We start from the raw sequence: 230686 nt of genomic DNA on the forward strand, positions 1-230686 counted from the left end.
CGGGGCGGGCCACGCCGACGCCCAGCGAGGACGCGGTGATGTCCATCTGGCCCTTGTAGACCGGGGTGCCCTCGGCCAGCCCGGTGACGCCGGCGGCGTGCTTGGTGACGGTGCCGCACAGGTCGGTGGGCTTGCGGATGGTCGGCAGCACCGACTTGGTCCGCTCGTCGAAGCCCCAGGTGTTGTTCACCTCGTCCGACCAGTCGCGGTTGCGGACGTCGATACCGGCCAGCGAGGCGTCGGAGGCGTCGGTGGACAGGTCGCCGGTCAGGTTGTACTCGACCCAGTCCTTGCACCACAGGTTCGTGGAGCCCTCGAGCTTCTCGGGCTCGTTGTCCTGCCGCCAGCGCAGCAGGGCCGAGGTCGTGCCGGCGTACGGGCCGCAGCCGGAGATGTCGAACTGCTTGGAGACGGTCCCGTCGACGTACCAGCCGTCGATGATCTCGCCGGCGCGCCCGTCGGTCCACAGGTAGGTCGGCCCCTTCGGGCGACCGTCGGCGCCGACCAGCCAGGTGCCGTCGCCCTGGCCGGTGGCCGACAGGGCCTTGACGTCCTCGGCCTTGACCGAGCTGCCCACCAGGGCCTCGCGGATGGCCTCGGTCGCCGCGACCCAGACCTCGTCCATGTTCTCCTCGGCCAGGTGCGGCTGAGGGTTGGTGATCGGAACACTCTTCGCCCCGCGGGAAAGCTCGTTGCCCGCCTGGTCGAAGATCGCGGCCTTGACGACCGACGTTCCCGCATCCAGGCCGATGATGTAGTCAGCCATGCTGCTCCTCTGCAGTGAGGTGAGGTCCCGGGGGAGGGGATCCATGAGATTGAGCCCGCGCCGCAGCGCGACGGCCCGCATAGTGTGACCCGGCCCACGAAGATCCGCAATAGACAGGGCTGATCTTGTCTTCACAGTTCTAGACAGGGCTAGACAAGTCTGGCCGGGTCGGTCGACCACCACTAGCATCGGTTTCCATGCGCGCCTTGGTGAAGTACGCGACCGGTCCGGACACCGTCGAACTGCGGGATGTCCCCGCCCCCACCGTCGGCCCCGGCCAGATCCTCATCGACGTGGCCGCGGTCGCCATCTGCGGCACCGACCGGTCGGCCATCGAGGGTGGACACGACATCGGCCGGGTGCCAAGGACTCTCGGACACGAGGTCAGCGGCGTGGTCGCCGAGATCGGCCCGGACGCCGACACCGACCTGCAGGTGGGGGATCGGGTCACCACCGAGACCGACGCCTACCTGTGCCACCGCTGCGAGTACTGCCGCAAGGAGGAGTACCAGCGCTGCATCAACCGCCGGGGTATCGGCACCACCGCCGACGGCGGCCTGGCCGACCAGCTGGTGATGCCGGCGCTGGCCGTCCATCGCCTGCCGGACAACGTCACCCTCGCGGAAGGGGCGCTCACCGAGCCGCTGGCCGTCTCGGTGCACGCCGTCGTCGAGCAGAGCCCGTCACTGGCCGGCCAGGTCGTCGTGGTCATCGGGCCGGGGGCCATCGGACAGCTGTGCGCCCAGGTGGCCCGGGCGGTCGGGGCGACCGTCGTGCTGGTCGGGCGCTCGCGGCACACCGACCAGTTCGAGCGGGCCCGCCGGGCCGGCATCCCGCACACCGTCGATTCCGAGACCACCGACGTGGCCGACTATGTCAAGAACCTGACCGGCGGCTACGGGGCCCACTCGGTGTACGAGTGCAGCGGCGCGCCCGGGGTGCTGGAGGGTGTCCCGCCGATGCTGCGCAAGGGCGGCCGCATCGTGCTGCTCGCCTTCTTCAAGACCCCACCGGCGGTCGACGTCGACAAGCTGCTCAACTGGGAGTTCGAACTCGTCGGCGCCCGCGGGAAGAAGGCCTCCAGCTACCGCACCGCCCTGGCGCTGATGGAGCAGGGCATGGTGGACCTCGACGCCGTCATCGGTGCCAAGCTCCCGCTCGACGACTGGGAGAAGGGCATCGAGCTGGTCGGTCGTGGCGTCAAGGTCGTGCTGGAAGTGCGCCCCGAAAGCTCCTGACGCCGACGAAACCCGCTGACGCTGATCGTTCGAGCAGCACAACGCTGATGCCTGGGGGTCAGTACTTCGTCGATCAGTCTCGGCGACCTCGGTCAGCGTCAACGACCACCTAAGCAGGCCCGGAAAGGCCGAAGGCCCGGGCTCGCAGGAGTTGCGAACCCGGGCCGGGCACAGAGCAGCTTCGCTCAGAAACGGCTGGAGAACTCGGCCAGCGCGTTGTACTGGCCGGCGTTCGCGATGGCCTCGTACAGACCGCGGTACACCTTGTTGGCCTCGTCGTACAGCTCGCGGGTGTCCTCGTTGGGCACGAACTCCGACTCGACGTTGACCATCGCGGCGACGGCGTCGTCGATCGACGGGAACGAGCCCGACCCGAAGGCGCCGAGGATGGCGGCACCCAGCACGGTGCACTCGCGCTCACGGGTGACCTTGGTCGGCTGGCCGATGATGTCGGTCATGATCTGGGCGAATCCGTCGGACTTGGTGCCGCCGCCGGTGAGCCGCAGGTCGGTGATGCCGCCCTTGATGTCGGAGTTGAAAGCGTCGACCACCATGCGCATCTCGTGGGCGCAGCCCTCGAGCAGTGCGCGCAGCATGTCGGCGCGGGTGTGGTTGAGACCGAGGCCGATCCATCCACCGCGGGAGGCGGCGTCGTAGTACGGGGTGACCTGGGAGACCAGGAACGAGTGGAACATCAGCCCGTTGGCGCCGGGGGGCGCGGTGAGGGCCTTCTCGACCATGACGGCGTAGACGCTGCGGCCGGTCTTGTCCGCCTCGACCTGCTCCTCCATGCCCAGGTTGTCGCGCCACCACTTGAGGTTGGCGCCGAGGGAGAACGCGCCGCCCTCGATGTCCCACGCACCGGGGACGGCGTGACCGCCCCACCAGAGGTTGCGACCCTGGACCCGGTCCAGGCTGTCCAGGTGGGCGACCATGACACCGGCGGTACCGACGGTGAACTCGGCCTGACCCTGCTCGACGACACCGGCCCCCATGGCGGCGCACTGCTGGTCGCCGGCGCCGCGGCACAGCGGGGTGCCCTCGGGGATCCCGGTGGCGAACGCCGCGGCCGCGGAGACGACGCCGGCCTTGCCGGTGGGAATGCCGACGGGGGGCAGCTTGTCGCGGCTGACGCCGCACAGCTCGAGGATCTGGTCGCTCCAGTCGAGCTTCTCGATGTCGAGCATGCCGTTCAGAGTCAGCGAGGCCGGGTCGGTGACCCATTCCTCGGCACCCATCTTGAACAGGAAGTACTCCTGGCCATTGGCGAACCAGCGGGTCTTGTTGAACAGCTCGGGCTCATTGTCGCGCAGCCAGGCGAATTTCGCGGCCGACCACAACGGTGACAGCTGCATCCCGGTGTGGGTCTGATAGTCCTCGGCGGAAATGGTCTCCGCGAAGATGTCCTGGTACTTCAGAGCCCGGCCGTCGTTCCACACCAGGGACGGGGCGAGCGGGTTCTTCTCCTCGTCCAGCAGAATGAAAGTGCCGCGCTGACTGGAGAAGCCGACCGACTTGTAGGCCTCGGCGGGCAGGTCGGCGGCGGCGACGGCCTGCTTGCTGGCCGCGCAGATCCCGCGCCAGACGTCGTCGACGTCCTGTTCGATCCAGCCGGCGCGCGGCGAGGTACAGGGGTATTCCTGATATCCCTCGCCCAACCGCTGACCATTCTGATCGAAGACCATCACGGTGCACCCGGTGGTGCCGGCGTCGATACCGACGAACGCCTGCGTCTCGGTCATGTGACATCCTTGTCGCTGAGGGGGGTTGAGCCGACCGTGTGGCCTGCTCCGCAGATGGATGAAGCGTAAATCAGCCATCTATACCTGTATAGACAGGCGCCGCATTTTCTCGCCGAGCGAGGTGCTACAGGCCCCCGCCGGCCTGCGCCGCCCGCTCGAGCACGCGATCGAGCAGGGCGTCGTCCCAGCGGCCGGCGAACAGCAGCAGATCGGCAACGGTGAACCGGTCGCGCATGTACGGGAGGGTGCGCAGGGTCCATCGCGCCAGGTCGGCGTCGACCGACGGCGTCAGCTCGGAGAACCGACGGGGGGCGCCCCAATTGGCCAGCGCGGCGGCCGGCGTCTCCGGCGGTGCGGTCAGCCGGCGGAACACCGTCTCATGGCGGTTCCAGTCGGCGAAGAACGCGCCGATCGACTCCTGGTGGCTGTCCCAGGTCGCCACCTTCTTGCTCACCGACGTCCAGCATTCCGCGCCCACCCGACCGGACGGGTCGACCTGCGCCCAGGACTGCTTCACGGTCTCCTCGAGGCCTTCCGGCGGCGCCATCCGGCTCGGGTCCAAGCGGCCGAGACCGACCTCGTCGAGGGCGATCTCCCACAGTGCGGCGGAGACGACGGAGGCGACGCCGACCTGCGCGCCGTGCAGATCGTGTTCGGTGTCCCGGGCCATGGCGGACATGTCCAAAAGATGGCTGATGAGGTGTTCGCACCCGGACAGTCCCGCGGTGGTCCCGGTGTGACCGATGCCGAGCCCGCCGATCGTCAGCGTGTCCACCAGCGCGTCCAAGGCGGCCGGGTCGTCGGACGGGGTGTCGATCAAAGCCTGGGCGATCTCCCGGACCGGGGTGATCGAATCCTCGACCCAGGTGGTGTCCAGGCCCAGCGCGTTGGCCAGGTACCAGTCGGCGGGGGAGGACCAGACGGCCGCCGCATCGCCCACCCCGGAACGGGTCAGCTTCGCCGGTGCGCCGGCCAGCACGTCGTGATCGATGATCAGCGCGCCGGGCCACGTCGTGGGCAGGGTGCGCTTGGCGCCGTTGCGGACCAGGACGGAGAGTGAGTCGGAGTAGCCGTTGACCGACGCGGCGGTCTGCACCGCCACCAGCGGGATGCCCAGGTCGGCGGCGACCGCCTTGGCCAGGTCGCTCACGGTTCCGGACCCGACGGACAGCAGACCGCCGACCCCGCGGGCCGCGGCGATCGCGGCATCGACCGTGGTCTCGTCGAGGACGGTCCCGTGCGCGCCCTGCTGCGCGACGACGTCCCGGAGGGGGCGGTCGCCCAGCGCGGCCCGGACGACGTCCAGCAGGTCACGGTCACCGAACCGCTTGGCGGTGCCGTCGTGCAGCAGCGCGAGCTCACCGTCCGGTGCGATGTCCACGACGATGGCCGGCAGTTCGGCAAGGGCGCCCGGGTAAGACGGAATGGTCCGCAGGGGAAGTTCCCAGGAGGCCGCGGCGGCCGCCGCCGCACCCGCCCCCTTCGGGTCGGCGGGGGCGGATGCGGGGACGGCGTTCATGAGGAGGTCCTGATCTCCTGCCGACCGGAATCGAGCAGGGGGATGAGTTCGTCGATGGACTCGAGCACCAGATCGGGCTGCAGTTCGGCCGGGGCCGCCTCCAGCATGGCGCGATCGGTCTCGCCGGTGAGCACCAGCGCGCTGATCATGCCGTTGTTGCGGGCGAACGCGATATCGGTGGACAACCGATCACCGACCATGACGGTGGTCGTCGGGTCGAGACCCGTTGCCCAGCTGATGATGTCGAACAGACCGCGTTCGGGCTTGCCGAAGACGGCCTCGCACTCGACGCCGGTCCCCGCGGTGATCGCCGCGGTGATGCACGCCGCGTCGGGTTCGCCGCGGCCACCCGGGAACGGGCAGAACCGGTCCGGATTGGTGGCCACCAGCCGGGCCCGCTTGTGGAACCAGAGGGCGTCGAACGCGATCTGCAGCTTGCGGTACTCGAAGGTCCGGTCGTACGAGCTGATCACCAGGTCGATCTGCTCGGGATCCTCGCTGATCCGGACGCCGGCCGCGGACAGCGCCTCCCACAGCGGCTGCTCGCCGATGGGGAAGACCGCGGCGCCCGGCATCACGGTGGTCACCCACTTGACCGTGGCGGCCAGTGAGGTGAACACCTCGGCCTCGTCCGTCGGGATACCGAGCCCGGTGAGCTTGTCGGCGTAGGTCGCGGTGGACTTCGTCGGGTTGTTGCTGCAGAAGACGGTGCGCCGACCGGTGGCGCGCAACGTCTCGATGAGACGTTGCGCGCCCGGCAGAAGACCGTCGCCCAGGTAGATCGTGCCGTCCAGATCGAAGACGGCGGTCTCGATGGTGTGGGTCGTCTGTGCGGTCATAAATGCGGTCAGACGACGATCAGCAGCGGGTTCTCGACCAGCTCCTTGAAGCGTGCCAGCCACTGGGCACCGACGACGCCGTCCACCGGACGGTGGTCGACCGAGAGCACGACCTTGACGATGGTGCGGACCTTGACCTTGCCCTTGTCGGTGACGACCGGGGTCGGGGTGGCCGCACCCACGGCGAGGATGCCGGCCTGCGGCGGGTTGATGATGGCGTCGAACTCCTCGACCCCGAACATGCCCAGGTTGGAGATGGTGAGCGTGCCGCCCTCCAGCTCGGACTGCTGCAGCTTGCCGGCGTTGGCGCGGGCGACCGCGTCCTTGATGCGGCCCGAGAGCGACGACAACGACAGCGATCCGATGTCGCTGATCACCGGCGTGACCAGACCGCGCTCGCTGGCGACGGCCACCGCGACGTCGGCGGTCGGAGCCTGCAGGACGGCGTCCTCGCTCCACACCACGTTCATGTCGGGAACGTCCAGCAGGGCGCGGGCGGCGGCCTTGACGAGGAAGTCGTTGACCGACAGGCGCGTCGTGGACACCGCGTTGAGCTCGGCGCGGAGCTTGAGCAGCGCGTCCACCTGCAGGGAGGTACGCAGGTAGAAGTGCGGCGCCTGCTGCTTGGACGCCTGCAGCCGGGAGGCGACCAGCTTGCGCAGCTTGGAGTGCGGCACCGCGTTCCAACCCGGGCGGGAGACCGCCGGAGCGGCGGCCGCGGCCGGAGCCGGAGCGGACTGGGGAGCGGGCGCATCCGGAGTGGGAGCGGGGGCCGGCGCCGACTTGGCGCTCTCCACCGCCTTGCGGACGTCGTCGCGGACGATGCGGCCACCGGGGCCGGTGCCCTCGATGTCCGCGACGTCGAGCCCGGCCTCCTTGGCCAGCTTGCGGGCGATCGGGCTGGCGAAGACCCGGCCGTGGCTGCCACCGTTGGTGCTCGGCGCGCCCGCGCCGGCGGCCGGAGACAGCGGAGCCGCGGGGGCACCGGCAGACACCTCGGCCGGCACGGCCGGGGTGCTGGGATCCGGTGCGGCAGCCTCTTCGGGCGCCGACTTCACGGCCGCGTCGGCCTCGCCGCCGGTGCTCGGCTCGGCGGCCGCGGGCTTGTCGGAGCCACCGCCGGAACCGACACCGAGCTGGGCGACCAGCTTGTCGCCCTCGGCGGGGTCCTCGCCCTCGGCGAGGAGCACGGCGATCGGGTCGCCGACGGGAACGGTCGCGCCATCGGCGACCAGGAGTGCGTGCACGACGCCGTCGATGTCGGATTCGACCTCGACCACGGCCTTCTCGGTCTCCACGGAGGCCATGGCCTGGCCGCTGGAGATGGTGGCTCCGGCCTTGACGCTCCAGGCCTCCAGGACTGCCTCGTCGGCATCGGCCGAGACGCCGGGCATCCGGAACAGTGTTGCCATCAGTTCGTCGTCCTTACTGGATCGGTCACAGCTATGGGTGCGATGAGAGGGTCCGCCGGGACGGCGCGGTGGCGAGTCCCGGCGGACGGCAACACGTCTCAGACGGCCTTGAGGGCGTCGACGATGTCGTCGACGTTGGCCAGCGCGGCGGCCTCGAGCACCTTGGAGATGCTGGGCGAGGACTCGCTGCCGGTGACCCGGGCGACCGGGGCATCCAGCCAGTCGAAGTAGCGGCGCTGGATCTCGTCGGCCAGCCACCCGCCGTAGGAGGTGCCCAGGGAGCCCTGCTCGACGATCATGACCTTGTTGGTCTTCTTGATGCTGGCCTCGATGGTGTCCCAGTCCAGGCTGGCCCGGTCGAGCCACCGCAGGTCGATGATCTCGGCGTCGACGCCGGCCTTCTCGGCGGCCTCGATCGACTTCTGCACCATCGCCAGGTAGGAGATGACGGTGACGGCGGAACCCTCACGACGGATCGCGGCCTGCCCGGGCGGCAGGATGTAGTTCCAGTCCGACTTCGGGGCCGGGAAGTTCGCCTTGTACAGGTCGGCGTCGTGCTCGAGCACCACGACCGGGTCCTTGAGGTGCATGGCCGCGTTGACCAGCCCGACGTAGTCCAGCGCGTTGGACGGGGCGATGATGCGCCAGCCGACGGACGTGGCCATGATGCCGGCCGGGTCCATCGAGTGCTGGGAGCCGTACCCGGTGTTGATGCCGATCTTGATGCGCATGAGCAGCGGCATGTCGTGGTCGCCGCCGAACATGTGGCGGGCCTTACCGATCTGGTTGAAGATCTGGTCGGCCGCGACCCAGAGGAAGTCGGCGTACATCAGCTCGACGACCGGGTAGAACCGACCGTCCTGGGCCAGGCCGCCGCCGAGACCGGTGAACGCGGCCTCCGAGATCGGCGTGCCGAGGACGCGGTCCTCGTACTTTTCCGGCAGGCCCTTCGTGGCGCCGCGGGAGCCGCCGTTGAGGCGGTGCACGTCCTCGCCCATGACGATGATGCGGCCGTTCTCGGCCATCCGGACGCCCATGACGTCGGCGACGACGTCGACGTACTTGCGGGTCTCGAGCTCATCGGCGGAGAAGTCGTCGTTCTCCCGGACCTTGAGGTCCTTCAGGGAGGACAGGTCGCCGCGGATGCCGACGTCCAGGAAGGCCGGGTCCGGCCACAGCTCGGGACGGATGCGCTGCTGTCCGGGCTTGCCGTTCGGGTCCTGCTCGACCAGTCGCGAGCCGATCTCGCCCAGGGTGGCCTTGATCGACTTGCGGACCTTGCCCAGCTCCTCCTCGGTGTACAGGCCCCGGCGCACCAGGTGGCCCTCGAGCTTGGCGATCGGGTCGCGGTCCCGCCAGGACTGCTCCTCCTCCTTCGGGCGGTAGCCGAAGGCGCTGCCCGGGAACGGGCCGTTCTGGTGGAAGTAGCGGTAGGTGTCGATCTCGATGACCGTCGGTCCGCCGCCGTGCCGCATGACGTCCAGCGCCTGCTGCATGGCCAGGTAGACAGCGACGGTGTCCATGCCGTCGACCTTCCAGCTGGGGATGCCGAAGCCGGTGCCACGGGCGGACAGTCGCGGTTCGCCGGTCGCCTCGTAGACGGTGGTGGAGACGGCGTACTGGTTGTTCTCGATGAAGAAACAGACCGGCAGCTTCCAGGCGGCGGCGAGGTTCATCGTCTCCAGGACGGAACCGATGTTGGTGGCGCCGTCGCCGAAGTAGCTGACCGAGACGTTGTCGGTGTCGGCGTGCTTGTCGGCGAACGCGAAGCCCGCAGCGAACGGCACGGCACCGCCGACGATGGCATTGGTGCCCATGGCGCCGGCGTCCATCCACTGCAGGTGCATGGAACCACCGCGGCCGTAGCAGTAGCCGTCCTTCAGGCCGGCGATCTCGGCCATGCCCTTGTACAGGACCTCGATGACCTTGTCCGACAGCGGCTGGCGGGGGTCGATGCCGTCGGGGGAGACGAAACCGAACGCCTTGGCCAGGAACTGGTGGTGGCCCCGGTGCGAACCGTTGACCTGGTCGGCGGCGACCAGGGGCAGGATCGAACCGACGGCGCCACCCTCCTGGCCGATGGAGGAGTGCGCGGGGCCGTTGACCAGCTTCTGGCCGGCGAGGACGAGCACCTCCTCCTCGAAGGCACGGATCAGGTGGAGCTGGGCCAGCATCGTGTCGAGCACGGCCGGCTCGATCGCATCCCAGTCCTTGTCCGTGGCGGTCAGTTCCACCCACGGAGCAAGCGGCTTGAGGGGTGTCAGCTCAGGCATCGGGACAGTCCTTCGGGGGTCGGGTCGGGCGGGGGGCCGCGAGCGCTCCGGGGCGATGGTCAACCGCGCGAAGGCATCGTCGGGACCACCTACCCAGGGGTACTGGCACTTCCGAACGGAGAACGCTGAGTGGGGACATCGTGGGTGATGCTCCCAGGACCTGCATGTCGACGCATCCTGCTGCGCGAACGACCATACAACTCTATACATGTATAGGCTTTGGTGACAAGGCCGACATGGTGGTGGCGATCCGAGCGCGCCCACGCTCAGTCAAGGCGGTCGCGGCGCGCAGCAGGTGGATGGCAGACCGCAGACGGGTGAACGGCTCGTAGAATGGTTGTACAGGTACGACGATGTAAACAGCCGTTTCGCCTGTACCAAGATGTGCAGAGTATCCGCCACCGTCTACCAGGCCGGCAGCGGCGCCGACCCAGACCAACCGGGGGAACACCGATGACTGTCGACACGATCGTCCGATTCCCGTGACTGCCACCGCTGAACTGTCGCTCGACCGTGGGGGCTCCACGCCGCTGTACATCCAGCTCGCCAACGTCCTCCGGGAGAAGATCGAACGCGGCGAGTGGAAGCCCGACCAGAAGATCCCGTCCGAGAACGAACTGAACCGGATGTACGGGATCAGCCGGATGACCGCCCGACAGGTGCTGGCCCAGCTGGTCAACGAGGATCTGCTCTTCCGGGTGCAGGGTAAGGGCACGTTCGTCGCCCACCGCAAGATCTCCACCCGGTCACCGGCGTACATGGGCATCCGCGAGCAGCTGGAGCACATGGGGTATCAGACGAGCACCCGGGTACTGTCCAGCGAGCTGATCTCGGCCTCGGCCAAGGTCGCGCGTTCCCTCGACATCGCCGAGGAGGAGCCGGTCCACGAGATCCGGCGGATCCGGCTGGTGGACAACGAGCCGATCAGCCTGCACACCACCTGGGTCCCGCACCGGCTGGCCAAGGAGCTCGCGGCCGACGATCTGGTGAACCGGCAGCTGTGCGCGATCCTCGAGGAGGAATACGGCCTGCGGATGGCCGCCGTCCACGAGAGCCTCGAATCGACCCTGCCCAATCCGGACGAGGCCCGCTTGTTGCGCATCCGCCGCAGCTCACCGCTGTTGCTGCTCCGCCACCGGATCACCGATCCGAACGGTCGGCCGTTCGAGATGTCCCGCATCCTGTTCCGCGGCGACAAGATCAAGCTCGAGTTCCAGTACGACCTGTGATGCCCGCCGCCTGAGCCGGCATGATCCGGCCGACGATGACGAGAAGGGGCCCGTCCGAGGGGTGATCGGACGGGCCCCTTCTCGTACTACTTCATGGCTCAGGCGGTCGCGGCCCGCGGTGCGGGGGTGCTGGCCACGGCGGCGCGCAGCGATTCGAGGTCGATGACTCCGTCGTGGCGCAGGTCGACCCCGGCCAGGAACTCGGCCGGTTCGCCGGGCTCGCCCAGGTTCGACACCACGGCACTGGCCGCGGGGAACGGATCGCGGGTGGTGAACGAGCTGACGGTGACGATGTGCCGGATCCCGGCCGCGGCCGCGGCCTTGGCGCCGGACTCGGAGTCCTCGATGACGACGGCCTCGTCGGCGGTGCGGCCGAGCTCGCGCAGGGTCATCAGGTAGATGTCCGGAGCGGGCTTCTTGGCCGGGACGATGTCCCCGGCCCACACGCCTTCCATCCGGGCCCGGGTCATCGGCCCGACCACCGCGGCCAGTACGGCCTCCACGCTCTTGGTCGCCGAGGTCGACGCCACGGCCACCTGCCACCCGTCGTCCAGGGCGGACTCGATGAGCCGCTTGACCCCGGGACGGCCGGGCAGCTTGCCGGCCTCGACCAGCTCGACGTACAGCTTGCTTTTGAGCTTGTGGACCTCGGCGACCTTGGCCGCCTTGTCCTCGTCGGAGCCCAGGTCGATCTCCGGGTGCTGGGCCAGGTAGGCCAGCATCCGCTCCTTGCCGCCGCCGACCTTGAGCAGGCCGTCGTATTCCTGCTCAGACCACTGGAACGGCAGTCCCAGCTCGGTGAAGGCCTGGTTGAAGGCCACCAGGTGACCGTCGCGCTCGGTGTCGGCCAGGACGCCGTCGCAGTCCAGGATCAGGGCCTTGGTCATCAGGCAGCGCTCCCGTTGCTGGCGGCCTTACCGGCCGAACCGAACTCGTTGATGTGCTCGGTGACGGTGGCCTGCACGGCCTTGTTGACGTCGTCGAACATCTTGACCGGCTCCCACTTGCCGGTCTCCTCGGCCTTGGCGATGTGGTCACGGGCCGCGTGCATGTACGCCAGCTTCACCGTGGTCGAGATGTTGATCTTGGCCACGCCGTTGGCGATGAACCGCTCGAAATCCTCCGGCGACAGACCGGTCCCGCCGTGCAGCACGACCGGCTTGTCGGTCAGCTTGCCCAGCTCGGTGACCCGGTCGAACTGCAGCACCGGCGAGGACTTGTACATGCCGTGGGAGGTGCCCAGGGCCGGAGCCAGCAGATCGGTGTCGGTGTCGTCGGCGACCTCGACGATCTTGTCGTTGCTGTAGGAGTGGGTGGCCTCGTCGCTACCGACCCCGTCCTCCACGCCCACGATGTTCTCGATCTCGGACTCCACCCCGACGCCGGCGGCGTGGCACTCCTTGACCACCTCGCGGGTCTCGTCCCACGCCTGCTGCAGCGGGCGATCCGAGGCGTCGAACAGCACCGACGACCAACCGTGCTTGATGACCTCGGTGATCACCGCGCGGTCCGGGCAGTGATCCAGGTGCAACGCGACCGGCACGGACACGGCACCAGCCGCATTCTTGTAGATCCCGGCGATGATCTCGGCACCCATGCTCTTCACCGTCTTGACGGAGGTCTGCAGGATGATCGGCGACTGCGCGGCCTCGGCCGCGGCGATGATCGCCCGCATCGACAGGTCGTCGACGATGTTCACAGCGGGTACGGCGTAACCGTCCCGCTTCGCCGCAGCGACGAGCTCGACGGTGTTCGCGATGGTCATGGCGGTCCTTCGGTCGGGGTGAGGGTGGCTCACCCGGGTCGGTCAACGAGGAAGCGTGGGGGTGGGGCTGATCTCGGGTCGCAAGGGGCAGGAAACGTGATGCGCGCTGCCGCCCTGGCTGGCGTTGCTGTTCATCCTAACGAGCCTGTCTGGACTTGTATAGGCAACTTTGCCGATCAGTCATCCGACGGTCATCAGACTGTCAAACGCGGGGGCCGGTCAGCGCCCTGACCGAGCTCGGACCTCCCGAACCTCGCGCACGATGGACAGGAAGTTGTCGACGTTCACGCCGAAGCGCGCCATGAACAGGCCGTCCGGTACCGCATCCTGCCGTGAGCCGGCCGCTTCCGCGACCGCAGAGTAGGTGCCCGGCTGGGCGCTACCGCCGTAGACGACCCGGGCGCCCGACGTGCGCTCGGCGATCATCGAGCGAACCGTGGCCACCGCGTCGGCGACGTGGTCGGCGGGGGCGGGTTGCGGCTGGCCGATGGCCCAGGCCGGTTCGTAGGCGACCAGGAGATCGGCTCCTTCCGGCAGACCCGAGAGCCAGGCGTCGAACTGCTGGGCCACCGCCTTTGCGGGGGAGATCGACTGCTCGGCCTCGCCGACGACGATGATCGGGGTGCGACCGGCCGCCGCCGTGGCAGCCACCTTGCGGCCGACCAGTTCGTCGTCCTCGCCGAAGTACCGCCGACGCTCCGGGTGACCGGCCATGACGAACGTGCAGCCCATCTCGGCCAGCAGGTCGGCGCTCACCTCGCCGGTGTAGGCGCCGGGTCCGTAGACCGAGACGTCCTGCGAGCCGACCAGGCCGCCGCCCCGGCCCAGGGTCTCGAGGAAGACGGGGATGAGCGGGAACGAGGGACAGCAGAAGAGGCCGGTGGCACCCTCCGGGTCGGAGGCGACCTCGGCGAGCACCCGCGGGCCCCATTCCTGTGCCTGGGCGAGCGAGAAGTAGCTCTTGGAGCTGCAGCCGACGAGTGTTTCGGGGAGCACGGCGGAGGGTTCCCTTCCAAAGGCGGGCGACGGCCGCCGACCGGGGGGTCGACAGCAAGTGCACCTATCTTGTTCAATCATGTACACACAAGCAACAGCGGATCCCGTGAGCGGGTGACCCACGCACAGACGCGTGACGGTGGAAAGGCTTGACCGATGGATGTTCTCGACCGCCCCTCTGTGGAGCAGCTGCAAGGCGCCCACTTCGACGTAGCTGTCATCGGAGCCGGTATCAACGGCGCCGCCGTGGCCCGGGACGCCGCCACGCGGGGTCTGTCCGTACTGGTGGTGGACAAGGCCGACATCGGGTCGGGCACGTCCAGCTGGTCCAGCCGGCTCATCCACGGTGGCCTGCGCTACCTCGAACACGGCGAGCTGCGGCTGGTCTACGAATCGCTGCACGACCGCGAGAAGCTGCTGCACATCGCCCCGCACCTGGTCACCCCGCTGCCCTTCGTGGTGCCGCTGTACAAGCACAACCACAAGCCCGGCTGGATGTTCCGGATCGGGATGTACCTCTACGACACGCTGTCGCTGCGCAAGTCGGTGCCCCGTCACCGCCGCCTGGATCGCAAGGCGATCAAGGTGGAACTCGGCTCGCTCAACCCGGAGGGCCTGTCCGGTGGTCTGCGGTACTACGACGGCCAGGTCGTCTTCGCCGAGCGGCTCGTGCTCGAGACCCTGATCTCGGCGGTCGAGGCGGGTGCCCGGTTCCTCACGTACGCGGAAGCCTCCGTCGCGGTCTCCGGCGGACGGGTCACCGGTCTGAAGGTGCACGACCAGCTCACCGGTCAGCAGTTCGACGTGCACGCCTCCGTCGTCGTCAACGCGGCCGGCCCGTGGGTCGACGAGGCGGGTGCCGGACTCCAGCTGGACCGGATGATCGGTGGCACCAAGGGCACCCACCTGGTGGTCGATCCCTTCCCCGGGGCTCCCGACGTGGCGCTGTACTACGAGGCCCGGTCCGACAATCGACCGATCCTGGTCATCCCGTGGAACGGGCGCTACCTGATCGGCACGACGGACGACCGCTTCGAGGGCGACCTCGACGCCACGCGGGGTACCGACGACGAGATGGACTACCTGCTCACCGAGACCAACACGCTGATCCCCGAAGCCGGGCTGACCCGTGACTCGGTGCTGTTCACCTACGCCGGGGTGCGCCCCCTGCCGTACCGCCCGGGCGTCAAGAGCGGCAACATCCCGCGGAGTCACCTGATCCTGGACCACGAGTCGATCGGCGGGCTGATCTCCATCGTGGGCGGCAAGCTGACCCCCCACCTGAGCCTGGGAACGGAGACGGTGGACAAGGTCGCCGCCGTACTGGGGCGCAAGCTTCCGGCCTCCCGAACGGCCGAGACCGCGCTGCCGGGTGGAGCCTCCGACTGGCCGGCGGCCGCGCGGGCGCTGCGTCGGGAGCTGGCCGGTCACGACTACACGGCGGCCGTCGTCGACCGTCTGCTCGACGTCTACGGCACCCGGGTGCGGGTCCTGCTCGACCTCGTGAAGTCGGATCCGGCGCAGGGCGCTCTCATCGGCAGCGGCGACAGCGCACTGCTGACCGCCGAGGTCACCCTCGCCGTCAAGGCCGAGGGCGCCGTGCACGTGGCCGACATCCTGCACCGACGTTCCATGGTCGGTCTGCTGCCGACGCTCGGCCTGGACGTCGACCAGGCCGTGGCCGAGGTGGCCGCGCCGCTGCTCGGCTGGTCGGCCGAGCAGGTCGGGTCCGAGGTGGCCGCGCACCGCGAGTACGTCCGCCTCCGGCTCCTCGGCGGCGTGGACCGGGCCGTGCTCGACGAGGCGGGTCAGCCCGTGGCCACGTCGTGACGGATTGAGCGTCCGCTCTCACGGGGCGAGATTGTGATGTCCCCGTAAGCGTTTCGGCGCGCGAACGGCCGGATTCGAGGAGAAGATCCTCGAATCCGGCCGTTGTCGTTCCCGGGGGCAGTCCTGCTGCCGACGACGCTGTCGGGGGAGGGGAGGCGGTGCGCGATGTCGGTCGGCGACACACATCGACTGCTCTGCCCCGACCCGTCCCCATCAGTGACGTTCGCTGACGAAGGTCCCGCAACGACGACGACCGGCCCGTCGATCCCGGCGTGGGATCGACGAACCGGTCGTCGGTCGGGCCCTGGCGCACCCCCGACGGACGGGACCCGGCGTGGGCCCCGTCCTCGTCATTCCAGGGTCATGCAGTGCGTGGGTTCGGGGTCAGTCGGTCGAGACCTTCTGGGCCCAGCCCTTGGTCAGCTCGCGGGCCTGCTGCCAGCCGGCGTACATCGACTCGGCCTGGTCGCGGCTCATGGACGGCTCGAAGCGACGGTCCTCCTGCCACTTGCTGGCCACCTCGTCCAGCGAGGAATAGATGCCGGTCGACAGGCCGGCCAGCAGCATCGTGCCGAACACGGTCGCCTCGGAGATGACCGGCCGGACGACCGGCACGCCGAGGATGTCGGCCTGCAGCTGGCACAGGAAGTTGTTCTTCACCGCGCCACCGTCGACCCGCAGCTCGGGGATCGAGATGGAGCCGTTGGAACCCTGCAGGGCGGCGTCGACCACGTCGCGGGTCTGGTAGACCATCGACTCCACGGCGGCCCGGATGATGTGCAGACGCGTGGTGGCGTTGCTGATCCCGATGATCGCGGCGCGGGCGTAGGGATCCCAGGTCGGCGCGGACAGGCCGGTGAAGGCCGGGATCAGGTAGACGCCCTGGGTGCTGGGCACCTGGCCGGCGTACCACTCGGAGTCGGGGGCCGCGTGGATGAGCTTCATGTCGTCGCGCAGCCACTGCATGGTCTTGCCCATGGCGAAGAGCACGCCTTCGATCTCGTACGTGGCCTTGCCCTGCACCCCCCACGCCATCGACGGGGTCAGGCCGGGGATCCGCTGCGGGCTGGTACCGCAGTTGATGTTCAGGACGCCCGCGGTGCCGTAGGTCATCTTGTTCTGGCCCGGGCTGAAGGCGGCCTGGCCGAACAGGCCGGCCTGCTGGTCACCCATGTTGGAGGCGATCGGGACGGCGGCACCGAAGGTGGCGCTGAGGTCGCCGACAACCGCGTCGGAGGGCACGATCTCGGCCAGCATCCGCTTGGGGATGTTGTAGCCGGCGAGGAGCTCCTCGTCCCACTCGAGCTTTTCGAAGTTGAACATCATGGTGCGCGAGGCGTTCGAGTAGTCGGTGACGAACGACTTGCGGCCGGTGAGGTTCCAGATCAGCCAGGTGTCGACCGTGCCGGCGAGCAGCTCGCCGTTCTCGGCCCGCTCCTGCGCCCCGGGGACCTGGTCCAGGATGAAGCGGATCTTGGAGGCGGTGTAATAGGCGTCGGGGATGAGACCCGTGCGCTCCTCGATCTTCTCGCCGAGGCCGGCGTTGACCCAGTCCTCGACGACGCCGACGGTCTGACGCGAGGCCCACACGACGGCGTTGTAGATCGGGCGCCCGGTGTCCTTCTCCCAGACGATCCCGGTCTCGCGCTGGTTGGTCAGGCCGGCCGCCGACAGATCGGAGGGCTGCAGCTTGGCCTGCCGCAGCGCGGCCCGGATGACCTCGAGCTGGACGTTGAGGATCTCCATCGGATCGTGCTCGATCCAGCCGGCCCGCGGGTAGATCTGAGTCAGTTCGGCGGCCGCCAGGCCGACGACCTCACACTCCTCGTTGATGATGAACGCACGGGCACCCGTGGTTCCTTCGTCGATGCCCAGGATGTACCTAGTCACGTGGTTGATTCTCCGATCAAGCGACAGCGGTGGCGCCGAGGGGCTTTTCCCGTCGGGCTCAGGGCCGCGGGCGATGCGGTCAACCTAGACCGGCTGTCCGATCCGGGCAAGACTTGTACACACTTGTACGTACAGATAGTGTTTCCGCCGCGGCCCTCCCATCCGGGGGACGGGACCGCGATCCGTTCCCTACACCGTGGTACGCGTACGGAAGGCCGCTGATGAACTTCGACCTGCTCTTTCTCCTGATGGCTGCTGGTGGTGGCTTCTTTGCCGCCGCCATCGGCGCACTCCACGCCTTCATCTTCACCGGCTTCATGGTGTTGCTGGGCAATGCCGTGATCATGGCCGGCGGAGGCCCGGCCTTCCTGAACGACGTGGCCTTCGGTCCGGTCTTCGGCCCGCACATCGCGTTCGCGGGCGGCGTCGCCGCGGCTGCGTACGCCGCGCGGGTCAGCGACAAGGTGGGCGGCAAGGACATCGGCGTTCCGCTGATCTCCATCGAGCGCATCGACGTGCTGCTCGTGGGCGCCGGGTTCGGCATGCTGGGCTACCTCATCAACCTCGGGGTCACGAAGATCCCGTGGTTCGGCACCCACACCGACACCGTCGCGTTCACCGTCGTCGTCTCGGCGATCATCGTCCGGCTGGCCATCGGTCGCGGCAGCCTGTTCGGCAACATCGACCAGCAGGCCGCCGGCTGGGGCCGCTTCGCGCCGAAGGACTCGGCCGCGTGGGTCCGCTACCACGAGAAGTTCGTGCCGAACTCGTTCCTCGGCTTCTTCGTCGGTCTGCTGTCCTCCGGGCTGGCCATGCTGCTGGCGCGGGCCTACCCCGATCTGGCGATCGCCACGGTGTTCTTCGGCATTTCGGCCGTCTCGCTGTTCTTCCTCAGCCTGGGCCTGAGCTTCCCCGTGACCCACCACATCACCCTGATCGCGGCGGTCGCCACCGTGAACTTCCTGCCCATCGTCGGCAACGAGATCGGCACCCTGTTCATCGGTGCGATCGCCGGCATGGTCGCCGCCTGGTTCGCGGAGTTCTTCGCCCGGTTCCTGCACGACCACGGCAACACCCACATCGATCCGCCGGCGGCCGCCATCTGGCCTGCCACCACGATCGTCCTGGCGCTTGCCGGGGTGCTCGCCTGATCTGCTGGGTGACCAGCAGCGGGATGCATACCCGCGAAGTGTCCACCGTCGGCCGGTAACCTGGTCGGGTCGGATCTTCCGGACAGAGCCCGTCCTCCGCCACAGGGGGACGGGCTCTGTTCCGTTTCCGGCCCCGGTCGTCGCCGCCCGCGTGGCCCGTCGGAACCCTTCGAGCCAGCGGGCCCGCCGCCCCGCGCCGGGCGGGCCGGGGTCATCACAGACGACCACTGCCCACGATCACCGCCCTTGACCACTGCCCATGACCGTCGCCGGACCACTGTCCGGTCGATCTGTGAAACGAGGCCATCACGTGCTGGAACTCCCCCTGGACCTGTCCCGGACCCGGGCCGTCATCCTCGACGTCGACGGCACCATCGCCGGCTCCGACCACCGGGTCGCCGACCGCACCATCCGGGCCATGCGCGAGCTGGACCGGGCCGGTCTCGCCGTCATGCTGGCCACCGGCCGTTCCCGCTCGAACGTCCTGGACCTCTCCCGGGAGGCCGAGCTACGGGCGCCCCAGATCAGCTGCAACGGCGGGGTGACCACGGATCCGGTGTCCGGGGAGGATCTTCGCGTGCGCACGATGGACCCGGTCGAGGTGCGGGCGATGGTGACGCTCCACGAACGCACCGGGCAGGACTTCACCTGGTGGACCGCCGACGGCATCTACGTGACCACGCCCGCCCTGCAGCGAACCCTGCTGGCGTTCAACGACTCCGACGTCGTGTTGGCGTCGGCCAACCAGCTCGACGAGACGGCCGTGCTCAAGGCCATGGTGTGGGGAACGAAGGCGCAACTCGACGCCATCTCGCCGGAAGTCAGCGAACTGGTGCCCCGGGCGACCCGGTCGATGGACGAGTTCTGGGAGATCTCGGCCCCGGACGCGAGCAAGTGGGCCGCCGTCGCCTTCGTTCTCGACCGGCTCGGCATCGACCCCGCCCTGGTGGCCGGTGCCGGTGACGGTGGCAACGACGCCGTCTGGATGGAGCAGGTCGGCGCGCCGGTCGCGATGGGCAACGCCCGTCCCGAGGCCGTCGCGGCCGCCCGGGCCCAGATCGGGCACCACGACCAGGAGGGGGCGGCGGAATTCCTGGAGGAGATCGCCCGGCAGATCGGGTGTCCGGTCGGCTGAGCCGGGATGGGTCGCCGGACGCGCGGGGTGATGGCGATCAGGCTGTGGATCGACCCGCCGGGCGGGTGGAAGATGGCGGCAGTCGGGCTGTGGACGTGCTCCCGCCGTTTGCCGGGGGAGATGCTGGGTATTCGGCAGCAGGCCCCATCGCCGGTGACGGGGCTGTCGGCTTCACCGGTTCCACGACGCGTCTCGGGCCCCGACGTGTCCCCTCGCTCGATTCAGGAGTACCCCATGCGTGACTTCGCCTGCCCGCACTGCGGCCAGCAGCTCGCCTTCGAGAACTCGAAGTGCTTGAACTGCGGCAACAACCTCGGTTTCGATCTGGCCGACCGCCAGTTCGCCGTGGTGGGGCCGGACGGCACGACTCCGGCCCAGCCGCCGCGCCGGGTCTGCGACAACCTCAACGTGGCGGCCTGCAACTGGTTGGTGCCCGTGGAGGGGACCGGTCTGTGCCGGTCCTGCTCACTGACCCGCACCCGGCCCGCTGACGGTGACGCGGCGATGCCCCAGTTCGCCGAGGCGGAGGCGGCCAAGCGGCGGGTCATCGTCGAGCTGGTCGAACTGGGTCTCCCCATCAAGGACCGCACGGAGGATCCGGACACCGGTCTGGTCTTCGACCTGCTGTCCAGCGAGCACCAGCAGGTGATGACCGGGCACGACAACGGTCTGATCACCCTGGATCTGGCCGAGGGTGACGACGTCCACCGCGAGCAGCTGCGGATCTCGATGAGCGAGCCCTATCGAACCCTGCTCGGGCACTTCCGTCACGAGATCGGCCACTACTTCTTCTTCAAGCTCGCCGAGACCGGTGAGCCCCGGCAGCGGTTCGAGGAGCTGTTCGGCGACCCGGACACCAGCTACCAGGACGCCCTCGACCGGCACTACTCCCAGGGGCCGCCGTCGGACTGGGAGCAGGACTATGTCTCCTCCTACGCCACCATGCACCCGGCGGAGGACTGGGCCGAGACGTTCGCGCACTACCTGCACATCCGCGACACGCTCGACACCGCCGCCGCTTTCGGCATGGCTCCGGCCGGCGCCGCCGCCACCCAGCCGCTGGTCGGGGATGTCGGATTCGATCGCATCATCGCTCTGTGGCTGCCGCTGTCCTGGTCGCTGAACATGATCAACCGGTCGATGGGTCACAAGGATCTCTACCCGTTCGTGCTCCCGCCCAAGGTGCTGGACAAGATGCGGCTGGTGCACCACCTGGTCGCCGCGTCCGACACCCCAGCCGTGGTCAACGCCGCGGTCTGAGTCAACCCAGCCCCGCCCGCGGTCGACCTCGTCGGCCACGGGTGGGGCTGTGTCGTCTACGCGGAGCGGGACGAGGTGAGCGACGCGAACGCGATGATGTTGTCCTCGTAGCTACCGGCGTCACTGTCGAACACCCCGCCGCAGGTGATCAATCGCAGCCCGGCGTGATCGAGATTGCCGTACACCCGCTGGGTCGGAAACTGCGCCTTGGGCACGTCCTCCACGGAGTCGACGGTGAAGACGGCGACGCTGCCATCCGCCCGCGAGATCTCGATGGCGTCGCCGGCCTGCAGCTTCTTGAGGTCATAGAAGACACCGGGGCCGAAACGCCGGGAATCCACGTGGCCGAGGATGATCGCCGGCCCCAGCGCTCCCGGTTCCGGTGAGTCGCGGAACCAGCCGGCTCCGGCGTCCGGATCGTCCAGTGACGGGACCTCGACGGTGCCGTCGGGGTTGCGCCCCAAAGTCGACAGCGGCGACGACACGCCGATCGCCGGCACCGACAGCGAGACCGGAGCCGAGTCCGGCAGGGATAGCGGCGTTCCCGCGGAGGCCGGTGCGGAAGGGGCCGAAAGCGTCGGATCGGTCGCGACTGCGGCCGGAGAGGGGGCGGTCGAGACTGGGGCGGTCCCTGGAGCCTCGACGGTTGCCGAGGTGAGGGAGCTCGAAGACTCGGTGCCGGCCGATGGAGTGGTCGCCGGCGCTGAGGTCGTCGCCGAGGCCGGCGGGACAGTCGCGGTGTCGGCCGGCCCGGCACAGGCGGTGAGGCCGAGCGTGATCGCCGCGACCAGCGCGGCCACGACACGTCGAGGGCCGCGGCGAGCGCCCTTCGTCCGCGGCCGGGTTCGTACGGGTACCGCGGTGGGAGTGGCTCCCGTCGGCGGGGGGACGTCCGGTCCGGGCGACAGAGCGCGGTGACTGGTCACTCTCGTCCTTCGCGGCGGGTCAGGGACCGGATGGGTCAAATTGCGCTCGGGCCGGCACTTCTTTCGCCACAGACCCATCCGGGTCCGGCCGGTCACCGAATGGAGCGCATGGCCCTGATCAGCACCGCCGCCGGGGGCGGCCGCCGCGCGGTCCGACCTGTCGCTCCGGCCTCGCCGGCTCCGGACCCGGTGTCCCCGGTCGACGGAGGTCCGTCGCCGGTCGGCGCGAGCAGTCGATGGCGTCGCCTCGTGCTGCGCCTCGGGTGTCTGGGTCCGGCCTTCGTCGCCGCCGTCGCCTACGTCGATCCGGGTAACGTCGCGGCCAACCTGCAGGCCGGTGCGCAGTACGGCTACCTGCTGGTGTGGGTGCTGGTCCTGGCGGTGGCCGCGGCCGGGGTGGTGCAGTTCCTGTCGGCCAAAGTCGGGCTGGTGACGGGTCTGTCGCTTCCGGAACTCTTGGGACGGCGACTGGCGCGGCGCTCGCGGCTGGCCTTTTGGGTCCAGGCCGAGGGCGTGGCCATGGCCACCGATCTCGCCGAGGTGGTCGGCGGGGCGATCGCCCTCTGGATCCTGTTCGACCTGCCACTCGTGGTCGGCGGAGCGATCTCCGGCGTCGTCGCGATGGGCCTGCTGACGATCCAGAGCGCCCGGGGGCAGCGTTCGTTCGAGCGCGTGGTCACCGGGTTCCTCGCGATCATCGCCATCGGTTTCGTGGCCGGTCTGTTCGTGGCCCCGCCGTCGCCGGGCGGTGTGGCCGCCGGTCTCGTGCCGCGCTTCGACGGGACGGACTCGGTGCTGTTGGCCGCCGCGATGATGGGCGCCACGGTCATGCCCCACGCCGTGTACCTGCACTCGGCCCTCAGCCGGGACCGTTTCGGACGGGTCGGACCCGGCCCGCGTCGTCGTCGGCTGTTGTCGGCGACCCGCCTGGACGTCACCGTCGCGATGGTCCTGGCCGGGGGAGTCAACATCGCCATGCTGCTGGTGGCGGCGTCGGGTCTGCACGGGCTGGGCGGGTCGGCCCATGACCCGGCCACCATCGAGGGGGCGCATGCCGCCATCAGCGACACCCTCGGCCCCTCGATCGGGGTGATGTTCGCGATCGGTCTGCTCGCCTCCGGGCTCGCGTCCACGTCGGTGGGCAGCTACGCCGGCGGCGTCATCATGGAGGGGTTGCTGCAACGACGCATGCCTGCTGTCCTGCGCCGCGTCGTCACCCTGATCCCGGCTCTGCTCATCCTGGCCCTCGGGGCGGACCCCACCTCTGTGCTCATCGTTTCTCAGGTGGTCCTGTCCTTCGGGCTGCCTTTCGTGCTCGTCCCGCTGATGCGGATGACCTCGAATGCCGAGCTCATGGGACCCGATGTCAACGGGCGCGGGACCAGGCTCGTGGGCTGGTCCATCGTCATCGCCATCGTGGTCCTCAATATATTTCTGATCGCCGGAGTTTTTCTCGGATTCTGACCCATCCGATCGCTCTCTCGGGTCGAAGTATCGACAGCAGGCCAATGGGGCACTGCGGGTGATGTAAGGAGAACGGCTGATGGCTGATCGAAGGATCTTCGATGGTAAGCCGGTGTTGGAATTCAGCACCGGCCTGCAACGGCGCAGTTTCCTGAAGTACGCCGGTCTGGTCGGTGTCGGTGCCGGCCTGGTGGTCGGCGGTGGGGTGTTCGGCGGCGGTGTCGCCGGGGCGGCCACCACGGGCGTCTCGGGTCGCGCGGCGGCGGCGGCGATCGACATGTCGGACATCGACATCCTCAACTATGCATTGACTCTCGAGTACCTGGAGGCGGACTTCTACGCCACCGGTCTGGCTGCGGGGCTGCTCAGCGATCGCGAGCTCGAACTCGTCACCCCGATCGGGGATCACGAGAACCAGCACGTCTCGGCGGTCACCGAGGCCGTCAAGGCGTTCGGTGGAACGCCCGCGACCAAGCCCAAGATCACCTACCCGGCCGGGGTCTTCGACAGCCGGGACAGCTTCCTCAAGAATGCCTCGGTCTTCGAGGAGCTCGGCGTGACGGCCTATCACGGCCAGGTCCCGCTCATCAAGGACGCCGATGTGCTGGCGTCGGCGGCCTCCATCGCCGGGGTCGAATCCCGGCATGCGGCGGTGGTGGCCGCATTGATCGCCGGGAATCCGTTCCCGAATCCCATCGAAGCCAATGCCTCGATGGATCAGGTTCTGGCCACCGTCAAGCCCTTCATCTCCTGAGCCGGAAAGGAAACGACAATGTCGCGACAGGATTTCGTGCGCGGTCAGATGACCAGCCTCAATTCGGCCCAGGCGTTGGGTGCTCTGAACAATCGGTGGGCCTACGCCCGGGCCGAGGATTTCGGCAGTGACATCGACGTGCTGAACTACGCCCTCACCCTGGAGTACCTGGAGGCGGCGTTCTACCAGCAGGGCAACAAGGCCGGCCTGCTCTCCGGGACCGAGCAGCAGTACCTCGGGACCATCCAGTCTGACGAGGAGTTCCACGTCAGCGCCCTACAGGACACCATCAAGAAGCTGGGTGGCACCCCCGTCGAGGCGCCGTGGGTCGACTTCGGCGGCTCTTTCGCCGACCGCACCTCCTACCTCACCACCAGCGTGACATTCGAGAACGTCGGCGTCGGCGCCTACCTGGGGGCGGCCGGCTACATCAAGGACAAGGCGATCCTGCAGGCCGCGGCCGGCATCTTCGGGGTCGAGGCCCGGCACGCCGCCGTGGTCGCCGACCTGCTGGGTTTGCCCGCCGAGGGCGGGGTCTACAAGGGAGCGTTCGAGACGCCGATCGCCAAGGCCGACGTGCTGACGGCGGTGGCCCCGTTCCTGTCCCAGATGAGCGGCGGCATGCCGTCCGGGGCGCCGGAGACCGGTGGTGGCAGCACCGCCGTCGGCCAGGGGCCGAACGCCGGGCTGATCGCCGCCGGTGGCGCGGCCCTCCTCGGCGCTGCCGCCTACGCCGGGCACAAGTTGACCGACCGCTCGGCCGAGGGCACCGACCAGGCCTGATGTGTCGAGCTCCCGCCGGACGGGCGAGGCGAACGCGTCACCGCAACGCCCGTCCGTCGGGGGCCGCCCCCGCAGCACCACATCCCTGCACCGCACCCGGCGCGCCGGTCCCGTCCGGCCGCCTCACATCGATGGAAAGAGGTGTGTTCGTCATGGGCGGACTGTCCTGGTGGCACTGGCTCGTCATTCTCGCCGTCTTCATCCTGCTGTTCGGGGCCAAGAAGCTCCCCGATGCGGCGCGCGGCGTCGGACGTTCCCTGCGCATCCTCAAGTCCGAGGTGAGCGCCATGTCCGACGACGAGAAGGAGCAGACCGTCGCCCCGGCCCCGCCGGTGACCCCGGTGGCACCGGCAGTCGCGCTGACGGTCCCGGTCACTCCGGCGCCCGCGACTCCGGCCACGGTGGCCCAGCCGGCGCCCGTCGCGTCCGTCAACGGCCGCTGACCATCCCGGACCGGCGGACGCCGGTCATCGACCCCGGTCCCGGAGCACCCGCCATCGGGTGACCCGGGGCCCCGGGGAAGGAGCACGTCATGCCCGCTGCCCCGTCCGAACGACCGTCCGGGATTCCACCCCGATCCGACCGGCGCATCCGGTCCCGGCTGGGTCGAGTCCGCACCGCCGTCGCTCGCCGCCTGTCGTTCCGCCGGGCGCCGCGACCGGTCGACGGGACCATGGCCCTGCGGGACCATCTCATGGAGCTCCGCCGGCGGGTGTTCCTCGCGGCGCTCGGCCTGTTCGTGGGGACGGTGGTCGGCTTCGTCTGGTTCGCCCACGGCCCGTGGTTCCTCGGCCTGCGTTCCCTCGGTGACATCCTGACCGCCCCGTACTGTTCCGTGCCCGCGCAGTACCGCATCTCGCTCGGCCCCACCGGCGCCGAATGCCGACTGCTGGCCACCGGCCCGTTCTCCGCGGTGGAGTTTCGGCTCAAGGCGGCGCTGCTGGCCGGGACCGTCCTGAGCGCGCCGATCTGGCTCGGCCAGTTGTGGGGGTTCGTGACCCCGGGGCTGTACGCGAAGGAGCGACGGTATGCCCGCGTCTTCGCCGGTCTGGGCGGGGTCCTGTTCGCCGCTGGCGCGGTGCTGGCCTACGTCGTCGTCGGGGAGGGTCTGACCGTGCTGCTGGGATTCGGTGGCGAGACCACGGTGTCCGCGCTGACCCCGGAGAGCTACTTCACCTTCATCATCTCGATGCTGCTCATCTTCGGGGTGTCCTTCGAGTTGCCGCTGATGCTCATCCTGCTGAACCGGGTCGGCGTGGTGACCGGAGCCGCCTTGGCCCGCTCGCGGCGGTACGCCATCTTCGGATTGGTCGTCTTCGCCGGTCTGGTCGTCCCGGGCAACGACCCCATCACCATGGGCGCCCTGGCCGTCTCGCTCTCGGTGCTGTTCGAGGTCGCCGTCCAGGTCGCCCGCCTGCACGATCGTTCGCTGGCCCGGCGCCAGGCCCGAGCCGCACTGCACGACGACGAGCCGTCGGCGCTCGAGGACATCAGCGTCGGTTCGTCGACAGGATCAGGGAGGGCATGATGTTCGGACTGTCGTGGACCCAGATCGGGATCATCGTGGTGGTCGGGGTCTTCGTCCTCGGCCCGGAACGGATACCGACCGCGGTGCGGTTCGTCGCCGACGGGACGACGAAGGTGCGGGGCATGGTGAGCGGCGCCCAGGACGGCCTTCGCCGCGAGATCGGACCGGAACTGGACGAGCTTCGTCGTCAGGTCGCCGAGCTCCAGGGGCTGCGGGACCTGATCGACCTGCGGGACCTGCACCCGCAGCGGTTGATCGGCGGGGCGCTGGCGGCATCGTCCGACCCGGCCGGTCCGGCGCCGGTCAGGCCGCCCGCCGGGCCGAGCCTGCACAAGACGCCGGCACCGGCCGACATCCCCAGCAGTTCCGGGCCATCGGCGACCCCGGACGTGACGGCGGCGACGATTCGGTAGCGTCGCCGGGGTGAGCGCGCAGGAACCCGGGCTGTTCGGGATCGCCGCGGATCCGGATGAGCCGCCGGACTCCGCGGTGTTCGGGACGGCGGACGCGACCGGCGGTCACCGACTCACCCCGGCCGTGGCCGTCCCCGTCCCGTCCGGACCACTCGCGGCCCGGCTGCGGCCGCGGACGCTGGACGAGGTCGTCGGTCAGGCCCACCTGCTCGGCCCAGGCGCCCCGCTGCGCCGGCTGGTGGAGGGTGGCGCGGCGTCGTCGATGATCCTCTACGGCCCGCCCGGGACCGGGAAGACGACGCTCGCGACCCTGGTCGCCGGGAGCACGGGTCGCCGCTTCGAGCAGCTGTCGGCGGTGTCGGCCGGGGTCAAGGAGGTCCGGGCCGTGCTGGCCACCGCCCGGGACTCGTTGCGGCGCACCGGCGAGCAGACGGTGCTGTTCATCGACGAGGTCCACCGTTTCTCCCGCACCCAGCAGGACTCGCTGCTCGGCGCGGTCGAGGACCGCACCGTGGTGCTGATCGCGGCAACCACGGAGAACCCGTTCTTCTCCGTCGTCTCCCCGCTGCTGTCCCGGTCCCTGGTCCTGCAACTGCAGCCGCTGACCGACGCGGACATCACCGCCGTGCTCGAGCGGGCCGTGGCCGACGAGCGGGGCCTGGACGGTCAGGTCGTCCTCGACGAGGAGGCCAGGTCGTACCTCGTCGCCCTGTCCGGCGGTGACGCCCGGCGGGCGCTGACCGCGCTGGAGGCCGCCGCCGATTCGGTGCTGGCCGACGCGGTCCCGTCCGCCGACGGCGACCTGGTCATCGACCTGTCCGTGGTGGAGGCGGCGGTGAACCGGGCCGCCGTGCGGTACGACCGTTCCGGTGATCAGCACTACGACGTGACCAGTGCCTTCATCAAGTCGATCCGGGGCAGCGATGTGGACGCGGCCCTCCACTACCTGGCCCGGATGATCGAGGCGGGGGAGGACCCCCGCTTCATCGCCCGGCGGTTGATGGTGCATGCGTCCGAGGATGTCGGGATGGCCGACCCCACCGCGCTGCCGGCGTGCGTGGCCGCCGCCCAGGTGGTGCAGCTTGTCGGATTGCCGGAGGCGCGGATCGCCCTGGCGCAGGCCACCATCCACCTGGCCACGGCGCCGAAGTCCAACGCCGTCATCCGGGCGATCGACGCGGCGATGGCCGACGTGCGGGCCGGTCGGATCGGGTCGGTCCCGCCGGCGCTGCGGGACGGCCACTATGCGGGAGCGGCGAAGCTGGGGAACGCGCAGAGCTACGTCTACCCGCACGATCGTCCGGGAGCGGTCGTCGCCCAGCAGTACGCACCGGACGAACTTGTGGGCCGCGACTACTACCGGCCGACGGGTTATGGAGCGGAACAGCAGTTGGCCGAACGGGTGCCGCGCCTGCGGCGGAAGATCAGGGAGCAGTCATGACCGAGTCCGAGTCCACGACCCATGCGGTGGTCGTCCCGCGCACCGGCGGCTCCGAGGTGCTGGAATTCCGCGAGATGCCCCTGGCCGCCGCGGATGCCGGTCAGGTGGTCGTCGACGTGGCCGCGGCGGGCGTCAACTTCATCGACACCTACGAGCGGGAGGGCGTCTACCCCAAGGATCTTCCGTTCGTGCTCGGCAAGGAAGGCGCCGGGACCGTGGCCGCCGGCGGAGCCGACGGCTTCGCGGCGGGCGACCGGGTCGCGTGGGCCTCGGTGCCGGGGTCCTACGCCGAGCGGGTCGTCGCCCCGGTGGACCAGCTCTACCCCGTCCCCGACGGGGTCGACCTGCAGGTCGCCGCCGCCGTCGGACTGCAGGGGATCACCGCCCATTACCTGGCCACCGACTCCTACCGCATCCAGCCGGGCGACACCGTGCTGGTGCACGCCGGTGCGGGCGGGGTCGGCCTGCTGCTGACCCAGATCGCCGTCATCAAGGGTGCCCGGGTGCTGACCACGGTGTCGACCCAGGAGAAGGCCGAACTGTCTCGCGGGGCCGGGGCCAGCGATGTGCTGGTCGGGTACGGCACTGAGGGTGACGGGACCGACTTCGCCGACTGGGCCGGGGATCTCACCGGTGGGGAGGGAGTGGTGGCCGTCTACGACGGAGTCGGCAAGGACACCTTCGACACGTCGCTCCGAGCCCTGCGGGTCCGCGGCACCATGGTGCTGTTCGGTGGTGCCTCCGGGCAGGTCCCGCCGTTCGACCCCCAGCGGCTCAACGCGGGCGGGTCACTGTTCCTCACCCGGCCCAAGATGGACCACTTCATCCGCACCCGGGAGGAACTGATCGGCCGGACCGACGAACTGTTCGGCTGGATCGCCGACGGCCGCCTGGACGTGCGGATCGGGGCGACGTACCCGTTGCGGGAGGCCGCACAGGCGCAGGACGCGCTGACCGGGCGCAAGACCACCGGCAAGGTGCTGCTGATCCCCTGATCCGCGGTGGTTGTCGGGGATCATGCCTGCATGACCTGCATCGCGGTCCTCAACGGGCCCAACCTCAACCTGCTGGGCACCCGGTCGCCCGAGATCTACGGCACCACCACGCTGGACGATGTCCGGGAACTGTGCCGACGCGAGAGTGACGCCGCCGGACTCGAACTCGACTTCCGGCAGTCCAACCACGAGGGGCAGCTGATCGACTGGATCCACGAACTGGGCCGGGAGGCGCAGGCCGGCCGGTGCGTCGGAGCGGTCTACAACCCGGGCGCGCACACCCACTACGCCTACGCGCTGCGCGACGCGATCGAAGGCGCGCAGCTGCCGGTCGTCGAGGTGCACATCTCGAACGTCCACGCCCGCGAGGAGTTCCGGCACCACTCGGTGATCTCGCCGGTCGCGGCCGGCATTGTCGTCGGATTCGGGGTGGCCGGTTACGGACTGGCGGTGCGCGGGCTGATCGAAGCCACGCGCCGCTGACTCCCCGCCGGGGTCAGTCCCGTTCTGACAGTCGGCGCGCCCGACTGCGGGGGTGCTCCAGCATGGTGTCGACCAGCTGGGCCCACCGGGCGGCCCGCTCGGCGAGCGAATCCACATCGATCCCGGTGGGCGCCGCCGGGACTTCGGAACCGACGGCGATCGGGATGTGCGGGGGCACGGTGGCCAGCCGGCCGGCCGCGGTGTCCTCCGTGAGGCCGTCCAGTTGCTCGACCAGCACCCGCAGGTAGCCCAGGTGGTTGCCCGCTCGCAGGATCCGGTCCTCGATGTCGAACGGGTCGCGCTCCAGGTCGAGTGTCAGTACGCACCCGCCGCCGGTGCGACCGGCCACCTCCGTCGCCGAGGCCACATTCGAGGCCGCGCTGTCCGGTCGCAGGACGATCAACGGCACCAGCCCGTACGGTTCCGCCTGATGCACCAGGCGCGCGAACTCCACCTCCGCCCGGGTCGGTTCCAGATCCGGCGCGAACCCCACCGTCACGTACCGCGCCCCCATCCGGCCGGCGAGATCCAGGACCCCGTCGGCAGTCTCGGCATCGTCGACCCCGAGGTCGACCCGGCCGACATCCAGTACGGACACCCGCCAGGACAGCAGATGATCGACCATCCGCACCAGTTCGTCGGCGGCGGCGCCCTTCCCGAAATGATCGGGGCCGGGGGAGTGCGCCACCCGCAGGCCGACCGACGGGAACCCGGCCGCGTGGGCCACGTCGACCAGTCCCGCCGGGGGCAGGCCGACGGCGACGGACTCGTGCAGGGCCAGCCGATTCACGCCCTGCACTCTATGTCACGGGCACTGTGCGCCCCGTGACTCAGAGCACGCGGTGGCGGATGCGGAGAAAGGCGGCCAACAGGACCAGTCCGGAGACCACGAAGAGCATGCCCGACCACAGGGCGCGGACCTGGGTGAAGCGATCCGCCGGGATGACATCCGTGTACTCGGCAGCGATCCCGGCCTGGTCCAGGCACTTCTGCTGGATGTCCACGTACTCCTCCGCGGTGGTGTTCTCGTCGGTGGTCGAGTACAGGCTGCAGTTCCCGTCCCAGACGATCTCCCGCCCATCGGAGTCGAGGTAGCCGTTCCGCTGGTACCAGGAATCGGCCGGGACGGCGACCGACCCGCCGTCCCGTGAGGCGGAGACGAACCGGTCGCTCGGCACAAGGTGTGGGCGGGCGACCTCGGCGCCGACGACAAGGGCGGCGGTCATCACGCTGGCCACGAGGATCGCGCCCAGGGTGACGCGCATCAGGATGCCAATCGTCACGCCGGTGCAGACGGCGACCGTGCCCACGATGAACAGCCCCAGGGCGGAGAGGTAGAACGGTTGTGGATCCATCGGTCCGTCGCCGAATCCGCCGACGGGCGTGAAGGCTTGACTCACGCCGGTGAACGACCAGGAGGCGACCACACCGAGTCCGAGCACGGCCAGTGGCCAGGGCACCAGGAACACCAGAGTTTTTGCCGTCCACCACCGAACCCGACTGACGGACTGCGTCAGAAGTAAGACCTGAGTCCTCTGCTCGAAATCCCGGGCAAAGGCTGAGACCCCGAGGATGACACCGGCGCCGGCGGTCAGCGCCGCGCAGACCAACGTCAGCAGGCTGCCCGGTGTCCTGATGACTTCCAACTGGGTCCGTAGAACGGCGGTCGAACAGTCCGGGCTGTCCAGGGCCGATCCGCCCCGGCAGGCCGGCCCGGCGATGACGTCGGATGCGACGCCGATGGCCCACTGCCGGTACCAGACCAAGGCCAGAGCGAGCAGCGCCGCGGCGCCGACGCAGCCGAGCAGGATGGCCCGGTGGACCGGCCAGATCCCCGCGAACAGGTTCCGCCACGACGTACGGCGACTGCCGGCGGCCTGCGCGGGGGATACCCAGTCCCCGGTGCCCGCGGGCCGAACCTCGCCCGTAGTGGGCGTTTCCGACGGGACGCGGTTCATCGGTCGGCTCCGTTCGAGACGGTGACGTCCGCAGCGGAAGAAGCGGCGCCGGAACGGGTCGAGCGCAGGTGCGCCATCACGATCTCCTCGAGGGTGGCCGTTTCCTCCGACCACCCGGGTGGCCGCCGGTCGACCGGGCCGTCGACCAGCGCCGTCGTCTGACGGGGCAGGGTCCGCAGATCGACGAGCCGGTCGGTGGGTAGCCACTCCGGAGTCCCGTTCGTGGCGTCGGCACCCACCGTCCCCGGGCCGATGAACAGGTGGAACCGGTCGGTCAGCTGATCCACCGCGCCGTCCAGCACGACCCGGCCGTCGGCGAGGATGACGAGATCGTCGCAGCTGTCCTGGATCTCGCTGACGATGTGACTGGACAGCAGCACGGTCATCCCGGTGTCCATGGCTTCGGTCAGCAGCATCTGCTGCATCTCGAAGCGAGCCAACGGGTCGAGGTCGGCCAAGGGCTCGTCGAGGATGAGTAGCGCCGGTCGGCGTCCGAGGGCGAGGGCCAGGGCGAGCCGGCTGCGTTGCCCGCCCGAGAGCGTGCCGACCCGGGCCGACGGCGGCAGTTCGGCCTCGGTCACCAGCCGACGGACCAGGGTCAGGTCGAAGACCGGATTGAGATGCCTGGCCATGGCGATCATGTCGTCCACCGTGCGCCGCTTGTACAGCGGCTTGTCCTGGGCCAGGAAGCCGACGGCCGGGTGGATCGCGCGGGTGTCGACCCGGGAACCGTGCACCGCGACGAACCCCTCCGTCGCCGGGCGCAAGCCGGCCGCCACCGTCATCAGGGTGCTCTTGCCCGCCCCGTTCGGGCCGACGAGCGCCGTGATGCGACCCTCCCGCAGGGTGAGCGAGCAGTGCCGCAGCGCCCAACCGCGGCGGAACCGCACCCCGAGATCGTCGACCTGCAACGGCGCCTGGACGAGAGCGCTGGTCATGATTGTCCTTTCACGTCGACGGGGGGCTGGTGGAACTCCTGGTCGAGCCAGGCCTTCACGAGGGCTTCGATCTCGTCACGTCGCAGACCGGACCGGCGCGCATTCGCCACCCACTCGCCCAGAGCCGACCCGAGAGCGGAGTGCTGGGTGGTGGACGGCCGGGCCAACTCGCGGGTGACGAACGTCCCCGCGCCCACCCGGGCCTGGACCAGGCCCTCGTGCTCCAGTTCGCGGTAGGCCTTGAGCACGGTGTTGGGGTTGATGGCCGTACTGGCGACCACCTCGCGCGCGGTGGGGAGCTTGTCGCCCACCTGTAATCGACCGAGCAGCAGCGCCTGCTGGACCTGCTGGACGATCTGGAGGTACGTCGGCACCCCCGCCCGTCGGTCGATCCGGAACTCGATCATGGAGCAGAACCCTGCTGCACTAATGCATGAATGCAATAGTGCAATCAGGAGGGGGCCGGAAATGCGTCGAGGAGCGTCCTGCTCGCTCAGCGAGCACGACGCTCCTCGACGGTGGCCGCTGTGGGCCGGGGGACGGGTCAGCCCAGCAGCTTCGCCTTCTGCGCGGCGAACTCCTCTTCGGTGAGCACGCCGGCGTCCCGGAGCTGGCCGAGCTGCTGGAGCTGTTGGATGACGACGTTCATGTCCTTCGGCGGACCGGCCGGCGCCGGCGGGGCCGGTGGCGGGGGAGCGGCCGCCGGTGCGGGCGGCGGGGCCGTCTGCTGCTGGCGGTAGGCCGCGGCCTGCGCCGATTCGACGTCACGCGCCTGCTGCTTGCGGGCGACATTGCCACTGACCGCGGTGGCGGTCCCGGCGACCACGGCGGTGCGGGCCATGGTGCCGAGCAGACCGGGGCGTCCGCCCCGGCCAAGTCCTCGTCCCAACATGAGTTCTCCTTCGGTGGTGATGACGTGGGCTGCGCGATTGGGCGAAACACGCCGCCTCCGCGACGAAAAGGCGTCGTTCTTTACCAAGTCGCCGGGGGGAGGGGGGCTGGAGTCGCGGGGAACGGCGTGGATCAGGCCGGTTCGAGGTCGCTGAACGCGGCGTCGACCTCGGCCGCGGGGATCCGGGTCGTGGAGACCACCTCGCCGCCGGCGGACGCCAGACCGGCGGCCAGGCCGCGGGCCCACAGGTGCTCCATGACCAGGACACCGGCCGCGGTGCCCGGGGGCAGATCGGCTGCCGCGGCCTCCAGGTCCGCCTCGCTGAGCAGGCCGCCGAAGTCGCCGTCGAGGTCGGCGTACAGGCCGCCCAGCTCGGAGTCGACCGCGTCCAGCTCGCCGACCACGAGGGTGCCGTCGGCGTTCCTGGACAGGAACACGATGTCGACGATGCGGACGAGGCCCTTGTCGGCCACCTCCGTCAGGGCTTGCACGAGGGTGCCGTGCTGCACCCCCGCCGGGAACTGGACCACGATGACGTCGACCGGGCCGTGTCGCATCGGCTACCACCTCGTCTGGGGAATGGGGCGTCCTCACGGTAGGTCTGCGCGGAGGCCGCGACCACGGTCATCCCCCGAACGGACCGGAAAAGGCCGACGGCCGCGGTCCGTCCCGGAAGGGACGGGCCACGGCCGTCGGCGATGCGAAGTCAGCTGGTGTCAGACGAGCCACACGGTGGTGTCCGGCGGCAGCGTGCCGTCGCCCGGCAGCTCGACACTGCTGTGCACCACGGTTGCGCCGGCGAGCAGCGCGACCGGCGTGGTGCCGATGTTCGCGGCCACCCGGACCTGGCCGTTGACGAACGACAGCACGTCGCCGCTGCCCAGGTCGTCCGCCCACTCCAGCGAGCCCGGTCCGAGTCCGTACTCGCGACGCAGCCGCAGCGCCGTCCGGTACATCTCCAGCGTCGAGCCGGCCACCCCGAGCTGCCGGTCCCGGGCCAGCTCGGTGTACGCCTCGGGCTGCGGCAGCCAGGTCAGACCGGTCGGGCCGAAGCCCAGCCCGGGGGCGTCGGCCTGCCAGGGCAGCGGAACCCGGCAGCCGTCGCGGCCGGCCTCGGTGTACTCCGACCGCCACCAGGTCGGGTCCTGACGCAGGTCGTCGTCCAGGTCGGTGTGGTCGGGCAGGCCCAGCTCCTCACCCTGGTACAGGTAGGCCGAACCGGGCAGGGCCAGCATCAGCAGCGTGGCTGCCCGGGCCCGGCGCAGACCGAGCTCGGCGTCCGGCTGGACGTCGCCGGCGCGGATGCCGTTCGGGCGCGGCCCGTTGCCGGGCAGACCCAGCCGGGAAGCGTGGCGCACGACGTCGTGGTTGGACAGCACCCAGGTGGTCGGCGCGCCGACCGACTCGTTGGACGCGACCGACGCGGTGATGGAGGTCCGCAGCGCGGCCGCGTTCCACGGGGTATCGAGGTATTCGAAGTTGAAGGCCTGGTGCATCTCGTCCGGACGCACGTAGTTGGCCAGCCGGGACAGCGGCTGCACCCACGCCTCGGCGCACAGGATGCGGTCGGGCGAGTACTCGTCGAGCAGCGCGCGCCACGACTGGTAGACCTCGTGGACCCGGTCCTGGTCCCACATCGGGCCGTTCATGAAGAAGCCCTCGGGGTCGGCCTCCGGATCCTGGATTGGATGGACCAGATCGGGCAGACCGGGCGCCTTGATGAGGGCGTGGGCGACATCGACGCGGAAGCCGTCGGCGCCGCGGTCCAGCCAGAAGCGCAGGACCGAGAGGAACTCCTCGCGGACCTCCGGGTGCTCCCAGTTCCAGTCGGGCTGCTTGGTGTCGAACAGGTGCAGGTACCACTGGCCGGGGGTGCCGTCGGCGTTGGTCGTCCGCGTCCAGGCCGGCCCGCGGAAGCAGCTCACCCAGTTGTTCGGCGGCAGCTCACCCCGCTCGCCGAGGCCGTCACGGAAGATGTAGCGCTCGCGCTCGGGTGAACCCGGGCCGGCGGCCAGCGCCTGCTGGAACCACACGTGCTCGTCGGACGAGTGGTTGGGGACGAGGTCGATGATGACCTTCAGACCCAGGTCATGGGCCTTGGCGACGAGGGCGTCGAAGTCGTCGAGGGTGCCGAACAGCGGGTCGATGTCGCGGTAGTCGGCGACGTCGTAACCGGCGTCGGCCTGCGGCGACTTGTAGAACGGCGACAGCCAGACGGCGTCGACGCCGAGCTCGGCGAGCGCGCCGAGCCGGCCGATGATGCCGGGCAGATCGCCGATGCCGTCGCCGTCGCCGTCGGCGAAGGAGCGGGGGTAGATCTGGTAGACGACGGCGGTGCGGCGCCAGTCGTCGGCCGGTGAGCCCGACTCGGGGCCGGCAGCAGCGGACACGGTCTCGAGGGTGTTCGTCTCGATGACGGACATCGTGGACTGACCTTCCTGATGGGGTGAGCGGGGGGATGGGCGGGCTCGTCGCGCCGCCGATCGCAGGGCAGGACGCCGGGGCGGCCTCCGGGTTGACCGGTGCGACCACATTTCCAGCATCGAATCGAATCGTTTCGACAAGCTGTATTGGACCACAATCCCCTGCCGTTGGCGAGCACGACCACCGCCTCCGCGGGCGGTCCCTGGCCCGACGGGCCAGGATGTCCCCTGTGTCCGAGCCAGGGCCGACCAGGATCAGTGGGCGCCGCGCAACCAGTCAGCCGCTGCCCTCCGTCCCGACGGTATGACCGTGCGAGTGCCACCGCTCAGGCGATCCCGCCGCCACCGCAGGGCTCTGCTCCCGGTGGTGCTGATCATGGCGACGGCCTGCGCGGCGCCGGCCACCGTCGCCGACGCCGGAAACCCGGCCGGGACCGACCTGCTCCTGCCGGTCACCGCCCCCGTCACCCTCACGTTCGGCCCGCCATCGGGCCCCCGGCGACCGAACCCATCGCCACACCGTTGCCCGACCCCGTCTCGGTCGCGGCGACACCGGACAGGTCGGCCTGGACGGTCGGTGACGGACAGCTCTCACCCGATGTGCAGTGGTACGCGGACGAATTCGGGGTCCCGGTCGACGAGGCGATCCGTCAACTCGCGGCCGGCCAGTCCGCCGAGCAGCTCTTCACGTCCGACCCGGCGTTCGACTACACCGTCATCGAGCACGACCCGTTCCAGTTCGTCGTCGGAACCTCGCGAGGCCAGGCGACGGCGCCGTCGACCATCGGTGGCTACCCGGTCGTCGTCGAACGCCCGGGGGTGCCGCCGGAGCGGGTGCGGCAGTTGTGGGACCTGGTCTCGACGACCCTGCGGGGGCAGTCGTTCGGTGGGTCGCTGGATCTGCGTGCGGGCACCGTCACGGTGGTCATCTCGCACGATGCGGCCGCCGCAGCCATCGCGGGCGTGCGAGACTGCATCGCCGCCCTGGCCCCGGCGGCGTTGGTGGTGCAGCGGAGCCCGCAGCCCGTGCCTGGCCAGGCCCCGGCCGATGCCGTTCCGCTGCTGCGCTTCCCGGCCACGATCGGCGGCGCAAGCCCCGCGGCCCTCGCCGTCGGGCGACTGGTCGTCGACGACAAGGGCTGCGTTCGACTACTGGGTGCACTACTGACGGGCGCAGAATCCGAAGGGAGCCCGCTGGCGGTGGCCGACTACCTGGATCTCATCGTCACCCCCGACCGGATCCTGCTCGACGGAGTCGACCTCGGACGGCCCGGGCCGCACGGCCCGGTCCTCGAGATGGGCGGCGGGTCCTGGCCGGACAACGGCGATCTCACGGCGGCCAACCCGGGTCGGGAGCGATGCGTCGGGTCCGGGGAGGTGTTCCGGGCCTTCTCGGTGCAGCGGGAGGGACGGATCACCGGTGGTGGCTGACCCGGCCCGGCTCCCTGCAACCCTTAGACGGCGATGACTCGTCCCGACTCCTGACCCCGTCGAGGACCGGCGCTGACCTGCGGCGACACTGTATTGCGTGGTAGCCCGGATGGTGCTCGGGGCCGGCGCCGGCCCACGGTGGGCCGATGACCGCCACCACCGGGAACCACGCCGCGACGACCACCTCCGGGTCACCTGTTCCGGTCGCCCGCCGACGGGTCGCCACCCTGCTGCTGACCCTGCTCGTACTCGCCGCCATCGGGCTGACCGTCTTCCAGTGGTGGGAACCGCCCTTTACCGGCGCGATCGACTTCGACACCACGGTCGGTCTCGGCGCCGGCTACTGGGCGATGAACGTGCTGCTCGGGGGGCCGGCGTTCGCGGTCACCTTCGTGGTGGCCGCGTTGTTTCTCGCCGTGCTCGGTGACCTGCGGTGGCCGGCCCTGCTGGCCGCCACCGCGCTGGCCCTGGCCGGCCTCGTCTTCGCGCTCGTCATCACCGCCGAGACGCTGCCCTTCATCTGGGCCGCCGACCCGGCCGTCGTCGACCCGGGCACCGGACGGTCCGTGACCGACGCCTTCAATGCGGGGCTGCCCGGCTTCGCGGTCTGGATCGGCGGGACGACCGCGGTCATCATCGTCGCCGTGCTCGCCGCCATGATCTGGGCGGCGGTGGTGCGGGGCCTGCCGTGGCGGGTCGTCGCGCTGGGAGTGACCGTCGTCGCCGCCGGGTTCCTGCTGCCCACCACTCCGCCGGTGGTCGTGGGTCTGTCCCTGGTCGAACGGGTGCTGTGGGTGCTGCTCGGCTGGTTCGGGTACCGGCGGCTGATCCGGCCCACCGGTGCCTGACCTGCACCTGGTCGGCCCCGCCCGCCGATCCCATACTGACCCGGTGCTGTGGGCCATCGGGACGGTGTCCGCGGCCGGTGGCGGGGCGCTGCTGGTCCGCTGGTTCGACGGCGACCGCACCTTCGTCACGCACCCGGTCGCCGTGATCGGCCTGCTGATGGGCGCCGTGGCGGTAGCGGTGCTGGCCCGCCGTGTCGACGGACCGACCCGCTGGGCCCTCCAGGCGCTCGCCGCGTCCCTGGCGCTCTACCTCGCCCTCGGCGCCTGGGCGTCGACGGCCCCGGGACCGGTGGCGGCGGGACTCTGGTCGGTGGGGTGGGTCCCGCCGACCGCCGGGTTGGCCGTCGCCGGACTCGCGCACGCCGGCCTCGTCCGGGCCGCGGTGGGCCTGGCCGCGGCCGCCGGGCTGGTGGCGGTGGCCGGCGCGGTCCTCATCCGCCCGGTGGCTCCGTTCGTCGGCATCGGCACCGCCGCACCCCAGGCGTGGGTGGTGGCCGTCCCCGCACTGGTCGACGGCCTGCTGATCGCGTTGAACCTGCTGCTGGCCCTGGCCGTTTCACTGGTGGTTCGGCAGGCCCGTCGGGCCTCGGTCGTCGACCGCCGCCGACTGGCCCGGGACGCTGCGCTGACATCGACGGCGTTGTGCTCGGTGGTGTGCTGTCTCGCGCTGGCCGTCGTCCGGGACCCCGGCGACGTCGACCCCGCGACCGGCAGCGTCGCGTACCTGCTGGTCATCGCCGGCATCCCGGTCCTGGTCGCCCACGCGGTCGGCCAGGACGACCGCTGGGTCGTCCGGACCGTCGTCGCCCTCTGGGGCGGCGCGATCACCCTGATCGCGGCCGTCGCCGTGGTCGGCGCCATAGAGACCCCCGCCCCGGCGGCGCTGGCCGCCTGCGCGCTGACCGTGGCCGTCACCGCGCTCGTCGTGCTCGGGGTGCGGCGCTTCGAGGCGTGGACCCGGCCGGCGGCGCCGCGGGCCGTGACGGTCGGCGTCCCCGGCCTCACCCCGCGGGAGAACGACGTGCTGGCCGGGGTGGCCGCAGGTCGGACCAACGCCGGCATCGCCGCCGACCTCTTCCTGTCCGAACGGACCGTCGAACAGCACCTGCGCTCCGTCTTCGACAAGCTCGGCCTCGGCGGTCACGGCGACAGCAACCGCCGCGTCCGTGCGGCCGCCGTCTGGTGGCAACGCCAGACGGCCTCGACGGGGGCGTCGGACCCCTCGGTGGCCCGACCTTCCTGATGCTCCCGGTCGGGCCGGGGTCCAGCGGGTAGCCTTTGGACGGTCGAGCGGGTGAGCCGCCATCGACCCCGGGAACGGGCACCTCGGTGCCGGCCGGGAACGGCCGCGCCGCACAGGCAGGACGACGCTGGGGAAGGAAGTCGGCACCGGTGAAGCGCATGTACGTGTTCGGGGCGGGGGTCGCCCTGGGCGTCGCCGCCACCCGCCGCACCCGCAGGGCCAAGGAGGCGGCCGCGGCCGCGATGAAGGCGAAACTGACGCCCTCGGCGATCGCCGCCGACGTCGCGGACGCCATCGCCGAGATCGGCAACGCGGTCGGCGCCTTCGCCACCGACGTCCGGCAGGGGGCCGTCAACCGTCGGGCGAGCTACCGCACGGTCATCGACAACCAGACCGGTGCGGTCCTGCTCGTCGGCCCGGAATCCATCGGCCCCGTCGAGGGCACCATCGACGGAGTCTCCGACGCCGCCACGCTGCCCCCTGTTCAGCCGCAGCGGCGGGCGCCCGGCGCGCCACCGCCCACCCGGCCGGCCACCGGCCGCGAGGACCGGCCCAGCCGGTCCCGCCGCACCGCCTGACCCTTCCCGCCCGCCGTCACCGGAGAACTCCGGTGACGATCAGCGCCGCCCACGCACCCATGCCCCGCCCGTGCCCCGCACTCTCCCCGAGGACATCAGCCCCGCATGCAGACCCACGAGATCCGTCGCCGCTTCCTGGACTACTTCGAGCGGAACGGCCACACCGTCGTGCCGTCGGCCTCGCTGATCAGCCAGGACGCCACCGTGCTGTTCACCATCGCCGGGATGGCGCCGTTCAAGCCGTACTTCCTGGGGCAGAGCACCCCGCCGTTCCCGGGGGCGACCAGCGTGCAGAAGTGCGTGCGCACCGGTGACATCGACAACGTCGGCGTCACCACGCGGCACAACACCTTCTTCCAGATGGCCGGGAACTTCTCCTTCGGCGACTACTTCAAGGCCGGCGCCATCGAGCACGCCTGGACGCTGCTCACCGCGCCGCTGGACGAGGGCGGATTCGCCCTCGACAAGGACCGGTTGTGGGTCACCGTCTACGAGTCCGACGACGAGGCCATCGAGCTGTGGCAGCGGATCGCCGGGCTGCCGGCCGAGCGCATCCAGCGCCGCGGCATGGACGACAACTTCTGGTCCATGGGCGTCCCCGGCCCGTGCGGGCCGTGCTCGGAGATCTACTACGACCGCGGCCCGGAGTTCGGCGCCGAGGGTGGACCGGTCGCCGACGAGGACCGCTACCTCGAGGTCTGGAACCTCGTCTTCATGCAGGACATGCGGGGTGAGTCCTCGGGTGATGGCAAGGGGGCTTTCCCGATCCTCGGGCCGCTGCCCAGCCAGAACATCGACACCGGCCTGGGGGTCGAGCGCCTCGCCTTCCTGTTGCAGGGCGTCGACAACGTCTACGAGACCGACCTCCTGCGGCCGATCATCGCCACCGTCGAGCAGCTGTCCGGCAAGAAGTACGGCAGCGGCGACCACCAGGCCGACGTCCGGTTCCGGGTCATCGCCGACCACTCCCGCAGCGGCATGCTGCTCATCGGCGACGGCGTCACCCCCGGCAACGAGGGCCGCGGCTACGTGCTGCGGCGGCTGCTGCGCCGCGCGATCCGGTCGGCCCGGCTGCTGGGCGTCAGCGAGCCGATCATGCCCACGCTGATGAGCACCGTGCGCGATCTGATGAGCCCCTCCTACCCGGAGCTGGCCGAGGACTACACGCGCATCGAAAAGGTCGCCATCACCGAGGAGCAGGCGTTCCTGCGCACCCTGTCGTCCGGCTCTAAGCTGTTCGACGTCGCCGCCGGTGAGCTCAAGGGCGAGCAGACCACCGTCCTCCCCGGCGCCACCGCGTTCACCCTGCATGACACCCAGGGCTTCCCGATCGACCTCACGCTGGAGATGGCGAGCGAGGCCGGGCTCACCGTCGATGTCGCCGAGTTCGAGCGGCTGATGAAGGAGCAGAAGGACCGGGCCCGGGCCGACGCCAAGGCCCGCAAGGGCGGGTTCGCCGACCTGTCGGTCTACCGGGGGCTGCTCGACCAGGGGCCGACCCGGTTCACCGGGTACTCCGAACTCACCACCGACGGTGTCGTCCGCGGGATCGTCGTCGACGGTGCGCTGGCCCAGGTGGCCACCGAGGGGCAGACCGTCGAGCTGGTTCTGGACCAGACCCCGCTGTACGCCGAGGCCGGCGGTCAGGACTCCGACGCCGGCACCATCACCGGACCGGACGGCCGGGCCGAGGTCATCGACGTGCAGAAGGTCGACCGCAAGCTCTGGGTGCACAAGATCCGCGTCACCGACGGCGAGCTGGTGACCGGCTCGACCGTCACCGCCCAGGTCGACCCGGAATGGCGCATCGGCGCCCGGCAGGCGCACTCCGGCACCCACGTCGTGCACGCCGCGCTGCGGCAGGTGCTCGGCCCGGAGGCGCTCCAGTCCGGCTCCTACAACAAGCCCGGGTATCTGCGGCTCGACTTCGCCTGGAACGCCGGACTGTCCGCGGACCAGCGGGCCGAGTTGGAAGAGGTCTCCAACCGGGCCGTCCGTGCCGACCTCGGTGTCCGTGTGCTCTACGGCTCGCAGGACGAGGCGCGGGCCATGGGCGCGATCGCGCTGTTCGGCGAGACCTACGACGACACCGTCCGCATCGTCGAGATCGGCGGGCCCTGGTCGGTGGAGCTGTGCGGTGGCACCCACGTCGACCACTCCTCGCAGATCGGGCCCATCGCGCTGGTCGGCGAGTCGTCCATCGGTTCCGGTCTGCGCCGGGTCGAGGCCGCCGTCGGCCTCGAGGCGTTCCACCGGCTCGCCGCCGAGCGGGCCATCGTCGCCCAGCTGGCCAGCTCGCTGAAGGTGCAGCCGGGCGAGGTGCCCGGCCGGGTCGAGGCGCTGGTCGAGAAGCTCCGACAGACCGAGAAGGAACTCGCGGGGATGCGGGCCGCCCAGCTCAAGGCGTCCGCATCCGCCCTGGCCGCCGGGGCGGTCCGGGTCGGCGCCGGAGACCGCGCTGTGTCGCTGGTCGCCGCGACCGCCCCCGCGGGTACCGCGGCCGGTGACGTCCGGGGCCTGGCCACCGACGTGCGGGCCGCGCTCCAGGGCCCCGGCGTGGTCGCGATCTTCGCCCCCGGCGAGGGATCCGTGGCGTTCTGCGTCGCCGTCACCCCGCCGGCGGTGCAGGCGGGCTGGGCCGCGGGGGACCTCGCCAAGCAGTTCCTTCCGGCCATCGGCGGGCGTGGCGGCGGCAAGAAGGACATGGCCCAGGGCGGCGGAACCAACCCGGACGGCATCCCGGCGGCCATCGAGGCGCTGCGGCAGGCCCTCGCCCAGGAGCAGGTCTGAGTCGGCCGGGTGAGGGCGTGACCACCGAACGGGGAACGGAGTCCGGGGCGTGAACGACGATCCGACGACCGGGTCGGACCGGCCGAGCGACCCGCCGCGCAGGGGCGTGCGCCTGGGAATCGACGTCGGTACCGTGCGGGTGGGCGTGGCCGTCAGTGATCCCGGCGGGATCCTGGCCACCCCGGTGGCGACCCTGCCACGCGACGTCGCCCACGGTTCGGATCTGGACCGTCTCGTCGCACTGGTCAGCGAATACGAGGTGGTCGAGGTGGTCGTCGGGCTGCCCAGGACGCTGCGCGGTACGGACGGCGCCGCCGTCACGGCCGCCCGCGCGTACGGCGATCAAGTGGCCGCGCGGGTCGCCCCGGTCCCCCTGGTCTACGTCGACGAACGGCTGACCACGGTCAGTGCCGACCGCATGCTGTCCCAGCGCGGCATCAAGGGCCGCAAGCGGCGCGCCGTGGTCGACCAGGTCGCCGCCGTGCGCATCCTGCAGAACCACCTCGACGCCCTCACCCACCAGCGGCAGCGCGCCGCGGCGCTCGACGAGCTCGGCGGACCGGCGTGAACGACCTCGGCATCTTCGACCGACGTGACGACGGCGGCGAGACCGGCGACCTCGATGTCGACCAGTTGAGGGCGGCCCTGGCCGGGCAGTCACCCGCCGGCCCCGCCAGCCGTCCGACGGCGCCCGGGGCGAACGTCCCCTCCGACGGCCACGCCGCCGGCATGGATCTCATCTCGGTGCCGCCACGGCCGACGGCCCCGTCGGGCACCGACGGACCCCGCCGGTCCCGGCACCGGTGGTCGGTCGTCGCCGCCATCGTCGTGCTCGTCGTCATCGTCGTCGCGCTGGCCGCTGGGTTCGTCGTCTGGCGCTCGCACGCCGACACCGTCGCCGACTACCCCGGCACCGGTGGCGACGAGGTCATCGTCCGGGTGCAAAGCGGCGACAGCACCACCGACATCGCCGAGACCCTCAGCCAGGCCGGGGTGGTCGCCTCCGTCGAGGCGTTCCAGAAGCAGGCCGCGCAGGACGCCGACGTGCAGGCGCTGCAGCCCGGTTACTACCGGGTCCGCAAGGACGCCTCCGCCCAGGCCGCGGCGGATGCGCTGGTCGATCCGGTCAACCACGTCGGCCGCGTCCGGCTCATCCCCGGCCGGCAACTCGCCGACGTCACTGCGGTCTCCACCGATCCGAACGTCGCGCCGACGGTGATCCCGGGCTACATCAGCCAGATCACCGAGGCGTCCTGCGTCCCGGTGAACGGGGTGTCCGACTGCTTCACCGCGGACCAGCTGTGGGAGGTCGCGCGGACCGCCGACCCGGCGACGCTGGGGGTCGTCGAATGGGCGATCGACGCGGTCCGCAGCTCGCCGGACCCCAACCGCCGGCTCGAGGGCATGATCCTGCCCGGCGACTTCGACATCCCGCCGGGATCGACCCCGGAGCAGGCGCTGCGGGCGGTGGTCAGCGCATCGGCCGCCACCTGGAACACCTCCGACGTCAAGGCGGCCGCCGGCCGACTGGGGGTATCGCCGTACCAGGTGGCGATCATCGCCTCCATCGTCGAACGCGAGGGCATCACTGCGGACATGCCGAAGGTGGCCCGGGTCATCTACAACCGGCTGGCCCTGCCGATGAAGCTGCAGATGGACTCGACGGTCAACTACGCGCTGGACCGGGCCTCGATCGCCACCTCCAACGACGACCGGGCCAATCCGAGCCCCTGGAACACCTACGCCGCCGACGGCCTGCCGCCCACGCCGATCAGCTCGCCCGGCAAGTCGGCCATCGCCGCGGCCGCACAGCCGGCCAGCGGGCCGCTGCTGTACTTCGTGAAGATCAACCAGGACGGCACCTCGTGCTTCAGCAACACCATCGAGGAGCACAACGTGTGCGTCGCCCAGGCCCGCGCCAACGGGATCTTCGGCTGAACGGTGGTGCGTCCGGGGTGACCCGGTGAGCTGGCCCGCCGTCCTGGTCGTGGTCGCCGCCGGTGCGGTCGGGGCCGGCGTCGGGTGGCCCACCCGGCTGTTGCTGGCCCGCCTGCGCCGAGGCACCGTCGTGGGGCCTGGGCCGGTCGAAACGCTACTGGGGGTGATCACGGCGGCGGGTGCCGCCTGTGCCCTCGGTGCGCCGACCGTGCTGCTGGTCGTCTGGGCCGGCTGGCTGACGGTGACCCTGGGAATCGTCGACCTGCGGCACCACCGGCTGCCTGATGCGATCACCCGGCCGGCGGTGGCCGTCTCCGCCGGTCTGATCATCCTGACGTCGCTGCTCTGGCCGGGCAGCGGATCGCTGCTGCGGGCCTTCGTGGTGGCCGGCGTGATCGGCGTCCTTTTCGGGTTGCTCGCCCGGGTGTCCCGGGGCGGACTCGGCCGCGGCGACGCCAAGCTGGTCCCGTCACTCGCTCTGCTGACCGGATACCTGTCCGTCGGGGCCGCCGTCACCGCACTCGCGCTGGCCTTCGTGCTCGGTGCCGTCGTCGCCCTGGTCGGGATGGCGATCGGCCGGCTCGACCGGCGGTCGGCGGTGCCGTTCGGGCCGGCCCTGCTGCTCGGCTGCTGGCTGGTGCTGGCCGTCCCCGGGCTGGCCGCCGCGGTGTCCTGACCTCGTCTCAGTCGATCGGATGCCGTTCCACGATCGTCCGGCAGCCGTCGGCGTCGAGGTCGAACACCATGTCCGCCCCGTCCACCGGGATCGTCGAGACCGTCAGGGTGTCGGGGTAGAACTCGACCACCCCGAACGCACCCGACGCCCACGTCCGTTCGTGGCCGGCCGGGGCGAGCGGGTCGGTCCGGATCGCCGTCGACCCGGCCACCGCCACCGGAACCCCGGCCAGCAGGCCGGTCTGGGGCAGGTGGTGGTGTCCGGCCAGGATCAGCCGCACGTCGGTCCCGGCCAGCGCCCGGGCCAGCGCGGCGCGCGAACCGGCCTCCAACGCGAAGTAGCTGAGCAGCGGGGACGGGGCCGGCAGGGGAGCGTGGTGCAGCGCGAGCACCGTCCCGTGCGGGGCCGGATCGGCCAGCACGGCGGTCAGTTCGGCCAGGTGGTCGGCGTCGAGCCGGCCGTGGCCGTGACCGGGGATGGTCGAGTCCAGGACGACGACCCGCAGCCCGGACAGGTCGTGCACCTGCAGGACGGGCTGCTCGGACTCGCGGCCGAGCAGGCTGCGGTGGAACTCGGTGCGGACGTCGTGGTTGCCGGTCGCGTAGACGACGGGGACACCGAGCCGGTCCAGTGCGTCGCGCAACCGCCGGTAGGCGTCGGGGTCGCCGGTGTCGGTGAGGTCGCCCGTCACCACCACCCCGTCCAGCCGGCGGCCGTCGGCGACGGCCGCGGCCAGTACGTCGACCGCCCGGCCCAGGGCGGCATCGGCGTCCAGGACGGCGTTGTAGCGGACGCCGGCCGGGGTCAGGTGGGTGTCGGACAGGTGGGCCAGCAGGTGCGTCGGACGGGCGACCGGGGAGCCGTCCGGGGTCAGCCAGTCGTCGCGACGGGCATCCCGGTGGGCATCGTGGGCGACGCCGGTCATCGGTGCTCCAGCCAGTCGGTGATCGCGGGCAGCAGACCGGTCAGGTCGCGGGCCGTCCAGGTCGCCGCCGGACTCCCGTCGGCGGCCCGTCCGAACCGGTCGACGAGGCCGGTGGTGACCCCGACGGACGACGGTGCGGACAGGTCGGCCGGCCGCCCCGCGATCACCAGATGGTGCCCGGCCGGCACCGGCGGGGTCGGCGTCGGGGCGGCGTCGTCGGGCCGGACGGCGTCGAGCCACCAGTCGCGGCGCCGGCCCGGGGCCACGACCAGCCAGGGCAGGTCCGGCATCTCGATCGCGTCCAGCACTTCGGGGACGCCGATCGGACTGGACGAGGTGGTGGCCAGCTGGACACCGTGTGCGGTGAGCAGGCGCCGCAGGTCGGACAGCCCGGAGGCCGGTCCGACGGTCCATGCCGACCGGGCGAGATCGTGGGCGGCGGCGGTCCGGGCGGCACCGATCTGGTCACCGCTCAGCCCGGCCGCGGCGGCCAGGGTGGCGACCACGTCGGCGCCGGTGTACGCGGTGGCCAGGTCGAGGCCCGGAAAGGCGGCCGCCGCCTCGGCGGACAGGTCGGCCTTGCCCTCCAACGCACCCCGCATCCCGGCGACCACCAGCCGGGCCCGGTCGATCGGTAGGAGTTCGCCGACGTGCCGGGCGAAGGCCTGCACGCCGAGGTCGCTGTCGTGCAGCAGGTCCAGACCGACGACGGCGATCGGGTGGTCGAGAGGCACGGTCCCACTCTAGAAGGGTCGCCGCCCCGGGAGTGGTCGGCGCTGCCCGGTACCGTCGGGCGTTCGCCACGGGGGCTCGCCGCGACGGAGCGCGACCAGTGATCGGAGACGGGGATGACGGTGCCGGATCGGCTGACGCGACGACGGCGGGTGCTGGGCGCAATCGCCGTGGCCGGCGGGCTGATCGCCTTCCTCGCGTCGTTCCTGACGTGGATCAGCACGCCGGCCGTCGACGGGGGAGCCACCGACATCAACGGGTGGGGCGGGATCACCGGGGCGAGTCAGATCGCCGGGACCAATCTCAACGACGTCCTCGACGGAGCGTCGACTTATCGGCCCGGCCTGATCGGCCTGCTCTTCGGTGTCGTGGCGGCTGTCGCCGGACTCGCCATCATCGCCGTCAGCCAGGGCCGGCGCCCGCACCGGGTGACCGCGGTGGTGCTGGTGCTGGCCGGGGGTGTGCTGCTGGCGTGGGGCGTCTTCCGCGGGGTCGCCCCGGGTGATGCCGGCGTCCTCGACCCGGGGGAGGCCGCCGCCGGGTGGGGGCCGTGGCTGACCGCGCTGGGAGGCGCGCTGGTTCTCGCCGTCGCCGTCGTCATCCTGGCCGGGCGGATCGATCCGGCCCGTCCGACGACCCGTCGACGGGGCATCCAACCTCGCTGACCGGCCTCAGGCCTCCAGTCGACCGTCCACCAGCAGCTCGGCGACGCGGTCGAGGATGCGGTCGTCGCCCGCGTAGATGCCCTCGGGGCGGGGCCAGTGCACGATCGCGTCGGTGAAACCGAGTTCGCGGGCGCGGCCGGCGGCGTCGAGGAAGGTGTCGAGGTCGCGCAGGGAGAAGACCGGGGCCGAGTCCAGGCTGAGCATCGTGGTCAGCGTGTCCGGGTCCCGGCCGGCGGCGCGGGCCGCGCCCCGGAACCGTTCCAGGAGTGCGGCGACCGCCGTCCACCACTGCTCTAACGCATCCGGGGCGTCCGGGTCGGTGGCCGGTCCGGTGGTGACCCAGCCGTCGGCGCCGGCCGCGATCCGCATCGACCGGGGGCCGTTCGCCGCGACCAGGAACGGGATCCGCTGCCGCGACCCGGCCGGGTGCATTCGGGCCCGGTCCGCGGTGTACCAGTCACCGCGCCAGCTGGTCTCGCCGTCGGTGAGCAACCGGTGGGTCAGGGCGACGAACTCGCCGAGCCGGTCGACCCGTTGCCGCGGGGTCAGTTCCGGCTGGCCCAGCACGGTGGCGTCCCAGCCCAACCCGCCGGCTCCGATGCCCGCGATCATCCGGCCGCCGGAGATGTCGTCCAGGGTCAGCAGGTCCTTGGCCAGGGTGACCGGGTGCCGGAAGTTCGGGGAGGTGACGAACGTGCCCAGCGGGATCCGGGTGGTCGCCAGCGCGGCCGCGGTGAGTGTCGGCACGGTCGCATACCAGGGTTCGTCGGCCAGCGACCGCCAGGCCAGGTGGTCGTAGGTCCACGCCGTGGCGAAACCCCGGTCCTCCACCGACTTCCAGCGGGCCCGGGCCTCCGCCCAGGGGAACTGCGGCAGGACGACCACCCCGATACGCATGGCCGGCAGGGTATCCCGCCGGGCCGTGGAATCAGGCGCGGCCGGCGGCTCGTTCGACCGCGGCCGCCGCCTCCAGCAACATCCACCCGGACAGCTGCACGGACAGGTCCCGTTCGGCGATGCGGTCGCGTGACGAGACCGGCCGGCGGGCGGGCTGGTCCCACTGCGGGCCGAACAGCGGACCGTCGGTCGTGTCGACGGCGTTGGCCCAGGCCGCCTCGGCCGAGGTGCGCAGCAGCCGGGCCGCGGTCGCCGTCGCCGGGGACGGACGCCCGCCCGGCAGTCCGGGATCACTCGTGACGACCAGGGCGAGGTACCGGGCCAGGATCCCGGTGAACAGACCCGAGTCCCCGCCGTCGTGACCCACCAGGACGCCACCGCGGGTCAGGCCGCGGTTCACGGCGTCGACCAGTCGATCGACCCGGCTCCGGTCCCGGTCGGTCCGCACCGTCAGCTCGACCTCGGCGCCCAGGACGACCCCCTGGCAGTAGGTGTAGACGACCTTCTCCACCTGCCCGGGTCGCAGGCCGTCCCAGATCAATCCGCTCTCCGGGTCGCGGAGGCGGTCGTCCAGCCAGTCGGCGATCGCCGCCGCGCGGGGCAGGTGACCCCGCCGGGCGAGCAGGATCGCGGCCGGCCCGTTGGCCGGGGTGTTCTTGAACTCGTCCCGCCGGCGCCACGGGATCCCGCCACCCTCCTCGTCCGACCAGGCGTCGAGCATCTCCTGGGTCAGCCGGTCGATGACCCCGGTGCGGGGGCCGGCCCCGGTGGCCGCCGCCCGGTGCAGGGCGAGGCCGAGCCAGGCCATGTCGTCGTAGTAGCGGTTCGTCCAGCCGAGCACGTTGCGCAGGCGCACCGACCGGGCCACGGTGCCGAGCAGCCGGACCCGCCACAGCTGCGGGTCCCGCAGGTGCCCGTCGACCAGGCAGTCGATGAGGTGGGCCTGCCACCAGTAGTTCCACCCGAGGAACAGGCGATCCCCGACCGTCGGCGGCCAGGCGATGACGCCGAGCGCGGTGCCCGGCAGGCCCCACAGGCGGCGGACCGACCGGTCCAGGACGGCGCGTTCGGCGTCCGCGGCCCGGGCGGTGGCGGTCGGCGCGGGATCGGCGGCAGCGGGCGAGGCCATGACCTCATCGTCGTCCACCCCGACCCGCGGTGATCACCGTCGGCCGGGGATGACCCCCGGAACGGGGCACGGCGACCGCGCGATCATGGACCGGTCAGGAGTCGTACAGCTGGGACTTGTCGAAACCGTCCCGGGCGGGACGGCGGCGGCGACCCCGGCCCGCGGCCGGCTGGCCGGCCGAAGACGCCGCCGCCCCCGGCTCCCCGCGCGGGTCGGCTCCGTCCGGGACCCGGTCGTCCGGTTCGCGGCCGCCGCCGGTCGCCTCCCGGAACACGAAGAAGGCCATCCCCAACAGGGCCATCGCGCCGAAGGCCAACCACTGCAGCGCGTACGACAGGAACGGGCCGGGATCGGTCTGCGGCAGGCCGATCGGGGTGAGCACCCCGGGGCTGTCCGGGGTGAGCTGCAGGTAGCCGTCGAGGAAGACCTCGCCCGGAGCCACCCCCGGGAGCGCGGCCGGGTTGATGGCGTACACCTCGGTCCGCCCGTCCCGCTGCTGGGCCGGGCGGTTGAGCGGGTCGGGGCCGTCCAGAGCCTGCACGCGCCCGGTGATGGTCACCGTGCCGGTCGGCAGGTCGGGCAGCGCGATGGCCCCCGAGGCCGGGACGGCCCCCCGGTCGATCAGCACGCGGGTGCCGTCGTCCATCAGGAAGGGGACGACCACCTCGGAGACCGGGTTGCCGTTGTCGTCCTGCCGGAGCCGGACCAGCACCTGGGCGTCGGGTTCGAAGACGCCGGTCGCGATCGCCCGGTGCCAGATGTCCGTCGGGTCCGGGCCGGTGGTCGTCGTGAGGTAGTCGGTGACGGCGGTCGGGGGTGCGGTGACGGCCGCGGTGACCGCCGCGTTCTGGGCCGACCGTTCGGCGTTCCGGCCGAACTGCCAGGGAGCGAGCACGGTGAAGCAGGCGACCGCGAAGGCCACGGCCAGGGCGATGGCCACCAGCCAGCCCGGGGTCAGCAGGAACGCCCACCGCCGGGTCGGCCGGGCCGGGTCGCCCAGCGCGCCGGTGGCCCGTTCCGGGGCGGGATCGGTCCGGACGGGACCGGTCATCGTCGGCCCGTCGCCGGCCGGCGGGCGGACTCGTCCTCGGCGTCCTGTTCCGACAGGCGCCGACGGATCTCGGCGACGATCCCGGGAGCGGCCGCCCGGGTCATCGTCAGCACCTCGTCGAACCCGGCGTCCGGGCCGTAGTACGGGTCGGGCACCTCGTGGTCGTCCGCATCCGGGTCGAACGACCGCAGCAGGTGGATGCGGTCGGGGTGGTCGGTCAGCCGCCGCAGCTCCCGGACGTGGCCGTGGTCGGCCGCGAGCACGAGGTCGAGCTCGTCCAGGTCGCGGCGGACGATCTGCCGCGCCACGTGATCGGTGGGCAGACCGGCATCGGCCAGCACCCGCACGGTGCCGCGGTGGGCGCCCTGCCCGACGTGCCAGGGACCGGTGCCCGCGCTGCTCACGACCACCCGGTCGGCCAGGCCGGCGTCGGCGATCGCCGCCCGCAGCACCTGCTCGCCGATGGGGGAGCGGCAGATGTTGCCGCTGCAGACGACGCACACACGGAACGGGGCGGACGCACTCACCCGGACATTGTCCCCCGCCGGGCGGCCGGCCCGGTCGGTGACAGACTGCCGGGCATGTCCGCCCCCGTCCTGCTGTCCGACGTCCTGGCCGAACTGGACCGCGCCTACCCGGCCGAGCTCACCGAGTCGTGGGACACCGGAGTGGGCCTGACCTGCGGCGACCCGGCTGAACCGGTCGAGCGGGTCCTGGTGGCCGTGGACGTCGACCCGGCGGTCGTCGACGAGGCCGTCGCCGGCGGCGTGCAACTGCTCGTCACCCACCACCCACTGTTGTTCCGCGCGGTGCAGTCGGTGGCCGCCGATCGCGACAAGGGCGCGCTGGTGCACCGGATGATCCGGCACTCGGTGGCCCACCTGGCCGCGCACACCAACGCCGACCGGGCCGCGGACGGGGTGAACGACGCGCTGGCCCGGTGCCTGGGGCTGGTCGACCTCCGCCCGCTCGTCCCGGTCCCGGACCAGCCGACCATCGGTCTGGGGCGGATCGGCCGCGTCGACGTCCCGACCGATCTCGCCGGGTTCGCACAGCGGGTCGCCGAACGGCTACCGGCCACCGCCACCGGGGTGCGGGTGGCCGGCGACCCGGACCGGCCGGTCCGGACGGTCGCCGTCCTGGGCGGCGCCGGCGACGGTGAGCTGTCGACGGCCGCCTCCGCCGGAGTGGACGTCTACCTGACGTCGGACCTGCGGCACCACGTCGTCGGCGACTTCGTGGCGGTCCCCGGGCGCCCGGCGGTGGTCGAGGTCGCGCACTGGGCGGGTGAATGGCCGTGGGTGCCGGTGGCGGCCGCGCGGCTGCGGACCGCGTTCCCGGGTCTGGACGTGCGGGTCTCGCACCGCCGGACCGACCCGTGGACGTTCGTCGTTCCGTCCGGCGGGCCGGCCACACCCGGGCCGGGTCCCGGGAAGGTCGGGTAGCGTCAGGCGGTCCCCAGCTGCAGGAGGAAGTGCATGGCTCTCAAGGCCGACCCGTTCGTCCAGCGTCGTCTGCTCGACCTGGCCCGGATCGACCGCGAGGCGGCGGGGGTCGTCCACCGGCGACGCAGTCTGCCCGAGCTGGCGGTCATCCAGTCGGCCGGTGCCCGGCTGACCGAACTGCGGGCCGCTGCCGCCCTGGGCGACGCGGAACGCGGTGACCTGGACCGCGACGTCCGCAAGCTGGAGACCGAGATCGAGGCCGTGCGTGCCCGGTCGGCCCGCAACGCCGAACGGTTGAGCGCCGGGACCGCCCCGGCCAAGGACCTGACCAACCTGGAGCACGAGGTCACCTCGCTCGGGCGTCGTCAGGCGGTGCTCGAAGAGGAACTGCTCGAGATCATGGAGCGGCGTGAGGGCGTCGAGTCGACCGTGTCGGCCACCGAACGCGACCTCGCGGCCGTGCAGTCCGACGTGGCCGCCGCCGAGCAGCGGCGGGACACCGCCTTCGCCGACCTGGACAGCGAAGCGGCCCGGCTGACCGCCGAGCGGCAGAAGGTGACCGAGGGCATGCCCGCCGATCTGCTCGCCCTGTACGACCGGATCCGGGCGCAGGGCAAGGTGGCCGCCGCCCCGCTCATCGGCTCGCGCTGCGACGCGTGCCGGATGGATCTCGACCGGGTCGCCCTGGCCGCCCTGCAGAAGGCCCCGGTCGACGCGGTGCTGCGCTGCGACGAGTGCGGCGCGATCCTGCTGCGCGTCTGAGCCGGGGCGGCCGGCCAAAGGGGGATGAGCCGGCCTGTAAGCCGGGTTCTGTTCCCGGGCGCCTTGCGACGTCCCGTTCGGCGACCATCCATCTCGGCGCGCCGTTGCCGACGCGCTCCAGCGGTCCACCCGCAGGCATCGGACGGGCCGCCCTCGAACGCCTGCGCAGTCGGTCCCGAAGGTCCGACCTCTCGACCTTGCTCCGGGTGGGGTTTACCGAGCCGTCCCGGTCACCCGGGACGCTGGTGGTCTCTTACACCACCGTTTCACCCTTACCGGGACGTTCGTGCTGAACGCCCGGCGGTCTGTTCTCTGTGGCACTGTCCCGCGGCTCGCGCCGGGTTGCCGTTGACAACCACCCTGCCCTGAGGAGCCCGGACTTTCCTCGAAGATCATCTGCGATGATCCACGCGGCCGCCCGGCCGACTCATCCCTGCGCCCATGGTCGCACACACTGGGCCCGGGATCGTGTCGAACAGAACGTACGATCAGGGCATCCATCCGCGCGTGGCTGACGGTAAGGGGAGACGTGTCAACCGCTTCGCCCACGCGGGCACCGCAGGCCTCCCTGGTGGCTGTCGACGAGTTCACGACCGCCGATCCCGAAGAGGGCCATGCCTTCCTGTCAGCCACCTACACCGAGAGCCGCATGCGGATGTTCGGTCCGCGGGACCGGTACCGACTGCGGCACCAGTACCGCGACGCCGGCCGGTTCGCGGTCGCGACCATGGACCATTCGATGGGCGTGCAGCACGACTGCGACGCCCTCGGGTACCTCCTGCTGGCCCGGGTGCTCGACGGCCGCATCGAGGTGGAGTCCGACGGCTCGGTGCTGCGGGCCGGTCCCGGCGACGTGTTCCGGGTCGCGGCCGCGGACAGCCCCTACGTCTCGCGGTTCGATCGGCTGCGGGTGCAGCTGTTCACCGTGCACCCGGCTGCGCTGACCGAGGCGGCGCAGTCCGAGGTCCATCTCATCGGGCACTCGCTGACCACGCCGCTGCTGGCCCGCCAGTTCGGCGTGGTGGCCGACTACATCGACCGCACCCTGTTCGCCACCCCCGGGGCCATGAGCAACCCTTTGCTGGTGGGTGCGGCCACCCGGCTGCTGGCTGGCACCATCGTCACCACGTTCCCGCGGCAGGCCGACGAACCGTTGCCCCGCCCGACCGACCGGAATCCGGCGGTCATCCGGCGGGCGGTGGCCTTCCTGGAAGAACACGCGCACGACGACATCGGTCTGGCCGAGATCGCGACGGCGGCCGGGGTGACCCCGCGGGCGGTGCAGTTCGCCTTCCGCCGCCATCTGGACACGACGCCGACCGCCTACCTGCGCAAGGTGCGGCTGCACCGGGCGCACGACGACCTGGTCGCCGGTGACCCGACCCGTGACAGCGTGGCCGCGACCGCGGAACGGTGGGGCTTCGGGAACCCGGGTCGATTCGCGGCCGCCTACCGCGACGCCTTCGGGTGCTCGCCCCGGGAGACTCTGCACTCCTGACGGGGGGGCGTCGGACGCTCCTGGTGCACCGGTGGCGCCGCTGCGTCCGTCGACCGATGGCCGGTACGACACCATCCGGCGATTGCGCTGACCGACGGTGACCGTCGCGCTGGTGTATCGGTGACCGAGCAATTACTTTTATCGCTCTTTCGAGCCCCTGGTGTCGGAGCGCGACTGTCTTAGGCTCGTTGTGGTTCGGCGAATCCGCCGAACGGTCGACGCGCCAGAGCCTGGCAGCGACGAATCGTCACCAACGCCCGTAGGGGAACGGAAGCGATGACTCGACGGACCCTCGATGCCGACCGTGCGGCGGAGATCGCCGGTGTGCTGCGGGAGCTCAGCAGCCCGTGGGCCGGGGAGCCGGTGGTACCACCGGTCGGGGACGACGTGCTGGACGAGATCAGCCGCGGCGTCGACACCCTGGTCGACGAGCTGACCGCGCTCCGTCAGACCGCCGAGCGGCGCGTGACGGCGGATGCCCCGTGCGCCAAGATCGACGAACTCACCGGGGTGCCCAACCGCTCGCTGCTAATCGAACGCCTACGTGACGTGCTGGCCGAGGCCGAGACCGGCGGGCAACCACCGAGCGTCCTGCTGCTCGACCTGGACGGGTTCAAGGAGATCAACGACGGCCTGGGGCACAGTGCCGGCGACGCGGTCCTCGTCACCGTTGCGTCTCGCCTGTTGGCGTGCTCCCGGCCGACGGACACCGTCGCCCGCCTGGGGGGCGATGAGTTCGCCGTGATCCTGCCCGCGACCGACGCCGCGGGCGCCGTCACCGTCGCGGAGCGCATCGTGGAGCAGCTGGCGGTCCCGATCCGCGTCGGGTGGCGCACCGTCTGGACCGGCGGCAGTGTCGGGGTGTGCACGGCCGAACGGGGGCAGCGGGCCGACCAGATCCTGCGGTACGCCGACACCGCGATGTACGCGGCGAAGTCGAACGGCTCGGGCCGGGTCCGGCAGTTCGTTCCCGAGATGAACGCGGCCGCGCGGCAGCGCCTGCGGACCGCGGCGGAGATCGCGGCGGCTCTGGTGGAGGGTCATCTGCGGGTGCGTTACCGGCCGGAGGTGGACCTGGCGGACCGTCGGTCCACCGGGCTGGAGGCCGTGGTGGAGTGGGTGCACCCCCGGCGCGGTCTGCTCCCGGCGGCCCGGTTCCTCGACGTCGCGGAGGACGGCGGCCACATCGTCGAGATCGGTCGCTGGGTCCGGCGTTCGGCGTTCACACGCTACGCGGCCCTTCCGGACGGGCCGGCCCACTTGCTGGTGCATGTCTCGCCCGTCGAGTTGCGCACCGCCGACCTCGCCGAAGGCATCCTGCGGGAGCTCGACGCCGCCGGGGTCGAGCCGGCCCGCCTGGTGCTGGTCGTGCCGGACACCGCCCTGGCGCACCAGCACAGCCTCGCCGAGCTGACCCGGCTGCGCGAGCACGGCATCGGAGTGCAGCTGGATCGCTTCGGAGCGGGGGACATCCCGCTGGCCGCGCTGCGCCAGCACCCGGTGGATGCGGTGCGTCTGGACGCGGCGTCGGTCGCGGCGGCCGTGGCCGACGAGCGGGACGCGCGGTATCTGTCCGCCCTGGTCGTGTTGGCCGGTGCGGCCGACCTGCGGGTGACGGCCGCCGGAGTGGACGGCGCCGAGCACGCCCAGCTCCTGCGGGACATCGGCTGCTCCGTCGGCCAGGGATCGTGGTGTGGGGCGAACACGGTGGACCCGCCGACCCCCGCCCCGGCAGGTGTCGGGCCGGCCCACCGGTCGGTCCTTCGTCCGGTGCGCGCAGCCGGCTGATCACGGACGCCGGGCCATCGGGTAACTTGCCGCGCATGAGCGACGACGACGCCCGCAGCCTGACCGAACGCGAGAAGCAGGCGGCCGCTCGAGCCGCGGCCACCCTGGTGCAGGACGGCATGCTCGTCGGTCTCGGGACGGGGTCCACCGTGGCCTACCTGCTGCCGGCGTTGGCCGAGCGGGGGGTGCGGATCCGCTGCGTGTCCACCTCGCCGCGGACCGAGGAGGCGGCTCGGGCGCTCGGTCTGGCGACCGAGGCGTTCGGCGACATCGATCGGTTCGACATCGCCATCGACGGCGCGGACCAGATCGCCCCGGACGGCTGGCTGGTCAAGGGCGGCGGGGCGGCGCACACCCGGGAGAAGGTCGTCGCCGCCGCCGCCGACCGGTTCGTGGTGATCGCCGACTCCAGCAAGACCGTCGAGCGGATCACGGCGCCGATCCCGTTGGAACTGCTCTCCTTCGGTCTGGCCGCGACGCGTCGGCGGATCGGGGCCACCACCCTGCGGGACGTCCCGCTCAGCCCGGACGGCGGCGTCATCGCCGATTACGTGGGGGACGTCGTCGATCCGGCGGCGGAGGCGGCCCGGCTGAGCGCGGTCCCGGGCCTGGTCGACCACGGTCTGTTCCCGCCGGCCCTGGTCGCCGACATCATCGTGGCCCGGGGCGCCGAGATCGAGCACCGGACGGTCTGAGGTCGGCTGAGCCGGCCGCCGAACGTCGGCGGTGCTGCGCGCGCCCACTGTCTGGGTGATCACCCGGGTGCCGCCGGGCCGGGACAGTGGTCGGGGCCGCAGAATGACGGCCGAGCCGGTTCCGGCTCCGGCCGGGGCCCCGTCGCGGGACCGGTGCCGTCCTTCTCCCGAACGGGGCGATCTCCCATGCTCATGGTCACCACGAACGACATCCCGGGTTGGCAGATCCAGCGGGTCTGCGGCGAGGTGTTCGGCCTGACCGTCCGTTCCCGCAACGCGTTCTCCCAGATGGGGGCCGGGCTCAAGTCGATGTTCGGTGGTGAGCTGGGTGGGATGACCAAGCAGCTCGCCGAAGGCCGGAACGAGGCGATGAACCGCCTCATGGAGTCGGCTCGTTCGCGGGGCGGCAACGCCATCGTCGCCATGCGGTTCGACACCTCCGAACTGGGCGACACCTGGACCGAGATCTGTGCCTACGGCACCGCCGTCGTGGCCGTCCCGACCGACGACGGGGCGCGCCAGACGGCGAACGAGCTGGGCTACGGCCAGCGCTGACGTCAGCCCGGTGGGTCCCCGGGCCAGGGGATCCACCGGGGTCGGTCCGCACACGGCGGCCACACCCAGCACGCGTCGCAGGCTCGGCAGCGCCACGTCCGGTGGGCGGCCGGGCCGCCGGTCCGCGACCGGCAGCCACACGGATGATTGCCGACGAGGACCTGGTCCGGGCCCAGGGGATGCCCATTCGGGCAGGAGGCCGGCGCGGTCTCGGTGACGGCGAGCGGGCCGGTTCGCCGGTGGTGGCTCCGGAGGATGCCGTACCGCCGCCAATCGACCATGTCACCGAACATAGGTTCGGTGAGTCTGATTCGTACATCACCGGAACGGGTGACGCGCAGGCCACGCTCCGCGCGATCCGGCCGACGGTCGTCACCGTCCGCCCCTAGCCTGACGGACATGCCCGTGCCGGCCCGTCAGATCCTCGCCCCGCCGCCCGTCATCGACTTCGACGCCGTGCGGGCGGAGTTGCAGATCCCGGCGGCCTACCCGCCGGAGGCCGTCGCCCGCGCCCGGGCGGCCGGTGCCCGGCCGCTGCCCGACCTGCCGGACGCCACCGATATTCCGCTGGTCACCCTCGACCCGCCCGGGTCACGCGACCTGGACCAGGCCGTCCACCTCGTCCGTCGGGGGACGGGCTGGCGGGTGCACTACGCGATCGCCGATGTGCTCTGGTTCGTCGGGACGGACCGCGACGACCCGCTGGTGGCCGAGACCTGGCGCCGGGCGGTGACGCTCTACGCCCCCGACGGCAACACCCCGCTGCACCCGGTCGAGCTGTCCGAGGGTGCGGCCAGTCTGCTGCCCGACGTCGACCGCCCCGCTGTGTTGTGGACGATCGATCTGGACGACCGCGGGGAGGTGACGGCCATCGACGTGCACCGGGCCCGGGTCCGCAGCCGCGCCCAGCTCGACTACCCGACCATGCAGGCGGCCGCCGACGCCGGCCGGCTACCGGCGCCCATCGCCGACCTGCCGGTGGTCGGGGAACTGCGGGCCCGACTGGCTCGTGAGCGGCACGCCATCACCCTGGATCTGCCCGACTCGGAGATCGTCCGTGGACCCGACGGCCACTGGACGCTCACCCTGCGAGCCCAGCTGCCCATCGAACGGCACAACGCCGAGATCAGCCTGCTGACCGGGGTGTGCGCCGCCCGCATCATGCTGGACGGCGGGATCGGGCTGCTGCGCACGCTGCCGTCGCCGACCGAGGCGCAGGTCACCGCGCTGCGGAAGGCGACCGCCGCCCTGGGCATCCCCTGGCCGGACGACGAACCGCCCGGGGACGTCATCGGGCGGCTGGACGGATCGAAGCCGCGGGACGCCGCGTTCCTCGAGGACGCCGTCCGGCTGTTGCGGGGAGCGGCCTACACCCCGTTCGACGGGGCGCCCCCGGAACGCACCGGGCACGGCGGGGTGGGCAGTTCGTACGCCCACGTCACCGCCCCGCTGCGCCGGCTGGCCGACCGGTACGCCACCGAGGTCTGTCTGGCCCTGCAGGCCGGACGGCCGGTACCGGAAGCGGTCCGGGCGGCCCTGCCGGATCTCCCCGCCGCCATGGCGGCCGGGGACCGGACCGCCTCCGCCCTGGACAAGGCGTGCGCGGCGGCCGTCGCGGTCTTCCTGCTGCACGGCCGGGAGGGCGAGACCTTCCCGGCGACGGTCCTGCAGATCGACGCCGAACGGGACCGCGCGGTGGTCGTTCTGCACGAGCCCCCGGTGCGGGCCCACTGTTCGCCGACGGGTCTGACCGAGGGGTCGGTCGTCACGGTGCGGCTGCTGTCGGCCGACCCGACGACGCACCGGTTCCGGGTGGAACCGGTGCGGCCGGCGGATCAGCCGGCCGGCGGGTAGCCGTCCTCTCCGGCCGGGTCCTCTCCGGCGAAGACGGGGGTGGCCTGCTCGGCGACGTCGGCCGGATCGGCCTCGGGATCGCCCTGCGCCACGGCGGTGGCCGGGTCCGGTGTGGTGATCGGCTGCTCGGGATCGGTCACCGAGGGCACGGTGTCGATGTGCTGTTCGGCGTAGTCGGCGCCCGGGACCTCGTCGGGGGCACCGGTGGTGGGATCGGTCATCGCGTCCTCCTGTGGGTGGTTGCCGCGTGTGGCACGCTGCTGCCATGGGCGACGACATCGGTCAGCACACGCAGTTCTACTACAACGTCACGACCGGCCAGGTGGAGCGGGAGGGCGAGAGCAAGGCCAAGGATCTGCTCGGCCCGTACGCGACCGCCGAGGAGGCCGCGAACGCGCTGCAGTCCGTCCATGACCGGGAGGCCCGCCTGAACGCCGAGGACCGGGAATGGCGGGACGGGTGAGCACGCTGTCCCCGAGGTGACTGCGGATCATCCTGTCTCCCCGGCGGCGCGGCGGGACCTGACCTGGTTGGTGGCCGTGGCGGCCGCCCTCTGGGGCACCGACGCGCTGCTCCGGACCTCCCTGGCCGAACGGGTCGCCGCGTCGACCATCGTGTTCGCCGAGCACGTTGTGCTGACGGTCGTGCTCCTGCCGTTCGTGCCGCGGGCGTCGCGTGCGTTCCGGTCGCTGGACGGTCGGGGCCGGGCCGCCGTGCTCGGCATCGGGGTCGGTGCGTCCGCGGTGGCGACCACCCTGTTCACGTTGGCCTTCCGCTTTGGCGATCCGGTGACCCCGGCGGTCATCCAGAAGTTCCAGCCCCTGGTGGTGCTGGTGGGGGCGGCGGTCCTGCTGGGGGAGCGGCTGCGGCCCTCGTTCCTGTGGTTCGCGCCGCCGGCGCTGGTCGGGGCGTGGATGCTCGCGTTCCCCGATCCGTTCGCCGTCGGCGTCGACCGGGCCGTGGTCGCGCTGCTCGCGCTGGGAGCGGCGGTGCTGTGGGCGGCCGGTACCGTGTTGGGGCGGTTCGTCGCCCCGAGCGTGACCCCCCTGGAGCTGACCACCCTGCGGTTCGTCGTCGGGTTGCCGGCCGCGTTCGTGCTGGTGCTGGCGACCGGCTCGCCGCTCTGGGTGCCGGACCTCGCCGGGACGGCAGCGGTCGTCGGGGTGGCCCTGATACCCGGGCTGCTGGCCATGTGGCTGTACTACCGCGGTCTGCGCCGGACGGCGGCGTCCCGGGCGACCCTGGCCGAGCTGGCCTACCCGTTCACGGCCGCCGTGGTCGGCGTCACCGTGCTGGGGTCGGAGCTGTCGGGGACGCAGTGGATCGGGGCGGCCCTGGTGGTCGCGTCGGTGACCGCCCTGTCCTGGCACGAGGCCACCGCAACCCGTCCGGCGGTCGTCGCGCCGCGGCCGGTGGCCGACCGTACGAGCCGCTGACCGTTCCCAGCTCCGGGGCTCATGGCACGATCGGTGGCATGCGGGGGTTGCGCCGGGCGCGCGTCGACGAGGTCCAGCCGGCCCGGGCCACGGTCCGTCCGTCACGGTTCAGGGCGCTCGCCGTGGTCACCGCGCTGCTGCTGGTTCTGTCCGCGTGCTCGTCCACCGTGGCCGGTCGGGCCGTGATCGACACCTCCGGTGGGGCCACACCCCTGACCCCGGTCACCAGCGCGGTGGAGCCCGCTCCCGTGCCGGCCGGCCTCGAGCAGTTGTACGGCCAGCAGCTGCAGTGGGGTTCGTGCTCCGACTTCGCGACCACCGATCAGCAGAGCCGCTACTACCGCAGCGGCGCGCTGCAGTGCGCCCGGCTGACGGTCCCGCTTAGCTACGACGAGCCGGCCGGGCCGACGATCACCCTGGCCGTGGTCCGGGCCCCGGCCACCGACAGCACCGCGCGGATCGGGTCGCTGATGTTCAACCCGGGTGGCCCGGGCGCATCGGGGGTCGACATCGTGGCCCAGCTGGTCGCTTTCGGGGTGACCTCGGTGAAGGACCTCAACCGCTCCTTCGATCTGGTCGGTTTCGACCCCCGGGGGGTGGGCGCCTCGGACCCGGCCATCCGCTGCCGCACCGACGCCGAACGGGACGCGGACCGCGCGACCACCCTGCGGAGCCGGACCCCGGAGGAGATCGCCGCGGCCAACGCCTTCGCCCAGGAGTTCGCCCAGGGCTGCGCGTCGCTGAGCTCCTCGGGCTCGGTGACCGGGGACCAGTTCCTGCCCGAGGTGGGCACGGTCAACGTGGCCCGGGATCTGGACGTGCTGCGTGCGGCCGTCGGTGATCAGCGGTTGAACTACGTCGGCTTCTCGTACGGCACCGCGATCGGTACCCAGTACGCGGCCCAGTTCCCGGCCAACGTGCGAGCGATGATCCTGGACGGCGCCGTCGACCCGAACGCCGACGCGGTCGGCGACTCCCTCGGTCAGGCCGAGGGTTTCCAGAAGGCGTTCGACGCCTTCGCGACCTGGTGCGCACAGCGTCCGGACTGTGTCCTGGGCTCCGACCCGGCCCAGTCCACCGCGGTCTTCCAGCAGCTGGTCCGGCCGCTGCTGGACACGCCGGCCAAGCTGTCGGACGGTCGGGTGCTGACCTTCGACGACGCGACCACCGGGGTGGCCGCCGCGCTGTACTCCGAAGCACTCTGGCCCAGCCTGGCTTCCGCGCTGCTCGACCTGTCCCGGGGCAAGGGCGACGCCCTGATGGCCCTGGCCGACTCCTACGACGGTCGCGACGCCTCCGGTAAGTACGTCGGCACGCTCGACGCCTTCGCGGTCATCCGGTGCGCCGACAGTGGGGACACCGCCGACTCCTTCGACGAGGCCGACGCCCAGAAGATCGCCGCGGCGGCGCCGTTCTTCGACTCGGGCGATCCCGTCGTGGTGGGTGACGACCCGTGCAAGTACCTGCCGCCCTCGGAGAGCAAGCTGGCGCCCCTGGGCGACCTGACCGGTCTGCCGACCACCGTGGTCATCTCGACGACCGGTGATCCGGCCACGCCGTACGAGTCGGGTGTCGACCTGGCGAAGGCCCTGGATTCCCGGCTGGTGACGGTGAACGGCAACTCCCACACCGCTTTCCTCAACACCGGCAACAGCTGCGTCGACCAGTTGGGCACCCGCTACCTGGTGTCCCTGCAGCTACCGGGTCCCGACACCACCTGTTGAGTCCGGGCATCCGCCGGTTCGTTCCGGGATACTGTGTCTGGCTGGGTGACGACGTGCCGACCCCCGGTTGCCCGGCCGGCCGACGACGGAGGTTGGCGTCGGAGCTGATTCGAGTGAGCACTCCGGTGTCCGGCGGCGATTCGACGGGCAAAGGCCACCTACATATTGGTACTTTGGTCCGCGTCGCCGCCGGCTGACGCTGTTCTCTCCGCGGGAAAGGGCGACCTGAGTGGACCCGATCTCGTCCGCGGTGGAGTGGGCGCAGGAGTTGGCGTGGGGGGTCGTCCGCCTGTCGATGGCGCTGGACCCGGCCGGCCGCGCAGCGCTGCTGGTCGAACTGGCCACCTCGGTGGAGGAGGGCGCCGTCCGGGCGCCATGGCCCGGGCCCGCCGCCGCGATCACGCCCCGGCAGGAACAGGTCAGTCTGCGACTGGTGGTCGACGCGGCCACCGAGCATGCCGTCACGGTGGGGGGTCTGCCGGAGGGTGATGCGTCGGCGGCCGACCACTGGCGCCTGCACGACCACCCGCCGCCGGGTGAGCTTCCCGGACCCTGACGCTCCTCTTCCGGCCCCCGTCCGGGTCGCCCGGGAACAGGGCGATCCGGGCGGCGACGTCACCGCTGGTCGGCCACCCAGGATCCGATCAGCCCGCGGAAGTGGGCCAGGAAGCGATCGTGCTCCGCCGCGGGGTACGTGCCGCGGACGGTCTCGACGAGCAGATCGTCGAAGGCGGGGGAGTCGACCCAGTCGAGCACGATCCCGGGCAGGTCGGCCAGGGCGGTGGCGCAGAACTCCTCGTACCGCCCGACCTCGAAGTAACGGTCGGCCAATCCGGCGTACCGGCCCAGCTTGTCGTTCCAGGACAGCGACTCGTCGTCGGCGATGTCGAACCACTCGCGAGAACCGGTGTCCACCCGTGGCTTTCGCCCGGTCACCGCGCAGAACGCCGACCAGGACAACAGTTGGGTGATGGCCCACGGGAAGTAGTAGTGCAGCGAGGTGATCGCGATGTCCGGGCAGGCGTTCGCGTAATCGATCGGTTGCACCCGCGACCCGGTGACCAGGGACTCGCAGGAGTTGAACTCCCAGCGGAAGAACGCGTTGATGGTGCGGGACAGCGTCAGGATCTCCTGACCGGCATCGGCCGGCAGGAAGTCGTGCCGCACCTCGTAGCGGTCGTGCATCGGCAGTTCGGGCCGGAACCGCATCACCTGGGTGCGCGGACCGATGGTCAGCGACCGGGCGAAGGAGTCGTAGTCGGCCGCGGCCTGCAGGTGCATCAGCATCTGCCCCGAGGCGTCGTAGGCCTGGTGCAGCGCCTGCGGGTCGTCCACCCGGGAGACCCCACGCCAGGCGCCGCCGTCGAACGGCTTCATGAACATCGGGTAGCCGACCCGGTCGGCCACCTCGTCGAGGTCGAAGGGCAGGTTGTAGGTCCCGGCGGTGTAGGCCCACTTCTCATGGTCGACCGGGTTCTTGTACGGCACCAGGACGGTGCTGGGGATGTCGAAACCCAGCCGCATCATTGCGCAGTAGGCCGAGTGCTTCTCCATGGCCTGGAAGGTGAAAGGGTTGTTCAGCAGGTAGGTGTCGTTGACCAGTGCGGCCTTCTTCAGCCATTCCCGCGGGTGGTAGTACCACCACGCCAGCCGGTCGATGACGACGTCGTACCGGACCGGCGCCCGCAGGTCGAACGGCTCGATGGTGATGCGCTCGGTGGTGAGCTCGTGGCGGCGCCCCTCGTGCTGTACCGCGCCGAGCCGGCGGGTGAGCGTCTCGAACGCCTGCGGCCAGTCGGTCTCGGTCCCCAGTAGCAGGCCGATCAGGTGGGAGGTGGAGTCGGACACGGCATCTCCTTCGTGCGGTCAGACCGGGGTGGTCAGCCCAGGGCGGGCAGGTAGAGGGCGGCCTGGGCTCGCCAGCTGGGCCAGTCGTGTGGCCAGCCCGGCCACACGAAGAACTCGTGATCGATGCCCTTGTCCCGCAGCACAGCGGCCATCGCGTGACTGCCGTCATGGGCGCCGGTGGTGTCCTCCCACTGCCCGCTGCCGACCACCAGGGTCAGGCGCAACCGGCTGCGCAGGAAATCCAGATGGCCGCCCTCGGTGGGCGGCAGGAACTGCAGAGGGCAGGCGAGGTAGGTGTTCTCGTCGGCCGGGCCCCACGCGCGCCACGACCACGGGTCGTAGTTCCCGGACAACGCCACCGCCCGCCCGAAGACGTGGGCGTGCCGCAGCGCGAACAGCACCGCCTGGAAGGCACCGAGAGACGGCCCGGCCACGGCGATGTCGTCACGACCGCCACAGGTGTCGCGGATGAACGGCGCCACCTGCCAGATGATCCAGTCCTCGAAGCGGCGGTGCGCATCGACGCGGTCGGTCAGCGGTTTCCAGGACGCCGACCAGGACTGCTCGTCGTAGGACGGCACGCAGTAGATCTTGATCAGCCCGGCGTCCAGCGCCGGGCGCAGGGCGTCGACCATGCCGGCGGCCTCGAACTCCCACTCCTGCCCGTCCTGCGAGGGGAACCACAGCACCGGCCGGCCCCAGTGCCCGTGCACCGCCACCCGCCGGCGGCCGCCCAGCGAGGGGGCGTCGAGCTCGTGGTACTCGGTGCGCGTCACGCTGGTCATGCTCACCCATCGGTTCGCGGCCCGCGCGGGCGGGGTCAGGCTCGGCCGGTCAACAAGTCGTCGAGCGCGGGGAACCAGGTGTCCCGCCAGCCGATCACGGTGTGCGCATCGGGATTCATCACGAAGTGCAGCGGGTAGCCGTGAGCGGTCAGGGCCGCGGCCATCGCCCGGTTGTTCGCCAGGTTCTCCTCGATGGTCCCGCAGGTCATGAGCACCGGGACCGGCCGCTGTCCGTCCGGCCCGGCCATCCGGGCGACCTCCGTGCAGATCCGGTCGAACGGCTCCCAGGCCGATTCCTGGCTGTCGAACTCCCAGGTGAAGAACGACCCGGAATGCAGTACCAGCGCGTCCAGCGCCGCGGGGTGGCGGCGGTGCAGGTACAGCAGGGCCAGTGCCCCCAGGCTCGCGCCGAGCCCGACGACCCGGTCGCAGCTCACCTGCGCCGTCACGACCGGCAGCAGGACACCGGCCAGGTGGTCGGCATAGTCCGGGGTGGCGGCGTACCAGTCCTGTCGCAGACCCGGCGCCGGGTCGACGAGCACCACCCGCACCGGATCGGTCGCCGCGTGGGCGGTCGCCCAGCGCAGGATGTCCCCGCGGTCGGCCAGATCCGAGCCGTCGTGGACGACCAGCAGGGGAGCGGCGGTGGTGTCGTCCAGCCCGAGAGGACTCCACAGGCGCACCGGCACCGCGGTCCCCAGCAAGTCGGGGATCGCGACCGGCCGGGTCGTGCCGCGCGGAGGCGTCGGCAACCAGGCCGGTTCCCGGTAGTCCGGGAACCGGATCTCGGACTTGTCGCCGAACGGGTTGGCCACCCGTCGGGGGTTCGTCGGGTCGGCCGTCCGGGTCGGCTCGCCGTCGTCGCCGCGCAGGCCGAGCTGGTACTCGATGCGCCAGGCCGCCGGGCGAGGGAAGTCCAGCGACCAGACCCCGTCCGCGAACCCGTAGTCGCGCGCACCCGGGGCCACCCAGTCGACCTCGAGTCGGACACCGGCCCAGCGGTGGTCGGGATCGGGCAGTGTGAAACGGACCCGTTCAGCGGACACGACGGGCGCCGGGCTGTCGGTGCCGCCGTGGGCGACGGTCCTGGACACCGGGTCACCGTACGTCATGACCCCGGCCCCGCCTGCCCGCAGGAGGGCCGCGGCCGCGGTCGGGTCGACGCTCGGCACCGCCGTGCGGTGGGTGGTCGCGGCACTCCGCCATTCCTTCCCTAAGGTGTGCGGTATGGACCGGCAGAAACAGTTCGTGCTGCGCACCCTCGAGGAGCGCGACATCCGCTTCGTCCGCCTCTGGTTCACGGACGTGCTGGGGTACCTCAAGTCGGTCGCCGTGGCTCCCGCGGAACTCGAGGGGGCCTTCGCCGAGGGCATCGGCTTCGACGGCTCCGCGATCGAGGGTTTCGCCCGCGTCTTCGAGTCCGACATGGTCGCCCGGCCCGATCCCTCCACCTTCCAGGTGCTGCCCTGGGAGGCCGACGGCGGCCGGGTCTACTCGGCCCGGATGTTCTGCGACATCACCATGCCCGACGGATCGCCCTCCTGGGCCGATCCCCGGCACGTGCTGCGCCGCCAGATGGGCGAGGCCGCGGCCATGGGGTTCACCTGCTACGTGCACCCCGAGATCGAGTTCTTCCTGCTCAACAACCTGCCCACGGACGGTTCGGCCCCCGAGCCGGCGGACCAGGGCGGGTTCTTCGACCAGGCGTCGCACGACACCGCCCCCCACTTCCGGCGGCGGGCCATCGAGACGCTGGAAGCGATGGGCATCTCGGTGGAGTTCAGCCACCACGAGGGCGCCCCCGGCCAGCAGGAGATCGACCTGCGCTACGCCGACGCCCTGACCATGGCCGACAACATCATGTCGTTCCGGTACGTGGTCAAGGAGGTCGCGCTCACCCAGGGGGTGCGGGCCACCTTCATGCCCAAGCCGTTCGCCGACCAGCCGGGGTCGGCGATGCACACCCACTTCTCGCTGTTCGACGGCGAGACGAACGCCTTCCACGATCCCGAGGACGAGTACCAGATGTCCGCCACCGGGAAGGCGTTCCTGGCCGGCGTCCTGCAGCACGCCCCCGAGCTGACCGCCATCTCGTGCCAGTGGGTGAACTCCTACAAGCGGCTGGTCGTCGGGGACGAGGCCCCGACCACGGCGTCCTGGGGCACCGCCAATCGTTCGGCGCTGGTCCGGGTGCCGAACTACTCCCCGGGCAAGTCGTCCAGTCAGCGGCTCGAGTTCCGCCTGCCCGACTCGTCCTGCAACCCGTACCTGCTGTACACGGTCGTCATCGCCGCCGGTCTCAAGGGCATCCGCGAGGGCTACGAGCTGCCGCCGCCCGCCGAGGACAACGTCTGGTCGCTCTCGGACGTCGAGCGCCGAGCCATGGGCTACCAGAAGCTGCCGACCTCGCTGGAATCCGCGCTGAGCGTCATGGAGGGTTCGGAACTGGTCGCCGAGGCCCTCGGCGAGCACGTCTACGACTTCTTCCTGCGGAACAAGCGCAACGAATGGGAGGCCTACCGGCGGCAGGTCACCCCGTTCGAGCTGCAGCGGTACCTCTCGCTCTGACCGTCCGGTCCGGCCGTCGGGTCCGCCCGACCCCGGACCGGGTCAGACCGCCAGCGCCGCCCGGGTCAGGCTCGTCAGTTCGGCGGCGAGTTCGGCGTCGGTCAGCGGGGATTCGTAGGTTCCGACCGAGTTGAGCAGACCGAACGCGCCGTGCACCGCGGTGCGGACCCGCTGCACCGACCAGTCGGGGTGGGCTGCGGCCAGCAGTTCCCGCCACCGGCCGATGAGGTGCCGCTGGCTGGTCACCAGACGTTCCCCCTGCTCGGCCGGCAGATGGTGTACCTCGCGCACGAAGACGGCGATCAGCCGACGTCGGGCCGACACCCCGGTCGCGTACCGGTCGATCGCCTCGGCGAGCGCCCGGGCGGCGTCGGTCGGCGCGATGACGGAGGTGGTCTGGTTCGCCCCGTCCGGCTCGGCGGCGTGCGGGGTCACCGCGTCGAGGAGGGAGTCGATGACCCGTTCGAACACCTCGGCCAGGACCGCGGCCTTCGAATCGAAGTGTCGGTAGATCGCCGGCCCCGTCACCCCCGCGGCCGCCCCGATGTCGTCCATGCCGACCGCGGCGTACCCACGGTCGGCGATCAGACCAGAAGCGGCGGCCACGATGGCCTCCCGACGCCGCACCCCGCGGGGCGAGGTGGTGCGGGGCGTCGCACCCGGCGATCCCCGGCGCATCCCGGCTCGGGCTGCTGCGGTGGGCGCCGGCCCGCCGGGGGGTGCGTCCGCCCCGACCGGGGCGGGGTCCTCGCCCACCGGCACGCTGCCGCCGCTTCGCCAGTACTGGCCGTCCGCCCGGTCGAGGAAGCCGAAGTCGACCAGGCCCCGCCGCAGCGAGACGTAGTCGCCGTAGACGGCCATCAACTCCCGGTTGACCTCGAGCTCGGTGTAGCGCACCCCGGGAACGAACCGCTGGGCGAGCAGGTCGTACATGGCGATCTGCCGGGACTGCTTGGCCGGGATGGTGAGCAGACGGCCGTCGCCGTCGAAGAACCGTTGCAGGACGAGATCAGCGGCGCCGTCGGAGGCCCGCTTGAGCTCGATGTCGTGGTCGCCGCTGCCCACCCACGTCTCCTCTCGACGGGCCCCATCGCCCGCGGACGGCTCTCGCATGCCGGTCCGCCGTCATCCTATGGACGGCGGGGGACGCACGGTCAGTCGACGACCTGGCCGACGGTGACCCGCGGCCGGGGGGCCCGCCACTTACGGATCAGGCAGGCCCGGTTGAAGGCGTAGAAGCCCAGCGACGAGCCGCGCATCGGCAGCCCGGACGGATCACCGTTCGGGAACCGGGCGCGGACCTTCTTACCGATGGTGCGGCCGTAGATCACCATGTCCAGGATCGCGGCGGCGATGAGGACCATCAGCACCAGCGGCCCGTACACCTGGATGGCCGGCACCGGGATGATCAGGATGAGGATCGACAACGCGGCGATCGGCAGCAGCAGGCCGGCCAGGTTGCGGCGGGAGTCGACCAGATCGCGCACGAAGGCGCGGACCGGGCCGCGGTCGCGGGGCAGCACGTAGGCGTCGTCGCCGCGCATCATCTTCTCGCGGCGGTCGGCCGCAGCGGCCCGGCGCTCGTCCTTGGTCATGGACCTGCTCTGCGCCTTCGCGCGCTTGACCGCCTCGCGCTGCGTCATCGGCGGCGGCGCCACCGGACCGCGGCGGCCCTGCGCCTCGCGGCGCTTGGGCGTGGGGCGACCCTTGCCCGCCGTCCGGGCCGCGGAGGTCTCCACCGGCTCGGCCGGCACCACGGGTGCCTCCGGCTCGGCGGACACGGTGCTGTCGGCGGACTTGCGGCGCAGAAAACTCACCACGCCAGAGTAATGGCCCCGGGGCGGACGGACACCCGTGGTGACGGCGTCGGGTGGCCTTCCTGTCCCTCGCCGCAGCCGGGGCGAGGGACGGTGCGCCGATGACGGTCCGGTGGAATACCGGCCGGCGCCGCCGGGTTGACCCGCTGTGTGGCCGGTCCGACCCGCTCGGGCCTGCCCGGCGGATGCGTGGGCGTGGCATCATCGAAACCGTTCGGACAGTCCTTCGGTCCGGGACCGGTGCGCGGCGTACCTGCCTCCACCAGCACAGACCAGCACATCAACTGACCGCACAGCAGTACCGCCCACGGGCGGATCGCCAGGGGAGTGACATGACCGCAGCAGAGACCGCTTCGACCCAGGACACCACCGCCACCGCGGCGCCGGCGCACGGCGTCACGCTGTCGCCGTCGGCCGCCGAGAAGGCCAAGGGCCTGCTCGAGCGCGACGGCTCGCCCGAGATGGTGCTGCGGATCGCGGTGCAGCCGGGCGGCTGCTCCGGACTGCGGTACGAGCTCTTCTTCGACGACCGGACCCTCGACGGCGACGCGCTCGTCGACTTCGGCGGTATCGGCCTGGCCGTCGACCGGATGTCCAAGCCCTACCTCGACGGCGCGGTCATCGACTTCGTCGATACCATCGAGAAGCAGGGGTTCACCATCGACAACCCCAACGCACAGAACTCCTGCGCCTGCGGCGACTCGTTCCACTGAGTCCCCGCGGTCACCGAGCCGTCTCCGCCGCACCCCACTCGACGGCTCCGTGATCCACGGCGGCCGGACCCCTGGAGTTCCGTATGTCGTCAGCCGGGCGCATCGCCGTCGCCGGATCGATCGCCACCGACCACCTCATGCACTTCCCGGGCCGGTTCAGTGAGGCGTTGCTGCCCGACCAGCTGCACCGGGTCTCGTTGTCGTTCCTGGTGGACGACCTCGTGGTCCGGCGCGGCGGGGTGGCCTGCAACATCAGCTTCGGGCTCGCCCAACTGGGGCAGCGGCCGATCCTGGTCGGCGCCGCCGGTCAGGACTTCGACGAGTACCAGAGCTGGCTGACCCGGCATGGCGTCGACTGCGAGCACGTCTACCGGGTGCCCGACGTGCAGACCGCGCGGTTCGTGTGCACCACGGACGACGACATGAACCAGATCGCGTCCTTCTACGCCGGGGCGATGAGCCGGGCCGGCGACATCGAGCTCGCCCCGATCGCCGAGGCGACCGGCGGGTTCTCCCTGGTGCTCGTCGGGGCCGACGAACCGGCCGCCATGATCCGCCACTCGCGCGAATGCCGGGAGCGGGGCTACCCGTTCGCCGCCGACCCGTCGCAGCAGCTCGCCCGCCTCGACGGCGACCAGGTCGTCGATCTCGTCCGCGGCGCCGAGCTGCTCTTCACCAACGACTACGAGCTCGGCCTGCTGCAGTCGAAGACCGGCTGGAGCGTCGACGAGATCCAGGCCGTCGTCGGCCATCGCATCACGACACTCGGCTCCGAGGGCATCGAGATCGTCGGGCCCACTGAGCCCGGGAGACCGGTCGAGCGGCTGCACGTCGCCGCGCTCCCGGAAGAGGCGAAGGTGGATCCGACCGGCGTCGGGGACGCCTTCCGGGCCGGGTTCCTTGCCGGCCGGTCCCTGGCCCTGTCCATGCAGCGGTCGGCGCAGCTGGGCGCCCTGCTGGCCACCCTGACCCTGGAGACCGTCGGACCCCAGGACTACGTCCTGCACCCGGCCAGTGCGCGGCAGCGGCTGTCCGCGGCCTACGGGGACGCCGCCGGAGCCGAGATCGCCGCCGCCTTCGGCTGGTCAGACCAGGAGATCGTCCCGCCGGTCGAGCAGGTCGCCCCGGTGGGCTCCCGCTCCTAGCTCATCGCCGACGCTCGTCGCCGACCCGGCCGGCGTGCTCGCGCCGGGGTGGGCGTCCGTTCCGGACCCCACCGCCGGCGCTGCGTTCAGAGCCGCACCGGGTAGACCGGCTCCGGGATCTGCGGGGTGATCGCCCCGGTGACGAAGATCTCGTGCCACAACTGGAAGACCAGGATGGTCCAGATGCGGCGCGAATTGTCCGTCTCGCCGGCCCGGTGGGCGTCCAGCAGGGCGAGCACAGCATTCCGGTCCAGGTACTCGTCGGTCTGCGCCGACAGGATGATCGAGCGGGCCCATTCGTAGGAGTCCCCGGCCAGGTAGTGCCGGATGGGCACCGGGAACCCGAGCTTGCGGCGGTGCAGCACGTGCGGCGGCACGATCAGCTCCATCGCCTTGCGCAGCGCGAGTTTCGTCGTCTCCTTCGTCACCTTCTCGGACGCCGGCACGGTGGCGGCCACCCGGAACACCTCCGGGTCCAGGAACGGCACCCGCAGCTCCAGTGAATTGGCCATCGTCATCTTGTCCGCCTTGACCAGGATGTCGCCCCGGAGCCAGGTGAACAGGTCGATGTGCTGCATGCGGGCGACCGGGTCCGACTCGGTGGTCTGCGCGTAGATCGGGTCGGTGACGTCGCGGAACGAACGCCCCGGATCGTAGGTGTGCAGCAGGCCCGACAGCTGGTCCTCGCGGAAGATCCGGGCGTTGCCGTAGTACCGCTCCTCCAGGTCGATCGACGCCCGGCGCAGCAGGTCCTGGCCCCGGAAACCCTGGGGGAGGGCCCGCCCGGCGGCGGCCAGACCCCGGCGCAGCCCCGTCGGCAGGTCCGTCAGGCGGCGCAGGCTCTGCGGTTCGCGGTAGATGTTGTAGCCGCCGAACAGCTCGTCCGCGCCCTCACCGGAGAGCACCACCTTGACGTGCTTGCGGGCCTCGTTGGCGACGAAGTACAGCGGGACCAGGGCGGGATCGGCGACCGGGTCGTCCAGGTACCAGATGATCAGCGGCAGGGTCGAGGTCAGCTCCTCCTCGGAGACCTCGCGGACGATGTGCCGGACGCCGATCGCGGCCGCCGACTCGGCGGCCACGTCGATCTCCGAGTAGCCCTGACGGTCGAACCCGGTGGTGAACGTCATCAGGTTCTCGTTGTAGCGCTTGGCCAGCGCCGCGATGGCCGTCGAGTCGATCCCGCCGGACAGGAACGACCCGACCGTGACGTCGGCCCGCATGTGCTGGGCGACCGAGTCGTCCATCACATCGGCGATGCGTTGGTACAGGGCGGTGCGCTCGGCGTCCGACGAGACCGGACGGGGGTTGAACACCGGGTGGAAGTAGCGGCGGAAGACCGGCGGCCGACCCGGCTTGACCGTGAAGTGCGTGCCGGACTCGACCCGACGGATCGAGGAGTCCATGGTCGCCGGCTCCGGCACGTACTGCAGCACCAGGTAGTGCTGCAGGGCAGGGACGTCGACGCGGGCGCTGCCGGTGAACTCGCGTAGCCCCTTGGCCTCCGATGAGAACGCCACCCCGGCCGGGGTGGTGGCCGTGAAGAGCGGCTTGATGCCGAACGGATCACGCGCGCCGAAGAGCGCCCCGTCCACCGTGTCCCAGATCAGGAACGCGAACATGCCCCGCAGCCGGGCCGTCGCCTCCGGCCCCCAGTAGTGATAGGCCGCGACGATGGCCTCGCCGTCACCATCGGTCGCGAACACCGCACCATGCTCGGCGGTGAGCTGTTCCCGCAGCTCCAGGTAGTTGTAGATCTCGCCGTTGAACACCAACGCGTACCGGTCGGGCTGGTCCGACGGCCCCCACCGCAGCGGCTGGTGCGAGTGCTCAATGTCGATGATGGACAGCCGGTTGAATCCGAAGACCACGTTCCCGCCGTCGGATCCCTCGTCGGTCCAGGCCCCCGACTCGTCCGGCCCACGATGCCGGGCGCACTGCATCCCGGCCCGCACGGCCTCGACGAAGTCGCCCGCACGGCCGCTGTTCGACACGAATCCCATCAGTCCACACACCCGGCCAGTATCGCGGGCCGACTCACCAACGGGACTCCGGGACGCGCCGCACGGGGTTGGGGTGCCGTGTGCATCACGACCGGACCGGAGTGGGCGCCGGTCACGGAGCGCCCCGTCCGGTTCGCCCCCCGGCTCCTAGCGCGGCCGCGTGCGAAGGGCATGGGACGCGCGGGAGGGCCGGGCAGGTGAAGGTTCCCGGCCCGGGGTAATCTCCGAACCGAAGGATCGGGTGCCGCGCCCGTCCGGCAGCTTGCGCTGCCCGTCGACGCGTGGCCCCACGGGCAAGGGCCACGGCGAGAGGATGGGCGCAGGTGACACGGTCACGCGCAGGTAGGCGGGTGGCACTGGCCGCGATGCTGGGCTTGGGGACGCTGCTGTTGAGCGGTTGTTCCTTCGCCGACTGGCCGCGGTTCGGTTGGCCGGCTGCGATCACGCCGCAGGGCCGGGCGATGCAGGAGTTCTGGTCGGCATCGGCCATCGCCGCCCTGGCCATCGGTGTCGTCGTGTGGGGGCTGATGTTCTGGGCCTTCATCGTCTACCGCAAGAAGAAGGGCGGGCCGGTCTACCCCAAGCAGACCAAGGAGAACCTGCCCCTGGAGATTGCTTACACGGTGATCCCGTTCGTCATGGTCGGCGTGCTGTTCTTCTTCACCGTCAAGACCGAGAACTACGTGCTCGACCGGTCTGCGAATCCTGACGTCGAAGTGTCCGTCACCGCGTTCAAGTGGAACTGGGACTTCAGCTACCCGGGCACCCGGGACCCGTCCACCGGTCAGGAGGTGCACACCATCGGCACCAGCGAGGAGGTGCCGATCCTGGTCGTCCCGGTGAACAAGAACATCGAGTACACCCTGCAGTCCAAGGACGTCATCCACTCGTTCTGGACCATCGACTTCCTGTTCAAGCGCGACGTCTTCCCGGACCCGGGCGCCAACCAGACCGAGAACAAATTCCAGAACACCATCGAGTACGCCGGTGCGTTCGTCGGCCGTTGCGCCGAGCTGTGCGGGACCTACCACTCGCAGATGAACTTCGAGGTCCGGGCCGTCCCCGAAGACGTCTACCAGGCCTACATCGCGACCCGGCAGACCGTGAACCCGGCCACCGGTCTGAGCTACACGACGGCGGACGCCCTGACCAAGGTCGGCCAGGAGATCTCGTCCTGTGGCGAGCTCTGTGCCCCACTGGCGACGTCCACCTACCCGTTCACCACCAACCGTGAGGCCAAGTCGGCCTCCGAGCCACTGGCACAGGCGGGGGGCAACTGATGGCCGGCCACGACACCGACACCAAGCCGGAAGCAGCCAAGGGCGGCCTCAAGGTCGAAACCTGGGTTTTCCTGGGGCTGACCGGGTTCTTCCTGCTCGCCGCGGTGGTCTACAACGTGCTGGCGCCCGAGGAGGCCGTCGGCATCACCGCGCTCTACCTGACCTTCGGTCTGTCCCTCATCATCGGGACGTTCCTGTGGTTCACCGCCCGCCGTCTGGACGAGGCGCGGCCGGAGGACAACGACGACGCCGAGGTCGCCGACGGCGCCGGTGACGTCGGGTTCTTCTCGCCGGGCTCGTACTGGCCGTTCACCCTGGCCTTCGCCGCCGCCCTGGTCGGGGTCGCGACCGCCTACCTGCTGGTCTGGCTGATGGTGATCGGCGTCGGGTTCCTGCTGATGGCCGTCGTCGGTCTGATCTTCGAGTACCACCGCCGCCCTGCCCATCACTGATCGGCAGAGCTCGGACGTCGCCACCCAGGCCCGTCGGATCACACGATCCGGCGGGCCTGGTTCGTTTTCGGGAGAACACCGATTTCCGTAGTTGGTTAGGCTAGGCTATGTTACCCCGGTCAGCAGTCGTCCAGACCGGGAGCGTGACCGTGTGACCTCGCTGCCCCAGCGGTCCCTGTCCACCACCTTCCCGACGCCGCGGACGGACGCCCCCACGCCGGCCGCGCGATCGGACGCGCCGACCACCGCCGCGCCGGGGGGATCGACCAGGCCCCAGACCCCACCGTCCCGTGACGAACCCCGGCTCTCCTGGCTCCGCCGGCTCGCCGGTACCTCCGGCCGGAAGACGGCCATCGCCGTCGTGCTGTTCGCCCTGGTCGTCCTGGTCAGCCTGCTCTCGGTCGCCATCGGCTCGCGCACGATCCCGTTGAGCGAGGTGCTCGGGGTGCTGTTCTCGCCCGATGGTTCCCAGACCTCGACGATCGTGCACGAGCTCCGCATCCCCCGCACCCTGCTCGGGCTGATCGTGGGGGTCGCCCTCGGCCTGGCCGGAGCGGTCATGCAGGCCCTGACCCGCAATCCACTGGCTGATCCCGGTCTGCTCGGCGTGAACGCCGGGGCCGCCGTCGCGGTGGTCGGCGGCATCGCCGTCTTCGGGATCGGCACCGCGGTCGGCTATCTGCCGTTCGCGATGGCGGGGGCCGCCGTCGCCTCCCTCGTCGTCTACCTGCTCGGGGCGGCTGGTCGCAGCGGTGCGACGCCGGTCCGTCTGGCCCTGGCCGGCGTGGCCGTCACCGCGGCCCTCACCGCCGTCATCGAGGCCCTCACCCTGCTCGATCCGGCAACCTTCGACCGATACCGGTTCTGGGTCGTCGGGGCGCTCGCCGGACGCGGGATGGACGTCTTCTGGCCGGTCCTGATCCCGATCGTCGTCGGCTCCCTGCTGGCGCTGCTGCTCGGCCGGTCGCTGAACGCCATGGCCCTCGGCGACGACGTGGGGCGGGCGCTGGGCGCGCGCATCGGTCGGACCCGGATCGCCTCCGGTCTGGTCATCATGCTGCTGGCCGGGGCGGCCACCGCCGCGGCCGGCCCCATCTCGTTCCTCGGCCTGGCCGTGCCGCACGCCGCCCGGGCCATCACCGGACCCGACAACCGCTGGGTCCTGGCCTACAGTGCGCTGCTGGCCCCGCTGATCCTGGTCGGAGCCGACGTCATCGGCCGCGTCGTCTTGCGCCCGGGGGAGCTCGGCGTGGGGACGGTGACCGCCATCCTCGGCGCCCCCATCTTCATCGCGCTGGTCCGTCGCCGCCGGGTGGCCCAGCTGTGAGCGCCCCCACCCGCCTACCCGATCGGACGGCCGCCGCTGCTCCGCAGATCCGGCGGCGTCGCGCCCTGCGGGTCGGGCCGTTCAGCCTGCCGTACGAGCGGCGCACCGTCCTGGTCACGATCGGACTCGCCGCCGCCGCGGTCGTCGTGGTGGTGACGGCGGCGTTCCTGGGCGACTTCCCGCTCCCCGCCGGGGACGTCGTCGCCTCGCTGCTGGGCCGCGGCACCCAGGCGACCGACTTCGTGGTCCTCGACCTGCGGGTGGCCCGGGCCCTGTGCGCCGTCGCCATCGGCGCCGCGTTGGGTGCCTCCGGCGCCGTGTTCCAGTCGATCTCCCGCAACCCGCTGGGCAGTCCCGACATCATCGGCTTCACCGCGGGGTCGGCGACCGGCGCGGTGGTCGCCATCACCGTGCTCAATGTCTCCGGGTTGGCCGTGGCCGGCGGGGCGCTCATCGGCGGCCTGTGCACGGCGCTGCTGGTCTACCTGCTGTCCGTCGGCGGCCGCACGCTGGGCTATCGGCTGATCCTCGTCGGTATCGGCGTGAACGCCCTGCTGTGGGCGGTCAACTACTACCTGTTGACCGCGGCCCGTCTTGAGGACGCGCTGACCGCGCAGGTGTGGCTGGTCGGTTCGCTCAACGGACGCAGCTGGGAGCAGTTGTGGCCCGTCCTCGTCGTCTTGGTGATCGCCGTGCCGCTGCTGATGATGCTGGCCCGTCCGCTCACGCTGCTGGAGATGGGGGAGGACGCCGCCGCGGCACTGGGGGTACGGGGCAACCGCGTCCGGCTGGCCGTGGTGGTGCTCGGTGTGCTGCTGGCGGCCGTCGCGGTCGCCACCGCGGGCATGATCACCTTCGTCGCGCTGGCTGCTCCGCAGCTGGCCCGCCGGTTGACCGGGGCCGCCACGGTCGGGGTGCTCTCGAGCGCGTTGATGGGTGGTTTCCTGCTGCTCACCAGTGACCTCGTCGCCCAGCGGCTCTTCGCCCCCGTGCAGTTTCCGGTCGGTGTCGCGACCGGTGCGGTCGGGGGTCTGTATCTGATGTGGCTGTTGCTCAGCGAATGGAAGCGAGGGCGAGGATGAAAGGCCTGAACGGATCGAAGGATCGTTCCCCGGATCGGGTCGACGGCTCCGCTGGTCCTGGCTCGGCGTCGTCGTCGGGTGACCGTTTGCGAGCCCGCGACCTGACCCTCGCCTACGACCACCGGGTCATCGCCGAGCATTTGTCGGTCGACATCCCGGACGAGGGTTTCACGGTCATCGTCGGGCCCAACGCCTGTGGCAAGTCGACACTGCTGCGCGGTCTGGCCCGCATGCTCACCCCGACCGCCGGTTCCGTGCTGCTGGACGGCCAGACGATCAACGGCTACTCCACCAAGGAGGTGGCCCGGCGCCTCGGTCTGCTCCCGCAGACCGCCACCGCCCCCGACGGCATCACCGTCGCCGATCTCGTCGCCCGGGGCCGTTACCCCCACCAGCGGTTGTTGCGGCAGTGGAGCAGCACCGATGAGAAAGTGGTCGTCGAGTCGATGGCCGCGACCACGGTCCTCGATCTCGCGGACCGTGCCGTCGACGAACTGTCCGGCGGCCAACGGCAGCGGGTCTGGCTGGCGATGGCGCTGGCGCAGCAGACGCCGATCCTGCTGCTCGACGAGCCCACGACCTTCCTCGACATCGCGCACCAGATCGAGATGCTCGACCTGTGTGCCGATCTGCAGGCGCGGCAACGACGGACCGTCGTCGCCGTCCTGCACGACCTCAACCATGCTTGCCGGTACGCCACGCATCTCATCGCCATGAACGGCGGGCGGGTGGTGGCGACGGGCGCGCCGGCGGAGATCGTCACGGCCGAACTGGTCCGCGACGTCTTCGGGTTGGCCTGCCGGATCATCGACGACCCCGAGACCGGTACCCCGCTGATCGTGCCGCTGGCCCGCCAGGCCCTGGTCGCGCCGGAACTGCACCATCCCGACGCCCCGGCACCATTGACCTCCGTCGCCGGCTGACCCTCGCTGACGTGACGAAGGCCCCCTCGCACGAGGGGGCCTTTCGTCGTCTTACCGTCACGGGCGCCGCCGTCCTCCGTGGGTCGTGCGGCCCGCCGATACGACGAAGGCCCCCTCGTGCGAGGGGGCCTTCGTCGTGAACGGGCGGCGGTTACTGCTGGCCGGAGCCGATCGGCTTGCGGGAGGGGGAGTCCAGCTCGGAATCCTCGCCGAAGCCCTCGTTGTGTGAGATGTGGCCGGAATCGTCGGCCGGCCGGAGAAGACCCGGCACGGCGACACCCGCCGAACCCAGCTGGTTCATCCGCTTGGGCACCGGGGCACCCTGGTAGGCCAGCGGCACGGGGTGGCCGTGCGAGTCGACCGGGCCCAAGGGCTGATGGACCTCGATGAACTCACCGTGCGGCAGACGCTTGAGGACGCCGGTCTCGATGCCGTGCTCCAGCACCGCACGGTCCGAGTGCTGCAGGCCCAGGCAGAGCCGGTAGGTCACGACATACGCGATCACCGGTCCGATGATGGAGAGCACACGGCCCATCCAGGTCATCACGTTCAGCGAGATGTCCAGCTTGAACGCGAACAAGTCGTTCGCGCCGTTGATCAGGTTCACCAGGTAGAAGGTGATGAACGCGACGCCCAGCGCGGTGCGGACCGGGACGTCCCGGGGGCGCTGCAGCAGGTTGTGCATCGCGTTGTCCTTGGTGAACGCCTTCTCGATCCACGGATAAGAGATGACCAGGATCATCAGGACGGTCGCACCCAGGATGGCCGGGAAGAACACCGCCGGGACCATGTAGTGCCCGAACAGGTTGCGGATCTCCCAGTTGGGCCAGATCCGGACCATGCCGTCCAGGAAGCCCATGTAGAAGTCGGGCTGCACACCGGCCGACACCTGCGAGGGGTTGTACGGACCCAGGTTCCAGATCGGGTTGATCTGGAACAGGCCCGCCATCATCGCGATGATGCCGAACACGACGGCGAAGAAACCGCCGCCCTTGGCCGCGAAGGACGGAAGGACCCGCAGGCCGACCACGTTCTTCTCGGTGGCGCGGGGGCCGGCGAACTGGGTGTGCTTCTGGAACCAGACCAGGGCGACGTGCAGACCGATGAGGGCCAGGATGACGCCCGGGATGACCAGGATGTGCAGCGAGTAGAACCGCGGGATGATCTCGGTGCCCGGGTAGTCGCCGCCGAAGACGGCCCAGTGGGTCCAGGTACCGATGACCGGGATCGACAGGATGAAGGCGCTGACCGCTCGCAGACCGGTGCCGGACAGCAGGTCGTCCGGGAGCGAGTAGCCGAGGAAGCCCTCGGCCATGCCCAGGACCAGCAGCAGCACGCCGAGCACCCAGTTGAGCTCACGCGGCTTGCGGAACGCACCCGTGAAGAAGATGCGCATCATGTGGAACATCATCGCGAAGAGGAACAGCAGCGCGGCCCAGTGATGGATCTGCCGGATCAGCAGACCACCGCGCACCTCGAAGGAGATGTCCAGCGACGACGCGTACGCCATCGACATCGGGACGCCACGCAGCTTCTCGTAGACGCCCTGGTAGACGGTCTCCGCCATCGACGGGTCGAAGAACAGCGTCAGGTAGACACCCGACAGCAGCAGCACGACGAACGAGTAGATGCAGGCCTCGCCGAGCATGAACGACCAGTGGCTCGGGAAGACCTTGTTGAGCGCCGCCCGCAACCCGGGAGCCCCGTGGTAGCGGATGTCGACCTCGTCGAGCTGTTTGGCGAGCAGCGTCTTGCCGCCGGCCGACCCCTTGGTCGGGGTGGTGAGCCGACTCATCCCGTAGCCTCCTTCGGCTCCTCGTACCACGCCGGGAATTTCCCGTTCTCCCAGAAGCCCGGACCCACGGCCTCCACGAAGTCGCTACGAGCGACGAAGTACCCCTCGTCGTCGAGCTCCAGCGGAAGCTGGGGGAGCGGACGGGTGGCGGGACCGAACACCGGGTTCATCCCCGCATAGAGATCGAACTGCGACTGGTGGCACGGGCACAACACCCGTCCGGTCTGCTGTTCGTACAGCGAAACCGGGCAGCCGACGTGCGTACAGATCTTCGAATATGCGTAGTAGTCGCCGAACTGGAAGCCCTGCTGACCGTCGCGGATGAGGATCTGCTGGTCGGAGCGCACGCGGAAGAGCATGACCGCGGCGTCGGACGCCTTGGCACCGCCCGGGACCCCCGGGAAGACGGTGGCCATGGAACCGGCCTCGAGGTCGGTCGGACGGACCGGGGTGCCGTCGATCTGCGTGAGGCGCACCCGGGTGCCGTCGGCGGCGGGCTTCCACGGGGTGACCCACAGCGGCGAGTCGGCCCGCTCGGCCCACGGGTTCTTGATGAACCCGCCCAGCACCGGCACCACCGCCGCGAGACCGAGGCCACCGCCGGCCAGCACGAGCGAGCCCTTCAGCACGCCCCGGCGCTTGACCAGGCCGGCCTTGTCGCCGACGTCCACCAGTTCGGCGGCCAGCGACTGCCGGTCGGCCTCGGGGGACATGCCCTGATGACGCTGCTGGATGGCGACCTCGTGCGGCATGATCTTCTTCGCCAGCGCGACCACACCGATGCCGAAGGCGAGGATGCACCCGCCCAGCGTCAGGCCGATCAGCGGCGTGTACAGCGCGTACATCAGCTGGCCGGGATCGTCGTAGTTGACGAACTGCCACGGCCACCAGATGAAGATCACGATGAAGGCGACGGCCAGCGCACCGGCCAGCAGGAACCAGAACGCCACCTGGCGTTCGGCCCGCTTGTCCGCCGGCGATCCGGCGACGTAGCGGGGGCCCCACTCGGCCAGCTCGACGCCGTCCATCGCCATGCCGAGAGCAGCGCGCTCCTCGACCGACATCTTCTTCAGCTCGTCGTCCGAGGGGATCTGGACGTTCTTGTTGGCGCTCATGCCGTCAGCCCTCGCTCCGCTCGGTTGACGCCATTCGTGGTGACATAGACGCTCGCACGCTCGCTCATGCCCGCGACCCCATCCACAGCGTGGCCGCGACGATGGCACCCATCCCGACCAGGAAAGCGATCAGACCTTCAGGAGCCGGACCGAAACCGCCGGCGGCGTACCCGCCCGGATCGATCGTCTCCTTGTTGCCCTGGACGAAGGCGATGATGGCCCGCTTCTCGTCCGGGGTCAGCTGGCCGTCACCGAACTTCGGCATGTTCTGCGGACCGGTCAGCATGGCGCCGTAGATCTCGGCGTCGGTGGCCGGGTCGAGGTTCGGCGCGAACTTGCCCTGCGACAGCGCACCGCCCTGCCCGGTGAAGTTGTGGCAGGAGGCGCAGTTCAGGCGGAACAACTCGCCGCCTAGCGCGATCTGCGCGTCGTCCCGCAGTTCGCCGTCCGGGATGACCGGCCCGCCGCCGTTGGCCTGGATGAACGCACCCAGGGCGTCGGTGTCCGCCGGGGAGATGACCGGGTCCTTGCGCAGGATCTGCGCCCCGTTCTCGACCGCCGGCATCCGGCCACTGGCCACCTGGAAGTACACCGCCGCCTGTCCGACCCCCACCAGCGACGGACCGCGGTCCTGAACGCCCTGCAGGTTCGCGCCGTGACAGGTGATGCACTGCGTCTGGTAGACCTCCTGGCCGCGCGCGATCGTCTGTTCGTCGACGGCCGCGGCGTCCGCGGTGTTCCGGTCCGCCGTCAATGCGGAATACAGGAAAGCCACAGACAGCAGGGCCAGAGTCAGAGCCGAGAGCCCACTGATCCGGCGCACCAGCTTGGTGCGCCGGCGGCCCCGGCGTTGCGTGGTCTCCCCCCCGGGGGGCGGGACCTGTGGTCGTCTCATGTTGTCGGACACCTCGTACTCGAGTCGCGGCGGTGTGGTGCGGGGTGGCCCAGGTTGCGGCACTGGTAGTACCGGCCCGGATGGCTCAGTGGATGAGCCGCAAAACGTAGGTTGGAGCGTCAGCGCAGGATGTAGATGGTGAAGAAGAGGCCGATCCACACGACGTCGACGAAGTGCCAGTAGTAGGACACGACGATGGCGCTGGTGGCCTGGGCGGGGGTGAACTTCGAGACCTTGGTCCGCGCGATGAGGATGACGAAGGCGATCAGACCGCCGATGACGTGCAGGCCGTGGAACCCGGTGGTCAGGTAAAAGACCGTGCCGTACGCCGAGGACGAGAGCGTCGTCTCGTGGTGGGTCACCAGCGTGTGGTACTCGTTCGCCTGGCCCAGCACGAAGATCAGGCCCATCACCAGGGTGATCAGGTACCAGCGGCGCAGACCGAAGACGTCACCGCGCTCGGCGGCGAAGACGCCGAACTGGCAGGTGATCGACGAGGCCACCAGGATCGTGGTGAAGACGAGGGCGTAGGGCACGTCGAGTTCGGTCGGCGGCGGCGGCCACTCACCGGCGGTCTGTCCGCGCACCGTGAAGTAGATGGCGAAGAGGCCGGCGAAGAACATGAGCTCGCTGGACAGCCACACCACCACACCGACACTGACCATGTTCGGCCTGTTCAGGGTGTGGATACGGGAGGCGAACGCTGAGGCTGTGGGGGGCGCCGGCGGGCTGCTCGCTGTCGTCACATAGGGATTATGGACCGCCGTCCGGGCCAACGCGCCCGGGGGTGGCCGCGCCACGCCCGAATCATCGGTGCCCGACCCCGTCTGTGCAGGTCGCGGTGGTCGTGAGGAGCGAAAAGAAGTTCGACAACGTGTCGAAGGTCGTGTCGGGTGATCGGCGGCGGTGTCCGACCGGCCGGGGCGCCAAGGCGCCGACTACGATCGTCGGGACCCCGACCGCCCGCCTCACCCTGGAGCGCAGCCGATGACCAGTCCGTCACGCCAGCGTCCCGTGGTCCTGGTCTACAGCCATCGGCCGCAGGTGCGCGAGCAGATCATGACGGCGATCGGCCGGCGGCCCGCCGCGGACATCGGCCGGATCGACTTCCTGGAGTGTTCCGGGGTCAACGAGGTGCTGATGGCCCTCGACGGGCAGCTGGCCGACCTGGCCATCCTGGACGGCGAGGCGCAGCCCACCGGCGGCATCGGCGTGAGCCGGCAGCTGCATCTGGAGGCCCGGGGCCCGGTTCCGCCGATCATCCTGGCGGTACGACGGGCCGACGATCGCTGGCTCGCGTCGTGGGCCCAGGCCGACGAGATCCTGCTGTACCCGCTGGACCCGGTCACCGCCGCCGAGACGGTCGCGCAGGTGCTGCGCCGTGGCGGACTGCGCGGCGACGACGCGACGGTGCCGACCTCCGACGCGACCGGCGCGGGCCGGTGACCGGCGGCACCGACCGGACCTGGCCCACCCTGCTCACCCGGCTGCTGGCCGGTGAGGACCTGGCCCGGGCCGACACCGCCTGGGTGATGGACCGGGTGATGAACGGCGAGGCGACCAGTGCTCAGCTGGCCGGTTTCGCGGTCGCGCTGCGCGCCAAGGGGGAGACCGCCGAGGAGATGGCCGGTCTGGTCGCCGGCATGCTGTCCCATGCGGTGCGCGTCGAGGTGTCCGGCCGCGCGGTCGACATCGTGGGGACCGGCGGTGACCGCGCCAACACCGTGAACATCTCGACGATGGCCGCCGTCGTCGTGGCCGCGGCGGGAGCGACCGTCGTCAAGCACGGGAACCGGGCGGCGTCCAGCAAATGCGGTGCCGCCGACCTGCTCGAGGGCCTGGGCGCCCCCATCTCGTTGTCCGCCGCCGGGGTGTCCACCACCGTCGAGAAGGTCGGCATCGGCTTCTGCTTCGCCCCGGTGTTCCACCCGTCCTTCCGGCACGCGGCGGTACCGCGCCGGGAACTCGGCATCCCCACCGTCTTCAACTTCCTCGGGCCGCTGACCAATCCGGCCCAGCCGGTCGCCGGCGCCATCGGTTGCGGCAACCCGCGGATGGCCCCGGTCATGGCGCAGGTGCTCGCCGACCGCGGGGCCGACGCGTTGGTCTTCCGGGGCGACGACGGTCTGGACGAATTGACGACGACCACCACGTCGACGGTCTGGACCGTCCGCGACGGGCAGGTCACCCGCGGCACGCTCGACCCGACCGCCATCGGTCTCCCGCTGGGCCGGGCCGAGGACTTGCGGGGTGGCGAGGTCGCCGAGAACGTCGCCGTCGCTCGTCGGCTCTTCGCCGGCGAGACCGGTCCGGTCCGGGATGCCGTCGTTCTCAACGCCGCGGCCGCACTGGCCGCGCACGCCGGGCTGACCGGTGACCTGATCGCCGACCTGTCGGCCGGCCGGGAACGGGCCGAAGCGGCCCTGGACTCCGGGGCGGTGGCGACGACGGTGCAGGAGTGGGTCGAGCTCGGCCGGCAGCTCCAGACCGCCGGCTGATCGCCCGCCCGCCCCTGCGGCTCATGCGCCGGGCGTCAGGACTCCATGCCGATGGAGAAGGCGTCGTCCGAGTCACGGCTGGAGTACGACCGGAACGCGATGTGGGTGACCGTCCGCAGCACCCCGGGCACCTTCGAGATGTGCGCCGGCACCAGCTCGGCGATGCCCTCGTGGTCGGCGACCGTGATAATCGCGACCAGGTCGACGTCGCCGGCGCACGAGTACACCTGATCCACGCCGGCCAGGTCGGCGATGGCGCGGGCCGCCTCCGGGATGCGGTCGGCCTCGACGTCGATCAGCACGATTGCTGTCACCATGCGGTGATCGTAGGCGTCACCGGTTCACCAGCGCAGACCGGCACCGGCCGCGTGCCGGGCCTCCTTCATGAACGGCCGCCACCGCCCGGCCCCGCCGGTCGGTGACATCCAGGGCGCCGCGCTGCTGACCAGGCGCGTCCCGGGTTGGTCGAGCCAGCGCAGGACGGTGCCGGTCTCCTCGGCCGACGCGCCGGGCAGCGGGCCGACCGCCGGCCGGACCGTCTCCGCCGACGCGACCAGCAGGTCGACCACCGGCATCGGATCCACCCCCCGGCGGGCCTGACCGCCGGCGACCAGACGCCCGTACCGCACGACGGACAGCAGCCAGCCACCGGCCTCGTCGGGGCGGGCGGCGACCAGTTCGGGGATGGCGGCGAGGGCGCCGAGGCGTTGGCGCCGTTCCACCGCCTCGGCCAGCGTGGCCAGTCGATCGCGGACGGTGGCCGCCTCGTCGAACCGGCCCTGATCGGCCAGCCGTTGCAACCGGGCCCGCAGGGCGACCAGCACCTCGTCGGACCGGCCGGCCACGAGGTCGGCCACCCGGCCGACGTGCCGGCCGTAGTCGTCGATCGATTCCCGCCCGGCACAGGGCGCCCCGCAGCGGCCGAGTTCGGCGATCGCACAGGGTGAACCATTCGGGGCCCGCCGGCGGATGCGGATGCTGCACTGCCGGACCCGGACAGCGTCGTGGACCGCGTCGATGGCGGTCTGGGCAGCGACCCGGGTGGCGAACGGGCCCAGGCAGACGACGTCCCGGTCCGGCAGGGTGCGGACCAGGCTCAGGCGGGGGAACGCCTCGTCGGTCAGGACCACCCAGTGCACGTGCCCCGGGGTGCGGGACCGACGGTTGTAGGGCGGTTGGTGGGCGGCGATGAGACGTTGCTCGCGGACCTCGGCCTCCAGCCGATGGGCGCATTCGACGTGGTCGACCCGTTCGGCCAGCGCGATCATCTGCCGCATCCGCCCGCGGGTCTCGGACGCCGAGAAGTAGGACCGGACCCGGCGGTGCAGATTGCCCGAGGTGCCCACGTACAGCACCTCGTCGGACGGGCCGCGGAACAGGTACACCCCCGGGGCGGCCGGCAGGTGGTCGGCCAGCCGGCGTTTGCGGCGGCGGGCGGGGGACACGTCGCGCCCGACGTCCTGCAGTTCCGTCAGGCTCTGCACCCCCAGGTTGCCGAGCCGTTCGAACAGGGCGTGCAACACGTCGACCGTCGCCCGGGCGTCGGTGAGTGCCCGGTGGTCGGGGCGGACGGAGCTGCCGAGCAGTTCGGCCAGAGCGCCGAGCCGCACCCGCGGGGCCTCGGCGCGCGTCAGCACGCGCCGGGCCAGTTGCACGGTGTCGACCACGGCCGGCCGCGGCCAGGGCAGGTCGAGGCGGCGGCAAGCGGCCATCAGGAACCCGATGTCGAACCGGGCGTTGTGGGCGACCAGCACGCAGCCGCGGCTGAACTCCAGGAACCCCGGAAGGACGGATTCGATGCGCGGTGCGGCCACCACCATCGCGTCGGTGATGCCGGTGAGCATGACGATCTGCGGAGGGATTGACCGACCCGGGTCGACCAGGGTGGCGAACTCGCCGAGCACCTCCCCGCCCCGCACCTTGACCGCGCCGATCTCGGTGATGGCGTCGTTGGCCGGACTGCCCCCGGTGGTCTCCAGATCGACCACGACGAAAGTGGTCTCGCGCAGCGGATCGCCCAGATCGTCGAAACTCCGCTGCCCGGTGTGATCGGTGTGGTGCGCCGGCCGAGGATCGGGGACGGGTGGGGCGAGCACCGATGGCGGACGCCGGGACGTGACCGGGTCGAGCAGGACCGACATGGCGCGCAGGGTGCCAGAGGCCCCCGACAGTGAGCGGTGGACGACAATGGGCGGGCGCACGTGCGGGGGCGCGGGCACGGGAGGCGCAGATGCAGCAGGCAGCGGACGGTCCGGGTGACCCCGCGCCCCGGGTCGCCGTCGGCGGATTGCCCGACGAGGTGCGCAACCGGCTGGTGACGTGGGCGGCCGAGGCGCTGGGGGCGATCCCGGTGGCCCAGGTGCCGACGACTCTCGTCCGGATCGCCCGTTTCGCGCCGGCCAAGCGGGCGCGGCTGGCCGGACCGGCCCTCGTCCATGCCCTCGACGAGGACGCGGCGTTCCGCGCGGTCGTGGCCGAGCGGGCCCCGGGGCCGGATGCCGTCGTCGGGGACGTCGCCGCGGCCGCGGCCCGGGCCGTGCTCGTCGGGGCCCCCGACGCCGACGACCGGCTGTCCGCGGTCCGGGAACAGGCCAGTGCGGCCGGCGCCCGGCAGCAGGTGGCGGCGCTGCAGGACGAGGTGGCCCGGCTGACGGAACGGATCGATCGGCTGACCGGCGAACTGCACGAGGCCCGCACCGCCCAGGCGGCGCCGGTGACGGCCGCGTCCGCCGAGGCCGACAAGTTGCGCACCCGGTTGCGCGAACAGGGCACCCGGTTGCGGCGCCTGCACGACGAGACCGCGGCGCTCCGGGAGCAGACCGAGCGGGCGACGGCCGATCACGAGAGCGCGCTCGCAGCCGTCCGCGCCGAGGGGCAGCGGTGGCGCCAACGGGCGGAGGAGGCGACCGCCCGCCTGGAGGCGGCGAATCGGACCGTGGCCGACCTGCGTCAGGTGGCGGCGTCCGGACGCCGCACGGTGGATGACCGTCGCGTCGAACTCCTCCTCGAGGCGGTGGAGGGGGCCGCGGCCGGTCTACGCCGGGAATGGCAGCTCACCGGGGGTGGCGTCGACCCGGCGGACCGGGTGGCGGCCCGGTGGGCGCCGGTCGCCGTCGAACCGGGGGAACGCACCGCCGACCCGGGACGGCTGGCCGCCTGGTTGGCCGTGCCGGGGGCGCACCTGCTGGTCGACGGTTACAACGTCACCAAGACCGGCTATCCGGAGCTCTCGTTGGCCGAGCAGCGGGAGCGGCTGGTCCGGTTCCTGGCCAGCCTGGCCGCCCGGACGTCGGTCGATGTCACCGTGGTGTTCGACGGGGCCGCGGTGTCCGCGGCCCGTCCGGTCGGCCGGCGGGTGCGCGTGCTGTTCTCGCCGCCCGGCACCCTCGCCGACGACGTGCTGCGGCAACTCGTCGCGGCCGAACCGGCCGGCCGGGTGCTCGTCGTGGTGAGCAGCGACCGCGAGGTGGTCGAGTCGGTGGCCCGGGCGGGTGCCCGGACCGCCGCCTCGACGGTCCTGCTCGGCCTGCGCTGATCAGCCGGCCGGGCGGAGCCCGAGGAAGAAGTCGAGCATGGCCGCGCTGGCGTCTGGGCCCTGCGGGTCGGTGTAGCTGCCGACGGCCGAGCCACCGGACCAGGCGTGCCCGAGCCCGTCGACCAGCCACTGTTCGGCCACGACGGTCGCCGTCCCGTCGGCCGCCTGCCGCACCAGCCGGGTGCGGCGGTACGGACGCCCGTCGTCGGTGATCCGGTCGACCTGCCGGCGCTCGCCCCGGAGGTCGGCCTGGGCGGCGGCCAGGATGCGGTCGGCGTTGACCGGGGCGACGGTTCCGTCGGCCGTCCCGTGCACCACGAACAGCGGTACCCGGCCGGTCGAGGTGGGGGAGCCGCCGGTGCGCATCGCCCCGAACGCGGACCCGACGTCGCTGGCGACCCGGTACCCGAGCCCGGAGTGGATGCCGGCGCCGGCGATCAGGTCGGGCGCGGTCGCGGCCAGCACGGCGGTCATGGCGCCGCCCGCCGACAGGCCGGCGACGAAGACCCGGTCGCGGTCCACGCCGTACTCGCCGGCGATGTGCCGGATGAGGCCGGCCAGCAGGGCCGGTTCGCCGCTCGCCGGACCCTGGTGTTCGGGGGCGAACCAGTTCCAGTACCGCTGCGGATTGGCTGCCGGCGGCTGCTCGGGGTAGGCCACCAGCACGGTGTGCCGTTCGGCCGCCGCGTTCATCTGCGTCCCGGCGGCGAAATCGGCCGCGGTCTGGGTGCCGCCGTGCAGCATCACCACCAGCGGGACTCGGACCCCCCGGGCGACGGCCGCGGCGTGCCCGGTCGGGACGTACAGGTCGTAGCGACGTTCGCCGTGCGGGCCGGAGTGGGTCAGGTGCAGGATCCGTCCGCCCGGGGCCGTGGCCGCGGCCAGGTGGTCGGTGGCGCGGGCCATCGGCAGGCCGCCGAGCCCGGCCGATCCGAGACCGGTCGACGACCACCCGGGGGCGGTCGTGGGGGCGGCGGTCGACCCGTCGGGCCCCAGGCCGAGGCGGGCCAGGATGCCGGTGGGGTCGGGGGTGCCGGTGGGGAGATGACGACCGGTGGTCTCGGTGACCAGTTGCCGGACCCGGTCGCCGAGACCGGTGGTCGGGAGGGCGGTGGTGGGGTGATGACGCATGCGTCGGTCCTGCTTTCGCGAAGGGTGCGCGGGACGTCGCCGATCAGACGGTGACGGGAGCCAGGGCGGCCTTGACCGCCCGGGAGGCGCGGAACGCGCCGAGTACTTCGACGGAGGTGATGACCGCCCGGGCGAGGTCGGGGTCGACGTCGTCGTCGATGACGCACAGCCCGAGGACGCGAACGGCCAGGGTCTGCCTGGCGGCCCGCCGGGTCTGCAGGTCGGCGGCGGTGACCCGGAGCGTGCCCAGGGACAGGGTGCGGCGGTCGACGCTGTCCCGGACGGCGGTGGCCCGGCTGTCCAGCTGCCGCCGGATCGCCGAGCGGATGAAGTCCGTCCGGTTGGCGTAGAAGCCCTCGCTGACCAGCAGGTCGATCTCGCCGAGGTCGACCAGGCCGAGGTTGACGGTGATCTTCTCGGTCTTTTCCGGTTCTGCCATGGTGCCTCCTTCCTGTGACCATCCTAGCACCATCCCCAGGGATGGTGCGTTCGTACTGAGTCGGTCTCGTCGTCGCCGGGTACAGGCGATCGGTGACGACGGACCCGCCCCGTACCCAGCACACCCCGGTCGACCCGACGACGGCCCATCCGCGGCCGCCCCAGCCCGGGCAGCGTCAACCGGCTCCCGGTCTGGCCGGGCGGATGCAGCCGCGCCCGGACCACGGGGAGGACAGCTACGTCGGTTCCGGCCGGTTGGCCGGACGGCGCGCGGTCGTCACCGGCGCCGATTCCGGTATCGGTCGGGCCGTCGCCATCGCGTTCGCCCGCGAGGGGGCCGACGTCGTGCTCGGCTACCTGCCCTCCGAACAGGCCGATGCCGACGAGGTGGTCGCCCTGGTCGAGCAGGCCGGACGGCGCGCGGTGCCGGTCCCCGGTGATCTGGGGACCGAGGACGGCAACACCGCCCTGGTGCGGGCGGCCGTCGAAACGCTTGGCGGTATCGACGTTCTCGTATCGGTGGCCGGGGTGCAGACCTGGGTCGATGACATCGCCGACCTGACCACCGAACAGTTCGACCGCACCTTTAAGGTCAACGTCTACGGCCTGTTCTGGCTGACGAAGGCCGCCCTGCCGCACATGGGGCCGGGCGGCAGCATCGTGGCCACGTCGTCGGTGCAGGCCTACCGGCCCTCGCCGGGTCTGCTCGACTACGCGACCACCAAGGCCTCCATCAACACCTACGCCAAGGCGCTGGCCCAACAGGTCGCCCCCCGCGGCATCCGGGTGAACGTGGTCGCCCCGGGCCCGGTCTGGACGCCGCTGCAGGTCACCGGCGGTCAACCACCGGAGAAGATCCCCGATTTCGGTGCGTCCGCGTGGCTCGGCCGGGCCGGCCAACCGGCCGAGGTCGCTGCCGCCTACGTCCATCTGGCCGGGGCGGAGTCCAGTTTCACCACCGGGGCGACCCTGTCGGTCACCGGCGGGAACCCGACGCCATGAGCATCCGGGACGCCGACGGCTATCTGCCGCTGCGGGAGTACGGGGCGATTGGGGACGGCCGCACCGTGGCCCTGGTCGGACCGGACGGCCGGATCGACTGGTGGCCGGTACCGGACCTCGACTGCCCGCCGGCGTTCGCCGCGATGGTCGACGAGCGCAACGGCGGGCGCCTGGAGCTGGCGCCGGATGCCCCGTTCACCACCGAACAGCGGTACCTGCCCGGGACCAACGTCCTGGAGACCGTTTTCCGCACCGCCGAGGGATCCGTCCGGGTCACGGATTCACTGAACTCGGGGGTGGCCGGTCGGCTGCCCTGGACCGAACTGGCCCGCCGGATCGACGGCCTGTCGGGGACGGTTCGCCTGCGGTGGCGGGTCGCGCCCGGGCTGCAGCTCGACGGCAGCGGGCCGTGGGTGGCCGACTCGCCGTCCGGTCCGATCCTGCGGAGCGGGCAGGCGACGCTGGGCGTCCGCGGCATCGAGCACGGCGCGGTCGCCGGCGACCGCGAGATCACCGGAGTGGTCGTCACCCGGGCCGGTCATCGCCAGCTGGTCGCCGTGGTCGCCACCGCCGGGGAACCGTTGAACCTGCCGCCGGCGACCGACATCGACCGGCGGGTCGACCTGTCGATCGACTCGTGGACGCGCTGGACCGACAGCTGCGACTACGACGGCCGGCAGGCCGAGGTGGTGCTGCGCAGTGCGCTGGCGCTCAAGCTGCTGATCTACAGCCCCACCGGTGCCATCGCCGCGGCCGCGACCACGTCGCTGCCGGAAAGCCTCGCCGGGGGCAAGAACTGGGACTACCGGTACGCGTGGGTGCGCGACGCGGCGCACACCATCCGCGCATTGGGGGTGGTCGGCGTGAAGGAAGAGGTGCACGCCGCGGTGTCCTGGTTGCTGAACACCCTCCGGGCGCACGGGCCCCACGTCTTCACGCGGCTGTCCGGCGAGGTGAAGGACGGCCACCGGGAGACCCGGTCGCCGGGCTGGCGGGGGATCGGGCCGGTGATCGTGGGCAACCGCGCGGCCCAGCAGCTGCAGTTGGGGATGTTCGGTGACGTGTTCGACGTGCTGCGGGTGTACGTCGACGAGGGCCACGTGCTCGACCCGGCGACCGGTTCGATGCTGGCCGATCTGGCCGACCTCTGCTGCGACCAGTGGCGCAGCCGGGACGCCGGGATCTGGGAGCTGCAGGAGGAGCGGCACTACACCTCGTCGAAGATCCAGTGCTGGCAGGCCCTGGGCTGCGCGATCCACCTGGCCGACCTGGGGCAGATCCCGGACCGCCGGCAGCGGTGGCGACTCGAACAGCAGGACATCGCCGAGTTCATCCACACCCGTTGCTGGAACCCCGATCTCGGGGCCTACACCTGGTACCAGGGCACGGACGGGCTCGACGCCTCGGTACTGCTGGCCAAGGATTTCGACGACGGCCCGCGCATGTCGTCGACCATCGACGTGATCCGCGAGCGGCTCGGCACGGGGCCGCTGCTGCACCGCTACACCGGTGCCGACGCCGAGGAGGGGGCGTTCGTCGCCTGCTCGTTCTGGATGGTGTCGGCGCTGGCGCGGGTGGGTCGGGTGTCGGAGGCCGCGGCGTTGTTCGACGAGATCGTCGAACTCGCCAGTCCGCTCGGCCTGCTCTCCGAGATGATCGCCACCGACGACGGGCAGTTCCTCGGCAACCTGCCCCAGGGGCTGACCCACCTCGCCCTGATCCTGGCGGCCGATGCGCTGGACCGGGCCGCCCGCGACGCCGGGGGCGCAGGACCGACGGGCTGAGTGCCCGCAGCCTGGACGTTCTCCTGACGGCTGGTCTACGTTCACCCCATCCGTGCACCGTGGGTCACACCCTGATCACCCCCAGGACCGACCAGTTCCGCCGGCCGCGCCCTGGGACCCCGATCGGGGAGTCGCCCCGCCCCAGCGATCGGAGTGCCCCACCGTGAAACCCGTCCGAAGGATGACATCCCTGCTGGCCACGGTCGGCCTGGTGGCGACCGGGATCCTGGCCACCTCGACCGGGACGGCGTCGGCCGCCGACCCCGTCCAGCTGACCCTGTTGAACATCAACGACTTCCACGGCCGCATCACGAATGCAGCCGCGGACAAGGACCTGACGGTCGCCCTCGCCGGCACCATCGAGGAACAGCGGGCCGCCGCGACCGCGGCCGGGGGCGACTCCCTGCTGCTCTCCGCCGGCGACAACATCGGCGCGTCACTGTTCGCCTCGTCCTCGGCCCAGGACCAGCCCACCATCGACGTCCTGAACGCCTTGGGGCTGGCCGCGTCCGCCGTCGGCAACCACGAGTTCGACCGCGGTGAGAGCGACCTCGTCGACCGTGTGGTCAGTGACAAGACCAACGCGAAGTGGGACTACCTGGGCGCCAACGTCTACCGCAAGGGCACCCAGACCCCGGCGCTGCCCGAGTACGGGATCTACCCGGTCGGCGGCGTCCGCGTCGGCGTGATCGGCGCGGTCACCCAGGAGACGTCGACCCTGGTCAGCCCGGCCGGTATCGCCGACCTCGACTTCGGTGATCCGGTCGCCGCGGTCAACCGCGTGGCCGCCCAGCTCACCGACGGCGACGAGAGCAACGGTGAGGCCGACGTCCTCGTGGCCGAGTACCACGAGGGAGCCCCGGCCGGGGACACGACCGTCCCGCCGGCCACCCTGGACGGCCAGCTGGCCGCCAGCCCGGTCTTCGCCTCCATCGTGAACGAGACCTCACCGCGGGTCGCCGCGATCTTCACGGCGCACACCCATCAGACGTACGCCTACCAGGCCCCGGTGCCCGGAGAGGCGGGCGTCACCCGTCCGGTCGTCCAGACCGGTTCGTACGGAGCCAATGTCGGCAAGGTCGTGCTCACCGTCGACCGGCAGACCGGGGCGGTCACCGCCACGGCCGCCACCAACGTGCCGCGCACCACCACCGCCCCCGCCGACCTGGTGGCGACGTATCCGCGCGTCGCGCAGGTCCGCTCCATCGTCGACACCGCCGTCGCCGCCGCCGAGGTCATCGGCCGCCAGCCGGTCGGCAGTGTCACCGCCGACATCACCACCGCGTTCACCGGCGGGTCGTACTCCGGTGGTGTCTATGTCGGGTCGGCGCCGGGGACGACGACCGGCCGCGACGACCGGGGTAGTGAATCGACTCTGGGCAACCTGGTCGCCGACTCCCTGCGGGCGTCGCTGTCGTCGGCCGACCGCGGTGGGGCGCAGATCGGCGTGGTGAACCCGGGTGGGCTGCGGGCCGATCTGTTGCAGGCGCCCGACGGGGTCGTCACGTACGCCGAGGCGAACGCGGTGCTGCCGTTCGTCAACAACCTCACCACCGTCAGCCTGACCGGCGAACAGTTCCGCACGCTGCTCGAGCAGCAGTGGCAGCCGTCCACCGCGTCCCGGCCGTATCTGCAGCTCGGCCTGTCGGACAACGTCACCTACACCTTCGATCCGAGTGCCGCGGCCGGCTCCCGGATCACGTCGGTGACCGTCGACGGCCGGCCGTTGGACCCGGCTGCGTCCTACCGGATCGGTACGTTCTCCTTCCTCGCCGCCGGTGGCGACAACTTCGCCGTCTTCACCCAGGGCACCGATCCGCGGGATTCCGGCCTCATCGACCGCGACGCCTGGATCGCCTACCTGCAGGCCAACCCCAACCTGGCGCCCGATTTCGCCCGCCGCGCGGTGCAGGTGCCGGCGGTGACCGAGCCGGTGACCGCCGGCACCCAGGTCACCATCCCGGTGGCCGGTCTGGATCTGACCAGCCTGGGTTCGCCGGCGAACACGACGGTGACCGCCAGCTGGCGGGACCAGCAGGTGGGTCAGGCGACGGTCAGCGGCGGCCGGGCCGACGTCACGGTCACCGTCCCGGCCGACGCGCCGGCCGGGCCGACCGCGCTCGTCCTGACCGCCCAACCCAGCGGCACCACCGTGACGGTGCCGTTCACGGTGGCGGCCGCGCCCGTGAAGGTCGCGTCGACCACGGTGCTGGTCAGCACCGCGGCGCTGCAGAAGTGCCCGTTCCTGCCTGTCCTGCTGATCTCGGCGACCGGGCTGGCCGACGGCCAGGCGGCCGTCGGCCGGGTGGGCTTCCGCGAAGGGGACCGGGTGTTCGCCGACGTCCCGGCCCAGCGCGGTCTGGCGGTCACCGTGCTGCCGCGCCTGTCCCGCGGGGAGCACGTGTTCACCTCGGCTTTCACGCCCGCCGATCCGTCCCGGGTGGCCGGTAGCACCAGCAACCCGGTGCTGGTCCGCGGCCGCTGACCACCCTGGCTCGGCAACGCCCCCGGCTGCTCCTACGGCCGGGGGCGTCGCCGTCCGTGGCCCGGTGGAGCGACCCCGGCCCCCGGCAGTCACCGCGGTCGAACACCTGGTCGGAATCGACGAGGAACCCGCTGTCGGTGTCCGGTCCTACCGTCCCGGTCAGAGCCTTGGTGCTGGATCCGGGGCCAGGACGGTGGAGGGTGGCCGATCGGGATGTCTGCGCACTGCCATGTGGACTGTGAGGACTGCACCGCACGCGGACCGGCGTGCGACGACTGCATCGTGACGGCGCTGCTGGGCACGTCACCCAGTGGGGTGGCGTGGGACGACACCGAACGGGCGGCGGTCGACGTGCTGTCCCGCTCCGGTCTCATCCGGCCCTTGCGGCTGGTTCCGCGCCCCGAGCGACCCCATCCGGGTCCGGTGAGACGAGCCGGGTGAACGCGGCGGGCCGGTCGGTCATGACCTGATGTCAGGTCCATCACAGCTCCCGCACAGCTGTAACGCTGAGCATCGGGTGGTCATCGTCGCAGGTCAGACGGATAGGCCAGCGGCGACTGTCTCAACATCTGAGATGGATCTTTGACGATTCACACACCGTCTGGACGGGAACAGAATCCTCTCGTAACCTATCCGAGACCTTGAGGCGATCACCATTCAGGTGATCCGGGGGTCACCGCCGAGTCGGCTCCGCTGGGAGCCGAGCCGGGGAACCAGGTGCTTCATGGGGTGAATCCGCCCCCTGACGGGTGCCGTGTCGTCTGCGCTCTTGCGTGGATGGCCGCTGCGCGTCGGGTGGTGGTAGGGCGACTTCCGGCCCGAATCCGTCAGCTAACCCGGTAGGCGGCGAGAGGAAGGTTCCACCGGACCGTGGCGTTCCCTGCCCGCAACACGACTGACGTGTTGCCGACCTGCCCGCGATCGACCCGTCGTCGGCTCGCTCGTTACCGTTCCGCGCTGCTGATCGCCGGCACGGTGAGCTCCCTGGGCCTGGGCGCGTTCGCCGCCGGCCCCGCCCTGGCGGACCCGACCACCGCAGCCGACGCCCAGCAGGCCTACCTGGACAGCGAGCAGCGCGCGGGTCAGCTCAACGAGCAGGTGCTCTCCGCTCAGGAGAACGAGCAGGCCGCCGCCGCAGCCGCCGCCGCCGCCGGTACCGCGGTCGACGCGGCCCGCCAGGCCGCCACCGACGCGCAGTCCAAGGCCACCGAGGCGGACGCCGCCGCCGGTGCCTACAAGGAGAAGGTCGACTCCTTCGCTAACGCCAGCTTCCGCGGCGCCCGGTTCGACGGGCTGGCCGTGCTGCTGACCGCCGACTCGGCCGACGACTACCTCGACCAGGTCAGCTCCCTCGACCAGGTCGCCGACGACACCCGGCAGACGCTGGATGCCGCGCAGGCCGCCCGCGCCCAGGCCGCTCAGGCCCAGGCCGACGCCTCGGCCGCGCAGACCGCCGCCGAGCAGGCCAAGTCCGACGCCGACGCGAAGGCGGCCGCCGCCACCCAGGCCACCCAGGACGTCACCGCCCGCAAGGCCGAGCTCGACGCCGAGGCCCAGAAGTACCGCGAGCTGTACAACAGCCTGTCCGAGCAGGAGCGGGCGGCCGCCGAGGCCGCCGCGCAGGCGGCCAATGAGGCCGCCAACCGCGCCGCCGCCGAGGCTGCGGCCGCCGCTGCTCCCGCCCCGACCACCAGCGAGGCGGCGGCTCCGGCCCAGGCGCCTGCCGCCGCCAACCGGTCCCGCACGTTGGTGTCGGACGATTCCGCCGACACCCCGTCGCGTTCCTCCAGCTCGAGCGCCGCGCCGACCTCGTCGGCCCCCGCCGCGGTGCCGGCAGGCAGCTCCAAGGGTGCCGCGGCCGTCGCCGCCGCCCTGTCGAAGGTCGGATCGCCCTACGTCTACGGCGCCGCCGGCCCGAACTCGTTCGACTGCTCGGGCCTGACCTCCTGGGCCTGGGCGCAGGCGGGCGTCACGATCCCGCGCACGTCGTCGGCCCAGGCCGGTCTGCCCAGCGTCCCGCTGGACCAGCTGCAGCCGGGTGACCTCGTCACCTACTACTCGCCGGTCAGCCACGTCGCCATGTACATCGGCAACGGCCAGGTCGTGCACGCCTCGACCGAGACCAAGCCGGTCTATGTCACCTCGGTGAACGGCGCCGGCCCGAACGCCACCGGCCACCGCGTCACCGGCTGACCGAGCCTCGCACGACATATCCTGATCGCCGGTCCGGAACTCCGGGCCGGCGATCAGGCTTTCTCCCAGGGATCCTCCTGGGGCCGGGCGCGGCGGGCTTACTCACCGGGTGACGCCGGTTCGACACCGGAAGGGCTCGGGACGTCTCACCGTGCGGCGAACTCTGCTGATCACCAACGACTTCCCGCCGCGAACCGGCGGGATCCAGTCGTACGTCATCACTCTCGCGCACCGGCTGCCCGCCGACTCTCTCGTCGTGTACGCCCCCAGCTTTCCCGGCGACGCGGAATTCGATGCCCGGCAACCGTTCCCGGTGATCCGCCACCCCGGTGGGCTGCTGCTGCCCGGCGTGGACGTGCGGAAGCGGGCCGCCGAACTCGTGCGCGAGCACCGGGTGCAGGCGCTGTGGTTCGGGGCGGCCGCGCCCCTGGCGCTGCTGGCCCCGCGGCTGCGGTCCGAGGGCATCGTGCGGACGGTCGCCAGCACCCACGGCCACGAGGTCGGGTGGGCCATGGTCCCGGGGGCGCGCCAGGCGCTGCGGGCGATCGGCCGCGGCAACGACGTCGTCACCTACGTCAGCGAGTTCGCCCGGCGCCGCATCAGCGCCGCGCTCGGACCCCAGGCGGCCCTGGAGTATCTACCCCCGGGAGTGGTGACCGACCGCTTCCGGCCCGACCCGGACGCTGCCCGGGCGGTCCGCACCCGCTACGGGCTGGGTGAGCGGCCCGTCGTCGTCTGCGTCTCGCGGCTGGTTCCCCGCAAGGGGCAGGACGTGCTGCTGCGGGCGTTGCCCGCCGTCGCCGACCAGGTCCCGGACGTGCGTCTGCTGGTGGTGGGGGACGGCCCGGACGCGGGGCGGCTGGCCCGCCTGGCTCGGCATCATGCGGTGAGCGATCGGGTGGTGTTCGCCGGCATGGTCCCGGCCGCAGAGCTCGCGGCCCATTACGCGGCCGGTGATGCCTTCGCGATGCCGTGCCGGACGCGGGGCGCGGGACTGGATGTCGAGGGCCTCGGCATCGTCTTCCTCGAGGCCTCGGCCACCGGCCTGCCGGTGCTGGCCGGCGACTCGGGGGGTGCCCCGGAGACGGTGCGACCCGGACGGACGGGAGTGGTCGTCGACGGACGCCGGCCGACGGAGGTGGCCCGCGAATTGGCGGGCCTGCTGAACGACCCGGAACGTCGGCAGCGCTGGGGCCGAGCCGGCCGCGCCTGGGTCTGCGACGCGTGGAACTGGGACCGTTCCGGCCGACGACTGGCCGATCTGCTGTCGGGTTAGGGTGACTTCGTCCGGCCTCGATCGAGTGCGGTCAAGTTCCCACCGGTGAACGCCCTCACACCTGGTCACTGGACATTGCCCTGGAATGTCGCCCGCTTGTAATCTTTCTGTGATGTCGGCGTCCCGATCGCGTGGGCGATCCGTCGGCATCCCGCCGAATCGGGTCCTCCCGGGTGGTCCTCGTCGCTCTCCCGGTCGACGGCCCGCCTGCCGGAGCCCCGAACCGGGGAACCACGTTCCCCTGGGGTGAATCCCCGGTCGTGACCCGTTCGAGCGCGGCGCCGCCGTCCGTTCGGGCCGGGACCGGGGTAGGACACATCCTCGTCCGAACCCGTCAGCTCACCCGGTAGGCGGCAGGGATGAAAGGCCGTTCGTTGTCGTTCCGCCGCACCGGGCTTCCGGCTGCCCGCGTTCAGGTCGTCGCCGCCGCGGTCGCCGCCGCCGCGCTGGCGTTGGTCGCCGTCGCTCCCGTCGCCGCCGCTGAGGACGCCGCTCCGGCCCAGCCCGCGCCGGCCGCCCAGGAGGCGGGGCCGGCTCTGCCGACCAGCGCGGACGCCGCCAAGCAGGCGTGGCTGGACGCGGCCCGCCGGTCCGAGACGTTCAACGAGCAGGTGCTGGCCGCGGATGCCGCCGTCACCGCCGCGCAGGCCGAGGCCGCGACGAAGGCCACCGCCGTGCAGTCCGCGGCGGCCGCCACCGCCGCCGCCGACCAGCAGGTCTCCGCGGCCGACGCGGTCGTGGCCCGGTACCAGGCCGAGGTCAGTGCCTTCGCCAACGCGAGCTACCGCGGCGCCCGACTGGACGAGCTCTCCGCGCTGCTGACCGCCGGTTCGCCGGAGGACTACCTGGACAAGGCGTCGTCGCTGGCCGTCATCGCCGCCGACCAGCGCGAGACGCTCGATCAGGCCCTGGTGGCCCGACAGGCCGCCACCACCGCCCGGGCCCAGGCCCAGGCCGCCCAGGACGAGGCGCAGCGCGCCCAGGACGCCGCCGACGCCGCGACCGCCGCCGCCGCCGCTGCCCGGGCCGATCTGGACACCCAGCAGGCCGCCCTGCATGCCGAGATCACCAGCTATCAGCTGGCCTACGCGCAGCTGTCCAGTTCCGACGTTAACGCGGCCGCCGCCGCGGCCGAGGCCGCCGCCACCGCGGCCAACGCCTCGTCCGATTCCGCCACCCGCCAGTCGCAGCAGGCCGCCCAGCGGTCCCGGGCCGGCATCGTCGGCGACGACCTGGCCGACGCGACCGCCCCGGCCGACACCGGGGCCGACTTCTCCGTCTGGGCCGCGCAGCACGCCCCGAGCACCCAGGCCGGCATCGCCGTCACGGCCGCTCTCAGCCGGCAGGGTCTGCCCTACGTGTGGGGAGCCGTCGGGCCCGACACGTTCGACTGTTCCGGCCTCATGCTGTGGGCGTGGCAGCAGGCCGGGGTGACCATCCCGCGAAACAGCGCCGCGCAGGCCGACGGGTTGCGGCAGATCCCCCTGGAGCAACTGCAGCCCGGTGACCTCGTCACCTTCTACTCACCGGTCAGCCACGTCGGCATGTACGTCGGCGACGGCAAGGTCCTGCACGCGTCCATGCCGGGGGTGCCGATCAAGGTCGTCCCGCTCGCCGCGGCCGGCCCGAATCCGACCGGACACGCCGTCAACCGCTGATCCGCCGGGTTACCGTGGGCCGGTGCGGCTCTCCTTCGTCTCGGACGTCCACGGCAACATCGACGGACTGGCCGAGGTGGCCCGCTCCGCCGAGCAGCTCGTCGTGCTCGGGGATCTCGTCGATTACGTCGACTACCACGAACCGTCGCGGGGCATCCTCGGTCGCATCTTCGGCGCGGAGCGGGTGCTGCCGTTCGTGGAACTGCGGTCGGCGGGCCGCTTCCCGGAGCTGCGGCAGTACAACAACGACCTGTGGCTGAGCCTGGACGACCCCATCGGGGTGCTGTCCGAGACCGTCTCGGAGCTCTACCGCTCGGTGCTGGCGGCCATCGGACCGGACGTACTGCTGACCCTGGGCAACGTCGACGTGGCCGAGGCGTGGAACGCGGTGGCCGGCGACGAGCTGCCGTACCTGGATTCCGAGGTCGTCGAGATCGCCGGCCACCGGCTGGGTTTCGTCGCCGGCGGTGCCGGTCGGGACGTCCCTGGTGGCGGCGATGCCGCCGGGGTGCGGGAACGCGCGACGATCGCCGACGGGTCCCCGCGGGTCTGGCGGCCGCTGGTGCGGCCGGCCGCCGAGTACCGGGCCGCGGTGGCGGCGGTGGGTGCGGTCGACATCCTCTGCTCGCATCTGCCGCCCGATCTCATACCGCTGCGCTACGACACCGTGCCCGCCCGGCTCGAGTCCAGTGGGCCGGGGCTGCTCGAAGCGATCGACGAGCACCAGCCGACCCTGTCGGTCTTCGGGCACGTCCACCAGCCCCTGGCCCGCCGGCAGCGACGCGGCCGCACGGAATGCGTCAACGTCGGGCATTTCCAGCGCTTCCCCCGCGCCTTCGAGGTGGACCTCACCCGGCTGCCGCGGCGTTGACGACACTGCCGCGGTCGTCATCGGCCGGGGCGAGAAATGCGTCACGACCGGCCCTCCGGGCTCCGGCCGGGGCAGCCGACCGGTCCCGACCTGGGTAGCCTTTCCGGTCATGGGCACACCCTCGACGCAGTCGTTGACGATGGACGCCGCCCCCGACGCGATCATGGACGTGATCGCCGACTTCGAGGCGTACCCGGAGTGGGTGGGGTCGATCAAGCGGGTCGAGATCACCGACCCCGGGGAGGGCGGCCGCGCCAGGCGCGTGAAGTTCAGCGTCGACGCCGGGATGCTCAAGGACACCTACGAACTGGCGTACCAGTGGGCGGCGGACGGCCGCACCGTGGCCTGGGACCTCGTGTCCGGTCAGATGCAGAAGGCGCAGCACGGCTCCTACGTGCTCACGCCCGTGCCGGACGGGACCGAGGTCGCCTACTCGCTCGAGGTCGACCTGCTCGTCCCGATGATCGGCATGCTCCGCCGCAAGGCCGAGCGGGTCATCATGGACACCGCGCTCAAGGAGCTGCGGAAGCGGGTCGAGAAGGGGTGAGCGGCCTGCGGGTCGTCCTGCACACCGGCAAGGGTGGAGTGGGCAAGACGACCGTGTCCTGCGCCACCGCGGTGGCCTGTGCCCGTCGGGGCCTGCGCACCCTGCTGCTGTCGACCGATCCCGCGCACTCGGTGGCCGACGTCCTCGACGTGCCCGTCAGTGGCGACCCGGAGCCGGTGCCCGGTCAACCGGACCTGTGGGCCGCCCAGGTCGACACCCGCCACCGGTTCGAGGAGAGCTGGGCGCAGATCCGCGCGTACCTGGTCGGCGTGCTCGCCGCCCGGGGGATGGCCGAGGTGCAGGCCGAGGAACTGACGGTGCTGCCGGGGGCCGAGGAGGTCGTCGCCCTGCTCGAACTGCGGCGGCTGGCCGCGTCCGGCCGGTTCGACGTGATCGTGGTCGACTGCGCCCCGACCGGCGAGACCCTGCGGCTGCTGGCCCTGCCGGAGACCATCGGCTTCTATGCCGGGCGTCTGCTCGGTGCGCCGCAGCGGATGCTGCGCAGCCTGGCGGCCACGTTCACCGGGGTCCCGGGATCCGCGCCCAGCGCCGCCGTCCGGGACGCGGTGGGGGAACTGCTCACCGAGCTGATGGCCGCTCGCGCCCTGCTGGCCGACCCGCAGGTCACCGGCATCCGGCTGGTGCTCACCCCGGAACGGGTCGTCATCGCCGAGGCGCGGCGCCTGTTCACCGCGTTGTCGCTGCACGGCTTCACCGTCGAGGGCGCGACCATCAACCGGGTGCTCCCCCCGAAGGCCGGCGGCGAGTTCCTCCGGGGCCAGCGGGCCGCGCAGCGGGAGGCGCTGGTGCACGTCCGGGAGTCGTTCGCCGGTCTGACGGTGCGCCGGGTGCCGATGGTGGCCCGGGAGCCCGTCGGCGTGGCCGCGCTGGCCGAACTGGCCGACGAGATCTTCGCCGCCGACGACCCGCTGGCCCGCACGACCGAGCCCACCCACATCCAGGTCGAGGGCGCGGACGGCCGGTACCAGCTCGCCCTGCCCCTGCCGTTGGTCGACAAGGGCGATCTCGCGCTGTCCCGGTCCGGTGACGATCTGGTCGTCACCGTGGGGGACGTGCGGCGCCGGATGGCGCTCCCGTCGGTGCTGCGGCGTTGCACCGTGGGTGGGGCTCGCTTCGACGGCGGCCGACTGCTGGTCGAGTTCGTCGCCGACCCCGACCTGTGGCCGGCAACCCTGCGGGCGCGGGTCCTGTCGGAGACCGACGGCGGGTCGCCGTCGGGTCTGGTCAGCCAGACCCGGTCGGACGACGACCGCCCGGCGGACCGTCTGGTCGGCGCGTGACCGGAGCGACCCCGCCGGCCGGTGACCGGTCACAGGTGCACGCCTCCGTGGGACCGCTGGTCGAGGAGGCCGCTCTGCTGCTGGGCGCGGTGGAGGACAAGCTGCAGGCCTGGCAGTCGGAGCAGGCCCGCACCCAGGACCGGCTGGCCGACGGGGATGCCGGGCGCCGACCGGTGCCCGGCAGCGGCACCGCCCGGGCCTGCCCCGAATGCGGCGCCGTCCCCGGGGCCCCCTGTACCGGATGCCCGGTGTGCCGGCTGCTGGCCGCGGTGCGGGGCGAGCACCCCGAGGTGACCGCCCGGGTGGTCGACGGGGCGCTGACGGTGATCCGGGCCCTCCGCACGCTGCTGCCCGCCGACGGGTCCGCCCCCTCGCCGGCCGCGGAGGGCGGGGCGCGCTCCGGCGGGCCCGACGAGCGGCCCGGACCGGCGTCCGCCGACACCACCGGATCCCGGGAGAACCGGGTCCCCGGCGATCGCCCCGCCCGTCCGACCGGATTGCAACGCATCGACATCTCGTGACCCGGCGACCGGTCACCGCCGGTTCCGCCGCCCACCGGGGTGCCCCGTGGGGTGGATGGCAGGCCGGGGCGGGTTCGTCCCGCACACTGATCGGAGCGTTTCGCCCCACCGGTGACGCTCGCACCGCCGCCCCACCCCGACCGAGCTCCACCTCGACCGGTGTCCATCGGCCGCCAGGCCGGCCGACCGGCACCGCACCCGCGTCACCAGGAGACCCATGGCCACGATCGGCATCGACATCGGCGGGACCTCGGTCCGCGCCGCGATCGTCTCGTCGGACGGTGAGGTCCTGACCTCCCTGCGCGACCGCACGCCGCGGACCGAGCGGGAGACCGAGGACCTCCTGGTGACACTCATCGGCAAGTTGTCGGCGACCATGCCGATCAGCGCGGCCGGGCTGGCCGTGGCCGGGTTCATCTCGGCCGATCGGCAGCGGGTCATGTTCGCCCCGCACCTGGCCTGGCGGGACGCCGACGTACCCCGCCGGATCAGCGAGCGGGTCGGCCTGCCCGTCGTCATGGAGCACGACGTCAACGCCGCGGCCTGGGCCGAGTACCGGCTGGGCGCCGCCGCGGGATCGCCGATCGCGCTGCTCATCGCGCTCGGCACCGGCATCGGCGCGGGGCTGATCATCGACGGGCGCCTCTACCGTGGTGCTTTCGGGGTCGCCCCGGAACTCGGCCATCTGACGGTGGTGCCGGGGGGCCGGCCGTGCCCGTGCGGCAAGAAGGGCTGCTGGGAGCGGTACTGCTCGGGCACCGCGTTGGCCGACACCGCCCGCGAGTTCATGGCCACGGGTGAGGCGCCGGTGCTGTGGCGCCTGTGCGAGGGCGACCCGGCGGCGCTCACCGGCACCATGGTCGCGATCGCCGCCACCGAGCAGGACCCGGCCGCGTTGGCCGCGATGGACGACCTGGGCCGGTGGCTGGCCACCGGGTTGTCCCTGGTGACCGACGTGCTCGACCCCGAGGCCATCGTCATCGGCGGCGGCGTGTCGAGCGCGGCGGGGATGTTCCTGCCGCTGGCGGTCTCCCAGTTCGGGACACTCATCACCGGGGCCGGGCACCGCCCGCTGCCGCGGATCGAGCTGGCCCGCTTCGGCGATCGGGCGGCCGTCATCGGCGCCGCCCTGCAGGCGGCCGCGGTCACCGGCTAGCGGTCAGACGATCGCGCCGTCGTCCGGATCGTCGCCGCCGTCACGGCGGGAGCGCAGCCCCCACACCAGGAGCCCGGCCCCGCCGAAGAGCAGCAGGACGGACAGCACCAGCGCCGCGTCGGACGCCAGGGTCAGCAGGCCGGGGCGCACCAGCAGGACGACGCCGGCGACCAGGCAGAGCAGCGCGGCCACGGTGCGGCCGCGGGGGCGGGGGACCGGCGGCGGCTCCGGTGGCTCGAAATGTTCCTGATCGGCGTCGCGGGCCGCCTTGACCTCGGCCTCGTGGGCCTCGAACGCGGCCAGCTCGGCCTCCCGCTCGACCCGCCGGAACTCGCGCCGCTGGGCCCGTTCGTGAGCCCGCCGCTCCCGTTCCCGTCGGGTGAGCTCCCGTTCCAGGGCCTCGCGGTCGGCCCGCCGGTCCCGTTCGTGCGCCGCCGTCGTCTGGGGGTCGGCGGCGTCCGCGTCGCCGGCTGCCCCGGGGGTGACCGTCGGGCCGGGGGCGCCGTGGTCCTGGGCCGCCCCGCCGGTCGCCGGGTCGGGGTCGTCGGGCACCGCGTCGGACCGGCGCAGCCCCCAGCGCATCGACGGCTCCAGACCGGCGACGATGCCGCCGAACAGGGCGTCGACGTCGTCATCGGACAGCGAACGCGCCGCACCCGACCGTCCGTCGCCGGGGGCGTCGGCGCCCGGTGTCGGGTCGGCGTCGTCCGGGCCGTCGGGCCGGTTCGGCTCCCGCGGGTCCTCGGGGGGTTCGGGGGGTTCGGGGGCGACGGTCACGATCGCACCGCCGTGACCCGGGCGATGAATTCGTCGGCCGTGGCGAAGATCAGGTCGGCGTCGAAGTCCATGGTGGCCACGTGCAGGCTGTTCTCCAGGACCACGGTCGTGACGTCGGCGGACCCGACGCCGTCCCGGACCACCTCGGCGTTCTCGGGTTCGACGATCGGATCGACCCGGGAGTGCAGCAGCAGGGTCGGCGCGACGACCCGCGGCAGGTCGGCCCGGACGACCGGCCAGGCCCGGGACAGCGAGTACATGGCCCGCACGGGGATGACCCGGTACCCGGGCTCGGTGACCCCCGGTTTGGCGATGCTGCCGACGATGCCCGGGTAGGCCGGCAGCACCCAGCGCAGCAGGGGGAGCAGGGCGGCGTCCTTGCGCAGCGTCATCACCGACGGGTTGACCAGCACGATGCCGGCCATCGCCGTCGGGTACAGCTCGGCCAGCCGGAGGGTGAGCGTGCCGCCCATGGACAGGCCGACGACGACGACGGCCCGGCAGCGGGTGGTCAGGTCCTGCAGCTCGGCGGTGACCGTGGCCAGCCAGTCGTCGAACCCGGTGCGGTTGGCGTCCTGCCAGCGGGTGCCGTGTCCGGGCAGCAACGGCAGGCGGACCTGGTAGCCGGCGGCGGCCAGGTGGTCGGCCCAGGCGCGCAGCGAACCGGGGGTGCCGGGGAACCCGTGACAGAGCAGGACGCCGACGTCGGCGTGCTCGCCGTGGCCGGGAGCCGAGAACGGCTCCGACGACGGACCTGACATGCGGGCTCCCTGGGCGGCGGCGCGGGGTGGACCGGACGGTGGGACGAGCGGCGGGACGGCGCCCCGGCGGGGTGGACGACGGTCCCGACCGGACCATCGATCCTGACCTCATCGTCCCACGTGCCCGCGGGGTGCCGGTGTCGCAGGCGGCGGCAGTCGCCCCACCGGCGTACGGTTACCGCAAACACCGGCCGCGAGTGCCCTCCGCCCGGCCGGGATCGCCGACGGAAGGCGCGCCAGCGTGCTCTACAACCTCTACAAATACGTGCTGCTCGGACCGCTGCTCCGGCTGTTCTTCCCGTGCAAGGTGGTGGGCGCCGAGTACGTGCCCGCCTCCGGCGGAGCGGTGCTGGTCGGCAATCACGTGTCGGTGGCGGACTCCTTCTTCACCCCGCTGTACATCAAGCGTCGCGTGTACTACCTGGCCAAGGCCGAGTACTTCACCGAAAAGGGCGTCAAGGGCTTCCTGAAGAAGATGTTCTTCAGTGGCGCGGGTCAGGTGCCGATCGACCGCAGCGGGGCCAACGCGGCCCGCGACGCCCTGGACACCGGCAGCCGGTTGCTCAACCGGGGCGAGTTGCTCGGCATCTACCCCGAGGGCACCCGTTCCCCGGACGGTCGGCTCTACAAGGGCAAGACCGGCGTGGCCCGGATGGTGCTGGAGACCGGGGTGCCGGTCGTCCCGATCGCCATGATCGGCACCGACCGGGTCGCCCCGATCGGTGCCAAGATGTGGCGGCCGGGGAAGATCCAGATGATCGTCGGCCGGCCGCTGGACTTCTCGCGGTACGAGGGGATGGCCGGGGACCGGTTCGTCGAACGGTCGATGACCGACGAGATCATGTACCGCCTGATGGAGCTGTCCGGTCAGGAGTACGTCGACGTGTACGCGGCCAAGGTGAAGGCCGATCTGGAGGAGGCCAAGAAGAGCGGTCGCCCCGCCGGTCACGCCGCGGTGGCGCCGATCAAGCCCACCGGCCGGGCCGCGCGCAAGGCGCGTCGCGCCGCGAAGAAGGCGGCCCGGGCGGGCCGGACTGCGTCGGACACCTCGCCGACCACCTCCCGTTTCGAGGGTCGGGGCCCGGGCACCGTGACCCGTCTGCCGGGGACCAAGGCCGGGTGACTCCGCCTCCCCGCACTCCGGACGGCCCGGTCGCCCGGTACTTCTACGACTGCGAGTTCATCGAGGACGGCCGCACCATCGAGTTGATCTCGATCGGTGTCGTCGCCGAGGACGGTCGGGAGTTCTACGCCGTCTCCACCGAGTTCGACCCCAACCGGGCCAATGCCTGGGTCCGTCGGCACGTGTTGGACAAGCTGCCGTCGCCGGCCGACAAGTCCTGGCGGTCGCGAAGCCGACTGCGCGACGACCTGTACGAGTTCCTCACCGCTCCTGGGCTGCCCGTCGAACTGTGGGCCTGGTTCGCCGCCTACGACCATGTCGCGCTCGCCCAGCTGTGGGGCACCATGCCGGAGCTGCCCCGGGACGTCCCGCGGTTGACCCGTGAGGTCCGGCAGCACTGGGAGGCCGCGGGGTGTCCCGTCATCCCCGGCCCGGGATCCGACCGGCACGACGCGCTGGCCGACGCCCGGCTGGCCCGGGACCGGTGGCTGGTCGCCCAGCGGGTGCTCCAGGACGGTGTGAAGACGCTCGCGTCACCGGCGACCGGGCGCGACGCATAGGCTGTCCGGCGTGAGTTGGACCATCGACATCCCGGGCGACATTCTGCCCACCCTGCCGCCGCTGCCCGCCGACCTGCGCAGCCGCCTGGACGACGCCCTGAGCCGGCCCGCCCAGCAGCAGCCCGCCTGGCCGGATCCCGAGAAGGTGCTGGCCGTCCGGACCATCCTCGAGGCGGTGCCGCCGGTGACGGTGCCCCACGAGGTGGACCGGCTGTCGGACAAGCTGGCCGCGGTCGCCCGCGGTGAGGCCTTCCTGCTGCAGGGCGGTGACTGCGCCGAGACGTTCGTCGACAACACCGAACCGCACATCCGCGCGAACATCCGCACCCTTCTGCAAATGGCCGTGGTGCTGACCTACGGTGCCTCGCTGCCGGTGGTCAAGGTGGCCCGGATCGCCGGCCAGTACGCCAAGCCCCGCTCGTCGGCCACCGACTCGCTCGGGTTGCCGTCCTACCGCGGCGACATCATCAACTCGCTGGCCACCACCCCGGAGGCGCGGGTCGCCGACCCGGGCAACATGATCCGGGCGTACGCGAACTCGTCCGCGGCGATGAACCTGGTCCGCGCCGTCACCGGCGCCGGCGCGGGCGATCTCGCGACGGTGCACGAGTGGAACCAGGACTTCGTGGCCCAGTCCCGGGCCGGCGAACGGTACGAGCGGATGGCCGGCGAGATCGACCGGGCGATGCGCTTCATGGCCGCCTGCGGGGTCGACAGCCACAGCCTGCACGAGGTCGAGATCTTCTCCTCCCACGAGGCGCTGCTGCTCGACTACGAGCGGGCCATGCTCCGCCTGGACACCCGGTCCGAGCCCCGGCTCTACGACCTGTCCGGCCACTTCCTGTGGATCGGCGAACGCACCCGCCAGCTGGACGGTGCGCACATCGCGTTCGCCGAGACGCTGTCGAACCCGATCGGCCTGAAGATCGGCCCGTCGACCTCACCCGAGCTGGCGGTCGAGTACGTCGAGCGGCTCGACCCGCACGGCCAGGCCGGCCGGCTGACCCTGATCTCCCGGATGGGCAACGGCGCGGTCCGCGACGTGCTGCCGCCCATCATCGAGAAGGTGCAGGCCTCCGGGCACCAGGTGATCTGGCAGTGCGACCCCATGCACGGCAACACCCACGAGGCGTCGACCGGCTACAAGACGCGCCACTTCGACCGCATCGTCGACGAGGTGCAGGGCTTCTTCGAGGTGCACCACGAGCTGGGCACCCACCCGGGCGGCATCCACGTGGAGCTGACCGGCGAGGACGTCACGGAGTGCCTGGGCGGAGCGCAGCAGATCTCCGACGCCGACCTGGCCGGTCGCTACGAGACGGCCTGCGACCCGCGGTTGAACACCCAGCAGTCGCTGGAGCTGGCGTTCCTCATCGCGGAGATGCTGCGCGGCTGAGCGGTTCTCGACCGGTGGGTCAGGGCGGGCCGGGGTAGCGCGCCCCGTCCGGGCCCACCGGTGGCTCGTCGTCCCGATCGGCCAGTTCGACGCCGGCCACCAGCCGGGCGTGGACGGCCATCGGGTGCTCGGCGCCGGGCCGCCAGTGGCAGAACAGCCGACCCAGCGGGTACCTCACGGTGCCGAACCACGGTTCGACGTGCCGGCCGAGGTCGGTCAGCCCGATCCGCCGCGCCACCGCGGCCGATGCGGTGTTGTGCGGCCACATGACCGCCCACACCCGAGGCTCGCCGGCCGCGAGGGCGTGGGCCAGCAGCGCGGCCGCTGCCTCGCTGACCCACCCGTGGCCCTGGGCATCGGGGTGCAGGTACCAGCCCAGATGGACGTCCCCCGTCTCGTCCAGCAGCGGCGGGAACCGCTCGATCATCGCCGAGCCGACCGGCTGTCCGACCTCGTCGGGCACGATCGCCCAGCGCCGTTCGAGTCCGGTGTCCCGGGCGTCGGCGGCGATGCCCTCGAGGACGCGCTCCCGCGTCCAGCTGCGCTGGGAGGATCCCAGCCAGCCGTTCACCTCCGGCCGCCGCACGATGTCGAACAGCAGATCGGCGTCGTCCGGCCGCCAGGGCCGTAACAGCAGCCGTGCGGTGCGCAGTTCGGCGGGCTTCATCGGCCCACCTCATCACGTCCCGGCCCGACCGGACCTGAATTCAGGTCGCGGCGACCGACACCGTCCCACCGGGCGGCACGCGTCCCCCGGCGTTCGGGGACTGGCTGAACACGGTCGCGCCCTCGCCGCCGAAGAACGTGGTGTCCTCGAACTGCAGGCCGAGTTGCTGGACGATGCGGCGGGCGTCGGCGACCGATCGGCCGTCGAGGTCGGGAACCTGGACGGCGTTGGACGGCACCAGGAAGATGGCGGCGGCCTGCGGGTCGACCCGGGTGCCCGCCGGGAGGTCGGAGCGGACCACGCTGCCGCCGTTCACACCGGCGTCGAAGACCGGCGTGCCCACCGTGACCGTCCAGCCGTCCCGTTCCAGGGCGGTCCGGGCCGTGTCGACCGCGGTGCCGCGGAGGGTGGGCACGGTGAGGGACTGGGCGACGACGAGATCGACCGCCGACCCCCGCGGCGCGCGGTCGCCGGGCGCCGGGGTGGAGTCGAGCACCGTGCCGGCCTCGACGTCGGCGTCGAAGCGCCGGGTGACGGTGCCGGTCCGCAGACCCGCCGAGACAAGGGTGGCGGCCGCGTCGGTCTCGCTGTCGCCGGCGATCTCGGGGACGTCGACCGGCGCCGGGCCGGCCGACAGCACGAGGGTCACGTCGGCGCCGACGGTCAGCGTGGTGCCGGATGTCGGGTCGGTCCGCAATACCGTGCCGGCCGGGGCGGTGTCGTCGAAGGCCGGACTGCCGGTCCGCGGCGTCAGATCCGCGCCGGACACGGCGGCGGTGGCGATGTCGACCGGGGTACCGGCGGCGACGTCGGGGACCACCGGCCGCCCGAGGGAAACGTCCAGCTCCACCTCGGAACCGGTGAGCACCCGGTCGCCGGCGGTCGGCGCGCTGGCCGCGATCTGACCGGAGGGCACGGCGTCGTCGTGCCGGTTGACCACCCGGGGGGTGAGACCCGCGTCCCGGACGGCGTTCTCGGCCGCCGACTGGGTCAGCCCGACGACCGTGGGCGCCGCTGACCAGCGACCGCTGAACCACCAGCCGCCGGCCGCGGCGATCATCCCGAGCACCAGGGCGGCGATCAGCGCGATCGCCCAGACGCGGCGCCGGCGGGACACGGGGAGCGGGCTGTCGTCGGCACCGGTCTCGTCGACCGGGTCGGGCAGCGATCGGTCGGGCGCGCCGACCACCGTGGCGTGGCCCGGGCGGGTCGCTCCGGCGGGCGGGGTCGGACGGGGGCCGTGGAGGACACGGGTGCCGTCGTCGGCGGACGTCGCCGGGTCGGGCGTGCCGGCATCGGAGGGCGCCGGGGCCGGGGGCGGGGCCGATCGTCGGGGCGCCGGAACGACGACGGTGGGCAGTCCGTCGGCGTCGGCGGCCGCGATCAGCTGACGCAGGAACGCGGCAGCGTCCCGGGGGCGCGCCGCGGGGTCGCGTCGGGTCGCGGCGACGATCAGCCGGTCCAGCGTGGCCGGCACCTGCGTGCCGGCCGGCTCGGTCGAGGGGGGCGGCACGTCCCGGTGGACGTGGGCGTAGGCGACGGCCATCGGGGTGTCGCCCCCGTACGGCGGGTGCCCGGTCAGCATCTCCCAGGCCACGATCCCGGCGGCGTACACGTCGGTGCGGGGGTCGGCGGCGCCGGTCTCCACCTGTTCGGGCGCGAGGTAGGCGACCGTGCCGAGGATGACGTCGCCGGTGGCCAGGGTGGCCGAGTGCAGCGGCCGGACGAGCCCGAAGTCGGCGATCTTGACCGTGCCGGTCGAGGAGATCAGGACGTTCTCAGGTTTGACGTCGCGGTGCACCAGTCCGGCCGCGTGCGCGGCGGCGAGGGCGGCGAGCAGCGGCCGTAGCACGGCCACCGTGGTCGCCGGGTCCAGCGGCGCCCGCTGCCGCAGCAGGTCGCGCAGGGTGCCGCCGTCGACGAGTTCCATCACCAGGTAGACCCGGTCGCCGTCCCGGCCGAAGTCGTGGACGCCGACCACCCCGGGGTGGGCCAGCCCGGCGGACAGCCGCGCCTCCCGCTCGAACCGGGCCAGGAACGCGGGGTCGGCCGCGTAGGCCGGGCTCATCACCTTGATGGCGACCGCCCGGTCCAGCCGGAGGTCCAGGCCGCGGTAGACGGTCGACATGCCCCCGCGGGCGATCGGGGAACCGACCCGGTACCGGCCGTCGAGCAGGGTGCCGCTCGCCAGACCGGTCTCGTTCCCCACGTGCGCAGTCTAGGTGGGGGGTGCGGTCACAGGCGGGGATCCCGGCAGGTCACCGGCCCGATCGGTGATCTCCGCGCCAGCGCGGTGGGTGGTGGGTGCGAACGACCGGAGGTCCGTGACAGGCTGGTCGGGTGAGCGAGCATTCCCCCCACGGTTCCGATCTGACCCCCGTCCCCGGCCAGCCCCGGTACCTGCCGTTGCCGAAGGTCGCCGAGCAGCTCGGCATCATCGTCACCAAGGTCCATCAGTTGGTGCGGGACCGCAGTCTGCTGGCCGTCCGCCGGGACGGCATCCTGGTGATCCCGGGCGAGTTCGTCGACCCGGAGAACCCCGTCGGGGCGGTCAAGGGCCTGCCCGGGACGATCACCGTGCTGACCGACGCCGGTTACTCCGACCAGGAGATCATCGACTGGCTGTTCGAGGCTGACGAGAGCCTGCCCGGCACCCCCATCCAGGCCCTGCGGGAGAACCGCGGCCGTGAGGTGCACCGTCGGGCCCAGACCGCCGGTTTCTGACCGGCGTACCCCAGGGAGAGAGCCATGTACGGAGCCGTCATCCACGGCGCGGGGGACGTGCGCTTCGAGGAGCGCCCCGACCCGGTCGTCGTCGAGCCGACCGACGCGGTCGTCCGCACGGTCGCGGCCTGCGTGTGCGGGTCGGACCTGTGGCGCTACCGCGGGATCGCCCCGGTGCCGAAGCCCACGCCGATCGGTCACGAGTACGTGGGGGTCGTCGAATCCGTCGGCCGCGAGGTCACCTCGGTCCGGCCCGGCCAGTTCGTCGTCGGCGGCTTCCGGACCAGCGACAACACGTGCGAGTTGTGCCGGGCCGGGTTCCAGGCGAACTGCCTGCACGGCACGGGGTACGAGGGATGTCAGGCCGAGTACATCCGGGTGCCGAACGCCGACGGCACCCTCGTCGCCACCCCGGACGTCCCGGACGCCGACCGCGTCCCGGATCTGCTGGCGTTGTCCGACGTGATGGCCACCGGCTGGCACGCCGCCGTCTCGGCCGGCGTGACGCCCGGCTGCACCGCCGTCGTCGTCGGAGACGGTGCGGTGGGCCTGAGCGGGGTGCTGGCGGCCGCCCAGCTGGGCGCCGAGCGGGTCATCGCGATGAGCCGGCACGCCGACCGGCAGGGGCTGGCCCGGCGGTTCGGCGCGACCGACGTGGTGGCCGAGCGGGGCACCGACGGCGCCGACCACGTCAAGGAGCTGACCGACGGCCTGGGGGCGCACGCCGTCCTGGAATGCGTGGGCACGCAGGACTCCGTCGATCAGGCCTTCGCCTGCGCCCGGGCCGGCGGCACCGTCGGCTGGGTCGGCGTGCCGCACGCCGGGACCCTGCCGCTGGAGGACATGTTCTGGCGCAACGTGGGCCTGCGCGGAGGGCTGGCCCCGGTCCGGGCCTACCTGGACGACCTGCTCGAGCGGGTGTGGTCCGGGGCGATCTGCCCGGGTCTGGTCTTCGACCTGACGCTCCCGCTGTCCGAGGTGGGCGAGGGCTACGCCGCGATGGACGAACGCCGGGCGATCAAGACCCTGCTGCAGCCCTGACGGTCTGAGGCGTCCGCGGCACCCGTCAGGTGTGGGTGACCGGACTCTTCCTCAGTGATCTCGGCTCCCCAGGGACGTACGGAACTCCCTGTCGACCGGGAGTCAGGATCTCCCGACAGGAGTTGTGTCCTCGAGCGTGCCATCCGATGACCGTCACCCCCCACGAGTGCGTCCCCGGTCCAGCGTCCGTCTGATCCGGGCGGCCAGCGTCCTCGGGTCATCCAGGTCGGACCAGGTCCAGCGGACGACCTGCAACCCCAGGTCCCTGATCCGGTCCTCCCGTACCTTCTCCGCGAAGACCGCGTCTGCCTCGTTCCGTCCACCCGAGAGAACCCGGCTGTACTTCGCCTTGCCGTCGAACTCGCCGACCGTGCTGAACTCCGGCCACCAGAAATCGGTACGGGCCAGGACGCCGCCCTGCCGGTCGCGGACCCGGTACTGCAGTTCCGGACGAGGGAGTCCGGCCCGGTCGATGACGATGCGGCTGCGAGATTCACCGACGCTCTCGGCGCCGGGATCGGCGAAGGCGACAACCTGGTGGGCGGTCCGGACACCGCTGCGTCGGGTTGCCCGCGCTGCGGAGTCCGAGAGCTGGCCACGCGCGACGAGGCCACGGCGGAGAGCGTGATCCGCCGTGACCACCCCCGCGTCAAACCCGAAGACACGGGCGATGTCGACGACCGTCCGGGCTACCGTGGTGATGGGAATCCTGTTCAGCGTAGTGATCTCGTCGGGATCGAGGGCGGCGCAAAAGTGCGCAGGGTCCGTCGCCGGTGCCCGGAGTGAGTGGCGGGGTTGGTGACCTGGACGACCTCACCTGGCGGTCGGAGCAGATCGAGGCCGTGCAGGCAGGCTGCCGACAGATGACTGACCACGTGCTGGCCGCCGAGTTGGTCGACGGTCGCGGACACTCGGAGCCGGTGGATCTCCTCCGGTGAGAATCCGGCGACCGACGCCGAGCGGACGTAGAGCCCGCGGCGAACGACGCGCCATTCACCCCGGGCGACGCGACGCCGGATGTCGTCGCCGTTCAGTCCCCGCGCGAACGCGGCCGGCCGGGTGATCAACAGGTCGTCGGGCATTGGCCCACCCTGCCGTCGGACATCGCGGCGGCTCCATCACCCGACCGACGATGTGGACCGCGCGGGGCTGATGGGGACAGGGCGACGAAATGGACCCACTGCACTCCGGGTCGGTGAACGGAACTCCCCGTCGCCGGGGAGTCAGGACCTCCCGACGGGAGTTCGGTCCGTCGGACCATTCGTGACGGTGCCGGCGGGGCCACTCCGTCGCGACCAGAACACCACCGGGACGAGCAGCAGGGACAGCGCGCCACCGGCCAGGGCGAGTGTGGCGAAGCCGCCGCCGGCCATCACGACGCCGGAGGCCACCCCGGCCCCCGCTCCGGAGAGGGCGATGAGCACGTCGATGGACCCCTGGGTGCGGGCCCGGTTGGCCGGCACGGTGGCGTCGACGACCAGCGCGGTGCCGGCGATCAGCCCGATGTTCCAGCCCAGGCCGAGCAGCACCAGGGACAGCACCAGCAGGCCGAGCGAGTCGCCCGGGGCGACCGCGCCGACCACCCCGGCCAGCAGCAGGACGACACCGGCGGTGACCGCCATGGGGGTCCGTCCGAGGCGGTCGACCAGCACTCCGGTCACCGGCGACGGCAGGAACATGGCGGCGATGTGCAGGCTGATCACCAGGCCGATCTCACCGAGTCCGTGGTGATGATCGCGCATGTACACCGGGGTCATCGTCATGATGGCGACCATCGACACCTGGGTCAGCACCATGACGGTCGCACCCACCGCCGCCCCCACACCCGGGCGGGGGATCGTGTCCGCGATCCCGCCCGCCGGCCGGTCCGCCGGCTCCAGCGAGCGGGCCAGCAGCAGCGGGTCGGGCCGCAGCAGAGTGAACAGGACCAGACCGGCGGCCAGGTAGGCGACCGCGCCGAGCAGGAACGGCCCGGCCAGGGCCGGGATCCCGAACGCCGCGGCCAACTCGCCCAGGGGTTCGACCAGGTTGGGTCCGGCGACGGCGCCCAGCGTCGTCGACACCAGCGCGACGCTGATCGCGGTGGCCCGCCGGGCCGGTACGGCCAGATCGGTGGCCGCGTACCGCGCCTGCAGGTTGGTGGCGGTACCCGCCCCGTAGACGAACAACGAGATCAGCAGCAGCGGAACGGATTCCAGGACGGCGCCGACGACCGTCCCGACCGCGCCGAGACCCCCGACCGCGAATCCGGTGGCCAGACCGATCCGTCGGCTCCGCCGCTGCGACAACCGGCCGACGAGGTACGCGGTCGCCGCCGACCCCAGGGTGAACAGGGCGCTGGGGAGACCGGCGAGTCCGTCCGAACCCAACACCTGTTCGGCCAGCAGCGCGCCGACCGTGACCCCGGCGGCCAGTCCGGCGCCGCCCAGGATCTGGCTGGCCACCACGATCCACAGGGTGCGCCGCTGGATCCGGGCGATGTCGGCGGGGGACAGCGTCCCGGTCATGGGTACACCGTGCTCTCGTCGTCCCAGCGCACCTGATGGGACTGCAGGTGGTCGGCGAAAGCCGCCCAGTCGCCGGCGGCCAGGTGTCGCAGCAGGGTCCGGTGGTCGTCGAGGACGCCGACCGGATCCCGCTGGATGCGGGTTCGGCTGCGGATGATCGACAGGGCCTGACGGTCCTGTAAGCGGTCGTACAGCGAGAGCATCAGCTCGTTCCCGGCGGCGGCGGCGAACGTCCGGTGGAACGCGGTGCCCAGCCCGACGAACCGGGTGAAGTCGCGGTCAGCCAGCGCGTCGGCCTGTTCGTCCAGGGCCGCGCGCAGCCGGTCGACCAGTGCGGAGCGGTCGGCCGGGTCGACGGCGCGGACGCCCGCGCATTCCAACGCGTGTCGCACCTGGGCCGCCTCGCGGAGATCGGTCTCGGAGAGGGCGCGGACCAGGGCGCCCCGCTGGGGCAGGACGGTGATCCAGCCCTCGTCCCGCAGCCGGGCCAGAGCGGCGCGCACTGGGGTGCGGCTGACCGAGAGCGAGGCGGCGAGCTCGTTCTCGCTGAGCAGGGTGCCCGGCGGCAGTTCGCCGTCGGCGATCCGGCGGCGGATCTCGACATGGGCCCGGTCGGCGGCCGAGACCGGGCCGGGTGCGGGAACGGGCAACGGACGATCCTCCGGTCGGCACGCCCGGGGGACCCCGGGCCGACCTAGGATACAACTCGGATCCCAGTTGACCCCTGCCGGTTCGGCGGCTGTCGATCCGGCTTGGCGGCGGGCGGGACGTAGAGCCCGTCCCGCTCCGCCCGGACCGCGGCCAGGGTGCGGCAGGAAGCGCCGAGCTTGGCCAGGATGTGCTCGAGGTGGGTGGCCACCGTCCGCGGGGTCACGACGAGCCGCTGGGCGATCTGCTGGTTGGACCACCCCTCGATCAACAGTCCCAACACCTCGAGCTCGCGGGGGGACAGACCGTGCCGGTCGGGTGCGGGGGAGAGCAGGACGATGCCGGTCAGACTGGGCGGCCCGTCCCGCGGGGCGCGGAGCACGGTGACGCGGACATGATCGGCCGACGGCCCGGAGCACCCGGTCGGCGACAGGAACGCCGAGCAGACCGCGCCCTCGCGGATCCGCCGGTCGGCGGCGGCCAGCAGCAGGCTGGACGGGGCGAGCAACCCTCCCGTCGGCAGTCCCGGCAACGACTGGCGCCCACCGTCCACCAGTAGGACCGCACCGGCGACGGCGTCCCGTACCAGCCCGGCGGCCGCGAGCAGCGGACGCAGCGGATCCACCGCCTGCGCGAGGGCCGGGGCCAGCCGTTCGAGACGTCGACGGTTCATCGTCGACGGGCGTTGCCGGCTGCCGAACAGCACGGCGAGATGGCCGACGTGTCGCCCATCCGCGGCGAAAAGACCGATCCCGAGGCCCTCATGGATCCCGGCCGGGATGAGGTGGTCGGCCCAGGTGGGCAGGTCCGCAGCCGGGAACGGCAGGTCGGAGGGGCTGACCGGCGGCACGTCGTGGTCGGCCCCGGTGACCTCGAGGTCCCGGGCGAACTGCGAGGTGGACAGGAACTCCACGGTGCTCGAGTCCAGGTCGAGCCCGGTCACCGAGAAGTACCCGTGGGTCGGGGGATCGGCGATGGCCAGGAACGCACCGTCGAACGGGATCTCCCGGCGGACCACCTCCAGCAACGCCGTGCCCCGTTCGGACGTGGTCCCCGTCTCCGCGGCGGGCTCGGCGAACAACAGTGCGGCATCGTCCTGCACGCGCATGACCAACTCCGACAGTCCTGGCGACGTGAGTGCGGGTCGAGCCGAAGCCGTTGTTCGGTCGGCCGGACCGGTCACCACTGACCTGGTACCGCAGATCGACCGGTCCAAGCACGACATCGCGGTGTTCCGATGACGTCGTGAATCGGCAGGACTGCCGATACCGCCGGGCGGGGCCGGCCGACTCCAATGGAGTGCCTCCGGATGAGCCGTTCACGGCCCGTCCAGCCAGCGACGAGGAGGAACCATGAAGGCGGTCGTCTACGAGGGTCCCCGGAAGGTCAGCGTGTCCGACGTACCGGACGCACGCATCGAACGGCCCACCGATGTGCTGGTGCGCATCACCTCGGCCAACATCTGCGGCTCGGACCTGCACATGTACGAGGGGCGGACCGATTTCGAGCCCGGTCGCTGGTTCGGGCACGAAAACCTCGGTGAGGTCATCGAAGTCGGGGGCGGCGTCGACAAGGTCAAGGTCGGGGAATACGTCGTCCTGCCCTTCAACATCGCCTGCGGGCACTGCAAGAACTGCGAGCGGCAAATGACCAACTACTGCCTGACCGCGCAGCCGGATCCTCAGATGGCCGGCGCAGCCTACGGTTTCGCCGACATGGGCCCGTACGGCGGGGGGCAGGCCGAGTTGCTGCGGGTGCCGTGGGGGGACTTCAACTGCCTGCGCCTGGGCGAGGACGCGCAGGAGCGGCAGACCGACTACGTCATGCTCGCCGATATCTTCCCGACCGGCTACCACGCCACCGAGATGGCGGGGGTGCAGCCCGGCGACCAGACGGTCATCTACGGCGCCGGGCCCGTCGGCCTGATGGCCGCACTGTCGGCGACCATCCGCGGTGCCGGCAAGGTGATGGTGGTCGACCGGCACCCGGACCGGCTGCGGTTGGCCGAGTCGATCGGGGCCATCGCCATCGACGACTCGAAGGTCGATCCCGTCCAGGCCGTGCTGGACGAGACGATGGGCCTCGGGGCCGACAACGGGTGCGAATGCGTCGGGTACCAGGCCCACGAGCCGGACGGCCAGGAGCAGGCCAACCTGACCATGAACCGGCTGGTGGCCTCCGTCCGGTTCACCGGCCGCATCGGCAACGTCGGCGTCTTCGTCCCCGAGGACCCGGGGGCCAGTGACGAGCTGGCCAAGCAGGGGCGGCTGGCATTCGACTACGGCCTGTTCTGGTTCAAGGGCCAGCACATCGGCAGCGGCCAGGCCCCGGTGAAGAAGTACAACCGTCAGCTGCGGGACCTCATCGCCGGCGGCAAGGCCGAGCCGTCCTTCATCGTCAGTCACGAGCTGCCGCTCGACCAGGCACCCGAGGCCTACGAGCATTTCGACAACCGGGACGACGGCTGGACCAAGGTCGTCCTGCACCCCACGACGGCGGGCGCATGACCAGCCCCCGCACCAGTACCGGCCGCCGACCAGGATCGGGGTGGCTGGCGGTGACGGTGCTGTGCGAACCGTCGGACATCGACACGGCCGACCTCCCTGCGCCGCTGGCCGAGTTCCGGGAGCGGATCGAGGTCCGCAGCAGCCTGGCACCCGCCGACAAGGGCACCGAGTTGGCGGTCCGGTTCCGGGACCGGCCGGCCACGGGGTCAGCGCTCAGCCGGTTGACCGGCTCGGACCCGCAGGCCGACCTGCGGTCCGCGCTGCGGAAGGCCAAGCAGCTCATCGAAGTGGGTGAGGTGCTGGTCGTCGACCCGGCCCCGCACGGCCACCGGAAGAAGACGCCCGGCGGACTGCTGCTGCAGGCCTGGACGCGGGTCGCCGGGAAGGCCGGTGTGCGATGAAGGCGGTCACCTGGCAGGGCGTCAACAAGATCGGGGTCGAGGACGTCCCGGAGCCGACGATCCTCAACGACCACGACGTCATCCTGCAGATCGGATTGAGTGCGACCTGCGGCTCGGACCTGCACCTGGTCGGCGGGTACATCCCCGCCATGCGCTCCGGTGACGTGCTCGGCCACGAGTTCATGGGCACGGTGGTCGAGGTCGGCCCGGCCGTGACCAAGCACCAGGTCGGCGACCGCGTGGTGGCGGTCTCGTTCAGCAGCTGCGGACAGTGCTGGTACTGCCGGCAGGGCCTGTGGTCGCTCTGCGACAACGGCAAGCCCAACCCGGGGATCACCGAGGCACTGTGGGGCCAGTCGATCGGCGGGTGCTACGGCTACTCGCACGCCATGGGCGGCTGGGCCGGCAGCCACGCCACCTACATGCGCGTCCCGTACGCCGACCAGGGTGTCTTCGCGATCCCGGACGACGTCTCCGACGAGCGGGCCCTCTTCGCCTCCGACGCGGCCCCCACCGGCTGGACCGGAGCCCACCAGGCCGGGGTGCAGGCCGGCGACGTGGTCGCCGTCTGGGGTGCCGGCGGAGTGGGTCAGATGGCCGCCCGCGCGGCCATGCTGATGGGGGCGGAACGGGTGGTCGTCATCGACCGGTTCGACAACCGCCTGGAGCAGGTGCGCCGACACATCGGGGCCGACACCCTGGACTACCAGAGCAGCGACATCCCCGCCGAGCTGCGGGAGATGACCGGCGGTCGGGGACCGGACGTCTGCATCGAGGCCGTAGGCATGGAGGCGCACTCGTCCGGCCCGCAACACCTCTACGACCAGATCAAACAGCAGTTGCGGCTGGAGACCGACCGGCCGCCGGCGGTGCGGCAGGCGATCTACGCCTGCCGCAAGGGCGGAACCGTCTTCACCCTCGGTGTCTTCGCCGGGATCGTCGACAAGTTCCCGCTCGGTGCGGTGATGAACAAGGCCCTGACCCTGCGCGGCGCCCAGCAGCACGGGCACCGCTACATCCCGGAGATCCTCGACCGGATGAGCCGGGACGAGGTCACCACCGAGCACCTGGCCACCCACGTGATGGGACTCGACGACGGGCCGACGGGTTACCGCATGTTCAAGGAGAAGGAGGACGGCTGCGTCCGGGCGGTGTTCCGGCCGGGTCGCTGACCTGGGCCCGCCGCACGTCGGGTCCTATGCCCGGCGTGCGGTGGCCCGGCGGGCCAGCTGCTCCAGCTCGGACCGCACCCCGACCGTCACGACCGGACGGCCGTCCGGCGTCGTCCGGTCGAGCGCGCCGAGCCCCGAGGCGACCAGGGCGGAGATGCGCCGCTCGACCTGGGCCGGGCCCGACGTCGCGGTGAGGATCGCGGTCAGCCGCTCCACGTCGGCGGCCGGTGAACCGACCCCGCGATCGAGGTCTTCCAGCTCGGCGGCCCGGTCGGGGCTGGCGGCCAGTTCCGCCCGGGCCACCGCCAGGAGCACGGTGCGCTTGCCCTCGACCAGGTCGTCACCGGCCGGCTTCCCGGTCACCGCCGGGTCGCCGAACACCCCCAACTCATCGTCCCGCAGCTGGAACGCCACCCCGATATCGGAGCCGAAATCCAGCAGGGCGTGGACGGTCTCGGCCGGGGCGCCGGCCGCGACCGCCCCCAGGTGCAGCGGCCGCTGCACCGTGTAGGCCGCCGTCTTGTACCGGTTGACCAGCATCGCGTCCGCCTCCTGTTCGGCCGGGTCGGTGGTGGCCGCGGTGGAGGTGAACAGGTCGAGCAGTTGCCCGGCGGTCACCTCCGTCCGCATCGCCGCCCACACCGGGGCCGCCTGCGGCACGACGCCCAGGGCGAGCGCGCCCGCGGTGAAGAGGTCGTCGGCCCACATCAGCGCGAGGTCGCCCAGCAGGATCGCGGCCGACACCCCGAAGTGGTCGGCGTCGCCGACCCAGCCCGCGTCGGCGTGATCGGCGGCCAAGGCCCGGTGGGTGGCCGGCGCACCCCGCCGGCGGTCCGAGCGGTCGATGACGTCGTCGTGGATCAGGGCGCTGGCCTGCAGCAGCTCCAGGGCCGCGCCGAGCAGCAGCACCCCGGATCCGTCGGTGCCGCCGGTGTCGGCATCGGCCTGTCCGGCCCGCCAGCCGAGCCACAGGAACCGTGGCCGGATCCGCTTCCCGCCGTCGAGCACGAAGGCCACCAGCCGATCGGCCGGGGCGCCCAGACGCGGGTCGATCGCGACGAGTTCCTGCCGGCGAGCGGCCAGTTCCCGGACGAGAACGTCCTGCAGGGCGGTGGTGTCCAGTCCGGCCTCGGTCATCCCTTCAGTCTGCCGCCCGACACCGCGGACATTCGTCACCGGGCCGTGCCAGGCGAGCCGGTGCCTCGCGGTCGTTCGCGCACATTAAGGTTCTTCCCATGGTGTCCGTCCGCGAACGACTCTCCGCGCCCGGGCCCAAGTTCTCGGTCGAGTTCATGCCGCCCCGCAACGACGGGGAGGAGAACGTGCTGTGGAATGCGGTCCGCCGGCTGGAATCCCTGCACCCTGCCTTCGTCTCGGTGACCTACGGCGCCGGGGGTTCGCACCGCGGCCGCACCATCCGGGTCACCGAGCGGATCGCCACCGAGACGACGCTGCTGCCGGTGGCCCACCTCACCGCGGTCGGCCACTCGGTCGCCGAACTCCGTCAGGTCATCGGTTCCTACGCCGCGGTCGGCGTCACCAACATCCTGGCCCTGCGCGGCGATCCCCCCGGGGACGATCCGACGGCGGAGTGGGTGGCCCACCCGGAGGGTCTGACCTACGCCAGCGAACTCGTCCGGTTGACCCGGTCCCTCGGTGACTTCTCGGTCGGCGTCGCGGCGTACCCCGACACGCACCCCCGCTCGCCCGACGTCGACACCGACACCCGCTTCCTGGTCGACAAGGTCCGGGCGGGTGCGGACTACGCGATCACCCAGATGCTGTTCTCGGCGGCCGACTACACCGGTCTGCGCGACCGGATGCTGGCCGCCGGGGCCGACGTCCCCGTCATCCCCGGCATCATGCCGGTCACCTCGTACCAGCGGCTGATGCGGATCCACGAGCTGTCCGGGCAGAGCATCCCGGCCGATCTGGCCGAGGAGCTGTACGCCGTCCGGGACGACCCGGCCGCGGGTCGGGCCATCGGCATGGACCACGCCATCCGGATGAGCGCGGACCTGCTCTCTGAGGGCGCGCCGTGCCTGCACTTCTACACGTTCAACCGGTCGAAGGCGACCATCGAGGTACTGACCGCGCTCGGTCTGACCCCCGCTCTGCGTCGCTGACGGCCGGGCGGCCCGATGGATCTCGAAACCGTCCAGTTCTCCTTCGGCCTCGCCGCGCTCGTCCTGCTGCTCGCCCTGGTGGCGATCCGGCTGTCCCGACGGCTGGGCACGCCGTCGCTGCTGCTCTACCTGGGGATCGGCCTGGCCCTGGGCAACGGCGGCATCGGCATCGACTTCTCCGACACGATCGTCGCCGAACAGGTCGGCCTGGCCGCCCTGGTGTTCATCCTGGCCGAGGGTGGCCTGACCACCCGGTGGTCCAACGTCCGGCCCGCGCTGGGCCTGGGCATCTCCCTGTCGACCGTGGCCGTCGCCGTCTCCGTGGTGGTGGCCGGCCTGGGTGTCCACCTGGTGATGGGCTTCGACTGGCGCACGTCGTTGCTGTGGGGGGCGGTGCTGTCCAGTACCGATGCGGCGGCGGTGTTCTCGGTGCTCCGCGGCGTCGGCGTGAAGTCCCGGTTGTCGGCCGCCCTGGAACTGGAGTCCGGCCTGAACGACGCGCCCGTCGTCATCGCCGTGCTGCTGCTCACCAGCACCGCGCCGATCACCTGGACCGCGCCGTTCCTGGTGGTCTACGAACTGGCCGCCGGGGCGGTCATCGGTGCCGCGCTCGGGTTCGGCGGCGCCTGGGTGCTCCGCCGGGCGGCGCTGCCGGCCGCCGGCCTGTACCCGCTGGCGGCGCTCGGGCTGGCCGGCGGCGCGTACGCGGTCGGCGCCTACGCGCACGCCTCCGGGTTCCTGGCCACCTACGTCTGCGCGCTGATCCTCGGCAACTCCCGGCTCCCGCACCGCGCCTCGACGATCTCCTTCGCCGAGGGCTTCGGCTGGATCGCCCAGATCGGCCTGTTCGTCATGCTCGGCCTGTACGTCGATCCGTTCGGGCTACCGGACGCGATCATCCCGGGCATCGTCATCGGGCTCATCGTGCTGCTGCTGTCCCGCCCGCTGTCGATCGTGGCCGCGGCCACCCCGTTCCGGATGACCTGGAAGGAACAGGCGTTCCTGTCGTGGTCGGGTCTGCGGGGGGCGGTGCCCATCGTGCTGGCCATGATCCCGTTGACCGCCGGCCAGCCGACCGCGGCGCTGCTGCTCGACGTCATCGTGGTGGTCGTCGTCATCTACACCCTCCTGCAGGGCACGACCCTGCCCTGGGTGGCCCGCCGGCTCGGGGTGGTCGACGTCGGCAAGGCCGAGGAGGTGCAGGTCGACGCGGCGCCGCTGGAGGAGATGGACGCGCACGTGCTGCAGGTGACGGTGCCGCCGGGGTCCAAACTCCATGGCGTCTACGTCGCCCAGCTCCGGCTGCCCCAGTCGGCCACCATCGGCCTGCTGCTGCGGAACGGCGAGCCGATGGACATCCTGCCCACCCTGCGCATCCAGTCCGGCGACCAGCTGCTGGTGCTGGCCCCCGAACGGGTGCGCAGCGCCACCGAGGAACGCCTGCGCGAGGTGAGCTCCGGCGGCGCCCTCGCCCGCTGGTTCCGGACCGGTCCGGGCGGATCGAACTGACGGGGCCCGAACGGGTGGGACGGTTTGGGACACTGGTCGGGTGAGTGTGCCCGCCGAACGTCCCGACCCACCCGACAGCGACACCGACAGCGCCCCGGTCGCGGACCCGCAACCCTCGGCGGCGCCGGTCGTCGCACCGCCGCAGCGCTTCCTGCTGCTGCTGACCATCGCGGCGGTCATCCTGGTCCTCGACCTGATCACCAAGATCATCGCGGTGGCCGTGCTGACCCCGGGGGAGTCGCCCCGCATCCTCGGCGGGCTCGTCTACTTCTCGCTGATCCGCAACCCCGGCGCGGCGTTCTCGCTGGCCACCGGGATGACCTGGGTGCTGGCGCTGATCGCCCTGGCCGTCGCCGTCTTCATCATCCGCATCGCCTCCCGGCTGCGGTCGCTGCCCTGGGCGATCGGGCTCGGCCTCGTCCTCGGCGGGGCGGTGGGCAACCTCATCGACCGGATCTTCCGGGCCCCCGGCTTCCTGCAGGGCCACGTGGTCGACTTCGTCTCCGTCTTCGGTCCGAACGCCGAGTACTTCCCGGTCTTCAACGTCGCCGATTCGGCCATCACCATCGGCGGCATCACCGTGGTGATCACGGCCCTGCTGGGCTACGACTTCGACAACACCCGCAGCAGCGGCCGCAAGGCCGACGCCGACGGCGCCACCGACCAGGAGGCCGACCGTGGCTGACGTCCGACACTTCCCCGTCCCCGACGGGCTCGCCGGGATGCGCCTGGACGCCGGGCTGGCCCGCCTGCTGGGGATGAGCCGCACCACCGTGGCCGGCCTCATCGACCAGGGCGACGTGCTGGTCGACGGCGTGGTCGCCGCCCGCTCCGAGCGGCTGGTCGCCGACACCTGGCTGGAGATCACGCTGCCCGAGCCGGAGCGGCCGGTGACCGTGGAACCCGAGCACGTCCCCGGGTTCACCCTGCTCTACCGGGACGCCGACATCGCGGTCGTCGACAAGCCGGTCGGGGTGGCCGCCCACCCCAGCCCGGGCTGGAACGGACCGACCGTGGTCGGCGCACTGGCCGGCATGGGCATCCAGCCGGCCACCTCCGGCGCGGCCGAACGGCAGGGCGTGGTGCATCGGCTCGACGTCGGCACCACCGGGGTGATGGTGGTGGCGCTGTCCGAGCACGCGTACACGGTGCTCAAGGACGCGTTCAAGCAGCGCACGGTCGAGAAGATCTACCACGCGATCGTCCAGGGCCACCCGGACCCGAGCTCGGGCACCATCGACGCGCCGATCGGCCGCCACCCGTCGTCGGACTGGAAGTTCGCCGTCGTCACCGGCGGCCGCGACAGCGTCACGCACTACTCGACGATCGAGGCGTTCCGGGCGGCCAGCCTGCTCGAGGTGCACCTGGAGACCGGGCGCACCCACCAGATCCGGGTGCACTTCTCCGCGCTCAAGCACCCGTGCGTCGGGGACCTCACCTACGGGGCGGACCCGACGCTGGCCCAACGGCTGGGGCTGACCCGGCAGTGGCTGCACGCCCGGACGCTGGCCTTCGCCCACCCGGAGGACGGGCGGCGGGTCGAGTTCACCAGCCCCTACCCGGAGGACCTGCAGCACGCCCTCGAGGTGCTGGAAGCCAGTTCCTGAGCCGTCGACCCCACCGCGCCGAACGGCGGAAGGGCCGGTCACCCCGTGGGTGACCGGCCCTTCCTGCCGGGCGAGGACGATCTACAGCACGCCGGACTTCAGCTGCTGGCCGATGTACTCGGCCTGCCGGATGGCCAGCGCGACGATGGTCAGCGTCGGGTTGGCGGCGGCGCCGGTGGTCATCTGCGAACCGTCGGAGATGAACAGACCGGGCACGTCGTGCGCCTGGCCCCAGCCGTCGGCCACGCCGTCCTCGGGACGGTCGGACAGCCGGCAGGTACCCAGGTTGTGGGTGGCCGGGTACGGCGGGGTGCAGTGCACGCCGGTCGCGCCGACGGCCTCGTAGATCGCGGTGCCCTGCTTCCACCCGTGGTTGCGGACGGCGACGTCGTTCGGGTGGTCCTCGAACCACACGTCGGCGGCCGGCAGACCCCACTGGTCGGTGATCCGGGAGCTGAGGCTGACCCGGTTGGACTCCTGCGGCATGTCCTCGCCGACCACCCACATACCGGCGGTGTGCTCGTAGGCGGCCATGATCTCGGTGAACTCCGGGCCCCAGCTGCCGGGCTCGGCGAACGCGGCGAGGAACGGCACACCCAGGGACAGGGTCTCCATGTAGTAACCACCGACGAAGCCGCGCGAGGTGTCGAGCTTGGCCTCGTCGGCGATGATGCCGGCCATCGTCTCGCCGCGGTACATGTGCACCGGCTTGTCGAAGCGGGCGTACACCGAGCCGGTCGTGTGCCGCATGTAGTTGCGACCCACCTGGCCGGAGGAGTTGGCCAGGCCGTTCGGGTGCAGCGCGCTGGCCGACAGCAGCAGCAGGCGCGGCGTCTCGATGGAGTTGCCGGCGACGCAGACGATCTTGGCGGCCTGCCGGTGCAGGTTGCCTTCCTTGTCGACGTAGACGACGCCGTTGGCCTTGCCGGTGGAGTCGTGGGTGATCTGCACGGCGTGCGACTCGGGTCGCAGATCGCACAGACCGGTGGCCAGCGCCCGCGGGATCTCCCGGACGGCGGTGCTCCACTTCGCGGTCGACTTGTCGCCCTGGAAGTTGAAGCCGTCCTGGACGGACGCCGGGCGGCCGTCGTACGGCTCGGCGTTCGTGCCGTAGGGGCCGGTGGCGTAGAAGTTGTAGCCGACCTTCTGGGCCCCGTTGGCCATCACCTTGTAGTTGTTGTTGGCCGGCAGCGCGGGACGCCCGTGCCGGTGGGTCGAGCCGATGGCCTTCTCGGCCCGGTCGTAGTACGGGGCGAGATCGTCCAGGGTGATGGGCCAGTCGAGCAGGTTGGCCCCGTCGACCTGGCCGTAGTAGGTCTTGGCCGCGAACTCGTGGGCCATGAATCGCGGGGTCGCACCCGACCAGTGCGTGGTGGTGCCGCCGACGGCCTTGACGATCCAGGCCGGCAGGTTCGGGAAGTCGCGGGCGACCCGGAACGGACCGGAGGCGGTGCGGGCGTCCAGCCAGGCCATCTGGCCGAAGGCGCCCCACTCGTCGTTCTCGTAGTCGTCGGGCTTGAGGAACGGCCCGGCCTCGAGGACGACACAGGGGATGCCCTGCGCGGTCAGCTCGTAGGCCAGGGTGCCGCCGCCGGCACCGGAGCCGACGATGACGACGACCTCCTCGTCCTCGGCGATGCGCCGGCCGAGCTGGGTGCCGTTCTCGGCGAGGCCTTCGGCGGCGCCGAACTGCCAGTCGGTGGCCGCGGGATTGGCGGGAGTGGTCATCGGGTGGCTCCAGACGCAGCGGCGGGGATGTCGGACTCGGCGACCTCGACGAACGAGATCGGGCCGTCGTACTCCTCGATGCGCGGCTCGGGCAGCCAGTCGAGGTCGTTGAAACCGCGGTTGATGTAGCCGCCCTTGTCGTAGGAGGCGCCTTCGTAGCCGAGCAGCTCCCACACCTCGTGGTCGTTGTAGAGCGCGACCACGGCGACGGCCCGGATGACCTTGAAGAACGGGGCGTCCTCGGCGTCGCGCAGCACCTGCAGGGCGGCCTCGTCGGAGAGGTCGGTGAACGCGCCCTGGCCGGTGGCGTCCAGCGATTCCAGGCCGGTCAGCAGTCCGACCTTCTCACCGATGGAGGCGCCGACGCGCTCGAGCACGGCGTCGGCCGTGCGCTCGTACGGGCCGTCGGGGAAGTTCTGGTGGGGGTAGGCCACGCGGAGCAGACGAACCAGGGTGCTGCGTTGGTTCGTGGTCAGACGCTGGGCCACGGTGTCGGTCATTCGTGCACTCCTGTGTGCGTGAGAGCCGCCGGCGCGGGGGTGATGATCGTCGAGCGTGATCGGGGTCACCGTAGCCACGTCGGACATGTATGGCCCAGAGCGGTTCTCGGGCCATGAGAAAACTCAGGCGGCTCCCACGTCGCGCGTCAGCCGGTTGTTACGCACTTCGGACAGCCGCCGGTCGGGCGACCCGGGGCGTGCAGACAGGCCTCGCTGCCGTTCGCCGTGTAGAAGCGGGCGACCCGCACGGCCGTCGCCCGCAACGCCCCCTCAACGACCACCCGCGCCCGCCCGATCCGGGCGTCCGGTCCGGAGACCGCGACGGAGCCGATGAGGGCGCCGGACGGGCCACGGACGGCGGCCGCCGCGCAACTGGAACCGGCCTGCCACTCGCCCCGTTCCCAGGCCACCCCGGTACGGGCGATCGTCGCGTACTGCGGCCGGGCCGGGTGCCGGTCGGCCAGGAAGATCTTGCCCAGAGCGGTGGCGTGCGGAGCCTCGTGGAACCCGAACTTGATGTCGTTCAGCCGCGGGCAGTTCGGGCCGTCGGAGGTGTAGACGACGACGATCTCCGAGCCGCGGTGGATGGCGAAGTACGCGGCCAGATCGAGTTGCCGGCGGAGCGCGGCCACCTCGGCCTGGACCGGGCGGGGCACCCCGATCTGCTCGTGCAGCGAGACGGCCAGCTGGTGCAGCTTGTAGCCCAGCTCGAACCGATTGTCCTGCCGGATGTGCACCAGGTAGTCCGAGTCGATCAGCTCGCGGGCCAGCCGGTACACCGTCGGCAGCGGCAGGCCGGTGTTGTACGCGATCTCCTTGGCCGTTGCCCCACCCCGGGAGGCGACGGCCTCCAGGATCGCCAGCGTCCGGTGGACGGACCCGCTCCGCGACTCCGATGCGGGGGTGTGTTCCCCGGGGACCGGGCCGGCGGGATCATCGGCGGGGGGCACGGAAGCAGGGTGCGGAGCAACGGTGGTCACCCCACCACCGTAGCCAGCGTCTTCTCACCCCGCGAGAGACCACCCGGCGAACGGTCGCCGGGGATCGGGGGCCGTGGCAGCATCGGCACTCCCGTGTGGGCCGTCGCCGGCCCGTCCGGCGCAGGATTCCCCGTCCGAAGAATGCCGTCGAGAAAGGCAGCGACGAAGCGCCATGATTTTCATCTGCGTGAAGTGGAAGATCAAGCCGGAATACGCCGACCAGTGGATCGAACTGAGCCGGGAGTTCACCGAGGGGACCCGTGCGGAGCCGGGCAACATTTTCTACGACTGGTCGCGGAGCGTCGAGGATCCCACCGAGTACGTGCTGATCGAGGCGTTCAAGGAGGACGCCGCCGAGGCGCACGTCAAGAGCGATCATTTCGTCAAGGCGCAGCAGGAATTGCCGCAGTACCTGGTCGAGACCCCGAAGATCCGCAACATCGTCATGCCGGGTGACCACTGGGATTCGCTGGGCGAGTTCGAGGTCAAGTAGACCCGCGGCCGGCCCGTCCGGCCGCCCTTCGTCGAGAGCCATCCGCCCCGGGGGGATTCACCCGGGCGGGTGGCTTTCGTCGTCGGCAGGGCCGACGACGGACGGACCGCGCCAGCATCCGGTGGTGCACGCCTTCACCTGCCCGCTCTGCGGCCAGATCGCCTACGTCGAGTCGCTGTCCTGTCCGTTCTGCGGCGGCGAGATCGGCATCCATCCCGCGTCCCACACGATGCTCCCGGTGTCGTCGGCGGGGGCGGCGTTCGCCAGCGCGCACTGGGTGCCCTGCAGCAATCGGGACTGGCGCTGCAACTGGCTGGTCGACCGCTCGGCCGAGGACTCGCGCTGCCTGTCGTGTCGCATCACCCGGCGCCGCCCGGACGCCGACGACACGATCGCCCGGGAGAAGGTCGCCGATGTCGACGTGGACAAGCGCCGACTGCTGCTGCGGCTGGCCGATCTGGGCCTGCCCGTCGTCCCCTGGTACGAGCAGGAGGGCGGACTGGGATTCGACCTGCTGTCCTCCCGGTCCGGTCAGGGGCCGGTGACGATCGGGCACGCCGACGGCATCATCACGATCGACGTGGCCGAGACCCTGGACGACCACCGCGAACGGCTGCGGGTCAGCCTCGGCGAGCCGTACCGGACGATGCTCGGACACCTGCGGCACGAGGTCGGCCACTACTACCAGTGGGTGCTCGTGGAGGAACCGGCCGCCGCCGACCGGCCCGGGGCGCAGGCGCGGCTGGAGGAGTGCCGCGCCCTGTTCGGCGACGAGCGGGCGTCCTACACCGACGCGATCGCGCGGCACTACCGGACCGGCGCCCCGCGCGGCTGGCAGCGCCGATATCTCTCCGAGTACGCGACGATGCATCCGTGGGAGGACTTCGCCGAGACCTGGGCCCACTACCTGCATCTCACCGACACGCTGACGACTCTCGCCTCGGCCGGGGTCGACCTGGACCACGAAAAGTTCCCCGGCATCCTGCACCGCGACATCGTGCCGCGGCTGGACTACCACGGAGTGCCGACGGCCGAGCTGCTGGAGGACTGGTACTGGTGCTCCAAGCTGCTCAACCGGGCCAACCGGGCGATGGGCAAGGGCGACCTGTACCCGTTCACGATCACCCCGGCGGTGGGCGACAAGATCGACTTCGTGCACCGGTTGGTGCAGCAGGTGGCGGCTGACTCGGGCAGGTCGGCGGAAGTTCGATAGGTTCGGCGCGAGCCTTTTCGCTTGCAGCGGTTCCGCCCCAGCCTTGTTGTCCCCGGCGCACCAGGAGTCTCCATGACGGGTTCGAGCTTCATCACCACCACGCCGCTGCGGGAGCGCCCGGCGTTCGCCGCGCTGGCCGAGCACTTCGCGTCGCTGCGGGACGAGCACCTGCGGGACCTGTTCGCCGCCGACGCCGACCGTGGCACCAGCCTCACCGCCGAGGCCGAGGGCATCTACCTGGACTACTCCAAGCACCGGGTGACGGCGGAAACCATCGAGCTGCTCGCCCAGCTGGCCGACGAGTCCGGCCTGGCCGCCCTGCGCGACGCCATGTTCGCCGGCGAGCACATCAACATCACCGAGGACCGCGCCGTCCTGCACGTCGCGCTGCGGGCGCCGAAGGGCCAGACGATCACCACCGACGGCGCCGACGTCGTCCCCGACGTGCACGAGGTCCTCGACCGGATGGCCGATTTCGCGAATCGGGTGCGGTCGGGGGAGTGGAAGGGCCACACCGGAAAGCCGATCCGCACCATCGTCAACATCGGCATCGGCGGGTCCGACCTCGGCCCGGTGATGGCCCACGAGGCGCTGCGGCACTACTCCCAGCGGGAACTGACCCTGCGGTTCGTCTCCAACGTCGACGGCACCGACTTCGCCGAGAAGACCCACGACCTCGACCCGGCCGAGACCCTGTTCATCGTCTCGTCCAAGACGTTCACCACCCTCGAGACCATGACCAACGCGCACACCGCGCGCGAGTGGGCGCTGGCCACACTGGGCGACGACGCCGCCGTGGCCAAGCATTTCGTGGCCGTCTCCACCAACGCCGACGCGGTCGCCGAGTTCGGCATCGACACCGCCAACATGTTCGGGTTCTGGAACTGGGTCGGCGGCCGCTACTCGATGGAGTCGGCCATCGGCCTGTCGACCATGATCGCGATCGGCCCGGACAACTTCGCCGATCTGCTGGCCGGCTCGCACTCGATCGACGAGCACTTCCGCACCGCCCCGCTGACCGAGAACCTTCCGGTTCTCATGGGTCTGCTGACGTTCTGGTACGTCGAGTTCTTCGGCGCGCAGACCCAGGCGGTGCTGCCGTACGACCAGTACCTGCTGCGCTTCCCGGCGTACCTGCAGCAGTTGACGATGGAGTCCAACGGCAAGTCGGTCACCCTGGCCGGCGTCAAGGTCGACTACAACACCTGCCCGGTCTACTGGGGCGAGCCGGGCACCAACGGCCAGCACTCCTTCTACCAGTTGATCCACCAGGGCACGTTGGTCATCCCGTGCGACTTCATCGCCTTCCTGCATACCCTGAACCCGCTGGGTGACCACCACGACTACCTGACCGCCAACGTCTTCGCCCAGGGCGAGGCGCTGGCCTTCGGCAAGACCGCCGACCAGGTGCGGGCCGAGGGGGTGGCCGAGGAGCTGGTGCCGTTCAAGGTGTTCGACGGCAACCACCCGTCCTCGACGCTGGTGATCGACAAGCTCACCCCGTACGTCCTGGGGCAGCTGGTTGCGCTCTACGAGCACAGCGTGTTCACCCAGGGCGCCCTGTGGTCGGTCGGCTCGTTCGACCAGTGGGGGGTCGAGCTGGGCAAGCAGCTGGCCCAGAAGGTCATCCCCGAGCTGCAGTCCGAGAGCACCCCGGAGCTCGCCCACGACAGCTCGACCAACGAGCTGATCCGTCGCTACCGGGCCGCCCGCGAACGGTAGAGGTATCACCGGGGCCCCGCCGGCCATCGGGAACACCGTGCGCAAACGACTGGTGGTGTGCTGTGACGGCACCTGGCTGACCTCGGACAGCCTGCGGGTGTCCAACGTCGAGAAGTTCGCCCGGTGCGTGAAGAACGAGCCCGACATCGACGACGCGGGCGAGTGGGTGCAGATCGTGCATTACGTGGCCGGGATCGGTACGGCCACCGGCGGGGTCGGGCGGCTGTGGAGCGCGGCGTTCGGCACCGGGTTGCTGGCCAACCTGGTGTCGGCCTACCGATTCCTGGCCTTGAACTACGACCCGGGCGACGAGATCTACATCGTCGGGTTCAGTCGCGGCGCCTACACCGCCCGGTCGCTCGCCGGCATGATCGAACAGGTCGGGTTGCTGACCCCCGAGGCGGTGGTGGGTAACCAGTTGCGCCGCGCCCTGATCCTCTACCGCAGCCGCGGAGTGGTGCGGCGCCGGCGGACCAGCACCATCGCGACGTTCCGGCGCCGGTACTGCCACCCCGGGGTCGATATCGCCTTCCTCGGCGTCTTCGACACCGTCGGCGGTCTCGGGGTGCCGTTCCCCAGCGTCGTCCAGCGCCGGTACCGCTTCCACGACGTCTCACTGGGGGAGGCGGTACTGGTCGCCCGCCAGGCGCTGGCGCTGGACGAGGGCCGGTACCGGTTCCGGCCCTGCCTGTGGGAGGCGCCGCCGGGGTCGCCACCGATCTCCCCGGACCGGGTCCGGCAGGTCTGGTTCCGCGGCGACCACAGCGACATCGGCGGCGGGCACGCGGAGACCAGGTTGTCGAACACCACGCTGCGCTGGATGGTCGCCGAGGCCGAGCGGGTCGGCCTGGCCTTCAATCCGCGCCTGCTCGACATGTCGTTGCAGGACACCGAAACCGTCGTTCCGTTGCGCACTCTCGGCCGGACCTACCGGCTGATCAACGCCGTCGTCCGCTGGTCGACCCGGTTGGCCGGGCGGCGGAACGACCGCTTCGACGGTGACCGGCGGGTGCTGGAGGTGCGGCCCCGGGACGTCAACGTGTACCTGGCCCGGTCGGCGCAGGAGTTCTGGACGACGGACCGGCGCTACCGGTCGGTCGCGGCCAATGTCCAGCGCTGGTGGGCCGAGTTCCCGGACGAAACGAGCCGGGCATTACGCATCGAGGTGGTGCCCGACTGACCCCCCGGTGGGGCGGGTACAGACCCGGCATGGCCATCATCGACAGCTCCGGCTACGCCCACGTCCGTCTGACCGTCACCGACATCGCCCGTTCCAAGGCGTTCTACGACCAGATCTTCGGCTGGCCGGTGGCCATCGACCACTCGGCGGAGGCCGGGCAGCCAGGGGTCTCGGAGTCGCAGGAGAAGTTCTACGGCGGCTGCGTCTACCAGCTGCCCTCCGGTTCGCTCTTCGGTCTGCGGCCGGTCGGCGACGACCGGTTCTCGCCCGATCGGACCGGTTTGGACCACCTCAGCTTCCTGGTGAACAGCCGCGACGACCTGGTGGCCGCGGCCACCGCGTTCGACGAGGCCGGCGTCGTGCACGGCGAGATCGTCGACCTGACCGATGCGGGCATCGCGTTCCTGTCGTTCCAGGATCCGGACGACATCAACGTCGAGCTGACCGCCCCGCTGAGCTGAGGCCGGACCATGGATCTGGGTATCGCCGGCCGCCGCGCCCTGGTCACCGGAGCCGATTCCGGCATCGGTCACGCGACCGCGGAACTCCTGCTGGCCGAGGGGGTTCGGGTCGCCGTCACCGACCAGGACGCCGACCGGCTGGCCGACGCCTGGTCAGGTCGTGACGTGGTGACGGTGGCCGCCGACCTGACCTCGAATGCCGCCGTCGACGAGCTGCGGCGGGAGGTGGCGGCGCGGCTGGGTCCGATCGACATCTGCGTGCAGTCGGCCGGGATCACCGGCGCCCAGGGTCTGTTCCACGAGATCGACCAGGACGGCTGGGAACAGGCCATCGCCGTCGACCTGCTGGCCCCGGTCCGGCTGGTCCGCGCGTTCCTGCCGGACCTGCGGGCGTCCGGGCACGGCCGGCTGGTGCTGCTCGCCTCGGAGGACGCCGTCCAGCCGTACGACGACGAGCTGCCCTACTGCGCGGCGAAAGCCGGCATCCTGGCCCTGGCCAAGGGGTTGTCGCGGTCGTACGCGACGGAGGGTCTGCTGGTGAATGCGGTGTCACCGGCGTTCGTCCGGACGCCGATGACCGACGCCATGATGGACAAGCGCGCGAAGGAGAACGGCACCGACCGGGACGAGGCGATCGCCTCGTTCCTGGACGAGGAGCGGCCCTACCTGGAACTGAAACGGCGCGGTGAGGTGGCGGAGGTCGCCGCGGTCATCGCGTTCCTGTGCTCGGACCGGGCGTCCTTCGTCAACGGCTCCAACTACCGGGTCGACGGCGGCTCGGTCGCGACCATCTGATCCAGCTGCTCGCCGATGCGGGCGGCGGCCCAGGGGGTGAAGGCCTCGTCCCGGCCGGGCGACCAGCGCAGGATGGCCCGGCTCAACGCGATCTCCGCGGCGTCGAGGGTCCGGCGCTGGCTCGCCCCCGGGCGGCCGGCGTAGCGGTCGACCAGCTTCCGGGCCATCGGCAGGTGGTGGCGGAAGAGCGCGTCCTCGACGTGGGCGGCGGTGAGCCGCCGGCCGTCCCGACGGGCCTCCAGCAGGGCCCGCCAGAGGTGGCCGTCGGTCCGTGGGTGGACGGTCGCACGGATGCTGACGCTCATCGTGTGTCCCCTCGCGCGACCCGACGGCCGGCAGCTGCTCTGCCGGCCGTGGCCGGACGTGTCCCCGCCCACCGGTCCGGGCGGGCTGACCCCGATCGTGGGGCACGGGAACGGTGGTACCCGCCGGACGCGGTGGTGATCGCCGGTTCGTCGACCGTCTTTCATCCGCGCTTCACCGCGAGTCCACCCCGCGGTGCGATCTCGACCTCGACCTGAGGGTGAGACACGCCGCCAGGCCTGCGACCTGGGGTGCTGCCGGCGGTGGTTTCGACTCGCCCGTCACTGTCGGGCCCCCGTGCTAGAACGGACTCTGCTCGACCGTGCCCGCCGGGGCTGCGGGGCATTGGCTGTGGGAAGTGGGGCGCTGCGTGACGTCGGCCGGTTCGGGGAGCGACTCCTTCGTCCACCTGCATGTGCACACCGAGTACTCGATGCTCGACGGAGCCGCGCGGCTGGGTCAGCTGTTCTCCCGCACCGCCGAAATGGGCATGCCGGCCCTGGCGATGACCGACCACGGCAACGTGTTCGGCGCACACGACTTCTACCGCCAGGCCAAGGCGCACGGCATCAACCCGATCATCGGGCTCGAGGCGTACGTCACCCCGGGCACCTCCCGGCACGAGCGCACCCGGGTGCGCTGGGCCAACGGCGGCGAGGACGACGTCTCGGGCGCCGGCGCCTACACCCACATGACGCTGTGGGCCGAGAACACCGCCGGGATGCACAACCTCTTCCGGCTGTCGTCGCGCTCGTCGCTGGAGGGTTTCTTCTACAAGCCGCGGGCCGACCGCGAGTTGCTGGAGACCTACGCCAAGGGGCTCATCGCCACCACCGGCTGCCCGTCCGGCGAGATCCAGACCTGGCTGCGGATCGGCAACTACGAGAAGGCGCGGGCCAGCGCCGCCGAGTTTCGCGACATCTTCGGCAAGGACAACTACTTCCTCGAGCTCATGGACCACGGCCTGGGCATCGAGACCCGGGTCCGGGATGGCCTGCTGCGGCTGGCCAAGGACCTCGAGCTGCCGATGGTCGCCACCAACGACCTGCACTACACCGACGCCGCCGATGCCGACGCCCACGAGGCGCTGCTGTGCGTGCAGTCCGGCAAGACGCTGGACGACCCGAACCGGTTCAAGTTCGACGCGCGCGACTTCTACCTCAAGTCCCCGGCCGAGATGCGAGCCCTCTGGCAGGACAAGTACTCGCTGCGCGAGGCGTGCGACAACACCCTGCTGATCGCCGAGCGCTGCGCGGTCGAGTTCGACGAATCCTCGTCCTACATGCCCCGGTTCCCGGTGCCCGAGGGGGAGAGCGAGCAGAGCTGGTTCGTCGCCGAGGTCGACCGTGGCCTCGCCCGCCGGTTCCCGGACGGGATTCCGCCCGAGGTGCGCAAGCAGGCCGACTTCGAGGTCGACGTCATCCTGCAGATGAACTTCCCCGGCTACTTCCTCGTCGTCGCCGACTTCATCAACTGGGCCAAGAACAACGGCATCCGGGTGGGCCCGGGGCGTGGGTCCGGCGCCGGCTCGATGGTCGCGTACGCCATGCGGATCACCGACCTGAACCCGCTGCAGCACGGCCTGATCTTCGAGCGGTTCCTCAACCCCGACCGCGTCTCGATGCCCGACTTCGACGTCGACTTCGACGAGCGCCGGCGCGGCGACGTCATCCGGTACGTGACCGAGAAGTACGGCGACGACCGGGTCGCGCAGATCGTCACCTACGGCACCATCAAGGCCAAGCAGGCGGTCAAGGACGCGGCCCGCGTGCTCGGCATGCCGTTCTCGGTCGGCGACCGGATCACCAAGGTCATGCCCCCGCCCGTCATGGGCAAGGACGTGCCGCTGTCGAAGATCTTCGACCCCTCGCACGCCCGGTACTCCGAGGGCGGCGAATTCCGCACCCTGGTGCAGACCGACCCCGAGGTCAACAAGGTCGTCGAGATGGCCAAGGGCCTCGAGGGCCTGAAGCGGCAGTGGGGTGTGCACGCCGCGGGCGTCATCATGTCGTCCGACCCGCTGCTCGACCTGATCCCGATCATGAAGCGGGAGCAGGACGGCGCGATCATCACGCAGTTCGACTACCCGACCTGCGAGAAGCTCGGCCTGATCAAGATGGACTTCCTGGGGTTGCGCAACCTCACGGTCCTGGACGACGCGCTGATCAATATCAAGGCCAACCGGGACGAGACCGTCGTCCTGGAGGACCTGACCCTCGACGACCCGAAGACGTTCGACCTGCTGGCCCGCGGTGACACCCTCGGGGTGTTCCAGCTCGACGGCGGGCCCATGCGGGCGCTGCTGCGCTCGATGAAACCCGACAACTTCGAAGACATCTCGGCCGTTGGCGCGCTGTACCGGCCGGGCCCGATGGGCGCCAACTCGCACAACGAGTACGCCGACCGGAAGAACGGCCGCAAGCCGGTCGTCCCGATCCATCCCGAGCTGGCCGAGGTGCTGGCCGACCTGCTGGGCGACACCTACGGGCTGATCGTCTACCAGGAGCAGGTCATGGCCATCGCCCAGCATGTGGCCGGCTACTCCCTGGGCGCCGCCGACCTGCTCCGCCGGGCCATGGGCAAGAAGAAGAAGGCCGAGCTGGACGCCCAGTTCGAGACCTTCTCGTCGGGGATGAACAGCCGCGGGTATTCCAAGGCCGCGGTCAAGACACTGTGGGACATCCTGCTGCCGTTCTCCGACTACGCGTTCAACAAGGCGCACTCGGCGGCGTACGGCCTGGTCTCCTACTGGACGGCCTATCTCAAGGCCAACTACCCGGCCGAGTACATGGCCGCGCTGCTGACCTCGGTCGGCGACGACAAGGACAAGATGGCCGTCTACCTGGCCGAGTGCCGGTCGATGGGCATCACCGTGCTGCCGCCCGATGTCAACGCCTCGGTGCGGAACTTCGCGCCGGTCGGCACCGACATCCGGTTCGGTCTGTCCGCGGTCCGCAACGTCGGCAGCGGCGTCGTCGACTCGATCATCGCCGCGCGCAAGGAGAAGGGCGACTTCACCGACTTCGGCGACTACCTCTCCAAGGGTGATGCGGCGGCCTGCAACAAGAAGGTCGTCGAGTCGCTCATCAAGGCCGGCGCCTACGACTCGCTCGGGCACCCCCGCAAGGGCCTGCTGATGAAGCACGTCGAGGCCATCGACGCCGTGCTGTCGTTGAAGAAGGCCGAGGCCGCCGGCCAGTTCGACCTGTTCGGTGAGATGAGCGCCGAGGACGTCGGCGGGGCGCTGACCGTCGAGATCCCGGACACCGAGTGGGACACCAAGCTGCGGCTCGGTTTCGAGCGGGAGATGCTCGGGCTGTACGTGTCCGGGCACCCGCTGGCCGGCGTGGAACACATCCTCTCGTCCCAGTCGGACACGTCGGTGCCCGATCTGCTGGACGGCACCGCGCCGGACCGGGCCATGATCACGGTCGGCGGCATCCTGACCAACTTGCAGCGGCGGCTCACCAAGAAGGGCGACCCGTGGGCGTCGGCCCAGCTCGAGGACCTGGCCGGCGGCGTCGAGGTGGCGTTCTTCCCGAAGGTCTATCAGGAGTGTGCGCTGCTGCTGGCCGAGGACGCGATCGTGCTGATCAAGGGCCGGGTGTCCCGGTCGGACGACCGGCTGTCGCTGCACGCGCAGCAGGTGATCGTCCCCGACCTGACCGACACCGCCGGCAAGGGGCCGGTGCAGGTCACCATCGCCGCGGCCCGCTGCACGCCGCCGGTGGTCACCCGGCTCTGCGAGGTGCTGCAGGCCCACCCCGGGCCGACCGCCGTACACCTGCGGTTGACTGGTGGGGCGGGGGAGAAGCGCTTCCAGATCGCCGACCAGTTCCGGGTCACGCCGTCGTCCGGGTTGATGGGTGACCTGAAGGCGCTGCTGGGCGCCGACTGCCTCAGCTGACCGGGATCGCCCCGTTGCTGTCTGCCCCGGCTCGACCGGTGCGGGCTCGGTGACGCCGGACCGCGGCCCGGTTGGCGCAGCGGACCGAGCAGTACTGCTGCCGGCCGTTTCTGGTGACGTCGACGACGACGGCGGTGCACGGATCGCCCGGCTCGCGGCCGGCGGCGCAGCGACCCAGGCGGTGCATCCCGCGGGTCGTCAGGTGCAGGGCGGTGCCGACGCTGATCACCGCGGCCAGCACGGCGGGAAGCGGACGCCCGTCGTCGCGGTAGTGCAGGTGCCAGCCCTCGCCGTCGTGATCGGTCAGCCGGGGATAGGCGGCCACTGCGGCCATCTGGGCGTTCAGCAGCCGGGCGCGGGACTGTTCATCCGGAGCATCGACGACGGTCAGCCAGTCGTCGATGACGGCCCGGGTCTGCGCATGGTCGTCCGGGGCGGTCGGGAACTGCATCGTCATCCCGTGGTCGCGGGCCCGGGCCTCGATGCCGGCCCGGTCGGCCGGCCAGTCGTTGGCCAGATCCGCGGCCAGCAGGACGGCGTACTCGCCGTAAGGGTTGAGATGCATAAGACCATGACAGCAGGCTGTCGGCATGACGACAACAGCAGCGGCGACGGTCCCCGTCGGCGGTCCGATCGAGTTGGGCCACGAGCACGGCTGGATGATCGAATCCCGACACTCCACTTCCCAGGGATGGGTGGTGTACGTGCGATGCGCGGGGTGTGGCGCGCGGCGGGTTGACGTGCAGGAAAGTGCGGGTGCGATCCCGGTGCCGTACTCCGGCATCGTCCTCTGACCGGTGCCGGTCCGGCGCTCGCCCCGACCAGCGACCTCCCAGCCTCGGGTGATCGATGCCGACGACTGCGATGGCCGGGGCCGTCATCCACCCGTCCCGGTCGGCGCGCTACGGTCCGTGCGGCGGGGGTCAGCGGAACTGCGGTGGCCGCTCGCCCCGGCCCGCGTGCTCGGCGATCGCCGCGATCCGCCGGGCCCGGGTGTCCGGCTTTTTCGCCTCCACCAACCAGACGAGCATCGCCCGGCGGGCCGACCGGCTGCCGGCGTCCCAGAAGGCGCGACCTCCCGAGGCGTCGAGTGCGACCGCGAGATCGTCCGGCACGACGAGGTTCTCGACGTCGTCGAGCAGGGTCCAACTGCCGTCGGCCCGGGCCGCGGCGACCACGGCCGCGCCCCGCGCGTGGAGATCCCCGGCCGCTTCCAGGGCGGCGATCCGCGCCTTGTTCGTCCGCGCCCAGCCACTGCACCGGCGGCGGGGCACGAAGTACAGCGCCGAGAAGTCGGCGTCGATACTGCGTTTCGTGCTGTCCACCCAGCCGACCGCCAGTGCCTCCACGACCGCCGCCTCGTAGTCCGGGTCCGGCGACGTGCGGCGGGTGACCAACCAGACCGCGGTGGCGTCCTCGCAGTGCTCGCGCAACCAGGCCCGCCATTGTGCGCGGGTCTCGCAGACCACTTCGGGAACGTCGGCCCGCATCAGGAACCGTTCGGGATCGGGCCGGACGCCGATGGTTGCGCCACCGCCAAACCCTTGGCGCCACAGATGCTCTCGTCGCCCGGAGCCACCGCGATGCGGCCGTCGGGCAGTACGCAGGCGGCCAGCGGTGCGTCCCCGGGGTCGTGACCATTCCTCGTCAGCGACTGCCGACAGGCGTCGAGGTAGCTCTCGGTGGTGAGGGTGTTGTCGTAGGGCTCACCGTCGGCCTGGGTGCCCTCCTTGAAGCCGAAGCCCACTCCGATGCCGTTGTCCATCCCCACGGGATCACCCAAGGATTCGGCGGCGAAGTAGCACTCCGCCGAACCGAAGTCCGTCGGCACGACAGTCGTCGGCGCGATGGACGGCACCGCCGATGAGCTCACCGGGGACGGGGTGGTCGGCGCCGCCGGCGAGGGCGTCGTCGCCGCGGCCGGAGTGGACGAGCTGCTGGCCGGGGCAGGCGAAGAAGTGGCCGCCGGCCGGGTCGGCGCGGCACACGCCGTCAGCCCGACCGCCGCGACCATCACGACTGCCGCACAGGTGCCGATCTTCATGTCGTCCTCCGGTCGCGCTGGGCCAGCAGGCCGCCGAGCGTGCGGACAGCCAACCAGGTGCCGACCGGGAGCACGAGCAGCCAGACCATCTCGGCCCATCCCGGGACGTTGGTGAACGGGGAGAAGAAGTCGACACCGCTGATGCCCATCCACCAGCCGTGGCCGGCGACGAATGCGGCGAACAGCGGGAGCCCGGCGGTCACCAGAGCCCGGCCGGTCGGGTAGCCGAGTCCGACGACGGTCAGGGTCACCAGCGACAGGGTGAGCAGAAGCGGGGACAAGGTGACCGGCCCGATCGTCCCGACCGCGAACGGCAGGGCGAACAGCACGAACACCCCGGTCAGCAGGCCGGCCACCCAGACCAGGTGTGTGCGCAGCAGGGCTCGCCCGGCCCGCAGGCGGTCCGGGTCCCACAGCAGCCCGCTGGCCGCCAGTTGCACGAGCAGGTAGGCGAAGCCGGTCGACACGAACCCGGTTCGCCCGTCGACCATCGCCAGCCCCGTCAGGACGGCGAACCATCCGGTCCCGGCCAGCGCCAACCACCGCGGCAACCACGCCGGACCCACCACGGTGGCCAGCGCAGCGAGTCCCCACCCCGCCCAGACCCCGAGATCGTCCCGGTTGAAGACGAGGAACGACCAGGGCTCGGAGGCCACGGAGACGGCGGTCCGGGCCACCGGGAACAGCAGGGTCAGCGGTAGGAGGACGGTGAGCAGGGCGGCGGCTCGCCGATTGGCCGCCGGGTCGGGGGACAGGCCCCGCTCGCCGACGGCTCGCAGCCACGTTCGACCGACATAGCCGAAGAGTGCGAACGTCTCGGCCGGGCCCGAACGGCGGCGGTCCTCGTGGGCGGCGAGCAGCACCGCGATCACCTCGTCGGCCCGGCCCGCCGGCCCACCGCGGGGCAGCAGGCGCAGGATGCGGCGGTAGCGCAGCTCCCTCGCGTCGCTGACGGGCGCGGTCATGCCGGGGCCTGACCGGCACGCAATCGTTGCAGCGCCGCAGCTGCCTGCCGGCTCAGTCGTTCGGCCTCCTGCGTGAGGACCTCGACCCCGCGCGGCGTGAGCCGGTAGTAGCGGCGGAGCCGCGACTCGACGACTTCCTCGCGGTCCACCACCAACAGGCCCTGAGCAGCCAGCCGGTCGAGTGCCCCGTAGAGCGAGCCGACCTTGAGGGTCACCGCGCCCCCGGACAGCAGCGACACCTGCTCGAGCAGCGCGTACCCGTGGCGCGGCTCGTCGGCCAGCGCGCTGAGAATGAGGAAGGACGGCTCCTGCAGCCGCGGTGTACCCATGTTGCGATGATAGTCAGATAACGAAGATATTAGGAAGAAGTAGGCATCGCCGGTGCGCCGTCATTACCCACCCCGACCCGTCGGACCTGCCATCCTGAGGCCGTGTCGGAAGCAGCAGGTGTCGGGGGAGGGACTGCGGTGACGGTGAGCGGCCGGAGCGCGATGACGATGACGGCTCTCGGCGCCGCCGCCACGGTGCTGAGCCTGCTGTCCGCCCACTGGTTGCTGGCCCTCCTCGGCGCGGCCACGACCGCCGCCGGCCTCTACTGGTGGCAACGCCGCCCGGACCGGTCGTCCCGGTAACCGGCCGCATCGTGTCGAGTGAAAACGGCGGGCGACCGCCGGTGCGAGCCGCTGTCATGCTGGCCACTGGTCTGCTGGCCGCGGCGCTGCTCCAGGGCGTGCTGTGGGCGCGCCTGGCGCCAGGAACGCCGTACCAGGTCAGCGCCAACGGCTTCGGTGCCCTGCCCACCACGACGAACAACCGTTTCGTCGCCGCCGGCCTCTTCGCGTTGTCCGGCATCGCCATCGGGGCGACCGCGGCGGTGGCCGCCTGGTCGGCCCGACGCACCCGTGGCATCGCCATGCTCGTCGTCCTGGTCGCCGGGAGTGGGGTCGGTGCGGCACTGGCGTGGGGGATCGGCGCCTGGTTGGCCCCGGGCACCGACCCGGCCGCGCTGGTCGGCGCCGATCCGGCCATCATCGTCACCGGCCACCCGACCACCGGGACCTGGCTCGTCCTGCTCGCCCAACCCACCGTCGCGGCCGGGCTCTACACCGCGCTCGCCGCCTGGAACGGGCTCGGCGATCTCGGGTCCGGGCGGGCGGGGGTCACCGGGGACGGAACGCCGCAAACGGATCCGTCACTCGGTATTCACGCAGAGTGAACCGATACATCGCGGCCGGCCGCCCTCCGCTCGGTCCCGGGGGGGCGGTGGTGCCGGTGGCCTCGAGCATGCCGCGCCGGGTCAGGATCCGTTGCAGGTTGGTCGGGTCGACATCGTGCCCGAGGGCACAGGTGTAGATCCGTCGCAGCTCAGCGACGGTGAAGCTGGCCGGGGCCAGGGCGAAGGCCAGGTTGGTGTACGAGAGCTTGGCCTGCAGGCGCTGATGGGCGCGCTCGGTGATGACCCGGTGGTCGAACGCCATCTCCGGTAGGCGGTCGACCGGGTGCCAGGCGGTGTCGGCGGGGATCTGCGGGTCATGATCACCCTGGGTGATCAGCGGGACCAGCCCGAGGAAGCCGGTCGCGACGGTCCGCACGCCGGGTACTCGATCGGGCGCGGAGAAGACGCCGATCTGTTCAAGATGACTCACTCGGGTGAGATCCACCTTCTCCGCCAACTGTCGGCTCGCCGATGCGTCAACATCTTCGGAAGGCAGCACGATGCCGCCGGGGAGCGCCCACCGTCCGAGGTCGGGTTCCTGGGCCCGCTGCCACAGCAGGACATGAAGACCCGGTGGTGTTCCGGTGTGTGGGGTACCTCCCGGGCGCACGGTGAACACCGCGGCGAGGACCTCCAGTGAGGTATCCGCCACATGACGAGAAGATGACGAGCTGCTACGATGAGCCACGTTTTCGATTGTAAGTCGAAAACCAGGCAGAGGCCAGGAGGCTTGCGATGACCGTCGTTGATATCCCCGCCGTCCCGTCCGCACCGGCCAGCCCGGTGTCCGGTGCCCAGTGGGCGGCCGAGGTGCGCGCCCTCGCCGAGGAGCGCAACGCGGTGATCCTGGCGCACAACTACCAGCTGCCGGAGATCCAGGACGTGGCCCACCACGTCGGCGATTCGCTGTACCTGTCGCGCATCGCGGCGACCGCCCCCGAGTCGACCATCGTCTTCTGCGGCGTGCATTTCATGGCCGAGACGGCCAAGATCCTCTCGCCCGAGAAGACCGTGCTGATCCCGGACGCCGCGGCCGGGTGCTCGCTGGCCGATTCGCTGACCGCGGACCAGTTGCGGGCCTGGAAGGCCGAGAACCCCGGTGCGGTGGTGGTGTCCTACGTCAACACCACGGCGGAGGTGAAGGCCGAGACCGACATCTGCTGCACGTCGTCCAATGCGGTCGACGTCGTCGCCTCCATCCCGGCCGACACCCCCGTCCTCTTCGGCCCCGACCAGTTCCTCGGTGCCCACGTCCGCCGCGTCCTGCAGCGCGACAACATCCAGGTCTGGGGCGGGGAGTGCCACGTGCACGCCGGCATCAATGGCGCCCAGCTCGCCGCCACCGCCGAGGCCGACCCCGAGGCCGACCTCTACATCCACCCGGAATGCGGCTGCGCCACCAGTGCCCTGTATCTGGCCACCGCCGGAGCCGTCGCGCCGGAACGCATCAAGATCCTGTCGACCGGCGACATGGTCACGGCAGCCAAGCAGTCGACCTCGCGCAGTGTCCTGGTGGCCACCGAGATCGGCATGATCCACCAGCTCCGCCGGGCCGCCCCCGGCATCGATTTCCGTCCGGTCAACGACCGGGCGTCCTGCTCGTACATGAAGATGATCACCCCCGAGAAGGTGCTCCGCAGCCTGCGGGAACTGCGCGACGAGGTCGTCGTCGACCCGCAGATCGCCGCGCGGGCCCGTGGTGCCGTCGAGCGGATGATCGCCATCGGGAACAGTGGAGGTGGGGAATGATCCCCGGTCTGCCCGATTTCACCGCCAGCGCTGACGTCGTGGTGGTCGGGTCCGGCGTCGCCGGACTCACCGTCGCCCTCGACGCCGCCGCGGCCGGCCGGTCCGTCGTCCTGGTCACCAAGGGCGCCCCGGCCGACGCCAACACCACCTGGGCGCAGGGCGGTGTCGCGGTCGTCCAGCCCGATCCGGCCGACCGCGACCCCGGCGACACCGTCGCCGCCCACGTTCACGACACCGTCGTCGCCGGCGCCGGTCTGACCGACCCGGCCGCCACGGCGGTCATCCTCGGCCAGGGTCCGGCCGCCGTCGAACGACTCCGCGCCCGCGGCGCCGTCTTCGACGCCGGCCCGGCCGGTCTGCTGCGCACCCGGGAAGGCGGCCACCACGCCAACCGCGTGGTGCACGCCGGCGGAGACGCGACCGGTGCCGAGATCGAGCGGGCCCTGCTGGCCGCCCCCGGCCTGCCCACCGTGCTGGCCGACCATCAGGCCCTCGACGTGCTGCTCGACGACGACGGACACGCCGTCGGCATCAGCGTGCTGGCCGCCGCCGGCGCCGCGCTGGCCGACCCCGAGCTCGACGGTCTGGACGGCGTCCCGCGGATCGCCGACGCCGCCGACCGGCGCCCGGTCGTCGGACACATCCTGGCCCGGTCCGTCGTACTGGCCACCGGGGGAGCCGGTCACCTGTACGCCGTCACCACCAACCCGTCGGTGGCCACCGGTGACGGCCTGGCCATGGCCCTGCGCGCCGGGGCTGCGGTGTCCGATGTCGAGTTCATGCAGTTCCACCCGACGGCGCTGTGGACCGGCCCCTTCGAACGCGGTTCGCGGCCGCTGGTCACCGAGGCCGTCCGCGGCGAAGGCGCCGTCCTGGTCGACGTCGCCGGGCACCGGATCATGCCCGGGGTGCATCCGCTGGCCGATCTCGCCCCGCGCGACGTGGTCGCCCTGGCGATCTCCCGATCGATGGCCGGCTCCGGCGGGACACCCGCCGACCACGTGCTGCTCGACGCCACCGGCATTGCCGCCGAGAAGTTCCGTCGTCGGTTCCCCACGGTCACCGCGGCCTGCCGGGCCGCCGGGATCGACCCCTCCGTCGACCCCATCCCGGTCGCCCCGGCCGCCCACTACCACTGCGGCGGGGTGCTCACCGATCTGTCCGGGCGGACCACCGTCCCCGGCCTGTACGCGGTCGGCGAGGTCGCCCGCACCGGACTGCACGGCGCCAACCGGCTCGCCTCCAACTCGCTGCTCGAAGGGCTGGTCATGGGCGAGCGCGTCGCCGCCGACCTACCCGTGGCCGGACCTGCCGCGGTCGGCCGGGCCATCGGCGTGGCCCCCGGCACCGGTATCGGCGCCACCGGTCAGCTCCCGCTGGCCGACCCCCGGGAACGGCTCGGACTGCAGCTGGCGATGAGCGCCTCCGTCGGCATCGGCCGGGACGCGGCCGGGCTGGCCCAGGCGTCCGCCGTGGCCCAGGCGGCGGCGCTGGGTGGACGCGCGCCGCTGACCCCGGTCCGGGAAGCCGTCGAGGCCGCCAACCTGTCCCTGGTGGCCGGGGCGGTCATCGCCGCCGCGGCCGATCGCACCGAGTCCCGCGGTTGCCACGTCCGCGTCGACCACCCCGGGACCGACATCACCGCCCGGTCCACCGTGGTGCGCTGGCGGGACGGCGAGTTCGTCGTGCACCCGCTCGAACTGGCCCAGGTGTCGGCATGACGGTCACCGGGGAACGTTTCGTCGGCGACCGGACCGCGGGGGAGCTGACACCCCCGTCGGCGGCCGCGGTCCAGACGGTGATCGCCACCGCCCTGGCCGAGGATCTGCAGGACGGTCCGGACGTCACCACCACTGCGACGGTGCCCGCCGACCAGCGGCGTACCGCGCTCGTCGTCCCGCGGGCCGACGGTGTGCTGGCCGGCGTGCAGGTGGCGGCCGAGGTTTTCCGGCAGGTGCTGGAAGACCCGCAGATCGAGGTCCTGGTGGAGGACGGAACGGCGATCCGGGCCGGGCAGCCGGTGCTGGCGGTCACCGGGGCGACCCGCGGGCTGCTCACCGCCGAACGCACCGCGCTGAACCTGTTGACCCACCTGTCCGGGATCGCCACCGCCACCCGCGCCTGGGTCGACGCGGTCGACGGGACCGGCGCCCGCATCCGTGACACCCGCAAGACGTTGGCGGGTCTGCGCATCCTGGAGAAGTACGCGGTCCGGTGCGGCGGCGGGGTCAATCACCGGATGTCGCTGGGCGACGCCGCGTTGATCAAGGACAACCACGTGGCCGCGGCCGGCTCGGTGACCGCCGCGATCACTGCGGTCCGGGCGGCCGACCCCGACATCGCGCTGGAGGTGGAGGTCGACTCCCTCGTCCAACTCGACGAGGCGATCGCCGCGGGCGCGGAACTCGTCCTGCTGGACAACTTCTCGCTCGCCGACACCCTCACCGCGGTCGACCGGGTCCGGCAGGCGGTCGCGGCCGGTGCGTCCCGGGTTCTGTTGGAGGCTTCCGGTGGTCTGACCCTGGAGCGGGCCGCCGAGGTCGCGGCCACCGGTGTCGACTACATCGCCGTCGGGGCCATCACGCATTCCGCGCCGGCCCTGGACCTCGGGTTGGACCTGGACCCCGCCTGACCCGCGGTATCGCGGCGGGTCAGGTCACGTTCCACAGCAGGACGGCCCCGTTCTCCGGGGTGTAGCGCACCGAGGCGACCTGCGCATCGGCCGGGACGTCCACGACGATCCACCCGCGCAGGCACTGGTCGACCTTCAGTGCGGTCAGCCGCGTCGGGTACACCGGGACGATCGGGGCGTCGTCACCGCGGACGGGGGTGTACTCGTTGCCGTCGGCGCTGATGACCGTCCAGGTCGAACTGCTGATGCCGGAAATCGGAGCGTCGGCGCACACCTCGACGTCGATCGCGGTCCGCGGGGCCGTCGACCCGGCCGCCGGGGTGACGTCCCGTTGCACGGCGAACAAGGTGGCCCGGGCCTCGACCCGGGCCCGCTGCTGGTAACCCAGCGGGGCCGGCTCGCCCGGGGCGACGGTGACCAGGGTCGGCAGGCTGGTGGTGCCCTCCGGAAGAGGTGTCGCGGTGACCGGGGTGGTGGGGGCCGTGGCCGACTCGGACGTGCACCCGATCAGCAGGAGCGACAGGGTGCTCACCGCCGCCAGCGCTCCGGCCAGTCCGCGGCTGCGTGCTACCTGCATTCGTCCTCCATCGCCCGTGCCCCTGATGAGAGCGAAAGGAGTATGGCCGGTCACCCACTGGTGTCGCCAACTTCGCAACGACGACCGCAACCCGGTCGTGACCAACCCCATCGGGGTCGGGGTGGCGCCGGAGCGGCGTCACCCCGACCACGACGGTCACCGCAGACCGGAGGCCAGCCGGTCGGACAGTGCGGAGACGAACGCGGCCGGCTCGGCCAGCTCGCCGCCCTCGGCCAGCAGGGCCATGCCGTAGAGCAGTCGGGCCGTCTCGCCCACGGCCGGGTCGTCCGGCCGGGCGTCGTGGGCAGACCGCAGACCGGCGACCAGCGGATGGTCGGGGTTGAGTTCCAGCGTCCGCTTGACCGGCGGCGGCGTCTGCCCCATCGCCCGGAACATCTTCTCCAGGGTCGGGGTCATGTCCCCGGGCTCGCCCACCAGGCAGACCGCGGAAGAGGTCAACCGATGCGACAGACGCACCGCCTTGACCTCCTCGGACAGTTCGGTCGTCATCCAGCCCAGGAGGCTCTCGAAGTCCTGCTTGACGTCCTCGGCGACGTCCTCACCACCGAGGTCGACCTCGCCGCGGGTGATCGACGTGAACGGCTTGTCCTCGAACGCGGGGACCGCGTCCACCCAGAGTTCGTCGATCTGGTCGGTGAGCAGCAGGACCTCGTAGCCCTTGGCCCGGAACGCCTCCATGTGCGGGGAATGCTCCAGCGCGGAACGCGAGTCGCCGGTGGCGTAATAGATCGCGTCCTGACCGTCGGGCATCCGCGCCAGGTAATCGGCCAGCGTGGTCGGCTTCTCGGTGTCGTGGGTCGAGGGGAACGAGCAGATCTGCAGGATCGCCTCCTGGTTGTCCTGGTCGGACAGCAGGCCCTCCTTGACCGCGCGACCCAGTTCGGACCAGAACGTCGCGTACTTCTCCGGCTCGTTCTCCTGCATCGACTTGACCGTCGACAGCACCTTCTTCACCAGGCGCTTACGGATGAGCTGGATCTGCCGGTCCTGCTGCAGGATCTCCCGGGAGATGTTCAGCGACAGGTCATGGGCGTCGACCACGCCCTTGACGAACCGCAGGTACTCGGGGACCAGGGCCTCGCAGTCGTCCATGATGAAGACGCGCTTGACGTAGAGCTGCACACCCCGCGAGGCATCCCGGTAGAAGAGGTCCATCGGGGCCTGGCTGGGCAGGAACAGCAGCGCCTGGTACTCGAAGGTGCCCTCGGCCGCGAGCCGGATGGTCTCCAACGGCTCCCGCCAGTCGTGGCTGACATGCCGGTAGAACTCGGCGTACTCCTCGTCGGACACCTCGCTCTGGGGTCGGGCCCACAGCGCCTGGCGGGAGTTGATCGTCTCCGGTTCGTTCGGGGTCTCGTCGGCGGACTCGGCGGTGGCCGTCTCCTCGGCCGGCGGCGTGAGCAGCCGGATGGGCCAGGTGATGAAGTCGGAGTAGCGCTTGACGGTGCGCCGGATGGTGGCCGGGTCGGCGAAGTCGTGCAGGGAGTCCTCGGCGTCCGCCGGCTTGAGGTGCAGGGTCACCGCCGTGCCCTGGGGGGCGTCCTCGACATCGATGACCGTGTAGGTGCCCTCCCCGGTCGATTCCCAGCGGACGCCGGTGGCGGACCCGGCCTTGCGGGTGACCATGCTCACCCGGTCGGCGACCATGAAGCTCGAGTAGAAGCCGACGCCGAATTGACCGATGAGTTCGGCGCTGGCCTCCTCCGAACCGGCGCCGGCGGCCCGGGCGTCCCGCAGCTTGGCCAGCAGCTCGCCGGTCCCGGACTTGGCGATCGTGCCGATGAGAGAGACGACCTCCTCGCGGGACATGCCGATGCCGTTATCAGCCACCGTCAGCGTGCGGGCGGCCGGGTCGATGCCGAGGTCGATGTGCAGGTCGGAGGTGTCGACCTGCAGGTCCTTGTCCTGGTAGGACGCCAGACGGAGCTTGTCCAGCGCATCGGAGGCGTTGGAGATCAGCTCGCGCAGGAACACGTCCTTGGTCGAGTAGATCGAGTGGATCATCAGCTGCAGCAGCTGACGGGCCTCGGCCTGGAACTCGATGGTCTCGGCGTGGGGGTCGACCGGGGCGTCGGCGGTCGCGGCCGCATCGCTGGACATGAGGGATCCTCCGGGGTTCGGTGCTCGGTTCGTGCAGGGCACACCTTAGGACGCGGGTCCGACAGCAGGCCGCCGGGACCGCCGGCCCGGCCGGCGTCCACACGAACCGGGGCTGTCGGTGCCGCCCACTACCCTGATGGGCATGCTGCGAAGGATTGACCTGTGTGCCGGGTGGGATGCCGCCGGCCGGGTCGACGGTGTACCGCTGACCCGACTGCTGCCCCGGGCCGAAACGGACACCCATGCCGCGACCGATGCCGCCGCGGCCCTCATCGCCGACGTCCGCGAGCGGGGCGTCACCGCCGTGCTCGAGGCGTCCCAGCGCTTCGACAAGGTGGCCCCGGCCACCGTGCGCGTGCCGGCCGAGGTCGTGGCCGCCGCCGCCGACCGCATCGACCCGCGGGTGCGGGCCGCGTTGACCGAGTCCATCGCCCGGGCCCGTGCCGGGCACGCCGCGCAGCTCCCCACCGAGACGGTCACCGAGATCGCCCCGGGGGCGACGGTGCGCCAGCGGTGGGTGCCGGTGCGCCGGGTCGGCCTGTACGTGCCGGGCGGGCTGGCCCTGTATCCGTCCAGCGTCGTCATGAACGTGGTCCCGGCGCAGGTCGCCGGGGTGGACGCCATCGCCGTCACCTCCCCGCCCCAACAGCCGGACGGCTGGCCGGACCCCAACGTGCTGGCCGCCTGCGCCCTGCTCGGGGTCGACGAGGTCTACGCGGCCGGGGGAGCGCAGGGCGTCGCCCTGCTGGCCCTCGGCGGGATCGACACCGACGGCACCCCCGTGCTGCCGGTCGACGTCATCACCGGCCCGGGCAACGTGTTCGTCACCGCGGCCAAGCGACTGCTGCGCGGCACGGTGGCCATCGACTCCGAGGCCGGCCCGACGGAGATCGCGGTGGTCGCCGACGAGACCGCGGACCCGGATCACGTGGCCGCCGACCTCGTCTCACAGGCCGAACACGACCCGCTGGCCGCCTCCGTCCTCATCACGCCGTCCGTCACTCTGGCCGATGCGGTCGACGTCGCGCTGGCCGCCCGGGTCCCGGCGACCCGGCACGCCGAGCGGGTGCGCACCGCGCTGTCCGGAGTGCAGTCGGCGACCGTCCTGGTCGCCTCCCTCGACGACGCCGTGGTCGTGGCCGACGCCTACGCCGCCGAGCACCTCGAGATCCAGACCGCCGACTCCGCAGCGGTGGCCGCCCGGATCCGTTCGGCCGGCGCCGTGTTCGTCGGGCCCTGGTCGCCGGTGTCGCTGGGTGACTACTGCGCGGGGTCGAACCACGTGCTGCCGACATCCGGCTCGGCCCGGTTCACCGCCGGGCTGTCCACCCTGACGTTCCTGCGGCAGATGCAGGTCATCGACTACTCCCGGGCCGCGCTGGCCGAGGTCGCCGACCACGTGCTCGCGCTGTCCGAGGCCGAGAACCTCCCGGCCCACGGCGAGGCCGTCAGCGCGCGGTTCGCCGGTGCGGTCGATGCCGTCGGTGTGGTCGAGCGGGCGGGGGTCGGCGCGTGATCGTCGGCGACGCCGTGAAGCTGTCCGACCTGCCGTTGCGTGCCGACCTGGTGGGCAAGCACCCGTACGGCGCCCCTCAGCTCGAAGTGCCCGTCCAGCTCAACACCAACGAGAACCCGTTCCCGCCGTCCGACGCCCTGGTCGACGACCTGGTGAAGTCGGTGGCGGTGGCCGCCGCGGAACTCAACCGGTACCCGGACCGGGATGCGGTGAGCCTGCGCGAGGAGCTGGCCCGTTACCTCACCCGCAGTACCGGGGTGGACCTGCGTGCGGCCAACCTTTGGGCGGCCAACGGGTCCAACGAGATCCTCCAGCAGGTGCTGCAGGCCTTCGGCGGACCGGGTCGCACGGCCCTCGGGTTCGAGCCGTCCTACTCGATGCACCCGATCATCTCGACCGGCACGCAGACGCAGTGGGTGTCCTGCCCGCGGCGGGAGGACTTCACGATCGACGTCGAGCAGGCCGCGGCGGTCATCACCGAGGTGGCTCCCGACGTTTTGTTCATCACCAGCCCGAACAACCCGACGGGCGGGTCGATACCGGTCGACGACCTGCGGACGCTCATCGCCGCGGCGCCGGGCATGGTGGTCGTGGACGAGGCCTACGCCGAGTTCTCCGACCAGACCAGCGCCATCACCCTGCTGCACGAGTTCCCCCGCTCGCTGGTGGTCTCGCGGACCATGTCCAAGGCGTTCGCCTTCGCCGGTGGACGGCTGGGCTACCTGGCCGCCGCGCCCGCGGTCGTGGACGCGCTGCTGCTGGTCCGCCTGCCGTACCACCTGTCCACGTTGACCCAGGCCGCGGCGCTGGCCGCCCTGCGGCACGCCGACGACACCCTGGCCTCGGTCCGCCGGCTGATCGGTGAACGCGAACGGGTCCGAGCCGCCCTCGAACACAAGGGGTTCCGGGTCGTCGACTCGGACGCCAACTTCCTGCTGTACGGGCCGTTCGAGGATCCGGCCACCGCCTGGCGCCGTTACCTGGACGCCGGGGTGCTGGTGCGGGACATGGGGATCCCGGGATACCTGCGGGTCACCATCGGGACCGAAGCCGAGAACGACGCATTCCTGGAGGCATCATCATGAGCAGCTCGGCCGGCGACGCCGTGGCCGCCGCACCCCGACGGGCCCGGATCGAACGTACGACGAGCGAGTCGTCCGTCCTGGTCGACCTCGACCTGGACGGCACCGGCAAGGTCGACATCTCGACCAGCGTGCCCTTCTACGACCACATGTTGATCTCGTTCGGGGTGCACGGCAGCTTCGACCTCACCGTGCGGTCGACCGGGGACACCCACATCGACGCCCACCACACCGTCGAGGACACCGCGATCGTGCTGGGGCAGGCGTTCGCGCAGGCGCTGGGGGACAAGAAGGGCGTCCGTCGGTTCGGCGACGCCTTCATCCCGATGGACGAGACGCTGGCCCACGCCGCCGTCGATGTGTCCGGTCGGCCCTATTCGGTGCACACCGGGGAGCCGGAGTCGATCTTCGGGTTCACGGTCGGCAACAACTACCCGGTCGTGCTGAACCGGCACGTCTTCGATTCGCTGGCTTTCCACGCTCGGATCAACCTGCATGTGCGGGTGCTGTACGGGCGGGACCCGCATCACATCTGCGAGGCCCAGTACAAGGCCATCGCCCGGGCCCTGCGGACCGCCGTCGAACCCGACCCCCGGGTCCAGGGCATTCCCTCGACGAAGGGTGTGTTGTGACGGTGGGTCGCCGTGGATAGCGGCTCGGTCGCCCCGCTGCTGCTGTTCGCCCTGGGTGGGTTCCTCATCGGAGGCGTGGCGGCGTTCTGGAACAAGAACCGGACCGTGGGTGTGCTGTTCGCCGTGCTCTCGGCGATGGCCATCGCCGGTGGCGTGCTGTGGCTGATCGGATGAGGCCCGGCCGCGGAATCGAAGGAGTCGGACAGTGAGTCAGCGGGTGGTGGTCTTCGACTACGGATCGGGGAACCTGGCCTCCGCCGAACGGGCGTTGCGCCGCACCGGCGCCGACGTGACGGTGACGGCCGATTTCGACGCCGCCCTGGAGGCCGATGGATTGGTGGTCCCTGGAGTGGGCGCCTACGCCGCCTGCATGGCCGGCCTGAACAAGGTCCGCGGCGGTCGCATCATCGACCGTCGGGTCGCCGGCAACCGGCCGGTGCTGGGGATCTGCGTGGGCATGCAGATCATGTTCGAGCGTGGCATCGAGCACGGCATCGAGACCGACGGGGTCGGCGAGTGGCCCGGGGTGGTCGAACGCCTGCAGGCGCCGATCGTCCCGCACATGGGCTGGAACACGGTGGAGGCCGGTGACGGATCGGCCCTGTTCGCCGGTCTCGACCCGCAGACCCGCTTCTACTTCGTGCACTCGTATGCGGTGCGGTCGTGGGAGCTGCCGCTGGATCCGGCGGCCAGCCCCTTCCCGCTGCCCGTGGTCACCTGGGCCGAACACGGCGGCGACCGGTTCGTGGCGGCGGTCGAGAACGGTCCGCTGTCGGCCACCCAGTTCCACCCGGAGAAATCGGGTGACGCCGGAGCGGCCGTCTTGCGGAACTGGGTCGCCACTCTCTAGCCTCGAACGCGTGTACGGGCACGCGATAGTGGACGAACTGCGGCGTCGGGTGGCCGAGGCCGGTGGCGCGCCGGTCGATTCCGCCTGGTCGAGGCAGGCGTCCGCGGTGCGGAACCAGGCGGTCGTCGACCGGGTCCATGCCGTGCCGGCGCCGCTCGCCGCCGCTCTGCCGCGGGGCGGCCTGGCCGGCGGGACGGTGGTCGGACTCCGCGGCGACGGAGCCACCAGTCTGCTGTTCGCCCTGCTGTCCGCGACTCCCGGCAGCTGGTCGGCCCTGGTCGCCCTCCCGGATCTGGGCCTGTTGGCCGCTGCCGAGCTGGGGGTCGACCTCGACCGCGTGGTCCTCGTTCCCGAGCCGGGACCTGAACTCCTCCAGGTGATCTCGATCCTGGTCGACGGTGTCGACGTGGTCGTCGCCGCGGTGGCCCCGGGGGTCCGGCCGGCTCCGGGACGCCTGCGGGTGCTTGGTGGCCGGTTACGGCAGCGTGGGGCGGTGCTGCTGACGATGGGAGCCTGGCCGGAGGCCGATCTGGTGCTGACCAGCTCGTGGCGGGGGTTCACCGGCCTCGGTGACGGGCACGGGCGGCTGCTGGACCGGGAACTGCTGGTGGAGGTCTCCGGGCGGGGGGTGGGGCGCCCACGACAGGCGGTGCTGTCCCTGCGGGCCTCGCGGGATGCGGTGCGGGTCGTCGCCGGTGATCCGGCCGGAGCTCGCCCGGCCATGGATCGTCCCGTGGTCGCGGCCGTCGGCTGACCCCCCGAGAGAGTGAACCAGGCGTTCGAACGATGATCCACCTGGACTGCTTGGAACGGATGTTCTAACGTCGAGCCCATGGTGGAGCAGCGGGTTCTGGTGATCTGGTGCCCCGACTGGCCCGCGATCGCCGCCGCCCGGCAGGCCCGACAGCCGTCCACCGCCCCGGTGGTGGTGTTCACCGCGAACCGGGTGCGGGCCTGCACCCCGGCGGCCCGCGCGGAGGGGGTGCGGCTCGGTCAACGTCGCCGGGACGCCCAGTCGCACTGCCCCGCGCTGGTGGTCACGGCCGAGGATCCCGACCGGGACGCCCGGCTGTTCGAACCGGTGGTCCAGGCGGTCGAAGCGGTCGTCCCCGGGGTGGAGGTCCTGCGCCCCGGGCTGCTGGCCTGTGCCGTCCGCGGGCCCCGTCGCTACTTCGGGAGCGAGGAGAGCGCCGCCGAGAAGATCGTCGACGTCGTCGAAGCCCTGGACGTCGAGTGCCGGGTCGGGGTGGCCGATTCGCTGGCCGTCGCCGTGCTGGCCGCCCGGCGCAGTCGCATCGTCCCCGACGGAGAGTCCGCCGCCTTCTGCGCTCCGCTGCCGATCACCGAGTTGTCGGCCGAACCGGCCATCAGCGGTCCGGAGCGGGCCGCGCTCACCGACCTGTTGATCCGGCTGGGCTTGACCAGCTGTGGCAGCTTCGCCGCCCTCCCCGAGGGCAAGGTCGCCACCCGATTCGGGGCCGACGCCGTCATCGCCCACCACTTGGCCCGGGGGCGGTCGCATCGCGGGGTGTCCCGGCGGGCCATCCCGGCCGACCTGACGGTCGAGCAGAGCTGTGACCCGCCGCTGGAACGGGTCGACACCGCGGCCTTCGCGGCCCGGGCCCTGGCCGAACGGTTCCACGAGGGACTGGCCGGGGCCGGGCTGGCCTGCACCCGGCTGACCATCCGGGCCACCCTGAGCGGCGGGCAGCAGATGCACCGCACCTGGCGGTGCGCCCAGCCGCTGACCCCGGCGGCCACCGCCGACCGGGTGCGCTGGCAGCTCGACGGCTGGCTCACCGGCCGCCGGGCGGCGTCCGGTGATCAGGACGGCGGGGACGACGGTTTCTCCACCGGCGGCATCGTCGGTCTCGTCCTGGAGCCGGTCGAGGCGATCGACGCCGGCCGGGTGCAGTTCGGCCTCTGGGGTTCCGACGGCAAGGACGACCAGCGGGCCGGGTGGGCGTTCGCCCGGGTCCAGGGACTGCTCGGCCCGGAATCGGTCCTCACCCCGGTCCGCAGCGGAGGGCGGGGGCCGGTCGACCGGATCGCCTGGGTGCCCTGGGGCGACGAACGCGTCCCGCCCCGCCCGGTGGACCGGCCCTGGCCGGGGGCGCTGCCGGCGCCGTCCCCGACCCGGCTGGCCCGCAGCGGTCCCGACGGGTCGACCGAGGCGGTGGTGCTGCTGGACGACCGGAACCGTCCGGTGGAGCTGGGGGAGCGGGGCCTGCTCACCGCCACCCCACGCTGGATCGAACGGTCCGGTCACCGTCATCAGGTGCAGGCCTGGGCCGGGCCATGGCTGCTGGACGAACGATGGTGGGCGCCCGATCGTCGGGCCCGCCGGGCCCGGCTGCAGCTCCTGTACGCCTCCGGGCCCGCGTTGGTGCTGGTGGCCGACGCGCCCACCGGATGGTCGATAGAGGGAATCTATGACTGACCGGGCGGTGTGCTGATGGGCTGGCAGAACCCGCCGGTGCCGTGGAACCGGCTCGAACAGGCCCTGTCCGGGCGCCCACCACGGCCCGGGCAGGGGCGGCTGCACGGGGTGGTCGCCGACCGGGGATCCGATCGGTACGGGCTGACCGCAGCGCCGGCCGAACCTGCCCTCCCCGTCGCCCCGCCGGCCCGGCCGGGGCCCGTCCCGTACGCCGAGCTGCACTGTCATTCGGCCTTCAGCTTCCTCGACGGAGCCTCCACCCCGGAGCAGCTGGTGGCCGAGGCGGCCCGGCTCGGGCTGGACGCGCTGGCCCTCACCGACCACGACGGGCTCTACGGCATCGTCCGGTTCGCCGAGGCTGCGGCCGAGGTCGGGTTGCGCACCATCTACGGTGCCGAGTTGTCGCTAGGTCTGGACGAACCGCAACTCGGCGTGCCCGACCCGATCGGCGAGCACCTGCTGGTCCTGGCCCGCGGTCAGGCCGGGTACGAGACGTTGTCCCGGCAGATCACCGCCGCCCAGTTGGCCGGGGGCGAGAAAGGCCGCCCCGTCTACGATCTCGACACACTGGCCGCGGCGGCCGGGAACGACTGGGTCGTCCTGACCGGCTGCCGCAAGGGCGCCGTCCGGCGGGCGCTGGCCACCGGCGGGCCCGAACGGGCCGGCCTGGCCCTGCGTCGCCTGGTCGACCGGTTCGGCCGAGCCAATGTCGTCGTCGAGCTGACCACCCACCTGGGCCCCACTGACGACGAGGACAACGACGCCCTGGCCGCGCTGGCCATCGAGCTCGGCCTGCCGGTGGTGGCCACCACCGGAGCCCACTACGCCAGCCCGGCGGTGAGCCGCCCGGCCGCCGCGATGGCCGCGGTCCGCGGTCGGCGCAGTCTCGACGAGGCCGATCCCTGGCTGCCGGCGGGACCGGCCGCCCACCTGCGGTCGGGGGCGGAGATGGCCCGGTTGTTCGGCCGTTACCCGACCGCGGTCCCGGCGGCCGCCGCGCTCGGCCGGGACTGCGCCTTCGACCTGCACCTGGTGGCCCCGCAGCTCCCACCGTTCCCGGTCCCCGCCGGCCATGACGAGAACTCCTGGCTACGGGAACTCACCCTGCAGCGGGCCGGGCAGCGGTACGGGACCCCGGAGAGCAACCCGGCCGCCTACGCCCAGATCGACCACGAGCTGGCCATCATCGCCGAGCTCAACTTCCCCGGGTACTTCCTCGTCGTCGACGACATCGTCTCCTTCTGCCGGCGACAGGGGATCTTCTGCCAGGGACGGGGGTCGGCGGCCAACTCGGCCGTCTGCTACGCCCTGGGGATCACCGCGGTCGACGCGGTCAAGTACGGCCTGCTGTTCGAACGCTTCCTGGCCCCCGAGCGGGACGGCCCACCGGACATCGACATCGACATCGAGTCCGACACCCGTGAACAGGTGATCCAGTACATCTACGACAAGTACGGACGCACGTACGCGGCCCAGGTCGCCAACGTCAACACCTTCCGTCCGCGGATGGCGGTGCGGGACATGGCCAAGGCGCTCGGGCACTCCCCGGGTCAGCAGGACGCCTACTCCAAACAGCTCGACGGGTGGACGCCGCTGGCCACCCAGCTGGCCAACCCGGCGGCCACCACGGTGGTCAAGCACGAGGGCATCCCGCCCGCCGTGCTCGATCTGGCCCTGCAGATCCAGGACCTGCCCCGGCACCTGAGCATCCACTCCGGAGGCATGGTCATCTGCGATCGTCCCGTCGCCCAGGTGTGCCCGGTGGAGTGGGCGCGGATGGAGAACCGGTCGGTCCTGCAGTGGGACAAGGACGACTGCGCGGCCATGGGGCTGGTCAAGTTCGACCTGCTCGGGCTGGGGATGCTGTCGGCCCTGCACTACGCGGTCGACCTGGTGCAGGCGCACGAGGGCATCGAGGTCGACTTCGCCCACCTGGACCTGGAGGAACCGGCGGTCTACGAGATGCTGCAGCGGGCCGACTCGGTCGGGGTCTTCCAGGTGGAGTCCCGTGCCCAGATGGCCACTCTGCCCCGGCTCAAGCCGCGCACCTTCTACGACCTGGTCGTCGAGGTCGCCCTCATCCGTCCCGGCCCCATCCAGGGCAACTCGGTGCACCCGTACATCCGGCGGCGCAACGGACTCGAACCGGTCACCTACGACCATCCGGCGATGCGTCGCTCCCTGGCCAAGACCCTGGGTATCCCGCTGTTCCAGGAGCAGCTCATGCAGTTGGCCATCGACGTCGCCGGGTTCGACGCCGGGGAGGCCGACCAGCTGCGGCGGGCCATGGGGGCCAAACGGTCGTCGACCCGGATGGCCAAGCTCAAGGGCCGGCTGTACGAGGGGATGGACAAGACCCACGGCATCACCGGCCCGATCGCCGACCGCATCTACGAACGGCTGCTGGCCTTCGCCAACTTCGGGTTCGCCGAGTCGCACGCGTTGTCGTTCGCGGCGCTGGTCTTCTACTCGTCCTGGCTGAAACTGCACCACCCGGCGGCGTTCTGCGCAGCCCTGCTGCGGGCCCAGCCCATGGGATTCTACTCGCCGCAGAGCCTGGTCGCCGACGCCCGCCGGCACGGGGTCACCGTCCGCCGCCCCGACGTCAACGCCTCCTCGTCCCCGGCCGACCTCGAACCCGGCCCGGACGGTCGCCCGGCCGTCCGGCTCGGGCTGGCCGAGGTCCGCACCATCGGCAGCGACCTGGCCGACCGGATCGTCGCCGCCCGACCCGCCGGCGGGTACGCCTCGCTGGACCAGCTGACCCGGGCGGTCACCCTCACCAGCGCCCAGGCCGAGGCACTGGCCACCGCGGGGGCGTTGGACTCGCTGTCCGGGATCGGCACCGACCACGGCGACTCCGGAACGCAACTCTCCGCGGGGGACCGGCGGCGGCGGGCGCTGTGGGCGGCCGGGGCGGCCGCCGGGCCCCGGGCCGGCACGCTGGAGGGCACCACCGTCGGCCTGGACGCGCCGACACTGCCCGGGATGAGCGATGTGGAACTCACCGTCGCCGACATCTGGGCCACCGGGATCTCGCCCACCGCCTATCCCACGGAATTCTCCCGGGACACGCTGCGGGCGCAGGGGGTACGCACGGCGGCCGACCTGCTCGCCGTCGACCACGGCACCCGGGTGCTGGTCGCCGGGGTGGTGACCCACCGGCAACGGCCCGGTACCGCCTCCGGGATCATCTTCCTCAACCTCGAGGACGAGACCGGGATGGTGAACGTCATCTGCTCGGTCGGGGTGTGGGCCCGGCACCGGCGGGTCGCCCGCGGGTCCCGCTCCCTGCTGGTGCGCGGCGTGATGGAACGGGCCGGCGGGGCCATCTCGATCGTCGCCGACCGCATCGCGGCCATCGACCTGGTCGCCAGCACGCCGTCCCGGGACTTCCGGTGAGCGGTGCCCGGGCCACCGGCCTGCTCTGGCACGATCGGGACCATGAGCGAGGTCTTCGAACAGGCATCCGTGTCGCTGATCCTGGCCGACTTCGCCGTGGCCGATCAGCTCGGCAAGCTCCAGATGGTCGGCGGCGGACTGCAGATCATCGGCCGCGACCACACCACGGGGATGTCGGCGGCCTTCGCCCTGGTCGTGTCACTCAGCTTCCCACCCACCCTGGTCAACGAGCAGTACGCCTTCGAGGTCGTCCTGGAGAACGCGGCCGGGCTGCCCGTCCAGCTGGACGACGTCACCCCGACCGAGGTCTCACCGGCCCGGGTCATGCGGTTCGGGCAGACCCTGCAGATCGAGGAACCCAACTTCCGGGGCAGCGGCGTCCCCCGGCGGGCCCTGCCCACCCGGTCCCAGGTCGTCCTGTACTTCAACACCGGTCTGCCGCTGCCGTCCGGGCAGGTGCTGGTCTGGCGGGCCCGCATCGACGGCGAGTCACGGCCCGACTGGACCGTCCCGTTCTTCGTGCCCGCCCCGCCGCCCGCACCCGTGCTGGGATGACCTGATGCGACTCGCCACCTGGAACCTCAACTCCATCCGCGCCCGGCTGCCCCGGCTGCTGGCCTGGCTGGAGCGCACCGACGTCGACGTCGTCGCCCTCCAGGAGACCAAGATCGACGACGAGCGCTTCCCGCGGGCCGAACTCGCCGCCGCCGGCTACGAGGTGGCCAGCTTCGGCTTCTCCCAGTGGAACGGGGTCGCCCTACTGTCCCGGGTCGGGCTGACCGACGTCACCGTCGGGCTCCCCGGCGCGCCAACCTGGACCAAGGACACCGACACGCCGGCCGTCGTCGAGGCCCGCGCCATCGGCGCCACTTGCGGCGGGGTACAGGTGTGGAGCCTGTACGTGCCCAACGGTCGCGCCATCGGCGACCCGCACTACGACTACAAGCTGCAGTGGCTGGCTGCCCTCCGCGACTTCGGGGCCAAGACCCTGGCCGACGCCCCCGATCTGCCGATGGCCCTGTGTGGCGACTTCAACATCGCCCCGACCGACGACGACATCTGGTCGGTCGAGTACTTCCACGGCTCCACGCACGTCACCCCACCGGAGCGGGAGGCCTTCGCCGCCGTCGTCGACGCCGGGTTCACCGATGTCGTCCGCCCGCACGCCCCCGGCCCGGGCACCTTCACCTACTGGGACTACACCCAGTTGTCCTTCCCCAAGCGCCGCGGGATGCGCATCGACTTCGCCCTGGCCAGCCCGGCGCTGGCCGATCGGGTCACCGGGGCGTTCATCGACCGCGAGGAACGCAAGGGCAAGGGAGCGTCCGACCACGCCCCGGTGGTCGTGGAGTTCGAGGCGTGAGCGCGCCGCGGATCCTGGTGCTCGAGCACGACGAGGCGGCGCCGGTCGCCCGGCTCGGTGACTGGTTGCGCGCCGCGGGAGCCGAGCTCACCGTGGCCCGGGCCCACGCCGGTGCGCCGATCCCCGCCGAACCCGACGGCTGGGACGGGATCGTCTGCCTGGGTGGGCGGATGGGCGCGGCGCAGGACGAGGTGGCGCCCTGGTTGCCGGCCACCCGCGGTCTGCTCGCCGCCGCCGTCCAGAACCGGGTCCCGACGCTCGGGGTCTGCCTGGGCGCGCAGCTGCTCGCCCTGGCCACCGGGGGATCGGTCGACCCGGGTCTGGAGGGCCCGGAGATCGGCGCGCACCTGGCGGCCAAACGGGACGCCGCCAACAGCGACCCGCTGTTCGGGCCGCTGCCGATGACCCCCGACGTCATGCACTTCCACGACGACGTCGTCTCCGACCTGCCCCCGGGGGCCGTGCTGCTGATGTCTTCCACCGGGTACCCGCACCAGGCCTACCGTGTCGGCCCGGCCGCCTGGGGCGTGCAGTTCCACATCGAGACCACCGCCGCGGACGTCCGGGCGTGGGCCAGGATGACCGACCAGCCGGCGAACTGGCGGCTGGCCGATGCGCTGGACGAGGCGGACGAGGCGATGACCGAGATCTGGTCCGAGTTCGCCGCCCGCTTCGTCGACGTCTGCCGGCAGCGGCCGACCCGACGCATCGAGGTCGGGGTGAGCGCCCGATGACCCGCCCGGCCAGCCGTTCCCCGGCCCGTTGGGGGCTGCCCAACAGCGACCGCGCCCACGCCGATCTCGCGACGACCGGGCTGTTCGTCGACGATCGTCCGGCCCCCGGGGCCGAGGAGGTACTGGCCGCCATCTCCCGTTCCGGCCGGCCGGAGTACGCGCTGCTCGGGTTGTCCCGGTTGTCGCAGGCTCTGTCGACCGACCGCCCGGCGGACGAACGGCCGGCACTGCTGGACGCGTTGCGGGACAACGCCCGCTTCCGGGGTCGGCTGATCGGGGTCCTCGGCGGATCCACCGCCCTGACCGACCACCTGGTCGCTTTCCCGGAGGACTGGCGGCTGCTGCTGACCGAGTCGCCCACCGAACGGCTCGCCGATCCCATCGCCCTGCTCGCTGCGCTGGGGGCTGCGGTCGGGATCGACCCGGCCGAGCCGCCGTGCACCGGCACCGAGGGGGCCCGGGCCCGACTCACCGGGGGCAAGGCCATCGCCGCACTGCGCCGGGCCTACCGGTCGCAGCTGCTCGTCATCGCCGCTCACGACCTGGCGCCCGCGGTCGAGGCCACCCTGCCCACCACCGCGCTGCCGGCCGTCTGCCAGGCGCTGTCCGACCTGGCCGACGCCACGCTGCAGGTCGGCCTGTCCGTCGCCGCCGCCGAGCTGCCCGCCGCCGCCGCGCCGGCCCGGCTGTCCGTCATCGCCATGGGCAAGACCGGCGCCAAGGAGCTCAACTACATCTCCGACGTCGACGTGGTCTTCTGTGCCGACTTCCCACCGGCCCGCCCTGACGCCGATTTCCCCCCGGTCTCGGACGACCAGCCCCGCGACGAGGGCCGCATGCTCGCCACCGCCACCCAGTTGGCGTCCGGGTTGATGCGCGTCTGCGGGGCCGCGGCCTGGGAGGTCGACGCCGCGCTGCGCCCCGAGGGCAAGGCCGGGGCGCTGGTCCGGACCCCGGCCAGCCACGCCGCCTACTACGTGAAATGGGCCGAGACCTGGGAGTTCCAGGCCCTGCTCAAGGCGCGGCCCGCGGCCGGAGACCCGGACCTGGGGCGTCAGTACATGGAGGTCATCGCCCCCGGGGTCTGGTCCGCCGCCGGACGGGAGTCGTTCGTCGCCGACGTCCAGGCCATGCGCCGCCGCGTCGAGGCCAACATCCCCGACCACCTGCGGTCCCGGGAGCTCAAGCTCGGTGCGGGTGGGCTCCGGGACGTCGAGTTCGCCGTCCAGCTGCTGCAGCTCGTCCACGGCCGCACCGACCCCGACCTGCGACTGCCCGGCACCCTGATGGCCTTGCGGTCGTTGATCCGCGGCGGGTACGTCGGCCGGACCGACGGCGCGGAGATGGCCGCCGCCTACACCTTCCTGCGCCGGGCCGAACATCGCATCCAGCTGCAGCGGCTGCGCCGCACCCACCTGCTGCCCGACGACAGCACCGATCTCGAGTGGCTGGCCCGGTCCGACGGGTACGCCGCCGCCGGTTCGTCCACCGCGTCCGAGATCTTCACCGCCGAACGGGTCCGGCACGCCGCCGCGGTCCGCCGCCTGCACGAGAAGCTCTTCTACCGACCGCTGCTCGATGCCGTGGCCGCCGTGGACGAGGGCGAGCTGCGGCTATCGCCGGAGGCCGCGCACGCCCGGCTCGCCGCTCTCGGGTTCCGCGCGCCCGATGCGGCGCTACGGCACATCGCCGCCCTCAGCAACGGCGTGGCCCGCCGGGCCGCCATCCAGCGCACCCTGCTGCCGGTGCTGCTCGAGTACTTCGCGGACAGCCCCGACCCCGACGGGGGCCTGCTCGCCTACCGGCAGCTGTCCGAGGACCTCGCCGACACGCCCTGGTACCTGCGGCTCCTGCGGGACGAGGTCACCGTCGCCCACCGGCTGGCCACGCTGCTCGGCGGGTCCAAGCTCATCGCCAACCTGCTGAACCGGGCCCCCGAGGTGCTGCGGCTGCTGGTCGACGACGCCGCCCTGCTCGAACCGGAACCGGAGACGGTCGCCTCGGCCCTCATCGCCCGGGCCGGCCGGGCCACCTCCGCCCGGGCCAAGGTGGACGCGGCCCGCGCCGCCCGGCGGCACGAACTGGTCCGGTTGGCCTGCGGTGACCTGCTCGGGTTGATCAGCGTCGAGAACATCGGCCGGGGTCTGACGAGCGTGGCCGAGAGCGCCATCCGGGTCGCCCTGGACGCCGCCATCGAACAGGTCAGCGGCGAACGCGGGGGCTTCCGGGCCCGCATCGCGGTCATCGGCATGGGACGGATGGCCGGCGCGGAGATGGGCTACGGCTCGGACGCCGACGTCATGTACGTCGCCGAACCCGTCGACGGGCAGGAATGGGAAGGCGCCCGGCAGGACGCCACCGCCGCGATCGACCTGATGGGGCGGTTGCTGGTGCGTCCGACCCCCGACCCGCCGTTGGACATCGACGCCAACCTGCGGCCGGAAGGCCGCAACGGGCCGATGGCCCGCACCCTGGACTCCTATCGGGTCTACTGGGAGAAGTTCGCCGCCGCCTGGGAACGGCAGGCCCTGGTCCGGGCGCGACCCATCGCCGGGGACGTCGACCTGGGGGTCGCCTTCCTGGCCGCGGCCGACGCCTTCCGGTATCCGGAGGGCGGGTTGAGTCAGAAGGACGTCATCGAGATCCGGCGGATCAAGGCGCGCGTCGACACCGAACGCATGCCCCGGGGTGCGGACCGCACCACCCACACCAAGCTGGGCCGCGGCGGTCTGGGCGACATCGAGTGGACGGTCCAGCTGCTGCAGCTGCAGCACGGCCACGAGGTGCCCGGCCTGCGGACCCCGTCCACCCTGCAGGCCCTGGCCGCCGCGGAGGAGGCCGGGCTGCTCGACGCGTCCGATGCCGTGGCCCTGAAGACCGGCTGGCTGACCGCGGCCCAGGTACGGAACGCGATCATGCTGGTCAAGGGCAAGCCGGACGATCAGATCCCGCGCTCCGGGCGGGACCTCATCGCCGTGGCCCGGGCCATCGGCTACCCGGCCGACGGCGACCCCGGCGAGTTCGTCGACGACTACCGACGGGCCACCCGGCGGGCGCGCAAGGTGGTGGACCGGCTGTTCGACGGCGAGTAGGCGGTCGTCCGGGTCGCCCCTCTGGGAGGATGACCAGGTGCCAACGTGGATCTGGATCGTCATCATCGTCGCCGCCCTGCTCGCGATCGCGCTCGTCGTCGGTTTCGTGCGCTACCGCCGGAGCCGGGTCAGCCTCGCCCCGCCGTCCAGCCCGGCCGCCACCGGGGGGTCCACCGCGCCGCCGGTCAAGGGCGGCGGCTACAAGGCGGGCGGATCCATCTCCTTCTCGACCGGCGGGACGGCCACCGCCGACCGCCCGGCCCCCCCGTCGGCCCCCGTCGAGCCGGCGACACCGCAGGCCCCGGCCCGGGGGACGCGTCCGTTCCCCCCGGTCACCCCGGAGACCACCGACACCGCCCCGCCGCGGCCCACAGAACCATCGGGAGCGCATCCGGTCACCGACCGGCCCGAGACCGACGGACAGCCCGGGGTGGGCGACGACGCCGCCGTGCCTCGCGACTCGGACACCCGCTCGATCGTCGACGTGGCGTTGCCCGATGCGCCGATCGCGCCGCCCGTCTCCAAGCCTGCACCTGAGGTTGAGACTGCACCTGAACCTGAGGTCGAGACTCCGGCGCCGACCGCGACCGCGCCGGCGGTGGAGAGCCCGGCCGACGAGACCCCGGTGGCGTCGCCGGTGGTCGAGCCGGCCCCCGAGGTCGTGCTGCCCCCGCGGCGCACCACCGAGTTCCCGCCGGTGCGAGCCACCCCGCAGGGCCCGGTCGTCGGGGTCCAGCCCGAACCGGCGGTCGAGCCGGTCGCCCCGGCCGACCAGACGGCCGTCGAGGTCGACGAGATCGAGCCCTCGGCCGGTCGGCTCAACCGGCTGCGCGGTCGGCTGTCCCGATCGCAGAACGTCTTCGGTCAGTCCCTGCTCGGGCTGCTGGGTGCCTCGACCATCGACGAGGACTCCTGGACCGACATCGAGGACACCCTGCTGATGGCCGATCTCGGGGCCGGTGCGGCCATGGAGATCACCGACCGGCTGCGCAAGGAGATCGCCGCGCACGGCACCACCGACGCGGCCGGTGCCCGGGCCCTGCTGCGCCGGGTGCTCGTCGACGCCGTCGGCACCGACATGGACCGCTCCGTCCGCGCGCTCCCGCACGACGGCCGCCCCTCGGTCATCCTGGTCGTCGGGGTCAACGGCACCGGCAAGACCACCACCACCGGCAAGCTCGCCCGCGTCCTGGTCGCCGACGGACGCGACGTGGTGCTCGGCGCGGCCGACACCTTCCGCGCCGCCGCCGCCGACCAGCTGCAGACCTGGGGGGACCGGGCCGGCGCGACCGTCGTGCGGTCCGCCGCGGGGGCCGATCCGGCCGCCGTCGCCTTCGACGCGGTCAAGAAGGGCATCGAGACGAACGCGGACGCCGTCCTCATCGACACCGCCGGCCGTCTGCACACCAAGACCGGCCTGATGGACGAGCTCGGCAAGGTCAAGCGGGTCGTCGAGAAGCAGGCGAAGGTCGACGAGGTCCTGTTGGTACTGGACGCCACCACCGGTCAGAACGGTCTGGTCCAGGCCACCGTGTTCGCCGACGTCGTCGACATCACCGGCATCGCCCTGACCAAGTTGGACGGCACCGCCAAGGGCGGCATCGTCGTGGCCGTGCAGCGGGCACTCAACGTCCCGGTGAAGCTGGTCGGGCTGGGGGAGGGACCGGACGACCTGGCGCCTTTCGAACCCGAGGCGTTCGTCGACGCGCTACTGGGCTGACCTGCGCAGACGCGTCGGTCCACCGTCGTTCCGCAACGCTCCGTCAGGTCATGTCGACGTCGTGTCACACAGCGTCGACATGACCGAAACCTCTTCGTAACGACTTCCAGGCCGAGTTCACACCGGTGAAACACGCCCGAGCGTCCCGGGAAACACGAAGGCACGAGTCTTCGAACTGTTCCTGGGCAGTCGCCGAGGTGCCGCTGAAAGGCGGGCACCGAGGTTCGCCCGCCACCGGACGAGCCTGGAGGCTTGATGGAGTTCGAACTCAACAGCGGGAATACCGCCTGGATGCTGACCTCGGCATCCCTGGTCCTGCTGATGACACCCGCGCTGGCCTTCTTCTACGGCGGTATGACCCGCTCGAAGTCCGTGCTGAACATGATGATGATGAGCTTCGGCGCTCTCGCTGTCGTCGCCCCGCTCTGGGTGCTGTACGGCTACTCGATGACCTTCGCCTCCCTCGACGGGGGCCTCGGCGGCATCATCGGTGACCCGACCAAGTTCTTCGCCCTCAAGGGCCTGACCGACGCCGACAGCCTGATGATCTCGACCGGCGTGCCGGCCACGGTGGCCGTCGGCTACCAGGCCACCTTCGCCGTCATCACCGTCGCCCTGATCTCCGGCGCCATCGCCGACCGGGCGAAGTTCGGTACCTGGCTGGTCTTCTCGGCCATCTGGATGACCCTGGTCTACGCCCCGATCGCGCACATGGTGTGGGGCGGTGGCATCCTCGGTGGCACCGGCTTCGTCGCCACGAACATCTCCACCCCGATCGACTTCGCGGGCGGCACGGTCGTCCACATCAACGCCGGTATGGCCGGCCTGGTCCTCGCGCTGATCATCGGCAAGCGCCGCGGCTTCGGCAAGGATCCGATGAAGCCGCACAACCTGCCGTTCGTCATGCTGGGCGCCGCCCTGCTGTGGTTCGGCTGGTTCGGCTTCAACGCCGGTTCCGAGTTCGGCGCCGACGGCACCGCCGGCCAGGCGTGGGTCAACACCCTGGTCGCCACCGCGGTCGCCGCCCTGGGCTGGCTGATCGTCGAGCGCATCCGGGACAAGCACGCCACCAGCCTCGGTGCCGCCTCGGGCATCGTCGCCGGTCTGGTCGCCATCACCCCGGCCGCCGCCGCGGTCGACGTCATCGGCGCCATGGCCATCGGCCTCGTCGCCGGCGCCGTCTGCGCCATGGCCGTGGGTCTGAAGTACAAGCTGGGCTACGACGACTCGCTGGACGTCGTCGGCGTCCACCTGGTGGGTGGCCTCATCGGCACCGTCCTCATCGGCTTCTTCGCCACCTTCGGCGGCGACGGTCAGTCGACCTTCGCGCCGGAAGGCGCGGCCCAGGGCCTGTTCTACGGCGGCGGCTTCACCCAGCTGATCACGCAGACCCTGGTCGCGCTGATCGCCGTCGCGATCTCCGGTGTTATGACCGCGATCATCGGCCTGGCCCTGAAGTACACGATGGGCTGGCGTGTCCCCGAGGAGCACGAGGTCGAGGGCGTCGACGTCACCACCCACGGTGAGGCCGCGTACGACATCGAGCCCGCCTCCGGTGCCGGTGTGTCCGGAGTCCTGAGCCACCCGCTGAGCAACAAGTCGCAAGGAGTGAACGCGTGAAGCTGGTCACCGCCGTCATCAAACCCTTCAAGCTGGACGAGGTCCGGGCCGCGCTGCTGGCCTTCGGTGTGCAGGGGATGACCGTGTCGGAGTCCTCCGGGTATGGCCGCCAGCGCGGTCACACCGAGGTCTACCGGGGTGCGGAGTACACCGTGGAGCTGCTGCCCAAGGTGCGTCTGGAGATCCTCGTCGACGACGAGGACAGCGACGACGTCGTGGACGTCATCGTGCGGGCCGCCCGCACCGGCAAGATCGGTGACGGCAAGGTCTGGACGTCGACGGTCGAGAACGTCGTCCGCGTGCGCACCGGCGAAAAGGGTCCGGAAGCACTCTGACCGTGATCACGGAGGTCCGGCCCGGAATTTCGGGCCGGACCTCCTGTCTTTCACCCTCCGAACACGGAAAGTGAGCGTTCGACGCACCATGCCGAATTCGCCTGTGGGGACGGCGGGCGGTTTCCCCGAACTGCGGACGCAACTGCTGAGCCGGACCGGGGTCACCGGCCCGGCCCGGCGCAAGGCACTGTCCCGGCTGACCGACGGGTGGCTCTCCGAGCTGGCCCAGGAGGCCGGGGTCAACGTCGGGGGCGTGGCCCTGGTCGCGGTCGGCGGCTACGGCCGCGGTGAACTGTCGCCGGCCTCGGACCTCGACCTGGTGCTGCTGCACTCGACCGAGACGCCCGCGTCGTACGCGGGGATGCTGGCCGAACGGCTGTGGTACCCGATCTGGGATTCCAAGGTGCGGCTGGACCACTCGGTCCGGTCGGTCGGGGGTGCCCGGCAGGTGGCCCGGACCGATCTGCCGGCCATGCTGGGCATGCTCGACCTGCGGCACATCGCCGGCGACCCGGAGCTCGCGAGCACCCTGCACCGTCGGGTGCTGGCCGACTGGCGGGCCGACGCCAAGGAACGGCTCGGCGCCCTGCGGGCCTCCTGCCGCGAGCGGGAGGACCGTTCCGGTTCGCTGGCCTTCGCCACCGTCCCGGACCTCAAGGAGTCCCGCGGCGGTCTGCGCGACCTGGTGGTCATGCGGGCCGTGGCCGCGTCGTGGGTGGCGGACTGCCCGCACCAGGGCCTCGAAGAGGCGCGGATGGCGCTGCTGAACGTCCGGGACGCCGTGCAGACGCTCACCGGGCGCGCGACCGACCGGCTGCAGGTCCAGGACCAGGACGCCGTCGCCGAGATGCTCGGCCTCGACGACCGGGACGTCCTGCTGCGGCACGTCGCCTCCATCGCCCGCACCGTCGACCACGCCAGCGATCTCACGTGGCATCGGGTCGACCGCGCGCTCAACCCGTCCCGGGGCCGGGTGACCCAGGTCGACGGGATGTTCGTCCGGCGGGCCGAACGCACGCCGCTGGCCGACGGCATCGTCGAGCAGGACGGCGAGGCGGTGCTGGCCCGGGGGGTGAACCCGGCGACCGATCCCACCCTCGCCCTGCGGGCCGCCGCCGCGGCGGCCCAGGCATCGCTGCCCGTGTCGCCGGCGACGGTGCTGCGGCTGGCCAAGATGTCCCCGCCGCTCCCCGAACCCTGGCCGCGGGCGGCGCTGGATGCCTTCCTCGCGCTGCTGGGGACCGGCGAGCCGATGATCACCGCCTGGGAGGACCTCGACCAGGCCGGGCTGATCGCCCGGCTGCTGCCCGGCTGGGAACGGCTGCGGTCGCTGCCGCAACGCGACCCGATCCACCTCTTCACCGTCGACCGCCACCTGATGCAGACCGCGGTCAACGCGGCCGCCTCGGTGCGGCGGGTGGCCCGACCCGACCTGCTGTTGCTGGCCGCGATCTTCCACGACATCGGCAAGGGGCTCCCCGGCGACCACAGCGAGGTCGGCGCGGAGATGATCGGCCCGTGGCTCGAGCGGCTCGGTGTCGGCGAGGCGGACCGCGCGGTGATCACCACCCTCGTCCGTCATCACCTGCTGCTCTCCGACACGGCCACCCGTCGCGATCCCGACGACCCGGCGACCGTCACCGCCATCGTCGACGCGGTCGGCGACGTGCTCACCCTGGAGCTGTTGCACGCCCTGACCGAGGCCGACGCGCAGGCCGCCGGGCCGGCCGCCTGGTCGACGTGGAAAGCGGGGCAGATCGCCCACCTGGTCACCCGGGCCCGGCGGGCCCTGGCCGGGCAGCCCCCGGCCGAACCGACGCCGATGACCGCGGTGGAGCAGGAGCTGATCGATTCGGCCGACGTCCGGGACGGCGGTATCGGGGTGGTCATCGAGCCGGCGACCGGCGTCGTGCGGGTGACCATCGCCGCGCCGGACCGGTCCGGTCTGCTGGCCGCGGCCGCCGCCGTGCTGACCCTGCACCGGTTGACGGTGCGGGGAGCCGCGGTCCGGACGGTCGACCGGGTCGGTCTGCAGACCTGGTCGGTGGCTCCGGAGTTCGGTGACCCGCCCGCCGCGGACATGCTGCGGTCGGATCTGGTCAAGGCGCTCGACGGCAGTCTGGACGTCCGGGCCCGGCTGGCCAAGAGGACCGCCCCGGCCCGGCGGGGGGTCACCGCGCCCCCGTCCGTGACGGTGGTGGACAACGCCTCGGCGGCGTCCACGGTGCTCGAGGTCCGGGCCCACGACACCCCGGGTCTGCTCTACGCGGTGACGACCCACCTGGCCGGCTCCGGGATCGACGTGCACGCCGCCCGGGTCGACACCCTCGGGGCGGAGGCGGTCGACGTCTTCTACCTCCGGGGGCCCGACGGCGGGCCGTTGTCGCCGGCGACGGCGCGCGAGACGGCGGCGGCCATCCAGGCCGCCCTGGCCTGATCCTGGCCGAAGGGGCGCCGTCCGGGTCTATCGACCGGCCCGGGCGGCGCCTGCCGGTGCCTCGCCTCGGATAACCTTTCGGGGTGTTCGATACGTTGTCCGATCGCCTCGGAGCGATCCTCACCAACCTCCGCGGCAAGGGCCGACTGTCCCCTCAGGACATCGACGCCACCTGCCGGGAGATCCGGGTCGCCCTCCTCGAGGCCGACGTCTCGCTCCCCGTGGTGCGGGCCTTCGTGGCCCGGATCAAGGAGCGGGCGACGGGTGCCGAGGTCTCGGCTGCGCTGAACCCCGCCCAGCAGGTCGTCAAGATCGTCAACGAGGAGCTCATCGGCATCCTCGGCGGCGAGACCCGCCGGTTGCAGTTCGCCAAGAACCCGCCCACGGTCATCATGCTGGCCGGTCTGCAGGGTTCGGGTAAGACGACCCTGGCCGGCAAGCTGGCCCTGTGGCTGCGCAAGCAGGGCCACGCGCCGCTGCTGGTGGCGTGCGACCTGCAGCGTCCGAACGCCGTCACGCAGCTGCAGGTGGTGGGCGAGCAGGCCGGCGTGCCGGTCTACGCCCCCGAACCGGGCAACGGCGTCGGCGACCCGGTGACCGTCGCCCGGGGCGGCGTGCAGTTCGGGCAGGTCAAGCAGCACGACATCGTGATCGTCGACACCGCCGGCCGGCTCGGCGTGGACGCCGAGATGATGGCTCAGGCGGTGGCCATCCGCGAGGCGGTCGTCCCCGACGAGGTGCTGTTCGTCATCGACGCGATGATCGGCCAGTCCGCCATCGAGACCGCCGAGGCGTTTCGCGACGGGGTCGGTTTCACCGGCGTCGTGCTCACCAAGCTCGACGGCGACGCCCGCGGTGGTGCCGCTCTGTCGGTCCGGCACGTCACCGGCGCCCCCATCATGTTCGCCTCCACCGGCGAGAAGCTGACCGAGTTCGACACCTTCCACCCGGACCGGATGGCCAACCGGATCCTGGGGATGGGCGACATCCTCAGCATGATCGAGCTGGCCGAGCAGCATTTCGAGGCCGAGCAGGCCGAGGAGATGGCGGCCAAGCTGGTCGGCAACGACTTCACGCTGGACGATTTCCTGCAGCAGATGCAGATGATCCGCAAGATGGGCCCGATCGGTGGCCTGCTGGGCATGCTGCCCGGCGCCGGGCAGATGAAGGAGGCGCTGGCCGGGGTCGACGACCGCGACATCGACCGCACCGCCGCGATCATCCTGTCGATGACCCCGCAGGAGCGGCGCGACCCGAAGATCATCAACGCCTCCCGCCGGCAGCGCATCGCCAAGGGGTCCGGATCCACGGTGGCGCAGGTGAACTCGCTGGTCGACCGGTTCTTCGAGGCCCGCAAGATGATGTCGTCGATGGCCGGCCGTTTCGGTCTCGGAGGCGGACGTCCGTCGAACCGCAAGCAGGTCAAGGGCCGCAAGGGCAAGACCGGCAAGCGGACCACCGGTCGTGGGCCGACCCAGGCCAAGGTCAAGGGCCTGCCGCCCGGGATGGGCATGCCGCCGGGGATGCCGGGCCTGCCGCCGGGGATGGGTGGGGGAGCCGGTGCCCCGCAGTTCCCCGGCCTGGACCAGCTGCCACCCGGCTTCGATCCGAGCAAGCTGAAGTTCCCCAAGAACTGACGCGTTCATGACGTCGGCCATGGTCTCGGTGCCCAACCTGCACGTCAGCGGGGTGGACGCGGCCACCGGCGAGCCGGTCGAGCTGTGGGCCGCCGCGGGCGTGTTCGTCGACGGGCCGGTGGCCGACCCGATCACGCTGACGGGCTGGGTGCTGCCCGGCCTGGTCGACGCCCACTGTCACGTCGGTTACTCGACCGAGGGGCCGGTCGAACTCGGGGTGGCCGAGGATCAGGCCCGGACGGCTCTGGCCTCCGGTGCACTCGCCCTGCGGGACTGCGGTTCGCCGACCGACACCCGGCCGCTGGTCGGCCGGGACGATCTGCCGGTGCTCGTCCGGGCCGGTCGGCACATCGCCCGCAGCAAGCGGTACATCCGCGGGCTCGGTGTGGAGGTGGACACCGGCGCCGACCTGGTCGCCGAGGTGCGGCGGCAGGCCGCCTACGGCGGCGGCTGGGTGAAGATCGTCGGGGACTGGATCGACCGGGGGATCGGCGATCTCGCGCCCATCTGGCCGGACGACGTACTGGTCGAGGCGATCGCCGCCGCTCACGACGCCGGGGCCCGGGTCACCGCCCACGTGTTCGGCGAGGACGCCCTGCCGGGGTTGCTGGCCGCCGGCATCGACTGCATCGAGCACGGCACCGGTTTGACCGAGGACACCGTGGCCACGATGGCCGACCAGGGAGTGCACCTGGTCCCGACGATGATCAACATCGAGAACTTCCCGTCCTTCGCCGACGCCGCCGGCCGGTTCCCCCTGTACGCCGCGCACATCCGTGACCTGCACGCCCGCTCCGACGCGACGCTGCGGGCGGCCGCCGAGGCCGGGGTGGTGATCCACGCCGGCACCGACGCCGGCGGGTACATCGCGCACGGTCGGCTGGTCGACGAGATGGTCGCGCTCGGTCGGGTCATGTCCGCCCGGTCCGCGCTGGCCGCCGGGTCGCACACGGCCCGAGCGTTCCTCGGTCTACGGAGCTACCAGCCCGGTGACCCGGCCGATCTGGTGGTCTACGACGACGACCCGGGCCTGGACCTGGCCGCGCTGCGGGCACCGCGGGCGGTGGTGCGGGCCGGGGTCATCCGCGCCGGGTTCGCCGCAGCCGATGCCACTGGTCACGCGCAGTCGCACGATCACGGGTACGGCCCGCACGGTCACTGAGCGGGCGGGCCGTGCGGGGCGGCGGCGGCCCGTGGTGCGTCGCTAGCCCCGGGACCGGGGCGAACGCCACCGCGCATTGCCCCAGCCGAACCGCCAACCGACGGCCGCGACCACACCGAACAGCGCCGCGGTGGCGGCCCGGAACCACACTTCCCCGGGCACGAGGCCGAACACGAGGTTGATCACGAAGTAGGCGACAGCGACCACCGCACCGAGCAGCACCGACCGGGGCCAGGAGAACCGACGCCCCGGTCCGGTCTCGTTGTTGGCGAGTGTCACGGTGTGCTCCTCGACTCTCCGACCAGGACGGTTCGGTGGGACGGGCGGAGTCTGGCAGAATAGTCCGGTCACGGCTGTCCTCCGGCCCCTCTCTCCGGAAGATGGCCGCCACTGGTCTGTGCAGTTGCCTGTGTCGCCCGCATCCCCACGCGGGGTCGACCTGCGGCCGTACCGACCGCCCGCGTCATCATCCAAGGAGTCGTTTCCCACCGTGGCTGTCAAGATCAAGCTCGCCCGCTTCGGCAAGATCCGCGAGCCGTTCTACCGTGTCGTCGTCGCCGATGCCCGCACCCGCCGTAGCGGCCGGGCCATCGAGACCGTCGGCAAGTACCACCCCAAGGCCGAGCCGAGCGTCATCGAGATCGACTCGGAGCGCGTGCAGTACTGGCTGGGTGTCGGCGCGCAGCCGACCGAGTCGGTCCAGTCCCTGCTGAAGGTGACCGGCGACTGGCAGAAGTTCAAGGGTGAGCCGGGCGCCGAGGGCACCCTGAAGCCGCAGCCGGAGAAGGTCGACCGTAAGGCCCTGTACGAGGCCGCGCTGGCCGCCGCCGAGAGTGGCGACACCGGTTCCTCGGCGACCACGCCGAAGCGCAAGAAGACCGAGAAGGCTGCCGACGAGGCCGCGCCGGCCGAGGCTGCCGAGTGAGTGTGCTCGAGGACGCCCTGGACCATCTGGTCCGGGGCATCGTCGACCACGACGACGAGGTCAGCGTCGAGCTGGTCACCGGTCGTCGTGGGCGCACGCTGCAGATCCGCGTCCACCCGGACGATCTGGGCAAGGTCATCGGCCGGAACGGTCGGACCGCCACCGCACTGCGCACCGTCATGAGCGCTGTCGGTGGCCGCGGGGTACGGGTCGACGTCGTCGACACCGACCGCTGACCGGCCCCGCCGTCCGCGAGTAGTACGTGAACGATCAGCGACCCGATCCGGCCGCGACCACGCAGGTGGTCGTCGGCCGGATCGGTCGTCCCCACGGGGTCCGAGGTGCCGTCTCCCTCCGACCCACCACTGACAATCCCGAGGACCGATTCGCCGTCGGCGCCGTCCTCGACACCGATCCCGCGTCCGCCGGTCCGCTGACGGTCACCGCGTCCCGGTCCAACGGAACCGCCTGGGTGCTCTCCTTCGCCGGGATCGACGACCGTGACGCTGCCGAGTCCATCCGCGGGGTCGTGCTGACCGTCCCGGTCGACGCGCTCCCGCCGACGGACGACCCGGAGGAGTTCTACGACCACCAGCTCATCGGGCTGAGCGTGGTGACCGAGGACGGCACGGCGCTGGGCATCGTCGACGAGGTCTTGCACCCGCCGGCCGCCCCGGTGCTGTTGGTGCGTCGCCCCGACGGCAGCGCCGAGCTGGTCCCGTTCGTGAGCGCCATCGTCCCGGACATCGATCTCGCCGCCGGACGACTGACCGTCGTCCCGCCCGACGGCATGTTCGCCTGAGGCGACGTCCGTACCCGCATGCGCATCGACGTCGTCACCATTTTCCCGCGCTACCTGGACGCTCTTCGCGAATCGTTGCCCGGCCGGGCGATCGCCGACGGCCGGGTGTCGCTGGCCGTCCACGACCTGCGTGATTGGGCCGCCGACCGCCACCGCACCGTCGACGACACCCCCTATGGGGGCGGCCCCGGCATGGTCATGAAGCCCGACGTCTGGGGGCGGGCGCTGGACTCCGTCGTCGCCGATGCGGAGGAACCACCCATCCTGGTCGTGCCCACCCCGGCCGGCCGGCCGTTCACCCAGGCTGTCGCCGCCGAGTTGGCCACCGCGCCGCACCTGGTCTTCGCCTGCGGTCGGTACGAGGGGATCGACCAGCGCGTCATGGTGGACGCGGCCCGCCGCCTCCCGGTGCGCGAGATCTCCATCGGCGACTACGTTCTCAACGGCGGCGAGGTCGCCGTCCTGGTCGTCCTGGAAGCCGTGCTGCGACTGGTGCCCGGCGTACTGGGCAACCCGCGGTCAGCGGGGGAGGACTCGTTCGCCGACCACCTCGGCGGCCTGCTGGAGGCCCCGTCGTACACCCGCCCGGCGGTCTACCGGGACCTGCCGGTACCGGAGGTACTGCTCGGCGGCAACCATGCGGCGATCGACCGGTTCCGGCGGGACGAGTCCCTGCGCCGGACGGCGGCGCACCGCCCGGACCTGCTCGCCACGGCCGAGTTGGACGACCGCGACCGGGCCGTCCTGGCCGCACGGATTTCCGATCCACCGGGCGATCTGGCAGACTAGAACGGTTGCCGGTGCGCCGGCACACCTGCCGCACCCAGATCCATCGTCCTCGACGAGCGGATCGGTGCGGGCCGAGCGGGCCCCGGTCGTCACCGGATCAGATGCGCCGCTGCGGCATCCCGAGTACGGGGCAGGCGTCTGCGCGCACCTGCCGACCGATTGCCCCGCCCGGATGCCACACGAAGGACCATCACGATGAACACGCTTGATTCGCTCGACGCCGCCTCGCTGCGGTCCGACATCCCGGAGTTCCGCGCCGGTGACACGGTCCGCGTGCATGTGAAGGTCATCGAGGGCAACCGCTCCCGTATTCAGGTCTTCGCCGGGCACGTCATTCGTCGCCAGGGCGGCGGCATCCGCGAGACCTTCACCGTCCGCAAGATCAGTTTCGGTGTCGGCGTCGAGCGGACCTTCCCGGTCCACTCCCCGAACCTGGAGAAGATCGAGGTCGCGACCCGCGGTGACGTGCGTCGCGCCAAGCTGTACTACCTGCGCGATCTGCGCGGCAAGGCGGCCAAGGTCAAGGAGAAGCGTCCCGGCCGCTGAGCCGCAGCGAGCGAGCACCCGCAGGCGCCCCTGGGCGCCGAGGAGCGGAGCGAAGCGCGAGGCGAAGGTCTGCGCTGAGCCGCAGCGAGCGAGCACCCGCAGGCGCCCCTGGGCGCCGAGGAGCGGAGCGAAGCGCGAGGCGAAGGTCTGCGCTGAGCCGCAGCGAGCGAGCACCCGCAGGCGCCCCTGGGCGCCGAGGAGCGAAGCGAAGCGCGAGGCGAACGTCTGCGCTGAGCCGGAGCTGAAGCACCTGAACCGCCCGGAGCCTGTTGGCTCCGGGCGGTTCGTCGTTACGACGCCGGCGTGTCGTATCGGGCGACCGATGGGTGCGGCGGGCCCGTTCCGCCCGGCGGGCGACGTAATCTGACCGTGATGAGCGAGCAGCAGGGGCCGGGGGGAACAGCGGACGGCCGAGGGCGGGAGCCGGTCCGCCGGATCGTCGACGACGAGGATCTGGAGGACGTGCCGACCCGTCGGCAGACGGAGTCGCAGTCCGCGGCCGATCGGTTCTTCGGCGAGCCCCGGCCGGCGGCGACCCCGGCGAGTGCCGCGCCTGCTGACTCCCCGGCCCCGTCGTCCCCGCCGCCGGCCGCCGAACCGGCTGTCCCGGCCGCGGCCGCCGCGACCACGACGGAGCCAGTGCGGCGGGAGAAGAAGCGTCGGCCGTTCTGGGTGGAACTCCCCGTCCTGCTGGTCGTCGCCTTCGCGTTGACGTTCCTCATCCAGACGTTTCTGGTCAAGGTCTACTACGTGCCGTCGGGTTCGATGGAGACGACGTTGCACGGCGCCAGTTCCGGGGGCGATCGCATCCTGGCCAACAAGGTGCTGTACGACTTCCGGGACCCGAAGCCGGGGGAGGTCGTCGTGTTCGCCGGTCCGCCGAACTGGACACCGGAGACCCGGATCGCGCAGCCGACGAACTGGTTCCAGTCGTTCCTGCAGTCCGCCGGTTCGGTGGTCGGCATCGCCCCGCCCAACGAGAAGGATTTCGTGAAGCGGGTGATCGCCAGCGGTGGGCAGACGGTGCAGTGCTGCGACGCCCAGGGGAACGTGACGGTGGACGGCAAGCCGCTGGACGAGCCCTACATCTACGAACCGCTGGCGTTCACTCCGGGTGAGCTCGACTGCACCACCGTCCCGATGTCGCGCCGCTGCTTCGGGCCGGTGACGATCCCGTCGGGGCAGCTGTGGATGATGGGCGACCATCGGTCCAATTCGGCGGATTCCTCGTACGGCTGTCAGGGCATGCCGGCTGATTCCGGCGCCCAGTGCCAGGGGCCGGTGCCGGTGGACGACGTCATCGGCAAGGCCGTGTTCATCGTGATGCCGGTGTCCCGGTGGGGGACCATCGACGATCCCGACATCGACGCCCAGGCGGGCATCCCCACTCCGGGTGGCTGACCGCAGGTGACTGATCTGATCGACACCCGATGGGGTGACCTGGATCTCGGTGACCCGGTCGCCGACGTGGAGGCGAGCCCGCCGCCGGCCGATCCGGTGCGGCGGAACCCGCCGGCCGTCCGGAGCCGGCGGTCCCCGGCGGCCCGCAAGGGCGCCCCGGTGGTCCGTCGCCCGCATCTGCGGGTGGAGAAGGAACTGTTCCGTTCCGGCGGCGTGACCCGGCTGGCCGGGATGGACGAGGTCGGGCGGGGCGCGTTGGCCGGCCCGGTCACCGTCGGCGTGGTGGTCGTGACCCAGACGGTCGGGCGGGTCCCGACCGGCCTGCGGGACTCCAAGCTGCTCACCCCGGCCGCGCGGGACGCCCTGGTTACCCCCGTACGCCGGTGGGCCGCGGATTTCGGCGTCGGCCATGCCGGCCCGGAGGAGATCGACGAGCACGGCATCATGGTCGCGTTGCGGCTGGCGGGGGAGCGCGCGCTGGCCCAGCTCGCCGCACCGGTGGATGCGGTCCTGCTGGACGGCAACTACAACTACCTCACGCCCCGTCGGCCGGCCGGCACCGAGGACGACGGCCCCGATGGAGACGCCGAGGGCTTGTTCGACGCGCCCGCCGTCACCGGTCCGGCGGCTCCGGCCGTCCACGTGCGGATCAAGGCGGACATGACGTGCGCCGCGGTCGCCGCGGCCAGCATCCTGGCCAAGACCGAGCGGGACCGCCTGCTGGTGGGTCTGGCCGAGCGGCATCCGGCCTACGGCCTGGAGATCAATAAGGGCTACTGCACGCCGGACCATTCGGCGGCGCTGCGGCGCTGGGGTGCGTCCCCGGTGCACCGCCGGAGCTGGCGGTTGCCCGGTGAGGACCCGGGCCTGTTCGGCGGATCCGACGTTCCGATCGGATTCGAGGAGGGCCGGGCGGAACCGGCCCCGCACGGAGGGGAGAATCGCCCGCGTGAGCGCTGAGGACCTCGAGCAGTACGAGACCGAGATGGAACTGCAGCTGTACCGGGAGTACCGGGACATCGTCGGGCAGTTCTCCTACGTGGTGGAGACCGAGCGGCGGTTCTACCTGTGCAACGCGGTCGATCTGCAGATCCGCAACCCCGACGGTGACATGTACTTCGAGCTGCGGATGTCGGACGCCTGGGTGTGGGACATGTACCGGCCGGCCCGCTTCGTCAAGAACGTGCGGGTGGTGACGTTCAAGGACGTTAACGTCGAGGAACTGGACAAGCCGGACCTGCGGCTGCCGGAGAACGATCCGTTCGGCTGACGGAGCCCCGTCGATCTCCGTCGGACTGTTACTTTCCGCTCATGCATGATCTCGGATCGTCACGGGCTCGGTGGGTGGTCGGCGGTTCCCTGCTCCTGGTCGGCCTGACGGCTTGTGGCGGCGCCACCGTCAGCACGGTCACCATCACCAACACGGCCACCGTCACGGCATTGGCCACCTCTTCGCCCACCGCGGCCAGCACGTCCGCCGGGACCCGGTCGTCCGGGTCGTCGACCGCGGCGACATCGTCCGCCGGGGCGTCGAGCGCACCGGTCACGTCACCGGCGCTGGAGGCGTCGATGCCGCCGCTCGGATCCCCGGTCCCTACGTCCGCGTCCGAAGAGACGATCCTGACCGTCCGGCTGCAGGCCTACGACCCGGCGACCGGCACGCTCACCTTCGTCCCGCAGGACGTCATCGAGACGGAGGGCGCTGCCACCGCGGTGCTCAGTGATCCGGTCGGAGCCACCCAGCTCACGGCGCAGGTGACCGCCCAGACGAGCGTGAAGTTCGCGCAGTACGGCACGGACATCGCCGCGGCGATCAAGGCCAACGAGGTGTACTGCAACATGGTCCTGCAGGGCTCGCAGGTGTCCTATCTGTGGGAGCTGTACGCGACCTGACGAGAAGTCCCCCCACGTGCCGGACCGACTCGCGGAGCCGTTCATGACCCAGCCCCCGCCCGCTTCCGCGGCCGCCTCGTCGCCCCGCACGGGCGCCGAACAGGACCGTATCGACGCCGCCGACCGCCCGTTGTCGCCCGGCGCGGCCGCCCCGGAGGCCCCGCCGTGGCGGGACTGGGGGCCGTACCTGTCCGAACGGGCCTGGGGGACCGTCCGCGAGGACTACAGCGCCGACGGCGACGCCTGGGCGTTCTTCCCGCACGACCATGCCCGTTCCCGGGTCTACCGGTGGAACGAGGACGGTATGGCCGGCTTCTGCGACGAGACGCAGAACTGGTGTCTGGCCCTGTCGTTGTGGAACGGCGTGGACCCGATCCTCAAGGAGCGGATGTTCGGGCTGACCGGTCCGCAGGGCAACCACGGGGAGGACGTCAAGGAGTACTGGTGGTACCTCGACAGCACCCCGACCCATTCGTGGAACACCTGGCGTTACCACTACTCCCAGCACCCGTACCCGTATCAGCAGCTGCTCGACGTCAACGCGGCGCGGTCCCGGACCGAACCGGAGTACGAGCTGGTCGACACCGGCGTCTTCGACGACGGCCGGTACTGGGTGGTGACGGTCGACTACGCCAAGGCCGACGCGCGGGACCTGCTGATGCGCATCACCGTGGAGAACGCCGGTCCCGACGAGGCCACCCTGCACGTGCTGCCCACGCTGTGGTTCCGCAACACCTGGTCGTGGGAGTACACCGACCATCCGCCGGCGGCAATGCACGCGGTCGGCGACCGGATCGTCGGCGACCACTCCCGGTCGGGGCCGCTGATGCTCACCGGGGGACCGGGCCCGGACGGCGCGCCGCCGGAACCGCTGTTCTGCGAGAACGAGACCAACACCGAGCGGTTGTTCGGCAGCCCGAATGCCGTCGCGTACCCGAAGGACGGCATCAACGACCACGTGGTGTCCGGGGCGGCCACGGTCAACCCGGAGCGGACGGGCACCAAGGCCGCGCTGCACTACACGGTCACCGTGCCGCCGGGCGGTTCGACCGTCCTGCGCGTCCGGCTGGTGGGGGTGCCCCATCCCGCGCTCGACGCCGATGAGGAGGCGCTGCTCGCCGAACCCGTCGACGTCGGTGCCGGTTCCGAGTTCGACGCGGTGATGACGCGACGCCAGGCCGAGGCCGACGAGTTCTACGCGCAGGTCATCCCGGCGCACTGCACCCCGGACGAGACCGCCGTCGCCCGACAGGCTTTCGCCGGGCTGCTGTGGGGCAAGCAGTTCTACCACTACGACGTCCGCCGCTGGTTGGAGGGTGACCCGGGTCAACCCCCGCCGCCGCCCGGCCGCGGCGCGATCCGCAACGGCACCTGGCGGCACCTGAACAACCACGAGGTGCTGCTCATGCCCGACCCGTGGGAATACCCGTGGTACGCGGCGTGGGACCTGGCCTTCCACTGCGTCACGATGGCCCACATCGACCCGTGGTTCGCCAAGGGGCAGCTCGTGCTGCTGCTGCGCGAGTGGTACCTGCATCCGAACGGTCAGCTTCCCGCCTACGAGTGGAACTTCTCGGACGTCAACCCGCCGGTGCACGCCTGGGCTGCGATCCGGGTCTTCGAGATCGACGCCGCCCTGACCGGCGAGCACGACTTCACGTTCCTGGCCCGGGTGTTCCACAAGCTGCTGATCAACTTCACCTGGTGGGTCGACTCCAAGGACCGCAACGCCGACAACCTGTTCCAGGGCGGGTTCATGGGCCTGGACAACATCGCCCCGCTCGATCGCTCCTCGCTGCCGCCCGAGGTCGGGTACCTGGAGCAGGCTGATTCCACCGCGTGGATGGCGATGTACGCCCTCGACCTGCTCGACATGGCGCTGCGGCTGGCCCGTCACGACATCGCCTACGAGGACGTCGCGACGAAGTTCTTCGAGCATTTCCTGATGATCGCGAGCGCGGCCAACCTGTCCGGGCTGTGGGACGAGCAGGACGGCTACTACTACGACGTGCTGCACCTGGCCGACGGTCGCGACGTGCCACTGAAGGTGAAGTCGCTGGTCGGGCTGGTGCCGATCCGGGCCGTGCTGTCCTACGACGTCCGGGTCGACGTGACCGCCCTGCCCGACTTCGCCGCCCGGGCCAAGTGGTTCCTGGCCAACCACCCGGAGTACGGCGACCTGTTCCACACCCACGACATCGGCGACGTCCGCCACCGGCTGTTGTCGCTGGTGCCGCCGGACCGGCTGTTGCGCCTGCTCGAGCACGTCTTCGACGAGCAGGGCCTGCTGTCCGACCACGGTATCCGGGGCATCTCGGCCTGGCACCGGGAGCACCCGTTCTCGGTGGAGGTGAACGGTGTCCGTGCCTCCGTCGACTACGAACCGGCCGAGTCGACCAACAATCTGTTCGGTGGCAACTCGAACTGGCGGGGCCCCATCTGGTTCCCGCTGAACGTGCTGCTCATCGAGGCGATCCGGGACTATGACCGGCTCGCCCCCGGCGACCTCACCGTCGAGTACCCGACGGGTTCCCGGCGGCGGTGCACCGTGGCCGATGCCTCCGACGACATCGCGCATCGGTTGGTGTCGATCTTCCTGCCTGCACCGGACGGGCGCCGGCCGGTGTTCGGTGGGTACGACCTGCTGGCCACCGACCCGCGGTGGCGGGACAACCTGCCGTTCCACGAGTACTTCCACGGCGACACCGGTGAAGGCCTGGGCGCCGAGCACCAGACCGGGTGGACGGCCCTCGTCGCCCACCTGTTGCTGACCACCCCCGCGCGAGAGGACCCCTCCGTTGACTGACGAGAAGACCGACCGAAACACTGCCCCGACTTCAGTTGCCACCGACGCTCTCGCCGGAAAGGTCGCCGTCGTCACCGGCGGCAACAGCGGCATCGGCAAGGCCATCGTGCTGGCCCTGGCCGGTGCCGGCGCGAAGGTCGTCATCGACTACGTCTCACACCCCGAGGCGACCGAGGAACTGGAACGGCAGGTCGCCGCGCTGGGCGACCAATCGGTGGGGGTGGACGCCGATGTCTCCAAGGTCGCCGATCTGCAGACCCTGGTGGACACGGCCGTCTCGACCTACGGCCGGCTCGACATCATGGTCAACAACGCCGGGGTCGAGACCCGCACCGACACCCTGACGACCACCGAGGAGCAGTACGACTTCGTCCTGGACGTCAATCTCAAGAGCGCGTTCTTCGGGACCCAACTGGCGGCGAAGCAGATGATCGCCCAGGGCTCCGGCGGCGTGGTCATCACCATCAGCTCGGTCCACGAGGACTGGCCGATGCCCGGCAACACCGCCTACTGCCTGAGCAAGGGCGGCTCGCGGATGCTCACCCGGACCGCGGCCCAGGAACTCGGACCGAAGGGCGTCCGGCTGGTCAACGTCGGACCGGGCGCGGTGGCCACCCCCATCAACACCTCGACGATGAACGACCCAGCGAAGATGAAGACCCTGGACACCGCGATCCCGCTCGGCCGGATGGCCCAGCCGGAGGAGATCGCCTCGGTGGTCGCGTTTCTCGCCTCCGACGGGGCGGCCTACATCAACGGCACCACGGTGTTCGTCGACGGCGGGTTGATGCATTCCAGCCCTGGGCTGTGACCTGGGGATCTCAGTGGGCCAGGTACCGCCCGGGTCGGTGGTTCAGCGCCAGGACGAGGTTCAGCAGGATCGCCCCGGCCGCGCTGATCAGCACGTTGGTCACCGGGACCACTGCGAGAGCCGCGGTGACGACGGCGATGTCGAGCGTCATCTGGACGTAGCCGGCCCGCCAGCCGCGGCGGTCCTGGAGGATGAGCGCCAGGATGCCGAAACCGCCCAGCGACGTGCCGTGGCGGAACAGGATCAGCAGGGCGACACCCACGAGCAGGTTCCCGACGACCACCCCGGTGACGGGACTGATCTCGCCCAGGGGCAACAGCGCCGGTAGCACGGCGGAGACGGCCGACAGGGCGGCGACCGCGGCGATCGACCGTACGGTGAACGCCCAGCCCTTGGATCGGACGGCCAGGAGAAAGAACGGCGCGTTCACCAGGCAGTACAGAACGCCGAACGGCAAGGCGGTCGAGTAGCTGAGCAGCAGGGCCAGGCCGGCGGTACCGCCGGTCACCGCGTGCGCGGCGCTGAGCAGGTGCACGCCCAGCGAGGCCAACACCACGCCGGTCGCCACGCCCAGGACGTTCTCCACCGGGCTGTGACGGAGCGCGGCAGCGGGGGGAGCGGTCAGAGTGGTGGCCATGCCCACCAGCGTGAACGCGGGCCGCCGATCTGCGCAACACCGCCTCGCGCTGCTGGTCACGGTGTCAGTTTCGGCACTAAAGGTGGAGCAGAATGCTCAGTCATGGCTCCCGCGCACGCCCCCACCCCGGATCCACTCGACGCACGGCTGCTGCTCGCACTGGACGACGAGCCGGACGCGACGGTGCTCGGGCTCTCCCGGAAGCTGGGCATCGCCCGGAACACCGTGCACGCCCGACTGCAACGACTGACGGCCGCCGACGGCCCGGTGCGCGACTTCACCCGGCGGGTCGACCCGGCGGGGCTGGGCTACCCGCTGACCGCCTTCGTGTCCGTCGCCGTGAGCCAGTCCGAGGGGCCCGCGGTGATCGGCCGGCTGCAGGAGCTGCCGGAGGTCGTCCAGATCCACCTGACCACCGGGGAAGCCGACCTGCTCGTCACCGTCGTCGCCCGGGACACCGCCGACCTGCTCCGCGTCACCACCGCGATGCTGAGCGTCCCCGGGGTGATGCGCACCAACAGCACGATGTCGCTCAGCGAGGCCATGCCGTTGCGGGTGCGGCCGTTGCTCGAGCAGCTGGCCGCCGGCGGGCCGCGGTGATCGGGCACCCGCCTGACGGCGTCGTGGAGCCTTCCCCGCCGGAGGGACGGTCCATGCGACGGTCGACGGCCGCTGGCCTCGTGCTGCTGCTGGCGACCCTGCTGACGTCTTGGCTCGTGCTGAACGTCCCGTTCCTGCGGGACCACGTCGTGGTGATCGGCGACGACGTCTGGTCGTTGACCCTCGCACCGATGGTGAGTCTCGTCGTCGCGTTGGGCGTGCTCAACGTGGGCTGGGTCGTGCACGTCGGCCGGATGGCCCCGGGCCAGGCACCCCCCACACCGCCGTTCGGATCCGACTCGTGTGTGATCGGAGCCTTCCGCGCCATCGGCGTCACCGCGCTGATCCTGATGGCGATGGTGGCGGCGCTCATTCCACTCCTGGCCACACCGGGGTGGGGCCCCGACGGGGTGTCGGCGCCCGGTTGCCCGGCTAGTTGAGGAACACCGTCGGGTCGAAGTCGTCGATCGGGATGACCCGGACCCGGGGCAGGGTCACATTGAACGCCTTGACCTGATCCTCCAGATCGAGGATCTCGAGCCCGTGCTCGACCAGTTCCGAGTAGCCGGTGTTGAACAGCTCGCGGAAGCCGACGACGGCGACCCTGCGCTGGCCGTCGATGAGCGGCCGCAGATCCTCCAGGAAATCGCCGTCGTGGCTGACCAGGACGACGTCGGTGCTGCGCTCAGCCAGCGCCTGCAACGTGCGCTGGATCGCCACGTCCACGACCTTGACCTCAGGCGGTCCGGCGAGGATGACCGGCTGGTAGCCGATATTCAGCAGCGCCTGCACGAAGGAGCTGGGCAGCGGAGTGAAGGCCGAGTTGAGGAAGAACAGACCGCTGACCTCGGTACCCCAGCGATCCCGCAGGTGATCCAGCAGGCGCTCCCAGCGGGGACGCTCCTTCGGGTCCGGGCGCCGCCGCAGAATGCTCGAACCCAAGGTCGCGTCGATGTTCTCGCCGTCGACCAGAACGACCGCGGACTCGGGGGTGCCATCTGCCATGTCGACACTTTCTCAGATAGCCATCGGCCCGGCCCACGCCACACGCGAAGTCCCACCCTCCGACACCGGGGGCTTTCGTCCGTCGACCTGTCCACATCCTGGCCGGTGATCCACACCGGGCCGCATCGGGTGGGGCGGTCGGGCCCCTGCAGGCGACCGTGTGCGACATGGCGCAGAAAGACGAATTGGGCCGCCGGGGTGAAGACCTCGCGGTCGCGATGCTGCAGGACCAGGGACTGGTGGTGGTCGACCGCAACTGGCGCTGCCGGCACGGTGAGATGGACATCGTGGCGGTCGACCACGCCCGGTCGACGATCGTCTTCTGCGAGGTCAAGACCCGCAGCGGCGACGGGTTCGGCACCCCCTTCGAGGCGGTCAACCAGGCCAAGCGTCGGCGCTTGCGGACCGTCGCGGCGGCGTGGCTGGCCGACCGCAGCTCACCCTGGGTGCGGACCCGCTTCGACGTCGTCGGCATCCGCTGGCGTGCCGGCGAGGAGCCCACGGTCGAACACCGGGCCGAGGCGTTCTGATGGCCCTGGCCCGCACCTGGGCGGTGGGCCTGGACGGCATCGTGGGCGGCCTGGTGGCGGTGGAGGCCGACCTCGCGGCCGGACTGCCCGGTACGACGGTCATCGGCATGGTCGACGCGGCCATCAGCCAGGCCCGGGACCGGGTGCGCGCCGCGGTGCAGAACTCCGGGATCCGCTGGCCGGACCGTCGCATCACCCTGGCGCTCTCACCGGCATCACTGCGCAAGAGCGGCGCCGGGTACGACGTCGCGCTCGCCGTCGCCGTGCTGGCCGCCGCCGGTGTGGTGCCCGTCAACGCCGTCGAGGCTGCGGTGTTCGTGGGCGAGCTCGGTCTGGACGGTCAGGTCCGGCCGGTCCGCGGGGTGCTGCCCAGCCTGCTGGCGGCCCGGGACGCCGGCCGGACGGCGGCGTTCGTCGCCCGCGACAACCTCGCCGAAGCCGCCCTGGCCGAAGGGATGACGGTGCGGGGCGTCCGCACCCTGACCGATCTGATCGGCTACCTGCGCGGCGACGACGACAACCTGCTCCGACCGCACGACGCCGACGATCCGCCGGTCGGGCGCACCCCGCCCGATCTGGCCGACGTCGTCGGGCAACCCGAGGCCCGGACCGCCCTGGAGGTGGCGGCGGCCGGCGGCCACCATCTGCTGATGATCGGCCCGCCCGGGGCGGGCAAGTCCATGCTGGCCAACCGGCTCCCCGGCATCCTGCCGCCACTGGCGACGCGCGAGTCGCTGGAGGTGACGGCGCTCTACTCGGTGGCCGGTCTGCTGCCGGACGACGTCCCGCTGATGAGCACCCCGCCGTTCGTCGATCCGCACCACAGCGCCTCCATGGCCTCCATCGTGGGCGGAGGAACCGGGACCATCCGGCCCGGCAGCGTGAGCCTGGCCCACCGCGGCGTCCTGTTCCTCGACGAAGCCCCCGAATTCGCCCGCCGGGTGATGGACAGCCTGCGTCAACCGATGGAGGACGGGTCGGTCCTCATCGCGCGGTCCACCCACGCCATCCGCTACCCGGCCCGGTTCCAACTGGTCCTGGCCGCCAACCCCTGCCCGTGCGCCGCCGCCCGCGACCTCGACTGCAGCTGCCCAGGTCTGGCGCGCCGTACCTACCTGGCCCGGTTGTCCGGCCCGCTGTTGGACCGCGTCGACATCCGCGTCGATCTCCCACCGCTGGATCCGGCGAGCCTGATGAGCGGGGAACGGGGCGAGGCCTCGGCGACGGTCGCCCATCGCGTCCGCCTGGCCCGTGAACGGTCCGCGCACCGGTGGCGGGGCACCCCGTGGCGGTGCGCCGCCGAGGTACCCGGCCCGATCGTCCGCCGACACTGGCGGCCCGACCGGGCCGAGGAGGACCTCCTCGAACGGGCCGTACGCACCGGTCGGCTGACCGGCCGCGGCTATGACCGCGTCCTGCGGCTGGCCCTGACCTCCGCCGACCTCGCCGGTCGACCCACCCCCGTCAACCAGGACGTCGTGCTGGCCCTGGCCCTGCGCAGCGGGGAAGCACTGTGACTGCCCCTTCCGGAGCCGGAGTCCGCTCGATGCCCATCACATCCACCACCACCGACGAACTGCTCGCCTACGCCGGGCTCGCGCGGGTCTGCGAGCCGCCGGCCACCGCCCTGTCGCAGTTCGTGACTCGGGAGGGTCCGGTCGCGGCGTGGCGGGCGGTCATCGAACGCCGGGCGCCCCGTCCGGTCCTCGCCGGGTCGGCGGCGCGCGTCGCCGACCTCAGCTGGGACGACGCCCGCCGACAAGCCGAGGCCGACCTGCTCGACGCGGCCCAGGTCGGCGCCGAGCTGCTGACCCCGGCCGACCCGGCGTGGCCGGCCGCGGCGGTGACCGGCCTGGCCGGGGCGGTGGCCCGCGGCGTGACCGGAGCGGCGCCCCCGTTGGCCTTGTGGGTCCGCGGGCGGCTCCCGGTCCGGCTGCCCGCCGACGGGGTCACGATCGTCGGATCGCGAGCCTGCAGTCCGTACGGGCGACGCGTGGCCGGCGAATTGGCCGCCGACCTCGCCGCCCGCGGACGCGCGGTGATCTCCGGCGCGGCGTTCGGCGTCGACACCGCGGCCCACTACGGCGCGCTGATGGCCAGACACCCCGGCGGCCAACCGGCCACCGTCGCCGTCCTGGCCTGCGGGATCGACCGCGCCTATCCGGAGGCGAACCGCGAACTGCTCGACCGGATCGCCGCCGACGGGGCGGTGGTCAGCGAGTATCCGCCCGGGACACGCCCGGCCCGCCACCGGTTCCTGGTCCGCAACCGGCTGATCGCGGCCTTCGGGGCGGGCACCGTCGTGGTCGAGGCCGGCCGCCGGTCCGGCACCCTCAGCACCGCCGCCGCGGCCGATCACCAGGGTCGGCTGGTGATGGCCGTCCCCGGTCCCGTGACCTCCGCGCTGTCGGCCGGTTGCCACCTGTTGCTGGCCGACCGCTTCGCCCACCTCGTCACCGGGGCCGATGACGTGCTCACCGCTCTCGGTGGCCACCGCGCGATCGAACCGGCCCTGTTCCCGGCGACCGACGCCACCGGGGGAGTCAGCGGGGCCCGCGTCCTCGATCGGCCGGGGTCGGACCCCCACCATCCGACCGACGGGCTGGACGCGGACACCGCCCGGGTCTACGAGGCGTTCCCGGCCCGGGAGCGCATCGCCGTCGCCGAACTGGTCAAGGAGTCCGGTCTCGTCGCTCCGACCGTCCTCGGTGCGCTGGCCGTGCTCGAACTGCACGACCTGGCCGAACGGCAGGGGCACCTCTGGCGCCGGTGCCGGCCGGGACGTCGGCCGGTCACCGGTTCCGGCGGCCCATCCGGGCCAGCAGTACGGTCTGCCGATCCGCCCCCGAGGGCGCAGTGACCCCCGGCCGGCAGATGCCCTCCAGGTACAGCGCGTCGCCCCAGGACGCGACACTGTCCTCCAGGTCGGTGATCTCGGCCTCCGACAGGTGGGGGTCGGCGCCGACGGCCGCCGCCAGATCCCAGCGGTGGACGATCATGTCGGGCACGTAGAACCGCAGCAGCGTGTCCCCGACCGTCGTCGGGCCGAAGAAGCCGTCGAACGCGACGTCGGCCGCATCGGGTCGGCGCAGCACGTCCAGCAGCCGGCGGATGTGGTCGTTCCACCGTTGGTCGATCCCAGTGGCCGAGGCGGCCGGGCGCTCCAGCAGGCCGCGGTCGTGCAGAAAGTCCTGTTGGGTGTCGATCAGGTGGGCGATCACGTCCCCGGCGTTCCATCCGTCGCACGGGCTGGGGCGCCCCCAAGCTTCGGTCGGCACGGCGGAGACCATGGCGGTCAGCGGCGCGGCGGCCGCTGTCACCCGCGCAAGAACGGTGGACGGGGTCGCGGTGGTGGTCATGGGTGCGGACAGTAGATGCGGCTGCAGGAGGTGGGATTGATGAAACCCGACAGCTCGGTCGGCCAGCCCGCCCGAGCGGAACGCGACGACCCGGTCGAGCGGGCCCACCTACGAGACCCGGCCGACCGGTCCCACACGATGTACCGCTACCCGGTGACCGACGAGCTCACCGACCTCGTGCGGAGATACTGGGTCCCGGTCTGGTCGGTGCCTGCTGGCCAGGCCGTGGAACAACACGTCCTGCAGTACCCGTGTGCCTTGCTCGTCGTCAGCACCGACTACGCCCGCTTCTACGGTGTCACCGCCGGCCTGTCCCGCACGACGCTCCAGGGGGCCGGTTGGGCGGTTGGTGTCCTGTGTCAGCCGGCCACCGGGTGGCTGCTCACGCGGCGGTCCATGGCCGACTACCGCGACCAGTCCGTCGATCTCGTCGACCTCCTGGGCGACGGCGCCCCAGCAGTGGTGGCGAACGTTCGTGCCGCCATGGCCGCCGACCCGCACAGTCCGGCCGCCCATCAGGTCGCGGTGGCGGCGCTCGCCGCGGTCCTTGCTCCCTGCCTGCCGGTGGATCCCGAGGGCCGGCTGGTGAACGACATCGTCGCCGCGGTCGAGGCGGACACCGGGTGGTCGTCGACCGCACCCGCGCTGGATCGCGTGGCACGACTCGCCGCCCACGTCGGTCTGTCCGAGCGGGCCCTGCAACGAGTGGTCCGGCGCCGCGTCGGCCTCTCCCCGAAGTGGCTGATCCAGCGTCACCGTCTGCATCAGGCCGCCGGGCGGCTGCGAGACACCTGCAGCCCGGCGGACCTCGCCGCCCTGGCCGCCGACCTCGGTTACGCCGACCAGGCTCACTTCACCCGGGACTTCCGCACGGTCACCGGACAGACCCCGGGGGAGTTCGCCCGCCGGTACCGGTGAACCCGACCCGACAGGCCGCTGGAGGAGCCCCGGCCATCGGTACAGTTCGGTCATGAGCGCAGATCCGCGTCGTTCGGCTCTCGTCGACGCGCGTGTCACGGACGCTCCCCAATCCACCGGGCCGGACGCCGTCGTCGCCGATGCACCCCACCCCGATCCGACCCGCATCGACATCGCCGTCGATCCGACCCGCCAGCGCATGGTGGGGGTCACCGCGCACGGGCTGCACGAATTCGACGTGCCCTTCGTCAGCGAGATCGCCGACAATCTGTGGCTGGGCGGTTGTGAGGACGGCCTCGTCCTGCCCGACTTCATCGACCACGTCGTCTCCCTCTACCCGTGGGAGTCCTACGAGGTCCGCCACCGGCTGCGCTCCCGCACCGAGGTCCGGATGCTGGACAGCGTCGACCAGGGCTTCGAGCAGGTCGACGAACTGGCTGCCTGGGTCAACGAGTGCCGAACCACCGGGCCCGTCCTGGTCCACTGCCAGGCCGGACTCAACCGTTCCAGTCTGGTCGCCGCCCGTGCCCTGATGCTGGCCGGCTCGACCGCTGACGACGCCATCGCCACCCTCCGGCAGCGCCGCTCGCCGGCCTGTCTGTGCAACCCGTCGTTCGAGGGCTGGCTCCGCGCGCTGGACGGCGATCGGCCTCCGACCGCCGCGTCATGAGCTCCGTCGCGCCGCCCCTGGAGAACGAGCAGCTGGTCCAGCGCTACACCCGCCACCTCAGCGCCGAACGCGGTCTTGCCGCCGCGACCGTCACCGCCTACACCGCGGACGTCCGCTCGCTGCTCGACCACCTCGACCGCTACCGGGGGACGGCCGCCGGCGAGGTGATCGGTGAGCCGCTGGCCGGCCTGACCCTGGCCGTCCTGCGCAGCTGGCTGGCTCGGCAGCGCAGCACCGGAGCCGCCCGGACGTCGCTGGCCCGCCGCGCCGCGGCCGCCCGATCCTTCACCGCCTGGGCCGCCCGCGAGCACCTGCTGGCGACCGACGTCGGTCAACGGCTCGCCTCACCCGCCCCCCACCGCACGCTGCCGGCGGTGCTGCGCAGCGAGCAGATCACCGCCGTCCTGGACGCCCCGGCCCGCCTCGACACCGATACCACCGACCCGGACAGCGGGGGCCGGACCGGGACGGCCACCGCCGCGGTGGAGCTGCGCGACCAGGCCGTCATGGAGTTGCTCTACGCCACCGCCGTGCGGGTGTCCGAGCTGACCGGCCTCGACCTGGGCGACGTCGACCGCCACCGCCGGGTCGTCCGGGTGCTCGGAAAGGGCGGCAAGGAACGGACCGTCCCGTACGGACTGCCGGCCGAACGCGCGCTCGACCGCTGGCTGACCACCGGCCGCCCACTGCTGGCGGGTACCGAGTCGGCGGCCGCCCTGTTCCTCGGCGCCCGCGGCCGGCGCATCGACCCGCGCACCGTCCGTGCCGTGGTGCACTCGCGAACCCGGGGTCGGGCCGGAGCTCCCGAACTCGCCCCGCACGGACTGCGGCACACCGCCGCCACCCACCTGCTGGAAGGCGGGGCGGACCTGCGCACCGTCCAGGAGATGCTCGGACACGCCAGCCTGGCCACCACCCAGCTCTACACACACGTCACCGCGGAGCGTCTGCGAGCGGCGTACCAACAGGCCCACCCACGGGCCTGAAGGCCCTCACGGGTCGGTCCACGGCCACAGGCGCACCGGCCACGTCCCGAGCAGCAGCAGCGGGTCGAGATAGACCCGGTCCGGCAGACGTGCGCCCCAGTGCAGACAGTCCAGGCCCGGACAACCGGCATGGCCGGCATCCAGCGTCCCGATGACATCCCCGGCGGTCACCCGGGCACCCGCGGCCACGGCCGGAGTCAGCGGTTCGTAGGTGGTCCGCAGCCCGCCCTCGTGCTCGATCGACACCACCGACCGACCGGCCACGGACCCGGCGAAGACGACCGTGCCCGACCCGGCGGCCCGGACCGGACTGCCGGCCGGAACGGCGAGGTCGACCCCACGATGACCGGGACCGAAACGGTGTTCCGGCGCGAAGAAGGGGGTGACGACCGTGAGGGGCAGCGGGACCGGGGAGCGAAACCCGTTGTTGGACAAGGACTCTGCGGCGGTCTCCAGTGATGGACGGGAGGCCGCCACCGCGGCGGCGGATGCGCCGGTTGCGCTGAGCGTCGCGACCACGGTCAGCAGGGCCGCGATACTCCGGCCGGCGCGGATGGACACCATGGCGGGCACTCTGCCGGGTGCTCACCTCGACGGCGGGTCACCCTTCGACGGTGGGGACGGATGCGCGGGGATGGGGACAGCTCCGGCGGTGGCACCGGGCCTGGCCGCCAGGGAGTAACCTGGACCGGCAGCCTGCGCGAGCGGGCTGACTTCGCACGCCCTGGGAGCCGTCCCGACAACCGCCGTTCTCGGTGGAGTCGCCACGGCCGGGGTGCACCGAGGTCCTGGTCCCGGCGGATGCCGGTCCCGGGTGGTGCGCACCGAGGGCGTCAGGGCTCGCCGCCACCCGGCGCCGGGCGACAACCGCAATCGCGCCGCGGTGCCGATGGGCCCGCGCGCGCCAGAAGGAAAGGACGCGCGCCCACATGGCCGTCGTCACAATGCGCCAGATGCTGGATGCCGGTGTCCACTTCGGACACCAGACCCGGCGCTGGAACCCGAAGATGAAGCGTTACATCCTCACGGATCGCAACGGCATCTACATCATCGACCTCCAGCAGACGCTGTCCTACATCGACCGCGCCTACGAGTTCGTCAAGCAGACCGTCGCCCACGGCGGCACCGTTCTCTTCGTCGGCACCAAGCGCCAGGCCCAGGAGGCCATCGCCGAGCAGGCGACCCGCGTCTCCATGCCGTACGTCAACCAGCGCTGGCTGGGCGGCATGCTCACCAACTTCTCCACCGTGCACAAGCGTCTGCAGCGCCTCAAGGACCTCGAGGCCATGGAGACCAGCGGCGAGTTCGCCGGTCGCACCAAGAAGGAGGTCCTGCTCCTCACCCGTGAGAAGGAGAAGCTGAGCAAGACCCTCGGTGGCATCCGCGACATGGCCAAGGTGCCGTCCGCGGTGTGGATCGTCGACACCAAGAAGGAGCACATCGCCGTCGGCGAGGCTCGCAAGCTGAACATCCCGGTCGTCGCGGTGCTCGACACCAACTGCGACCCGGACGAGGTCGACTACCCGGTCCCGGGCAACGACGACGCCATCCGCTCCGCCGCGCTGCTGACCAAGGTCGTGGCCGAGGCCGTGGCCGAGGGTCTGCTGGCCCGCTCCGGTGGGGGTGCCTCCGGTGCCGCCACCGCCGAGGAGCCGCTGGCCGAGTGGGAGCGCGAGCTGCTCGCCTCCGGTCAGGCCGAGGCCGCCGCGGCTGACGCGCCGATCGCCGACGTACGCGGCGAGAGCGAAGCCGCTGCCGTGGCCGCCAACCAGGTCGAGGCCGACGCGGCTGCCGGCGTGACCGAGGTCGTCGCCAACGAGCAGTCGGGCGCCAACAACTGATGGCCGGCCGGTCCGTCCCGGTGAATTCCGGGGGCGGGCCGGCCTGCCCATACCCGGCCCCTGAACGGTCCGGGCCACCATGGGCTGCGCGTCTGCGCCGTCGGCTCGACGGGCGGGCACCAGCCAGACCAGCATCGTCCACCGTTTCGCGTGGACACGAGCAGACAAGGATTGCGCCGACCATGGCGAACTTCAGCGCGGCTGATGTCAAGCGGCTCCGTGACCTCACGGGCGCCGGAATGATGGACTGCAAGAAGGCTCTGGACTCCTCGGACGGGGATTTCGAGAAGGCCGTCGAGGAGCTCCGCATCAAGGGAGCCAAGGATGTCGGCAAGCGCGCCGAGCGGACCGCCGCCGAGGGCATGGTCGCGGCCTCCGGCAACGCGCTCATCGAGCTGAACTCCGAGACCGACTTCGTCGCCAAGAACGACGAGTTCCAGCAGCTCGCCACCAAGATCGCCGCCGCCGCGGCCGGTCTGCAGGGTCAAGCCGACGTCGCGTCGCTGCTGGCCGCCCCGCTCGAGGGTGGCACCGTCGAGGACGCGATCAACGCGCTCTCGGCCAAGATCGGCGAGAAGCTGGTCCTCAACCGCGTCGCCCGTTACGACGGCGACACCGCGGTCTACCTGCACAAGCGGTCGGCCGACCTGCCGCCGTCGATCGGCGTGCTGGTCTCCTACACCGGCACCGGTGACGAGGCCGCCGAGGCGGCCCGCGGTGCGGCGATGCAGATCTCCGCGCTCAAGGCCAAGTACCCGACCCGGGACGCCGTTCCGGCCGAGGTCCTGGAGTCCGAGCGGCGCATCGCCGAGGCGACCGCCCGCGAGGAGGGCAAGCCGGAGGCGGCGCTGCCCAAGATCGTCGAGGGTCGCGTCAACGGCTTCCTCAAGGAGTCCGTGCTGGTCGAGCAGGCTTCGGTCCGCGACAGCAAGCAGACCGTCGGCAAGGTGCTCGACGCCGCCGGCGTGACCGTCACCGACTTCGTGCGCTTCGAGGTCGGCACCGCCTGATCGGTGGACCGTGGCCGGCCCGGACCCCTCTCGATGGTGGTCCGGGCCGGCCCGACCGGCAGGATGGAGGCGCCGCTCGTCGCGGCGCCGTGCTCGACGTCGACTGGAGGATCCGGATGTCCGAACTGAACCCTCGACGCCCCTTCCGGCGGGTGCTGCTGAAACTGGGCGGCGAGATGTTCGGTGGCGGGGACGTCGGCGTCGACCCGGACGTGGTGTCCACCGTCGCCGACCAGATCGCCGATGTCGCCGCCGACGGGGTGCAGGTCGCGGTCGTCATCGGTGGTGGCAACTTCTTCCGCGGCGCCCAGCTGCACGAGCGTGGGATGGACCGTTCCCGCGCCGACTACATGGGCATGCTCGGCACGGTCATGAACTGCCTGGCGCTGCAGGACTTCCTCGAGCGCGAACACGATCTCGACACCCGCGTGCAGACCGCCATCACCATGGGCCAGGTCGCCGAGCCGTACATCCCGCGGCGGGCCGAACGGCATCTCGAGAAGGGCCGGGTCGTCATCTTCGGCGCCGGCGTCGGCATGCCGTACTTCTCGACCGACACCACGGCCGCGCAGCGCGCGCTGGAGATCGGCGCCGAGGTCGTCCTGATGGCCAAGGCCGTCGACGGCGTCTACGACCGTGATCCCCGCAAGTTCGACGACGCCACCATGTTCACCGAGATCACCCACCGTGAGGTGCTCGAACGGGGCCTGCAGGTGGCCGACGCGACCGCGTTCAGCCTGTGCATGGACAACGACATGCCGATCATCGTCTTCAACCTGCTGGTGAACGGCAACATCGACAAGGCCGTCCGCGGGGCCGCCATCGGCACGCTGGTGCACACCCCACGTCCCGCCGTCGGCCGGTCCGACGCCTAGGGTGACCGAGAGCCGTTCCCCGACGCTCGGCACGACATCTCTGCAGGAAAGGTACTGGGCATGATCGACGAGACGCTCTTCGACGCCGAGGAGAAGATGGAGAAGGCCGTCTCGGTGGCCAAGGACGACCTGGCCACCCTGCGGACCGGCCGGGCCAACCCGAACATGTTCGGGCGGGTGAGCATCGACTACTACGGTGCGCCGACCCCGCTGACCCAGATGGCGACCATCACCATCCCCGAAGCCCGCATGGCCGTCATCAAGCCGTACGACGCCAGCCAGCTCTCCGCCGTCGAGAAGGCCATCCGCGATTCGGATCTCGGTGTCAACCCCAGCACCGACGGCATCGTCATCCGGGTCGTCTTCCCGCAGCTCACCGAGCAGCGGCGGCGTGAGCTCGGCAAGACCGCGCGCGCCAAGGGCGAGGATGCGAAGGTCTCCATCCGCAACATCCGCCGGAAGGCCAAGGAGACCCTCGACAAGCTCGTCAAGGACGGCGAGGTCGGCGAGGACGACGTCACCCGGGCCGAGAAGGAACTGCAGTCGACCACCGACCGCTACGTCGGACAGGTCGACGAGCTGGTCAAGAACAAGGAAGCCGAGCTGCTGGAGGTCTGAGGGCCCGGATCGGTCGGGGACCACCCGGCGCCGCCTCGACCCACCTCCCGCAGATCGGATCCGCACCCCGACGATGAGCGCCGACCCCGCCACCCCCGCCGACCCGCCGCGGTCGTCCCGCGCCGGTCGCAACCTGCCCATGGCCCTGGCCGTCGGGCTGGGTCTGGGTGGCGTCATCATCGCCGCCCTGCTGGTCTACCGGCAGCTGTTCGTGGTGATCGTCGCGGCCGCGGTGGTGACGTCCGTCTGGGAACTGCACCAGACCCTGAGCAAGGCCCGCGGTATCCGGCTGACCTGGGTGCCGCTGGCCGTCGGGGCGGCCGCCACCGTCGTTCTGGCGTGGCCGTACGGCCACACCGCCCAGGGGCTCGGCGTGGCGTTGACCGTCCTGGCCTGCATGGGGTGGCGGTTCGGGCGCGGCGCCGACGGCTACCTCGCCGACGTGGCGGCGTCCAGCTTCGTCGCTGTCTACCTCGGGCTGTTCGCCAGTTTCGCGACGATGATGGTCGCGCCCCCGGACGGTCCCGGCCGGATCCTCACCTTCCTCATCATGGTCGTCGCCTCCGACACTGCCGGCTACGCCGCCGGTGTGCTGTTCGGCAAGCACCCGATGGCCCCGACGATCTCGCCCAAGAAGTCCTGGGAGGGGTTCGCGGGGTCGGTCACCGGTGCCATGATCGGCGGCGCGCTGTGCCTGAGCCTGCTGCTGCACGGCAGCTGGTGGCACGGCCTGATCAGCGGGCTCGTCGTCGCCGTCGTCGCCACGGGCGGTGACCTGGCCGAATCGCTCATCAAGCGGGACATCGGGGTCAAGGACATGGGCACGCTGCTGCCCGGTCACGGCGGCATCATGGACCGGATGGATTCGCTGCTGCCCTCGGCCGTGGTGACCTGGCTGCTGCTCAGCGTGTTCGTCCCGATCGCCTGACCCGGCCGTTCGGCTCCGGCCCACCGGAGGCCCGCTGCGGCAGGATCGGACCATGACTCCGCCCCTGGTCCTGGTGCACGCGTTCCCGCTCGACTCGCGGATGTTCGACCCGGTTCGCGCCGACCTCGCCGCCGTGACGACACTGCTCACCCCCGACCTTCCCGGTTTCGGCACCGGTCCGGCCCTGCCGGACGGCGCACCCAGCCTCGACGCCGCGGTCGACACGGTGATCGCCGCCCTGGACGCCCAGGGTATCGACCGGGCGATCATCGGCGGGGTCTCGCTCGGCGGGTACGTCGCCCTGGCCCTGGTGCGCCGCTTCCCGGAGCGGGTGGCCGGGTTGCTGCTCGTCGACACCCGGGCCGGGGCCGACGACGACGCCGCGCGGCACCGTCGGCTCGACGTCGCCGACCGCGCCGACCGGGGTGACGTCGCCCCCGGGGCCGACGCGGTCACCCCGCTCCTCGCACCCGGGACCGCGGCCGACGTCCGGGACCGCCTGGCGGCCATCGTCGACGAGGTCCCGCCGGCCACCATCGCCTTCACCCAGCGCGCCATGGCCGCCCGCGCCGATTCGTCCCTGCTGCTCGGCCACACCGACGTGCCGGTGCTGGTGATCGTGGGAGAGCTGGACACCGTCACCCCGCCGGCCGTGGCCCGCCACATGGCCGATGCCGCGCCCCGCGGTGAGCTGAACGAGATCCCCGGGGTCGGGCACCTGCCCCCGGCCGAGGACCCGGCCGAGTTCGTGGCACTCGTCCGTCGGTGGATGCACGAGGTCTTCCCGACCGGCTGACCCTTCGGACCGTAGGCGGGGGCGTGTGCCACAGTGTTGGCATGACCGAGAAGAGTGAGAGGTCGTTCATGGGTGGGGATCCACTTCTCGACCAGCAGCTGCCGTCCTACCCGGGGGCCGACGGTCTGATCGCCGCCACCCACGGCGAGGCCGTCGTCCTGCGCGGGCTGACCAAACGGTACGACGGGCGCGCCGTCGTCGACGACGTGTCGCTGGACGTGCCCAAGGGATCGTTCTTCGGGCTGGTCGGGCCGAACGGGGCCGGCAAGACCACGACGCTGTCGATGGTGACGGGGCTGCTGCGACCGGACGCCGGACGCGCGATCGTCGCCGGGGCCGATGTGTGGTCGGACCCGGCCACGGCCAAGGCGCGGATGGGGGTGCTGCCGGACGGCCTGCGGTTGTTCGAACGCCTCTCCGGCGCCGAGCTGCTCAGCTACCTCGGTCGGTTGCGGGGTATGCCGGCCGCGACCGTCCAGAGCCGCGCGGACGAACTGCTGCGGGTCCTGGACCTCGAGGGCGACAGCACCAAGCTGGTCGCCGACTACTCCACCGGCATGCGCAAGAAGATCACCCTGGCCGCCGCCCTGCTGCACTCCCCGCCGGTGGTACTGCTGGACGAGCCCCTGGAGGCCGTCGATCCGGTCTCGGCCCGGGTGATCCGTACCGTGCTGGCCCGCTACACCGCGGCCGGCGGCACGGTCGTGTTCTCCTCGCACGTCATGGCCCTCGTCGAGGCGCTGTGTTCACACGTCGCCGTCATGGCGCACGGGCGGGTGGTCGCCTCGGGCGACATCGCCAGCGTGCGGGGCGACGCGGCGAGCCTGGACGACGCCTTCATGCACATCGTGGGCGCCTCCGACGTCGGGGAAGGGGGGCTCGAATGGTTGGGGTCTTCGCCAGTCTGAAGTGGCGGTTGGTGACGAGCCGGCTGCGCGCCACCTCCGGGGGCACCCGGGTCGGGATCATCGTCGGCCTGGGCGTGCTGGTCGTCGTACTCGGGTTCATCGTGTTCGGCCTGGTCTCACTGCGCCTGGTCCCGCAGGTCGCGCAGACGTTCGTCGTCACGCTGTTCGTGCTGCAGGCGGTCGCCTGGGCGATCGCCCCGATGGTCGCGTTCGGGGTCGACGAGACGGTCGACCCGGCCAAGTTCTCGCTGCTGCCGCTCCGGGCCCCGACGCTGCAACGCGGCCTGCTGGTCGCCTCCCTGATCGGGCTGCTGCCGGCCTGCAACCTCGTCGTCCTGTTCGGGGCCGCTCTGGCCATCAGCGATCCGTGGTCGGTGCTGCCGATCGCCCTGGTGGCGGCGATCCTGCAACTGCTGTTGTGCGTCGTCCTGTCGCGGGCCCTGTCGACCTCCCTGTCGGCCCTGATGTCCAGCCGTCGCGGCCGGGACCTCGGCCTCATCGTCGGCGTCGGCATCTTCGCCCTGTACATGGGCTTCACCTGGACCCTGAACCGGGGCGACGGGGCCGGTCTGGCCACCGGCGCCACGGCGCTGGCCTCGGCGTTGGCCTGGTCGCCGCCCGGCGCGCTGGCCCGGTTGCCGCTGCTGGTCGCGCAGGGCGCCTGGATCGAGGTGGGGGCTGCCGTGCTGGTCGCCGCGGCCGGGTTGGGGCTGGCCTGGTGGTGGTGGTCGGCCGCCCTGCGGCGCAGCCTGACGACGGTGCCGTCGGTGACGTCCAGCTCCGCGCCGGCCGGCGAGCACCAGTCGACGGCGGTCGGCGTCGGCCTGCTCGGCACCGCCCGGGTCGTCGCCCAGCGGGATCGGCTGCTCATCTGGCGGGACCCGATGCGCCGGGCCGCCTGGCTGGTGCTGCTCGTGCTGGCCATCGGCTGGCCGTTCATCGTCATCGGCCATTCGGGGGCCCTGTACGCGGTGACCCTGGCCGCGCTGCTGGTCGGGGCGCAGGCCGGCAACATCTACGCGATTGACGGGTCAGCGCTCTGGCTGCACATGATGATCATCGCCGACCGTACGAAGGCCCGGGGTGAGGCCCTCGGCCACGCCCTGGCCGCGGGCGTTCTGGGCATCGTCGTCGTCCTCGTCTCGCTGGTGGCCCTGGCCGCCGTCTACGACGACTGGGCCCTGCTGCCCGGCGCGATCGGCCTGTGCCTGTCCGCGGTGCTCGGCAGCCTGGCCGTCGCGCTGTACCTGTCGGCCCGCCTGCCGTACGCCGTGCCGCAGAGCCGGAAGTCGATGTTCGCGTCCAGCGTCGCGGGGCAGAAGGGACGCACGGCGGTGGCCACGCTGTCGCTGATGGTGGGCGGTGCCGTGCTCGCCCTGCCGGCGGCCGGGTTCGTCCTTGCCGCACACGTCGTCGACCCGATCTGGGGCTGGGTGGGCCTGGTGGTCGGGCCGGTCGTGGCGTTCGCCGCGGTCTGGTTCGCGCTGGGACGCACGGCCGACCTGTTCCTGGAGACCGAGCCGGAGATCCTCGACGTGGTCCGGGCCGGCGACCGGGTCTGACCACCGTCTGCCGCTACGGAATGAGCCCCGACCGGTGACCCGGTCGGGGCTCTTTCCGTGAGGCGAGCGGTCAGCGGCGGCTGATCGGGGTGGCGCCGTCGCGCCGGGAATCCTTGCCCTGCTGACGCGGCAGCTCGGACGCCGTCGAGGACAGGTGCTCCTCGGTGACGGCCGGGAAGGTGTCGGTGACCTCGGAGTCCGCGGGCGTTCCGACGGCCGGCAGCGAGGACCCGGCGGGCGGGCCGGAGCTCACGGCCGACGGGGTCGTCGCGTCCTGCTGCGCGCCGTCCTCGGCCCCCGGACCGTCGACGCCGACCTGGTTCCACGGCGCACTGGCGTCCGCGCTATCGAAGTCCTCCGGCAGGCCGGTGGGCCGGGCGGCCGGGTCCGCCGGGAAGTCCGCGGTGACCGGACGGCCCTGCTCCTGCGCCGGCGGCTCGATGACCGCGGGTGCGGTCCGGACGAGTTCGTCGATCCGACCGAGATGACCGCGCAGATCGGTGAGCTGACCGAGGATGCGTCCCCGCAGATCCGACAGCTGGTCGATGGCCTGATCGGCCTCGGTCACCCGCTGGTGCGACTCGGCCGCGGCGCGCCGGACGAGATCCGCCGACCGGGCGGTCGCCTCGGCGACGAGCCGCTCCGCCTCGGCCTCGGCCTCGGCGACCCGCTGCTTGGCGTCCGCGACCGACAGTTCCTCGCGTTCGGTGAGCCGCTGGTGCGCCTCGTTGCGACGGGCCGCGATCGCGATCTCGAAGTCCTCGGCGACCTGCTTGCGGTACGCGGCGCCCTCGGAGTCCAGCCGCTGCCGTTCGGCGTCGGCGGCCGCGGTGAGCGATTCGGCCTCGGCACGGGCGGTGCTGACCAGCCGTTCGGCCTCGGCGCGGGCCGCACCGAGGGTGCTGGCCGACTCGGAGCGGGCCGCGGTCACCGTCTGCTCGGCCTCGGTGCGGGCGGACTGCAGGGTGTTGGTGGCCTCCGTGCGGGCCGCGGTCAGCGTGCTGTCCGCCTCCGCACGGGCCGAGCCCAGAGTGGCCTCGGCCTCGGTGCGAGCCGAGGTGACCAGCCGGTCGGCCTCCGCGGCCGCGGCGGACACCATATTGTGGGCATCGCGGTTGGCGGCGGCGCGGGTGTTCTCGGCATCCGTCCGGGCCTCGGTGACCAGTTGGTCCACCTGCTCGGCCAGCTGGCGCCGGGTGCGCTCGCGTTCGCTGTCGAACGCCTCGCGTTCGGAGTTGGTGCGGGCGGCGATCGCGGCGGCCGAGCCGCGTACCTGCTCGGCGTCGCTATTGGCCCGGGCCCGGATCTCGGCCGCCTCGTCCTCGGCCAGCCGGATCATGCGTTCCATGCGGTTGGACAGACCCGCCATGGACACCGGTTCCCGGGCCATCTGGTCCAGCTGCGCGCGCAGGTGGTCGACCTCGCCCTGGGCGTGGGACAGCTGCGCGGTCACCTCGGACAGCCGCTGGTTGGTCGCGTCGCTGTTGGCGGTGGCGATCCGCAGGTCGTACTCGAGCCGTTCCAGATGCGCCGTGACCTGGTCCGGTGCGTATCCCCGGCGGACCAGATCGAACGGGATCTGGGCCGGCATCCATTCGTTGGAACTCATCGGCCCATCGTTCCACTCCGGCGTCCCCCCGGCCGACAGGCGAGGCCGAACAGGTCGTTCCCGGCGGCCCACCCATTTGTGAGCTAGCTCACAGTAGTCGGCGCATTTGCCCTGATCGGGTCGTTCTGACGGTCCGCCGGCCGGCGGCGTGAGCCATGGTTAGCAACTGCGAGCTACGTTGCTAACCATGGCATCAACGGTGATCGTGGCGGGGGCTCGCACCCCGATGGGACGCTTCAACGGTGCGCTGGCGTCGGTGCCGGCCACCGAACTGGGTGGCACGGCGATCCGTGCCGCGCTCGAGCGGGCCGAGGTGCCCGCCGGCGACGTGGACTACGTGATCATGGGCCAGGTCCTGCAGGCCGGCAGCGGTCAGATCCCGGCCCGCCAGGCCGCGGTGGCCGGCGGCGTCTCCATGGACGTGCCCGCGGTCACCGTCAACAAGGTCTGCCTGTCCGGTCTGTACGCGATCGGCCTGGCCGACCAGCTCATCCGCGCCGGCGAGTTCACCACGGTGGTGGCCGGCGGTATGGAGTCGATGACCCAGGCCCCGCACCTGCTGCCGAACTCCCGTGCCGGGTTCAAGTACGGCGACATCACCATGGTCGACCACCTCGACCATGACGGTCTGCACGACGTGTTCACCGATCTGCCGATGGGTCAGCTCACCGAGGCCGAGAACGACCGCGTCTTCGTCTCCCGCGCGGACCAGGACGCGTTCGCCGCCCGCTCCCACCAGCTCGCCGCCGCCGCCGTCAGCTCCGGCGTCTTCAAGGCCGAGATCGAGCCGGTCGTCGTCAAGGGTCGCAAGGGCGACACGGTCGTCGAGTCCGACGAGGGGATCCGTCCGGACACCACGGTCGAGACGCTGGCCAAGCTGCGTCCGGCCTTCCGCAAGGACGGCACCATCACCGCGGGCACCGCGTCGCAGATCTCCGACGGCGCGGCCGCCGTGGTCGTCATGGACCGCGACACCGCGCAGGAGCGGGGACTGGACTGGATCGCCGAGATCGGCGCCTACGCCACCATCGCCGGCCCCGACTCCACCCTGCAGGACAAGCCCGCCCGGGCCATCGCCAAGGCCTGCCGCAAGGCCGGTATCGACCCGAAGGACCTCGACCTGGTCGAGATCAACGAGGCGTTCTCCGCCGTCGCGCTGGCCAGCATCCGCGAGCTGGGCCTGGACGAGGACAAGGTGAACGTCAACGGCGGGGCCATCGCGCTCGGCCATCCGATCGGTGCCTCCGGGGCCCGCATCCTGCTGCACTTGGCGCTGGAGCTGCAGCGCCGCGGTGGCGGCACCGGCGTCGCCACCCTGTGCGGTGGCGGCGGACAGGGCGACGCCGTCCTGATCACCGTGCCGAAGACGGGCACCCTCACCCGCTGACGCCCCTGCGCCGGGTGGTGGTCGGGCGGGCCTCCCGTCCCGCCACCACCCGGCCGGGGTAGACCCTGAGCCCGCTTTCCGGTGGCGTCCGGGTGATCCCGGATCATTCCCGGAACCGGACAAGCGGGCCGCAACGTGACGCGGCGGCGTTGTTACGGTGACCGGCATGACCGAGACGCCCGCCGCGATCACCGCCCGAGACGTCGTCAAACGCTACGGCGGGAGCGGTCGGGGCAGGGGTGCCCCGGTCACCGCCGTGGACGACGTGTCCCTCGACGTCGCCGCCGGTGAGTTCTTCGGCATCCTCGGGCCCAACGGGGCCGGCAAGACCACCCTGCTCGAGATCCTCGAGGGGCTCCGGGAACCGGACGGCGGCACGGTGCGGTTCCTCGGTCAGCCGGTCTGGCCGCGGAACACCGCGCTGCTCGACCGGATCGGTGTCCAGCTGCAGGCCAGCGCGTTCTTCGAACGCCTCACCGCGGCCGAACAGTTGCAGACCTTCGCCGACCTCTACGGCGCCCCGTCCGGCCGGGTCAGCGAGATGCTCGACCTGGTCGGACTGACGGACAAGGCGGGGACACCCGCCGAGAAACTGTCCGGCGGTCAGGCCCAGCGACTGTCCATCGCCTGCGCCCTGGTCCACGACCCCGACCTGGTGTTCCTCGACGAGCCGACGGCCGCCCTCGACCCGCAGGCCCGGCGCAACCTGTGGGACCTGCTCCGGGAGATCAACGCCCGCGGCAAGACGGTCGTGCTGACCACCCACTACATGGACGAGGCCGAGTTCCTGTGCGACCGGGTCGCCATCATGGACACCGGACGGATCCTGGAACTCGGGGCCCCGGCCGAACTGGTCCGCCGACTGGATGCCCCCGTGCGGATCTCCGTGGACGCCGCCGCCCTCCCACCGGACCGGGCCCGGGCCCTGGTGGCCGCGCTTCCCGGCGGTGCGGACGGCCACCCCGACATCGGGGCGACCGACGCCAGCACCGTGCTCTCGACCCGCCGGCCCGCGCCGGTGCTGGCCGCCCTGGCCGAAGCCGACGCGTTGGCCGGCCTGCAGGTGCGCGGCGCCACCCTGGAGGACGTGTTCCTGGCGCTGACCGGACGGGAGTACCGCGCATGACCAGCACCCGGCCCCACACCCCGGCCGTCCAGCCCACCGGGCACCCGACGCCAACCGTCGCGCCTCGGGGTGGCGGTGGGCCGCGCGCCTTCCGCAGCCTGTCGGCCGCCATGTTCAAGGGCTTCTACCGCGACCGGTTGAGCGTCGGCTTCTCGGTGCTGTTCCCGCTCTTCTTCATCCTCATCTTCGGCACCGTCCTGAGCGGCGGTGCGCCGTCCGCGACCAAGGTCGTGCAGGTCGGCGCGGTGCCGTTGATCGACCAGCTGCCGGCGCAGGCCCGTCAGGAGCTCGGCCAGGCGCTGGAGATCACCAGCGCCGACTCGTTGGCCGACGCGGTCGAGCAGGTACGCAAGGGTGAGGTGGCCGCCGTCGTCCAGCAGGACGGCGACACCCTGTCCGTGCAGTACTCCTCGGCCGACCAGGTCACCGCGGCGACGGTGCGGGGCATCTTCGACGCGTTCGTCAACGCGGCCAACATCGCCGCCACCGGGGCCCCGCCCACCTACACGTTGCAGACCAGCCAGGTCGAGGACGAGTCGCTGCAGGCCATCCAGTTCATCGCGCCCGGCATGATCGGTTACGGCATCGCCATCGGCGCGGTCTTCGGCGCGGCGATGACCCTGATCACCTGGCGGGAGAAAAAGCTCCTGCGTCGGCTGCGGCTGGCCCCGGTCTCGACGGTCAGTGTGGTGGCTTCGCGGGTCGTCGTGTCCATCGTGGTGGCGCTGGTGCAGCTGGTGCTCTTCGTCGGGGTGTCGATGCTGCCGTTCCTCGGGCTGCGACTGTCCGGCGCCTGGTACATGGCCGTGCCGCTGACGATCGCCGGAACGCTCGCGTTCCTGGCCATCGGACTCTTCGTGGGCTCGGTGGCGAAGACGGTGGAGGGCGGCAGCGGGCTGGCGAACCTCATCACGCTGCCGATGGCGTTCGTATCCGGCGCGTTCATCCCGGCCGACAGCGGTCCGGAGTGGATGACCGTCGTCGCGAAGTTCCTGCCGCTGTCCTACCTGGTGGACGGGCTCAAGGACGTCCTCGTCCGCGGCGAGGGTCCGGCCGCCGCGGTGGTACCGATCGTGGTGATGCTCGGCTTCGCCGTGGCGGTCACCCTGGTGGCCACCCGGTTCTTCCGGTGGGACACCGCCTGACCCACCCGGACGTGGACGGGCGGAGCCGGTCTCAAGCGAAGTCGCCGGCGGCCCGGCGCACCTTGGTGAGCAGTCCGGACAACTGCCGCAGTTCTCCGGAGTCCAGGCCGACGAAACCGAAGTCGGCGGTGGTGACCGCCTCGGTGGCGGCGCCCAGACGTTCGCGGCCCAGATCGGTGAGCTCGACCAGGGTGGTGCGGCGGTCGCTGGGATGCGGGAGCCGGCGAGCCAGACCGTCGGCCTCCAGGCGGTCGACGATGTTGGTGATCGACGTGGGGTGCAACTGGAGCCGCTCGCCCATCATCCGCATCGGCAGCGAGCCGCGCTGCGAGAAGCTGAGCAGCACCAGGGCCTCGTAGCGGGCGAAGGTGAGGCCGTGGCGCTTGAGTCGGTCGTCCACCGCCGCCTGCAGGATCTGCTGCACCCGCATGACGTTGGTGACGGCTTCCATCGAGTCGCTCGTGCCGATCCGCTCGGACCACGTCTGCGCTGCCTTGGCGATGGGATCGAAGGGCAGGGCGGGAGCGGACACGTTCGCGGTCATTACCGCACAGTAGCAATCCGGCATTCCCGATTCGGGGGCAGTTGTGGCCAGCCCGGCGAGCCGGGGCCTGACCGTCCGGTTCCGACGGTGGTCGGCCGGCCGCCTGGACGTCACCCGATGGTCGGGCCCGTGAGCGTCGACACCTCTGCCGTCAGCGAACCCGGCTGCCGACCGTCGGCGGGGGAGAAGTAGCGTCAACGCCAGACACCGGTCTCTCGGGCCGGTCGGACGAGCAGGGGGCTGGATGGGCCAGACCGAGGCGCAGCGGAGCACGCCGGTGACGGCACCGGTGCCAGCTCTTGGTCGTGCTGCCCGTGCCGCCGTGGTGCTCGCGCCGGTCTCCGCCGCCCCCACTGTCCCGGCCCGGCTCACGTTCCGTCAGGCCGTCGGCCGGGTGCTGCGGGCCGAGCGTCGCAGTCAGGCCCGCACCCTGCAGGACGTCGCCGACGCCGCCCAGGTGTCGCTGGCCTTCCTCTCCGAGATCGAACGCGGGCGCAAGCAGCCGTCGTCGGAGGTGCTGGCCGCGTTGAGCCGGGCCCTGAAGATGGACGTCGCCGATGTCGTGGCGCGCACCGCCGACGAGCTGCGTTCGGCCGCCCGCACCGGCGGACCCCAGCTGCGGGCCGCCTGACCCACCACGTGGTCGTGGCCGCCGGCCGGTCACTTCGCCCGCGTGGGAAGATCGCAGTCATGTCACGACCGCAGTCCCGCTCCCAGGCCCAGGCCATGTCGGCCGCCTTCTCCGGGGCCGTCGACCTGTCCGCGTTGAAGGCCCGCCCCGCCGCCGGGCCGCCCGCGGCCGGGTCCGCCGCCCCGACGGCCGGCGCCGAGTCCGCCTACGTCGTCGACGTGACCGAGGCGACGTTCGCCGATGTCGTCCAGGCCTCGACGTCCGTCCCCGTGCTGGTCGATCTGGGCGCCTCCTGGTCGGCCGAGAGCCAGCAGCTCACCGCCACCCTGACCACCCTCGCCGAGAACGCCGGCGGTACCTGGATCCTGGCCCGCGTCGACGCCGATGCGAGCCCGCGAGTCGCGCAGGCCCTCGCGCAGGCCGTCGGCGCCCAGGCCATCCCGATCGTCATCGCCCTGGCCGCCGGGCAGCCGGTGGCCGCGGTCGGACCGGAACCCGAGCCCCGGTTGCGGGACTGGATCGCCCAGCTCCTGGGGGCCCTGCGCGACCAGCTGCCGGGTATCCGGCCGGCCGAGGAGGCGCTGGCCGCGGCCGGCGGCGACGAGGTCGAGCCCGAGCCGGAGGACCCACGGTTCGTCGCGGCCGAGGAGGCCCTGGCCGCCGGCGACTTCGCCGCCGCCGCGCAGGCCTACCAATCCATCCTGGACGTCGAGCCGGCCAATGCCGACGCGCAGGCGGCCCTGGCCCAGACCGGTCTGCTCGCCCGGGTCACCGAGGCGCCGGCCGACGCCCTCGACCGGGCCGACGCCGCTCCCGACGACGTGCCGGCCCAGTGCACCGCCGCCGACGTCCAGGTCGCCGAGGGCCAGCCCGACGCCGCCTTCGCGCGGCTGGTCGCCACCGTGCGGCGCACTGCGGGCGAGGACCGCACCGCTGCCCGCGAACATCTGCTGCAGCTGTTCGGATTGTTCGCCCCGGACGACGAGCTGGTCGTCAAGTACCGGCGGGCGCTGGCCGCCGCGCTGTACTAGAACGACAGGCCGGGGTCAGCGGCAGCCGTCCGGCCCGTGCTGCCATCCGGCCGCGAACGCCACGAGCTGCCCCGTGGTCGCGCCCGGGCGGGAACGGACCAGGTCCAGGGCCTCGTCGGGATCACCGGCCCAGGCCCCCAGGCCCCCGGTCGTCGGGGCGCTGGTGACCGCCGCCGTCCAGGCTCCGGCGAAACAGGCCGCCCCGATGTCGGATCCGGTGACGGCGTGGCCGGTGGCGAGGGCCGCGGCGGCGGCCGCGGCGAACTGGCCGAAAGGTCGGGCCGCGTCCAGATCGGCCGCGTCGGGTGACGGTGGATCGCCCACCGCTGCGGAACCGCCGGGCCACCCGGTGACCAATCGGCGCAGGCTGGGCGCGGCGTCGGCGACCGCCCCGGCTGGGTCGGCGTAGCGGGGCCGGCCGCCGTCCTCGGTCCGCCGATCCGATGGCAGGTCCGTGGTGGTCAGCGCACGGCACGCGGCCGCCCCCGAGCCCCACCCCCGCAGGACGAACTCCAGCCGGTCCACCCCGCGGCCATGGGCGGCCGGGTCGACGGCCACCATTCCGGCCGGGTCCCGGAAGTCCAACAGCACCTGCAGGGACGGCAGGAGATCGGCGGTGTCCAGCCGTTCCCGGGTCGACCCGCCGTCCCGCAGCCAGGCCAGGAACGCGCCGGCGTAGCAGTCGGCCTGGGCCTCGATCAGCAGCGTCGGGTAGCGCACCGGGTCGGCCGACCGCTGGGCCGGGGTCGGGCCCACCCGGGCCTGGACGGCGTGGCCGTACTCGTGGGCGAAGGCCGCGGCGACCGACCCGGCACCACCGCGGCCCCACAGCACCGGGACCAGGGCCGAGCTGTCCCACACCAGGCCGTCCTGGTCGGGGCAGTAGAAGGCGTTGCCGCTGATCTGCGCCGGGCGGGTCACGCACAGGGCGCCGGCGCCGCCGGCGGCCGCGTCGACGGGGTGGTACCCGCCGGCCGGCGGGACGAACGCCGGCCCGCCGATGGTCGGCTGGGTGGCCGTCCAGTAGTCCTCCAGGTCGGCCAGCACCGTCGTCACCGCCGCGTTCGCCGCGTCGGCGAAGCCGCTCGGGTCCGGGGCAGCCGGTCCGCACCCGGTCAGCGCCAGCAGACCGGCGAGCAGCACGGCGACGGGCCGGGTCGATGGCCACCGCCACCGACCCGGCCCGGATCGCCGTCCGTCGTCCCGCATGCTCGCCGTTCGACGGGTCCCGCGGCCTACTCCGACGACTCCGGAGCGAGCCACAGGGCGCCGAGCGGCGGGATGGTGATGGTCGCCGAGGCCGGCTGGCCGTGCGACTCGATGTCCCCGGCCACCACGGCGCCCATGTTCCCGGCGCCCGACCCGCCGTACAGCTCGGAGTCGGTGTTGATCGCCTCGCGCCAGACCCCGGCGAACGGCAGACCGATGCGGTAGCCGCTGCGCGGGGCGGGCGAGAAGTTGAGGATGCAGGCCATCACCGAGCCGTCGCTGCCCCACCGCAGGTAGGCCAGCACGTTGTTCTCCCGGTCGTTGGCGTCCAGCCAGGTGAACCCGTTCGGCGAGAAGTCCTGCGTGTACAGCGCCGGGCTCGCCCGGTAGACGCGGTTGAGGTCACCGACGAGCCGCCGGACCCCCGCGTGCAGCGGGTAGTCCTTGAGCTGCCAGGGCAGGCCGATGGCGTCGTTCCACTCCCAGGGGTTGCCCAGCTCCTGGCCCATGAACAGCAGCTGCTTGCCCGGGTGCGCCCACTGGTGGGACAGGAACGTCCGCAGGGTGGCGGCCTTCTGCCACTCGTCACCCGGGATCTTGGACCACAGCGACTGCTTGCCGTGCACGACCTCGTCGTGCGAGATGGGCAGCACGAACTGCTCGGTGAACGCGTACATCAACGAGAAGGTCATCTCGTTGTGGTGCCAGGACCGGTAGATCGCGTCCCGGGAGATGTAGCCCAGGCTGTCGTGCATCCAGCCCATGTTCCACTTGAGGTGGAAGCCGAGTCCGCCCAGGTGGGTCGGCCGGGTGACGCCCGGCCAGGCGGTGGATTCCTCGGCGATCATCAGGGCGCCGGGGACGCGCTTACCGACGGTCGCGTTGGTCTCCTGCAGAAACGAGACCGCGTCGAGGTTCTCGTTGCCGCCGTAGATGTTCGGCAGCCACTGCCCGTCCTCACGGGAGTAGTCCAGGTAGAGCATCGAGGCGACGGCGTCGACGCGGAGCCCGTCGAGGTGGAACTCCTCCAGCCAGTACAGCGCGTTCGCGACCAGGAAGTTGCGGACCTCGCGACGACCGAAGTCGAAGACGAACGTCCCCCAGTCCGGCTGCTCGCCACGGCGCGGATCGGCGTGCTCGTACAGCGACGTGCCGTCGAACCGGCCGAGCGCCCACTCGTCCTTGGGGAAGTGCGCCGGCACCCAGTCGAGGATGACGCCGTACCCGGCCTGGTGCAGCCGGTCGATGAGGTAGCGCAGATCGTCGGGGGAGCCGAACCGGGCGTCCGGGGCGTAGTAGGACGTGACCTGGTAGCCCCACGACGGGGCGAACGGGTGCCCGGCCAGCGGCAGGAACTCCACGTGCGTGAACGCGGTCTCGGCCAGCTCCTCCAGGAGCGCGTCGGCCAGTTCGCGGTAGTTCAGCCCCAGCTTCCACGAACCGGCGTGCAGCTCGTAGATGGACAACGGCTGGTTGAGGACGTCCGCACCGGCCCGGGCGTCCATCCAGTCGCCGTCGGACCACTCGTAGCGGCTGCTGGTGACGACCGAGGCGGTGGCCGGCGGCACCTCGGCGGCGAAGGCCATCGGGTCGGCCTTCTCCCGCCAGTGGCCGTCGTTGCCGAGGATCGCGAACTTGTAGCGGGTGCCCTCACCGACCCCCGGGACGAACAGCTCCCAGACCCCGGACGAGCCCAGCGAGCGCATCGGTGTCCCGGCGCCCGACCAGTGGTCGAAGTCGCCGGTGACCCGGACGCCCCGGGCGTTGGGCGCCCACACCGCGAACGAGGTGCCGGTGACCTGACCGCCGGGGGTGTCGTACGTGCGGACGTGGGCGCCCAGGACGTCCCAGAGGTTCTCGTGCCGACCCTCGCCGATCAGGTGCAGGTCGATCTCGCCCAGGGTCGGCAACCAGCGGTACGGGTCGTCGACCTCGTACACGGCGCCCGGGCCGTAGTCGGCCCGGATCCGGTAGTCGCCGACCGGCCCGTCGACCCGCGCGGTGAAGATGCCGCCGTGGGTGTGCTCGAACGGCACCTCGGCGCCGCCCTCCTGCAGCAGCGTCACGCTCTTGGCGTGGTGCCGCAGGGTGCGGACCAGGGTCGAACCGTCGGTCTGCGGGTGCGCCCCGAGGATGCCGTGCGGGTCGTGGGTGTCGCCGCCGATGACCTTCTCGTAGTCCTCCGCCGTCGGCCCGGCAGGACCGTCGTCGGCAGCGGTCGGCGCATCGACCGGGCCGTCGGTGGTGACCCCACCGGGCTTGATCTCGTCCGCCGCGGTGCCCTTGCCCTCACCGGTGGCCAGCGGGGTGTCGGCACCGACCGGGGGAGCGACCCGCCGGGAGGTGTCGGCCGGGTCCGCCCCGGTGGGCACGGCCGCGTCGGCCGGGGCCGCCGTGGCGGGCGCCTTGGCCCGGGACGCACGCTTGCGCGGAGCGGGCGCCGCCGGGGCGGCGACGACCTCGGCGGCGTCAGGGGCGGCCGGATCGGCGGAGGCCGCGGCGGCACTCGTGTCGGACGCGACGGCAGCGGTCTTGGCGCTGACCGCGGTGCGTCGGCGGACCGGCGCCTTCCTGGCCGGGGCCGCGTCCGTCGGGGCGTCCGTCGCCGGGGCCGCAGCGTCCGCGGCCGGCTTCTTCGCGGGGGCTCGTCGGCGGGCCGGGGCCTTCTTCGCCGGCGCCGGATCCGGGCCCACGGCGGAGGTCTCGGCGGTCGGGTCCGAAGGGTTGTTGCTGGTCACGAGTGTCCTCCGTCGGGGGTGGCAGCGTGGGTCAGAGCGACGACCGCCTGCATTGGGATGGGGACCCAGTGCGGGCGGTGCCCGTTCTCGTAGAGCACTTCGTAGATCGCCTTGTCGAGCTCGAACGCCGTCAACAGACTGCCCGCTGTGCGCGGGTCCTGCCCGGCGGCCCGGGCGTAACCGTCGGCGAACGCCGTGCGGTTGCGGGTCGCCCATTCCGCGGCCCGGTACCGGTGTTGGGCCTGGACCGGGTCGTCCGGATCCCCGCCGACGGTCTGGCCGCGGGCGGCGTAGTCGAACGACCGCAGCATCCCGGCGACGTCGCGCAGCGGGCTGTGCGCCGCCCGGCGGTAGGCCAGCGGCTTGGACGGCTCGCCCTCGAAGTCGATGATGCTCCAGCCCTGCAGGGTGCGGAGCACCTGTCCGAGGTGCAGGTCGCCGTGGATGCGTTGCCGGGTCAGACCGTCGGGATGGTCGGCCGCGGCCCGGAAGGTCGCGAGGATGGCGTCGCGATGCTCGGCCAGCTCGGGGACGAGGGCGATCGCCGCCTCGGCGGACGCGATCATCTGCCCGATGATCCGCTGCGCCTCGCCCGGATCGGCCACCTCGGAGCCGAACGCGGCGGCGAGGTCGGCGTGCACCTCGGCCACCGCCTGACCGAGCCGGTCGGCCTCGGCGGCGAAGTCGCCGCCCACCTCGTCGGCGGTCAGGTCGCCCTCGGACAGCAGGTCCCGGACGCTGGCGGTGGCCATCGCCCAGCCTTCCGCACTGTTGGCGAAGAACTCCGTCAGCAGCCCGAGCGTGGTGGTCTGGCCGGCCAGCGGACCGGTGATCTCGCCGAGCGGGGCCGCGACGTGCGCCGAACCGGCCGCGGACAGGGCGCGGTGGATCTCGGCGTCCGGGTTCGGGCCCGGTTCCAGGCGCCGGAACATCTTCAGGATGGCCCGGTGCCCGTAGACGATGGACGTGTTGGACTGTTCGGCCCCGATGACCAGCCCGGGCAGGGTCGGGTCGATGTCGGCGCCGGGCTCGGACCGGAAGGAGAGGTCTCCGACGTCGGCGCCCGCGACGATGGCCGACAGCAGCACCCCGGCGACGTGGGGGTCCTGCAGCGCGTCGTAGCCGGTGAGTCCGGCGACGTCTCCGATGTGCGCCTGGGGCCCGACGCTGTCCGGCAGACCCGGGGCCCAGCCGATCCACATCTGGTACCGCTGCACGCCGACCGGGGTCTGGACGGAGAACAGCAGCTGCTCGATCGGACCGCCGTGCACCTGGTCGGGCATCGGCGTGCGGGACAGGATCGTGAACGGCCCGCGGTCGAGGTTCTTGGCCGCGAACCAGCGCTGGCGCGGGACGAAGTCGGTCAGCAGACCGGCGACGGCCGTGTCGGTCGGGAACTGGTGGGGGCTGTGGTGTTCGCTCATATCTCCCCTCCACTGATGTCGAACCAGTAGAAGCCGTGTCCGGGCAGGGTCAGCAGATAGGGCAGCACGCCGATCCGGGGGAACGGCGTGCCGCCGGTCAGTTCGATGGGAGTCGCTCCTTCGTAGCTGCGCAGGTCCAGTTCGACCGGTTGCGGGAAACGCGACAGGTTGTTCACGCACAGCACCGTCGAGTGCTCGCCCGACAGCGTGTACGACAGGACCGACGGGTTCGAGCCGCCGAGATCGGTGAACCGGCCCACCGCGAAAGCGGTGGACCGCTTGCGGATCTCGATCATCCGCCGGGTCCAGTGCAACAGCGAGGCCGTGCTGTTCATCTGGGCCTCGACGTTGACCGTCTGGTACCCATAAACCGGGTCCATGATCGCCGGGAGGTACAGCCGCGCCGGGTCGCACCGGGAGAACCCGGCATTGCGATCGGGCGACCACTGCATGGGGGTCCGGACGCCGTCCCGGTCGCCCAGCCAGATGTTGTCGCCCATCCCGATCTCGTCCCCGTAGTACAGGACCGGCGAGCCGGGCAGCGACAGCAGCATGGCGGTGAACAGCTCCTGCTGGTTGCGGTCACCATCGAGCAGGGTGGCCAGCCGCCGGCGGATGCCGATGTTGGCCTTCATCCGCGGATCCTTGGCGTACTCGGCCCACATGTAGTCGCGGTCCTCGTCGCTGACCATCTCGAGGGTGAGCTCGTCGTGGTTGCGCAGGAAGATGCCCCATTGCGCGCTGGCCGGGATCGGCGGGGTCTGGGCCAGGATCTCGGAGATGGGGAAGCGGGACTCGCGCCGGGCCGCCATGAAGATCCGTGGCATCAGCGGGAAGTGGAAACACATGTGGCACTCGTCGCCGCCGACCTCCGGGTCGCCGAAGTACTCGACCACGTCGGCCGGCCACTGGTTGGCCTCGGCCAGCAGCACGGCGTCGGGGTACTCGACGTCGATCACCCGGCGGCACTCGCGCAGGAACGCGTGGGTCTCGGGCAGGTTCTCGCCGTTGGTGCCGTCCCGCTCGTACAGGTAGGGGACGGCGTCGAGCCGGAACCCGTCGATGCCGAGGTCCAGCCAGAAGCGCAGGACGTCGAGCATCTCGGCCCGGACCCGCGGATTGTCGAAGTTGAGGTCGGGCTGGTGGGCGAAGAAACGGTGCCAGTAGTACTGCTTGCGGACCGGATCGAACGTCCAGTTGCTCGGCTCGGTGTCGACGAAGATGATCCGCGCGTCGGGGTAGCGGGTGTCGTCGTCGGACCACACGTAGTAGTCGCCGTAGGGCCCGTCGGGATCCCGGCGGGATTCGGCGAACCACCAGTGCGCGTCCGAGGTGTGATTCAGGACGAGGTCGGTGATGACCCGGATGCCCCGGGCATGGGCGGCGTCCAGTAGGGCCACGAAGTCCTCGACCGTGCCGAACTCCGGCAGCACCTTGCGGTAGTCGCTGATGTCGTAGCCGCCGTCCCGCAACGGGGAGTCGTAGAACGGCGGCAACCACAGACAGTCGATCCCGAGCCAGTGCAGGTAGTCCAGCTTGTCGATCAGCCCGCGCAGATCGCCGGTGCCGTCACCGTTGGAGTCGCTGAACGCCCGGACGAGCACCTCGTAGAAGACGGCGCGCTTGTACCACTCGGCGTCCCCGTCCAGTGGTCGGGCCCGCGGCAGGTCCCCGGCCGGGGAATCCAGTGCCGGTGGGGTCACCGACGGACCACGCGCAGCACGTGCGCGGTGCGCCAGTTCGGGTTGAGGCCGACGGTGTTCCGGGTGCCCCAGTGGTAGGTCTCACCGGACAGCTCGTCGACGACCTCGACGACGTCGTCCCAGTCCAGTCCGAGCCGCGGCATGTCGAGATCCGTCTGGCCCCACTGCTGTTCGCGGGAGTCCAGGCACACGACGACGATGACGGTGTCGCCGCTGACCTCGTCCCGCCGGGAGTAGCAGAGCAGCTTGTCGTTCGAGATGCCGTGGAACCACAGCCCCTTCATCTGTTGCAGGGCCGGGTGGGCGCGGCGCAGCTCGTTGAGCCGGGTGATCAGCGGCTCCAGCGAACCGCCGGTGGCCAGCGCCCGCCCGTAGTCCCGCGGCCGCAGCGCGTACTTCTCGGAGTTGGCGTACTCCTCGCTGCCCGGCTTGACGGCCTCGTGCTCGAACAGCTCGTAGCCCGAGTAGACGCCCCACGTCGGCGAGAGCGTGGCCGCCAGCACGGCGCGGATCGCGAACATGGCCGGCCCGCCGAACTGCAGGGACGCGTGCAGGATGTCGGGGGTGTTGACGAAGAAGTTCGGCCGCATGTAGTCCGAGGCCTCGACCAGTTCGACGGCGTAGTCGGTGAGCTCCTGCTTCTCGGTCCGCCAGGTGAAGTACGTGTACGACTGCGTGTAGCCCAGGCGGGCCAGCTCGTGCATCATCGCCGGCTTGGTGAACGCCTCGGCCAGGAAGATCACCTCCGGGTGGGTCCGGTGCACCTGCCCGATCAGCCACTCCCAGAAGTTGATGGGCTTGGTGTGCGGGTTGTCGACCCGGAACACGGTGATGCCGTGGTCGATCCAGAAGTTCACGACCCGCAGCACCTCGGCGTACAGCCCGTCCGGGTCGTTGTCGAAGTTGAGCGGGTAGATGTCCTGGTACTTCTTCGGGGGGTTCTCGGCGTAGGCGATCGAGCCGTCCGGCCGGGTGGTGAACCACTCGGGGTTGCTCTGCACCCAGGGGTGGTCGGGGGCGCACTGCAGGGCCAGGTCGAGCGCGACCTCCAGGCCCCGGTCGCGGGCGGCGGCCACGAAGGTGTCGAAGTCGTCGATGGTCCCGAGGTCCGGGTGCACGGCATCGTGTCCGCCGGCGGCCGACCCGATGGCCCACGGCGAGCCGACGTCCCACGGCTGCGGGTGGATGGTCCCGCCCGGCTCGGCCGGCGTGTTCGGGCCCTTGCGGTTGACCTCGCCGATCGGGTGGATGGGCGGCAGGTAGACGATGTCGAAGCCCATCGACTGCGCCCGGTCCAGCTGCAGGACCGAGTCGGCGAACGTGCCGTGCCTGACGGGACGGCCGGACTCGTCGACCTCGGCGCCGCTGGACCGCGGGAAGAACTCGTACCAGGAGCCGAACTCGGCCAGCTTGCGGTCGACCCAGATCTCCATCACCGGTGAGGTGGTGATCAGCTCGCGGATCGGGTCGGCGGTGAGTACCGGCCACAGCTCGGGGGACAGCGCCGGGCCGATGCGCTCGGCGACCGACCGCGAGGTGTCGCGCAGCGCGTCGATGGCCGCGGTGATCGCGCCGGCGTACCGCTGGTGCGGGCGGGCGACGATCTGCTCCAGGAGCAGCGCACCGGTCTCCAGGTCGTTGGCCATCTCCTCGGCCGACTGGCCGGCGGCCGCCTTCACCTCGACGGCGTGGTGCCAGGTGCCCAGCGGGTCGCTCCAGGCCTCCACCTGGTACGTCCACATGCCCATCCGGTCCGGGACGACCGTCGCGGTGTAACGGGTGCTCCAGGAGGCCTCCCGCTGCAACATGACGAGCGGGGCCTGTTCGCCGGTGCCGGCTGGCGCTCCGTCGCCCGGGGTGCCGTCCGCCGGTGGGCGCCACACCACGTTGGCCGCCACCGCGTCGTGTCCCTCGCGGAACACGGTGGCGCCGATGGTGATCGCCTGGCCCACCACGGCCTTGGCCGGGTACCCGCCGGCGATCTGGGGGGAAAGCTCGTTCAGTCCGATGCGTCCAGCCACGGGCGTCAACCTACCGGGCGACGTGGGGCGCCGCTGGGGCCGCCCCGGTGCGGCTCCGACGGAGCCCCGCCGTCCACGACCGGCCCGCTAAATTGCTTTGCTGAAGCGATATAGCCGGGCTGATCCGTCCGTTGCGTTCCCCGTCCACAATTGGCATGAATGGTGCGGCGGCCACCCGGGAACCCAGTAGATTCGACCCTCGTGAAGGCACTCCGACGTTTCACGGTCCGACCGCAGCTGCCCAGTCGTCTGGAGCCGCTCGGTGCGTTGATCCGCAACCTGCGGTGGTCCTGGCATCCGGCCAGTCAGGACCTCTTCGCCGACATCGACCGATCGCTGTGGGCCAAGTTCGAGGGTGACCCCCTCAAACTGCTCGGCGCCGTCTCGGTCGATCGGCTCGAGGAGCTGGCCGCCGACGAGGAATTCGTCGGCCGCATGCACGCGCTGGCCGCCGACCTCGACCACTACCTCACCGATCCGCGCTGGTACCAGCACCAGCAGGAACTCGACACCGAGCGCCGGCCCGACGGCACCTCCGTGCTGCCGCGGACGATCGCCTACTTCTCCATGGAGTTCGGCGTCACCGAGGTGCTCCCGAACTACTCCGGCGGCCTGGGCATCCTGGCCGGTGACCACCTCAAGTCGGCCTCCGACCTGGGCGTGCCGATCGTCGGTGTCGGTCTGCTCTACCGCTTCGGCTACTTCTGGCAGTCGCTGTCGTCCGACGGGTGGCAGCAGGAGCACTACCCGGCCCATGACCCGCAGGGTCTGCCGATCGAACGCGCCCTGGGCGCCGACGGCGAGCAGATCAGCGTCACGGTGCCGATCCCCGGCGGCCGGTCGCTCACGGCCCGCGCCTGGGTGGCCCGCGTCGGTCGCGTCCCGCTGCTGCTGCTCGACGCCGACATCGAGGCCAACGACGACTTCCTGCGGCAGACCACGGACCGGCTGTACGGCGGCGACCAGGACCACCGCATCCGGCAGGAGATCCTGCTCGGTGTCGGCGGTGTCCGGGCCGTCACCGCCTACGCGGCGGCCAACGGCCTGTCGGCCCCCGAGGTCTTCCACATGAACGAGGGCCACGCCGGGTTCCTCGGCCTGGAGCGCATCCGCGAGCTGATGACGTCCTCGGGGTTGAGCTTCAACGAGGCGCTGTCCGCCGTCCGCGCCGGCACGGTGTTCACCACCCACACCCCGGTGCCCGCGGGCATCGACCGGTTCCCGATGGACCTGGTCAACTACTACCTGGACGCCGACCACGACGGCTGCGCGCGGCTGCTGCCCGGGCTGCCGGTCGGCGACGTGCTGGCCCTCGGCGCCGAGCACGACCCGAGTCGGTTCAACATGGCCCACATGGGTCTGCGGCTGGCCCAGCGGGCCAACGGCGTGGCCAAGCTGCACGGCGTGGTCTCCCGGCTCATGTTCAACGGCCTCTACCCGGGGTTCGAGCCGGACGAGGTGCCGATCGGCTCGGTCACCAACGGCGTGCACCTGCCGACGTGGGCGGCCCGCGAGATGTACGACGTCGCCGGCGACATGGCTGACTGGCAGGACCTGGCCTCGGCCGACGAGTGGCCGGCCGCCGACCGGGTGTCGTCCGAGCGGCTGTGGAACCTGCGCAACACCCTGCGCGGCCGCCTGGTCGAGATGGCCAGGTCGACCGCCCGCGTCTCGGCCATGCAGCGCGGGGCGTCGATCGCCGAGCTGGGCTGGACCGAGTCCATCCTCGACCCCGAGGTGCTGACCATCGGGTTCGCCCGCCGGGTCTCCACCTACAAGCGGCTCACCCTCATGCTGCGTGATCCGGAGCGCCTGCGTCGCATCCTGCTCGACCCGGACCGCCCGGTGCAGATCATCATCGCCGGCAAGGCCCACCCGGCCGACGAGTACGGCAAGCGGTTCATGCAGGAGATGGTCCGGTTCACCGACGACCCCGCCCTGCGGCACCGCATCGTGTTCCTGCCCGACTACGACATGTCGATGGCCCGGGTGCTCTGCGCCGGTTCCGACGTCTGGCTGAACAACCCCGTCCGTCCGCAGGAGGCGTCCGGGACGTCGGGCATGAAGGCCGCTCTGAACGGCGGTCTGAACCTGTCGATCTCCGACGGCTGGTGGGACGAGCTGTACGACGGCCACGACGGGTGGGCCATCCCGACCGCGGACGGCGTCGACGGCGACTCCCGCCGGGACGACCTCGAGGCCGCGGCCCTGTACTCGCTCATCGAGAAGCGGGTCGCCCCGCTGTTCTACGAGCGCAACGCCGCCGGGCTGCCCGAGGGGTGGGTCGACACCGTCCGGCACACGCTGTCCTACCTCGGGCCGCGCGTCCAGGCCACCCGTATGGTCCGTGACTACGTCACCGGGTACTACGGCCCCGCGTCGGCCTACTCGCTGAAGGTCACCAGCGACCTGACGGTCGCCAAGCAGCTGGCCGCCTGGAAGGACGACGTCCGGGCCTCCTGGCCGAACGTGCGTGTGGTCAACGTCGACACCTCCGGAATCGGCGCCGAGCCCTCGCTGGGCAACGTCATGACGGTCCGCGCCTACCTCGACCTCGGTGGGCTCAGCCCGGAGGACGTCGAGGTGCAGACGGTGACCGGACGGGTCGACGAGAGCGAGCAGTTGCACGACATCACCTACTCGACGATGACGTTCGTCGACGGGCAGGACCAGCGCGGCGACGGCTTCCGCTACGAGGCCGAGCTCCCGCTGCAGCGCTCGGGGCCGGTCGGCTACACCGTCCGCGTGCTGCCGAAGAACGGTCTGCTGGCCTCGCCGGCCGAGCTGGGGCTCGTCACCATCGCCTGACCCGTTCGACGCACCATCATCACCGCGGCCCGGTCCTTCTCTGCGAAGGACCGGGCCGTCGGCGTTCGGGGGTAGTCACTACGCCGATCGAGGTTGTCCACAAGATCGAACTACGGTGCGTGAACGGTGCTAAATCGCGTCTACCGTGCCGATATGCGCAAATGGTTGTCTCGGCAACGAGGGTCGACGGCGGGTCGCCCGGCAGCAGCGGCGACGGGGATCGTCTGCCTGTGCGGCTCGTCGGTCCGATTCGGCGGCCTGCGCCCCGACCCGGCCGCCTGGTACCTGTTCGACGAACCCACCCGGCGGAAGTGGCATCGTGTCTCCCCGGGCGCCCAGCAGTGGCGCGCCGCCGCCGCGAACCATTGCCGCTCGGGCCGGCACCTGTGGGTGCTCTGGGACGGTCCGGGCGGTCGCCGCACGGTGTACCGCGTCCTGCACACCGGAGAGGACGAAACGGATCCCGACCCCAGGGCGCCCGGATTGAGCGCACCGGACAGCGTCTGCAGCTGGCAGCCGGTGCCGATCACGGCCCGCCCGGCGGAGGTCGACCTCCCGCACTGGTGGGCCGTGCAGGCCGCTCTGTTCCGCGAGTTGCCGGCCGAGCCGGGGACCGCCCTGCTGCGACCGTTGCGACGCTGCCCGGACGGCGACCACCTGGTGGCCTGGTGGGACGGCGAGAGGGAACCCGCCAGCGTCTATGTCGCCGTCGGGGTCACCCGGGCAGGCGCGGACGCTCCTCGCTGAGCGGACGGACAGCTCAGCGGCGGACCGTGAAGCCGACCCGGACACCCCACGGGCTGCCCAGCAGCAAGGTCATGCCCCAGGTCATCCGGAATGCGGACTCGAAGATGCGGAACACGGTGTCGGCGGCCAGCGCGAACGGATCGAACACCATCGCGCCGGTTCCGGCCGGGGCGTCCTGTCGTCGTTCGACCAGCACCCGGGCGCGGTGCAGGGCATCGGCCGCGGCCGCATCGCCCTGCTGGGCCCAGCCGTGGACGACGCGCAACTTGACCGCCGTGGTCACCGCGGTCTCGTCGGTGCCGAAGGGGACCGCGATCCGCTCGTCCCCCTGGTGCAGCCACAAACGGCCCGGGGTCTCGGAGATCACGACGGCCCACCGGGCCACCGGGTGGGCTTCGTCCATCCCGGCCCGCACCATGTGACCGCCGTCGCGCCGGGCGACGAGCACGCACGGCACCTGATCGGCGCACAGGCGCCGGTGGATCTCCTCCAACCGCCGGGACATGGCCTCACCGTAGTGGCGCGGCCGGCTCACCAGGTCCCCGGGTCGTCGTCGTGGCCCGGACGGGCCCGCAGCAGCCATGTGGTCCGACCCGGGATGACGACCGGTCGCCCCGGCTCCGGGGCCGGTCCGCCCGGGGCGCCGGTCGGCGTGTCGGTGTCCAGCACGAGCTCGTATCCGGACGCCCACGGGGAGTCCGGCAGTGTGACGGTGGTCGGTTCGGCTGCGGCATGCAGGACGAGCAGCCACGAGTCGTCGCTGAGTGGTTGGCCGGCCGGCGTATGCCCGCGGACGTCGGTGCCGTTGATCCACAGCAGGATCGTGTGCCGGCCACCGTCGAACCAGTCCCCGTCGCTCATGGTGCGGCCGTCCGGCGCGAACCAGACCAGGTCGGGGTGGCCGTCGCCGCTGACCGAGCGACCCTCGAAGAACTCGGCCTGTCGCAAGCCGGGGGAGCGGTGCCGGATGTCCAGGGCCCGCTGGAAGAAGGCCAGCAGATCCAGGGCCTCGGCATCGTCCGGCTCGTGGTCCGGTCGGCCCGCCGGGGTCGGCCACCGCACCCAGCTGAGCTCGTTGTCCTGGCAGTAGGCGTTGTTGTTGCCCAGCTGGGTGCGCCACAGCTCGTCGCCCATGGTGATCATCGGCGTCCCGGTGGCCAGGATGAGGGTGGCCGCGAGATTGCGGGCCTGGCGGGTGCGCAGGGCCCGGACCTCCGGGTCGTCGGTCGCCCCCTCGACGCCATAGTTGTGGGAGCGGTTGTTGTCGGTGCCGTCGCGGTTGTCCTCACCGTTGGCCGCGTTGTGCTTGCGGTCGTAGGAGACCAGGTCGCGCAGCGTGAACCCGTCATGGGCGGTGACGAAGTTGATCGACGTCCACGGCCGCCGGTCCGGGGCGAACAGGTCGGACGACCCGCTGAGTCGGTAGCCGAGGTCGCGGACCCCGCCGACACCACGCCAGAAGTCGCGCACGCAGTCCCGGAACCGGTCGTTCCACTCCGACCACTGCACGCCGAACCGTCCGACCGCATAGCCCTCCCCGGTGGCGTCCCACGGCTCGGCGATGAGCTTGCGCGTCGACAGCAGGGGATCGGTGGCGATCGCGGTGAGCAGGGCCGCGCCCGGGTCGAAGTGGCCGCCGTGCGGGCGTCCCAGGACCGAGGCCAGGTCGAACCGGAAACCGTCGACGCCCAGGGACCCGGCCCAGTAACGCAGCGAGTCGACGACCATCCGCACCATCGGCAGCTGGCCGGCGTCCAGGCTGTTGCCGGTCCCGGTGATGTCGCGGCCGGGCCGCAGGTAGTACGACGAGGGGGAGAGCCCGCGCCAGCTCAGCGCGATGGGGAGGTCGGGCCCGCCCTCGCAGGTGTGGTTGTAGACGACGTCCAGGACGACCTCGATACCCGCCCGGTGCAGCGCATCGACCATCGCGACGAACTCCGTCGTCTCCCGCCCCGGTGCGGTGGCATAGCCCGGGTGCGGCGCGAAGAAGCTGAGCGTCGAGTAGCCCCAGTAGTTGCGTCGCCCGGTGGCCAGCAGGCCCGGTTCGGCCGCCGTGGCGTGCACCGGGAGCAGCTCCAGGGTGGTGACGTGCAGGCGCTGCAGGTGCTCGATGACCGCCGGGTGCGCGACTCCCAGGTAGGTGCCACGCAGTTCTTGCGGGACGGCCGGGTGCAGCCGGGTCAGGCCGGCGACATGCGCCTCGTAGACCACGGTCTGCTCCCAGGGCACCCACGGCCGGGCCGAGCGGGACACCGGGGGGTCGACCACGATGCCGACCGGCGCCCGCCCGGCGGTCGGGGCTCCGGGGGCCGCGGCGGCCGGCAGGTCGTACTCGGTGGTGGTGACCTGCCGGGCGTAGGGGTCGAGGAGCAGTTTGGCCGGGTCGTTCGCCGGCACCCGGTAGCCGTACCGCTGGCCCGGGACGACCCCGGGCACGAAGGTGTGCCAGGAGCCGTGGGTCCGCTCGGCCATGGTCACCTGGTGTTCCCGGCCCTGCTCGTCGATCAGGCACAGCAGGACGTCGGTGACGCCGGGACGGCCGTCGGCGACGACGGAGAAGTTCACGCCGTCCCGGTACGCGGTAGCGCCCAACGGGAACGGCATGCCCGGGAACGGGCTCGACCCGACGCGTGGGTGGGCCTGGGGGTCGACACGTCCGGGACTGTCCGCCCGCGGTGCGCCGGGTCCGGCGTCGACCCCCGGGGCCGGGGCCGGGGCCGGGGCGGCGGTGGTCGGGTCGGTCGCGGGCACGGTCGGGACGGACCCGGGGACGGCGGACTCGTCGGCGGTTGGCGTCACGGGAGCAGTCTCCCCGACCACCGGCATGCCGCGAAGCCCTGGGGCGTGGTTGCCGGACGGAGGGGTGATGACGTGAGCAACAATGTTCGGCGTGACCTCCGCCCCTGTAGTGCCGTCATCGATCCAGCCCGGACCCGACTCGGTCGTGCATCTGCTGGAGGTGACGGTCCGCCGGGGCTCGACCCTGCTGCTCGACCGGGTCTCCTGGAGCGTCGACGCCGACGAGCGCTGGGTCATCCTGGGGCCCAACGGCGCCGGTAAGACCACCCTGCTGCAGATCGCCGCGGCCAACCTGTTCCCCACCACCGGCCGGGTGCACGTCCTGGGCGAACGGCTGGGCGCCGTCGACGTCGGGGACATCCGCCCGCGGATCGGGCTGTCCTCGGCCGCCCTGGCCGCCCGGGTCGCCCCCAGCGAGAAGGCGGTCGACGTGGTCGTCTCCGCCGGATGGGGTGTGGTCGGACGCTGGCGGGAGGCCTACGACGCGCAGGACTTCACCCGGGCCGGCGAGCTGCTGTCCGCGATGGGCGTCGACCACCTGGCCGAACGGCAGTTCGGCACGCTGTCCGAGGGCGAACGCAAGCGGGTGCTGGTGGCCCGGGCGCTGATGTCCGACCCGGAACTGCTGCTGCTCGACGAGCCGGCCGCCGGGCTGGACCTCGGTGCTCGCGAGGACCTGCTGGCCCGCCTGTCGGCGCTGGCCGTCGACCCGGTCGCGCCGACCACCATCCTGGTCACCCACCACGTGGAGGAGATCCCGCCGGACTTCAGCCATGTGCTGCTGCTGCGCGGGGGTCGGGTCGTCGTCGCCGGCCCGATCGCCGAGGTGCTCACCGCGCAGTCGCTGTCGAAGACGTTCGGCATGCCGCTCGCGTTGGAACAGCGGGACGGGCGCTATTTCGCCTGGGCGCACGAGGACCGGCCGGCCTGACGCGCGGGGGTCAGGCCGCGTCGTTCCAGGCGTCGCGGATGGCGTCGGCGGCTCGGCCGCCGTCGTCGCCGTTCGTCAGCACCACCAGGGCCGCCCCGGCGGCGGGACGGACCCACAGGTCGGCGTGGAAGCCGCGGTTGACCCCGGGATGGCCGACCACGTCGGAACCCCACCGTTCCACTCCCAGTCCGTATCGACCGTCGGTGCCGGCCGCCGGGGACCGCATGTCGACGGCCCGGGGGTCGTTCGAGGCCAGCCAGGCGGCCAGCCGGGTCAGGTCGGCGGCGGTCGTGCACCAACCGGCCGCGGCCGCTTCGACGTAGCGGTACCGGGGGGCCGGCGTGCCGTCGGCGAGGTGACCGGCGGTGTCCCGGGGGTGGGTCTCCGCCTCCTGAGTGCAGCCGTAGCCGCTGTCCGTCAGGCCCGTCGGCTGCAGGAACTCCGATCGGGCCACCTCGGCGAACGGCCGCCCGGTCACGTCCTCGACGACCTGCTGCGCGATCGTGTAGCCGCCGCCGGAATAGGCGTAGGACCCGGGTCGTAGCGATTGGCGCACCGGGGCGCCGGTCGTCGCCCCGGCCAGCGAGTCGGCGGTCATCGGTAGCGGCCGGTCGGCCGGTTCACCGAGGTAGCCGGCCGTGTCGATGCCGGCGGTGTGGCTGAGCAACGCCCGCAGGGTCACCCGCTCCGGGTGCGGGAAACCGGCCGGGGACCACGATCGCAGCATCGACGTGACGGGCGCGTCGAGATCGAGCCGGCCCTGCCCGGCCAGGGTGAGCACCGTCGCCGCGGCCACCGTCTTGGAGATCGACCCGGCCTGGAAGACCGTGCCGGCGGGGACCCCGGCCTGCCCGATCCAGGCGACCTGGCCGTCGACGACGGCGCCGACCGCGACGCCGGGCACCGCGGTGACGTGCGCGGCGGCGGCCGAGACTGCCGAGACTGCGACAGCGGCCGACCGGGGTGGCAGCAGCTCGACGACCGGCGCGCGGGTCGCCAGGTGCCAGCCGATGGCCCCTCCGGTGGCCAGGACGACGGCGACGACGACGCCCGCGACCGCACCTCTCCGCACGCCCACCGACCCTAGGCGGCGGGGTGGTCCAATGGGGACGTGGCCTACCGCTTCACGATCGACGACGTGGCCTGGCTGGCCGGACCGGCCGGCGACGAGGCGCTCGCGGCCGCCGCGGAACGCCCGCTGACCGACGCCTCGCTGTTGACCGACCTCGGTCGTCTGCGCGCCCGGCTCGGTGACGCCGCCGATCGGGCCGGCGCGGTCGTCGAGACCGTGCGCCTGCGGAGGAAGGCGACGGACAAACTCGGCGGGTGGGCCGCCGGGGGCCTGTTCACCGACGAGGCGCTGCAGCAGGCCAGCCCGGTTGCGGTGGCCCGCCATCGCGCCCGTCGACTGGCCGGCGTGGACGTGCACGACCTGACCTGTTCGATCGGCGGCGATCTCGTCGTGCTGGCCGGGCGGGGGGAGGGGACTACCGCCGGTTCGGACCTGGACCCGGTCCGGGTGGCCATGGCCCGCCACAACCTCGACCAGGCCCGGGTGGACGCCGCGGTCACGGTCGCGGACGCCCTGACGGTCCGGGCCCGAGGCGGCCTGCCGTACGCGGATCCGGCGCGCCGGGACACCCGGGGCCGCCGGGTGATGGGGGCCGACGCCGTCGTCCCGTCCGTCGGCGACCTGGACGCGGCGCACGCCGCCCGGCCGCCGGTGCTGCGCGTGCCACCCGGGCTCGACTACGAGGCCCTGGCCCGACCGGGGGAGGTCGAGCTGGTCTCGCTGGCCGGATCGGTCCGGGAGGCCGTACTGTGGCCCGCCGAACTGGCGTCGGTGACCGGGCCGGTCGGGCGGCGGGCCACCGTGCTCGACGCCGACGGCACGGTCCGCCTGGCCCTGACCAGCGACGATCCGGACGACATCCCGGTCCGGCCGGCCGCGGTGGGCGAGTACCTGATCGATCCCGACCCGGCCGTCGTCCGCGCCCACCTGGTCCGCGGGTACGCCGCCCGGTTCGCGTTGCGGCAGCTCGACCCGCACCTGGCCTACCTGACCGGGCCGACCCCGCCGCCCGGAGTGCGGTCGTTCCTCGTCCTCGACGAGGCACCGTTCACCGAGCGGACGGTGGCCGGATGGGCCCGGCGGGACGGAGTGGGAACGCTGGAGATCAAACAGCGCGGCACCGCCGTCGTCCCGGACGACCTGCGCCGGCGACTGCGGCCGGCCCTGCGCGGTGCGACCCGACAGGCGGCGACCCTGGTGCTGGCCCGGGTCGGTCGGTCGGTGCACGCCTACTGGTGCCGGGCGGTCGGCCCGGACGCCTAAGGTGGTGGCCCGTGACCTTCGAACTCCTCCCCGCCGTTGACGTCGCCGACGGCCAGGCCGTCCGCCTGGTCCAGGGCGAGGCCGGCAGCGAGACCCATTACGGGGCCCCGCTCGATGCCGCCCTCGCCTTCCAGGCCGACGGTGCCGAGTGGATCCACCTCGTCGACCTCGACGCCGCCTTCGGCCGCGGGTCCAACGCCGCCCTACTGGCCGAGGTGGTCGGCCGGCTCGACATCAAGGTCGAGATGTCCGGCGGGATCCGGGACGACGCGTCCCTGGAGGCCGCTCTGGCCACCGGCTGCACCCGGGTCAACATCGGCACCGCGGCCCTGGAGAACCCGGACTGGTGCGCCACCGTCATCGACCGTTTCGGCGACCGGGTGGCCATCGGGCTGGACGTGCGGGGCACGACCCTGGCCGCCCGCGGGTGGACGCAGGACGGTGGGGACCTGTGGGAGGTGCTCGCCCGTCTCGACGCCCAGGGCTGCTCGCGGTACGTCGTCACCGACGTCACCAAGGACGGCACGCTGCGCGGTCCGAACCTGGACCTGCTCCGGGAGGTGTGCAGCAAGACCGCGGCCCCGGTCGTGGCCTCCGGTGGGGTCTCCTCGCTGGACGATCTGCGGGCGCTGGCCGGCCTCCGCGACGTCGGCGTCGAAGGGTCGATCGTCGGGAAGGCGCTGTACGCCGGGGCGTTCACCCTGCCCGAGGCGCTGGCCGCGGTCGCCGAGTAGCCGACCCCGGGTGACCGCCGAGCTGGCGTTCCTGGTCGCCACCGCGCTGTACGCGGGGTTCCAGTGGTGCGTCCAGCTGGTGGTCTACCCCCAGTTCGCCGCGGTCGCGCCCGCCGATTTCGCCGCCTACGAGGCCGCCCATCAGCGCCGCATCACCCCGTTGGTCGGGGTGCTGTTCGTCGGCCTGGCCGGAGCCGGCGGGTGGTTGCTGCTGGGCGCCGCGCCGGCCACGCCCGGGTGGCTGATCGCCGTCGCGCTCGCCCTGGTGGCCGCCGTCCCGGTGCTGACCGGCGTCGGGGCGGTACCACAGCACCGGGTGCTGTCCACCGGCTGGGACCCGGCGGCCGCCCACCGGCTGCGGCGGGTCGACCGGTGGCGCACCGCCGGCGCGACCGGGGCGTTGGTGCTGGCCGTGGTCATGGTGGCGGTCGCCACCTGACGCCGGCGATAGATCACTCCCGGACGGGCAGCCCGGTCCGCAGCCGCCACGCGATCAACGCCATCCCCAGGGTGGTGCCCACCTCCGGATCGTCCAGGCCGACCCCCAGCAGGTGCTCGATCCGGCTCAGCCGGTCGTAGAGGGTCTGGCGGCGGATCCCCAGGCGGGCGGCACTGGCGGCCTTGCGCCGGCCGCAGGCGAAGTGCACGTCCAGCGTGCGCAGCAGAGCCGTCGCGTGCTGACGGTCGTGTTCGAACAGTGGGCCCAGCACCTCGGAGGCGAACGCCGACAGCTCGGCCGCGCCGGCCCGGTCGGTGAGGAACCGGTGGGCCGCGACGTCGGCGGCGGTCACCACCCGGCCCCGGGTGCCGACCCGGCGCGCGATACCGGCGATGCGCAGGCTCTGGGCCACCGCGCCGGCCAGTCCGGAAGGGTCGTGGACCGGGGCGGCCACCGCGACGACGCGGACCGATTCGCCGACGCCGGTCGCCGCCAGGGCCATCCGGACCTGCTCGAAGGCGGCGCGCACCCGGGCCGGGTCCGGGCCGGTCCAGCCGCGGGCCAGGACGACGACCGCCGTGCCGTGCACACCCACCAGCGTCGGGCCGAAGCAGGTCTGGGCGGCGTCCCGGACGTGGCGTTCGGCCGCGGCCGGCGAAGCGCGGACGTCGAGGTCGACGGCGGCGGCCAGCAGATGCCGATCCGGAAGCACCGGCCACCCGGCTTCGGCGCACCGCTGCCGGACCTCGCCCGAGGAGGCCAGATCGCCGACGGCGAGTTCGGTGACAAGCGACTGCGCGGGCGAGGGTCGCCCGGTCGCGGTCGAGCGGTGCAGCATCAGCCCGACGGCCACGGCCGCCCGGTCGGCGACCGCCACCCGCCGCTGCGTGCGTTCGCCCAGCAGGGACAGCCGTCCCATCCGTTCGGCGCCGGACCGGACGTCCACCGCGAAGCCGGCCGTCGGCCGCGGTGCCACCTCGGCGCTGGCGGCGACCAGCCGTCCGGTCACGTCCCGGAGTTCGACGGGGCACCCGGCCAGCCGGGCCGTGGTGCTGAGCAGCGTCGCCACTCCCAGGTCGGCCACGACGAGGCCCAGCAGCTCCTGCCACAGGGCGTCGCCGCCCCGGC

The 230686-nt window shown here is 71.8% G+C and carries 213 protein-coding genes, 1 other RNA gene, 2 pseudogenes and 2 riboswitches (2 of these 218 only partly in view); of the genes and pseudogenes, 138 read left to right on the top strand and 78 right to left on the bottom strand.

The features are described from left to right. A protein-coding gene (locus FDO65_RS01295) for an FGGY-family carbohydrate kinase (RefSeq protein ID WP_166441993.1) crosses the window boundary here: on the bottom strand, positions 1–766 show its 5' portion. The gene continues 791 nt to the left of window position 1, outside the view; the window shows 766 of its 1557 coding nt (coding positions 1–766); its start codon is at positions 764–766; its stop codon lies beyond the left edge, outside the window. A gap of 197 nt (positions 767–963) precedes the next feature. On the opposite strand from FDO65_RS01295, the gene FDO65_RS01300 reads away from it, so the two are divergent. Next, entirely contained in the window at positions 964–2004 is a 1041-nt protein-coding gene (locus tag FDO65_RS01300) for a zinc-binding dehydrogenase (protein ID WP_137447687.1), read from the top strand. A gap of 185 nt (positions 2005–2189) precedes the next feature. On the opposite strand, the gene FDO65_RS01305 is transcribed toward FDO65_RS01300, so the two are convergent. From FDO65_RS01305 to FDO65_RS01325, 5 genes are all read right to left on the bottom strand, one after another. Then, positions 2190–3746, bottom strand: coding sequence for an FGGY-family carbohydrate kinase (locus FDO65_RS01305; RefSeq protein ID WP_166441994.1), 1557 nt, complete (start codon positions 3744–3746; stop codon positions 2190–2192). Between the two features lie 124 nt (positions 3747–3870). After that, positions 3871–5265: an iron-containing alcohol dehydrogenase gene (locus FDO65_RS01310; protein ID WP_137447689.1), complete on the bottom strand. Its 1395-nt coding sequence runs from the start codon at positions 5263–5265 to the stop codon at positions 3871–3873. After that, positions 5262–6104, bottom strand: coding sequence for an HAD-IIA family hydrolase (locus tag FDO65_RS01315; protein WP_137447690.1), 843 nt, complete (start codon positions 6102–6104; stop codon positions 5262–5264). The genes FDO65_RS01310 and FDO65_RS01315 overlap by 4 nt, the downstream gene beginning before the upstream one ends. An 8-nt stretch (positions 6105–6112) precedes the next feature. Beyond that, complete coding sequence (locus tag FDO65_RS01320; RefSeq protein ID WP_137447691.1) at positions 6113–7516, bottom strand: 2-oxo acid dehydrogenase subunit E2; 1404 nt, start codon at positions 7514–7516, stop codon at positions 6113–6115. A gap of 98 nt (positions 7517–7614) precedes the next feature. Then, a complete protein-coding gene (locus FDO65_RS01325) occupies positions 7615–9789 on the bottom strand; it encodes an alpha-ketoacid dehydrogenase subunit alpha/beta (RefSeq protein WP_137447692.1) in 2175 nt (724 codons plus the stop codon). 482 nt (positions 9790–10271) lie between these two features. Here FDO65_RS01325 and FDO65_RS01330 point away from each other — a divergent pair, with 482 nt between their 5' ends. Continuing rightward, a complete protein-coding gene (locus FDO65_RS01330; RefSeq protein ID WP_240757358.1) occupies positions 10272–11018 on the top strand; it encodes a GntR family transcriptional regulator in 747 nt (248 codons plus the stop codon). 98 nt (positions 11019–11116) lie between these two features. On the opposite strand, the gene FDO65_RS01335 is transcribed toward FDO65_RS01330, so the two are convergent. From FDO65_RS01335 to FDO65_RS01345, 3 genes are all read right to left on the bottom strand, one after another. After that, entirely contained in the window at positions 11117–11905 is a 789-nt protein-coding gene (locus FDO65_RS01335) for an HAD-IA family hydrolase (RefSeq protein ID WP_137447694.1), read from the bottom strand. Next, the gene (locus FDO65_RS01340) at positions 11905–12783 is read right to left on the bottom strand and encodes a class II fructose-bisphosphate aldolase (RefSeq protein WP_137447695.1); all 879 of its coding nucleotides are present in this window, start codon (positions 12781–12783) and stop codon (positions 11905–11907) included. The genes FDO65_RS01335 and FDO65_RS01340 overlap by 1 nt, the downstream gene beginning before the upstream one ends. Before the next feature lie 219 nt (positions 12784–13002). After that, a complete protein-coding gene (locus FDO65_RS01345; RefSeq protein ID WP_166441995.1) occupies positions 13003–13779 on the bottom strand; it encodes a triose-phosphate isomerase family protein in 777 nt (258 codons plus the stop codon). 156 nt (positions 13780–13935) lie between these two features. Here FDO65_RS01345 and FDO65_RS01350 point away from each other — a divergent pair, with 156 nt between their 5' ends. Next, positions 13936–15609: a glycerol-3-phosphate dehydrogenase/oxidase gene (locus tag FDO65_RS01350; protein ID WP_137447697.1), complete on the top strand. Its 1674-nt coding sequence runs from the start codon at positions 13936–13938 to the stop codon at positions 15607–15609. Positions 15610–15993: 384 nt separating this feature from the next. Here FDO65_RS01350 and FDO65_RS01355 read toward each other — a convergent pair whose 3' ends face one another. Then, positions 15994–17499: an FGGY family carbohydrate kinase gene (locus FDO65_RS01355; RefSeq protein WP_137447698.1), complete on the bottom strand. Its 1506-nt coding sequence runs from the start codon at positions 17497–17499 to the stop codon at positions 15994–15996. Between the two features lie 221 nt (positions 17500–17720). On the opposite strand from FDO65_RS01355, the gene FDO65_RS01360 reads away from it, so the two are divergent. The 3 genes from FDO65_RS01360 (at position 17721) to FDO65_RS01370 (ending at position 21045) form a co-directional block, all read left to right on the top strand. Next, positions 17721–18650, top strand: a complete 930-nt coding sequence (locus FDO65_RS01360; protein ID WP_137447699.1) for a DUF7973 family transport facilitator — start codon at positions 17721–17723, stop codon at positions 18648–18650. A 310-nt stretch (positions 18651–18960) separates the two neighbouring features. Then, positions 18961–19785 (top strand): HAD-IIB family hydrolase, encoded by an 825-nt coding sequence (locus FDO65_RS01365; protein WP_166441996.1) that lies wholly within the window; start codon positions 18961–18963, stop codon positions 19783–19785. 234 nt (positions 19786–20019) lie between these two features. After that, complete coding sequence (locus tag FDO65_RS01370) at positions 20020–21045, top strand: zinc-binding metallopeptidase family protein (protein ID WP_137447701.1); 1026 nt, start codon at positions 20020–20022, stop codon at positions 21043–21045. Positions 21046–21101: 56 nt separating this feature from the next. Here the strand turns inward: FDO65_RS01370 and FDO65_RS23015 are convergent, their stop codons facing one another. Further along, positions 21102–22049: a class F sortase gene (locus FDO65_RS23015; RefSeq protein WP_137447702.1), complete on the bottom strand. Its 948-nt coding sequence runs from the start codon at positions 22047–22049 to the stop codon at positions 21102–21104. 171 nt (positions 22050–22220) lie between these two features. Here FDO65_RS23015 and FDO65_RS01380 point away from each other — a divergent pair, with 171 nt between their 5' ends. From FDO65_RS01380 to aroQ, 9 genes are all read left to right on the top strand, one after another. Further along, entirely contained in the window at positions 22221–23435 is a 1215-nt protein-coding gene (locus tag FDO65_RS01380) for an Nramp family divalent metal transporter (RefSeq protein ID WP_420847508.1), read from the top strand. Positions 23436–23514: 79 nt separating this feature from the next. After that, complete coding sequence (locus tag FDO65_RS01385) at positions 23515–24189, top strand: ferritin-like domain-containing protein (RefSeq protein WP_137447704.1); 675 nt, start codon at positions 23515–23517, stop codon at positions 24187–24189. An 18-nt stretch (positions 24190–24207) separates the two neighbouring features. Further along, the gene (locus FDO65_RS01390; protein WP_137447705.1) at positions 24208–24972 is read left to right on the top strand and encodes a ferritin-like domain-containing protein; all 765 of its coding nucleotides are present in this window, start codon (positions 24208–24210) and stop codon (positions 24970–24972) included. 152 nt (positions 24973–25124) lie between these two features. Further along, a complete protein-coding gene (gene tatA / locus FDO65_RS01395; protein ID WP_137447706.1) occupies positions 25125–25415 on the top strand; it encodes a Sec-independent protein translocase subunit TatA in 291 nt (96 codons plus the stop codon). 89 nt (positions 25416–25504) lie between these two features. After that, a complete protein-coding gene (tatC, locus tag FDO65_RS01400; protein WP_240757360.1) occupies positions 25505–26500 on the top strand; it encodes a twin-arginine translocase subunit TatC in 996 nt (331 codons plus the stop codon). Continuing rightward, entirely contained in the window at positions 26500–26913 is a 414-nt protein-coding gene (locus FDO65_RS01405; RefSeq protein WP_137447707.1) for a twin-arginine translocase TatA/TatE family subunit, read from the top strand. Before tatC ends, FDO65_RS01405 begins: the two co-directional genes overlap by 1 nt. 10 nt (positions 26914–26923) lie before the next feature. Then, on the top strand, positions 26924–28354 hold the full coding sequence (locus FDO65_RS01410; RefSeq protein ID WP_166441997.1) for a replication-associated recombination protein A: 1431 nt from the start codon (positions 26924–26926) through the stop codon (positions 28352–28354). Beyond that, on the top strand, positions 28351–29349 hold the full coding sequence (locus tag FDO65_RS01415) for a quinone oxidoreductase family protein (protein WP_137447708.1): 999 nt from the start codon (positions 28351–28353) through the stop codon (positions 29347–29349). Before FDO65_RS01410 ends, FDO65_RS01415 begins: the two co-directional genes overlap by 4 nt. 30 nt (positions 29350–29379) lie before the next feature. After that, entirely contained in the window at positions 29380–29832 is a 453-nt protein-coding gene (gene aroQ / locus FDO65_RS01420; RefSeq protein ID WP_137447709.1) for a type II 3-dehydroquinate dehydratase, read from the top strand. Positions 29833–29845: 13 nt separating this feature from the next. On the opposite strand, the gene FDO65_RS01425 is transcribed toward aroQ, so the two are convergent. From FDO65_RS01425 to FDO65_RS01455, 7 genes are all read right to left on the bottom strand, one after another. Next, entirely contained in the window at positions 29846–30622 is a 777-nt protein-coding gene (locus FDO65_RS01425) for a hypothetical protein (protein WP_137447710.1), read from the bottom strand. A gap of 40 nt (positions 30623–30662) precedes the next feature. Then, on the bottom strand, positions 30663–31790 hold the full coding sequence (locus FDO65_RS01430) for a hypothetical protein (RefSeq protein ID WP_137447711.1): 1128 nt from the start codon (positions 31788–31790) through the stop codon (positions 30663–30665). Beyond that, positions 31787–32728, bottom strand: coding sequence for an ABC transporter ATP-binding protein (locus FDO65_RS01435; protein WP_137447712.1), 942 nt, complete (start codon positions 32726–32728; stop codon positions 31787–31789). The genes FDO65_RS01430 and FDO65_RS01435 overlap by 4 nt, the downstream gene beginning before the upstream one ends. Beyond that, the gene (locus tag FDO65_RS01440; protein WP_137447713.1) at positions 32725–33135 is read right to left on the bottom strand and encodes a GntR family transcriptional regulator; all 411 of its coding nucleotides are present in this window, start codon (positions 33133–33135) and stop codon (positions 32725–32727) included. The genes FDO65_RS01435 and FDO65_RS01440 overlap by 4 nt, the downstream gene beginning before the upstream one ends. 137 nt (positions 33136–33272) lie before the next feature. Next, the gene (locus tag FDO65_RS01445; protein WP_137447714.1) at positions 33273–33620 is read right to left on the bottom strand and encodes an SHOCT domain-containing protein; all 348 of its coding nucleotides are present in this window, start codon (positions 33618–33620) and stop codon (positions 33273–33275) included. 131 nt (positions 33621–33751) lie between these two features. After that, a complete protein-coding gene (locus tag FDO65_RS01450; RefSeq protein ID WP_137447715.1) occupies positions 33752–34177 on the bottom strand; it encodes a DUF6325 family protein in 426 nt (141 codons plus the stop codon). A gap of 159 nt (positions 34178–34336) precedes the next feature. Then, on the bottom strand, positions 34337–36043 hold the full coding sequence (locus FDO65_RS01455) for a glycoside hydrolase family 13 protein (protein WP_137447716.1): 1707 nt from the start codon (positions 36041–36043) through the stop codon (positions 34337–34339). A 522-nt stretch (positions 36044–36565) separates the two neighbouring features. On the opposite strand from FDO65_RS01455, the gene FDO65_RS01460 reads away from it, so the two are divergent. The 8 genes from FDO65_RS01460 to FDO65_RS01505 all read left to right on the top strand — a co-directional run bounded on the left by FDO65_RS01460 (position 36566) and on the right by FDO65_RS01505 (position 45547). Further along, positions 36566–37474 (top strand): hypothetical protein, encoded by a 909-nt coding sequence (locus tag FDO65_RS01460; protein ID WP_137447717.1) that lies wholly within the window; start codon positions 36566–36568, stop codon positions 37472–37474. Between the two features lie 146 nt (positions 37475–37620). Then, entirely contained in the window at positions 37621–38322 is a 702-nt protein-coding gene (locus tag FDO65_RS01465) for a hypothetical protein (protein ID WP_137447718.1), read from the top strand. Positions 38323–38365: 43 nt separating this feature from the next. Then, a complete protein-coding gene (locus tag FDO65_RS22385; RefSeq protein WP_205849717.1) occupies positions 38366–39565 on the top strand; it encodes a helix-turn-helix transcriptional regulator in 1200 nt (399 codons plus the stop codon). A 149-nt stretch (positions 39566–39714) separates the two neighbouring features. Next, the gene (locus FDO65_RS01485) at positions 39715–40143 is read left to right on the top strand and encodes a hypothetical protein (protein WP_137447719.1); all 429 of its coding nucleotides are present in this window, start codon (positions 39715–39717) and stop codon (positions 40141–40143) included. A 105-nt stretch (positions 40144–40248) separates the two neighbouring features. Next, on the top strand, positions 40249–42933 hold the full coding sequence (gene alaS, locus FDO65_RS01490) for an alanine--tRNA ligase (RefSeq protein WP_137447720.1): 2685 nt from the start codon (positions 40249–40251) through the stop codon (positions 42931–42933). A gap of 49 nt (positions 42934–42982) precedes the next feature. Next, positions 42983–43501 (top strand): Holliday junction resolvase RuvX, encoded by a 519-nt coding sequence (gene ruvX, locus FDO65_RS01495; protein ID WP_137447721.1) that lies wholly within the window; start codon positions 42983–42985, stop codon positions 43499–43501. Next, complete coding sequence (gene mltG, locus FDO65_RS01500; protein ID WP_137447722.1) at positions 43498–44871, top strand: endolytic transglycosylase MltG; 1374 nt, start codon at positions 43498–43500, stop codon at positions 44869–44871. Before ruvX ends, mltG begins: the two co-directional genes overlap by 4 nt. A 25-nt stretch (positions 44872–44896) precedes the next feature. After that, positions 44897–45547: a prepilin peptidase gene (locus tag FDO65_RS01505; protein ID WP_137447723.1), complete on the top strand. Its 651-nt coding sequence runs from the start codon at positions 44897–44899 to the stop codon at positions 45545–45547. 7 nt (positions 45548–45554) lie between these two features. On the opposite strand, the gene FDO65_RS01510 is transcribed toward FDO65_RS01505, so the two are convergent. Both FDO65_RS01510 and FDO65_RS01515 read right to left on the bottom strand, forming a co-directional pair. Then, entirely contained in the window at positions 45555–46472 is a 918-nt protein-coding gene (locus FDO65_RS01510) for a metallophosphoesterase family protein (RefSeq protein WP_137447724.1), read from the bottom strand. Further along, positions 46469–47206 (bottom strand): hypothetical protein, encoded by a 738-nt coding sequence (locus tag FDO65_RS01515; RefSeq protein WP_137447725.1) that lies wholly within the window; start codon positions 47204–47206, stop codon positions 46469–46471. The genes FDO65_RS01510 and FDO65_RS01515 overlap by 4 nt, the downstream gene beginning before the upstream one ends. Positions 47207–47320: 114 nt before the next feature. Between FDO65_RS01515 and FDO65_RS01520 the strand changes: the two genes are divergently transcribed. Continuing rightward, positions 47321–47869 (top strand): hypothetical protein, encoded by a 549-nt coding sequence (locus tag FDO65_RS01520; RefSeq protein WP_137447726.1) that lies wholly within the window; start codon positions 47321–47323, stop codon positions 47867–47869. Positions 47870–47875: 6 nt separating this feature from the next. Here the strand turns inward: FDO65_RS01520 and FDO65_RS01525 are convergent, their stop codons facing one another. The 4 genes from FDO65_RS01525 to FDO65_RS01540 form a co-directional block, all read right to left on the bottom strand. Continuing rightward, positions 47876–48766 carry an LLM class flavin-dependent oxidoreductase gene (locus FDO65_RS01525; protein ID WP_137447727.1) on the bottom strand — a complete coding sequence of 297 codons (891 nt, stop codon included), beginning with the start codon at positions 48764–48766 and terminating at the stop codon, positions 47876–47878. A 31-nt stretch (positions 48767–48797) separates the two neighbouring features. Beyond that, entirely contained in the window at positions 48798–49895 is a 1098-nt protein-coding gene (locus FDO65_RS01530; protein ID WP_137447728.1) for a glycoside hydrolase family 76 protein, read from the bottom strand. 94 nt (positions 49896–49989) lie between these two features. Further along, on the bottom strand, positions 49990–50946 hold the full coding sequence (locus FDO65_RS01535) for an SURF1 family cytochrome oxidase biogenesis protein (RefSeq protein WP_137447729.1): 957 nt from the start codon (positions 50944–50946) through the stop codon (positions 49990–49992). Continuing rightward, positions 50943–51473 carry a low molecular weight protein-tyrosine-phosphatase gene (locus FDO65_RS01540; RefSeq protein ID WP_137447730.1) on the bottom strand — a complete coding sequence of 177 codons (531 nt, stop codon included), beginning with the start codon at positions 51471–51473 and terminating at the stop codon, positions 50943–50945. The genes FDO65_RS01535 and FDO65_RS01540 overlap by 4 nt, the downstream gene beginning before the upstream one ends. Positions 51474–51527: 54 nt before the next feature. On the opposite strand from FDO65_RS01540, the gene FDO65_RS01545 reads away from it, so the two are divergent. Further along, entirely contained in the window at positions 51528–52391 is an 864-nt protein-coding gene (locus FDO65_RS01545; RefSeq protein WP_137447731.1) for a Nif3-like dinuclear metal center hexameric protein, read from the top strand. Positions 52392–52424: 33 nt separating this feature from the next. Continuing rightward, the gene (locus FDO65_RS01550; protein WP_137447732.1) at positions 52425–53153 is read left to right on the top strand and encodes a zinc ribbon domain-containing protein; all 729 of its coding nucleotides are present in this window, start codon (positions 52425–52427) and stop codon (positions 53151–53153) included. A gap of 21 nt (positions 53154–53174) precedes the next feature. On the opposite strand, the gene rnpB is transcribed toward FDO65_RS01550, so the two are convergent. Beyond that, an RNA gene (rnpB, locus tag FDO65_RS01555) (RNase P RNA component class A) lies at positions 53175–53583 on the bottom strand. Between the two features lie 141 nt (positions 53584–53724). Between rnpB and FDO65_RS01560 the strand changes: the two genes are divergently transcribed. The 5 genes from FDO65_RS01560 to FDO65_RS01580 all read left to right on the top strand — a co-directional run bounded on the left by FDO65_RS01560 (position 53725) and on the right by FDO65_RS01580 (position 59543). Beyond that, complete coding sequence (locus FDO65_RS01560) at positions 53725–54651, top strand: helix-turn-helix transcriptional regulator (protein WP_137447733.1); 927 nt, start codon at positions 53725–53727, stop codon at positions 54649–54651. A 276-nt stretch (positions 54652–54927) separates the two neighbouring features. Beyond that, positions 54928–56439, top strand: coding sequence for a putative bifunctional diguanylate cyclase/phosphodiesterase (locus tag FDO65_RS01565; RefSeq protein WP_137447734.1), 1512 nt, complete (start codon positions 54928–54930; stop codon positions 56437–56439). A 35-nt stretch (positions 56440–56474) separates the two neighbouring features. Further along, positions 56475–57134 (top strand): ribose 5-phosphate isomerase A, encoded by a 660-nt coding sequence (gene rpiA, locus FDO65_RS01570; protein WP_137447735.1) that lies wholly within the window; start codon positions 56475–56477, stop codon positions 57132–57134. Between the two features lie 186 nt (positions 57135–57320). Then, positions 57321–57689, top strand: a complete 369-nt coding sequence (locus FDO65_RS01575) for a YbjQ family protein (RefSeq protein WP_137447736.1) — start codon at positions 57321–57323, stop codon at positions 57687–57689. Positions 57690–58088: 399 nt separating this feature from the next. Then, a complete protein-coding gene (locus FDO65_RS01580) occupies positions 58089–59543 on the top strand; it encodes an RNB domain-containing ribonuclease (protein ID WP_205849718.1) in 1455 nt (484 codons plus the stop codon). Here the strand turns inward: FDO65_RS01580 and FDO65_RS01585 are convergent. Beyond that, positions 59525–59764, bottom strand: coding sequence for a hypothetical protein (locus tag FDO65_RS01585; RefSeq protein WP_137447737.1), 240 nt, complete (start codon positions 59762–59764; stop codon positions 59525–59527). The genes FDO65_RS01580 and FDO65_RS01585 overlap by 19 nt on opposite strands. Before the next feature lie 44 nt (positions 59765–59808). On the opposite strand from FDO65_RS01585, the gene FDO65_RS01590 reads away from it, so the two are divergent. The 4 genes from FDO65_RS01590 to FDO65_RS01605 all read left to right on the top strand — a co-directional run bounded on the left by FDO65_RS01590 (position 59809) and on the right by FDO65_RS01605 (position 63259). Then, a complete protein-coding gene (locus FDO65_RS01590) occupies positions 59809–60006 on the top strand; it encodes a hypothetical protein (protein WP_205849719.1) in 198 nt (65 codons plus the stop codon). A gap of 16 nt (positions 60007–60022) precedes the next feature. Continuing rightward, positions 60023–60979 (top strand): DMT family transporter, encoded by a 957-nt coding sequence (locus tag FDO65_RS01595; protein WP_137447738.1) that lies wholly within the window; start codon positions 60023–60025, stop codon positions 60977–60979. A gap of 38 nt (positions 60980–61017) precedes the next feature. Continuing rightward, positions 61018–62703, top strand: a complete 1686-nt coding sequence (locus FDO65_RS01600; RefSeq protein WP_205849720.1) for an alpha/beta hydrolase — start codon at positions 61018–61020, stop codon at positions 62701–62703. 229 nt (positions 62704–62932) lie between these two features. Beyond that, on the top strand, positions 62933–63259 hold the full coding sequence (locus FDO65_RS01605) for a hypothetical protein (RefSeq protein ID WP_137447739.1): 327 nt from the start codon (positions 62933–62935) through the stop codon (positions 63257–63259). A 59-nt stretch (positions 63260–63318) separates the two neighbouring features. Here the strand turns inward: FDO65_RS01605 and FDO65_RS01610 are convergent, their stop codons facing one another. The 3 genes from FDO65_RS01610 to FDO65_RS01620 are packed head-to-tail and all read right to left on the bottom strand — an operon-like array spanning position 63319 to position 66430. Then, the gene (locus FDO65_RS01610) at positions 63319–64551 is read right to left on the bottom strand and encodes an ATP-grasp domain-containing protein (protein WP_137447740.1); all 1233 of its coding nucleotides are present in this window, start codon (positions 64549–64551) and stop codon (positions 63319–63321) included. 32 nt (positions 64552–64583) lie between these two features. Next, a complete protein-coding gene (locus FDO65_RS01615) occupies positions 64584–65327 on the bottom strand; it encodes an esterase family protein (protein WP_137447741.1) in 744 nt (247 codons plus the stop codon). Between the two features lie 44 nt (positions 65328–65371). Continuing rightward, the gene (locus FDO65_RS01620; protein ID WP_166441998.1) at positions 65372–66430 is read right to left on the bottom strand and encodes an alpha/beta hydrolase; all 1059 of its coding nucleotides are present in this window, start codon (positions 66428–66430) and stop codon (positions 65372–65374) included. Between the two features lie 133 nt (positions 66431–66563). Between FDO65_RS01620 and glnA the strand changes: the two genes are divergently transcribed. After that, the gene (gene glnA, locus FDO65_RS01625; RefSeq protein WP_137447743.1) at positions 66564–67904 is read left to right on the top strand and encodes a type I glutamate--ammonia ligase; all 1341 of its coding nucleotides are present in this window, start codon (positions 66564–66566) and stop codon (positions 67902–67904) included. 42 nt (positions 67905–67946) lie between these two features. On the opposite strand, the gene FDO65_RS23020 is transcribed toward glnA, so the two are convergent. Continuing rightward, a complete protein-coding gene (locus FDO65_RS23020; RefSeq protein ID WP_205849721.1) occupies positions 67947–68969 on the bottom strand; it encodes a DUF2087 domain-containing protein in 1023 nt (340 codons plus the stop codon). An 89-nt stretch (positions 68970–69058) separates the two neighbouring features. Beyond that, positions 69059–69721 (bottom strand): DUF3043 domain-containing protein, encoded by a 663-nt coding sequence (locus FDO65_RS01635; protein ID WP_137447745.1) that lies wholly within the window; start codon positions 69719–69721, stop codon positions 69059–69061. Between the two features lie 332 nt (positions 69722–70053). Here FDO65_RS01635 and FDO65_RS01640 point away from each other — a divergent pair, with 332 nt between their 5' ends. Together FDO65_RS01640 and FDO65_RS01645 are read left to right on the top strand one after the other, a co-directional pair. Then, positions 70054–70434, top strand: coding sequence for a HesB/IscA family protein (locus FDO65_RS01640; protein WP_137447746.1), 381 nt, complete (start codon positions 70054–70056; stop codon positions 70432–70434). An 83-nt stretch (positions 70435–70517) separates the two neighbouring features. Then, on the top strand, positions 70518–71579 hold the full coding sequence (locus tag FDO65_RS01645; protein ID WP_137447747.1) for a carbohydrate kinase family protein: 1062 nt from the start codon (positions 70518–70520) through the stop codon (positions 71577–71579). 86 nt (positions 71580–71665) lie between these two features. Here FDO65_RS01645 and asnB read toward each other — a convergent pair whose 3' ends face one another. Beyond that, the gene (gene asnB, locus FDO65_RS01650; protein ID WP_137447748.1) at positions 71666–73594 is read right to left on the bottom strand and encodes an asparagine synthase (glutamine-hydrolyzing); all 1929 of its coding nucleotides are present in this window, start codon (positions 73592–73594) and stop codon (positions 71666–71668) included. 353 nt (positions 73595–73947) lie between these two features. Between asnB and ctaC the strand changes: the two genes are divergently transcribed. The 5 genes from ctaC (at position 73948) to FDO65_RS01675 (ending at position 78646) form a co-directional block, all read left to right on the top strand. Next, on the top strand, positions 73948–74862 hold the full coding sequence (ctaC, locus tag FDO65_RS01655; protein ID WP_137449373.1) for an aa3-type cytochrome oxidase subunit II: 915 nt from the start codon (positions 73948–73950) through the stop codon (positions 74860–74862). Continuing rightward, the gene (locus tag FDO65_RS01660) at positions 74862–75314 is read left to right on the top strand and encodes a cytochrome c oxidase subunit 4 (protein ID WP_137447749.1); all 453 of its coding nucleotides are present in this window, start codon (positions 74862–74864) and stop codon (positions 75312–75314) included. Before ctaC ends, FDO65_RS01660 begins: the two co-directional genes overlap by 1 nt. A gap of 151 nt (positions 75315–75465) precedes the next feature. Further along, positions 75466–76641, top strand: a complete 1176-nt coding sequence (locus FDO65_RS01665; RefSeq protein WP_240757362.1) for a FecCD family ABC transporter permease — start codon at positions 75466–75468, stop codon at positions 76639–76641. Further along, entirely contained in the window at positions 76638–77723 is a 1086-nt protein-coding gene (locus tag FDO65_RS01670) for a FecCD family ABC transporter permease (RefSeq protein WP_137447750.1), read from the top strand. Before FDO65_RS01665 ends, FDO65_RS01670 begins: the two co-directional genes overlap by 4 nt. Continuing rightward, positions 77702–78646 carry an ABC transporter ATP-binding protein gene (locus FDO65_RS01675; protein WP_137447751.1) on the top strand — a complete coding sequence of 315 codons (945 nt, stop codon included), beginning with the start codon at positions 77702–77704 and terminating at the stop codon, positions 78644–78646. Before FDO65_RS01670 ends, FDO65_RS01675 begins: the two co-directional genes overlap by 22 nt. Positions 78647–78797: 151 nt before the next feature. On the opposite strand, the gene qcrB is transcribed toward FDO65_RS01675, so the two are convergent. The 4 genes from qcrB to ctaE form a co-directional block, all read right to left on the bottom strand. Then, the gene (gene qcrB, locus FDO65_RS01680; RefSeq protein WP_137447752.1) at positions 78798–80441 is read right to left on the bottom strand and encodes a cytochrome bc1 complex cytochrome b subunit; all 1644 of its coding nucleotides are present in this window, start codon (positions 80439–80441) and stop codon (positions 78798–78800) included. Beyond that, positions 80438–81556 carry a cytochrome bc1 complex Rieske iron-sulfur subunit gene (gene qcrA, locus FDO65_RS01685; protein ID WP_137447753.1) on the bottom strand — a complete coding sequence of 373 codons (1119 nt, stop codon included), beginning with the start codon at positions 81554–81556 and terminating at the stop codon, positions 80438–80440. Before qcrA ends, qcrB begins: the two co-directional genes overlap by 4 nt. Positions 81557–81620: 64 nt before the next feature. Then, positions 81621–82451, bottom strand: coding sequence for a cytochrome bc1 complex diheme cytochrome c subunit (qcrC, locus tag FDO65_RS01690; RefSeq protein WP_137447754.1), 831 nt, complete (start codon positions 82449–82451; stop codon positions 81621–81623). A gap of 119 nt (positions 82452–82570) precedes the next feature. After that, complete coding sequence (gene ctaE / locus FDO65_RS01695) at positions 82571–83197, bottom strand: aa3-type cytochrome oxidase subunit III (protein WP_205849725.1); 627 nt, start codon at positions 83195–83197, stop codon at positions 82571–82573. A gap of 241 nt (positions 83198–83438) precedes the next feature. Between ctaE and FDO65_RS01700 the strand changes: the two genes are divergently transcribed. Then, positions 83439–83897 (top strand): DNA-binding response regulator, encoded by a 459-nt coding sequence (locus tag FDO65_RS01700; RefSeq protein ID WP_137447755.1) that lies wholly within the window; start codon positions 83439–83441, stop codon positions 83895–83897. After that, complete coding sequence (gene trpD / locus FDO65_RS01705; protein ID WP_137447756.1) at positions 83894–84949, top strand: anthranilate phosphoribosyltransferase; 1056 nt, start codon at positions 83894–83896, stop codon at positions 84947–84949. The genes FDO65_RS01700 and trpD overlap by 4 nt, the downstream gene beginning before the upstream one ends. A 35-nt stretch (positions 84950–84984) precedes the next feature. On the opposite strand, the gene FDO65_RS01710 is transcribed toward trpD, so the two are convergent. Then, positions 84985–85266 (bottom strand): Lrp/AsnC family transcriptional regulator, encoded by a 282-nt coding sequence (locus FDO65_RS01710; protein ID WP_137447757.1) that lies wholly within the window; start codon positions 85264–85266, stop codon positions 84985–84987. 24 nt (positions 85267–85290) lie between these two features. Then, positions 85291–87090, bottom strand: coding sequence for a DEDD exonuclease domain-containing protein (locus tag FDO65_RS01715; RefSeq protein WP_137447758.1), 1800 nt, complete (start codon positions 87088–87090; stop codon positions 85291–85293). A gap of 89 nt (positions 87091–87179) precedes the next feature. Between FDO65_RS01715 and FDO65_RS01720 the strand changes: the two genes are divergently transcribed. Next, entirely contained in the window at positions 87180–88484 is a 1305-nt protein-coding gene (locus tag FDO65_RS01720; protein ID WP_137447759.1) for an NYN domain-containing protein, read from the top strand. Here the strand turns inward: FDO65_RS01720 and FDO65_RS01725 are convergent, their stop codons facing one another. Further along, positions 88485–89615 (bottom strand): extracellular catalytic domain type 1 short-chain-length polyhydroxyalkanoate depolymerase, encoded by a 1131-nt coding sequence (locus FDO65_RS01725; protein ID WP_137447760.1) that lies wholly within the window; start codon positions 89613–89615, stop codon positions 88485–88487. 43 nt (positions 89616–89658) lie between these two features. Further along, on the bottom strand, positions 89659–90054 hold the full coding sequence (locus tag FDO65_RS01730) for a CopG family transcriptional regulator (RefSeq protein WP_137447761.1): 396 nt from the start codon (positions 90052–90054) through the stop codon (positions 89659–89661). A 92-nt stretch (positions 90055–90146) separates the two neighbouring features. Between FDO65_RS01730 and FDO65_RS01735 the strand changes: the two genes are divergently transcribed. The 11 genes and pseudogenes from FDO65_RS01735 (at position 90147) to FDO65_RS01790 (ending at position 104847) form a co-directional block, all read left to right on the top strand. After that, positions 90147–91055, top strand: coding sequence for an SDR family oxidoreductase (locus tag FDO65_RS01735; RefSeq protein ID WP_240757366.1), 909 nt, complete (start codon positions 90147–90149; stop codon positions 91053–91055). Further along, positions 91052–92839 (top strand): glycoside hydrolase family 15 protein, encoded by a 1788-nt coding sequence (locus FDO65_RS01740; RefSeq protein WP_205849726.1) that lies wholly within the window; start codon positions 91052–91054, stop codon positions 92837–92839. The genes FDO65_RS01735 and FDO65_RS01740 overlap by 4 nt, the downstream gene beginning before the upstream one ends. Before the next feature lie 202 nt (positions 92840–93041). After that, a pseudogene (locus FDO65_RS01745) lies at positions 93042–95324 on the top strand (bifunctional metallophosphatase/5'-nucleotidase); the annotation flags it as partial. Positions 95325–95991: 667 nt separating this feature from the next. Next, positions 95992–96185, top strand: a riboswitch (cyclic di-AMP (ydaO/yuaA leader). A gap of 9 nt (positions 96186–96194) precedes the next feature. Further along, positions 96195–97517: a C40 family peptidase gene (locus FDO65_RS01755; protein ID WP_137447764.1), complete on the top strand. Its 1323-nt coding sequence runs from the start codon at positions 96195–96197 to the stop codon at positions 97515–97517. Between the two features lie 151 nt (positions 97518–97668). Beyond that, positions 97669–98793: a glycosyltransferase family 4 protein gene (locus tag FDO65_RS01760; protein WP_137447765.1), complete on the top strand. Its 1125-nt coding sequence runs from the start codon at positions 97669–97671 to the stop codon at positions 98791–98793. Positions 98794–98987: 194 nt separating this feature from the next. Next, positions 98988–99161: riboswitch (cyclic di-AMP (ydaO/yuaA leader) on the top strand. Beyond that, entirely contained in the window at positions 99153–100451 is a 1299-nt protein-coding gene (locus FDO65_RS01765; protein ID WP_137447766.1) for a C40 family peptidase, read from the top strand. (Overlaps the previous riboswitch by 9 nt.) Positions 100452–100473: 22 nt before the next feature. Beyond that, entirely contained in the window at positions 100474–101322 is an 849-nt protein-coding gene (locus FDO65_RS01770; protein WP_137447767.1) for a metallophosphoesterase family protein, read from the top strand. Positions 101323–101431: 109 nt separating this feature from the next. Next, on the top strand, positions 101432–101869 hold the full coding sequence (locus tag FDO65_RS01775) for an SRPBCC family protein (protein ID WP_137447768.1): 438 nt from the start codon (positions 101432–101434) through the stop codon (positions 101867–101869). Beyond that, the gene (locus FDO65_RS01780; protein ID WP_205849728.1) at positions 101866–103170 is read left to right on the top strand and encodes an ArsA family ATPase; all 1305 of its coding nucleotides are present in this window, start codon (positions 101866–101868) and stop codon (positions 103168–103170) included. Before FDO65_RS01775 ends, FDO65_RS01780 begins: the two co-directional genes overlap by 4 nt. Next, positions 103167–103691, top strand: coding sequence for a winged helix-turn-helix domain-containing protein (locus FDO65_RS01785; RefSeq protein ID WP_137447769.1), 525 nt, complete (start codon positions 103167–103169; stop codon positions 103689–103691). Before FDO65_RS01780 ends, FDO65_RS01785 begins: the two co-directional genes overlap by 4 nt. Positions 103692–103908: 217 nt before the next feature. Beyond that, positions 103909–104847: an ROK family protein gene (locus tag FDO65_RS01790; RefSeq protein ID WP_137447770.1), complete on the top strand. Its 939-nt coding sequence runs from the start codon at positions 103909–103911 to the stop codon at positions 104845–104847. Between the two features lie 3 nt (positions 104848–104850). On the opposite strand, the gene FDO65_RS01795 is transcribed toward FDO65_RS01790, so the two are convergent. Further along, a complete protein-coding gene (locus tag FDO65_RS01795) occupies positions 104851–105624 on the bottom strand; it encodes a hypothetical protein (protein ID WP_137447771.1) in 774 nt (257 codons plus the stop codon). Continuing rightward, positions 105621–106385 (bottom strand): alpha/beta hydrolase, encoded by a 765-nt coding sequence (locus FDO65_RS01800; RefSeq protein WP_137447772.1) that lies wholly within the window; start codon positions 106383–106385, stop codon positions 105621–105623. Before FDO65_RS01800 ends, FDO65_RS01795 begins: the two co-directional genes overlap by 4 nt. A gap of 241 nt (positions 106386–106626) precedes the next feature. Here FDO65_RS01800 and FDO65_RS01805 point away from each other — a divergent pair, with 241 nt between their 5' ends. Genes FDO65_RS01805 through FDO65_RS01815 form a run of 3 tightly spaced genes read left to right on the top strand, consistent with a single transcriptional unit; the run spans position 106627 to position 109464 of the window. Beyond that, the gene (locus FDO65_RS01805; RefSeq protein ID WP_166441999.1) at positions 106627–107508 is read left to right on the top strand and encodes a lysophospholipid acyltransferase family protein; all 882 of its coding nucleotides are present in this window, start codon (positions 106627–106629) and stop codon (positions 107506–107508) included. Continuing rightward, positions 107505–108068, top strand: coding sequence for a polyadenylate-specific 3'-exoribonuclease AS (locus FDO65_RS01810; RefSeq protein ID WP_137447773.1), 564 nt, complete (start codon positions 107505–107507; stop codon positions 108066–108068). Before FDO65_RS01805 ends, FDO65_RS01810 begins: the two co-directional genes overlap by 4 nt. A gap of 10 nt (positions 108069–108078) precedes the next feature. After that, complete coding sequence (locus tag FDO65_RS01815) at positions 108079–109464, top strand: class II 3-deoxy-7-phosphoheptulonate synthase (protein ID WP_137447774.1); 1386 nt, start codon at positions 108079–108081, stop codon at positions 109462–109464. Positions 109465–109483: 19 nt separating this feature from the next. Here the strand turns inward: FDO65_RS01815 and FDO65_RS01820 are convergent, their stop codons facing one another. Next, positions 109484–110131: a GNAT family N-acetyltransferase gene (locus FDO65_RS01820; protein ID WP_137447775.1), complete on the bottom strand. Its 648-nt coding sequence runs from the start codon at positions 110129–110131 to the stop codon at positions 109484–109486. 40 nt (positions 110132–110171) lie between these two features. Beyond that, positions 110172–112340: a Stk1 family PASTA domain-containing Ser/Thr kinase gene (gene pknB / locus FDO65_RS01825; RefSeq protein WP_137447776.1), complete on the bottom strand. Its 2169-nt coding sequence runs from the start codon at positions 112338–112340 to the stop codon at positions 110172–110174. Positions 112341–112471: 131 nt separating this feature from the next. On the opposite strand from pknB, the gene FDO65_RS01830 reads away from it, so the two are divergent. Both FDO65_RS01830 and FDO65_RS01835 read left to right on the top strand, forming a co-directional pair. After that, complete coding sequence (locus FDO65_RS01830) at positions 112472–112855, top strand: Rv2175c family DNA-binding protein (RefSeq protein WP_240757367.1); 384 nt, start codon at positions 112472–112474, stop codon at positions 112853–112855. A 24-nt stretch (positions 112856–112879) separates the two neighbouring features. Further along, on the top strand, positions 112880–113896 hold the full coding sequence (locus FDO65_RS01835; RefSeq protein WP_137447777.1) for a zinc-dependent alcohol dehydrogenase family protein: 1017 nt from the start codon (positions 112880–112882) through the stop codon (positions 113894–113896). Positions 113897–114049: 153 nt separating this feature from the next. On the opposite strand, the gene FDO65_RS01840 is transcribed toward FDO65_RS01835, so the two are convergent. From FDO65_RS01840 to FDO65_RS22655, 5 genes are all read right to left on the bottom strand, one after another. Beyond that, a complete protein-coding gene (locus tag FDO65_RS01840) occupies positions 114050–114538 on the bottom strand; it encodes a hypothetical protein (RefSeq protein WP_137447778.1) in 489 nt (162 codons plus the stop codon). Positions 114539–114609: 71 nt separating this feature from the next. Next, entirely contained in the window at positions 114610–114978 is a 369-nt protein-coding gene (locus FDO65_RS01845) for a hypothetical protein (protein ID WP_137447779.1), read from the bottom strand. A gap of 141 nt (positions 114979–115119) precedes the next feature. Then, on the bottom strand, positions 115120–116403 hold the full coding sequence (locus FDO65_RS01850; RefSeq protein WP_137447780.1) for an MFS transporter: 1284 nt from the start codon (positions 116401–116403) through the stop codon (positions 115120–115122). After that, on the bottom strand, positions 116400–117053 hold the full coding sequence (locus tag FDO65_RS01855) for a GntR family transcriptional regulator (RefSeq protein WP_137447781.1): 654 nt from the start codon (positions 117051–117053) through the stop codon (positions 116400–116402). The genes FDO65_RS01850 and FDO65_RS01855 overlap by 4 nt, the downstream gene beginning before the upstream one ends. A gap of 44 nt (positions 117054–117097) precedes the next feature. Beyond that, positions 117098–118159, bottom strand: coding sequence for a helix-turn-helix transcriptional regulator (locus tag FDO65_RS22655; RefSeq protein WP_137447782.1), 1062 nt, complete (start codon positions 118157–118159; stop codon positions 117098–117100). 244 nt (positions 118160–118403) lie between these two features. Between FDO65_RS22655 and FDO65_RS01865 the strand changes: the two genes are divergently transcribed. Genes FDO65_RS01865 through FDO65_RS01875 form a run of 3 tightly spaced genes read left to right on the top strand, consistent with a single transcriptional unit; the run spans position 118404 to position 121131 of the window. After that, positions 118404–119558, top strand: coding sequence for a glutathione-independent formaldehyde dehydrogenase (locus FDO65_RS01865; RefSeq protein ID WP_137447783.1), 1155 nt, complete (start codon positions 118404–118406; stop codon positions 119556–119558). Beyond that, the gene (locus tag FDO65_RS01870; RefSeq protein ID WP_137447784.1) at positions 119555–119959 is read left to right on the top strand and encodes a hypothetical protein; all 405 of its coding nucleotides are present in this window, start codon (positions 119555–119557) and stop codon (positions 119957–119959) included. Before FDO65_RS01865 ends, FDO65_RS01870 begins: the two co-directional genes overlap by 4 nt. Then, positions 119956–121131: a zinc-dependent alcohol dehydrogenase gene (locus tag FDO65_RS01875; protein ID WP_137447785.1), complete on the top strand. Its 1176-nt coding sequence runs from the start codon at positions 119956–119958 to the stop codon at positions 121129–121131. The genes FDO65_RS01870 and FDO65_RS01875 overlap by 4 nt, the downstream gene beginning before the upstream one ends. A gap of 24 nt (positions 121132–121155) precedes the next feature. On the opposite strand, the gene FDO65_RS01880 is transcribed toward FDO65_RS01875, so the two are convergent. Further along, positions 121156–122268, bottom strand: coding sequence for a polyprenyl synthetase family protein (locus FDO65_RS01880; RefSeq protein ID WP_137447786.1), 1113 nt, complete (start codon positions 122266–122268; stop codon positions 121156–121158). Between the two features lie 98 nt (positions 122269–122366). On the opposite strand from FDO65_RS01880, the gene metF reads away from it, so the two are divergent. The 4 genes from metF to FDO65_RS01900 are packed head-to-tail and all read left to right on the top strand — an operon-like array spanning position 122367 to position 126373. Beyond that, positions 122367–123257: a methylenetetrahydrofolate reductase [NAD(P)H] gene (gene metF / locus FDO65_RS01885; protein WP_137447787.1), complete on the top strand. Its 891-nt coding sequence runs from the start codon at positions 122367–122369 to the stop codon at positions 123255–123257. Between the two features lie 15 nt (positions 123258–123272). Beyond that, positions 123273–124766: a potassium/proton antiporter gene (locus tag FDO65_RS01890; protein WP_137447788.1), complete on the top strand. Its 1494-nt coding sequence runs from the start codon at positions 123273–123275 to the stop codon at positions 124764–124766. Positions 124767–124806: 40 nt separating this feature from the next. Next, the gene (gene lspA, locus FDO65_RS01895; RefSeq protein WP_137447789.1) at positions 124807–125451 is read left to right on the top strand and encodes a signal peptidase II; all 645 of its coding nucleotides are present in this window, start codon (positions 124807–124809) and stop codon (positions 125449–125451) included. Between the two features lie 37 nt (positions 125452–125488). Beyond that, positions 125489–126373 (top strand): RluA family pseudouridine synthase, encoded by an 885-nt coding sequence (locus FDO65_RS01900; protein ID WP_137449380.1) that lies wholly within the window; start codon positions 125489–125491, stop codon positions 126371–126373. Positions 126374–126454: 81 nt separating this feature from the next. On the opposite strand, the gene FDO65_RS01905 is transcribed toward FDO65_RS01900, so the two are convergent. From FDO65_RS01905 to FDO65_RS01915, 3 genes are all read right to left on the bottom strand, one after another. Further along, positions 126455–128101 (bottom strand): GMC family oxidoreductase, encoded by a 1647-nt coding sequence (locus tag FDO65_RS01905; RefSeq protein WP_137447790.1) that lies wholly within the window; start codon positions 128099–128101, stop codon positions 126455–126457. Further along, positions 128098–128601 carry a hypothetical protein gene (locus tag FDO65_RS01910; protein ID WP_137447791.1) on the bottom strand — a complete coding sequence of 168 codons (504 nt, stop codon included), beginning with the start codon at positions 128599–128601 and terminating at the stop codon, positions 128098–128100. Before FDO65_RS01910 ends, FDO65_RS01905 begins: the two co-directional genes overlap by 4 nt. 146 nt (positions 128602–128747) lie before the next feature. Then, a complete protein-coding gene (locus tag FDO65_RS01915; RefSeq protein ID WP_137447792.1) occupies positions 128748–129551 on the bottom strand; it encodes an IclR family transcriptional regulator in 804 nt (267 codons plus the stop codon). Between the two features lie 202 nt (positions 129552–129753). On the opposite strand from FDO65_RS01915, the gene FDO65_RS01920 reads away from it, so the two are divergent. The 6 genes from FDO65_RS01920 (at position 129754) to FDO65_RS01945 (ending at position 135445) form a co-directional block, all read left to right on the top strand. Then, complete coding sequence (locus FDO65_RS01920; protein ID WP_137447793.1) at positions 129754–130074, top strand: putative quinol monooxygenase; 321 nt, start codon at positions 129754–129756, stop codon at positions 130072–130074. A 124-nt stretch (positions 130075–130198) separates the two neighbouring features. Next, the gene (locus tag FDO65_RS01925) at positions 130199–131287 is read left to right on the top strand and encodes a zinc-binding metallopeptidase family protein (protein ID WP_137447794.1); all 1089 of its coding nucleotides are present in this window, start codon (positions 130199–130201) and stop codon (positions 131285–131287) included. 72 nt (positions 131288–131359) lie between these two features. Further along, positions 131360–133009 carry a glucose-6-phosphate isomerase gene (gene pgi, locus FDO65_RS01930; RefSeq protein WP_137447795.1) on the top strand — a complete coding sequence of 550 codons (1650 nt, stop codon included), beginning with the start codon at positions 131360–131362 and terminating at the stop codon, positions 133007–133009. 37 nt (positions 133010–133046) lie between these two features. Beyond that, positions 133047–134189 carry a DUF2235 domain-containing protein gene (locus FDO65_RS01935; protein WP_166442000.1) on the top strand — a complete coding sequence of 381 codons (1143 nt, stop codon included), beginning with the start codon at positions 133047–133049 and terminating at the stop codon, positions 134187–134189. A gap of 29 nt (positions 134190–134218) precedes the next feature. Further along, on the top strand, positions 134219–134650 hold the full coding sequence (locus tag FDO65_RS01940; RefSeq protein WP_137447797.1) for a VOC family protein: 432 nt from the start codon (positions 134219–134221) through the stop codon (positions 134648–134650). A gap of 9 nt (positions 134651–134659) precedes the next feature. After that, positions 134660–135445, top strand: coding sequence for an SDR family NAD(P)-dependent oxidoreductase (locus FDO65_RS01945; protein ID WP_137447798.1), 786 nt, complete (start codon positions 134660–134662; stop codon positions 135443–135445). Here FDO65_RS01945 and FDO65_RS01950 read toward each other — a convergent pair. Further along, positions 135409–135750 (bottom strand): sigma-70 family RNA polymerase sigma factor, encoded by a 342-nt coding sequence (locus tag FDO65_RS01950; protein WP_137447799.1) that lies wholly within the window; start codon positions 135748–135750, stop codon positions 135409–135411. The two genes, FDO65_RS01945 and FDO65_RS01950, sit on opposite strands and share 37 nt — an antisense overlap. A gap of 368 nt (positions 135751–136118) precedes the next feature. Between FDO65_RS01950 and dnaE the strand changes: the two genes are divergently transcribed. Then, positions 136119–139655 carry a DNA polymerase III subunit alpha gene (gene dnaE, locus FDO65_RS01955; RefSeq protein WP_137447800.1) on the top strand — a complete coding sequence of 1179 codons (3537 nt, stop codon included), beginning with the start codon at positions 136119–136121 and terminating at the stop codon, positions 139653–139655. On the opposite strand, the gene FDO65_RS01960 is transcribed toward dnaE, so the two are convergent. The 5 genes from FDO65_RS01960 to FDO65_RS01985 all read right to left on the bottom strand — a co-directional run bounded on the left by FDO65_RS01960 (position 139648) and on the right by FDO65_RS01985 (position 142993). Further along, complete coding sequence (locus FDO65_RS01960; RefSeq protein WP_137447801.1) at positions 139648–140220, bottom strand: CGNR zinc finger domain-containing protein; 573 nt, start codon at positions 140218–140220, stop codon at positions 139648–139650. The genes dnaE and FDO65_RS01960 overlap by 8 nt on opposite strands. Positions 140221–140578: 358 nt before the next feature. Beyond that, positions 140579–141145 carry a YdeI/OmpD-associated family protein gene (locus tag FDO65_RS01970; RefSeq protein WP_137447803.1) on the bottom strand — a complete coding sequence of 189 codons (567 nt, stop codon included), beginning with the start codon at positions 141143–141145 and terminating at the stop codon, positions 140579–140581. Then, positions 141145–141699 carry a hypothetical protein gene (locus FDO65_RS01975; RefSeq protein ID WP_137447804.1) on the bottom strand — a complete coding sequence of 185 codons (555 nt, stop codon included), beginning with the start codon at positions 141697–141699 and terminating at the stop codon, positions 141145–141147. Before FDO65_RS01975 ends, FDO65_RS01970 begins: the two co-directional genes overlap by 1 nt. After that, complete coding sequence (locus tag FDO65_RS01980) at positions 141696–142664, bottom strand: hypothetical protein (RefSeq protein ID WP_137447805.1); 969 nt, start codon at positions 142662–142664, stop codon at positions 141696–141698. Before FDO65_RS01980 ends, FDO65_RS01975 begins: the two co-directional genes overlap by 4 nt. Then, the gene (locus tag FDO65_RS01985; protein WP_137447806.1) at positions 142661–142993 is read right to left on the bottom strand and encodes a PadR family transcriptional regulator; all 333 of its coding nucleotides are present in this window, start codon (positions 142991–142993) and stop codon (positions 142661–142663) included. Before FDO65_RS01985 ends, FDO65_RS01980 begins: the two co-directional genes overlap by 4 nt. Before the next feature lie 144 nt (positions 142994–143137). Between FDO65_RS01985 and FDO65_RS21975 the strand changes: the two genes are divergently transcribed. Both FDO65_RS21975 and FDO65_RS01990 read left to right on the top strand, forming a co-directional pair. Next, positions 143138–143296: a hypothetical protein gene (locus tag FDO65_RS21975; protein WP_166442001.1), complete on the top strand. Its 159-nt coding sequence runs from the start codon at positions 143138–143140 to the stop codon at positions 143294–143296. Positions 143297–143337: 41 nt separating this feature from the next. Then, a complete protein-coding gene (locus tag FDO65_RS01990; protein WP_137447807.1) occupies positions 143338–143880 on the top strand; it encodes a DUF2567 domain-containing protein in 543 nt (180 codons plus the stop codon). Here FDO65_RS01990 and FDO65_RS01995 read toward each other — a convergent pair. Beyond that, entirely contained in the window at positions 143825–144532 is a 708-nt protein-coding gene (locus tag FDO65_RS01995; protein WP_420847501.1) for an NUDIX hydrolase, read from the bottom strand. The two genes, FDO65_RS01990 and FDO65_RS01995, sit on opposite strands and share 56 nt — an antisense overlap. A gap of 83 nt (positions 144533–144615) precedes the next feature. Here FDO65_RS01995 and nadA point away from each other — a divergent pair, with 83 nt between their 5' ends. The 3 genes from nadA to nadC are packed head-to-tail and all read left to right on the top strand — an operon-like array spanning position 144616 to position 148261. Continuing rightward, a complete protein-coding gene (nadA, locus tag FDO65_RS02000; protein ID WP_137447809.1) occupies positions 144616–145629 on the top strand; it encodes a quinolinate synthase NadA in 1014 nt (337 codons plus the stop codon). Then, entirely contained in the window at positions 145626–147350 is a 1725-nt protein-coding gene (locus FDO65_RS02005; protein WP_137447810.1) for an L-aspartate oxidase, read from the top strand. The genes nadA and FDO65_RS02005 overlap by 4 nt, the downstream gene beginning before the upstream one ends. Then, positions 147347–148261, top strand: a complete 915-nt coding sequence (nadC, locus tag FDO65_RS02010; RefSeq protein WP_137447811.1) for a carboxylating nicotinate-nucleotide diphosphorylase — start codon at positions 147347–147349, stop codon at positions 148259–148261. The genes FDO65_RS02005 and nadC overlap by 4 nt, the downstream gene beginning before the upstream one ends. A 19-nt stretch (positions 148262–148280) precedes the next feature. Here the strand turns inward: nadC and FDO65_RS02015 are convergent, their stop codons facing one another. Then, the gene (locus FDO65_RS02015) at positions 148281–148838 is read right to left on the bottom strand and encodes a hypothetical protein (protein WP_137447812.1); all 558 of its coding nucleotides are present in this window, start codon (positions 148836–148838) and stop codon (positions 148281–148283) included. Between the two features lie 156 nt (positions 148839–148994). After that, a complete protein-coding gene (htpG, locus tag FDO65_RS02020) occupies positions 148995–150959 on the bottom strand; it encodes a molecular chaperone HtpG (protein ID WP_137447813.1) in 1965 nt (654 codons plus the stop codon). Positions 150960–151101: 142 nt separating this feature from the next. On the opposite strand from htpG, the gene hisD reads away from it, so the two are divergent. The 18 genes from hisD to FDO65_RS02105 all read left to right on the top strand — a co-directional run bounded on the left by hisD (position 151102) and on the right by FDO65_RS02105 (position 174981). Beyond that, complete coding sequence (gene hisD / locus FDO65_RS02025) at positions 151102–152475, top strand: histidinol dehydrogenase (protein ID WP_137447814.1); 1374 nt, start codon at positions 151102–151104, stop codon at positions 152473–152475. Then, positions 152475–153560, top strand: coding sequence for a histidinol-phosphate transaminase (locus FDO65_RS02030; protein ID WP_137449381.1), 1086 nt, complete (start codon positions 152475–152477; stop codon positions 153558–153560). The genes hisD and FDO65_RS02030 overlap by 1 nt, the downstream gene beginning before the upstream one ends. Continuing rightward, on the top strand, positions 153557–154189 hold the full coding sequence (gene hisB / locus FDO65_RS02035) for an imidazoleglycerol-phosphate dehydratase HisB (protein ID WP_137447815.1): 633 nt from the start codon (positions 153557–153559) through the stop codon (positions 154187–154189). The genes FDO65_RS02030 and hisB overlap by 4 nt, the downstream gene beginning before the upstream one ends. A 12-nt stretch (positions 154190–154201) precedes the next feature. Continuing rightward, positions 154202–154363, top strand: coding sequence for a hypothetical protein (locus FDO65_RS21980; protein ID WP_166442002.1), 162 nt, complete (start codon positions 154202–154204; stop codon positions 154361–154363). A gap of 31 nt (positions 154364–154394) precedes the next feature. Further along, positions 154395–155039 carry an imidazole glycerol phosphate synthase subunit HisH gene (gene hisH, locus FDO65_RS02040; protein ID WP_137447816.1) on the top strand — a complete coding sequence of 215 codons (645 nt, stop codon included), beginning with the start codon at positions 154395–154397 and terminating at the stop codon, positions 155037–155039. A gap of 10 nt (positions 155040–155049) precedes the next feature. Continuing rightward, a complete protein-coding gene (locus FDO65_RS02045) occupies positions 155050–155793 on the top strand; it encodes a hypothetical protein (RefSeq protein WP_137447817.1) in 744 nt (247 codons plus the stop codon). Between the two features lie 78 nt (positions 155794–155871). Further along, the gene (locus FDO65_RS23025) at positions 155872–157479 is read left to right on the top strand and encodes a DNA polymerase Y family protein (protein WP_137447818.1); all 1608 of its coding nucleotides are present in this window, start codon (positions 155872–155874) and stop codon (positions 157477–157479) included. A gap of 15 nt (positions 157480–157494) precedes the next feature. Then, a complete protein-coding gene (locus tag FDO65_RS02055; RefSeq protein ID WP_137447819.1) occupies positions 157495–160881 on the top strand; it encodes an error-prone DNA polymerase in 3387 nt (1128 codons plus the stop codon). 42 nt (positions 160882–160923) lie between these two features. Further along, a complete protein-coding gene (locus FDO65_RS02060; RefSeq protein ID WP_137447820.1) occupies positions 160924–161436 on the top strand; it encodes a hypothetical protein in 513 nt (170 codons plus the stop codon). A 4-nt stretch (positions 161437–161440) separates the two neighbouring features. Further along, on the top strand, positions 161441–162244 hold the full coding sequence (locus FDO65_RS02065) for an exodeoxyribonuclease III (protein ID WP_137447821.1): 804 nt from the start codon (positions 161441–161443) through the stop codon (positions 162242–162244). Next, positions 162241–162978, top strand: a complete 738-nt coding sequence (locus tag FDO65_RS02070) for a type 1 glutamine amidotransferase (RefSeq protein WP_137447822.1) — start codon at positions 162241–162243, stop codon at positions 162976–162978. The genes FDO65_RS02065 and FDO65_RS02070 overlap by 4 nt, the downstream gene beginning before the upstream one ends. Next, entirely contained in the window at positions 162975–166070 is a 3096-nt protein-coding gene (locus FDO65_RS02075; RefSeq protein ID WP_137447823.1) for a bifunctional [glutamine synthetase] adenylyltransferase/[glutamine synthetase]-adenylyl-L-tyrosine phosphorylase, read from the top strand. The genes FDO65_RS02070 and FDO65_RS02075 overlap by 4 nt, the downstream gene beginning before the upstream one ends. Positions 166071–166107: 37 nt before the next feature. Next, positions 166108–167790 (top strand): signal recognition particle-docking protein FtsY, encoded by a 1683-nt coding sequence (ftsY, locus tag FDO65_RS02080; protein ID WP_137447824.1) that lies wholly within the window; start codon positions 166108–166110, stop codon positions 167788–167790. A 255-nt stretch (positions 167791–168045) separates the two neighbouring features. Next, entirely contained in the window at positions 168046–169410 is a 1365-nt protein-coding gene (locus FDO65_RS02085) for an ammonium transporter (protein ID WP_137447825.1), read from the top strand. After that, on the top strand, positions 169407–169745 hold the full coding sequence (locus tag FDO65_RS02090) for a P-II family nitrogen regulator (protein WP_137447826.1): 339 nt from the start codon (positions 169407–169409) through the stop codon (positions 169743–169745). Before FDO65_RS02085 ends, FDO65_RS02090 begins: the two co-directional genes overlap by 4 nt. An 88-nt stretch (positions 169746–169833) precedes the next feature. Beyond that, positions 169834–172182: a [protein-PII] uridylyltransferase gene (locus FDO65_RS02095; RefSeq protein WP_137447827.1), complete on the top strand. Its 2349-nt coding sequence runs from the start codon at positions 169834–169836 to the stop codon at positions 172180–172182. Positions 172183–172265: 83 nt separating this feature from the next. After that, the gene (ffh, locus tag FDO65_RS02100) at positions 172266–173819 is read left to right on the top strand and encodes a signal recognition particle protein (protein ID WP_137447828.1); all 1554 of its coding nucleotides are present in this window, start codon (positions 172266–172268) and stop codon (positions 173817–173819) included. 7 nt (positions 173820–173826) lie between these two features. Beyond that, positions 173827–174981, top strand: coding sequence for an amidohydrolase family protein (locus FDO65_RS02105; protein WP_240757370.1), 1155 nt, complete (start codon positions 173827–173829; stop codon positions 174979–174981). A gap of 42 nt (positions 174982–175023) precedes the next feature. On the opposite strand, the gene FDO65_RS02110 is transcribed toward FDO65_RS02105, so the two are convergent. Further along, positions 175024–175260: a DUF4175 domain-containing protein gene (locus FDO65_RS02110; RefSeq protein WP_137447829.1), complete on the bottom strand. Its 237-nt coding sequence runs from the start codon at positions 175258–175260 to the stop codon at positions 175024–175026. A gap of 211 nt (positions 175261–175471) precedes the next feature. Between FDO65_RS02110 and rpsP the strand changes: the two genes are divergently transcribed. The 11 genes from rpsP to FDO65_RS02165 all read left to right on the top strand — a co-directional run bounded on the left by rpsP (position 175472) and on the right by FDO65_RS02165 (position 184954). After that, positions 175472–175906, top strand: a complete 435-nt coding sequence (gene rpsP / locus FDO65_RS02115; RefSeq protein ID WP_137447830.1) for a 30S ribosomal protein S16 — start codon at positions 175472–175474, stop codon at positions 175904–175906. After that, entirely contained in the window at positions 175903–176142 is a 240-nt protein-coding gene (locus FDO65_RS02120; protein ID WP_137447831.1) for an RNA-binding protein, read from the top strand. Before rpsP ends, FDO65_RS02120 begins: the two co-directional genes overlap by 4 nt. A gap of 26 nt (positions 176143–176168) precedes the next feature. Next, positions 176169–176708: a ribosome maturation factor RimM gene (gene rimM / locus FDO65_RS02125; RefSeq protein ID WP_137447832.1), complete on the top strand. Its 540-nt coding sequence runs from the start codon at positions 176169–176171 to the stop codon at positions 176706–176708. A gap of 18 nt (positions 176709–176726) precedes the next feature. After that, a complete protein-coding gene (trmD, locus tag FDO65_RS02130; RefSeq protein ID WP_137447833.1) occupies positions 176727–177497 on the top strand; it encodes a tRNA (guanosine(37)-N1)-methyltransferase TrmD in 771 nt (256 codons plus the stop codon). Positions 177498–177692: 195 nt separating this feature from the next. Continuing rightward, on the top strand, positions 177693–178043 hold the full coding sequence (gene rplS, locus FDO65_RS02135) for a 50S ribosomal protein L19 (protein ID WP_137447834.1): 351 nt from the start codon (positions 177693–177695) through the stop codon (positions 178041–178043). Between the two features lie 372 nt (positions 178044–178415). Continuing rightward, positions 178416–179444 carry a signal peptidase I gene (gene lepB / locus FDO65_RS02140; RefSeq protein WP_137447835.1) on the top strand — a complete coding sequence of 343 codons (1029 nt, stop codon included), beginning with the start codon at positions 178416–178418 and terminating at the stop codon, positions 179442–179444. Between the two features lie 6 nt (positions 179445–179450). After that, positions 179451–180404 (top strand): ribonuclease HII, encoded by a 954-nt coding sequence (locus FDO65_RS02145; protein WP_240757371.1) that lies wholly within the window; start codon positions 179451–179453, stop codon positions 180402–180404. After that, positions 180394–180714, top strand: a complete 321-nt coding sequence (locus FDO65_RS02150) for a DUF2469 domain-containing protein (protein ID WP_137447836.1) — start codon at positions 180394–180396, stop codon at positions 180712–180714. The genes FDO65_RS02145 and FDO65_RS02150 overlap by 11 nt, the downstream gene beginning before the upstream one ends. Positions 180715–180755: 41 nt before the next feature. Next, entirely contained in the window at positions 180756–181337 is a 582-nt protein-coding gene (locus FDO65_RS21985; protein ID WP_166442003.1) for a hypothetical protein, read from the top strand. A 43-nt stretch (positions 181338–181380) separates the two neighbouring features. Next, positions 181381–184143, top strand: a complete 2763-nt coding sequence (locus FDO65_RS02160; RefSeq protein ID WP_137447837.1) for an MGH1-like glycoside hydrolase domain-containing protein — start codon at positions 181381–181383, stop codon at positions 184141–184143. After that, positions 184136–184954, top strand: a complete 819-nt coding sequence (locus FDO65_RS02165) for a glucose 1-dehydrogenase (protein WP_137447838.1) — start codon at positions 184136–184138, stop codon at positions 184952–184954. The genes FDO65_RS02160 and FDO65_RS02165 overlap by 8 nt, the downstream gene beginning before the upstream one ends. Before the next feature lie 10 nt (positions 184955–184964). On the opposite strand, the gene FDO65_RS02170 is transcribed toward FDO65_RS02165, so the two are convergent. Further along, positions 184965–185591 carry a YitT family protein gene (locus tag FDO65_RS02170; RefSeq protein WP_137447839.1) on the bottom strand — a complete coding sequence of 209 codons (627 nt, stop codon included), beginning with the start codon at positions 185589–185591 and terminating at the stop codon, positions 184965–184967. Positions 185592–185693: 102 nt separating this feature from the next. On the opposite strand from FDO65_RS02170, the gene FDO65_RS02175 reads away from it, so the two are divergent. Both FDO65_RS02175 and FDO65_RS02180 read left to right on the top strand, forming a co-directional pair. Next, on the top strand, positions 185694–186191 hold the full coding sequence (locus FDO65_RS02175) for an Lrp/AsnC family transcriptional regulator (protein WP_137447840.1): 498 nt from the start codon (positions 185694–185696) through the stop codon (positions 186189–186191). A 53-nt stretch (positions 186192–186244) separates the two neighbouring features. Beyond that, positions 186245–186631, top strand: a complete 387-nt coding sequence (locus tag FDO65_RS02180) for a hypothetical protein (RefSeq protein WP_137447841.1) — start codon at positions 186245–186247, stop codon at positions 186629–186631. Here the strand turns inward: FDO65_RS02180 and FDO65_RS02185 are convergent. Continuing rightward, entirely contained in the window at positions 186624–187196 is a 573-nt protein-coding gene (locus FDO65_RS02185; protein WP_137447842.1) for an NYN domain-containing protein, read from the bottom strand. The genes FDO65_RS02180 and FDO65_RS02185 overlap by 8 nt on opposite strands. A 167-nt stretch (positions 187197–187363) precedes the next feature. Between FDO65_RS02185 and FDO65_RS02190 the strand changes: the two genes are divergently transcribed. The 3 genes from FDO65_RS02190 to FDO65_RS02200 are packed head-to-tail and all read left to right on the top strand — an operon-like array spanning position 187364 to position 190586. Next, positions 187364–187726: a YraN family protein gene (locus FDO65_RS02190; RefSeq protein ID WP_137447843.1), complete on the top strand. Its 363-nt coding sequence runs from the start codon at positions 187364–187366 to the stop codon at positions 187724–187726. Next, positions 187726–189243 (top strand): YifB family Mg chelatase-like AAA ATPase, encoded by a 1518-nt coding sequence (locus tag FDO65_RS02195; RefSeq protein ID WP_137447844.1) that lies wholly within the window; start codon positions 187726–187728, stop codon positions 189241–189243. Before FDO65_RS02190 ends, FDO65_RS02195 begins: the two co-directional genes overlap by 1 nt. A 29-nt stretch (positions 189244–189272) precedes the next feature. Beyond that, entirely contained in the window at positions 189273–190586 is a 1314-nt protein-coding gene (locus tag FDO65_RS02200; protein ID WP_137447845.1) for a DNA-processing protein DprA, read from the top strand. Here FDO65_RS02200 and FDO65_RS02205 read toward each other — a convergent pair. Next, positions 190519–191085 carry a maleylpyruvate isomerase family mycothiol-dependent enzyme gene (locus FDO65_RS02205; protein WP_137447846.1) on the bottom strand — a complete coding sequence of 189 codons (567 nt, stop codon included), beginning with the start codon at positions 191083–191085 and terminating at the stop codon, positions 190519–190521. The genes FDO65_RS02200 and FDO65_RS02205 overlap by 68 nt on opposite strands. 39 nt (positions 191086–191124) lie before the next feature. Between FDO65_RS02205 and FDO65_RS02210 the strand changes: the two genes are divergently transcribed. The 3 genes from FDO65_RS02210 to FDO65_RS02220 are packed head-to-tail and all read left to right on the top strand — an operon-like array spanning position 191125 to position 193659. Continuing rightward, on the top strand, positions 191125–192003 hold the full coding sequence (locus FDO65_RS02210; protein ID WP_137447847.1) for a helix-turn-helix domain-containing protein: 879 nt from the start codon (positions 191125–191127) through the stop codon (positions 192001–192003). A 52-nt stretch (positions 192004–192055) separates the two neighbouring features. Beyond that, positions 192056–192673 (top strand): protein-tyrosine phosphatase family protein, encoded by a 618-nt coding sequence (locus FDO65_RS02215; RefSeq protein WP_137447848.1) that lies wholly within the window; start codon positions 192056–192058, stop codon positions 192671–192673. Beyond that, positions 192670–193659, top strand: a complete 990-nt coding sequence (locus FDO65_RS02220; protein WP_137447849.1) for a tyrosine-type recombinase/integrase — start codon at positions 192670–192672, stop codon at positions 193657–193659. The genes FDO65_RS02215 and FDO65_RS02220 overlap by 4 nt, the downstream gene beginning before the upstream one ends. Positions 193660–193665: 6 nt before the next feature. Here FDO65_RS02220 and FDO65_RS02225 read toward each other — a convergent pair whose 3' ends face one another. Beyond that, positions 193666–194223 carry a M23 family metallopeptidase gene (locus tag FDO65_RS02225; protein WP_137447850.1) on the bottom strand — a complete coding sequence of 186 codons (558 nt, stop codon included), beginning with the start codon at positions 194221–194223 and terminating at the stop codon, positions 193666–193668. 365 nt (positions 194224–194588) lie between these two features. Here FDO65_RS02225 and rpsB point away from each other — a divergent pair, with 365 nt between their 5' ends. The 8 genes from rpsB to FDO65_RS02265 all read left to right on the top strand — a co-directional run bounded on the left by rpsB (position 194589) and on the right by FDO65_RS02265 (position 202197). Then, positions 194589–195500: a 30S ribosomal protein S2 gene (rpsB, locus tag FDO65_RS02230; RefSeq protein WP_137447851.1), complete on the top strand. Its 912-nt coding sequence runs from the start codon at positions 194589–194591 to the stop codon at positions 195498–195500. Positions 195501–195682: 182 nt separating this feature from the next. Continuing rightward, entirely contained in the window at positions 195683–196510 is an 828-nt protein-coding gene (tsf, locus tag FDO65_RS02235; protein ID WP_137447852.1) for a translation elongation factor Ts, read from the top strand. A gap of 116 nt (positions 196511–196626) precedes the next feature. After that, complete coding sequence (gene pyrH, locus FDO65_RS02240; RefSeq protein ID WP_137447853.1) at positions 196627–197385, top strand: UMP kinase; 759 nt, start codon at positions 196627–196629, stop codon at positions 197383–197385. A gap of 60 nt (positions 197386–197445) precedes the next feature. Next, on the top strand, positions 197446–198003 hold the full coding sequence (gene frr / locus FDO65_RS02245) for a ribosome recycling factor (protein ID WP_137447854.1): 558 nt from the start codon (positions 197446–197448) through the stop codon (positions 198001–198003). Between the two features lie 73 nt (positions 198004–198076). Continuing rightward, positions 198077–198931: a phosphatidate cytidylyltransferase gene (locus FDO65_RS02250; RefSeq protein WP_137447855.1), complete on the top strand. Its 855-nt coding sequence runs from the start codon at positions 198077–198079 to the stop codon at positions 198929–198931. A 52-nt stretch (positions 198932–198983) separates the two neighbouring features. Next, positions 198984–199727, top strand: a complete 744-nt coding sequence (locus tag FDO65_RS02255) for an alpha/beta fold hydrolase (RefSeq protein ID WP_137447856.1) — start codon at positions 198984–198986, stop codon at positions 199725–199727. A 41-nt stretch (positions 199728–199768) separates the two neighbouring features. Then, positions 199769–200635: an ABC transporter ATP-binding protein gene (locus FDO65_RS02260; RefSeq protein ID WP_240757372.1), complete on the top strand. Its 867-nt coding sequence runs from the start codon at positions 199769–199771 to the stop codon at positions 200633–200635. Then, complete coding sequence (locus tag FDO65_RS02265; protein ID WP_205849729.1) at positions 200611–202197, top strand: hypothetical protein; 1587 nt, start codon at positions 200611–200613, stop codon at positions 202195–202197. Before FDO65_RS02260 ends, FDO65_RS02265 begins: the two co-directional genes overlap by 25 nt. A 70-nt stretch (positions 202198–202267) precedes the next feature. On the opposite strand, the gene FDO65_RS02270 is transcribed toward FDO65_RS02265, so the two are convergent. Next, a complete protein-coding gene (locus FDO65_RS02270; protein WP_137447858.1) occupies positions 202268–203806 on the bottom strand; it encodes a coiled-coil domain-containing protein in 1539 nt (512 codons plus the stop codon). Between the two features lie 187 nt (positions 203807–203993). Here FDO65_RS02270 and FDO65_RS02275 point away from each other — a divergent pair, with 187 nt between their 5' ends. The 4 genes and pseudogenes from FDO65_RS02275 (at position 203994) to FDO65_RS02285 (ending at position 207464) form a co-directional block, all read left to right on the top strand. After that, positions 203994–205193 carry an acetyl-CoA C-acetyltransferase gene (locus tag FDO65_RS02275; RefSeq protein WP_137447859.1) on the top strand — a complete coding sequence of 400 codons (1200 nt, stop codon included), beginning with the start codon at positions 203994–203996 and terminating at the stop codon, positions 205191–205193. Positions 205194–205446: 253 nt separating this feature from the next. Further along, positions 205447–205812, top strand: a pseudogene (locus FDO65_RS23245) (ATP-binding cassette domain-containing protein); the annotation flags it as partial. Then, the gene (locus FDO65_RS23250; RefSeq protein ID WP_476739042.1) at positions 205810–206319 is read left to right on the top strand and encodes an AAA family ATPase; all 510 of its coding nucleotides are present in this window, start codon (positions 205810–205812) and stop codon (positions 206317–206319) included. The pseudogene FDO65_RS23245 and the gene FDO65_RS23250, both read left to right, overlap by 3 nt. Next, positions 206316–207464: an ABC transporter permease gene (locus FDO65_RS02285; RefSeq protein WP_240757373.1), complete on the top strand. Its 1149-nt coding sequence runs from the start codon at positions 206316–206318 to the stop codon at positions 207462–207464. The genes FDO65_RS23250 and FDO65_RS02285 overlap by 4 nt, the downstream gene beginning before the upstream one ends. A gap of 31 nt (positions 207465–207495) precedes the next feature. Here the strand turns inward: FDO65_RS02285 and FDO65_RS02290 are convergent, their stop codons facing one another. Continuing rightward, on the bottom strand, positions 207496–208008 hold the full coding sequence (locus FDO65_RS02290) for a MarR family winged helix-turn-helix transcriptional regulator (RefSeq protein ID WP_205849730.1): 513 nt from the start codon (positions 208006–208008) through the stop codon (positions 207496–207498). A gap of 322 nt (positions 208009–208330) precedes the next feature. Here FDO65_RS02290 and FDO65_RS02295 point away from each other — a divergent pair, with 322 nt between their 5' ends. Beyond that, positions 208331–208639 (top strand): helix-turn-helix domain-containing protein, encoded by a 309-nt coding sequence (locus tag FDO65_RS02295; protein WP_166442004.1) that lies wholly within the window; start codon positions 208331–208333, stop codon positions 208637–208639. A gap of 59 nt (positions 208640–208698) precedes the next feature. Beyond that, entirely contained in the window at positions 208699–209670 is a 972-nt protein-coding gene (locus FDO65_RS02300) for a tetratricopeptide repeat protein (protein WP_137447862.1), read from the top strand. A 15-nt stretch (positions 209671–209685) separates the two neighbouring features. Here FDO65_RS02300 and FDO65_RS02305 read toward each other — a convergent pair whose 3' ends face one another. From FDO65_RS02305 to FDO65_RS02325, 5 genes are all read right to left on the bottom strand, one after another. After that, entirely contained in the window at positions 209686–210879 is a 1194-nt protein-coding gene (locus tag FDO65_RS02305) for a neutral zinc metallopeptidase (RefSeq protein ID WP_137447863.1), read from the bottom strand. A 26-nt stretch (positions 210880–210905) separates the two neighbouring features. Continuing rightward, the gene (gene glgB / locus FDO65_RS02310; protein WP_166442122.1) at positions 210906–213143 is read right to left on the bottom strand and encodes a 1,4-alpha-glucan branching protein GlgB; all 2238 of its coding nucleotides are present in this window, start codon (positions 213141–213143) and stop codon (positions 210906–210908) included. 470 nt (positions 213144–213613) lie between these two features. Next, complete coding sequence (locus FDO65_RS02315) at positions 213614–215041, bottom strand: maltokinase N-terminal cap-like domain-containing protein (protein WP_166442005.1); 1428 nt, start codon at positions 215039–215041, stop codon at positions 213614–213616. Next, positions 215038–216729 (bottom strand): maltose alpha-D-glucosyltransferase, encoded by a 1692-nt coding sequence (gene treS, locus FDO65_RS02320; protein WP_205849923.1) that lies wholly within the window; start codon positions 216727–216729, stop codon positions 215038–215040. Before treS ends, FDO65_RS02315 begins: the two co-directional genes overlap by 4 nt. Before the next feature lie 11 nt (positions 216730–216740). Next, on the bottom strand, positions 216741–218765 hold the full coding sequence (locus FDO65_RS02325; RefSeq protein ID WP_137447865.1) for an alpha-1,4-glucan--maltose-1-phosphate maltosyltransferase: 2025 nt from the start codon (positions 218763–218765) through the stop codon (positions 216741–216743). A gap of 201 nt (positions 218766–218966) precedes the next feature. On the opposite strand from FDO65_RS02325, the gene glgP reads away from it, so the two are divergent. After that, on the top strand, positions 218967–221573 hold the full coding sequence (gene glgP, locus FDO65_RS02330; RefSeq protein ID WP_137447866.1) for an alpha-glucan family phosphorylase: 2607 nt from the start codon (positions 218967–218969) through the stop codon (positions 221571–221573). A 153-nt stretch (positions 221574–221726) separates the two neighbouring features. Next, entirely contained in the window at positions 221727–222320 is a 594-nt protein-coding gene (locus FDO65_RS02335) for a hypothetical protein (protein ID WP_137447867.1), read from the top strand. A gap of 13 nt (positions 222321–222333) precedes the next feature. Here the strand turns inward: FDO65_RS02335 and FDO65_RS02340 are convergent, their stop codons facing one another. Both FDO65_RS02340 and glgX read right to left on the bottom strand, forming a co-directional pair. Next, a complete protein-coding gene (locus tag FDO65_RS02340) occupies positions 222334–222825 on the bottom strand; it encodes a hypothetical protein (RefSeq protein WP_137447868.1) in 492 nt (163 codons plus the stop codon). Between the two features lie 26 nt (positions 222826–222851). Continuing rightward, positions 222852–224924 (bottom strand): glycogen debranching protein GlgX, encoded by a 2073-nt coding sequence (gene glgX, locus FDO65_RS02345; RefSeq protein WP_137449389.1) that lies wholly within the window; start codon positions 224922–224924, stop codon positions 222852–222854. A gap of 277 nt (positions 224925–225201) precedes the next feature. On the opposite strand from glgX, the gene FDO65_RS02350 reads away from it, so the two are divergent. Further along, a complete protein-coding gene (locus tag FDO65_RS02350; protein WP_137447869.1) occupies positions 225202–226050 on the top strand; it encodes an ABC transporter ATP-binding protein in 849 nt (282 codons plus the stop codon). A 10-nt stretch (positions 226051–226060) separates the two neighbouring features. On the opposite strand, the gene FDO65_RS02355 is transcribed toward FDO65_RS02350, so the two are convergent. Then, positions 226061–227122 (bottom strand): serine hydrolase domain-containing protein, encoded by a 1062-nt coding sequence (locus FDO65_RS02355; RefSeq protein WP_166442006.1) that lies wholly within the window; start codon positions 227120–227122, stop codon positions 226061–226063. Between the two features lie 39 nt (positions 227123–227161). On the opposite strand from FDO65_RS02355, the gene FDO65_RS02360 reads away from it, so the two are divergent. The 3 genes from FDO65_RS02360 to FDO65_RS02370 are packed head-to-tail and all read left to right on the top strand — an operon-like array spanning position 227162 to position 229558. Next, positions 227162–228385 (top strand): THUMP-like domain-containing protein, encoded by a 1224-nt coding sequence (locus FDO65_RS02360; RefSeq protein WP_137447871.1) that lies wholly within the window; start codon positions 227162–227164, stop codon positions 228383–228385. An 11-nt stretch (positions 228386–228396) separates the two neighbouring features. Then, entirely contained in the window at positions 228397–229119 is a 723-nt protein-coding gene (priA, locus tag FDO65_RS02365) for a bifunctional 1-(5-phosphoribosyl)-5-((5-phosphoribosylamino)methylideneamino)imidazole-4-carboxamide isomerase/phosphoribosylanthranilate isomerase PriA (RefSeq protein ID WP_137447872.1), read from the top strand. A 10-nt stretch (positions 229120–229129) separates the two neighbouring features. Next, on the top strand, positions 229130–229558 hold the full coding sequence (locus FDO65_RS02370) for a DUF1772 domain-containing protein (RefSeq protein ID WP_137447873.1): 429 nt from the start codon (positions 229130–229132) through the stop codon (positions 229556–229558). A 13-nt stretch (positions 229559–229571) separates the two neighbouring features. Here FDO65_RS02370 and FDO65_RS02375 read toward each other — a convergent pair whose 3' ends face one another. Next, positions 229572–230686, bottom strand: partial view of a PucR family transcriptional regulator gene (locus FDO65_RS02375; protein ID WP_137447874.1) — the 3' portion only. The gene runs 406 nt beyond the window's last position; only the last 1115 of its 1521 coding nucleotides appear in the window; the start codon falls outside the window, past its right edge — the gene reads right to left on this strand; it ends in the stop codon at positions 229572–229574.

The organism is Nakamurella flava, from assembly GCF_005298075.1.
Lineage (GTDB): Bacteria > Actinomycetota > Actinomycetes > Mycobacteriales > Nakamurellaceae > Nakamurella > Nakamurella flava.

Excerpts from the sequence above, each read along its gene's own strand:
- qcrC (WP_137447754.1), bottom strand. The coding sequence starts at position 82,451 with ATGAGACGACCACAGGTCCCGCCCCCCGGGGGGGAGACCACGCAACGC.
- FDO65_RS01320 (WP_137447691.1), bottom strand. The coding sequence starts at position 7,516 with ATGGCAACACTGTTCCGGATGCCCGGCGTCTCGGCCGATGCCGACGAG.
- FDO65_RS02300 (WP_137447862.1), top strand. The coding sequence starts at position 208,699 with ATGTCACGACCGCAGTCCCGCTCCCAGGCCCAGGCCATGTCGGCCGCC.
- FDO65_RS02270 (WP_137447858.1), bottom strand. The coding sequence starts at position 203,806 with ATGAGTTCCAACGAATGGATGCCGGCCCAGATCCCGTTCGATCTGGTC.
- FDO65_RS01435 (WP_137447712.1), bottom strand. The coding sequence starts at position 32,728 with ATGACCAGCGCTCTCGTCCAGGCGCCGTTGCAGGTCGACGATCTCGGG.
- FDO65_RS01550 (WP_137447732.1), top strand. The coding sequence starts at position 52,425 with ATGGCTCTCAAGGCCGACCCGTTCGTCCAGCGTCGTCTGCTCGACCTG.
- FDO65_RS01600 (WP_205849720.1), top strand. The coding sequence starts at position 61,018 with ATGCGGGGGTTGCGCCGGGCGCGCGTCGACGAGGTCCAGCCGGCCCGG.
- FDO65_RS01565 (WP_137447734.1), top strand. The coding sequence starts at position 54,928 with ATGACTCGACGGACCCTCGATGCCGACCGTGCGGCGGAGATCGCCGGT.
- FDO65_RS01875 (WP_137447785.1), top strand. The coding sequence starts at position 119,956 with ATGAAGGCGGTCACCTGGCAGGGCGTCAACAAGATCGGGGTCGAGGAC.
- metF (WP_137447787.1), top strand. The coding sequence starts at position 122,367 with ATGGTGTCCGTCCGCGAACGACTCTCCGCGCCCGGGCCCAAGTTCTCG.
- FDO65_RS01640 (WP_137447746.1), top strand. The coding sequence starts at position 70,054 with ATGACCGCAGCAGAGACCGCTTCGACCCAGGACACCACCGCCACCGCG.
- FDO65_RS02335 (WP_137447867.1), top strand. The coding sequence starts at position 221,727 with ATGCGCAAATGGTTGTCTCGGCAACGAGGGTCGACGGCGGGTCGCCCG.
- FDO65_RS01675 (WP_137447751.1), top strand. The coding sequence starts at position 77,702 with ATGGAAGCGAGGGCGAGGATGAAAGGCCTGAACGGATCGAAGGATCGT.
- FDO65_RS01740 (WP_205849726.1), top strand. The coding sequence starts at position 91,052 with ATGAGCATCCGGGACGCCGACGGCTATCTGCCGCTGCGGGAGTACGGG.
- FDO65_RS01870 (WP_137447784.1), top strand. The coding sequence starts at position 119,555 with ATGACCAGCCCCCGCACCAGTACCGGCCGCCGACCAGGATCGGGGTGG.
- FDO65_RS01800 (WP_137447772.1), bottom strand. The coding sequence starts at position 106,385 with ATGTCAGGTCCGTCGTCGGAGCCGTTCTCGGCTCCCGGCCACGGCGAG.
- FDO65_RS01415 (WP_137447708.1), top strand. The coding sequence starts at position 28,351 with ATGACCGAGTCCGAGTCCACGACCCATGCGGTGGTCGTCCCGCGCACC.
- FDO65_RS01445 (WP_137447714.1), bottom strand. The coding sequence starts at position 33,620 with ATGTTGGGACGAGGACTTGGCCGGGGCGGACGCCCCGGTCTGCTCGGC.
- FDO65_RS01575 (WP_137447736.1), top strand. The coding sequence starts at position 57,321 with ATGCTCATGGTCACCACGAACGACATCCCGGGTTGGCAGATCCAGCGG.
- FDO65_RS01385 (WP_137447704.1), top strand. The coding sequence starts at position 23,515 with ATGGCTGATCGAAGGATCTTCGATGGTAAGCCGGTGTTGGAATTCAGC.
- hisB (WP_137447815.1), top strand. The coding sequence starts at position 153,557 with ATGAGCAGCTCGGCCGGCGACGCCGTGGCCGCCGCACCCCGACGGGCC.
- FDO65_RS02340 (WP_137447868.1), bottom strand. The coding sequence starts at position 222,825 with ATGTCCCGGCGGTTGGAGGAGATCCACCGGCGCCTGTGCGCCGATCAG.
- FDO65_RS01585 (WP_137447737.1), bottom strand. The coding sequence starts at position 59,764 with ATGACCGATCCCACCACCGGTGCCCCCGACGAGGTCCCGGGCGCCGAC.
- FDO65_RS02200 (WP_137447845.1), top strand. The coding sequence starts at position 189,273 with ATGCCCATCACATCCACCACCACCGACGAACTGCTCGCCTACGCCGGG.
- FDO65_RS01900 (WP_137449380.1), top strand. The coding sequence starts at position 125,489 with ATGCGCCTGGACGCCGGGCTGGCCCGCCTGCTGGGGATGAGCCGCACC.
- FDO65_RS02160 (WP_137447837.1), top strand. The coding sequence starts at position 181,381 with ATGACCCAGCCCCCGCCCGCTTCCGCGGCCGCCTCGTCGCCCCGCACG.
- FDO65_RS02285 (WP_240757373.1), top strand. The coding sequence starts at position 206,316 with ATGACCAGCACCCGGCCCCACACCCCGGCCGTCCAGCCCACCGGGCAC.
- FDO65_RS01660 (WP_137447749.1), top strand. The coding sequence starts at position 74,862 with ATGGCCGGCCACGACACCGACACCAAGCCGGAAGCAGCCAAGGGCGGC.
- FDO65_RS01390 (WP_137447705.1), top strand. The coding sequence starts at position 24,208 with ATGTCGCGACAGGATTTCGTGCGCGGTCAGATGACCAGCCTCAATTCG.
- FDO65_RS01405 (WP_137447707.1), top strand. The coding sequence starts at position 26,500 with ATGTTCGGACTGTCGTGGACCCAGATCGGGATCATCGTGGTGGTCGGG.
- glnA (WP_137447743.1), top strand. The coding sequence starts at position 66,564 with ATGGACCGGCAGAAACAGTTCGTGCTGCGCACCCTCGAGGAGCGCGAC.
- pgi (WP_137447795.1), top strand. The coding sequence starts at position 131,360 with ATGACGGGTTCGAGCTTCATCACCACCACGCCGCTGCGGGAGCGCCCG.
- FDO65_RS01790 (WP_137447770.1), top strand. The coding sequence starts at position 103,909 with ATGGCCACGATCGGCATCGACATCGGCGGGACCTCGGTCCGCGCCGCG.
- FDO65_RS01315 (WP_137447690.1), bottom strand. The coding sequence starts at position 6,104 with ATGACCGCACAGACGACCCACACCATCGAGACCGCCGTCTTCGATCTG.
- FDO65_RS02205 (WP_137447846.1), bottom strand. The coding sequence starts at position 191,085 with ATGACCACCACCGCGACCCCGTCCACCGTTCTTGCGCGGGTGACAGCG.
- FDO65_RS01985 (WP_137447806.1), bottom strand. The coding sequence starts at position 142,993 with ATGGGTACACCGCGGCTGCAGGAGCCGTCCTTCCTCATTCTCAGCGCG.
- pyrH (WP_137447853.1), top strand. The coding sequence starts at position 196,627 with ATGTCCGAACTGAACCCTCGACGCCCCTTCCGGCGGGTGCTGCTGAAA.
- FDO65_RS01300 (WP_137447687.1), top strand. The coding sequence starts at position 964 with ATGCGCGCCTTGGTGAAGTACGCGACCGGTCCGGACACCGTCGAACTG.
- FDO65_RS02175 (WP_137447840.1), top strand. The coding sequence starts at position 185,694 with ATGGCTCCCGCGCACGCCCCCACCCCGGATCCACTCGACGCACGGCTG.
- tatC (WP_240757360.1), top strand. The coding sequence starts at position 25,505 with ATGCCCGCTGCCCCGTCCGAACGACCGTCCGGGATTCCACCCCGATCC.
- FDO65_RS01940 (WP_137447797.1), top strand. The coding sequence starts at position 134,219 with ATGGCCATCATCGACAGCTCCGGCTACGCCCACGTCCGTCTGACCGTC.
- FDO65_RS01725 (WP_137447760.1), bottom strand. The coding sequence starts at position 89,615 with ATGCGTCATCACCCCACCACCGCCCTCCCGACCACCGGTCTCGGCGAC.
- FDO65_RS01820 (WP_137447775.1), bottom strand. The coding sequence starts at position 110,131 with ATGAAGCCCGCCGAACTGCGCACCGCACGGCTGCTGTTACGGCCCTGG.
- FDO65_RS02215 (WP_137447848.1), top strand. The coding sequence starts at position 192,056 with ATGAGCGCAGATCCGCGTCGTTCGGCTCTCGTCGACGCGCGTGTCACG.
- FDO65_RS01700 (WP_137447755.1), top strand. The coding sequence starts at position 83,439 with ATGACCAGTCCGTCACGCCAGCGTCCCGTGGTCCTGGTCTACAGCCAT.
- FDO65_RS02085 (WP_137447825.1), top strand. The coding sequence starts at position 168,046 with ATGGAGTTCGAACTCAACAGCGGGAATACCGCCTGGATGCTGACCTCG.
- rpiA (WP_137447735.1), top strand. The coding sequence starts at position 56,475 with ATGAGCGACGACGACGCCCGCAGCCTGACCGAACGCGAGAAGCAGGCG.
- FDO65_RS02105 (WP_240757370.1), top strand. The coding sequence starts at position 173,827 with ATGACGTCGGCCATGGTCTCGGTGCCCAACCTGCACGTCAGCGGGGTG.
- FDO65_RS01710 (WP_137447757.1), bottom strand. The coding sequence starts at position 85,266 with ATGGTGACAGCAATCGTGCTGATCGACGTCGAGGCCGACCGCATCCCG.
- FDO65_RS01580 (WP_205849718.1), top strand. The coding sequence starts at position 58,089 with ATGCCCGTGCCGGCCCGTCAGATCCTCGCCCCGCCGCCCGTCATCGAC.
- FDO65_RS01910 (WP_137447791.1), bottom strand. The coding sequence starts at position 128,601 with ATGACCGACACCGTGGCCCAGCGTCTGACCACGAACCAACGCAGCACC.
- FDO65_RS23015 (WP_137447702.1), bottom strand. The coding sequence starts at position 22,049 with ATGGGTCTGTGGCGAAAGAAGTGCCGGCCCGAGCGCAATTTGACCCAT.
- FDO65_RS02260 (WP_240757372.1), top strand. The coding sequence starts at position 199,769 with ATGACCGAGAAGAGTGAGAGGTCGTTCATGGGTGGGGATCCACTTCTC.
- FDO65_RS01880 (WP_137447786.1), bottom strand. The coding sequence starts at position 122,268 with ATGACCGAGGCCGGACTGGACACCACCGCCCTGCAGGACGTTCTCGTC.
- hisD (WP_137447814.1), top strand. The coding sequence starts at position 151,102 with ATGCTGCGAAGGATTGACCTGTGTGCCGGGTGGGATGCCGCCGGCCGG.
- trmD (WP_137447833.1), top strand. The coding sequence starts at position 176,727 with ATGCGCATCGACGTCGTCACCATTTTCCCGCGCTACCTGGACGCTCTT.
- FDO65_RS01945 (WP_137447798.1), top strand. The coding sequence starts at position 134,660 with ATGGATCTGGGTATCGCCGGCCGCCGCGCCCTGGTCACCGGAGCCGAT.
- FDO65_RS02180 (WP_137447841.1), top strand. The coding sequence starts at position 186,245 with ATGCGACGGTCGACGGCCGCTGGCCTCGTGCTGCTGCTGGCGACCCTG.
- FDO65_RS02065 (WP_137447821.1), top strand. The coding sequence starts at position 161,441 with ATGCGACTCGCCACCTGGAACCTCAACTCCATCCGCGCCCGGCTGCCC.
- tsf (WP_137447852.1), top strand. The coding sequence starts at position 195,683 with ATGGCGAACTTCAGCGCGGCTGATGTCAAGCGGCTCCGTGACCTCACG.
- tatA (WP_137447706.1), top strand. The coding sequence starts at position 25,125 with ATGGGCGGACTGTCCTGGTGGCACTGGCTCGTCATTCTCGCCGTCTTC.
- FDO65_RS22655 (WP_137447782.1), bottom strand. The coding sequence starts at position 118,159 with ATGCGCGTGCAGGACGATGCCGCACTGTTGTTCGCCGAGCCCGCCGCG.
- FDO65_RS01950 (WP_137447799.1), bottom strand. The coding sequence starts at position 135,750 with ATGAGCGTCAGCATCCGTGCGACCGTCCACCCACGGACCGACGGCCAC.
- ctaC (WP_137449373.1), top strand. The coding sequence starts at position 73,948 with ATGCTGGGCTTGGGGACGCTGCTGTTGAGCGGTTGTTCCTTCGCCGAC.
- FDO65_RS02060 (WP_137447820.1), top strand. The coding sequence starts at position 160,924 with ATGAGCGAGGTCTTCGAACAGGCATCCGTGTCGCTGATCCTGGCCGAC.
- FDO65_RS02255 (WP_137447856.1), top strand. The coding sequence starts at position 198,984 with ATGACTCCGCCCCTGGTCCTGGTGCACGCGTTCCCGCTCGACTCGCGG.
- rplS (WP_137447834.1), top strand. The coding sequence starts at position 177,693 with ATGAACACGCTTGATTCGCTCGACGCCGCCTCGCTGCGGTCCGACATC.
- FDO65_RS01525 (WP_137447727.1), bottom strand. The coding sequence starts at position 48,766 with ATGCGTATCGGGGTGGTCGTCCTGCCGCAGTTCCCCTGGGCGGAGGCC.
- FDO65_RS02185 (WP_137447842.1), bottom strand. The coding sequence starts at position 187,196 with ATGGCAGATGGCACCCCCGAGTCCGCGGTCGTTCTGGTCGACGGCGAG.
- FDO65_RS02225 (WP_137447850.1), bottom strand. The coding sequence starts at position 194,223 with ATGGTGTCCATCCGCGCCGGCCGGAGTATCGCGGCCCTGCTGACCGTG.
- glgX (WP_137449389.1), bottom strand. The coding sequence starts at position 224,924 with ATGCCGTTCCCGTTGGGCGCTACCGCGTACCGGGACGGCGTGAACTTC.
- FDO65_RS01590 (WP_205849719.1), top strand. The coding sequence starts at position 59,809 with ATGGGCGACGACATCGGTCAGCACACGCAGTTCTACTACAACGTCACG.
- FDO65_RS01455 (WP_137447716.1), bottom strand. The coding sequence starts at position 36,043 with ATGTCCGTCATCGAGACGAACACCCTCGAGACCGTGTCCGCTGCTGCC.
- FDO65_RS21985 (WP_166442003.1), top strand. The coding sequence starts at position 180,756 with ATGCATGATCTCGGATCGTCACGGGCTCGGTGGGTGGTCGGCGGTTCC.
- FDO65_RS01975 (WP_137447804.1), bottom strand. The coding sequence starts at position 141,699 with ATGAAGATCGGCACCTGTGCGGCAGTCGTGATGGTCGCGGCGGTCGGG.
- FDO65_RS01850 (WP_137447780.1), bottom strand. The coding sequence starts at position 116,403 with ATGACCGGGACGCTGTCCCCCGCCGACATCGCCCGGATCCAGCGGCGC.
- FDO65_RS01920 (WP_137447793.1), top strand. The coding sequence starts at position 129,754 with ATGATTTTCATCTGCGTGAAGTGGAAGATCAAGCCGGAATACGCCGAC.
- FDO65_RS02220 (WP_137447849.1), top strand. The coding sequence starts at position 192,670 with ATGAGCTCCGTCGCGCCGCCCCTGGAGAACGAGCAGCTGGTCCAGCGC.
- aroQ (WP_137447709.1), top strand. The coding sequence starts at position 29,380 with ATGACCTGCATCGCGGTCCTCAACGGGCCCAACCTCAACCTGCTGGGC.
- FDO65_RS02075 (WP_137447823.1), top strand. The coding sequence starts at position 162,975 with ATGACCCGCCCGGCCAGCCGTTCCCCGGCCCGTTGGGGGCTGCCCAAC.
- qcrA (WP_137447753.1), bottom strand. The coding sequence starts at position 81,556 with ATGAGCGCCAACAAGAACGTCCAGATCCCCTCGGACGACGAGCTGAAG.
- FDO65_RS01450 (WP_137447715.1), bottom strand. The coding sequence starts at position 34,177 with ATGCGACACGGCCCGGTCGACGTCATCGTGGTCCAGTTCCCGGCGGGG.
- FDO65_RS01305 (WP_166441994.1), bottom strand. The coding sequence starts at position 3,746 with ATGACCGAGACGCAGGCGTTCGTCGGTATCGACGCCGGCACCACCGGG.
- alaS (WP_137447720.1), top strand. The coding sequence starts at position 40,249 with ATGCAGACCCACGAGATCCGTCGCCGCTTCCTGGACTACTTCGAGCGG.
- htpG (WP_137447813.1), bottom strand. The coding sequence starts at position 150,959 with ATGTCCAGCGATGCGGCCGCGACCGCCGACGCCCCGGTCGACCCCCAC.
- FDO65_RS01765 (WP_137447766.1), top strand. The coding sequence starts at position 99,153 with ATGAAAGGCCGTTCGTTGTCGTTCCGCCGCACCGGGCTTCCGGCTGCC.
- FDO65_RS01340 (WP_137447695.1), bottom strand. The coding sequence starts at position 12,783 with ATGACCATCGCGAACACCGTCGAGCTCGTCGCTGCGGCGAAGCGGGAC.
- FDO65_RS01520 (WP_137447726.1), top strand. The coding sequence starts at position 47,321 with ATGACGGTGCCGGATCGGCTGACGCGACGACGGCGGGTGCTGGGCGCA.
- FDO65_RS02290 (WP_205849730.1), bottom strand. The coding sequence starts at position 208,008 with ATGACCGCGAACGTGTCCGCTCCCGCCCTGCCCTTCGATCCCATCGCC.
- FDO65_RS01775 (WP_137447768.1), top strand. The coding sequence starts at position 101,432 with ATGGGCACACCCTCGACGCAGTCGTTGACGATGGACGCCGCCCCCGAC.
- FDO65_RS01530 (WP_137447728.1), bottom strand. The coding sequence starts at position 49,895 with ATGGCCTCGCCCGCTGCCGCCGATCCCGCGCCGACCGCCACCGCCCGG.
- FDO65_RS02250 (WP_137447855.1), top strand. The coding sequence starts at position 198,077 with ATGAGCGCCGACCCCGCCACCCCCGCCGACCCGCCGCGGTCGTCCCGC.
- lepB (WP_137447835.1), top strand. The coding sequence starts at position 178,416 with ATGAGCGAGCAGCAGGGGCCGGGGGGAACAGCGGACGGCCGAGGGCGG.
- FDO65_RS02005 (WP_137447810.1), top strand. The coding sequence starts at position 145,626 with ATGATCCCCGGTCTGCCCGATTTCACCGCCAGCGCTGACGTCGTGGTG.
- FDO65_RS01845 (WP_137447779.1), bottom strand. The coding sequence starts at position 114,978 with ATGCCCGACGACCTGTTGATCACCCGGCCGGCCGCGTTCGCGCGGGGA.
- FDO65_RS01980 (WP_137447805.1), bottom strand. The coding sequence starts at position 142,664 with ATGACCGCGCCCGTCAGCGACGCGAGGGAGCTGCGCTACCGCCGCATC.
- FDO65_RS02275 (WP_137447859.1), top strand. The coding sequence starts at position 203,994 with ATGGCATCAACGGTGATCGTGGCGGGGGCTCGCACCCCGATGGGACGC.
- FDO65_RS01310 (WP_137447689.1), bottom strand. The coding sequence starts at position 5,265 with ATGAACGCCGTCCCCGCATCCGCCCCCGCCGACCCGAAGGGGGCGGGT.
- FDO65_RS02190 (WP_137447843.1), top strand. The coding sequence starts at position 187,364 with ATGGCGCAGAAAGACGAATTGGGCCGCCGGGGTGAAGACCTCGCGGTC.
- FDO65_RS01440 (WP_137447713.1), bottom strand. The coding sequence starts at position 33,135 with ATGATCGAGTTCCGGATCGACCGACGGGCGGGGGTGCCGACGTACCTC.
- FDO65_RS01730 (WP_137447761.1), bottom strand. The coding sequence starts at position 90,054 with ATGGCAGAACCGGAAAAGACCGAGAAGATCACCGTCAACCTCGGCCTG.
- nadA (WP_137447809.1), top strand. The coding sequence starts at position 144,616 with ATGACCGTCGTTGATATCCCCGCCGTCCCGTCCGCACCGGCCAGCCCG.
- FDO65_RS01370 (WP_137447701.1), top strand. The coding sequence starts at position 20,020 with ATGCGTGACTTCGCCTGCCCGCACTGCGGCCAGCAGCTCGCCTTCGAG.
- FDO65_RS02170 (WP_137447839.1), bottom strand. The coding sequence starts at position 185,591 with ATGGCCACCACTCTGACCGCTCCCCCCGCTGCCGCGCTCCGTCACAGC.
- FDO65_RS01905 (WP_137447790.1), bottom strand. The coding sequence starts at position 128,101 with ATGACCACTCCCGCCAATCCCGCGGCCACCGACTGGCAGTTCGGCGCC.
- FDO65_RS02265 (WP_205849729.1), top strand. The coding sequence starts at position 200,611 with ATGGTTGGGGTCTTCGCCAGTCTGAAGTGGCGGTTGGTGACGAGCCGG.
- qcrB (WP_137447752.1), bottom strand. The coding sequence starts at position 80,441 with ATGAGTCGGCTCACCACCCCGACCAAGGGGTCGGCCGGCGGCAAGACG.
- FDO65_RS01890 (WP_137447788.1), top strand. The coding sequence starts at position 123,273 with ATGGATCTCGAAACCGTCCAGTTCTCCTTCGGCCTCGCCGCGCTCGTC.
- FDO65_RS01970 (WP_137447803.1), bottom strand. The coding sequence starts at position 141,145 with ATGCGGGCCGACGTTCCCGAAGTGGTCTGCGAGACCCGCGCACAATGG.
- FDO65_RS02015 (WP_137447812.1), bottom strand. The coding sequence starts at position 148,838 with ATGCAGGTAGCACGCAGCCGCGGACTGGCCGGAGCGCTGGCGGCGGTG.
- FDO65_RS02095 (WP_137447827.1), top strand. The coding sequence starts at position 169,834 with ATGCCGAATTCGCCTGTGGGGACGGCGGGCGGTTTCCCCGAACTGCGG.
- FDO65_RS01865 (WP_137447783.1), top strand. The coding sequence starts at position 118,404 with ATGAAGGCGGTCGTCTACGAGGGTCCCCGGAAGGTCAGCGTGTCCGAC.
- FDO65_RS01715 (WP_137447758.1), bottom strand. The coding sequence starts at position 87,090 with ATGTCGGTCCTGCTCGACCCGGTCACGTCCCGGCGTCCGCCATCGGTG.
- FDO65_RS02305 (WP_137447863.1), bottom strand. The coding sequence starts at position 210,879 with ATGCGGGACGACGGACGGCGATCCGGGCCGGGTCGGTGGCGGTGGCCA.
- FDO65_RS01350 (WP_137447697.1), top strand. The coding sequence starts at position 13,936 with ATGGATGTTCTCGACCGCCCCTCTGTGGAGCAGCTGCAAGGCGCCCAC.
- FDO65_RS01645 (WP_137447747.1), top strand. The coding sequence starts at position 70,518 with ATGTCGTCAGCCGGGCGCATCGCCGTCGCCGGATCGATCGCCACCGAC.
- FDO65_RS02055 (WP_137447819.1), top strand. The coding sequence starts at position 157,495 with ATGGGCTGGCAGAACCCGCCGGTGCCGTGGAACCGGCTCGAACAGGCC.
- FDO65_RS02315 (WP_166442005.1), bottom strand. The coding sequence starts at position 215,041 with ATGAGCGAACACCACAGCCCCCACCAGTTCCCGACCGACACGGCCGTC.
- frr (WP_137447854.1), top strand. The coding sequence starts at position 197,446 with ATGATCGACGAGACGCTCTTCGACGCCGAGGAGAAGATGGAGAAGGCC.
- rpsB (WP_137447851.1), top strand. The coding sequence starts at position 194,589 with ATGGCCGTCGTCACAATGCGCCAGATGCTGGATGCCGGTGTCCACTTC.
- FDO65_RS01430 (WP_137447711.1), bottom strand. The coding sequence starts at position 31,790 with ATGAACCGCGTCCCGTCGGAAACGCCCACTACGGGCGAGGTTCGGCCC.
- FDO65_RS01835 (WP_137447777.1), top strand. The coding sequence starts at position 112,880 with ATGTACGGAGCCGTCATCCACGGCGCGGGGGACGTGCGCTTCGAGGAG.
- FDO65_RS02195 (WP_137447844.1), top strand. The coding sequence starts at position 187,726 with ATGGCCCTGGCCCGCACCTGGGCGGTGGGCCTGGACGGCATCGTGGGC.
- FDO65_RS23025 (WP_137447818.1), top strand. The coding sequence starts at position 155,872 with ATGGTGGAGCAGCGGGTTCTGGTGATCTGGTGCCCCGACTGGCCCGCG.
- FDO65_RS01960 (WP_137447801.1), bottom strand. The coding sequence starts at position 140,220 with ATGCATCTCAACCCTTACGGCGAGTACGCCGTCCTGCTGGCCGCGGAT.
- FDO65_RS01360 (WP_137447699.1), top strand. The coding sequence starts at position 17,721 with ATGAACTTCGACCTGCTCTTTCTCCTGATGGCTGCTGGTGGTGGCTTC.
- FDO65_RS02350 (WP_137447869.1), top strand. The coding sequence starts at position 225,202 with ATGTTCGGCGTGACCTCCGCCCCTGTAGTGCCGTCATCGATCCAGCCC.
- FDO65_RS01335 (WP_137447694.1), bottom strand. The coding sequence starts at position 11,905 with ATGACCAAGGCCCTGATCCTGGACTGCGACGGCGTCCTGGCCGACACC.
- FDO65_RS01535 (WP_137447729.1), bottom strand. The coding sequence starts at position 50,946 with ATGACCGGTCCCGTCCGGACCGATCCCGCCCCGGAACGGGCCACCGGC.
- FDO65_RS01720 (WP_137447759.1), top strand. The coding sequence starts at position 87,180 with ATGCAGCAGGCAGCGGACGGTCCGGGTGACCCCGCGCCCCGGGTCGCC.
- FDO65_RS01465 (WP_137447718.1), top strand. The coding sequence starts at position 37,621 with ATGACCGCCACCACCGGGAACCACGCCGCGACGACCACCTCCGGGTCA.
- FDO65_RS01325 (WP_137447692.1), bottom strand. The coding sequence starts at position 9,789 with ATGCCTGAGCTGACACCCCTCAAGCCGCTTGCTCCGTGGGTGGAACTG.
- FDO65_RS02210 (WP_137447847.1), top strand. The coding sequence starts at position 191,125 with ATGAAACCCGACAGCTCGGTCGGCCAGCCCGCCCGAGCGGAACGCGAC.
- FDO65_RS01545 (WP_137447731.1), top strand. The coding sequence starts at position 51,528 with ATGTCCGCCCCCGTCCTGCTGTCCGACGTCCTGGCCGAACTGGACCGC.
- FDO65_RS01510 (WP_137447724.1), bottom strand. The coding sequence starts at position 46,472 with ATGACCGGCGTCGCCCACGATGCCCACCGGGATGCCCGTCGCGACGAC.
- nadC (WP_137447811.1), top strand. The coding sequence starts at position 147,347 with ATGACGGTCACCGGGGAACGTTTCGTCGGCGACCGGACCGCGGGGGAG.